General features: G+C 44.1%; 223 protein-coding genes, 2 tRNA genes, 6 pseudogenes and 1 riboswitch (2 of these 232 cut by a window edge). Of the genes and pseudogenes, 59 read left to right on the top strand and 172 right to left on the bottom strand.

The window, feature by feature from the left end; all coding sequences use genetic code 11:
* The 7 genes from nspC to HFE01_RS03920 form a co-directional block, all read right to left on the bottom strand.
* A protein-coding gene (gene nspC, locus HFE01_RS03950) for a carboxynorspermidine decarboxylase (protein WP_016819677.1) crosses the window boundary here: on the bottom strand, window positions 1-1,006 show its 5' portion. Its footprint begins 134 nt before the window's first position; 1,006 of the gene's 1,140 nt are visible here — the first part of the coding sequence; its start codon is at window positions 1,004-1,006; the stop codon falls past the left edge of the window.
* A gap of 8 nt (window positions 1,007-1,014) precedes the next feature.
* On the bottom strand, window positions 1,015-2,214 hold the full coding sequence (locus HFE01_RS03945; RefSeq protein ID WP_016819676.1) for a saccharopine dehydrogenase family protein: 1,200 nt from the start codon (window positions 2,212-2,214) through the stop codon (window positions 1,015-1,017).
* Window positions 2,215-2,530: 316 nt separating this feature from the next.
* Window positions 2,531-2,791: a bacteriocin immunity protein gene (locus HFE01_RS03940; RefSeq protein ID WP_107734344.1), complete on the bottom strand. Its 261-nt coding sequence runs from the start codon at window positions 2,789-2,791 to the stop codon at window positions 2,531-2,533.
* Between the two features lie 155 nt (window positions 2,792-2,946).
* Window positions 2,947-4,827, bottom strand: coding sequence for a molecular chaperone HtpG (gene htpG / locus HFE01_RS03935; protein WP_107734345.1), 1,881 nt, complete (start codon window positions 4,825-4,827; stop codon window positions 2,947-2,949).
* Window positions 4,828-5,008: 181 nt separating this feature from the next.
* On the bottom strand, window positions 5,009-5,632 hold the full coding sequence (locus HFE01_RS03930; RefSeq protein ID WP_107734346.1) for an SMI1/KNR4 family protein: 624 nt from the start codon (window positions 5,630-5,632) through the stop codon (window positions 5,009-5,011).
* Window positions 5,633-5,788: 156 nt separating this feature from the next.
* On the bottom strand, window positions 5,789-7,102 hold the full coding sequence (locus tag HFE01_RS03925; RefSeq protein ID WP_107734347.1) for a PQQ-binding-like beta-propeller repeat protein: 1,314 nt from the start codon (window positions 7,100-7,102) through the stop codon (window positions 5,789-5,791).
* A 55-nt stretch (window positions 7,103-7,157) separates the two neighbouring features.
* Entirely contained in the window at window positions 7,158-7,631 is a 474-nt protein-coding gene (locus HFE01_RS03920) for a hypothetical protein (RefSeq protein WP_107734348.1), read from the bottom strand.
* A 132-nt stretch (window positions 7,632-7,763) separates the two neighbouring features.
* Here HFE01_RS03920 and HFE01_RS03915 point away from each other — a divergent pair, with 132 nt between their 5' ends.
* Complete coding sequence (locus HFE01_RS03915) at window positions 7,764-8,897, top strand: phosphodiester glycosidase family protein (RefSeq protein WP_107734349.1); 1,134 nt, start codon at window positions 7,764-7,766, stop codon at window positions 8,895-8,897.
* Between the two features lie 129 nt (window positions 8,898-9,026).
* Here the strand turns inward: HFE01_RS03915 and HFE01_RS03910 are convergent, their stop codons facing one another.
* From HFE01_RS03910 to HFE01_RS27200, 3 genes are all read right to left on the bottom strand, one after another.
* Window positions 9,027-9,473: a DUF6386 family protein gene (locus HFE01_RS03910; protein WP_243208135.1), complete on the bottom strand. Its 447-nt coding sequence runs from the start codon at window positions 9,471-9,473 to the stop codon at window positions 9,027-9,029.
* Window positions 9,474-9,699: 226 nt separating this feature from the next.
* On the bottom strand, window positions 9,700-9,798 hold the full coding sequence (locus HFE01_RS27025) for a hypothetical protein (RefSeq protein ID WP_014599622.1): 99 nt from the start codon (window positions 9,796-9,798) through the stop codon (window positions 9,700-9,702).
* A gap of 99 nt (window positions 9,799-9,897) precedes the next feature.
* Complete coding sequence (locus tag HFE01_RS27200; RefSeq protein ID WP_225683746.1) at window positions 9,898-10,167, bottom strand: hypothetical protein; 270 nt, start codon at window positions 10,165-10,167, stop codon at window positions 9,898-9,900.
* A 354-nt stretch (window positions 10,168-10,521) separates the two neighbouring features.
* On the opposite strand from HFE01_RS27200, the gene HFE01_RS03900 reads away from it, so the two are divergent.
* Window positions 10,522-10,860, top strand: coding sequence for a helix-turn-helix domain-containing protein (locus HFE01_RS03900; RefSeq protein ID WP_058712638.1), 339 nt, complete (start codon window positions 10,522-10,524; stop codon window positions 10,858-10,860).
* A gap of 166 nt (window positions 10,861-11,026) precedes the next feature.
* Here HFE01_RS03900 and HFE01_RS03895 read toward each other — a convergent pair whose 3' ends face one another.
* The 8 genes from HFE01_RS03895 to HFE01_RS03860 form a co-directional block, all read right to left on the bottom strand.
* Window positions 11,027-11,281, bottom strand: a complete 255-nt coding sequence (locus HFE01_RS03895; RefSeq protein ID WP_107734351.1) for a YciI family protein — start codon at window positions 11,279-11,281, stop codon at window positions 11,027-11,029.
* A gap of 213 nt (window positions 11,282-11,494) precedes the next feature.
* A complete protein-coding gene (locus HFE01_RS03890) occupies window positions 11,495-12,634 on the bottom strand; it encodes a 5-methyltetrahydropteroyltriglutamate--homocysteine S-methyltransferase (protein ID WP_107734352.1) in 1,140 nt (379 codons plus the stop codon).
* Window positions 12,635-12,758: 124 nt separating this feature from the next.
* A complete protein-coding gene (locus tag HFE01_RS03885; RefSeq protein WP_016819664.1) occupies window positions 12,759-13,661 on the bottom strand; it encodes a LysR family transcriptional regulator in 903 nt (300 codons plus the stop codon).
* A gap of 136 nt (window positions 13,662-13,797) precedes the next feature.
* Window positions 13,798-15,207 carry a glycoside hydrolase family 1 protein gene (locus tag HFE01_RS03880; RefSeq protein ID WP_107734353.1) on the bottom strand — a complete coding sequence of 470 codons (1,410 nt, stop codon included), beginning with the start codon at window positions 15,205-15,207 and terminating at the stop codon, window positions 13,798-13,800.
* Between the two features lie 74 nt (window positions 15,208-15,281).
* Window positions 15,282-17,162, bottom strand: a complete 1,881-nt coding sequence (locus HFE01_RS03875; RefSeq protein ID WP_107734354.1) for a beta-glucoside-specific PTS transporter subunit IIABC — start codon at window positions 17,160-17,162, stop codon at window positions 15,282-15,284.
* A 182-nt stretch (window positions 17,163-17,344) separates the two neighbouring features.
* Window positions 17,345-18,202 (bottom strand): BglG family transcription antiterminator LicT, encoded by an 858-nt coding sequence (licT, locus tag HFE01_RS03870; protein WP_107734355.1) that lies wholly within the window; start codon window positions 18,200-18,202, stop codon window positions 17,345-17,347.
* A gap of 242 nt (window positions 18,203-18,444) precedes the next feature.
* Window positions 18,445-18,780, bottom strand: coding sequence for a carboxymuconolactone decarboxylase family protein (locus tag HFE01_RS03865; RefSeq protein ID WP_107734356.1), 336 nt, complete (start codon window positions 18,778-18,780; stop codon window positions 18,445-18,447).
* Entirely contained in the window at window positions 18,777-19,163 is a 387-nt protein-coding gene (locus HFE01_RS03860; protein WP_107734357.1) for a tautomerase family protein, read from the bottom strand. Before HFE01_RS03860 ends, HFE01_RS03865 begins: the two co-directional genes overlap by 4 nt.
* A 112-nt stretch (window positions 19,164-19,275) precedes the next feature.
* Between HFE01_RS03860 and HFE01_RS03855 the strand changes: the two genes are divergently transcribed.
* Complete coding sequence (locus HFE01_RS03855; protein WP_103042360.1) at window positions 19,276-20,166, top strand: LysR family transcriptional regulator; 891 nt, start codon at window positions 19,276-19,278, stop codon at window positions 20,164-20,166.
* Between the two features lie 124 nt (window positions 20,167-20,290).
* Here the strand turns inward: HFE01_RS03855 and HFE01_RS03850 are convergent, their stop codons facing one another.
* The 4 genes from HFE01_RS03850 to HFE01_RS03835 all read right to left on the bottom strand — a co-directional run bounded on the left by HFE01_RS03850 (window position 20,291) and on the right by HFE01_RS03835 (window position 25,447).
* Window positions 20,291-22,219, bottom strand: coding sequence for a PTS fructose transporter subunit IIABC (locus tag HFE01_RS03850; RefSeq protein WP_016819657.1), 1,929 nt, complete (start codon window positions 22,217-22,219; stop codon window positions 20,291-20,293).
* 67 nt (window positions 22,220-22,286) lie between these two features.
* Window positions 22,287-23,198 carry a 1-phosphofructokinase gene (gene pfkB, locus HFE01_RS03845; RefSeq protein ID WP_107734358.1) on the bottom strand — a complete coding sequence of 304 codons (912 nt, stop codon included), beginning with the start codon at window positions 23,196-23,198 and terminating at the stop codon, window positions 22,287-22,289.
* Window positions 23,199-23,200: 2 nt separating this feature from the next.
* Window positions 23,201-23,947: a DeoR/GlpR family DNA-binding transcription regulator gene (locus HFE01_RS03840; RefSeq protein WP_016819655.1), complete on the bottom strand. Its 747-nt coding sequence runs from the start codon at window positions 23,945-23,947 to the stop codon at window positions 23,201-23,203.
* A 417-nt stretch (window positions 23,948-24,364) separates the two neighbouring features.
* Window positions 24,365-25,447, bottom strand: a complete 1,083-nt coding sequence (locus HFE01_RS03835) for an ankyrin repeat domain-containing protein (protein ID WP_107734359.1) — start codon at window positions 25,445-25,447, stop codon at window positions 24,365-24,367.
* A gap of 198 nt (window positions 25,448-25,645) precedes the next feature.
* Here HFE01_RS03835 and HFE01_RS03830 point away from each other — a divergent pair, with 198 nt between their 5' ends.
* The 4 genes from HFE01_RS03830 to HFE01_RS03815 all read left to right on the top strand — a co-directional run bounded on the left by HFE01_RS03830 (window position 25,646) and on the right by HFE01_RS03815 (window position 28,936).
* Window positions 25,646-26,320, top strand: a complete 675-nt coding sequence (locus HFE01_RS03830) for a Crp/Fnr family transcriptional regulator (protein WP_025364524.1) — start codon at window positions 25,646-25,648, stop codon at window positions 26,318-26,320.
* A 75-nt stretch (window positions 26,321-26,395) separates the two neighbouring features.
* A complete protein-coding gene (locus HFE01_RS03825; protein WP_044785451.1) occupies window positions 26,396-27,208 on the top strand; it encodes a DNA alkylation repair protein in 813 nt (270 codons plus the stop codon).
* Between the two features lie 89 nt (window positions 27,209-27,297).
* Window positions 27,298-27,708 carry a DUF4183 domain-containing protein gene (locus tag HFE01_RS03820; protein ID WP_044785449.1) on the top strand — a complete coding sequence of 137 codons (411 nt, stop codon included), beginning with the start codon at window positions 27,298-27,300 and terminating at the stop codon, window positions 27,706-27,708.
* A 91-nt stretch (window positions 27,709-27,799) separates the two neighbouring features.
* The gene (locus tag HFE01_RS03815; protein ID WP_107734360.1) at window positions 27,800-28,936 is read left to right on the top strand and encodes a hypothetical protein; all 1,137 of its coding nucleotides are present in this window, start codon (window positions 27,800-27,802) and stop codon (window positions 28,934-28,936) included.
* 124 nt (window positions 28,937-29,060) lie between these two features.
* On the opposite strand, the gene HFE01_RS27195 is transcribed toward HFE01_RS03815, so the two are convergent.
* From HFE01_RS27195 to HFE01_RS03805, 3 genes are all read right to left on the bottom strand, one after another.
* The gene (locus HFE01_RS27195; protein WP_243208134.1) at window positions 29,061-30,086 is read right to left on the bottom strand and encodes an ABC transporter substrate-binding protein; all 1,026 of its coding nucleotides are present in this window, start codon (window positions 30,084-30,086) and stop codon (window positions 29,061-29,063) included.
* On the bottom strand, window positions 30,056-30,952 hold the full coding sequence (locus HFE01_RS27190; protein ID WP_243208133.1) for a helix-turn-helix transcriptional regulator: 897 nt from the start codon (window positions 30,950-30,952) through the stop codon (window positions 30,056-30,058). The genes HFE01_RS27195 and HFE01_RS27190 overlap by 31 nt, the downstream gene beginning before the upstream one ends.
* A 190-nt stretch (window positions 30,953-31,142) precedes the next feature.
* On the bottom strand, window positions 31,143-32,021 hold the full coding sequence (locus tag HFE01_RS03805; RefSeq protein ID WP_107734361.1) for a radical SAM/SPASM domain-containing protein: 879 nt from the start codon (window positions 32,019-32,021) through the stop codon (window positions 31,143-31,145).
* 169 nt (window positions 32,022-32,190) lie between these two features.
* On the opposite strand from HFE01_RS03805, the gene HFE01_RS03800 reads away from it, so the two are divergent.
* From HFE01_RS03800 to HFE01_RS03790, 3 genes are read left to right on the top strand one after another with little or no spacing between them, the layout of a single operon-like run.
* A complete protein-coding gene (locus HFE01_RS03800) occupies window positions 32,191-32,985 on the top strand; it encodes a helix-turn-helix domain-containing protein (protein WP_107734362.1) in 795 nt (264 codons plus the stop codon).
* On the top strand, window positions 32,966-33,631 hold the full coding sequence (locus tag HFE01_RS03795) for a GNAT family N-acetyltransferase (protein WP_107734363.1): 666 nt from the start codon (window positions 32,966-32,968) through the stop codon (window positions 33,629-33,631). The genes HFE01_RS03800 and HFE01_RS03795 overlap by 20 nt, the downstream gene beginning before the upstream one ends.
* Window positions 33,615-34,619, top strand: coding sequence for an alpha/beta hydrolase family protein (locus tag HFE01_RS03790; RefSeq protein ID WP_107734364.1), 1,005 nt, complete (start codon window positions 33,615-33,617; stop codon window positions 34,617-34,619). The genes HFE01_RS03795 and HFE01_RS03790 overlap by 17 nt, the downstream gene beginning before the upstream one ends.
* Before the next feature lie 85 nt (window positions 34,620-34,704).
* Here HFE01_RS03790 and HFE01_RS03785 read toward each other — a convergent pair.
* The 3 genes from HFE01_RS03785 to nrdR form a co-directional block, all read right to left on the bottom strand.
* Window positions 34,705-34,777 (bottom strand) — tRNA-Lys (locus HFE01_RS03785).
* Window positions 34,778-34,788: 11 nt separating this feature from the next.
* Window positions 34,789-34,864: transfer RNA gene (locus HFE01_RS03780), tRNA-Ala, on the bottom strand.
* Between the two features lie 130 nt (window positions 34,865-34,994).
* Window positions 34,995-35,462 (bottom strand): transcriptional regulator NrdR, encoded by a 468-nt coding sequence (nrdR, locus tag HFE01_RS03775; RefSeq protein ID WP_013370366.1) that lies wholly within the window; start codon window positions 35,460-35,462, stop codon window positions 34,995-34,997.
* Window positions 35,463-35,567: 105 nt separating this feature from the next.
* Between nrdR and HFE01_RS03770 the strand changes: the two genes are divergently transcribed.
* Window positions 35,568-35,792, top strand: a complete 225-nt coding sequence (locus tag HFE01_RS03770) for an alpha/beta-type small acid-soluble spore protein (RefSeq protein WP_013309613.1) — start codon at window positions 35,568-35,570, stop codon at window positions 35,790-35,792.
* 119 nt (window positions 35,793-35,911) lie between these two features.
* On the opposite strand, the gene HFE01_RS03765 is transcribed toward HFE01_RS03770, so the two are convergent.
* From HFE01_RS03765 to citZ, 15 genes are all read right to left on the bottom strand, one after another.
* Entirely contained in the window at window positions 35,912-36,475 is a 564-nt protein-coding gene (locus HFE01_RS03765) for a lytic transglycosylase domain-containing protein (protein ID WP_016819641.1), read from the bottom strand.
* On the bottom strand, window positions 36,472-37,068 hold the full coding sequence (gene coaE / locus HFE01_RS03760; RefSeq protein WP_107734365.1) for a dephospho-CoA kinase: 597 nt from the start codon (window positions 37,066-37,068) through the stop codon (window positions 36,472-36,474). Before coaE ends, HFE01_RS03765 begins: the two co-directional genes overlap by 4 nt.
* A gap of 10 nt (window positions 37,069-37,078) precedes the next feature.
* Window positions 37,079-37,882 carry an MntP/YtaF family protein gene (locus HFE01_RS03755; RefSeq protein WP_016819639.1) on the bottom strand — a complete coding sequence of 268 codons (804 nt, stop codon included), beginning with the start codon at window positions 37,880-37,882 and terminating at the stop codon, window positions 37,079-37,081.
* A 111-nt stretch (window positions 37,883-37,993) separates the two neighbouring features.
* On the bottom strand, window positions 37,994-38,824 hold the full coding sequence (gene mutM, locus HFE01_RS03750; RefSeq protein WP_016819638.1) for a DNA-formamidopyrimidine glycosylase: 831 nt from the start codon (window positions 38,822-38,824) through the stop codon (window positions 37,994-37,996).
* A gap of 71 nt (window positions 38,825-38,895) precedes the next feature.
* Window positions 38,896-41,550: a DNA polymerase I gene (gene polA, locus HFE01_RS03745; protein WP_107734366.1), complete on the bottom strand. Its 2,655-nt coding sequence runs from the start codon at window positions 41,548-41,550 to the stop codon at window positions 38,896-38,898.
* Window positions 41,551-41,725: 175 nt separating this feature from the next.
* The gene (gene phoU, locus HFE01_RS03740; protein ID WP_016819636.1) at window positions 41,726-42,385 is read right to left on the bottom strand and encodes a phosphate signaling complex protein PhoU; all 660 of its coding nucleotides are present in this window, start codon (window positions 42,383-42,385) and stop codon (window positions 41,726-41,728) included.
* 40 nt (window positions 42,386-42,425) lie between these two features.
* On the bottom strand, window positions 42,426-43,184 hold the full coding sequence (gene pstB, locus HFE01_RS03735) for a phosphate ABC transporter ATP-binding protein PstB (protein WP_016819635.1): 759 nt from the start codon (window positions 43,182-43,184) through the stop codon (window positions 42,426-42,428).
* Between the two features lie 127 nt (window positions 43,185-43,311).
* Window positions 43,312-44,436 carry a methyl-accepting chemotaxis protein gene (locus tag HFE01_RS03730; RefSeq protein ID WP_107734367.1) on the bottom strand — a complete coding sequence of 375 codons (1,125 nt, stop codon included), beginning with the start codon at window positions 44,434-44,436 and terminating at the stop codon, window positions 43,312-43,314.
* Between the two features lie 157 nt (window positions 44,437-44,593).
* The gene (locus tag HFE01_RS03725; RefSeq protein ID WP_013370356.1) at window positions 44,594-45,325 is read right to left on the bottom strand and encodes a response regulator transcription factor; all 732 of its coding nucleotides are present in this window, start codon (window positions 45,323-45,325) and stop codon (window positions 44,594-44,596) included.
* A gap of 128 nt (window positions 45,326-45,453) precedes the next feature.
* The gene (gene pnpS / locus HFE01_RS03720) at window positions 45,454-47,256 is read right to left on the bottom strand and encodes a two-component system histidine kinase PnpS (RefSeq protein ID WP_107734368.1); all 1,803 of its coding nucleotides are present in this window, start codon (window positions 47,254-47,256) and stop codon (window positions 45,454-45,456) included.
* A gap of 120 nt (window positions 47,257-47,376) precedes the next feature.
* Window positions 47,377-48,246, bottom strand: a complete 870-nt coding sequence (locus HFE01_RS03715; RefSeq protein WP_025364514.1) for an SDR family oxidoreductase — start codon at window positions 48,244-48,246, stop codon at window positions 47,377-47,379.
* Window positions 48,247-48,462: 216 nt separating this feature from the next.
* Window positions 48,463-48,879, bottom strand: a complete 417-nt coding sequence (locus tag HFE01_RS03710; RefSeq protein WP_017425909.1) for a hypothetical protein — start codon at window positions 48,877-48,879, stop codon at window positions 48,463-48,465.
* 387 nt (window positions 48,880-49,266) lie between these two features.
* The gene (gene mdh / locus HFE01_RS03705; protein ID WP_167438180.1) at window positions 49,267-50,208 is read right to left on the bottom strand and encodes a malate dehydrogenase; all 942 of its coding nucleotides are present in this window, start codon (window positions 50,206-50,208) and stop codon (window positions 49,267-49,269) included.
* A gap of 16 nt (window positions 50,209-50,224) precedes the next feature.
* Window positions 50,225-51,520 carry an NADP-dependent isocitrate dehydrogenase gene (gene icd / locus HFE01_RS03700; protein WP_016819629.1) on the bottom strand — a complete coding sequence of 432 codons (1,296 nt, stop codon included), beginning with the start codon at window positions 51,518-51,520 and terminating at the stop codon, window positions 50,225-50,227.
* 147 nt (window positions 51,521-51,667) lie between these two features.
* Window positions 51,668-52,780: a citrate synthase gene (citZ, locus tag HFE01_RS03695; protein ID WP_013370349.1), complete on the bottom strand. Its 1,113-nt coding sequence runs from the start codon at window positions 52,778-52,780 to the stop codon at window positions 51,668-51,670.
* A gap of 331 nt (window positions 52,781-53,111) precedes the next feature.
* On the opposite strand from citZ, the gene ytvI reads away from it, so the two are divergent.
* Entirely contained in the window at window positions 53,112-54,230 is a 1,119-nt protein-coding gene (gene ytvI / locus HFE01_RS03690) for a sporulation integral membrane protein YtvI (RefSeq protein WP_090735925.1), read from the top strand.
* A 28-nt stretch (window positions 54,231-54,258) separates the two neighbouring features.
* On the opposite strand, the gene HFE01_RS03685 is transcribed toward ytvI, so the two are convergent.
* The 7 genes from HFE01_RS03685 to HFE01_RS03655 form a co-directional block, all read right to left on the bottom strand.
* Entirely contained in the window at window positions 54,259-54,657 is a 399-nt protein-coding gene (locus HFE01_RS03685; RefSeq protein ID WP_013370347.1) for an FxsA family protein, read from the bottom strand.
* Window positions 54,654-55,172, bottom strand: coding sequence for an acyl-CoA thioesterase (locus HFE01_RS03680; RefSeq protein WP_167438181.1), 519 nt, complete (start codon window positions 55,170-55,172; stop codon window positions 54,654-54,656). The genes HFE01_RS03685 and HFE01_RS03680 overlap by 4 nt, the downstream gene beginning before the upstream one ends.
* A 135-nt stretch (window positions 55,173-55,307) precedes the next feature.
* Window positions 55,308-56,516, bottom strand: a complete 1,209-nt coding sequence (pelA, locus tag HFE01_RS03675; RefSeq protein ID WP_058829339.1) for a pectate lyase — start codon at window positions 56,514-56,516, stop codon at window positions 55,308-55,310.
* A 209-nt stretch (window positions 56,517-56,725) separates the two neighbouring features.
* A complete protein-coding gene (pstB, locus tag HFE01_RS03670) occupies window positions 56,726-57,568 on the bottom strand; it encodes a phosphate ABC transporter ATP-binding protein PstB (protein WP_016819624.1) in 843 nt (280 codons plus the stop codon).
* Window positions 57,569-57,585: 17 nt separating this feature from the next.
* Window positions 57,586-58,482, bottom strand: coding sequence for a phosphate ABC transporter permease PstA (pstA, locus tag HFE01_RS03665; RefSeq protein WP_013309592.1), 897 nt, complete (start codon window positions 58,480-58,482; stop codon window positions 57,586-57,588).
* A complete protein-coding gene (gene pstC / locus HFE01_RS03660) occupies window positions 58,482-59,414 on the bottom strand; it encodes a phosphate ABC transporter permease subunit PstC (protein ID WP_013370343.1) in 933 nt (310 codons plus the stop codon). The genes pstA and pstC overlap by 1 nt, the downstream gene beginning before the upstream one ends.
* Before the next feature lie 105 nt (window positions 59,415-59,519).
* A complete protein-coding gene (locus tag HFE01_RS03655; protein ID WP_016819622.1) occupies window positions 59,520-60,443 on the bottom strand; it encodes a phosphate ABC transporter substrate-binding protein in 924 nt (307 codons plus the stop codon).
* Between the two features lie 206 nt (window positions 60,444-60,649).
* On the opposite strand from HFE01_RS03655, the gene HFE01_RS03650 reads away from it, so the two are divergent.
* Window positions 60,650-61,537, top strand: a complete 888-nt coding sequence (locus HFE01_RS03650) for a LysR family transcriptional regulator (protein ID WP_167438182.1) — start codon at window positions 60,650-60,652, stop codon at window positions 61,535-61,537.
* Between the two features lie 95 nt (window positions 61,538-61,632).
* Here the strand turns inward: HFE01_RS03650 and pyk are convergent, their stop codons facing one another.
* From pyk to HFE01_RS03620, 6 genes are all read right to left on the bottom strand, one after another.
* Entirely contained in the window at window positions 61,633-63,063 is a 1,431-nt protein-coding gene (gene pyk / locus HFE01_RS03645) for a pyruvate kinase (protein WP_013370340.1), read from the bottom strand.
* Window positions 63,064-63,188: 125 nt separating this feature from the next.
* Window positions 63,189-64,172 carry an acetyl-CoA carboxylase carboxyltransferase subunit alpha gene (locus tag HFE01_RS03640; RefSeq protein WP_016819619.1) on the bottom strand — a complete coding sequence of 328 codons (984 nt, stop codon included), beginning with the start codon at window positions 64,170-64,172 and terminating at the stop codon, window positions 63,189-63,191.
* A complete protein-coding gene (gene accD, locus HFE01_RS03635) occupies window positions 64,173-65,066 on the bottom strand; it encodes an acetyl-CoA carboxylase, carboxyltransferase subunit beta (protein WP_016819618.1) in 894 nt (297 codons plus the stop codon).
* A gap of 180 nt (window positions 65,067-65,246) precedes the next feature.
* Entirely contained in the window at window positions 65,247-65,435 is a 189-nt protein-coding gene (locus HFE01_RS03630) for a hypothetical protein (RefSeq protein WP_007429680.1), read from the bottom strand.
* A 153-nt stretch (window positions 65,436-65,588) separates the two neighbouring features.
* Window positions 65,589-66,086 carry a phosphatidylglycerophosphatase A family protein gene (locus HFE01_RS03625; RefSeq protein WP_025364511.1) on the bottom strand — a complete coding sequence of 166 codons (498 nt, stop codon included), beginning with the start codon at window positions 66,084-66,086 and terminating at the stop codon, window positions 65,589-65,591.
* Window positions 66,087-66,254: 168 nt separating this feature from the next.
* On the bottom strand, window positions 66,255-69,848 hold the full coding sequence (locus tag HFE01_RS03620) for a DNA polymerase III subunit alpha (RefSeq protein WP_167438183.1): 3,594 nt from the start codon (window positions 69,846-69,848) through the stop codon (window positions 66,255-66,257).
* Window positions 69,849-69,985: 137 nt separating this feature from the next.
* On the opposite strand from HFE01_RS03620, the gene HFE01_RS03615 reads away from it, so the two are divergent.
* Complete coding sequence (locus HFE01_RS03615) at window positions 69,986-70,315, top strand: YtrH family sporulation protein (RefSeq protein WP_013309582.1); 330 nt, start codon at window positions 69,986-69,988, stop codon at window positions 70,313-70,315.
* A 12-nt stretch (window positions 70,316-70,327) separates the two neighbouring features.
* Window positions 70,328-70,825 (top strand): sporulation membrane protein YtrI, encoded by a 498-nt coding sequence (locus tag HFE01_RS03610; protein WP_016819615.1) that lies wholly within the window; start codon window positions 70,328-70,330, stop codon window positions 70,823-70,825.
* A gap of 44 nt (window positions 70,826-70,869) precedes the next feature.
* Here HFE01_RS03610 and HFE01_RS03605 read toward each other — a convergent pair whose 3' ends face one another.
* From HFE01_RS03605 to HFE01_RS03595, 3 genes are all read right to left on the bottom strand, one after another.
* Window positions 70,870-72,204 carry a DRTGG domain-containing protein gene (locus HFE01_RS03605; RefSeq protein WP_013370334.1) on the bottom strand — a complete coding sequence of 445 codons (1,335 nt, stop codon included), beginning with the start codon at window positions 72,202-72,204 and terminating at the stop codon, window positions 70,870-70,872.
* 158 nt (window positions 72,205-72,362) lie between these two features.
* On the bottom strand, window positions 72,363-72,647 hold the full coding sequence (locus HFE01_RS03600; protein ID WP_017425916.1) for a hypothetical protein: 285 nt from the start codon (window positions 72,645-72,647) through the stop codon (window positions 72,363-72,365).
* A gap of 72 nt (window positions 72,648-72,719) precedes the next feature.
* Window positions 72,720-73,064, bottom strand: a complete 345-nt coding sequence (locus tag HFE01_RS03595; protein ID WP_016819612.1) for a YlbF/YmcA family competence regulator — start codon at window positions 73,062-73,064, stop codon at window positions 72,720-72,722.
* A 162-nt stretch (window positions 73,065-73,226) separates the two neighbouring features.
* Between HFE01_RS03595 and HFE01_RS03590 the strand changes: the two genes are divergently transcribed.
* From HFE01_RS03590 to HFE01_RS03565, 6 genes are read left to right on the top strand one after another with little or no spacing between them, the layout of a single operon-like run.
* Window positions 73,227-74,606, top strand: coding sequence for a YheC/YheD family endospore coat-associated protein (locus HFE01_RS03590; protein WP_016819611.1), 1,380 nt, complete (start codon window positions 73,227-73,229; stop codon window positions 74,604-74,606).
* A gap of 43 nt (window positions 74,607-74,649) precedes the next feature.
* Window positions 74,650-75,804 (top strand): YheC/YheD family endospore coat-associated protein, encoded by a 1,155-nt coding sequence (locus HFE01_RS03585; protein ID WP_016819610.1) that lies wholly within the window; start codon window positions 74,650-74,652, stop codon window positions 75,802-75,804.
* A gap of 12 nt (window positions 75,805-75,816) precedes the next feature.
* Complete coding sequence (locus HFE01_RS03580) at window positions 75,817-77,187, top strand: YheC/YheD family endospore coat-associated protein (RefSeq protein ID WP_016819609.1); 1,371 nt, start codon at window positions 75,817-75,819, stop codon at window positions 77,185-77,187.
* Window positions 77,184-78,290 carry a YheC/YheD family endospore coat-associated protein gene (locus tag HFE01_RS03575; protein ID WP_107734371.1) on the top strand — a complete coding sequence of 369 codons (1,107 nt, stop codon included), beginning with the start codon at window positions 77,184-77,186 and terminating at the stop codon, window positions 78,288-78,290. The genes HFE01_RS03580 and HFE01_RS03575 overlap by 4 nt, the downstream gene beginning before the upstream one ends.
* Before the next feature lie 18 nt (window positions 78,291-78,308).
* Window positions 78,309-78,824, top strand: coding sequence for a GNAT family protein (locus tag HFE01_RS03570; protein ID WP_016819607.1), 516 nt, complete (start codon window positions 78,309-78,311; stop codon window positions 78,822-78,824).
* The gene (locus HFE01_RS03565; protein ID WP_019686837.1) at window positions 78,806-79,984 is read left to right on the top strand and encodes a YheC/YheD family endospore coat-associated protein; all 1,179 of its coding nucleotides are present in this window, start codon (window positions 78,806-78,808) and stop codon (window positions 79,982-79,984) included. Before HFE01_RS03570 ends, HFE01_RS03565 begins: the two co-directional genes overlap by 19 nt.
* Before the next feature lie 101 nt (window positions 79,985-80,085).
* Here HFE01_RS03565 and HFE01_RS03560 read toward each other — a convergent pair whose 3' ends face one another.
* The 3 genes from HFE01_RS03560 to HFE01_RS03550 all read right to left on the bottom strand — a co-directional run bounded on the left by HFE01_RS03560 (window position 80,086) and on the right by HFE01_RS03550 (window position 84,401).
* On the bottom strand, window positions 80,086-80,787 hold the full coding sequence (locus tag HFE01_RS03560) for an HAD family hydrolase (protein WP_016819605.1): 702 nt from the start codon (window positions 80,785-80,787) through the stop codon (window positions 80,086-80,088).
* An 83-nt stretch (window positions 80,788-80,870) separates the two neighbouring features.
* Entirely contained in the window at window positions 80,871-81,533 is a 663-nt protein-coding gene (locus tag HFE01_RS03555) for a class I SAM-dependent methyltransferase (protein ID WP_103042351.1), read from the bottom strand.
* 24 nt (window positions 81,534-81,557) lie between these two features.
* Window positions 81,558-84,401 carry a bifunctional glycosyltransferase/class I SAM-dependent methyltransferase gene (locus HFE01_RS03550; protein ID WP_107734372.1) on the bottom strand — a complete coding sequence of 948 codons (2,844 nt, stop codon included), beginning with the start codon at window positions 84,399-84,401 and terminating at the stop codon, window positions 81,558-81,560.
* 394 nt (window positions 84,402-84,795) lie between these two features.
* Between HFE01_RS03550 and HFE01_RS03545 the strand changes: the two genes are divergently transcribed.
* On the top strand, window positions 84,796-85,869 hold the full coding sequence (locus tag HFE01_RS03545; protein ID WP_107734373.1) for a glycosyltransferase family 2 protein: 1,074 nt from the start codon (window positions 84,796-84,798) through the stop codon (window positions 85,867-85,869).
* A gap of 161 nt (window positions 85,870-86,030) precedes the next feature.
* On the opposite strand, the gene HFE01_RS03540 is transcribed toward HFE01_RS03545, so the two are convergent.
* The 7 genes from HFE01_RS03540 to HFE01_RS03510 form a co-directional block, all read right to left on the bottom strand.
* The gene (locus HFE01_RS03540; RefSeq protein ID WP_016819601.1) at window positions 86,031-86,600 is read right to left on the bottom strand and encodes a manganese catalase family protein; all 570 of its coding nucleotides are present in this window, start codon (window positions 86,598-86,600) and stop codon (window positions 86,031-86,033) included.
* A gap of 40 nt (window positions 86,601-86,640) precedes the next feature.
* Complete coding sequence (locus HFE01_RS27535; RefSeq protein WP_107734374.1) at window positions 86,641-87,123, bottom strand: spore coat protein CotJB; 483 nt, start codon at window positions 87,121-87,123, stop codon at window positions 86,641-86,643.
* 1 nt (window position 87,124) lies between these two features.
* Entirely contained in the window at window positions 87,125-87,349 is a 225-nt protein-coding gene (locus HFE01_RS03530; RefSeq protein WP_016819599.1) for a spore coat associated protein CotJA, read from the bottom strand.
* Window positions 87,350-87,642: 293 nt separating this feature from the next.
* The gene (locus HFE01_RS03525) at window positions 87,643-89,001 is read right to left on the bottom strand and encodes a hemolysin family protein (protein WP_107734375.1); all 1,359 of its coding nucleotides are present in this window, start codon (window positions 88,999-89,001) and stop codon (window positions 87,643-87,645) included.
* A 106-nt stretch (window positions 89,002-89,107) separates the two neighbouring features.
* The gene (gene yfkAB / locus HFE01_RS03520) at window positions 89,108-90,238 is read right to left on the bottom strand and encodes a radical SAM/CxCxxxxC motif protein YfkAB (RefSeq protein ID WP_107734376.1); all 1,131 of its coding nucleotides are present in this window, start codon (window positions 90,236-90,238) and stop codon (window positions 89,108-89,110) included.
* Window positions 90,239-90,335: 97 nt separating this feature from the next.
* Entirely contained in the window at window positions 90,336-91,496 is a 1,161-nt protein-coding gene (locus HFE01_RS03515; protein ID WP_019686832.1) for an HD-GYP domain-containing protein, read from the bottom strand.
* Entirely contained in the window at window positions 91,450-92,904 is a 1,455-nt protein-coding gene (locus tag HFE01_RS03510; protein WP_107734377.1) for a bifunctional metallophosphatase/5'-nucleotidase, read from the bottom strand. The genes HFE01_RS03515 and HFE01_RS03510 overlap by 47 nt, the downstream gene beginning before the upstream one ends.
* A 273-nt stretch (window positions 92,905-93,177) precedes the next feature.
* On the opposite strand from HFE01_RS03510, the gene HFE01_RS03505 reads away from it, so the two are divergent.
* Window positions 93,178-94,242, top strand: coding sequence for an HD-GYP domain-containing protein (locus tag HFE01_RS03505; protein WP_107734378.1), 1,065 nt, complete (start codon window positions 93,178-93,180; stop codon window positions 94,240-94,242).
* A gap of 171 nt (window positions 94,243-94,413) precedes the next feature.
* Here HFE01_RS03505 and HFE01_RS03500 read toward each other — a convergent pair whose 3' ends face one another.
* Window positions 94,414-95,268 (bottom strand): manganese catalase family protein, encoded by an 855-nt coding sequence (locus HFE01_RS03500; RefSeq protein WP_107734379.1) that lies wholly within the window; start codon window positions 95,266-95,268, stop codon window positions 94,414-94,416.
* 227 nt (window positions 95,269-95,495) lie between these two features.
* On the opposite strand from HFE01_RS03500, the gene HFE01_RS03495 reads away from it, so the two are divergent.
* Window positions 95,496-96,335, top strand: coding sequence for a manganese catalase (locus tag HFE01_RS03495; protein WP_016819592.1), 840 nt, complete (start codon window positions 95,496-95,498; stop codon window positions 96,333-96,335).
* Between the two features lie 212 nt (window positions 96,336-96,547).
* Here the strand turns inward: HFE01_RS03495 and HFE01_RS03490 are convergent, their stop codons facing one another.
* The 7 genes from HFE01_RS03490 to HFE01_RS03460 all read right to left on the bottom strand — a co-directional run bounded on the left by HFE01_RS03490 (window position 96,548) and on the right by HFE01_RS03460 (window position 103,195).
* On the bottom strand, window positions 96,548-96,910 hold the full coding sequence (locus HFE01_RS03490) for a YmaF family protein (protein WP_016819591.1): 363 nt from the start codon (window positions 96,908-96,910) through the stop codon (window positions 96,548-96,550).
* Between the two features lie 257 nt (window positions 96,911-97,167).
* On the bottom strand, window positions 97,168-98,565 hold the full coding sequence (gene sufB, locus HFE01_RS03485) for a Fe-S cluster assembly protein SufB (protein ID WP_016819590.1): 1,398 nt from the start codon (window positions 98,563-98,565) through the stop codon (window positions 97,168-97,170).
* Window positions 98,566-98,595: 30 nt separating this feature from the next.
* Window positions 98,596-99,018, bottom strand: a complete 423-nt coding sequence (sufU, locus tag HFE01_RS03480; protein ID WP_013309555.1) for a Fe-S cluster assembly sulfur transfer protein SufU — start codon at window positions 99,016-99,018, stop codon at window positions 98,596-98,598.
* A complete protein-coding gene (locus tag HFE01_RS03475) occupies window positions 99,008-100,231 on the bottom strand; it encodes a cysteine desulfurase (RefSeq protein WP_167438184.1) in 1,224 nt (407 codons plus the stop codon). Before HFE01_RS03475 ends, sufU begins: the two co-directional genes overlap by 11 nt.
* The gene (sufD, locus tag HFE01_RS03470) at window positions 100,228-101,532 is read right to left on the bottom strand and encodes a Fe-S cluster assembly protein SufD (protein WP_064963853.1); all 1,305 of its coding nucleotides are present in this window, start codon (window positions 101,530-101,532) and stop codon (window positions 100,228-100,230) included. The genes HFE01_RS03475 and sufD overlap by 4 nt, the downstream gene beginning before the upstream one ends.
* Before the next feature lie 23 nt (window positions 101,533-101,555).
* Window positions 101,556-102,338: a Fe-S cluster assembly ATPase SufC gene (sufC, locus tag HFE01_RS03465; RefSeq protein WP_167438185.1), complete on the bottom strand. Its 783-nt coding sequence runs from the start codon at window positions 102,336-102,338 to the stop codon at window positions 101,556-101,558.
* 386 nt (window positions 102,339-102,724) lie between these two features.
* A complete protein-coding gene (locus HFE01_RS03460; protein WP_014599598.1) occupies window positions 102,725-103,195 on the bottom strand; it encodes a Dps family protein in 471 nt (156 codons plus the stop codon).
* Between the two features lie 309 nt (window positions 103,196-103,504).
* Between HFE01_RS03460 and mtnK the strand changes: the two genes are divergently transcribed.
* Both mtnK and mtnA read left to right on the top strand, forming a co-directional pair.
* Window positions 103,505-104,737: an S-methyl-5-thioribose kinase gene (gene mtnK, locus HFE01_RS03455; RefSeq protein ID WP_167438186.1), complete on the top strand. Its 1,233-nt coding sequence runs from the start codon at window positions 103,505-103,507 to the stop codon at window positions 104,735-104,737.
* Complete coding sequence (mtnA, locus tag HFE01_RS03450; RefSeq protein ID WP_016819585.1) at window positions 104,734-105,843, top strand: S-methyl-5-thioribose-1-phosphate isomerase; 1,110 nt, start codon at window positions 104,734-104,736, stop codon at window positions 105,841-105,843. The genes mtnK and mtnA overlap by 4 nt, the downstream gene beginning before the upstream one ends.
* Before the next feature lie 147 nt (window positions 105,844-105,990).
* On the opposite strand, the gene HFE01_RS03445 is transcribed toward mtnA, so the two are convergent.
* The 9 genes and pseudogenes from HFE01_RS03445 to HFE01_RS27525 form a co-directional block, all read right to left on the bottom strand.
* The gene (locus HFE01_RS03445; RefSeq protein ID WP_017425931.1) at window positions 105,991-106,293 is read right to left on the bottom strand and encodes a YunC family protein; all 303 of its coding nucleotides are present in this window, start codon (window positions 106,291-106,293) and stop codon (window positions 105,991-105,993) included.
* A gap of 437 nt (window positions 106,294-106,730) precedes the next feature.
* Entirely contained in the window at window positions 106,731-107,567 is an 837-nt protein-coding gene (locus HFE01_RS03440; RefSeq protein WP_107734382.1) for a beta-1,6-N-acetylglucosaminyltransferase, read from the bottom strand.
* A gap of 886 nt (window positions 107,568-108,453) precedes the next feature.
* Window positions 108,454-108,569 (bottom strand): annotated as a pseudogene (locus HFE01_RS27185) (YunC family protein); the annotation flags it as partial.
* 195 nt (window positions 108,570-108,764) lie between these two features.
* Window positions 108,765-109,303, bottom strand: a pseudogene (locus HFE01_RS03430) (RNA 2'-phosphotransferase).
* A gap of 283 nt (window positions 109,304-109,586) precedes the next feature.
* Entirely contained in the window at window positions 109,587-109,862 is a 276-nt protein-coding gene (locus HFE01_RS03425; protein ID WP_243208141.1) for a hypothetical protein, read from the bottom strand.
* A 26-nt stretch (window positions 109,863-109,888) separates the two neighbouring features.
* Window positions 109,889-110,690: pseudogene (locus tag HFE01_RS27020) on the bottom strand (WXG100 family type VII secretion target); the annotation flags it as partial.
* A gap of 98 nt (window positions 110,691-110,788) precedes the next feature.
* Entirely contained in the window at window positions 110,789-111,121 is a 333-nt protein-coding gene (locus HFE01_RS03415) for a hypothetical protein (RefSeq protein WP_107734385.1), read from the bottom strand.
* A 652-nt stretch (window positions 111,122-111,773) separates the two neighbouring features.
* A complete protein-coding gene (locus tag HFE01_RS27530) occupies window positions 111,774-111,905 on the bottom strand; it encodes a hypothetical protein (protein WP_258196279.1) in 132 nt (43 codons plus the stop codon).
* A gap of 15 nt (window positions 111,906-111,920) precedes the next feature.
* Complete coding sequence (locus HFE01_RS27525; RefSeq protein WP_249507498.1) at window positions 111,921-111,968, bottom strand: hypothetical protein; 48 nt, start codon at window positions 111,966-111,968, stop codon at window positions 111,921-111,923.
* Between the two features lie 404 nt (window positions 111,969-112,372).
* Here HFE01_RS27525 and HFE01_RS03400 point away from each other — a divergent pair, with 404 nt between their 5' ends.
* A complete protein-coding gene (locus tag HFE01_RS03400; protein ID WP_107734386.1) occupies window positions 112,373-112,843 on the top strand; it encodes a hypothetical protein in 471 nt (156 codons plus the stop codon).
* 37 nt (window positions 112,844-112,880) lie between these two features.
* Here HFE01_RS03400 and HFE01_RS03395 read toward each other — a convergent pair.
* The 10 genes and pseudogenes from HFE01_RS03395 to HFE01_RS03355 form a co-directional block, all read right to left on the bottom strand.
* A pseudogene (locus HFE01_RS03395) lies at window positions 112,881-113,509 on the bottom strand (restriction endonuclease).
* Between the two features lie 161 nt (window positions 113,510-113,670).
* Window positions 113,671-113,976, bottom strand: coding sequence for a hypothetical protein (locus HFE01_RS27180; protein WP_243208131.1), 306 nt, complete (start codon window positions 113,974-113,976; stop codon window positions 113,671-113,673).
* Window positions 113,973-114,215 (bottom strand): hypothetical protein, encoded by a 243-nt coding sequence (locus HFE01_RS27175; RefSeq protein ID WP_243208130.1) that lies wholly within the window; start codon window positions 114,213-114,215, stop codon window positions 113,973-113,975. Before HFE01_RS27175 ends, HFE01_RS27180 begins: the two co-directional genes overlap by 4 nt.
* A gap of 507 nt (window positions 114,216-114,722) precedes the next feature.
* A complete protein-coding gene (locus tag HFE01_RS03385; RefSeq protein WP_167438187.1) occupies window positions 114,723-114,977 on the bottom strand; it encodes a DUF1871 family protein in 255 nt (84 codons plus the stop codon).
* Between the two features lie 322 nt (window positions 114,978-115,299).
* A complete protein-coding gene (locus HFE01_RS03380; protein ID WP_017426704.1) occupies window positions 115,300-115,854 on the bottom strand; it encodes a hypothetical protein in 555 nt (184 codons plus the stop codon).
* 101 nt (window positions 115,855-115,955) lie between these two features.
* Window positions 115,956-117,098 (bottom strand): hypothetical protein, encoded by a 1,143-nt coding sequence (locus HFE01_RS03375; RefSeq protein ID WP_107735294.1) that lies wholly within the window; start codon window positions 117,096-117,098, stop codon window positions 115,956-115,958.
* A gap of 340 nt (window positions 117,099-117,438) precedes the next feature.
* Window positions 117,439-118,800, bottom strand: coding sequence for a helix-turn-helix transcriptional regulator (locus HFE01_RS03370; RefSeq protein WP_107735295.1), 1,362 nt, complete (start codon window positions 118,798-118,800; stop codon window positions 117,439-117,441).
* A gap of 681 nt (window positions 118,801-119,481) precedes the next feature.
* The gene (locus HFE01_RS03365) at window positions 119,482-119,778 is read right to left on the bottom strand and encodes a recombinase family protein (protein WP_243208129.1); all 297 of its coding nucleotides are present in this window, start codon (window positions 119,776-119,778) and stop codon (window positions 119,482-119,484) included.
* A 171-nt stretch (window positions 119,779-119,949) separates the two neighbouring features.
* Window positions 119,950-121,221 carry a flagellin N-terminal helical domain-containing protein gene (locus HFE01_RS03360; RefSeq protein ID WP_181955911.1) on the bottom strand — a complete coding sequence of 424 codons (1,272 nt, stop codon included), beginning with the start codon at window positions 121,219-121,221 and terminating at the stop codon, window positions 119,950-119,952.
* Window positions 121,222-121,284: 63 nt separating this feature from the next.
* Window positions 121,285-121,949 (bottom strand): annotated as a pseudogene (locus tag HFE01_RS03355) (restriction endonuclease).
* Between the two features lie 275 nt (window positions 121,950-122,224).
* Between HFE01_RS03355 and HFE01_RS27170 the strand changes: the two are divergent.
* The 3 genes from HFE01_RS27170 to HFE01_RS03345 all read left to right on the top strand — a co-directional run bounded on the left by HFE01_RS27170 (window position 122,225) and on the right by HFE01_RS03345 (window position 123,561).
* Window positions 122,225-122,572 carry a hypothetical protein gene (locus HFE01_RS27170; protein ID WP_243208128.1) on the top strand — a complete coding sequence of 116 codons (348 nt, stop codon included), beginning with the start codon at window positions 122,225-122,227 and terminating at the stop codon, window positions 122,570-122,572.
* Between the two features lie 41 nt (window positions 122,573-122,613).
* The gene (locus tag HFE01_RS27165; RefSeq protein WP_243208127.1) at window positions 122,614-122,949 is read left to right on the top strand and encodes a hypothetical protein; all 336 of its coding nucleotides are present in this window, start codon (window positions 122,614-122,616) and stop codon (window positions 122,947-122,949) included.
* Between the two features lie 294 nt (window positions 122,950-123,243).
* Window positions 123,244-123,561, top strand: coding sequence for a hypothetical protein (locus HFE01_RS03345; RefSeq protein WP_107735297.1), 318 nt, complete (start codon window positions 123,244-123,246; stop codon window positions 123,559-123,561).
* A gap of 818 nt (window positions 123,562-124,379) precedes the next feature.
* Here the strand turns inward: HFE01_RS03345 and HFE01_RS03340 are convergent.
* From HFE01_RS03340 to HFE01_RS03255, 20 genes and pseudogenes are all read right to left on the bottom strand, one after another.
* Window positions 124,380-124,886, bottom strand: a complete 507-nt coding sequence (locus HFE01_RS03340; protein WP_107735299.1) for a PdaC/SigV domain-containing protein — start codon at window positions 124,884-124,886, stop codon at window positions 124,380-124,382.
* 946 nt (window positions 124,887-125,832) lie between these two features.
* Window positions 125,833-126,147 carry a hypothetical protein gene (locus HFE01_RS03335; RefSeq protein WP_243208126.1) on the bottom strand — a complete coding sequence of 105 codons (315 nt, stop codon included), beginning with the start codon at window positions 126,145-126,147 and terminating at the stop codon, window positions 125,833-125,835.
* Window positions 126,148-126,964: 817 nt separating this feature from the next.
* A complete protein-coding gene (locus tag HFE01_RS03325) occupies window positions 126,965-127,513 on the bottom strand; it encodes an RNA 2'-phosphotransferase (protein WP_103042340.1) in 549 nt (182 codons plus the stop codon).
* Between the two features lie 666 nt (window positions 127,514-128,179).
* Complete coding sequence (locus HFE01_RS27520) at window positions 128,180-128,305, bottom strand: hypothetical protein (RefSeq protein WP_257126825.1); 126 nt, start codon at window positions 128,303-128,305, stop codon at window positions 128,180-128,182.
* Between the two features lie 129 nt (window positions 128,306-128,434).
* Window positions 128,435-129,214 (bottom strand): hypothetical protein, encoded by a 780-nt coding sequence (locus HFE01_RS03320; protein WP_243208125.1) that lies wholly within the window; start codon window positions 129,212-129,214, stop codon window positions 128,435-128,437.
* Between the two features lie 718 nt (window positions 129,215-129,932).
* Window positions 129,933-130,208: a hypothetical protein gene (locus HFE01_RS27160; RefSeq protein ID WP_243208124.1), complete on the bottom strand. Its 276-nt coding sequence runs from the start codon at window positions 130,206-130,208 to the stop codon at window positions 129,933-129,935.
* Complete coding sequence (locus HFE01_RS27155; protein ID WP_243208123.1) at window positions 130,198-130,419, bottom strand: hypothetical protein; 222 nt, start codon at window positions 130,417-130,419, stop codon at window positions 130,198-130,200. Before HFE01_RS27155 ends, HFE01_RS27160 begins: the two co-directional genes overlap by 11 nt.
* Window positions 130,420-130,641: 222 nt before the next feature.
* On the bottom strand, window positions 130,642-130,971 hold the full coding sequence (locus tag HFE01_RS03310) for a hypothetical protein (protein WP_107735301.1): 330 nt from the start codon (window positions 130,969-130,971) through the stop codon (window positions 130,642-130,644).
* A 238-nt stretch (window positions 130,972-131,209) separates the two neighbouring features.
* Window positions 131,210-131,452 (bottom strand): DUF1871 family protein, encoded by a 243-nt coding sequence (locus tag HFE01_RS03305; protein WP_025364491.1) that lies wholly within the window; start codon window positions 131,450-131,452, stop codon window positions 131,210-131,212.
* Between the two features lie 341 nt (window positions 131,453-131,793).
* Window positions 131,794-132,618: pseudogene (locus HFE01_RS03300) on the bottom strand (WXG100 family type VII secretion target); the annotation flags it as partial.
* Window positions 132,619-132,911: 293 nt separating this feature from the next.
* A complete protein-coding gene (locus HFE01_RS03295) occupies window positions 132,912-134,288 on the bottom strand; it encodes a helix-turn-helix domain-containing protein (RefSeq protein WP_107733898.1) in 1,377 nt (458 codons plus the stop codon).
* Window positions 134,289-134,520: 232 nt separating this feature from the next.
* Window positions 134,521-134,646 (bottom strand): hypothetical protein, encoded by a 126-nt coding sequence (locus tag HFE01_RS27515; protein ID WP_258196274.1) that lies wholly within the window; start codon window positions 134,644-134,646, stop codon window positions 134,521-134,523.
* Window positions 134,636-135,967: a helix-turn-helix domain-containing protein gene (locus HFE01_RS03290; protein WP_016820450.1), complete on the bottom strand. Its 1,332-nt coding sequence runs from the start codon at window positions 135,965-135,967 to the stop codon at window positions 134,636-134,638. The genes HFE01_RS27515 and HFE01_RS03290 overlap by 11 nt, the downstream gene beginning before the upstream one ends.
* 223 nt (window positions 135,968-136,190) lie before the next feature.
* Entirely contained in the window at window positions 136,191-136,646 is a 456-nt protein-coding gene (locus HFE01_RS03285; RefSeq protein WP_107733899.1) for a GNAT family N-acetyltransferase, read from the bottom strand.
* A 94-nt stretch (window positions 136,647-136,740) separates the two neighbouring features.
* On the bottom strand, window positions 136,741-137,415 hold the full coding sequence (locus HFE01_RS03280) for a VOC family protein (RefSeq protein WP_107733900.1): 675 nt from the start codon (window positions 137,413-137,415) through the stop codon (window positions 136,741-136,743).
* A gap of 45 nt (window positions 137,416-137,460) precedes the next feature.
* Window positions 137,461-137,985 carry a hypothetical protein gene (locus HFE01_RS03275; protein WP_107733901.1) on the bottom strand — a complete coding sequence of 175 codons (525 nt, stop codon included), beginning with the start codon at window positions 137,983-137,985 and terminating at the stop codon, window positions 137,461-137,463.
* 136 nt (window positions 137,986-138,121) lie between these two features.
* Window positions 138,122-139,297, bottom strand: a complete 1,176-nt coding sequence (locus tag HFE01_RS03270; protein WP_107733902.1) for an MFS transporter — start codon at window positions 139,295-139,297, stop codon at window positions 138,122-138,124.
* A gap of 76 nt (window positions 139,298-139,373) precedes the next feature.
* Entirely contained in the window at window positions 139,374-139,685 is a 312-nt protein-coding gene (locus tag HFE01_RS03265; protein ID WP_014599587.1) for an ArsR/SmtB family transcription factor, read from the bottom strand.
* 139 nt (window positions 139,686-139,824) lie between these two features.
* A complete protein-coding gene (locus HFE01_RS03260; protein ID WP_016820455.1) occupies window positions 139,825-141,873 on the bottom strand; it encodes an iron ABC transporter permease in 2,049 nt (682 codons plus the stop codon).
* Window positions 141,870-142,865 (bottom strand): ABC transporter substrate-binding protein, encoded by a 996-nt coding sequence (locus tag HFE01_RS03255; protein WP_107733903.1) that lies wholly within the window; start codon window positions 142,863-142,865, stop codon window positions 141,870-141,872. The genes HFE01_RS03260 and HFE01_RS03255 overlap by 4 nt, the downstream gene beginning before the upstream one ends.
* Window positions 142,866-143,036: 171 nt before the next feature.
* On the opposite strand from HFE01_RS03255, the gene infC reads away from it, so the two are divergent.
* The gene (gene infC, locus HFE01_RS03250) at window positions 143,037-143,552 is read left to right on the top strand and encodes a translation initiation factor IF-3 (protein WP_019686800.1); all 516 of its coding nucleotides are present in this window, start codon (window positions 143,037-143,039) and stop codon (window positions 143,550-143,552) included.
* A gap of 68 nt (window positions 143,553-143,620) precedes the next feature.
* Here infC and HFE01_RS03245 read toward each other — a convergent pair whose 3' ends face one another.
* A complete protein-coding gene (locus HFE01_RS03245; RefSeq protein ID WP_017426691.1) occupies window positions 143,621-143,923 on the bottom strand; it encodes a hypothetical protein in 303 nt (100 codons plus the stop codon).
* Window positions 143,924-144,021: 98 nt separating this feature from the next.
* Here HFE01_RS03245 and HFE01_RS03240 point away from each other — a divergent pair, with 98 nt between their 5' ends.
* Both HFE01_RS03240 and HFE01_RS03235 read left to right on the top strand, forming a co-directional pair.
* On the top strand, window positions 144,022-144,792 hold the full coding sequence (locus HFE01_RS03240; protein ID WP_167438188.1) for an ANT(4')-I family aminoglycoside nucleotidyltransferase: 771 nt from the start codon (window positions 144,022-144,024) through the stop codon (window positions 144,790-144,792).
* A gap of 449 nt (window positions 144,793-145,241) precedes the next feature.
* A complete protein-coding gene (locus HFE01_RS03235) occupies window positions 145,242-145,790 on the top strand; it encodes a hypothetical protein (RefSeq protein ID WP_016820460.1) in 549 nt (182 codons plus the stop codon).
* 106 nt (window positions 145,791-145,896) lie between these two features.
* On the opposite strand, the gene HFE01_RS03230 is transcribed toward HFE01_RS03235, so the two are convergent.
* Window positions 145,897-146,280: a DUF423 domain-containing protein gene (locus tag HFE01_RS03230; protein WP_019686797.1), complete on the bottom strand. Its 384-nt coding sequence runs from the start codon at window positions 146,278-146,280 to the stop codon at window positions 145,897-145,899.
* Window positions 146,281-146,499: 219 nt separating this feature from the next.
* Here HFE01_RS03230 and HFE01_RS03225 point away from each other — a divergent pair, with 219 nt between their 5' ends.
* From HFE01_RS03225 to HFE01_RS03215, 3 genes are all read left to right on the top strand, one after another.
* Window positions 146,500-146,973: a hypothetical protein gene (locus HFE01_RS03225; RefSeq protein ID WP_019686796.1), complete on the top strand. Its 474-nt coding sequence runs from the start codon at window positions 146,500-146,502 to the stop codon at window positions 146,971-146,973.
* 32 nt (window positions 146,974-147,005) lie between these two features.
* Window positions 147,006-147,857: a DegV family protein gene (locus HFE01_RS03220; protein WP_167438189.1), complete on the top strand. Its 852-nt coding sequence runs from the start codon at window positions 147,006-147,008 to the stop codon at window positions 147,855-147,857.
* A gap of 155 nt (window positions 147,858-148,012) precedes the next feature.
* Window positions 148,013-149,638, top strand: a complete 1,626-nt coding sequence (locus HFE01_RS03215; RefSeq protein ID WP_167438190.1) for an S-layer homology domain-containing protein — start codon at window positions 148,013-148,015, stop codon at window positions 149,636-149,638.
* Between the two features lie 70 nt (window positions 149,639-149,708).
* On the opposite strand, the gene HFE01_RS03210 is transcribed toward HFE01_RS03215, so the two are convergent.
* A complete protein-coding gene (locus tag HFE01_RS03210; protein ID WP_167438191.1) occupies window positions 149,709-151,298 on the bottom strand; it encodes an amidohydrolase in 1,590 nt (529 codons plus the stop codon).
* A 47-nt stretch (window positions 151,299-151,345) separates the two neighbouring features.
* Complete coding sequence (locus tag HFE01_RS03205) at window positions 151,346-152,044, bottom strand: 4'-phosphopantetheinyl transferase family protein (protein ID WP_167438192.1); 699 nt, start codon at window positions 152,042-152,044, stop codon at window positions 151,346-151,348.
* Window positions 152,045-152,270: 226 nt separating this feature from the next.
* Between HFE01_RS03205 and HFE01_RS03200 the strand changes: the two genes are divergently transcribed.
* Window positions 152,271-153,737 (top strand): RICIN domain-containing protein, encoded by a 1,467-nt coding sequence (locus tag HFE01_RS03200; RefSeq protein ID WP_167438193.1) that lies wholly within the window; start codon window positions 152,271-152,273, stop codon window positions 153,735-153,737.
* 108 nt (window positions 153,738-153,845) lie between these two features.
* Here HFE01_RS03200 and HFE01_RS03195 read toward each other — a convergent pair whose 3' ends face one another.
* Both HFE01_RS03195 and HFE01_RS03190 read right to left on the bottom strand, forming a co-directional pair.
* On the bottom strand, window positions 153,846-154,361 hold the full coding sequence (locus HFE01_RS03195) for an acyl-CoA thioesterase (protein WP_014599583.1): 516 nt from the start codon (window positions 154,359-154,361) through the stop codon (window positions 153,846-153,848).
* 99 nt (window positions 154,362-154,460) lie between these two features.
* Entirely contained in the window at window positions 154,461-155,009 is a 549-nt protein-coding gene (locus tag HFE01_RS03190; RefSeq protein WP_016820468.1) for a helix-turn-helix domain-containing protein, read from the bottom strand.
* A gap of 233 nt (window positions 155,010-155,242) precedes the next feature.
* On the opposite strand from HFE01_RS03190, the gene HFE01_RS03185 reads away from it, so the two are divergent.
* The 3 genes from HFE01_RS03185 to HFE01_RS03175 all read left to right on the top strand — a co-directional run bounded on the left by HFE01_RS03185 (window position 155,243) and on the right by HFE01_RS03175 (window position 157,709).
* Window positions 155,243-156,481 (top strand): MFS transporter, encoded by a 1,239-nt coding sequence (locus tag HFE01_RS03185; protein WP_017426681.1) that lies wholly within the window; start codon window positions 155,243-155,245, stop codon window positions 156,479-156,481.
* Window positions 156,482-156,657: 176 nt separating this feature from the next.
* Window positions 156,658-157,383: an AzlC family ABC transporter permease gene (locus tag HFE01_RS03180; protein WP_016820470.1), complete on the top strand. Its 726-nt coding sequence runs from the start codon at window positions 156,658-156,660 to the stop codon at window positions 157,381-157,383.
* Window positions 157,380-157,709 carry an AzlD domain-containing protein gene (locus tag HFE01_RS03175; protein WP_025364478.1) on the top strand — a complete coding sequence of 110 codons (330 nt, stop codon included), beginning with the start codon at window positions 157,380-157,382 and terminating at the stop codon, window positions 157,707-157,709. Before HFE01_RS03180 ends, HFE01_RS03175 begins: the two co-directional genes overlap by 4 nt.
* Before the next feature lie 38 nt (window positions 157,710-157,747).
* Here HFE01_RS03175 and HFE01_RS03170 read toward each other — a convergent pair whose 3' ends face one another.
* The 5 genes from HFE01_RS03170 to HFE01_RS03150 all read right to left on the bottom strand — a co-directional run bounded on the left by HFE01_RS03170 (window position 157,748) and on the right by HFE01_RS03150 (window position 165,086).
* Window positions 157,748-159,529 (bottom strand): ABC transporter ATP-binding protein, encoded by a 1,782-nt coding sequence (locus HFE01_RS03170; RefSeq protein ID WP_243208122.1) that lies wholly within the window; start codon window positions 159,527-159,529, stop codon window positions 157,748-157,750.
* Window positions 159,530-159,635: 106 nt separating this feature from the next.
* Window positions 159,636-162,890, bottom strand: a complete 3,255-nt coding sequence (locus tag HFE01_RS03165) for a lantibiotic dehydratase (RefSeq protein WP_107733910.1) — start codon at window positions 162,888-162,890, stop codon at window positions 159,636-159,638.
* On the bottom strand, window positions 162,865-163,542 hold the full coding sequence (locus HFE01_RS03160) for a winged helix-turn-helix domain-containing protein (protein WP_016820474.1): 678 nt from the start codon (window positions 163,540-163,542) through the stop codon (window positions 162,865-162,867). Before HFE01_RS03160 ends, HFE01_RS03165 begins: the two co-directional genes overlap by 26 nt.
* Before the next feature lie 50 nt (window positions 163,543-163,592).
* Window positions 163,593-164,858 carry a lanthionine synthetase C family protein gene (locus HFE01_RS03155; RefSeq protein WP_016820475.1) on the bottom strand — a complete coding sequence of 422 codons (1,266 nt, stop codon included), beginning with the start codon at window positions 164,856-164,858 and terminating at the stop codon, window positions 163,593-163,595.
* 75 nt (window positions 164,859-164,933) lie between these two features.
* A complete protein-coding gene (locus HFE01_RS03150) occupies window positions 164,934-165,086 on the bottom strand; it encodes an FDLD family class I lanthipeptide (RefSeq protein WP_016820476.1) in 153 nt (50 codons plus the stop codon).
* A 197-nt stretch (window positions 165,087-165,283) separates the two neighbouring features.
* Here HFE01_RS03150 and HFE01_RS03145 point away from each other — a divergent pair, with 197 nt between their 5' ends.
* Window positions 165,284-166,645: a lanthionine synthetase C family protein gene (locus HFE01_RS03145; RefSeq protein ID WP_019686785.1), complete on the top strand. Its 1,362-nt coding sequence runs from the start codon at window positions 165,284-165,286 to the stop codon at window positions 166,643-166,645.
* Here HFE01_RS03145 and HFE01_RS03140 read toward each other — a convergent pair whose 3' ends face one another.
* From HFE01_RS03140 to HFE01_RS03120, 5 genes are all read right to left on the bottom strand, one after another.
* Window positions 166,646-167,380 carry an ABC transporter permease gene (locus HFE01_RS03140; protein WP_102997737.1) on the bottom strand — a complete coding sequence of 245 codons (735 nt, stop codon included), beginning with the start codon at window positions 167,378-167,380 and terminating at the stop codon, window positions 166,646-166,648.
* A gap of 13 nt (window positions 167,381-167,393) precedes the next feature.
* Window positions 167,394-168,101: an ABC transporter permease gene (locus HFE01_RS03135; RefSeq protein ID WP_167438195.1), complete on the bottom strand. Its 708-nt coding sequence runs from the start codon at window positions 168,099-168,101 to the stop codon at window positions 167,394-167,396.
* The gene (locus HFE01_RS03130) at window positions 168,098-169,021 is read right to left on the bottom strand and encodes an ABC transporter ATP-binding protein (RefSeq protein WP_017426675.1); all 924 of its coding nucleotides are present in this window, start codon (window positions 169,019-169,021) and stop codon (window positions 168,098-168,100) included. The genes HFE01_RS03135 and HFE01_RS03130 overlap by 4 nt, the downstream gene beginning before the upstream one ends.
* A gap of 145 nt (window positions 169,022-169,166) precedes the next feature.
* A complete protein-coding gene (locus HFE01_RS03125) occupies window positions 169,167-170,102 on the bottom strand; it encodes a sensor histidine kinase (protein WP_226888706.1) in 936 nt (311 codons plus the stop codon).
* A 131-nt stretch (window positions 170,103-170,233) separates the two neighbouring features.
* The gene (locus HFE01_RS03120; protein ID WP_167438196.1) at window positions 170,234-170,953 is read right to left on the bottom strand and encodes a response regulator transcription factor; all 720 of its coding nucleotides are present in this window, start codon (window positions 170,951-170,953) and stop codon (window positions 170,234-170,236) included.
* Window positions 170,954-171,116: 163 nt separating this feature from the next.
* Between HFE01_RS03120 and yhbH the strand changes: the two genes are divergently transcribed.
* Together yhbH and HFE01_RS03110 are read left to right on the top strand one after the other, a co-directional pair.
* A complete protein-coding gene (gene yhbH / locus HFE01_RS03115; RefSeq protein ID WP_016820483.1) occupies window positions 171,117-172,283 on the top strand; it encodes a sporulation protein YhbH in 1,167 nt (388 codons plus the stop codon).
* Complete coding sequence (locus HFE01_RS03110; protein ID WP_025364469.1) at window positions 172,280-173,725, top strand: SpoVR family protein; 1,446 nt, start codon at window positions 172,280-172,282, stop codon at window positions 173,723-173,725. Before yhbH ends, HFE01_RS03110 begins: the two co-directional genes overlap by 4 nt.
* 68 nt (window positions 173,726-173,793) lie before the next feature.
* On the opposite strand, the gene HFE01_RS03105 is transcribed toward HFE01_RS03110, so the two are convergent.
* From HFE01_RS03105 to HFE01_RS03090, 4 genes are all read right to left on the bottom strand, one after another.
* Complete coding sequence (locus HFE01_RS03105; protein ID WP_017426672.1) at window positions 173,794-174,975, bottom strand: hypothetical protein; 1,182 nt, start codon at window positions 174,973-174,975, stop codon at window positions 173,794-173,796.
* Between the two features lie 113 nt (window positions 174,976-175,088).
* Window positions 175,089-176,672 carry a sensor histidine kinase gene (locus HFE01_RS03100; RefSeq protein ID WP_167438197.1) on the bottom strand — a complete coding sequence of 528 codons (1,584 nt, stop codon included), beginning with the start codon at window positions 176,670-176,672 and terminating at the stop codon, window positions 175,089-175,091.
* Window positions 176,669-177,355 carry a response regulator transcription factor gene (locus HFE01_RS03095; RefSeq protein ID WP_167438198.1) on the bottom strand — a complete coding sequence of 229 codons (687 nt, stop codon included), beginning with the start codon at window positions 177,353-177,355 and terminating at the stop codon, window positions 176,669-176,671. Before HFE01_RS03095 ends, HFE01_RS03100 begins: the two co-directional genes overlap by 4 nt.
* A gap of 32 nt (window positions 177,356-177,387) precedes the next feature.
* Window positions 177,388-177,627 (bottom strand): helix-turn-helix domain-containing protein, encoded by a 240-nt coding sequence (locus HFE01_RS03090; protein WP_260403041.1) that lies wholly within the window; start codon window positions 177,625-177,627, stop codon window positions 177,388-177,390.
* Window positions 177,628-177,791: 164 nt separating this feature from the next.
* On the opposite strand from HFE01_RS03090, the gene HFE01_RS03085 reads away from it, so the two are divergent.
* From HFE01_RS03085 to HFE01_RS03055, 7 genes are all read left to right on the top strand, one after another.
* On the top strand, window positions 177,792-178,493 hold the full coding sequence (locus HFE01_RS03085; RefSeq protein WP_167438199.1) for a response regulator transcription factor: 702 nt from the start codon (window positions 177,792-177,794) through the stop codon (window positions 178,491-178,493).
* Window positions 178,490-179,851: a sensor histidine kinase gene (locus HFE01_RS03080; RefSeq protein ID WP_167438200.1), complete on the top strand. Its 1,362-nt coding sequence runs from the start codon at window positions 178,490-178,492 to the stop codon at window positions 179,849-179,851. Before HFE01_RS03085 ends, HFE01_RS03080 begins: the two co-directional genes overlap by 4 nt.
* 22 nt (window positions 179,852-179,873) lie before the next feature.
* Entirely contained in the window at window positions 179,874-180,467 is a 594-nt protein-coding gene (locus HFE01_RS03075; protein ID WP_016820490.1) for a PepSY domain-containing protein, read from the top strand.
* Between the two features lie 115 nt (window positions 180,468-180,582).
* Window positions 180,583-181,131 carry a PepSY domain-containing protein gene (locus tag HFE01_RS03070; RefSeq protein WP_167438201.1) on the top strand — a complete coding sequence of 183 codons (549 nt, stop codon included), beginning with the start codon at window positions 180,583-180,585 and terminating at the stop codon, window positions 181,129-181,131.
* 204 nt (window positions 181,132-181,335) lie between these two features.
* Window positions 181,336-182,346, top strand: a complete 1,011-nt coding sequence (locus HFE01_RS03065) for an aminoglycoside phosphotransferase family protein (RefSeq protein WP_167438202.1) — start codon at window positions 181,336-181,338, stop codon at window positions 182,344-182,346.
* 18 nt (window positions 182,347-182,364) lie between these two features.
* Window positions 182,365-183,261, top strand: coding sequence for a phosphotransferase (locus HFE01_RS03060; protein WP_019686777.1), 897 nt, complete (start codon window positions 182,365-182,367; stop codon window positions 183,259-183,261).
* A 243-nt stretch (window positions 183,262-183,504) separates the two neighbouring features.
* Window positions 183,505-184,371, top strand: a complete 867-nt coding sequence (locus HFE01_RS03055) for an arylamine N-acetyltransferase family protein (RefSeq protein ID WP_167438203.1) — start codon at window positions 183,505-183,507, stop codon at window positions 184,369-184,371.
* 169 nt (window positions 184,372-184,540) lie between these two features.
* Here HFE01_RS03055 and HFE01_RS03050 read toward each other — a convergent pair whose 3' ends face one another.
* On the bottom strand, window positions 184,541-185,563 hold the full coding sequence (locus HFE01_RS03050) for a globin-coupled sensor protein (RefSeq protein ID WP_044788211.1): 1,023 nt from the start codon (window positions 185,561-185,563) through the stop codon (window positions 184,541-184,543).
* Window positions 185,564-185,812: 249 nt separating this feature from the next.
* The gene (locus HFE01_RS03045) at window positions 185,813-187,708 is read right to left on the bottom strand and encodes a PrkA family serine protein kinase (RefSeq protein WP_013370145.1); all 1,896 of its coding nucleotides are present in this window, start codon (window positions 187,706-187,708) and stop codon (window positions 185,813-185,815) included.
* A 283-nt stretch (window positions 187,709-187,991) separates the two neighbouring features.
* Here HFE01_RS03045 and HFE01_RS03040 point away from each other — a divergent pair, with 283 nt between their 5' ends.
* A complete protein-coding gene (locus HFE01_RS03040) occupies window positions 187,992-188,750 on the top strand; it encodes a DUF2161 domain-containing phosphodiesterase (RefSeq protein WP_167438204.1) in 759 nt (252 codons plus the stop codon).
* Window positions 188,751-188,769: 19 nt separating this feature from the next.
* Here the strand turns inward: HFE01_RS03040 and HFE01_RS03035 are convergent, their stop codons facing one another.
* Both HFE01_RS03035 and HFE01_RS03030 read right to left on the bottom strand, forming a co-directional pair.
* On the bottom strand, window positions 188,770-190,023 hold the full coding sequence (locus HFE01_RS03035; RefSeq protein ID WP_107733920.1) for an aminotransferase-like domain-containing protein: 1,254 nt from the start codon (window positions 190,021-190,023) through the stop codon (window positions 188,770-188,772).
* Between the two features lie 49 nt (window positions 190,024-190,072).
* On the bottom strand, window positions 190,073-190,729 hold the full coding sequence (locus HFE01_RS03030) for a response regulator transcription factor (protein ID WP_016820498.1): 657 nt from the start codon (window positions 190,727-190,729) through the stop codon (window positions 190,073-190,075).
* Window positions 190,730-191,000: 271 nt separating this feature from the next.
* Between HFE01_RS03030 and HFE01_RS03025 the strand changes: the two genes are divergently transcribed.
* Both HFE01_RS03025 and HFE01_RS03020 read left to right on the top strand, forming a co-directional pair.
* Window positions 191,001-191,408: a hypothetical protein gene (locus tag HFE01_RS03025; protein ID WP_016820499.1), complete on the top strand. Its 408-nt coding sequence runs from the start codon at window positions 191,001-191,003 to the stop codon at window positions 191,406-191,408.
* The gene (locus HFE01_RS03020) at window positions 191,405-192,472 is read left to right on the top strand and encodes a phosphodiester glycosidase family protein (RefSeq protein ID WP_016820500.1); all 1,068 of its coding nucleotides are present in this window, start codon (window positions 191,405-191,407) and stop codon (window positions 192,470-192,472) included. Before HFE01_RS03025 ends, HFE01_RS03020 begins: the two co-directional genes overlap by 4 nt.
* Before the next feature lie 99 nt (window positions 192,473-192,571).
* On the opposite strand, the gene HFE01_RS03015 is transcribed toward HFE01_RS03020, so the two are convergent.
* The 12 genes from HFE01_RS03015 to HFE01_RS02960 form a co-directional block, all read right to left on the bottom strand.
* On the bottom strand, window positions 192,572-192,820 hold the full coding sequence (locus tag HFE01_RS03015; protein WP_014599574.1) for an AbrB/MazE/SpoVT family DNA-binding domain-containing protein: 249 nt from the start codon (window positions 192,818-192,820) through the stop codon (window positions 192,572-192,574).
* A gap of 376 nt (window positions 192,821-193,196) precedes the next feature.
* Window positions 193,197-193,661: a tRNA (uridine(34)/cytosine(34)/5-carboxymethylaminomethyluridine(34)-2'-O)-methyltransferase TrmL gene (gene trmL, locus HFE01_RS03010; protein ID WP_017426659.1), complete on the bottom strand. Its 465-nt coding sequence runs from the start codon at window positions 193,659-193,661 to the stop codon at window positions 193,197-193,199.
* Between the two features lie 245 nt (window positions 193,662-193,906).
* Window positions 193,907-194,998 carry a 3-phosphoserine/phosphohydroxythreonine transaminase gene (gene serC / locus HFE01_RS03005; RefSeq protein WP_016820502.1) on the bottom strand — a complete coding sequence of 364 codons (1,092 nt, stop codon included), beginning with the start codon at window positions 194,996-194,998 and terminating at the stop codon, window positions 193,907-193,909.
* Between the two features lie 268 nt (window positions 194,999-195,266).
* Complete coding sequence (glnA, locus tag HFE01_RS03000; RefSeq protein WP_016820503.1) at window positions 195,267-196,691, bottom strand: type I glutamate--ammonia ligase; 1,425 nt, start codon at window positions 196,689-196,691, stop codon at window positions 195,267-195,269.
* 272 nt (window positions 196,692-196,963) lie between these two features.
* Window positions 196,964-198,001, bottom strand: coding sequence for a 3-deoxy-7-phosphoheptulonate synthase (aroF, locus tag HFE01_RS02995; protein WP_017426658.1), 1,038 nt, complete (start codon window positions 197,999-198,001; stop codon window positions 196,964-196,966).
* Window positions 198,002-198,267: 266 nt separating this feature from the next.
* Window positions 198,268-199,224 (bottom strand): 4-hydroxy-3-methylbut-2-enyl diphosphate reductase, encoded by a 957-nt coding sequence (locus tag HFE01_RS02990; RefSeq protein WP_025364457.1) that lies wholly within the window; start codon window positions 199,222-199,224, stop codon window positions 198,268-198,270.
* A gap of 110 nt (window positions 199,225-199,334) precedes the next feature.
* Window positions 199,335-200,813 (bottom strand): sensor histidine kinase, encoded by a 1,479-nt coding sequence (locus tag HFE01_RS02985; RefSeq protein ID WP_017426656.1) that lies wholly within the window; start codon window positions 200,811-200,813, stop codon window positions 199,335-199,337.
* A gap of 1 nt (window position 200,814) precedes the next feature.
* Window positions 200,815-201,504, bottom strand: a complete 690-nt coding sequence (locus HFE01_RS02980; protein WP_016820507.1) for a response regulator transcription factor — start codon at window positions 201,502-201,504, stop codon at window positions 200,815-200,817.
* A 150-nt stretch (window positions 201,505-201,654) separates the two neighbouring features.
* Complete coding sequence (locus HFE01_RS02975; RefSeq protein WP_019686771.1) at window positions 201,655-203,238, bottom strand: S1C family serine protease; 1,584 nt, start codon at window positions 203,236-203,238, stop codon at window positions 201,655-201,657.
* A 195-nt stretch (window positions 203,239-203,433) separates the two neighbouring features.
* Window positions 203,434-203,742 (bottom strand): hypothetical protein, encoded by a 309-nt coding sequence (locus tag HFE01_RS02970; protein WP_016820509.1) that lies wholly within the window; start codon window positions 203,740-203,742, stop codon window positions 203,434-203,436.
* An 84-nt stretch (window positions 203,743-203,826) separates the two neighbouring features.
* Entirely contained in the window at window positions 203,827-204,402 is a 576-nt protein-coding gene (locus HFE01_RS02965; RefSeq protein ID WP_016820510.1) for a 3D domain-containing protein, read from the bottom strand.
* Between the two features lie 61 nt (window positions 204,403-204,463).
* Complete coding sequence (locus HFE01_RS02960; protein ID WP_016820511.1) at window positions 204,464-205,345, bottom strand: putative sporulation protein YtxC; 882 nt, start codon at window positions 205,343-205,345, stop codon at window positions 204,464-204,466.
* A gap of 239 nt (window positions 205,346-205,584) precedes the next feature.
* Between HFE01_RS02960 and HFE01_RS02955 the strand changes: the two genes are divergently transcribed.
* From HFE01_RS02955 to HFE01_RS02940, 4 genes are all read left to right on the top strand, one after another.
* Window positions 205,585-205,980, top strand: coding sequence for a hypothetical protein (locus tag HFE01_RS02955; protein WP_016820512.1), 396 nt, complete (start codon window positions 205,585-205,587; stop codon window positions 205,978-205,980).
* 196 nt (window positions 205,981-206,176) lie between these two features.
* Complete coding sequence (locus HFE01_RS02950; RefSeq protein WP_025364453.1) at window positions 206,177-206,671, top strand: cation:proton antiporter regulatory subunit; 495 nt, start codon at window positions 206,177-206,179, stop codon at window positions 206,669-206,671.
* Between the two features lie 4 nt (window positions 206,672-206,675).
* The gene (locus HFE01_RS02945; RefSeq protein WP_107733922.1) at window positions 206,676-207,902 is read left to right on the top strand and encodes a cation:proton antiporter; all 1,227 of its coding nucleotides are present in this window, start codon (window positions 206,676-206,678) and stop codon (window positions 207,900-207,902) included.
* Window positions 207,903-207,986: 84 nt separating this feature from the next.
* Window positions 207,987-208,850, top strand: a complete 864-nt coding sequence (locus tag HFE01_RS02940) for a YitT family protein (RefSeq protein WP_107733923.1) — start codon at window positions 207,987-207,989, stop codon at window positions 208,848-208,850.
* A gap of 148 nt (window positions 208,851-208,998) precedes the next feature.
* On the opposite strand, the gene mqnC is transcribed toward HFE01_RS02940, so the two are convergent.
* From mqnC to metA, 4 genes are all read right to left on the bottom strand, one after another.
* Window positions 208,999-210,132 carry a cyclic dehypoxanthinyl futalosine synthase gene (gene mqnC / locus HFE01_RS02935; RefSeq protein ID WP_016820516.1) on the bottom strand — a complete coding sequence of 378 codons (1,134 nt, stop codon included), beginning with the start codon at window positions 210,130-210,132 and terminating at the stop codon, window positions 208,999-209,001.
* Window positions 210,133-210,473: 341 nt separating this feature from the next.
* On the bottom strand, window positions 210,474-211,652 hold the full coding sequence (locus HFE01_RS02930; protein WP_016820518.1) for an aminotransferase class I/II-fold pyridoxal phosphate-dependent enzyme: 1,179 nt from the start codon (window positions 211,650-211,652) through the stop codon (window positions 210,474-210,476).
* Window positions 211,649-212,833: a PLP-dependent transferase gene (locus HFE01_RS02925; RefSeq protein ID WP_044788299.1), complete on the bottom strand. Its 1,185-nt coding sequence runs from the start codon at window positions 212,831-212,833 to the stop codon at window positions 211,649-211,651. Before HFE01_RS02925 ends, HFE01_RS02930 begins: the two co-directional genes overlap by 4 nt.
* 124 nt (window positions 212,834-212,957) lie before the next feature.
* Window positions 212,958-213,875: a homoserine O-acetyltransferase MetA gene (metA, locus tag HFE01_RS02920; protein ID WP_017426648.1), complete on the bottom strand. Its 918-nt coding sequence runs from the start codon at window positions 213,873-213,875 to the stop codon at window positions 212,958-212,960.
* A gap of 117 nt (window positions 213,876-213,992) precedes the next feature.
* Window positions 213,993-214,119: riboswitch (SAM riboswitch) on the bottom strand.
* 549 nt (window positions 214,120-214,668) lie between these two features.
* Between metA and corA the strand changes: the two genes are divergently transcribed.
* Window positions 214,669-215,604: a magnesium/cobalt transporter CorA gene (corA, locus tag HFE01_RS02915; RefSeq protein WP_013370115.1), complete on the top strand. Its 936-nt coding sequence runs from the start codon at window positions 214,669-214,671 to the stop codon at window positions 215,602-215,604.
* Between the two features lie 119 nt (window positions 215,605-215,723).
* On the opposite strand, the gene HFE01_RS02910 is transcribed toward corA, so the two are convergent.
* From HFE01_RS02910 to HFE01_RS02855, 12 genes are all read right to left on the bottom strand, one after another.
* The gene (locus tag HFE01_RS02910) at window positions 215,724-216,731 is read right to left on the bottom strand and encodes an HRDC domain-containing protein (RefSeq protein ID WP_016820521.1); all 1,008 of its coding nucleotides are present in this window, start codon (window positions 216,729-216,731) and stop codon (window positions 215,724-215,726) included.
* A gap of 166 nt (window positions 216,732-216,897) precedes the next feature.
* Window positions 216,898-217,776: an ROK family protein gene (locus tag HFE01_RS02905; protein WP_181955914.1), complete on the bottom strand. Its 879-nt coding sequence runs from the start codon at window positions 217,774-217,776 to the stop codon at window positions 216,898-216,900.
* 217 nt (window positions 217,777-217,993) lie between these two features.
* Entirely contained in the window at window positions 217,994-218,890 is an 897-nt protein-coding gene (locus tag HFE01_RS02900; protein ID WP_016820523.1) for a 5'-3' exonuclease, read from the bottom strand.
* Window positions 218,891-218,962: 72 nt separating this feature from the next.
* The gene (locus tag HFE01_RS02895; RefSeq protein WP_016820524.1) at window positions 218,963-219,328 is read right to left on the bottom strand and encodes an arsenate reductase family protein; all 366 of its coding nucleotides are present in this window, start codon (window positions 219,326-219,328) and stop codon (window positions 218,963-218,965) included.
* A gap of 42 nt (window positions 219,329-219,370) precedes the next feature.
* Window positions 219,371-220,327 carry an RluA family pseudouridine synthase gene (locus HFE01_RS02890; protein ID WP_016820525.1) on the bottom strand — a complete coding sequence of 319 codons (957 nt, stop codon included), beginning with the start codon at window positions 220,325-220,327 and terminating at the stop codon, window positions 219,371-219,373.
* A 21-nt stretch (window positions 220,328-220,348) separates the two neighbouring features.
* Window positions 220,349-220,912, bottom strand: a complete 564-nt coding sequence (locus HFE01_RS02885) for a cob(I)yrinic acid a,c-diamide adenosyltransferase (RefSeq protein ID WP_016820526.1) — start codon at window positions 220,910-220,912, stop codon at window positions 220,349-220,351.
* An 18-nt stretch (window positions 220,913-220,930) separates the two neighbouring features.
* Window positions 220,931-221,500, bottom strand: coding sequence for a hypothetical protein (locus HFE01_RS02880; protein ID WP_016820527.1), 570 nt, complete (start codon window positions 221,498-221,500; stop codon window positions 220,931-220,933).
* Between the two features lie 100 nt (window positions 221,501-221,600).
* Window positions 221,601-221,807, bottom strand: a complete 207-nt coding sequence (locus tag HFE01_RS02875) for an aspartyl-phosphate phosphatase Spo0E family protein (RefSeq protein WP_016820528.1) — start codon at window positions 221,805-221,807, stop codon at window positions 221,601-221,603.
* A 114-nt stretch (window positions 221,808-221,921) separates the two neighbouring features.
* Window positions 221,922-223,133: an aminotransferase class I/II-fold pyridoxal phosphate-dependent enzyme gene (locus tag HFE01_RS02870; RefSeq protein ID WP_045243977.1), complete on the bottom strand. Its 1,212-nt coding sequence runs from the start codon at window positions 223,131-223,133 to the stop codon at window positions 221,922-221,924.
* Window positions 223,134-223,145: 12 nt separating this feature from the next.
* A complete protein-coding gene (locus tag HFE01_RS02865) occupies window positions 223,146-223,646 on the bottom strand; it encodes an Lrp/AsnC family transcriptional regulator (protein ID WP_016820530.1) in 501 nt (166 codons plus the stop codon).
* 143 nt (window positions 223,647-223,789) lie between these two features.
* The gene (locus HFE01_RS02860) at window positions 223,790-224,176 is read right to left on the bottom strand and encodes a spore coat protein (protein WP_045243978.1); all 387 of its coding nucleotides are present in this window, start codon (window positions 224,174-224,176) and stop codon (window positions 223,790-223,792) included.
* Window positions 224,177-224,201: 25 nt separating this feature from the next.
* A complete protein-coding gene (locus HFE01_RS02855) occupies window positions 224,202-224,438 on the bottom strand; it encodes a hypothetical protein (RefSeq protein ID WP_016820532.1) in 237 nt (78 codons plus the stop codon).
* A gap of 115 nt (window positions 224,439-224,553) precedes the next feature.
* Here HFE01_RS02855 and HFE01_RS02850 point away from each other — a divergent pair, with 115 nt between their 5' ends.
* Window positions 224,554-225,792 carry an NAD(P)/FAD-dependent oxidoreductase gene (locus HFE01_RS02850; RefSeq protein ID WP_045243979.1) on the top strand — a complete coding sequence of 413 codons (1,239 nt, stop codon included), beginning with the start codon at window positions 224,554-224,556 and terminating at the stop codon, window positions 225,790-225,792.
* A 70-nt stretch (window positions 225,793-225,862) separates the two neighbouring features.
* On the opposite strand, the gene HFE01_RS02845 is transcribed toward HFE01_RS02850, so the two are convergent.
* The 4 genes from HFE01_RS02845 to HFE01_RS02830 form a co-directional block, all read right to left on the bottom strand.
* Complete coding sequence (locus HFE01_RS02845; RefSeq protein WP_017426641.1) at window positions 225,863-227,116, bottom strand: MFS transporter; 1,254 nt, start codon at window positions 227,114-227,116, stop codon at window positions 225,863-225,865.
* Between the two features lie 116 nt (window positions 227,117-227,232).
* Window positions 227,233-227,940 (bottom strand): hypothetical protein, encoded by a 708-nt coding sequence (locus HFE01_RS02840; RefSeq protein ID WP_016820535.1) that lies wholly within the window; start codon window positions 227,938-227,940, stop codon window positions 227,233-227,235.
* A gap of 55 nt (window positions 227,941-227,995) precedes the next feature.
* Complete coding sequence (locus HFE01_RS02835; protein ID WP_014599569.1) at window positions 227,996-228,409, bottom strand: DUF350 domain-containing protein; 414 nt, start codon at window positions 228,407-228,409, stop codon at window positions 227,996-227,998.
* Between the two features lie 52 nt (window positions 228,410-228,461).
* Window positions 228,462-230,686, bottom strand: the 3' portion of a protein-coding gene (locus HFE01_RS02830; RefSeq protein WP_045243980.1) for an endonuclease MutS2. Its footprint extends 145 nt past the window's final position; the window shows 2,225 of its 2,370 coding nt (coding positions 146-2,370); the start codon falls outside the window, past its right edge — the gene reads right to left on this strand; its stop codon occupies window positions 228,462-228,464.

Below are 230,686 nucleotides of genomic sequence, written 5' to 3'. Positions count from 1 at the left end.
CCATGTCGCAGAATACAAGCTTGTCTCCCGGCTTCAATGGCTCTTTAAAGGAATAGTCACCAATCACATCTCCAGCCAAGCACGTAAGTCCACCAAGTCTGTAAGTATGTGCATATTCACCAGGCTTGCCTGCGCCAATGATGTTCGGGCGGTAAGGCATAGCCAGTACATCAGGCATATGACATTCAGCCGAAGTATCCAGAATGGCAATGTCCATTCCGTTCTTCATTGTATCCAATACAGTCGCAACCAGATATCCGGTGTTCAAGGCGATGGCTTCGCCTGGCTCAAGATAAACTTGCACACCGTATTTATCCTGAAAATATTGAATACAGCGTACCAGTGTGTCCAGATCATAGTCTTCTCTGGTAATATGGTGACCGCCGCCGAAATTGAGCCATTTCATTTGCTTAATATATGGCCCAAATTTCTCATCCACGACTTTAATGGTGCGCTCAAGCGTATCAGAATTCTGTTCACACATCGTATGAAAATGAATACCGTCCACGCCATCCAGATCCTCAGGTCTAAAGTTAGCCAGAGTCACACCCATTCTGGAGTTGTTGTAGCAAGGATCATACAGCGGCGTTTCGATTTCCGAATATTCCGGATTTACTCGAATGCCGATGTCGATTTTTTTGGAAGTTACGCCTTGCACTCTGCTTTTGAAGCGTTTCAGTTGATCAAAAGAGTTGAAAACAATATGGTCAACATACTCCAATAGCTCATCAAATTCACTGTCAACATAAGCAGGTGCGTATACGTGAACCTCCTTGTCCATTTTCTCGCGACCGAGTCTTGCCTCGAACAACGAGCTGGAGGTTACGCCTTTTAAGTATTTGCCAACCAGAGGAAAGGTCGAAAACATCGAAAAACCCTTAAGAGCGAGCAGAATACTGCAACCTGTCCGCTCTTGTACAGAATTCAAAACCTCAAGGTTTTTGACAAGAAGTCTTTCGTCAACAAGATAACAAGGTGATGGGAGTCCGGTAATATCAATATTCATCGCAGACCTCAATCAAGCAACGTTGGCGTAAAGTTCTCTTGCCATGGCAATCCGTGTTTATTTAGTGCTTCCATGAATGGATCTGGATCGAATTCCTCAACGTTGTAAACGCCTGGTTTTTTCCAGAGGCCTTTGATAATAAGCATTGCACCGATCATAGCCGGAACACCTGTTGTGTAAGAAATGGCTTGGGAGCCAACCTCTGCATAACATTCTTCATGATCACAAACGTTGTAAACATAATAGGTTTTTGGCTTTCCATCTTTCACGCCTTGGATGATGCAGCCAATGTTTGTTTTGCCTTTTGTTCTTGGTCCCAGAGAAGCCGGGTCCGGTAAAATAGCTTTCAGGAATTGCAGTGGAATGATTTGTTGCCCTTCATAATCAATAGGCTCGATCGAAGTCATGCCCACATTTTGAAGTACGTTCAAATGATTCAGATAATTGTCCGAGAACGTCATCCAGAAGCGGATTTTTTTCACGCCTTTAATATTCACTGCAAGAGATTCCAGTTCTTCATGGTACAAAAGATATATATTTTTCGGTCCAATTTCAGGCAGGTCGTATACCTTTTTCTCAGAAAGCGGCTCAGTTTCAATCCATTCTCCGTTTTCAAAGTAACGGCCTTTCGCTGTAATTTCACGAATATTGATTTCCGGATTAAAATTAGTTGCAAAAGGATATCCGTGGTCCCCTGCATTCGCATCCACAATATCAATCGTATGAATTTCATCAAAATAGTGCTTTTGAGCATAAGCCGTAAATACTCCAGTCACGCCTGGATCAAAACCGCTGCCCAGCAGAGCTGTAATTCCTGCTTTTTCGAATCTTTCTTTGTAGGCCCATTGCCAGCTGTATTCAAACTTCGGCGTATCCGGCGGTTCATAGTTCGCCGTATCAACGTAATGAACACCTGTCTCAAGGCAAGCATCCATTATCGTCAAATCCTGATAAGGGAGAGCCACATTGATAACTACATCCGGTTGAAAGCTTCGAATCAAGTCAATGACCATGTCGGTGTTGTCAGCATCAAGCTGAGCCGTTTGGATCTTCGTACGACCTCCACCCAGCTTCTCTTTAAGCGCATCGCATTTCTCAACAGTTCTGCTTGCGATACAAATTTCTTCAAATACATCTGGGTTTTGGCAACATTTATGCACCACAACGCTGGCCACGCCACCGGCGCCAATAATCAATGCTTTTCCCAAAATAAATAACCTCCTTATTCCATACGCTAATCGCTATTCATTCTTGCAAACAAAATGATTATAAAGACATCCCACCAAATAATCAAGAAAAACGACAATTTGCTGTGTCAAAATTCACAGAAGCATGTCACAAAAATTTTACAAACCCCAAAATTAGGCATAAATTCTCCGTAAAGCGAGCAAAAAGCAGACATTTCTCCATACATTACAGGGAAGCCAGCACACCTTTAACGGAAGTTTTCTTGAATATGATGCTCATAACCTTTAAAAAAATTATATTATCTTATTTTTTAATAAAAGACTACCCCTCCGCATGCTATGAAGAAGATTCATGAGGCGGTACAAAAATGGGCTGATAGCGTAATGCTTCATCTACAATCTCTGCCGCACTCAAATTACGGTCATCCCAGTAGATCAAATTACTAATCCCCGGATGAGGTGTATTTTGCATGACTACGGTAAGCATGCTGTCGATTTCCTCCTCTGTTCCCTCGCCTCTGATGATTTTTTCCACCAACTGTATAAGCTCACTTCGGCTTAAACTTTGGGGGGTCAATGGATCTCGATCCAGACTCATACAATCGCCCTCCTAGGTATTGAATAGTCGGCACAGTGCAAGGCCTTATGCTTCTACTATAAGCGTTATACGGCCTATTATGGAGCTTTAAGAAGTGTCATAATAAATAAAGCCGCCCCCGGTGTGGGAACGGCTCTATATCGTAATAAAGCGTATTAAACCATGATTTTGCAAATATCGTTCGTGAATTCAACCGGATCTTGCAGTGGCAAGCCCTCGATCAGCAAAGCTTGATTGTACAGTAATGCCGTATAGAGGTTCACTTTCTCCTTATCCTCGGCAAAGGCTTCTTTCAAAGAGTTGAACACCGCATGGTTCACGTTGATTTCCAGCACTTTATTTGCTTTGACATCAGCGTTATTCGGCATGGCGTTCAAAATTTTCTCCATCTCAATAGTCACTTCGCCGTCAGCGGACAGACATACCGGATGTGTCTTCAAGCGCTTGGAGGCTTTAACACTGGATACTTTGCCTTCCAGCAAGCCCTTCATGTACTCGAACAACTCCTTGTTGTCGTTTTGTTCCGCTTCAGTTTCTTTCTCATTTTCGTCAGACTCAATGCCCAGATCGCCACTCGATACGGATTTGAATTCTTTCTCTTTATAGCTTAAGAGCATTTTAATAGCGAACTCATCAATATCATCAGTGAAGTACAAAATTTCGTAGCCTTTATCGGCCACCAATTCGGTCTGCGGTAGCTTTTCAATACGCTCATTGGACTCCCCGGAAGCATAATAAATATACTTTTGATCCTCTGGCATACGAGATACATATTCGTCCAAAGTAACCTGCTTTTTCTCTGTAGAAGAGTAGAACATAAGCAGATCCTGAAGGGCTTCTTTATGTCTGCCGTAATCGTTGTACACACCAAATTTCAATTGTCTTCCAAATGATTTGTAGAATTGATCATATTTCTCCCGATCATTTTTGAGCAGAGTCAACAGCTGGCCTTTAATTTTGCTTTCAATATTTTTGGCAATCAGCTTCAACTGACGATCATGCTGCAGCATTTCTCTCGAAATGTTGAGTGACAGGCTTTCGGAGTCAACCATACCTTTTACAAAGCTAAAATAATCCGGCAGCAGGTCAGGAGATTTTTCCATGATTAGCACACCGTTAGCATACAACTCCAGCCCTTTTTCATATTCCTTAGAGTAAAAATCAAACGGAATATTCTCAGGAATAAACAAAATCGCTTGGTACACTACCGCGCCGTCCGCGCTGACATGGATATGCTGGAGCGGCTTGTCGTAGCCATAGCGTTTTTCCGCGTAGAAATTTTGATAATCCTCGTCGGTTAGCTCGCTTTTATTTTTTCTCCAGATGGGCACCATGCTGTTAATACGCTGTTCTTCTTTGTAATCCTCAAACTCGTTATCGCTTCCTTCTTTCAGACGCTTGCCTGTAACATCCATTTTAATCGGGTAGCGGATAAAGTCGGAGTATTTTTTAATAAGCGCTTTTAAACGGTACTCGTCCAAATATTCGTCGTAGGACTCATCCTCGGTGTTTTCCTTGATTTTCAGAACAATCTCGGTTCCGACCTCGTCCTTCTCAGCCACCTCAATGGTATAACCGTCAGCACCTGTAGATTCCCATTTATAAGCAGTATCGCTTCCCAAAGCCTTGGTCGTTACTGTAACTACATCTGCTACCATGAAAGCTGAATAGAAGCCGACGCCGAATTGACCGATAATGTCATGACCATCCTTGGACTCATTTTCATTTTTGAATGCCAGTGAGCCACTTTTAGCAATGATGCCCAGGTTATTTTCCAGTTCTTCCTTGGTCATCCCAATCCCGGTATCACGCAGAGTTAGCGTTCTATGATCCTTATCGGCAATTACTTTAATATAATAATTCTCTTTGTCAAAGACTAATTGATCGTCTGTCAGTGCTTTGTAATAGATTTTGTCAATCGCATCACTTGCGTTGGAGATCAGCTCTCTTAGGAAAATTTCCTTTTGAGTGTAAATCGAGTTAATCATCATTTCGAGCAGACGCTTGGACTCAGCCTGAAACTGTTTTTTCTCCATTCGAATATCTCCTTTCAAATATAAACCTATGTAAGGCCAGCGGATAAGAGCTATGCAAACGATTCAGCTTTGTTAGCACTCCCATCATTCGAGTGCTAGCCTACCTTTTTTATAACATTCCTCATTTTTTATGTCAATATCTTGGTTAATCTGCATAGTAAAATTCCATTTCAGGGAATCGTTAGTGCCCGATTTGCTTAAACATAACGTTAAACATTTCGACAGTGGATGGAAACAGCCCCTGCACATGGGGAAGCAGGTTACTCCTAATCTGTAGCTCATCCTCATCCAAATGCCGGAGATCCTCGTGAAAGAACCAGACAATAGGATAATCGCCGTCCTTATGTCTGCTGCCTACATTTAAACATACAGGGCCCTGATCGTCTTCTGCAATGGCAAATGGAATATAGCCTGCTGACAGCAAAGGTGACCATTGATCGATCAAATCATAAAATGCCTTTAAGCCTTGACCTGCTGGCAGACGTGGAAACTCTACAAACGTACAATCGCTCCAGTATACTCCTGGGATAGATTCATTATCGAATTGTAAAGATACATAATGGTAGGACATGATAAAATTCTTCAACAGAGGCGGCAGCTCAAAATGGTATTTTTCTTCCATCTCCCGAACTTCCTGTTCTGTAATCTGTGAAGGAAGGGGCTTCCACTTGATCCATCCCTCCTCATCGACGTTCCCATCACGCATTTCGAACGGTACATTTTCTTCCACATCCATAAAAAAGGCTTCATCCATCTGTGCAAATAACTCCTTCATGGATGTGCGAATATCCGCTTTCTTGTCCATGTCCTCACACCTCTTTCCTTTTTACTCGCATTTTGCATCATAGATGTATGCCTCATGCGTCTCTATATAGAAATAGCATTGCAATCATATGCCACTATACTTTTTATGTTCAGCTTATCAGAACTTGCTTTTTTCACCATTTGCGGAATATTAGTATTACCAGCGCAATGGCTCATAGTTACGCCAGAGGAACCAACGCTCTGTCTCGTGAATTGGAGCAGTGCCAATGGTATATTCATCCTTGGTACCATGCTGCAAATCAATCAAATGAAGCATACCGCCATACGTCCCAACCGCCAACATGCCTTCATCAGATGTAACTGCCAGTCCAGATATCGTACTTCCGACAAAATAGCGCCAAAGTTCACGTCCCTCTCTATCCATAAGACGGAGATATCCGTAGGCATCACCTAGAATAGCTCCTTGCGTCAGCGCTACTGCAGCGTATACTCGCATTTCTTCATTTATTATCGGCCATTCTTCCGTATTCTGAGCAAGTCCCTGCTCCACTTCGGCAATCAACACCTGAATGGTGGCACCGTTGTAGAAATGACAGGCATTGTACCAGACATCCAGATCATCTTTGGAAAATAGAGCATAATGCGGATAGCTGGAGCTCGGCTCCCATGTATGCACCGTCTTATCGGTTAAGTCCATGAGCAAATGCTCACTCATCTGGCTTCCATAAGCGATCCAGCGTCCATCCTTCGACACAGCTCCATGCGCCATATCCACAATCGTGTCTTCCAGCCCCAATTCTCTTCGTTCAGACGCCTTGGGATGGATCAAATCCACCTGATCACCAGCCAGCAAATAAACACCGTAACCGCAAACCAGCAACAAGCGCTGTCCATCGCCAAACGGAATCACTTCATCTAATATATCCTCAGGGTGTTCCTCATCCGCCAAGCATTCCAAGTCAGGAATAGATGCTTTTAAGCGGACACGTATATCCGTCCATTGAAAATGCGCTGTCTCTTCGCCTTCCAGGTTCTGGTCCGGGTGACGAATAATCCGAATCCCTTGTCCGTCCACCAGCGCAAAATAACTCCCGTCCGGCGAACAACCTACACGATGCAGTCCAGGGATTTGCCTGATTCCATCTTTCCCCGTCACATAGATCTTTCCGCGTTCCCGAGGACTGCCTGCATGCAGAATAACCTCATTGCTTCCATTCATAAATGCCATCGGTCTAACGGCTTGCAAGGCCTCTTCAAACGCTGGTGTAAGCGGCCAGGATGCAACCGGAATTTCCCGACGTAACTGCTCTGTTTCCCCTGCCTGATTCGCTTCCTGAATCATACGAAAAATATCTTTGGCCAGCTTAGAGCGTTCGTCCTGCTTTGGCTCTGGCTGCTCCTGCTGCCACTGGCTTTCCATACCGATTCTGACAAATTCGTTCACATCTGCGGCATACCTTTTTCCTTCCTGTCGCCACTGTGCTGCCAATTCATGATTCAACCAGCTCATTCTGCTCCCCCATTCCAGTCGTCTATGTATGCCCAGTTTGTTCTACAAGCTTTATTCATTCTGTTAGGTGGTTTCTCACCTTCGTCAACACAGACCACAGGTCTGTCACTGCTTTTACCTCCTCATAATCCAGGTAGGCATCGTACTTTTCGTAATATTTGACCGCCACAATCACCATCTGAATCGTCACTGGCTGTCTAGCAGCCTTAAGAACTTCTACAATACTTTCAAAGGTGGCCAGTTCAAACCAAGTTTGAACCTGACGATCTGATATCCATAGGGGAATATACTCGTCCTGTTCGTTGGTTGCGGCTGTACCGTCCTCTGCACATTCCTCCAGCCAATGCTCATCCAAATAATAAATCGGTGTTTGAACAGGGTCCTGATCCCATTGATCCACATTCACATATAACCAGTTATTATGAAGTTGCCCCACGCTGCACACCAATTCCTGCAATCCTTCAAATACACAATAAGAAGGGCGCTCCCTGCGACGGTAATCCTCAAGTCTTGTCTCATACCTGCTCATCTCCAGCCACCCCGTTTCTGTATCATCCAAACACTCAAAATTCGCGTAACATACATTTATAACTCATAAAACCCGATATAAGTACAAGCACCTTGTCAATAGTTAAGACTACATAAGGAGATTGATCTATTCATGAAAAGAATCACCGCACTTATTATTCTGTCTATGCTCTTACTTGTAACCCCGATCTACGCTGCTGCACCAGCACCTATGCTGGTTTATGTGGATCAGAGTAACCACTCCTTCATCCCGCTTCGCCTCCTAAACAGCTATGAAGGGATCACACTCAACCTGAACCCAGCAGACAAAAAAATAGAAATTGCGCAAGGCAATACCCGGCTTACATTATTTACGGGACAAGCTGCTGCTAAAGTAAATGACCAAACAGTTCGTATGCAAAATGCACCTTTTACCGATAACAGCACTACCTATGTACCCTTACAGTTCATCAGCCAACATCTAAACCTGCAAGTCTTATGGCTAAAAGAAAACTCAGCTGTGCGTATTACGCAAGGTACAACGTCTGTTACGCTTCCGGTACTTATCGGCAAGCTACCCGGAAGCACTACCCCCATCACGACAGCTCATAAAAGCTTCAAGGTTGGATCTCGTACCTTTTCCGCCAAGGTGATCACCATCTCCATGCTCCATCCCAAGGTGAGTTTAGACGTAGCACTGGCGGGCGATACCATTGGTAAAGTGGAGAACTTAAGCAGTCTCGCCAAACGCAATCAAGCGGTTGTAGCCATTAATGGCACATTTTTTGACGCCTATACCAAAAGCTCCTACAAAACGCCTTACGGCTATTTGGTCAGCCACGGCAAGATGTTAAAAAAAAGCTCCGGCGATCAACGCACCGTCTTCACCTACGATGCTAACCATTTAGCCGAGCTCGTGTCGGGCTCTGCCTTTGAACAACGGTTAACAACCCAAGGTAGCGTCGAAGGTGCTCTTCAAGCTGGACCTCGTCTGGTCACGAACGGCCAGGTTTCCCTGAATGTCAAAGCCGAAGGCTTCAAGGACCCTAAAATATTAACAGGCGGCGGCGCCCGCAGCGCACTTGGGATTACTAGGGATCATAAGCTGATCCTCCTGACCACAAGCGGAGCGACTATTCCACAGCTCGCCCAAATGATGAAGCAGGCTGGTGCTTATCAGGCTATGAATCTGGACGGCGGTGCTTCCAGCGGACTGTACTACAACGGCTCTTACCTCACCACACCCGGCCGCCAAATCAGCAACGCCATTATTGTAAAGTATCAATAGACGAATAAAGCGCTGTTCTCACGGATATGCAAGCCGTGGGGATAGCCTTTTCCTTTTTCCCAGTCTCGGTTAATCGGCTTCCACCTGTTCGAGTAGCTTGTCTGATCCGTTACGGGTTGATCCTGCAACCTACAATCGAATCAGACTGGTAAAGCTGTTGCTGCCTTCGCTTCCTTTTTTTAAAGAAAGGTATATACGGTTATTTTCTCTGCTAGCCAAGCATTCATAAAGTCCGGGTTGCACAGACAGGAATGACCCTCCCCATACACAATCAGGTTCCAACTCACCACCTGTGGCTTCCTCTCCTGCACCAATAAATATGTTTCCTGAGGGTACCTTCAAAAACAGCCGCACCGTCGGCTGCTCAATATGATCTGCTATCACAACCTCATACGTCCCGTCCGCTCCCAGATTCAAAAAAGCAGCGTTTCCCTCATTCAACTCCCCCAGCTCGTCCTCTTCGATGGACCACCAATCAGGCTCATCGTTCAAGCGATGCTTCAGAGCTTGCGTATCAAATAGGCAAAGAGTCGCCGTGTCTGTCGTAAATTGAAATGGACTGCTTGCCGTGTTCATCATGTGATCCTCCTGATCATGGTCAGCGAATTTCCGTTTTTCCACGTCCTCCGCTATCCGTATTGCTATATTTGAGGGAAATTATCCCTGTATGTAAAGTATAACAATGCTTATAGGACCAGACAACATACTAGGGCTACCATCCATTCTGCATTAAAAAAGCCCTCCCTCACGCTCTCGTGAAAAAGGGCCACTCTGTGAATTTTAGGCGATCCGAACCCTGCTGTTAGATCAGAAAAGATTTGGTGATAATCACCAACAAAATGAACAATACCAAAATCGCGCCTGTGGATGTCCATGCTCCACCGTAACCTACTTCACCCATATCTAAATCCCTCCTTGCGTTAAAGCTTACTCTTATCGTATGTAGAAAAGCGGATAACGACCGGGCGAATCGGTAAGTTTATTTGTGTGAAGGGGCCTCTTAGAAAATGGACTGGTATGTTTCGGATGGGTCGGTAATGACTCGGGATGACAACTGGCAAAGAATGTCGTCTGTTCTGCGCAGCAGCCTGCTCACATCCTTCTGCTTCATCTTCTGAAGGAGCGGGGTTTCTAGCTGGGATGAAAGGAATTGAGTGGTGCCTATAAATACGACAACATCCAATCCCGGGTTGGTTTCGGTATGTAATAAGTGCAACAAATCCGCCATCGACAAGAGTTTCGGAGGGAAAATGCTATTAGTTTCTTTCATATATAGAGCTTTTAACATGGAGGTTAGCGCCCAGTCACAGAGGATAATACAGCATTGGAGTTGGTTATGCTTGTACAGTATTTGAGCTAGTTTCATATGGTATTGGGCTAAGGTGTGGAAATCGGTTATTGAATGATCTAGGTGTTGCACGGGTCTGGATGGTTGAGTGGGACTTGGAATATAGGTAGAAGGAGCTTCTTTCATATCTATTCCTCCAGAGAATTTCAAGAATAGTCTTATTATAATTCAAAATAATACTTATAGATATAATTAATAACGAATATACGATTCTTAATCTCATGTTTACCAAAGAAAATCTTGTCTACACTTTTTAGTATGAAGGGGTGTAGATGTATGCTGGACAAAGAAGTGTTAAAGCTAGTTGGGGCTAGAATAAGAGTTTTACGCAAAGAAAAAGGCCTCTCGCAAGAAGCACTTGGGGAAAAAGGCGGATTTCATTTTACATACATTGGGCAGATCGAACGTGGAGAAAAGAATGTTTCCTTGATAAATGTAGCTAAAATCGCAAAAGCACTAGACGTAAACTTAGTTCAGTTGTTTTCATATGTAAGCGAGGACCCCAAAATTGTGGAGTCTGATGAAGATATTATAGAAATTATTACAATGCTCAAAAAATCGAGTCCAGAAAAGGTACGTTTGGCGAGAAATGTGATACGGGAGATTATCAACTAAGAAGATTCTCAAAAATTGTGAGAGCAATCTCTTGGGAAATAAAAAAAGGACCATACTTTTCATTTTCAGAAAATCATAGTCCTCATTTTTTATTCAATACCAAAAAGGCACATTAGTTATTTGTCATGACCTTCTTAGATGGATTATCACTCTTTGCAGATGAAATTTAACGCAACAGCCATTCCTTTATTGTCAATGCAGAAGAACCATTTTGAATGAGCGGATCTAAATTCCCAATCTTTGTCGCCTCCTCAAGTGACGCTGCTTTTATTAAATAGGCTCCTCCCGTTCCATCGCTAAATGGACCATACTTTTCAAGAGCTCCCTCTTTCTTTAACTTTTCCAGATGGTCATAGTGCCCTTCGATATCATCAGTATTGAACTTGTTTGTTCGTGTAGTAATTAATAAAAAGTAATTCATTGATTTCCCCTCCATATTTCCCTTGTAATAAAAAATATCTGGCGTTCCTTTAAGAAGATATTACAGCGTTAGCTATTGTAATAAAAGTCCTTAAAGATGAAATGCAACTATAAGGGGATTTGGTCAATTTTAGCGGATTCTCAAACTAAAACACGCCCTCAAGTGGCGTGTTTTAGTAATCACAAATCTCTCCAATTCAATTCCCCTAAACCCTTACTTCCAGATCTCGTCCGCAATCTCTTTTATGAAAGCAAGCTTTTTCCACTGCTGCTCTTCTGTCAGAATATTGCCCTCTTCTGTGGAAGCAAAGCCGCATTGTGGGCTGAGGCAGATGTGGTTAATGTCCACGAATTGAGTCGCTTCCTTAATGCGGTTAATGACCGTCTGTTTGTCTTCCAGTTCACCTGTTTTGGAGGAAACGAGGCCCAGTACGACCTGTTTTTCATCTTTCAGATGCTTAAGCGGGGTGAAATCACCCGCACGGTCGGTATCGAATTCGAGATAGTAGCCGTCGATGTTATCGATGCCGAACAGGGTTTCGGCTACAGGCTCATAGCCGCCTGAAGATGCCCAGGTGGAATGGTAGTTACCACGGCATACGTGGGTTGTAACGACCAAATCGGCTGGAAGATCCTTCACGGCTTCCTGATTCACACGAGCGAATAGCTTTTTGGTATCTTCCACATTTTCACCCGCATGCTGTCTAGCTTGCCAATAGTTTTTATCACAGAGCATGCCCCATGTGCAATCATCCAGTTGCAGGCTGCGGCAGCCTTCATTATACAGCGCTTGGATCACAGATTTGTAGGCTTTGGCAATGTCCGTCACCAGTTCATCCAGATTGCTGTAATACGTATCGGTTGTTTCTTTATTTTCTCCGCGCAGCAGCTCAGCCAGGAACTGCGCAGGTGCCGGAATCGTTTGACGAGCAATGGCATCCTCTCCTGCCACTTGTTTCAGGAATTTGAAATCTTCAATGAAAGGATGATGAGAATGTCCGATTTTACCGGTCAAGCGTGCGGTTTCCGCTCTTGTTTCCACACCTTGGAATTGGTAGCCGTTTGCAAGCTGTACCTTTTCCACGCCGTCCAGTCCCCACATAAAATCAAGATGCCACCAGGACCGTCTGAATTCACCATCCGTCACAGCTTGAAGTCCTACGGATTTTTGCTTTTCGACCAGCTTGATAATTTCTTCATCTTCAATCTTTCTCAGCTCGTCCGCAGAGATTTCATTATTTTGAAATTGAGTTCTGGCGTCTTTGATCGCTTGCGGGCGCAAAAAGCTGCCGACCATGTCATGTCTGAAAGGGGTCACTTTACGTTGGGATGCATTGTCAAGGATGCTGCTCATTAGGGTTATCTCCTTTTTCGCTTCAGTAGTGAAGTTGTTGTAAGAAAGATAACATACATTTTCAGCTATAAGGTAACTCCAATAAACTATAGCTAGTTATAGCCTAAGGCTATATCAAACTTTTTTATTCCCCTATCGCCTCATGCAACGCTTCTACATAGACAGTAGCCAGCTTGGAGAGCGCGACGTTTTTATGGCAAATCCATCCTACATTAATAGACTCATCACACTCCAGAGGGACGGAAATTATCTCGTTACCGTTCAGATCCGCACTAATTACCCCAGTAGAAATGGTATAGCCGTTCAAGCCAATAAGCAGATTAAAAAGGGTCGCCCGGTCATTAACATGAATGCTTTTGGGATGCGACAACGTACTCAGAATTTCCTCGGAGAAGTGAAAGGAATTGTACTCCCCTTGCTCAAAGGACAGGTATGGATAAGGATGAAGCTGGTCAATGGTCACGCTAGACTGCCGGGATAGCGGATTATTGGCACTGATAAAAATGTGCGGCTTGGCCGTAAACAGGCTGTTGAATTGCAGATTTGCATCTTTTAGCAGCTTGTTGATGACCTTGGCGTTAAATTCGTTCAGATACAGGATTCCGATCTCACTGCGCAGGCTTTTGACATCCTGTATGATTTCATGGGTTTTGGTCTCCCGCAAAGCCAGTTCATATTCATCCTGTCCATATTGATTCACCAGATTTACGAATGCATTTACTGCAAAAGCATAATGCTGCGTGGACACAGCAAAATGCTGTGGTGAAGGCTTGGCATCCAGATAGCGATTTTCCAGCAACTCCGCCTGCTCAACAACCTGACGTGCATAACCGAGGAATTCCACGCCTTCTTTGGACAAAGAAATGCCTTTATTGGTACGTTCAAAAATGGTGATATGAATTTCTTCCTCCAGATCGCGAATCGCGTTCGACAGACTGGGCTGGGAAATGAACAACCGCTTCGCCGCCTCATTCATGGAGCCACGATTGGTAACCTCGATGACATATTTTAATTGTTGTAAGGTCAATGCATGATGTCCTTTCCGTTTGTGTTTCTTCTATTATATAATACATAATCACGCTTCTGGGCAAAGGGATAATAGAAACACCTCCTCAAAATGGTAACATCCATTTCAAGGAGGTGCTTTTGCACGGTTGTATTAATTAACGGACTTCACCGTTTGTAGCGATCAGCTTTTGATACCAGTAGAAGCTTTGTTTACGAATGCGGCGCAGATCTTTGAGATCAAATTCCTCACGATCCACATAGATGAATCCGTAACGCTTACTGGAGCCCTGGTGGGTACTCACAAGATCAATCGCAGACCACGGACAGAAGCCGAATACGTCTACGCCGTCTGTAATAGCCAATTGAATCTGCTCGATATGCTTGTTGAAGAAGTCAATACGATAAGGATCGTTTACTACATCCCCTTCTTCCAGCTTGTCAAATGCACCCAAGCCGTTCTCTGTCACGATCAAAGGCAAGTGGTAGCGAGAATATATTTGGCGTAAGGTGGTTCTAAAACCGACCGGATCAATCTCCCAGCCAAACTCTGTCTTTTGCAGGTTGGGGTTCACAGAGCCCCGGTATGCTCCGGGTTCACCCACAATTTCATGCTGATCGCCTGTATGTGAAAAATCATTTCCATCATCCAAACTTTCCCCTACGGTTTGAGAGGTATAGTAGTTAAAGGCGATAAAATCTGGATTTCCTTTCGCTAATATATCCATATCCCCTTCTTCAATAACAGGCTCATAGCCCTTCTCGACCAAATAGCTCCAGGCAATGTGGTTGTAGCGGCCAAATACAGCCATATCCAGGTAGAGCCAGTTGCGAATAGCTGCATAGTTGTCAGCTGCCAGCGTATCTTCCGGTTTGGAACTGGCTGGATAAATGACCCCAATATTCGGTGCTGGTCCAATTTTCGCATTAGGTAGCATGTCATGGCACAATAACATTGCCTTCGCCTGCGCAACTAACATATGATGATTTTGTTGATACAGTACCTTTTGTGGATTTTCCAGACTTGTATCCAATGTACCAATAGAACCGGGATGGAGAATCAGCATGTTTTGTTCGTTAATGGTTAGCCAGTATTTGACTCTGTCCCCAAAGTTCTCAAACAACGTTTTGGCATACTGCTCGAAGGCATCAATCGTTTCTCTCTTGGACCATCCGCCTTGTTGTTCAAGCGCATAGGGCAGATCAAAGTGATACATAGTAACAATGGGCTCAATACCATATTTAATTAATTCGTCAATCAATGAGCTGTAAAATGCAATTCCCTTCGGATTGACTTCACCCGCGCCTTGTGGATAGATGCGTGTCCAAGCGATCGAGAAGCGGTACGCCTTAAAGCCCATTTCAGCCATCAGAGCTACGTCCTCTTTGAACATATGGTAATGATCACTGGTTACCTTAAAATCAGTGACCCCTTCGACATGGTTAGCCATGTCAATGACAGAGGGTCCTTTTCCATCTTCGTCCCATGCACCCTCTACTTGATAGGCGGAAGTTGAACCTCCCCAGAAAAAGTTTTCAGGAAATGCCTTCAATTGATTATGTTTCATGCTATAGTCCCTCCAGTTATCGTTATATCCTTCTGATTTCGCAATTCATGTACGTGAGGATGAGCTTTCCTGTATTACACCACCAAAGTTAGCAATACTTCATTTTTCTGAATCTGCTCCTGATTGGTCTCAAATACGTCCACTTTGTTTTTCGTCAGTGTGACAATGACAGGGGTTACGATTTCGTAGCCTGCTTCTATAATCTGCTCTCTGTCAAATTGGATTAACAAGTCCCCTTGTTTTACGATATCTCCCTCTTGAACGACCGGATTAAAATGCTTTCCTTTCAGCGCGACGGTGTTAATTCCGATATGAATTAATATCTCCGTGCCCGCCTTGGAAGTCAAGCCGATGGCATGTCCTGTAGGGAACAGCGAGGTTACAACTCCATCAATAGGCGCTACGACCTCACCGACAGATGGTTCAATGGCTAAGCCTTTTCCCATTGCCCCTGTTGAAAATGCCGAATCATTCACTTGGCTCAGTGGTGTAGTCTTGCCTGTGATCGGGCTATATATCGTTTCTTTCTTGATGTCAACAGCCTTAGTTGCTGTAACAGCTGGTAGAGGTTCTTCCGTCTTAACGGCCTCAACAGTTGCCGCGGTCTCCCCCTTCACCTTGCTTTCATAGCCAAAAATAAGAGTCAGCACCGTGGCTACCGCGAACGAGCATGCAATGGCAATCACGTAAACCAAGGTAGGCGTATATACCGGAATCGCAAAAATGTTGTGAAACACATAAGCTGTCATTTTCACTCCAAAATGTCCATTGATGGCACCGCCTATAGCCCCTGCGATAATGACAATTGGAATGACTCGTTTAAAGCGAAGCACCAGACCATACACAATCGGCTCTGTTACACCCGCCAGCAAACCTGTAATACTCGTGGAACCCGCAAGGGTTCTAAGTGTTTTATCTTTTTTCGCCTTCAGGAAGATACCGAATGCGACACCAATTTGAGCAAATACAGCCGCAGCCGCCATAGCCTCAATCGGATCACCGCCAACACCGATATTTTGAATCGTGATCGGGGTAAAGCCCCAGTGAAGTCCGAAGACGACCATAAAGGTCATAAAACCGCCAAGCACAATCCCTGACAAAATGCCGCTTACACCGATTAACCATGTCACACCCGAAGAAATCCAATCTCCTACTGTTGTACCAAACGGTCCGAATGCTAGTGCAGATAAAGGAACCATAATCATTAAAGCCAACATCGGAACTAAAAACAGCTGCAAATCCTTAAGAATAATCTTCTTCAAAAACTTGTCTACCAACGCATAGATGCTGATAGATATGAATATCGGAAAAACACTCGCTGAGTAGTTCATCATGACCACCGGTATTCCCAAAAACGATACATCAGAACCTTTGTCCATCAGTCCCGTAAAGTTAGGTTCCAGGAGAGCTGCACCGATCACACCAGCTACATAAGGATTCGCTTTTAGCTTTATACCGAGCGTAATCCCTAGTAAAATCGGCAAGAAGTAAAATACAGCATTCCCGGCAGCAGACAGGATCAGATAGGTATCACTTGTTGCGGACATCCAGCCCAGCAAGGTCAAAACCGTCAAGAGGGCTTTCAGCATCCCCGAGCCTGCCATCGCCGGAATCAACGGGGAGAAACTGCCGGAAATAACTTCAAAGATTGTAGATATGACTGATGTCTTCTTTCCCCTGGATTCGTTCGCCGCAGAGTTGTCTGACCCAAAATCCCTGTTTTTCATGATTTCCGTATATACATAGGCAACATGGCTGCCAATCACGACTTGAAATTGTCCTCCGCTTTCAACAACAGTAATGACTCCCTCGTGTTTCTCAAGCGCTTCTCTTTCAGCTTTTCGTGAATCCTTCAGGTCAAATCGGAGCCGTGTAGCACAATGGACAAGCCCATTGATATTTTCTTCTCCTCCAACGAGACGTACGATATCCTCGCCCATTTTCTTATGGTCCATGTTCATTCTCCTCTTGGGCAGATTGCCTGAAAACAAAAAAATACCTAAACGAAAGGCCTGCATGATCATAAAAAATGATCACTGCCATTCATTTAGGTATCGCCTGCTTATCAGTAACAATCCTTAAATTTAAGTTGTGAGCCTACTATAAAACACTCCGAAATCGTTTGCAAGCTTTTTTTCTAAGCATCAGCCAAATCATTTCTGGAGGTTACACGCTGTATATGAATCGTCAAATACACTTTCTCGTCAATCGACATCGCACTTTCATGCTTTAATTCCAAGTATTGATTAATTAATTGGGTGCACTGAAAAGCCCTCTCGTATTTTTCTTTGACTTGGTCATACAAGAAGTTATCCCCTGATGCTAATTGCTCTTGTTCATTGCTCAGCAAGCGCTGGGCAAAGTACTGCAAATGAGTAATAAACCGCGAATAATTAAATGAGGTTTCATCCAGTGTAATCTGATAGTAATCGGTTACAATATTGAAAATGTCATCAATGACTTCAGTAATCTCAACCGTTTGTTTCATGCCCTGTCCGTCTTGTCTTGCATTAACAAAATGCATGGCAATAAAGCTTGCTTCATGCTCATCCATTTGAATGCCAAATTGAGCATGGATGATGTCCAATGCATTCATACCTATCATAAATTCTTTTTTGTAAAATTTTTTAATTTGCCATAACAGTGAATTTTTAAGCCCCACAGATTTCCTGTATCGAGAGATGGCAAATTGGATATGGTCAATCAACGAAATATAGATATTATCACTAAAAATATTTCCCATTTCTTTTTTGGCGCTGCCTACAATTTCATCCGCCACCTTCAAATACTCTACAGATGTCTCCCCAATGAGATCAATTAATTTTTGTGGAATTTTATCGGATTTTAATACAAAGGTTTTTTCTATTTTTTCTTCATCGACCCTTTGTCCATTTTTCTTTTTAAAACCCAGACCGTTCCCTATGACAACAAACTCATGACCTACCTGATTTTCGGCCCGAATGACATTGTTGTTAAATATTTGCCGGATGATCATCTATCTGCTCACCTCATTGATGTAATAACAAAGTTGGAATAACAAAAAAAACCAAATAACGACTAAGTCCATTAGTCATTATTTGGGTATCGCCTGCTTATCAGTAACAATCCCGAAGGACACTATGCCCCTCATTCAATTACTCTTACTATACCGCTTTCAAAGCAGAATAACAATACAATCATGCCAAAAAACCGCCAAACACTCGAAATCCCTGTGCTCAGCAGTTTTTAAGTTGATGCTTAACGTTCTTTTTCTTTGCAAAATATGTCTTTGGCAACCTGAACTGCTGAGGCTGCCCGCGGCCATCCTACGTAAAAGGCTAGCTGTGTAATGACCTCAATCAATTCTTCCTCCGAAATCCCGTTCTCCTTGGCCAGGTTCAGATGATAAGGAAGTTGATACACATGCTCCCCCGCTACCAGAGCGGCAACTGTAATGAGACTCCGTTCCCTAAGAGATAGCTCACTTCTTCTCCATACATCTCCAAAAAGAACCTCCTCCGTATAGGTTACAAAAGCGGGTGCAAAATCACCTATCGTTTCCCGAACACTCGATCTAATTAATTTATGCTTCATAATATCATCTGGGCAAGTCCGTTGCCAAAGGACCAATCCTCTAATTCGGTCTCTACCAGTGTCACAAATACATCCTCCGGTCTAATCTTGCATTTAATAGAGATGAGTGCGGCTAATCTTTGGTAAAAACTCTTTTTTTGTTCCGTAGTTCTACCCGATCCCATCGTAATTTGGATATAAAGCAGCTTGTCTGTTCTGAATATATTCAAATAATCGGAACTATAATAAAACTCGCTCTGCTTATGAGCATGAAAAGCCTGAAAATAATCCTTGGGCGGGACCTGAAAATGTTCAATCAAAGCATTCATGATACAGCGGCTAATGCCAGGCAGCTCTTGCTCTGTGTATTGTTGCTCCAAATAACCTACTCGTACAAAAGGCATATTCATTCTCTCCTATCCGTTGGGATAAGATGATTGTACTCTCCTTATCTTCATCTGTATAATTGAAAATAATCATAAGCATATTCAATTTTATCGATGGAGATGAGTCCATATGGATCTGAAAGAGTTAACTACGTTTCGTACCATTATTGAAGAAGGAACCTTCTCAAAAGCTGCCGCTAAATTAAACTACGCACAATCTACAGTTACGAACCAAATCCAGAGGCTAGAGAAAGAGCTGGGATTTCAGCTTTTTAAAAGAGGCTGGGATGCGGAATTAACCGCCTCTGGAAAAATGTATGCCGAAGAGGTTGACGGTCTTATTCAGCATTGGAATTTTGTAATGGATCAGGCGAAGTCGCTGAAAAATGAAGAGATTGGCACGCTCCATATCGGTGTGATTGAAACGGTAGCTACTATCGCACTGCCGTTGATTCTACGACAGTTTCGAGAGCATAAACCGAATATTACGTGCCACTTTACAGTGGGAAACACGGATGCACTCTCCAAAGCTTTGTTGGACGGTACGCTGGATTTTGCAATCTCTGGAGAACCTCACTCGATTCCTTCCCTACATTTCGAACCTCTGTATCATGAACAAATTGCTTTTATCGTGTCCCGCAGTCATCCCTTCGCGGTAAGAAGTGAGCTTCAGCTCGAAGATCTGTATGAGTATCCGCTTATCGTCGGAGGTAAGAACTGCTTGTATCATATACGACTGGAGAAGGAGCTTTCCCGCTTCCCGTCGATGCCTTTTTTTTATACCGTCAGTCAAATTTCGTCTATACCCTCATTTGTACATACGTTTCCTTCGGTTGGAGTGGTTCTGTCATCAATGCCTTTGCAGAAGGACCTGGTCACCATTCCTCTCCAGCTAACAGATCCGAATATCCCCATCGGACTATTACAAAACAATCAGCACCCACAATACCTGACTTCGGCCCAAAGGCTGTTTATGCAGCTGGTTAAAAAAACAGTGGGGAATGACACCCGTTGGAGCTGAAAATATTATGAGCCCATAAAAAAACCGCTAAACACCTCGATATACGAGTGTTTAGCGGTTTTCCTATGATAAGACCAAGAGGAGTTCGGCTCCTCTTTTAATTTCTATACTCTTGTGATACTCGTTATTTCGTTTCAACTGGTTTTTTCCACAGTCCCAGAATGAGCGCGGAAATCACGGAGCCGATCGCCACTGCAAGCAAGAATAGCAACGCATGGTTGGCAAGAGCTGCTACAAAAATTCCGCCATGCGGAGCTGGAAGATTGATTTGCCAGAATTGCGTCAGACCGCCAGCGATCGCCGACCCTACAATACAAGAGGTCAGGACTCGCAGAGGGTCAGCAGCCGCGAATGGAATGGCACCTTCCGTAATGAAGGACAATCCGAGTACATAGTTTGTCAAGCCAGACTTGCGTTCTTGCTCGGTAAATTTATTTTTGAAGAACGTCGAAGCTAGTGCGATCGCCAGTGGAGGCACCATACCGCCTGCCATAACAGCTGCCATCATAGCCCCGTTTGTGTTACCGCTGGAAGTAAAGACACCGATCGAAAATGCGTATGCTGCTTTGTTGAAAGGTCCGCCCATGTCGATCGACATCATTCCGCCCAGAATCAGACCCAAAATAACCGCATTACCAGTTCCCAAATTGTTCAGAACATTGACAAGCCACGTATTAATACCACCAAAAATTGGATCGAACAGGTAGAACATAATCGCGCCTGAAATTAGGAGTCCAAATACAGGGTATAACAAGATTGGTTTTAAACCATCCAGAGCTTTCGGCAGACCTGCAAAAGCTTTACGCAGGAAGATAACTACATAACCGGCCATGAAACCAGCTGCCAGACCGCCAAGGAACCCTGCATTGGAGTTTACAGCCATCAAACCACCGACCATACCTGGCATCAGTGCCGGGCGGTCTCCAATGCTCATTGCGATAAATCCGGCCAGTATCGGAATCAGGAAGTGAAACGCACCTGTTCCTCCGCCAATCGTTTGCAGCAGTTGGAATAGTACATTATCTTCTCCAGCCACTTGTTCGATCAAGAAGGAAATCGCTAACAAAATCCCCCCGCCGACAACGAATGGCAACATATGAGAAATCCCGTTCATTAAATCCTTGTAAATTTTACTGCCTACGCTGGTCTTCTCGGCTTTTGACTCTTCAGCGTTGCCTTTACCTTCACTACGGTAAATTGGCGCTTCGCCGTTCAGCGCTTTGCGAATCAGTTCTTCAGATTTACGGATACCGTCACTTACCGGTCTTTGCAATACAGGTTTACCGTCAAATCTGGCCATTTCAACCTTCTTGTCAGCTGCAACAATGACGCCTTTGGCACGACGGATTTCATCTGCTGTCAGTACGTTTTGTGCGCCTTCCGAGCCGTTCGTTTCTACCCGGATATTTACACCCATTTCTTTCGCTTTCTTAATGAGAGCGTCTTCAGCCATAAACGTGTGCGCAATGCCTGTAGGACAAGCGGTCACTGCAACTACAAACTCGTCAGAATCCGGGTTGCCAACGATAACGTCCGGCGTTTGCTGTGCTTTGGCTGCCTCTTTCTTGGCCTCTTTTGCTTTCTTGGCAGCTTCTTCTTCCGCCTGCTTAGTATCAAATAGCTCTGTTACTTCATCCGGTGTTTGTGTATTCATCAGCTTGTCGATGAAATCAGTATCAATGAGCAACCGAGAAAGGGCAGCCAGTGTGCGAAGATGTGTGTTTGCCGCTCCCTCTGGAGCTGCAATCATAAAGAATACCTTCGCGGGTTCACCGTCCAGCGATTCGAATTCTACGCCTTTACTGCTTTTGGCAAAAACGACGGTCGCTTCATTCACGGCTTTCGTCTTGGCATGTGGCATCGCAATACCACCGCCGATTCCAGTGCTGGATTCAGCTTCGCGTTTGTATATCATTTCTTTGAACAAGGCCCGGTCATTAATACGTCCACTTGCTTCGAGACTGGTGATGAGTTCCTCAATCGCCCCGTCCTTTGTCGTTGCCTGCAAGTCCATGATCATCGTTTCTTTAATCATCAGGTCTGTTATTCTCATTGTTCACACTCTCCTAAGTTCGATCAGCGTGTAGACACACGCATAATAAGCTCATGCTGTAGCCAGATTACCGTTTTGAAATCGTGACTTGCGGCCGTAATTGTTCAATTTTCTCTCTCGTAGCCAGATCATCGGAGAACGCGGTTGCGCTTCCGGCTGCCACTCCTGCACGGAAGGCTTCGATCGGATCGCCATGTAGAGCCAGCGTACCCACGAATCCAGCAATCATAGAATCACCTGCGCCTACAGAATTTTTCACCGTTCCTGCCGGTACATTTGCGTGATACACTTCATCTGCCGTAATGAACAAAGCCCCTTCTCCTGCCATGGAAATGAGTACATTTTTTGCACCTGCTTCCAGTAGTTTACGACCGTAAGTGACGATCTCCTCCTCAGAATGAATAGTTACGCCAAACAACTCAGCCAGCTCATGATGATTCGGCTTGATGAGCAGCGGTTTATGAACCAAGGCCTTCATCAGCGCCTCACCTGTGGTGTCGATAACGAATTCAGCCCCGGTTTGCTGACATACGCGAATCAGTCGCTCGTAGAAGTCCCCTCCAAGGGATGGCGGGATGCTTCCCGACAAGACGACAATGTCATTTTTCTGGAGACTCGCCAGCTTTTGCACCAATGCATCGGCTTCTTGCTCACGAATCGCAGGCCCCAAACCGTTAATTTCCGTTTCATCACCATGCTTGAGCTTAATATTGATCCGTGTATCATCTTCGATCATTACAAAATCAGTTTTAATGGATTCTTCCCGCAATGTATCGTCGATAAACCTGCCTGTGAACCCTCCGAGAAAACCAATCGCCGTGCTGTCTGCCCCCAACTGGTTTAGTACACGTGATACATTAATTCCCTTGCCACCTGGCAGTTTTAAATCACGTTTCATCCGGTTCAAATCACCAAGCTTCAAATCGTCAACTTCCACGATATAATCAATGGAAGGGTTCAGCGTTACTGTATATATCATCGTTATCCCTCGATTATCTTAGTTTTCTGTGCGATGGATCGGCGTGAACGTTCCGGCACCGATTCAGTAATAAGGATAGCTTCCTTGAGTTCGAACAATTTGGCGAAGGTTACTTCTCCAATTTTGCTGGAATCGGCCAACACATATGTTTTGCCGGACAGCTGGTGGGCACGCCGCTTGATCAGCGCCTCTTCAGGATCAGGAGTGGTATACCCCATCTCCACGTCTACCCCGTTCGTTCCCAGAAAGCACTTGTCGAATCGGAAATTGTCCAAATTCTGTAGGGCAATACTCCCGATTACGGCTTTGGTATGAATTTTCATCATCCCTCCCAGTAGATAGCTTCTAATTCGTTTGCTTACCAGTGCTTCTACGTGGGAGAGACCATTCGTCACGACCGTCACGTCTTTAGCTTCAATGTAAGGAATCATCGCCATCGTTGTTGTTCCCGCATCCAGATAGATACATTCACCATCCAAAATTTCTTTGGCTGCCATACGAGCGACTGCGTTTTTTTGTTGAACGTTTTTGAATGTTTTTTCTTCCATGCCAGGTTCCTGACTTTTCTGATTCAGCAAGGTTGCCCCGCCATGAATCCGCTTTAACAACTGACGGCCTTCAAGATCTATCAAATCACGCCGAATCGTTGACTCAGAAGCTCCCAAGAGATCAGCCAATTCCTGCAATTTTACAACACCACGCTCTTGTAAGCGCTGTATTATTAACTTGTATCTTTCTTCCGTCAGCATCTTCATTCCCCCAACTGTTCTTATCGTACCACAAACCTAGCAAAAAACAATCATTTTTCTCCAAAAAGATTCAAAAAAATTCATTCCAACTTCATTTTTTTACAAAATGGTGAATTCCTGCTCCAATAAGCATGATTGCGTTTACATTTTAAAGAAAATTCAGCTACTTTTATGTAAATTCATTCTTCTTACATAGGAATTCAGCAGTAAACGTTCAAAAACGTTCTGACACTTTAATATGCCCCATCATATCCCTTGCTCCCTACGGTCTGGATTTGCTGTAGCTGTAATTCTCGATTCTTCAGCCAGCAAATCATAAAACTTCTTATGCCCTGGACGCGAGGATCAGTACTGCAAGCTTGGATTAACTCAACAAGAGCCATGATTGCATGCATACCGCATTCATGGCTCACCTCATTAGGATAAATATTCACCCTCAATCATCTTCTCTAGATAATCTTCCGGCTGCGCAAGAAACTCAGCAAAGCTGCATACATCCGCATATTCTTGATGCTCCTCGTCATAATAACCAAGACACTTGTGCTTCGGATTCCACACCAAAAGGATATCCGAATAGTTATCTACGTTTAGAGACAAACGCAACAGCTTTTGCCGTCCCACCTTCATCTCAACCGTATCTATGAAAGAGAAGAACTCAACAAATTGGATACCTAAATCATTTTCTGGAAGATCCACACGGAGCTGATCTCCCATCAGAAAGGCTACAAGATCCTTAGGAAGCTTGTAGCTTTTTAAGGTATGTCGTTTATTCTCCAGATTATGAAACGCTGGTGGTTCCACAGACTTTAGATATTCGGCCATTTCCACGTTCTTATTGCTAACAGCAATCGTATATGCCCGATCTCCATCCTTTTCTGCCAGTGTCACATCAGCTCCATACTCTACCAGGTACTTAACCATCGCAAAATCATTATTTCGTGCTGCCACAGTTAAAGGAGTCGCTTTATAGGGATATACCATATTAGGGGCATTGTAATTAATATCCGCACCATGCTCCAACAGTAGTGCCACTGTGTTCAGATCATGTTTACTAACTGCGTTGCGCAGCGTTGCCCCACCGTGCTGCTTTACATCGAGGCCAAGTTCGTGAATCAGCAAGATATTCTTTTTATTGCCATAATAGGCTTGCTCATAGGCACCGGCTTTGACCTGATTTTTTCCGTCCAGCTTGGCACCATGGGCCACCACATAGCGGACAATTTCTTCTGAACAATAACGAACAGCTGTTAAAAATGCGGGACGATCTTTTGCATTAAGTTGAACACCTTGCTCCACCAACAGCTTCAACACATCCAATTGCTCGCAGATGAGCGCAAGGTCTAATGGACTTAACGTCGTATATTTGCTGAGTTTAATTTCTTGTTCGATATCCCAGCCTTCGGTCAACGCTTGGCGTAAAGCCGACATATTGCCTTCTACAATATGTATTGCGATTTTTGGAAGACCGTCAAATTTGCCGATATCTTTTAATTGGATCATCGTATACCCTCACTCTTTATGTATCTGCTATTCATGTACATCTATTTTATACCAATCTTCCGTTTACTTAAATCCGCCTGACTCCCCAGTTTATTTGCTCACTCTAATGCAAACAATTGAGAGTATAGGTGAATATGCCTTATAGAAGCTATAATTGTAGTTGATTCTTTATACTCGATGTAACGAAAAGGAGAACATATGAATAGCATTCAATACTTATCCCAATTCAATTTGCTGCATAGTCTCTCACGAGAAGATTTGATTGAAATGGATCAAATGACCTCCATTACGACTCTACCAAAAAATACATTTATTCAAACCCCAGATACCTTTTCCGAAGGGCTTTATTTTGTGAAGAAGGGAAAAGTACGTCTATATAAGCTAAATGCTGACGGGAAGCAATTTACTTTGGATATCCTCAATGAGGGGAATGTATTTGGTGAAATGGATATGATTTCATTAGGGACAAGGGATATGTATATAGAAACGATAGAAGAATGCGATATCTGCCGGATGGACAAAGACCGCTTTGAGCATTTTTTAATACAACATCCCCGGTTTATGATGAACATGATCAAGGTGCTAAGTGACCGAATCTCAGGAATGAGTAGTCTGGCCCAGCATTTAGCCTTGGGAAATTTACAGGATAAAATTTTATATGTTCTTTTAAAATTATGCGATCAATTTGCCCTTCAAAGTCATGATGAGTATTACAAAATTGATTTCCCGCTTTCTCACCAGGAAATAGCACATTTGGTTGGAGCCACCCGTGAGGCTGTAACAACCGCTCTACAGGAGCTCGTCAAAGAAAGGGTCATTAAGACCGGCTTTAAGACAATTTACATCCATCGCCAAAAGCTAGTGAAGTTGTAAGCTACATTACATCTTTCCTCCTGACAAAAGAATTATCGTATACCTACCAGCAAATATACGATATGGAGTGATGAAATGCTACACCGCAAAGGGGCTCGCAAAAGAACAGATATCCCTACTGATGTACTTCAATTGCTACAACAGGGACAACTTGAGACTGTGAATCTTACCGAATGGCTGGCTGTAGATCATATTGTACTTCTGCGGAACGCTCTTGATGAGTTTGGATTGCAGCGATCATTCAATGTCTTCTTGACTGAATTGGATCATCTGAAGGAAAAAAAGATCATGAAAATAATACCCGCAATAGCACAAGCATGGCTTCATGTGTTTGAGCAACAAACGTTAGAAGAGCGTACTCGTATCTTTGACGCGATGGCCTCTCATCTTTCAGATAGCATTCGCTGCTGGGCTGCCTACATCATCGGGGTAGATTCCCGTTTAAGTCTAGAAGAAAAATTAGCTGATATTCGACCATTTGCAGCAGATTCCCATTTCGGAGTACGTGAAATTGCCTGGATGGCAATGAGAGAACCTATATCCTTGCAACTGGATGAGGCGCTTGTGCTGTTAAACAGCTGGATGCGAAACAAGGATGCTAACATACGTCGTTTTGCTATAGAATTAACCCGGCCACAAGGCGTTTGGGCCAAACACATCCCTGAACTAAAAGAACATCCCGAGTTAGCCCTTCCACTTTTGGAAGTGGTTCAATCTGACCCTGTCAAATATGTTCAAGACTCGGTGGGCAATTGGCTGAATGATGCCAGCAAAACTAACCCGGAATGGGTAATTCAGGTATGTGATACATGGCTGTTGGCTTCAGATACAAAGGAAACGAAGCGAATAGTAACTCGGGCACAAAGAAGCTTGAACAAAATGGAATAATCTGGAGACTCCTCCCCATCCAATCCATAGCTAGAATATTTACATAAACTATGAGATACATCTGGAATATTAGGAATGGAGGAATTCCTATGTCTATTATCCGAATCTATCTGGAAGCAGACAGTGTTGTATCTGGAGACACTGCCATCACCACGAATATAAATGTCACTCCAATTGTCAATCGGTACACAGCCGTTGTTGTGCTCGGCAACATCCTAGGGGGAGTGACCACCATCCCGGCACAAAATTTTACGAATGATAGTGGGACTTCAGTTGCGGCAAACAGTCTGGTGGTTCCGACCAGTAACGGTTACTACAATGTATTCGTGAATGGAACGTTGCAGCGAGGCGGATTAACGACACTTTCTCCTACTAATCTAATCATAAATACTGGCTTGTTAGTTGGCGCTACCGTAGTTATTGAGGTGATCAATTTCAACACCAGCGCTTCCTCAACATCTGTCAACAACGTCACCGTAACGACCACAATAAGCGACTGAGCTACGTAAAACAGGACAAACGCCTCTTTTTTATAATTTAATAAAAGGGTAAAATTCCCTTTATAAATATGAAACAGAGGGAGTTATTTCCATGCGATTTAGTTTTGCCTATTTTCGATTTTATATTATTGCACTTATAGCACTATTCATTCTTACCAGTTGCAATTCCAAAAATGCTGTAACTACAGTCCAAATGAATTCTAATGTAGACAATACGACTCATAATACAGCCGTTGTGGACAAAGAAAGTCAACCTGTCCCACACGTCACAGAGTCGTCAGCTCATGCCGTTACCTCGGATAAGGATCTTGTGGCTCTCACCATTCCCGCTGGCTGGCGTAAATTTAAACAAGGACAACTGGATTCAGTGCTTAGTGTTTGTGACAAAGAAAAAAAGAACGTAGGTCTGGTTTTCCGTGTCCCCAAGTCAGCTTTTGCAAATAATATGACGCTCGACGAATTCGTACAGCAACGTGAAGAAATCTCCGCACTGGGCCTAGAAAACTTTAAGGCTGTGGATACTACCCCAATCCAGATTGATTCCACAACCGCTAGAACAGCCGATTATAGTGGGAATTTTCAGGGCCAACAGGTCTATTACTTCAGTGCCATGTTTGAGAGCAAACAGCATTATCTTCAAGTATTGATCTATTCAAGGGGAGGCTCAGCTATAGAAAAACATCACGAATTTGCGACAATAGCCAGCTCCTTAAAAATATTAAGCGACTCACAAGTGGAGCCTGATCTTCGTTCAACAACTATTTTAAAAACTTTTAAAAGCGAAGATGCCCAGCAACGAATCCGTCTCCCTTATATATGGAAGGCTGGTTTAATTCTTAATCCAGATGCGTTAATTCAAGCCTGGTATGAGAAAAACGATGCGTACATGGTGGTCATCAAGGATTGGAAATCTGAACTACCTTATGAGAAATCCTCAATGATCACATTAAAAGAATACGCTGAGTTTTCAGCTCAATTAGTACTTAAAAGGTCTGGAAAAGGGATAATATTGACGGGACCAATAAAGGTCAATATTAACGGGAATCAAGGCTTGCAATACGAAGTATGGACAGAGAACGATAAAGTGAAAGTTGTATATTTAATCACTTATTTGGAGCATACCGATTCTTTCTCTCAAATTATTTTTTGGACGAGAGCTGATTATTACGATAATCAAAAATCTGAATTTCAAAGATACACCAAAACATATAGAGAAGAAGAAATATAGACATGACAAAATCCGCCAAACACTTAGAAATCTTTGTGTAAAGCGGATTTTTTCTATGTGACTATCACAGCTTGAAATCCTAAAAACTTCTCCATATTAAAATGGAACTATATCACCTTAATTCTTATCTTTTGTGGGCTAATAAGAGATTAACTATAGTATCCAGTTGAAGTTCCAGCGAATAGGGATCTTCCATCACAAACTCATCCCCTTTATCGCTGAATGAACCGTACATGTACACCTGTCCTTTTTTTACAGCCGGAAGACCCTTCCATAGCTCACTATGCAGAATCTGATTGGCCCCTTCATCTTCTGAGCCATATACAAAGATGTGATCTCCCATATACTCGGGTAAAACCTCAAGCGAAATATTTTCAAATCCTTCTTTCATATTCATTGCTTTCTTAGTGGGTGGCATCTGTAGCATTTGATATATGGTTGGACTTCCGTAGTTACCGCCTTTCGCCGCTAAAACATAGATTGATTTATTGGCGACTTGTACGATCGAAACCGTCTCTCCATCTTTAATGATACCGTCAATTTTAATTCTAGCCTTTGCAACTTTCTTCTCATATTCAGCAATCCACTGCTCGGCTTCTTTCTGCTTACCAAATATTTCACTGATTCTGCGGAATTTATCCAGTGGTCCCGCTGTAGATTCACCCTCCCAATACGGCAGGAACACAGTCGTTCCTACTTTCTGGTAGCTGTCGATGTTCTTTTCAATTGAGCCGATAATTAAATCCGGTTGCAGTACGGTCAGTTCCTCCAAATCCATAGGAAAATCCCCGAGATCTTTGATTCCGGCTAACTTCTCTTTGGGATATCCCGATTGATCAATCCAAGCCTCATTCAACATAAAGCTTCTGACCCCTACAGGTATAATCCCCAGTTTTAAAAGATGACCCATATACTGATCCGATGCTACTCGTTTTGGGTTAGCAGGTACTTCCACATCGCCTTTTAGTGTCTTAACCGTTCTGGTCTGTGCTTGTACTGCCGCTTGTCCATCGCTGTTGGATGATTTCGCTGTATGATTGGCTTTCGTTTGCGAGCTTCCATTTGTATTCGTCGGAGCTGAGCAGGCTCCCAGCATCAATGATAAGCACAACATGATCATCATTGCTGTAATTTTGCCTCTTCCGTGCATGAATAAATCCCCTTCCGCATGATACGATATTGATAATCAATATCAGTATAACGGGTGAAAGCTGTCCGCTGAAGGGCATATTTAAGCTTCGTTTGGGGCATATCCTGATCTTGCGCCTGGATATGCTGCTGCCGTTCTTTTTTGAATCGTACAGGAGATAGTCCCTTATATTTCTTGAAGCTGCGACTTAATGAATGAGCATCTGGATATCCCACACGCTCTGCGATCTCCTGCAAAGTGGCATCCGTCTGCATTAGCAGCTCTGCCGCTCGATTTGCCCGTATCTGGCCCAAGTAATGAATTGGACTGGTATGCATTTTACTTTTGAACAGCCTTGATAAATATCCGGTACTGCACTCTAGCTCCTCCGCAATGGACTCTAGTGTTATAGACCGACTAAAATGCTCACAAATATAAGTTACAGCTTGCGCTACCAAGTCAGGCTTAAGGGGCTGAATGCCTTGTCGATCCAATTGATGTAACAATTCGAAGACAAAATGATGAAATAAAGCTTTGACGTGCAGTTTACCAAGTCCCGATCCCTTATGCCATTCTTGCTCCAACAGCTTCACTTTATCATACAGGGGCAGCGGGTAATGAGGTGCGAAAGCATACTGATTCTGAAAAGGATTTCCCTTTTCCAGCAATTGTGCGATCTCCTTCCGACCAGGTAGGGCCAAAGTTGCCTTGTACAGAATGATGTAATATTCAAGCACATCCTCCGTCATGACGCTCAGGCACATTCCTTTTCCCCCATGCAGGACATGAAAACGATCCACCCTATGAACACTGTCATCTAACCATACCCGCGCACTTCCGCGTACAGTATATAAAAACGCACTGACCGGAAGTCTGTAGTTTCGCAATTCTTCCCTTTATCCATTTTCTTATGGAGAACATCCATCACTTGTATAAACACATGATTCCACAATAAAATGTGTTCGTTCAACTTCATTACTACCGCTCACCCCCCATCCAAATATAAGAAAAAGCCCTGTAAAGGGCTATCTTTTTTTGTGAACCATTCAATTGTCGCTTGGATTTCCACCGATATGATTAGGTTCCAAATCGTTTGCGATAACCACATTTTCGGCACAACTCTTCCACTGCTTCTCTCTTGGAGAATCCAAAGTACAGACGGTTTGCACGCTCACCTTCCACGATCTCGGAAAATGTTTGCTCATGCACATTTCCTAAATTAATGACGCCTTCTCCATCAAGACAGCAAGGGACCACTGTTCCATCCACCAAAACCGCCGCTTGACTGCGAAGCGCATGACAAAAGCCTTTTCCGTCATCTTCTGGTGCACTCAGGCTAGGCCATTCAAATTCGTAGTCTTGATTCAAATATACATTGGGGGCGATTTTGACCCCACTGCCCGGCATTACTTTTTCTTCAATCCGATAGTCCAGCCCAAACTCTTGCTCCAATTGCTCCAGTGTCTCGCGGTTGCGCTGACGCTGCACATTAGTCAAATTATCTTGAGTCAGATTCCAGAGACGGAAGGAAATAATGATATTGTGCTTCACAGCTTCTCTGACAAACGTGAAAATATGACCCAAATAACCTTCTCGATCCACAGAACCTTCATGCCCGTCAAAACTATGAAGAGAAAAATTCATCTGCCGTAATGCCGGCTGACCAAGCAGCTTATGTCCGGTCTTCGGCAGCAAGGTACCATTGGTGGTAATGTTGACCTTTAAGCCTTTCTCATGCGCACTCTCTAGCAAAAGATCAATTTTGGGATGGAGCAAAGGCTCTCCTTTGACATGCAGATAAATGTAATCCGTATGCGGCTTGACCTGATCAAGTACATTCCGAAAGACTTCCGGATCAATAAATTTTTTGACACGTTGTGTCTGAGGGCAAAAACTGCATGCAAGATTGCAAATGCTTGTTATCTCAATGTATACCTTCTTAAAAGTCTTCAACATGATTTCCCCATTCTAACCTTCATCCTGAACATTTGGTTTATGCTCACTAATCTTATGATTATAACGGGTTATGAACGAGAGGTAAACTCTGCGGATATTTTCTATTGACCTTAGGTCTGACCTAAGGTTTATAGTGAAGTTATTCAATTATCAAGAAGGAGACCTGTCATTGAAAAAACACATTACGATTAGTCAGCTTGCTCAGCTCATGAATGTATCTGTACATCAGCTGCGGTATTTTGAAGAAAAGGGTATCCTTTATCCGTTATACACAGATGAAAATCAATATCGAATGTACGGACTTCATGAAATTTATCAACTTTCACATATTTTAATGCTACGTAAATTAAATATCCCTGTCGGTCAAATTGAAGAATGTATGACTTCCTACACTGCCGATGATTACAACCAGCTTTTAGAACATTCGTTACAGAAGGTACAGGATGAAATCGCTAACTTAAAGCTGCTCGAACAGTTTATTCATAAAGTGCTAAAAGAACATCATAACCTTACCCGGCAAAACAATGAGTATCGAATCAAGCTTTTGGATACTCGACATTTAAAGCTGTGGTTTGCACTGGAGAGTGATCAAGAACTCACGGCCAGGAATCTATTTGAACAGCGGCCTGCCCCACCACAATTATTTGAAAATGATCTACATTATCTATCTGACTCTGGACAGCTGAAGCTATACTATGAAACGACATCAGGAACAGCTGACTACATTCTGGAAGAAGGTACCTATCTCTACAAGCATTTCTCCGCCACTGAAGACGCTGAGATAGAACACCAAGTCCAACAACTGGAGCATTATGCGACCCAGCACCAATATGAATGCTTGAGCAAGATCATTGTGGTGGAAAAATCCTATCTATCCATATTTGACAGCAACGAACTGCAATATGAGATTCAAGTACAAATTTCTGATAGCAGGAGGACGTTACATGAGTCCACAATCCTATGACATTGTTGCTTATCAAGAGCAAGACCATGAAGCCGTATGTAAGCTCTTAGTGGAATCGTTTAAGGCAAAATTTCAAGCTCTTGTTACTTTGGAGGATCAAGATATACAGCGTTTATTAATGCAGGTTTGGGTTCAACATCCTGATTCTACATCTGGGAAGCAATTTGTGGTTAAAGAGAACGAAGATGTTGTTGGTGTCCTTTCGCTCAAATGGAAGGCTCCCTCCTCTTCACTTCCTAAAACAAATCTCACTTCTTTGACTTCGCTTATAAAACAGTTTGGCTGCTTCAATGTATTTAAATTTTTGACAGGCATGTATGCGCTGGACTATAAACCTGCCATAGATGAGTGTTACATTGATCATTTGGCGATTCGCTCAAGTCATCGCAATCAAGGGATCGGGCGACATTTTCTAGCTTTCGCACAGCGGTTTACGGTTGAATCCGGGTTCCATACGTTGACACTTTATGTAGCACATCAGAATCGGCAGGCTATCCGCTTGTACCGCAATCTAGCGTTTGAAATAGAGCAGTCCCGATATAATGGTTGGCGGCATTTTTGGTTCAAGGAGCCTGTATGGCATCTAATGAGCTGGAAAGAACAAAACTGCATTCGAGGAGAGAACAGCATTGAAAAAAACATATAAACTTACCCTTGGTATTGCGGCAGGTCTGGCTGTTGCCTTGATATTGATTGTTTTATATCAAAATTCCTACAAGATGACGGAAGAAAAAATACAAATTGCAACTCCCAAAGGAGTATTAACAGGTACACTGGCTTTGCCTAAAAACTACTCGGGAAAGGTTGGATTGGTTGTTTTTGTCCATGGAGATGGTCCAATCAATGACACCTATGATGATGGATACAAACCACTGTGGGAAAGGTTTGCTTCTAAGGGGTATGCTTCCTTATCCCTGAATAAGCCCGGTATTAACCGCGCTCCAGGCGATTGGCTGGAGCAAAGTATGGAGGACCGGGCACAGGAGATTCGATATGCAGTTGACTGGGCCAAAACCTTACCGATGATTGATAAGCACAAAATCGGCCTTTGGGGAGCCAGTCAAGCAGGCTGGGTCATTCCGAAAATCGTTAAAGAGGAGCATGATATTGCATTCAGCATCCTTGTATCGCCGGCTGTGAATTGGATTACACAAGGGCGATTTAACACAAAAAAAGAGTTGGAACAAGAAGGAGCTAGCCCGCAGCAAATTAAAAAGAGACTGGACTACGACCATAAGGTTCTACAATTACTGAAAAATCATGCTTCCTATGAAGAATACCTAAGCATAGCCAGTCCTAACGATATCATTTCCAAAGAAAGATGGAGCTTTATAGGCAAAAATTTTCGTTCTGATTCTACGGAAGAATTAAGCTACTTTAAATCTCCTGTACTCTTGGTTCTGGCTGGGAAAGATATGAACGTAGATGTAAAAGACACCGAGCGAGTATATCGCCAAAAGATATCTCCAGAGCTGCTGTCTGTCATTCATTTGCCAAAAGTTGACCATTCCATGATGAATGAGTACATCACGCATTCCAAGTCCCTAACCTTCTTAACCGCCGTATTTGCCCCCAGACAATTGGTGAGTGATGATTATCTACAAATTCTCGCCGATTTTGTTAGTCAGCATTAAGCTTGAAACTGCTGTATACTCTATTAGACCGGGAATAGATATATAAACAGCAAAAAAACGGCATTTCTGCCGTTTTTTTAAAGGATGGACTCTCAGGGACTCGAACCCTGGACCAATTGATTAAGAGTCAACTGCTCTACCAACTGAGCTAAGAGTCCATATAAAATTATGGTGGAGCCTAGGGGGATCGAACCCCTGACCTCATCGCTGCCAGCGATGCGCTCTCCCAGCTGAGCTAAGGCCCCGTCTCATGTAAGTTAATTAACGTTTCAAGCGACTTCTATATCATATAAAATATTCGACCCTGTGTCAATACTTTTATAAAAAAAATATTAACATCTTCCCGCCACGGCCCTAAAAAGATACAGTCAGCGATCAGTCGCTGTCTGTATCTTTGGATAACAGTGTTTTCAGTTCCTTCATAAACATATTGATGTCTTTGAACTGCCGATAGACGGACGCAAAGCGTACGTAGGCCACTTCATCCACAGGATAGAGCTGTTCCATGACCAGCTCACCAATCTGCTGGCTATCCACCTCTGTGGCTGCCGTGTTGCGAATGGCGTTCTCCACCTGAGATACAATCAGATCGAGCTGCTCGACTGATACTGGACGCTTCTCACAGGCTCGAATGAGACCGCGCAGCATTTTATCACGGCTAAACTCTTCACGGCTGCCATCTTTTTTGATGACCATCAGTGGGGTCTCTTCCACCATTTCAAAGGTGGTAAAACGCCTGGCACACTGTTCGCATTCGCGGCGGCGTCGGATGGACTTATTATCATTCGCTGGTCGCGAATCCAACACTTTCGTGCCGTTGTAAGCGCAATACGGGCACTTCATAATCTCATCACTTCCTTTTTCCAATAAATTCCCGAAGCTTTTTAGTAATAATTTTGTCGAAACGGATCATAATATGTTTACCACGTCGCGAGGAGGTGAACAACAATGGCACAAGGAAACAATGGCAACTCCAACAACCTGGTAGTCAGCAGATCCTCCGGTGCTCTGGAGCAAATGAAATATGAAATCGCTCAAGAGCTGGGTATCAGCATTCCTCAAGATGGATACCAAGGTAACATGACTTCCTATGAGAACGGTTCGATCGGGGGCTACATCACAAAACGCCTCGTAACGATCGCCGAACAACAATTGGCAGGACAATACCAATAATCTCGGTAATAATGAAGAAGTAATACGAAAAAGTGTAGGGATAGGCTGCTAAAAACAGCCTGTCCTGCGCTTTTTTTCATTTTAAAGCGAAAAGGCTCATGTTGTCATTAACCTGTCCCTTAAAACTCATTATAAATTTTTGTATATTGCCTGTAGTAATAGATGACTCGCTGTACATAATGCCGTGTCTCACCAAAAGGGATTTGCTTAATGGACTCTTCTTTGCCATCCCACACCCCCTGATCTAGCCATTCCTGAACTTTACCTGGACCAGCATTATAAGCCGCTACGATGACCACAGGATTATCCTGAAACTTCATAGACAGGTTATGCAGATACCAGGTCCCCAGCTCAATATTGGTGCCGGGCTCGTGCTTGACACTATCCAGCGGGACCTTCTGAATCTGGGCACTCTCCATAATCCAATTGGCTGTGTTCGGCATAATCTGCATAAGCCCCAGCGCCCCCTTGTGTGACTGCTTGCTGGTTTTAAAATTTGTTTCCACACGGATAATAGACGCCACCAAAAATGGGTCCACTTCATAGGTCTGTGAATACTGCCGAATCTCATCCTTATATTGAATCGGGTAAAACCAGGACATCCAATTCGAGTTGAGGAACAGAATCAGGACAAATCCGACAAACAAAATGAGCAGGACTCTTTTCTTACGTAAAATGTTCATGCAAGTCCCTTTCGCTGCCAAAACTGATCAATTTGCATCTGCGTCTCAGACTGTGTTCCGCTATTATCAATAACAATATCAGCTAAATTTTTTTTCTGCTCGATATCCATTTGTGCGGACAAACGAAGCTCGGCTTGCTCTTCTGTCAGACCGTCTCTGAGCATCAGACGTCGGAGCTGAACATCACGTGGTACATATACAACCATAATTTCCTCGTACAGGCTCTCCAGCCCAGACTCATACATTAACGGGATATCTGCCAAAACAAGCTTGTCCGGCTGCTCCCGTTCATAAGCTTCCATGCGCAGACGCATTTCCTCACGAATAGCAGGATGCGTAATATCGTTAAGTGCCTGTCGCTGTACAGGATCTCTGAATACAATCTCTCCCAGTCTTTTGCGGTGCAGGGTTCCGTCAGTGTTTACTATAGCTTGTCCAAAATGCTGTATGACCGCCGCCAGCACCGGATGCCCCGGAAGCATAACTTCCCGGGCAATGGCATCTGCGTCGATCAGCAGCGCACCCTTGGCGACCAAAAGAGCCGACACGGTGCTTTTTCCGGTAGCGATCCCTCCGGTTAATCCGATATTCATGCTCTTCACCTCATAACAGCTTCAATATACCCATCATAATCAGTAATAATGCCGGCAATACGCCGAGCGCCTTCATAAATCGAAATGCTGACAGGAAGAACCCTGCCTTCATACCAGCAATCAAAAATACACCGCTGAATAACGTAATAGCCAGCGCAGTAGACAGGGGCTGAAAACCAAGCATGGCTGCACCTAAGCCCGCTCCGAACGCATCGACCGATAATGCAATACCTAACCAAACCGCTTCGGTAGCAGATATACTGCCGGAACGGTCCATATCCGCAGCAGACGGGCTTCGAAGAATCCGAATAACAAGCCCCCATTTGCGGAACTCCAGCGAAAATAACGTTCGCTCCTCCTGCTGTAGCTCCAAAGAAGTCTCTGTCGATAGATCTCTTCCTGAGCTGGTTAGAGACTCTGTATTGGCATTCTCAGCACTTTTTTTCTCTGCAAGAGCTGATATATGCCCTGAATCTGAATCAACCTGTTCCGTAAGGTGCAGATCCCGAGGGACTTCCGCTGTTTCTTCCGTCAAATCTTCCTTGCGTTGCAGAGCCTGAATCAAAGAGTAACAGCCGATACAGATCAGAATGACAGCACCGAAAACCGTCGTATATACAGGAGACAGGACACGGGATAGTAATGCGCCGAGCTGCATGGATATGCCAATCACCAAACCTGAACATACGGAGATGATAGCAATCGACAACAATGGAATTTTCATTTTGCGCAGACCATATGTAACACCGACTCCGAAACTGTCCAAACTTAGCGCAAATGCCAGTAACAGCAGGGCTCCCCAATGATTAGCCACTCCAATTCCCTCCCATTGCGAAGGCTGGGCCTTACAGCAACCGACTCCCTTCGCAGTATTGGTACTTGGAACAATATATGAGAGGGATGGGCTTGGGGTGACTGCGCCTGTTTAGCGCAAAGGCTGGCAGACCGGGCAATGATGTGTGCCACGTCCAGCTACGACGGATTTTTCGATCAATGTACCACAGTTAATACAAGGCTTCGCGTTGCGTCCATAGATTTGCAACTGATGCTGAAAATCACCCGTTTTGCCCTGTCCGTTAACGAATGATTTGATGGACGAGCCACCAACCTGAATCGACGCGCCCAGCGTGGAGACAATAGCTTCATGCAGTACGCGAAATTGGCTATCCGTTAGGCTTTTGGCTGGCTGTGCCGGATGAATCCCTGCCTTAAATAACGATTCATCTACATAAATATTCCCGATGCCTACCACATATGACTGGTTTAACAGCGCTGCCTTGATCGAAGTCGAACGAGTTCCAACAGCGGCACGCAGCATTTCAGGTGTAAAAGCCTCGTCCATCGGTTCCAAACCGAGTTTATTCAGCGGCTTTTCCAGCAAATCCTGTCCTGCCGGAAATAAGTGCATTGTACCAAATTGGCGTACATCCTGATAACGCAGCTCTGTACCATCTTTAAAATGAAAGATGACATGGGTATGCTTTTCCACAGGATCATCTTGTGAATACAATCCATAGCGTCCTTCCATTCGAAGATGGGAGACAAGCACTAGCCCGTCCAGCAAAATCCGCAGAAACTTACCGCGTCTTTCCACCCCAATAATCCGGTGGTCAGCCAATTCCATCGCAAATGCGTGGATATCATCGGGACGTTGGATAATACGCGGCAAATTTACGGTTACATGATCTATATGTTTATCGACGATTAGCTCGTTTAGTGTTCGTTTAATGGTTTCTACTTCCGGTAATTCCGGCATGATGTCTTCACCTCACCCTATATTATAACGGAAGCAACGTTAAATTGGGACTATCTACTCATTGAAATATCTTACTTGGCCTCATACCAATTGCTGCCATAGCTTACTTCCGCTTTAAGCGGCACAGCCAGCTTTAATGCAGCTTCCATGGTAGCGGGAACAAGCTCTTTCATCGTTTCCATTTCCTCAGGCGGAACCTCGAATACAAGCTCATCATGTACTTGTAACAGCATACGGCTGCGAAGATTGCGCTCACGCAGCGCTGCGTCCATCTGCACCATCGCCAGCTTGATAATATCGGCTGCGGTACCTTGAATCGGCGTATTCATCGCTGTACGCTCGGCGAACGAACGCTGGTTGAAATTGCTGGCGTTAATCTCTGGCAAATATCGTCTGCGTTCCAACAACGTTTTTACGTATCCATCCCTCTTCGCATCCTTCACAATATCATCCATGTAACGGCGAACACCCTGGAACACGTCAAAATACTGGTCGATAAAGCGAGCCGCTTCCTTCCGCGTAATATTCAAATTTTGCGACAAACCATAGTCGCTAATCCCGTAAACAATCCCAAAGTTGACTGCCTTTGCGGAACGTCGCATATCGGAGTCTACAGCTTCTGCAGGGACACCGAACACATCGGATGCGGTCTTGGTATGGATATCCATATCGTGGACAAAAGCCTCTTTCAAACGCTCATCATCCGAAATATCAGCCAGCACCCGCAGCTCGATTTGTGAATAGTCTGCCGCCAAAATCGACCAGCCGGGCTCCGATGGCACAAATACTTTGCGAATTTTGCGTCCTTCTTCGAGACGGATCGGAATGTTTTGCAAATTCGGAAATTGACTGCTCAAGCGTCCGGTTGCTGCAACCGTCTGCCGGAAATACGTGTGCACTTTACCTGTCTTCTCCGAAATTTCTTTAAGCAATCCTTCGACATACGTCGATTGAAGTTTGGCAATGGTGCGATATTGCAAAATGTTTTGCACAATATCATGATATGGCGCAAGCTTTTCCAGCACCTCTGCATCGGTCGAGTACCCGGTTTTTGTCTTTTTAATAACGGGCAGACCCAGCTTATCAAACAAAATCTCACCCAACTGCTTAGGCGAATTAAGATTGAACTCTACCCCTGCAATGCTGTAGATCTCACCCACCAACGTTGTAATCTGGGCTTCAAATTCTTTTCCCAAAGCGCGCAGTTCCTCTACATTCACCAAAATACCCTGCTTCTCCATATCCGCCAGAATGCGGGATAACGGCATCTCAAGCTCATGGAACAGCTTGTGCATTTCCGTTTTTTCCAGCTCCACCTGCTGCACAGGTACCAACGCTTCGATCACCGCTGCCTTACGCGCCACATGATCGGATAGTACATCCACGTCAGGAACTTTATATTTAGCTCCTTTACCAAACACTTCGTCGTCTGGACGAATTGATGACAAGCCATACTTGGCTGCCAGCCCACTCAATGTCTGATTGGCGTCTGTCGGATCTAGCAAGTATCCGGCCAGCTGCACATCAAACTCAGCTCCAGCAAACTCAATTCCATGCCAGTGTAAAGCCAAGTCCGTACGATGCAGATCATGACCGCGTTTTTTGCGTTCAGGGTCGGCAAGCCACTCCCGAATAGGGGTAGCTGCATCACTTTGTAGAACTTCCAGTGTCATAAAAAACTGACGCCCTGTTGCGGCAAATATCAATCCTACAATCTCAGCATGATGCGGATTATCACCATGCGTCTCAACATGCAGCACATCTACGTTATTCAGCACTTCTACCAATTCGCTGATCCGCTGTTCATCCAGCACAGTCACGTCTGCTACGGCTTCCTCTACGCCGACTCCAGCACTGCCGACCTCGCCCGAAAAGGATAAACGCTCCAGCAGGGACTTGAACTCCAGCTTCGCCAAAGCTGGTCCAGCCGTCTCTGCCTGTAGCCCGCTGAAAACCACATCTTCCAGTTGCTTGTCCAACGTTACATCCCGATAAATGGTCGCCAAATCCTTGCTCATTCGCGCATCGTCAGCATGAGTCTCCACGCGTTCTTTCATTTTACCCTTCAGCTCATCCGTATGCGCCAGCACCTCTTCAACTGAACCATATTGATGCAGCAGCTTGAGCGCGGTTTTCTCACCCACGCCCGGAATACCAGGAATGTTATCCGACGTATCGCCCATTAGGCCCTTAAGGTCTATGATTTGCAGCGGCTTTAAGCCGTAACGTTCCTGAATCTGCTCAGGTCCATACGTTTCCACCTCGGTAACCCCTTTGCGGGTCAAGCCGACTGTGACATGGTCTGAAGCCAATTGAAGCATATCCTTGTCGCCGGTCACAACCAGCACATTAAAACCCGCTTCGTCCGCTGTTTTGGACAGGGTGCCTATAATATCGTCTGCCTCATAGCCATCCAGTTCAAATTGGGCAATGCCGAAGGCGGTCAATAGCTCTTTCAGCAGCGGAAATTGCTGGGACAGCTCCGGCGGAGTTTTCTCCCGTCCACCTTTGTAATCCTCGTACCCTTTATGGCGAAACGTAATTTTACCAGCATCAAACGCAACCAAAATATGTGTTGGTTTGTGCTCCTCCAAAAGCCGCAATAACATTGTCGTAAATCCGTACACCGCATTCGTCTGCTGTCCGCTTGAATTCGTCAACGGCGGCATAGCAAAAAACGCCCGGTATATGATACTGTTACCATCTATAAGCATGAGTTTATCCATTTCGCACCTCGCAAGTTCATCAATGCATTCGTAACGTTCTTACGTATTACGCATTCCTCTTCCTATCTTAACATACAAGACTCTTTTTCAGAAAAAAACGGCTGTTTCCTAGCCAAATTTGCCTTTTGCTCAAAGACAAATCTGGATTAGAAACAACCGCTATATACTAAAAGCCTTACTGGTTCAAATCTGGCCGCTCTCCTGTCACGAGATATACAGTGCTTTCACCGATATTCGTAGCATGGTCGCCAATGCGTTCAATGTAACGTCCTACGAGCAGTTGCAGCATGGCTTGTGAAGCCTCTGCTGGCTTTTCTACCATAAAAGCGTATAGATCGCTGATCATGTGGCTGTACAAGGAATCCACCCGATCATCCTCTTTAGCCATTTTGTAGGCCAGATCTGTATTTTCATCCAAATAGGATTTGATCGCATTGTCGATCATTTCTTTAACAATGGAAGCCATGTGTGGAATATCCACCAACGGCTTCATCGCCTGCTGTCCTTCCAAGCGAAGTGTGACCTTGGCAATATCAAGTGCCAAATCACCCATACGTTCCAAATCACTGGAAATTTTAAATGCAACAATGATCCGGCGTAAATCCTTCGCTACTGGCTGCTGGGTAATAATGAGCTTGGAGCCCATATCCAGAATATTTTCTTCCATTGTATTAAGGGATGCATCATTTTTGACTACCTGTTGGGCCATTTCTGTATTTTTGGTCTGCAAACATTCAATAGCCTGATCGAGCGCCTTCGAAACGTGTGCACCCATTTCGCGCAGTACGGCTCTCAGTTCTTCTAATCCTTCATCAAAACCTTTTCTACGTATCATTTCGAAGTCACCCCTTCTCGCATAATCATCAAATTTGGCTTTAGCCAAAACGCCCGGAAATATAATCTTCCGTACGTGAATCCTGTGGCGTGGAAAACATCGCCTCTGTATCCGCTGCCTCTACTACAACCCCATTCAAAAAGAACGCAGTTCGACCAGACACACGCGCTGCCTGATGCATGTTATGCGTCACCATGACGATGGTATACGTGTCTCTTAATTCTTGAACCAGCTCTTCAATTTTCATCGTCGAGATCGGGTCCAGCGCAGATGTAGCCTCATCCATAAGTAAAATATCTGGCTGTACAGCAAGCGCCCGGGCAATACATAGCCGTTGTTGCTGTCCGCCGGACAAGCTCAGAGCAGAACGCTTGAGAAAATTTTTAACCTCTTCCCAAAGTGCTGCCTGCCGTAGGCTTTGCTCTACCAGTTCATCTAACTTGTCCTTTTGCCGGATTCCATGCAACCGCGGACCATAGGCCACGTTATCATAAATGGATTTGGGAAACGGGTTAGGCTGTTGAAAAACCATTCCCACCTGTTTACGCAGCGTTTCTACTTCCATAGTATCGCCGTATATATCCTGCCCTGCGATGCTCACGGTCCCTTCAATACGCGTTCCCGGTATCATGTCATTCATCCGGTTTAGCGTACGCAGCAAGGTTGATTTTCCACAGCCGGATGGGCCGATGAAGGCTGTTACCGTTTTTTCAGGAATATCCAGGTTTATATGTTTCAGCGCGTGGAATTTTTCATAATACAAGTTCAGCTTATCAATCCGGATTACGGAATCATTCATGGATTTATGATCTCCTTCGTGTTGCAGTTATGGTCCTCAAGCATTGCACCTGATTTGCACAATATGAAGATTATATAAGCTGTGTGTAAATTCAGTGTGGTGGATTTGTTAACGGTATGTAAAATGATCAAGAACTCAGCATGAGCTCAAGCTCCTGTGCTATTCCAGCTGCATTCAAGGCAGCTTCTTCTGCGGAACGGGACATTTCACTATTTTTAGCCTCTATTTCATCGACTGCCTGCAATAATTTGGAAAACGTTTGGGTTCCGGCAGATATAAATTTAGAGCCTGTATGAATCTGCTGCATACTCGTATCCGTCAGTTCAGCAGTGTCACGCAGCATTTGCTCAATATGAGCGAGTAAGCCGGTAATCTGTACAGAAAAAGCTTTGGTCTGGAGTGACATATTCCGAACCTCTTGAGACACAATCTGAAAGCCACGCCCGTGTTCGCCAGCATGGGCCGCTTCAATAGACGCATTGATCGCCAGCAATCCGCTGTGATCTGCCAATGCACGAATGGATGAGGCCATGCCCGCAATATCATTCAGCGATTGGGTTAAGGCTGTCATCTGCTCATGCTGGCGCTTCATTTGTTCCGTTACTGCATGATAAGAAAGCAGAACATCCTCCAGTTCCACTTTACCACGGCGGGATAATTCACTCATTGAGCGAGTTAGCTGCACACTGTCATCCGCCTCTTTCGCTGCATCCAAAACAGTCATCCGAATACGCTGGACTCCGTCATAGCTATGTCGAATCACATCGCCCCGATCTTCGTCTGCTTCTCTTTGCATTCGCTGAACGACAGACAGGATATCACGAATTGTGAGTACACCGAGTAATCTTGTCCCTTCCTTTATCAATAAACAATCGTAAAAACGCTGATCTTCACGCATCATCGCCTGTTCTACAATTTCCGCTGCCGGACTTTTCAAATCCACAATTAATGTATTCGGATCGGCAAATAGGGAAGCCGGTTTATCATAGAACAACGCCGCAGCGAACCTGCCCGTAAAATGACGATTGTATGCATCTCTCATGATAATGCCCAATGGAAGGTCATTTTTATCCACGACGATGACACAGGGGATATCTTCCTGTGCTTTCATGAGTGCTAACAGTTCTTTGCAAGACATATCCGTGCCAATGATCGGAACCTCCCGGCATGGCACATAGGTAGTAATCGGCTTGAACGTTTCACGTTCAATCACGGCAGTGGAACTCGGCTGGGTCTTTGGTTCCGTTATCATCGTTCTGAAGTCCCCTTTTTTTACTTACTTGGAGTGACGGGAACATCATATCGGTCATTTGTTGATTTTAATGGCTAGTTTTGTCAACGAAATGTAAAATCACAAAATGGACATAAAAGTTGCTGCTACGGCCTGGAAAGAGAAAAACGCTCCTCATTTATAACAAATGAGAAGCGCTTCTTTTTTTATTTACAACCAGCTTATACCCCACTCCGCGGATCGAATCAATATGAACCGAGTCAGGATCAAGCTCCAGCTTTTTACGTAAGGAGCTGACGTGTACATCCACCGTCCGTTGACCACCGATGTAGTCAAAGCCCCACACGGCATTCATTAGATCATCTCGAGTCAGGACGACACCCGGCTTGCGGGACAAATAGAGAAGTACCTCAAATTCTTTGGGTCTTAAGCTGATGGATTGACCTCCAAGAATGACTTCATATTTTTCAGGGTAGATTTCCAGCTCGCCCAGTTGAATTTTGGAGCCATCCTTCTGTTCAGACAACACTCCCTCATCCCCTCCGGATGTTCTTCGCAGCACAGCCGTTACACGGGCCAACAGCTCAGAAACGCCAAAAGGCTTTGTGATGTAGTCATCAGCACCCGACTTCAGTCCTTGGACCACCTCAGCCTCCCCGTTTTTAGCGGTGAGAATAATGATAGGTGTCGTCAGCCCCTGATGGCGAAGTCTGCTCAGAATGTCCAGTCCATTCATTCCCGGCAGCATCAAATCCAGCAGGATCAAATCGTAGGATTCTCTGGACGCTCTTTCAAACCCAGCACTGCCATGATCCTCCGTGTCCACTTCGAAACCTTCTTGTATCAAATTGTAGGATAGCAATCTGGCAAGCGTTGGTTCATCCTCAATAACCAGCAAACGTTGTCCCATTAATAACTTCATCTCCTGTTTACCTGTTAAAGGCGCATTAGTCAAAATCCTGAAATCTTTTCCATGCTCATGCGACACCCGTTTATTTTATCACGGCATTGTTAACACAATGTAAAAAATGTTATAGTTCATTCTTCCTGTTGCAATAACGGTAATTCAACGGTAAATATCGTACCCAAACCAAGCTCGCTTTCAACCGAAAGTGTACCATGATGCAGATCAACCAGGTGCTTGACGATAGATAATCCCAACCCCGTTCCGCCCGAGTTGCGTGAGCGACCTTTGTCCACCCGATAAAAGCGCTCAAAGATACGTGGCAGGTCCTTTTTCGGTATCCCAATACCCGTATCACTGACTGTAAATACGACCTTTTCCGTGTCATGGTCTCGCTGTAGCGTTATAACCTTGATTTTTACCTTGCCGCCATCAAGTGTATAGTTAATGCCATTAGACAAAAGGTTCAGGAAAATCTGCTGAAGCTTATCTTCATCTGCCTCCATAAACAATTCATCCGGGATATCCATGTGCAGTGTAATCCTTTTCTTCGCTGCTACATTGTTCAGTTTCTCCAGCAATGATTCTATGAAAGAAGAGATATGAATTGGAGAGCAATCCAGCGGAGAGCGCTTGGACTCGATTTTGGAAAGCTCCAGAATATCGCCGATCAGTCGATTCAGTCGTTCGCTTTCGTCATATATAATTTGTAAAAAGGAACGGGCTGTTTCCTCATCTTTGACCCCGCCACCAAGCAATGTCTCGGCAAAACCCTTGACTGCGGCAATCGGTGTTTTTAGCTCATGAGAGACGTTTGCCACAAATTCGCTTCGCATATTTTCCAACCGTCGAATAGCTGTAATATCCTGCAAAAGGAACAGCATCCCCCGGTATCCCCCTTCATCCTCATACATAGGGACACCATCTAGCAAAACGAGTCGTTCTTCGGGATTGTACAAATGCACCTCACCATGTAGCCTTTCTCGGCTTTGTATACTGCCCTCAATTAGCTTTGTGAGCTCATAGTGCTTCTTCAGCTCATGATACGGCTTGTCTGTCACCCGCTTACCCGCGACACCGAGCATACGCTCAGACTCACGGTTGACAAGCGCAATGCGTTCATTAGCATCGATCATCAGAATCCCGCCTGTCATATTACTCATGACGCTTTGCAGCAGATCCTCATTGTCACGAATCGTTTTCATTTGGTTTTGGAGGCTGTCAGCCATACGATTAATGGCTTCACCCAGTTGTCCTACCTCATCCCGGCGCTGTACGCCGACCCTTGCGTCATAATCCAGTCCTGAAATACGGTTGGCTACCCCTGTAATATGTTCAATGGGCGAGGTGAGGCTGCGAGCAATACGATAGCTCATCAGTCCAGCAGCAATAAACAGCAACACAAGCCCAATCCCGATGGCCGTCCAGCCGCGCTGCATTCCCTCTTCCACCGCTTTCAGACTCATGGATAAACGGATATATCCGTCAAAGCCCTTCTCCGATACAACAGGCTCAGCGACGTATAGCATGTTTCGTTGCAAAGTTTCACTGTAGCGTATCGTCCGTCCGATTCCCTCCGACGTAGCTTGTCGTATTTCTTCACGCGATGCATGGTTTTCCATTTTGCGCGGATCGCTTAACGAATCACCCACCACCGTCCCGTCCTTACGAATGAAGGTCACTCGCGAATCGGTCAGATGGGCAATTTCCTTCGCCTTCTCAGAATAATAGGAGACGTAATCTGTGCTGGATAGGGCATCAGCATTAACAAATGGGAAGGTTGCGCGAAGCAAGTCAATCTCGCGGCCCATGTTCTCCTCTAGCACCTTCATATTCGAATTTTTGAAAATTTGTCCCATAGTGATTCCAGCAGCAAGGACAGATACGCCAATCAAAATCAGCATGATCAGGGTAAGCCTGAAACGAAACGATTTCATAGAAATTTGCCCATCCTTTTATGTAAGTTAATCTCATTCTACAGGCTACCTGCATTATGTTCCACTGTGAAAAGAAAAAAGGCCGGAGCAAAAGACTGCCCCAACCTTTTCTTTATCCTCTTATCCGTTTACAACTTCACCGCCATTGATATGAATAACCTGCCCGCTTACATAAGACGAATCGTCTGAAGCAAGGTACACATAAGCTGGCGCCAGTTCTTCCGGCTGACCCGGTCGCTTCATGGGCTGTGCTCCTCCAAATTCGCTGACCGTCTTGGCATCAAAGGTAGACGGGATTAACGGTGTCCAGATCGGCCCTGGGGCTACAGCGTTCACTCGAATACCTTGATCCGCCAAATTGAGTGATAGGGAACGAGTGAATGATGTGATTGCCCCTTTGGTGGAGGAATAATCAATGAGTGTCTTATTCCCAGCGTATGCGGTAATAGACGTTGTGTTGACGATCGCGCTCCCTTTCTTCAAATGCGGCAATGCCGCTTGTGTTAGGAAGAACATACCGAAGATATTCGTGCGGAACGTGCGCTCCAGCTGTTCCTTGGTGATATCCTCCAGCTTTTGCTGTGGATGCTGCTCGGCCGCATTGTTCACGACGATATCAAGCTTGCCCAATTCGTTCACCGTCTGTTGCACCGCTTTTTTGGCAAATTGGTCATCTCCGATATCGCCAGGAATCAACACGCATTTGCGTCCTTCCTGTTCGACCTGACGTTTGGTTTCTTCCGCATCCTTATGCTCATTCAAGTAGACGATAGCTACATCCGCACCTTCTTTGGCATACGTGACAGCTACAGCCCGCCCAATTCCACTGTCTCCACCAGTAATCAGTGCAACTTTGCCTGTTAGCTTGCCAGCCGCTTTGTAAGTTGGTTTTTCAAATTGCGGTGCAGGCGTCATTTTGGACTCAATCCCCGGTTGCTGTTCCTGGTGCTGCGGGGGCAAGGTTTGCTGAGGTTGGTTGCTTTTAGCCATTGTACATTCTCCCTTCAAAATCAGATATTTTTTAGGATGCAACATTTGCATCCGCTCTACTCCTGATTTACCACACAAACTTATCCGTTAAACGAAAAAAGAAAAATCCAGCTATGTGAGCACACAAAAAAACGACCTATGCTTATTCTGCACAGACCGTTTTTTCAACGTTAGCCGTTGTCATTATTCAATTCCAACCGCTCATAAAATGATTCATTAAATAATATGGCTGTATACCATTAAAAACGTAATTAAGATCATGAAAACGGCCAACAGCGTACTGAACATTCGCACTTTACCAGCGTATTGCGTAATTGGCTGTTGGTTGCGAACCGCTTCCAGTGACAATCGTAATGGCTTACCCATAGCACCTGCGATACCAGAAATAGCAAGAAACAACAACAACACGACCACGATCCATGCTACCGAATAAGACTTCCAAGCAAAAATCATATAGATGCCGCTAATAAGCACAAGGATTAGTGCAAATTGCGCCAAACGGTTCAATAGCTGCACAGCCGATATCGTTCCCTCCTGCGCACTTGGAGCCAATTTGTCGATTTTGCCCACGACGAAGGGAAGCAATAAATAAAAGCCCATTGCCAGTGATCCAATAATGTGAATAAAAAACATTCTTTATAACCTCCAATTCTTTGTTTTCTTACAAACTGATTTTTCCATAGAACGATCATATTCCAACGAATGACTAGCATCTTTGCAATGTTTTGGGACATGCTTTTCTATGTAACTATTAATGCATATGAACTCTATTATACCGGGGAAGTGGGTCAAAGCAAAGGAGTATGAGGGGGAAAGTTTCAACTCGGGTGGATGCTTGTCCGCAATCATTCCGTTCGCTCCGCTGGTGCCAGCAAATCCTAACTGAAACTTTCAATATTAAAAGAAAAGGAAGAAAACAATAGACTATTTAAAAATAAAAGAGGTGGCCGACAGCCATAACTATGACTTGTGGACACCTCTTTAAGTAAAAAAGTATACCGTTTTAGTAGCAAATCGTATTTATACGTTGACTATTTTAGTCACATTACGAACCGCTTCGGCAGATTGATCGAGCGCTGCTTTTTCTGCAGCTGTCAATTCCAACTCGAACACTTTTTCGATGCCGTTACCGCCAAGAAGTGTAGGCACACCGAGGAACAAGTCCTGATAGCCATACTCTCCTTCCAGGTAAGCAATGACTGGAATAATCCGTTTTTTATCTTTTACAATCGCTTCTGTCATTTGCGCAAGCGAAGCTGCCGGAGCATAATATGCGCTGCCATTACCCAATAGGTTAACGATCTCTCCGCCGCCCACTCGTGTACGTTGTACGATCGCCTTGATACGTTCCTGAGAAATCAGGTTTTCGATGGGTATACCTCCCACGCTGGAATAGCGTACGAGCGGCACCATATCATCACCGTGACCACCCATAACGAAGCCGCGCACGTCTTCAACCGAAACGTTCAGTTCCTGTGCAATAAAGGTACAATACCGGGCTGTATCCAGCACACCTGATTGACCAATAACCCGATTTTTCGGGAAATCAAGCGTTTGGTATGCAGTATAGGTCATAGCATCGACCGGATTACTCAGAATAATGACGATAGAATCGGGCGCATACTTCTTCACATTCTCACATACGGATTTTACAATTCCTGCGTTCGTATTGACCAAATCATCACGGCTCATACCCGGCTTGCGCGCGATCCCGGCTGTAATAATGACGATATCCGAGTTAGCTGCATCCTCGTAATTAGAAGTGCCCATGATCTGGGTGTCAAATCCCTGCACTGGACCAGCTTCCAAAATATCAAGCGCTTTGCCTTTAGTCGGATTCTCTAGTTGCGGAATATCGATGAGTACGATATCACCTAACTCCTTTTGAGCCAGCAGCAATGCGGTAGTGGCACCGGTAAAACCGGCGCCAACTATGGATATTTTTTTGCGTTGAATGGTCAAGTAGTATTCCCCTTCCTTACAGGTTACTAATAATGGTATCCGCAAACTCGGAGCATTTCACCTGTGTAGCACCATCCATCAGACGGGCAAAGTCATAAGTTACAATCTTCTTATTAATGGACGTCTCCAGCCCTTTGTAAATCAGGTCAGCTGCTTCTTTCCAACCCAAGTGTTCAAGCAGCATGACGCCGGACAGAATTACGGAACCTGGGTTCACTACGTCTTTGTCAGCATATTTGGGAGCTGTACCATGTGTAGCTTCAAAGATAGCATGCCCGGTTACATAGTTAATGTTTGCACCTGGCGCAATACCAATTCCACCAACTTGAGCAGCCAAAGCATCGGACAGATAGTCCCCGTTCAGGTTCAGCGTAGCAATGACATCAAATTCAGAAGGACGAGTCAGCACCTGCTGAAGTGCAATATCAGCAATCGCATCCTTGATAATGATTTTGCCTGCATCTTCAGCTGCTTTTTGAGCTGCATTTGCCGCATCCTCACCTTCTTTTTCCTTGATGACATCATATTGGGCCCATGTAAATACTTTATCTGCAAATTCTTGCTCGGCTACTTCATAGCCCCAGTTCTTGAAGGCACCTTCGGTAAATTTCATAATGTTACCTTTGTGTACGAGCGTTACACTCTTGCGTCCGTGGTCAACAGCATACTGAATAGCTGCCCGTACCAGACGCTTTGACCCCTCGGAAGACACTGGCTTGATCCCAATTCCTGAAGTTTCAGGGAAACGGATTTTATTCACGCCCAGCTCTTGCTGAAGGAACTGAATCACCTTTTTCACGTCTTCGGACCCTTCGGCATATTCGATCCCTGCGTAGATATCTTCTGTGTTCTCACGGAAAATGACCATGTCCACCAACTCAGGACGTTTTACTGGAGACGGGACACCGTTAAAGTAACGAACAGGACGCAGGCAAACGTATAAATCCAGTTCTTGGCGCAATGCCACATTCAATGAACGGATACCACCGCCAATAGGTGTCGTAAGTGGACCTTTAATGGCTACAATATACTCACGGATGGCTTCCAACGTATCGTTAGGGAGCCACTCGCCGTATGTATTGAAAGCTTTCTCACCAGCGAATACTTCATACCAGGCAATCTTTTTCGTGCCGTTATATGCCTTTTCTACAGCTGCGTCCAGTACGCGCTTGGAAGCTTTCCAGATGTCGCGACCTGTGCCGTCACCTTCGATAAACGGAATGACCGGATGGTTTGGAACCTGCAGTTGACCGTTATCAATCGTAATTTTTTCGCCTTCAGTTGGGAGCTCAAACTTTTCAAATTTCGCCATAAGTTCCTTTTCCTCCTCAGATATGAATGGGTACAGGACGAAAGACATGATCTTTATCATAGACAAAAAATTACATCTCTCGCCGACCCTTCTATTGTACCTTATTTTTTAAATTCAGGGTATACAACCTCAATCTTCCTCCAAAGGTTAGCGCAACTCTGGTGACACATATTTTTGATCCATTGGGCCTGTGTATTCGGCACGAGGACGAATCAAACGGTTATTTTCATACTGCTCTAAAATATGTGCAGTCCACCCCGATACACGGCTCATAGCAAAGATAGGAGTAAACAAATCCCTCTTAATACCCAGCTGGGTATATACGGAAGCAGAATAAAAATCCACATTCGGTTTCAAGCCTTTTTGCCCTGTTACAATACTTTCAATTCGAACTGACATATCAAACAACGTAGTGTCGCCATTCATTTCTCCCAGTTCGCGGGACATTTTGTGCAAATGCTTGGCACGCGGATCACCGTTTTTATAGACACGATGTCCGAAGCCCATAATTTTTTCGCGGTTATCCAGTTTGGCCTGAATATAGGAGTCCACCTGATCCAGACCGCCAATCTCCTCCAACGTTTTGGCAACAGCCTCATTGGCTCCACCATGCAACGGTCCTTTTAAGGCCCCGATGGCAGACGTGATCCCGGAATAAATATCTGATAAAGTGGCTACCGTTACACGCGCAGCAAAGGTCGAAGCATTCAATTCATGATCGGCATGCAGAACGAGAGCCTGATTGAACGCTTTAATAGCCGTCTCCTCCGGATCCCTGCCAGTCAGCTGATACAAAAAGTTTTCAGCAATAGAAACACCTTTTTTAGGCGCAATTGGTTCCAAGCCTTCGCGTATACGTGCTATGGCTGCCACAATTGTGGGCAATTGCGCCTGAAGCTTGACGGTTTTAGTCACATTGGACTCTCTTGACATATCATCCGCCTCTGGGTCATACAAAGCAAGAGACGATACAGCTGACCTCAAGGCAGCCATCGTGCTCAATTCTTTCGGGTATAACTTTAATTGAGTAATAATTTCATCCGGAATAGCAGCATAGTCGCTTAACTGGCTGCGAAGCTCTTGCAATTGTTCTTGGTCAGGTAATTTTCCAAACCACAACAAATAAGCTACCTCTTCAAAATCGGCGTTAACAGCCAAATCATCAATGTTATAACCCCGGTACGTGAGAACGCCATCTACGATAGAGCTTATGGAGGAAGTGGTCGCTACGATCCCTTCCAGACCTTTGGTCGCCGTCATCGTTACATCTCTCCTTTGTAAAAACATTGTGAACGGACTTGCAATGTAAACATTTTCAAAAGTAAGATATGTCTTTTAAATAGCTGAGTAATGTTAACGCCATATGTCAATATTTAAACCTTCTTTCACTATACTGGATTTTGTCGTTTATGTGAACATTGAGGGCTATTCCAACACATTCAAATGTTTTATCGCTTCTATAAAGAAATTTTCGAAACCCCTTACAAAAAATATGAGCTCATTTGCACTTTTTTACATAGGTCTTGTCTTACCCTCTCCCCGCATAAGTATAGTAGAGCACTGATTTTAAGGTGAAAGGAGTCGTGAGCGCTTGAGCCGGTTAATCCTGAATCGCATATTACGTGCTCTATGGGTCGTAATCGTGATTGTAGCTCTGTTGCTGGGCATATATGTGCTGTTCCCTCTCGTTTATCCTTTCCTATTCGCCTGGCTTGTGGCCTATGCTATGAACCCACTGGTCGTTTTTTTGCGTAACAAGGCTCGTATGCCGCGTTGGGCAGCTGTCACGGTCTCATTATTTGTATATTTAGGCGGAATCGCAATCATCCTGTCTGCTGCAATCACCCGCATGGTTCGAGAAGTGATTAAGCTGGCCATGACTTTTGACGGGCATATCGAGCGTTTTAAAAGCCTGTTTATTGATTGGACTCAAAGCGATTTGATCCAAAATATAATTATTGAAATCAACCATTTTATTCGGGATAATCCCGATTACCAACACACCATCAACAGCAATATTGATAAAACGACTCAAACCGTCAGTTCGGCTGTTACTACGCTAGTTGGTCAATTTTTTAATGGGGTTTTGAATTTGCTAACCTCTCTGCCTAATATGGGAGCTGTGCTTATGGTTATTGTATTATCGGCCTTTTTTATTAGTAAGGATTGGGATCGACATTATCGGATACTTTCGAATACGGTTCCAGATACGTTCCGCAAACCATTGTCAGATATTTGGCACGATCTGCGTAAAGCATTGTACGGCTATTTGCGTGCACAGTTTATTATCATTTCCATTACGGCATTAACGGTTATCATTGGGCTGTTCATCTTACGTGTAGAATCGGCCTTTACCATCGGTTTGATGATCGGGCTGGTGGATTTGTTACCTTATTTAGGGGTTGGCATTGTGATGATTCCGTGGATACTGTATGCGTATATGTCAGGGAATTTAGCACTAGGGGTTGGATTGTCGATCCTATATGCCATCCTGTTGATTGGACGGCAGATCGTGGAGCCTAAGGTGCTGGCCAGCAGCGTGGGATTGAACCCGCTTCCCACCCTCATCGGTATGTTCATCGGGCTCAAGCTGTTTGGCGTTTTAGGACTCATTATCGGACCTGTATCACTCATCGTCCTTGATGCACTAAATCGCGCAAATGTCATTCAGGACTTGCGCAACTATATTCTTGCTGGAAGAGTCCGTTAGTCATGGATAGGGGATAACGGCAGCTCAGTCAAAAGCGCCGAAATGTAATACTGCCGTTTTTCATTTTTTTCTCCAGCCACTTTAATAAAAAACGTCGGTACAATACTCGTGTTAAAGGAAATACCAACGTAAAACCAATAATATCCGTTATAAATCCAGGGATGAGCAGCAAGCTCCCACCGAAAAACACACATAATCCATCTAGCATTTTACGGCCGGGCATTTGGCCCCGATTCATTTCATTTTTGGCATCCGCAATCACCTTTCGGCCTTCAAATTGCATCATGGCAGCGCCAATCAAGGTCGTCAGAATAATGAGCAGAATAGTTTTCCCCGCTCCAATCCAGTGACTTACCCATATAAACCCGTACAGCTCCGCCAAAGGAATGAGCAGCAGCAACAGCCACAGACGTTTACGCATCATCATGACTTCTGTCCCTCCCCGCCTGCAAAAGCAGACCTTAACGCAGTGTACAACTCAGGTAGTGCCTGATCAAGCCGAACGGGCTTCCAGTCGGTATTCAGCCACACATGTCGTGTCGTTCCTGTGACCAGCAGTTCTCCCGGCAGCGTGTCAGCCTCTGTCCATACCTTTCCCACATTCTTTTGGTGCTCCTCCTCCGTTACCCGTCGAACCTCATAAGTATAGTTCAAACGTAGTCTGGAGAAGTCCGTAATAGCGGTATAAATAGTAACTAAATCATCATATCGAGCAGGACTCGCATATTTCGCATTGATTTCAATAACTGGCAGCAAAACTCCCCGATCTTCCATACTCCCGTAGTTAAAGCCTGCCTGCCGGATCATTTCCGTACGCCCGATCTCAAACCAGTTTAAATAATTCGCATGATACACGACCCCCATCTGGTCGCTTTCCTGATAACGGACACGTAGAGGTGCGCCATACCATCGTAGTTGCGTTTGTTTCTCCTCTTGAGTCATACAAGCTCTCCTATCTTTGTGCATCTTTATCTCTATTTTGCTCTCTCTCCATTAAACCATATTTACCGCCTGGGAACAAAAAGAGGGCCGAACCATACGGCCCCCCCTCTCAAAGCATTTACAATGATGGCTTTATTATTGTGGCAACGGCTTGGACAGTTTATAATATCCACTTTCCGAAGCCAGTTTCAGTAAGCTTTTCGCCTGACTTCCCGCCCAGGCGTAACCGAGTCGTCTTTCTTCACTAATTTTCATGATGTCCGTATACTTTTTGCCATCTCGGTCTGAGAAGAAATACTTATTGTCCTCCACATTGTAGAAACGATACCACATCACGCTTGATGCATCCTTTTGGAAAAACTCCGGACCTTGACGGTTGTATTTCATACCGTCGATCCGATTCGTGTCAAACCATTTCAAGGCACTCTGAGCAGCCTTTTTCACCTCAGCCGTCTGCGGTTGAGACATCAAGAAGGCCGTAATGCCTACCGATTCCGTAGTTGTTTTGGAAGCAAGCTCGAATGCTCGCGCAGGTACAGATTCATAAGTAACCGGATCATGCTGTGCTCCCCAGATTGTCGGTGTGCCATTGTTTACAATTTGAGCTTTAATTGTGTACTGTACGCCTTTATTCAGAGCCTGCTGAAGTCTGGAGCGATATGTATTGTCAAGAATATCGCTATCAAACGGCTGCCTTTTGTTTACAATGTCATCTGCCAGTACCATCACTCTAACCATTGCATCATCGTTGTAGGTTGCGGCATCAGAATAATTACCACGTTTAGGATATACCTGCGGCCAAGCACCGGAGGAATATTGAGAGGTTAATACAAAATCAATTGCTTTTTGTACACTGTTCTTAATGTCTTTGTTTTTGGTTTTTTTGTATACATCCGCTAAAAAGCGGATCTCGGTTGTCGTGGCCTCGTTATCAAACGTTCCGAGTTCAACACCATCCTTGCTCTTCCATGTAGAGCGAGCTGCCTTGCCATCCCATTTGGATTTATAATTTTTTTCCATCGCTTTGAAGAATCCGCCATGCGGCAATTGCCACGATACAATATTCAAGGCAAGCGTAGTGTCCTTGGATGTATTCCCTGTAGAAAATTTACTAAAATCACGATACTTGTCCAGCAAACTACTCACATTCACACTAGCCAATGGAACAACAGCATTTTTGTAAACGTTTGCATCATTGTACACGGCCTGGGTAACACTCGCACCTGCATCAGTCAAATTCTGCTCAGCTGCTGCCCATGAAGGGCTGACAAGTCCAGTTGTTAGGGTAATAGCCATTCCAGAAAAAGCAATCCATTTGACAGATTTTTTAACGTTAAACCTCATTGCAAACCTCTCCTTTAATTGGATTGTGGTATTACAAGAACTATTAAACACATGTATTATATGAAAATATAACCAAATAATCAATATATTTTATTATATACAAATGTAAGAGTTTACTAAACTAACATAAAAAAACATCTTACCAATACTAGATTAGTAAGATGTTTTTTTATGTTTCATATATATAACAAGTCGCCAAACTGCACGGCTTATCCAAAGCGACCCATGATGTATTCTTGAGTCAACTCGTTTTCAGGATTGGTGAAAATATCATTTGTTTTCCCATGTTCAACCAAACTTCCGACATAAAAATAAGCCGTATAATCGGAAATCCGTGCAGCCTGCTGCATATTGTGCGTCACAATAACGATGCGCAGTTCTTTTTTCAATTCGGTAATAAGCTCTTCCACCTTGCCTGTAGACACAGGGTCCAGCGCGGAAGCTGGCTCGTCAAGCAACAGAATTTTCGGTTGGACAGAAAGTGCACGTGCAATACAAAGCCGCTGCTGTTGCCCGCCAGACAGAGCAAGAGCGGAATCGTGAAGACGATCCTTGACCTCATCCCATAATGCCGCCTTACGCAGGCTGCTTTCGACGATTTCATCAAGCTGCTTCTTTTTACGCACTCCCCGGTATTTAGGACCGAAGGCAATGTTATTATAAATCGATTTGTAAAAAGGGTTAGGCCGCTGCCACACCATGCCAATTTGCTGACGCAGCTTGATCACGTCCGTCTCTGGCGCCGTCAAATCCTGTCCGTCCATCCAAATATGTCCCGTTGTCGATGAAGACGCAATCTCATCATTCATTCGGTTAAGGGAACGCAAAAAAGTCGATTTACCACAGCCGGAAGGCCCAATCAGGGCGGTCACGGTCTGCTCTGGAAAGGCTAAGTTTACTTTTTTCACGGCCTCAAAACTTCCGTAATAAATACTCAAATCCTCAGTACTGAACGGATGTGGCGCTTGCCCCGCAAGTTGTTCTGAACGCGTAGACTGAACGGATGTTGCTGGTGTGGCGGTTTTTGCCGTTCGTGTAATCACATGTTCCATTGTTCTCCATCCCCTTTCTAATCCATTCGTTTGGCAGCTGTCAATCGACGGTAAACGACTCTTCCGAACCATCTTGCACTCAAGTTGAAGACCAGTACGAGCAGCACCAATACCGCAGAAGCGCCTGCGGCGATATCTTTGGAGTCAGGAGCAATGCCTTCACTGTTGACCTTCCAAATATGAACAGCCAATGTTTCAGCAGGTCGCATCGGATTAATAGGCGATCTGGCATGCAATGGATTCCAATCGGTAAAATCAAGCGGCGGCGTACTCATCCCTGCTGTAAACAGCAATGCGGCGGCTTCGCCGAAAATGCGGCCTGCGGCCAAGATGGTACCCGTAATCAAGCTTGGCAGCGCAGCTGGCAACAAAATGGAGGTAATGATTTTCCACTTGGACAATCCAAGCGCAAGTCCGGCTTCCTTTTGCTCCTTCGGTACAGCGCGGAAAGCCTGCTCCGTTGTGCGAACCATCAGCGGCAGATTAAATACGGCCAAAGCCAGAGCCCCTGACAAGAGGGAAAAGCCAAAATCAAACGTATTTACGATGAGTAATAGTCCAAACAATCCAATGACGATCGACGGGAACGAGGACAATACTTCAACGACAAGTCGTATGAAGTCCGTAATTTTCCCCGGCTTTGCATATTGCGCCATGTAAATGCCGGCGCCCCAGCCAATTGGAATGGTAATAATCAAAGTTAAGATTAGCAAAAATACAGAATTAAACAGTTGCGGACCAATGCCGCCACCTGCACGTAACGTTTGTGGAGCACTGGTTAGAAAATCAAAGGAAATATGGCTAACTCCGCGGGCCAAAATGAAGCCCAGTAATCCCACCAAAAGTGCAACAATGAACAAGGCGAAGAAACAGATTACAAATGTAGCGATCTTGTCGGTCGTTTTAGCTTTCATCAAACCCGGTTTCTCCTTTCAAGCAGCCTTACCAGCAGCACGAAAATGAACGTCATGAGCAGAAGAACAAGCGCCATACTCCAGAGTGCATTGTTATGAACAGAGCCCATCGCTGTGTTGCCCATGCTAAGTGTAATGACGCTGGTCAAGGTCGAAGCGGATTCCAGCAAGGAATGCGGTATGTGCGGAGCATTCCCGATAACCATCTGTACAGCCAATGCTTCTCCGAAGGCACGAGCCATCCCGAGAATAATTCCTGTTAAAAGAGCAGGCAGCAGCGTCGGGATAATAACACGGGCAATTGTCTGCCAGCGGGTAGCCCCCAATGCATAAGAGGATTCTCGCAGTCCCCCCGGCAGGGAAGACAACGCATCCGCCATAATACTCGTAATCGTCGGTAAAATCATAACCGACAACACAAGGCAACCTGCGAGAATACCGATGCCTTGTCCCCCGAACACGTTTCGCAGCAATGGGACGATTACGGTCAAGCCGACAAAGCCATAGACAACCGACGGAATGCCGGATAACAATTCAATGGCAGGCTGAAGGATACGTTTACCCGATTTCGGCACGATTTCCGTCATAAACAAAGCTGCGCACAAGCTAAGCGGACTGGCAATTAAGGCCGCTAGTATGGTTACGGCAAAAGAACCCGTAATGAACGGAAGCGCGCCGAAGGACTTGGGCTCGCCATCCGGGCTCCATTTGGTTCCAAAGAAAAATTCTCGCAGACTGACTCCATTCACCGCAAATGTAGCTACACCTTTGGAGGCAACAAAATATACGATGGAGACAATGACTGCAACTAAAAAAACGACACAAACCGACGTATAGATGCGGCCGGTCCATTCTTCCCAGTAATGTCTTTCTTTCATAACTCGGGATCGTTTATTCTGTTCCATGTATGCCTTCCCTTCAATTGGTTCCATACTGTAACTCCTTTAAGCGAAGAATAGAGGCCGGACGTTAGTCCGCCTCTTCTTCGTGAATATACTCGCGTTAGCTGCGTTCATCCGAACAGGAGATCGCTCTCCTTATTTCGTGATATTACCGTCAGCATCACGTTTCACTTGCATACCTGATACCGGGATGTATCCCAGGTCTACAACGTCTGCTTTTTGGATTTCATCAGACAGAATATAGTCCAGGAATGCTTTTACATGTTCTTTTGGCTCACCTTTAGTGTACATATGCTCATATGCCCACACTGGATATTTACCTTGTTCTACATTTTCAACGTTAGCTTCCACACCGTCGTACTTCAAAGCAGTAACTGTGTTGTCGATGTAGGACAGAGCCAGGTAACCAATCGCACCAGGTGTTTCAGCAATCAGCTTTTTCACAGTACCAGAGGAATCTTCCTGAATGGAGCCTGGCAGATCTTCTGTTTTTTGTCCCAGCGCGTATTTTTCAAAGGTTGCACGAGTACCGGAGCTACTTGGACGGTTCACGATCACGATTTTTTGATCTGCACCGCCAACTTCTTTCCAGTTCGTAATTTTACCTGTGAAGATTTGTACCAGTTGATCTTTTTTCAGGTCTGTTACGCCCACTTTAGGATTCGCTACCGCTGACATAGCTACAACAGCTACTTGGTGATCGACCAGCTCTTCTGCGCCGCTCTCCAGTTTTTCCTTTGCAAATACGTCAGAGTTACCGATATCCGCTTGTCCACCGGAAACTTGGGTCAAGCCAGTACCGCTACCGCCACCCTGCACTTGAACCGCAATGCCTTTATATTTATCGACAGCCATAAATTTTTGTCCCGCTTGCTCTACCAATGGTTGAAGTGCAGTGGAGCCAACAGCCAGAATGTTACCTGTCAGTTCAGCAGCTGCTTTATTGTCTGTTCCCGCAGCAGCGTCTCCTTGTGGTGCAGCATTGTTACCTGATCCGCAAGCTGCAAGTGCAAATACCATGGTGAGAGTCATCAGAATGAACGGCCATTTTTTCAACATTTTTTATTGTCCTCCCCTTAGTTAAGTGACGGTTTTTTATTTATGACCATCAACACTTTTACATTGTAGGCCTGGAATGTTAGACGAACGACTAGGTTTTGTAAAACAAATATAAAATATTGATAGATAAATTGTTTTTCGGTATATAATTAATCTATAGTGTAAATTCACGCATAAATATCAAGTAAGGAGAATTATTCGATTCCATGAATATTTTAAAATTGCGCATCTTGGTGCTGATCGACAAATTCCATAAAGCGACGGAGGTGGCCGAAACTTTGCAAATCAAACAGCCCACCGTCAGCTTTCATATGAAAAGTCTGGAAAAGGAAATGGGTGCGACTTTGTTCTCTCTTCAACAAGGCAGAATTATGTTAACCGAGGCTGGTAAAAAAATGTTGCCTTACGCAAAGCAGATTCTCTCTCTCGAGCAAGAAGCCAGACAAGCTGTAGATGAACTGACAGAACAATCACAGGGCCTCTTACATCTAGGCGCAGAGTCGATTTCAGGCATGTATCTTCTCCCGACTATCATGGCTGATTTTGCTCAACAATATCCAGAATGTCGTATTCAGTTAGAAATTCAATCTCCGGATGTAATCAAGCAGCTACTGAAAGACGGAGAAGTTGATTTTGCTTTTCTCGACGATGGAGAATCTCTTCTGGAGAATACTGTGGCAGAACCAGTGGCTTCAGATCAGGTGGGAATTATCCGCTCTGCATCGGCAGAGACATCCAAGTCACTGGACATCAATGGGGCCGATACGCTGGATAAACACATATGGGTAAAATATAGCGGGGCATCCGTTGTAGATTCCTATTCCTCGCTAGTTAAATCCCATCTGGAAATCAACTCTTGGGAAGCAGTAAAGCAAGTGGTTAGTGGCGGAGAAGCGCTTGCCTTCTTTCCTGCCTGCGGAGTTCGTAGCGAGGATCATACTATCCCCTCGGTGGAATGGCTTCCTTATCCCGAAACTGACAGCACAAAGAGCCATTATCAAATAAACATCGTGTATCAACAAGATACACATAAGAACATGATGCAACAGGCATTCCTTGATTTTATACGACGAGAAGGAATAAGAACTAGCTAACAAAAAAAGAGCATTCAGGTCTTATTGACCTGAATGCTCTTTTGCTTACTGTAACGAGTAGATGCCGTCCCAGTATTACTTCGTGGAGACTACAATTACGCTTGTGCTGGAACGCAGCTAATTTTGATCAGGTTCGTGGAACCGGAATCACCAAGAGGTACGCCCGCTGTAATCACAACCAAATCGCCCTCTTTAACGAGGCCAGATTTGCGACCACCTTCCAGCGCATTGTCAAACAAACTATCTGTTGTGTCGACGATTGGTCTGCCTTGTACTGCATGTACGCCCCAGATCAGAGCCAAACGGCGAACTGTTCTTTCCTGTGTTGTCACAGCGATAATCGGAGCTTCTGGACGGTATTTAGAGATCATACGCGCCGTTGTTCCGCTTTGTGTGGACGTCAGGATTGCTTTGGCATGCAGGTCAAGAGCAGAAATAGAAACGGATTGGCTGATTGCTTCTGTAATACTAATTTCTTGCGCCGTTCTTTGTTTTTTGAACAAATCGCGGTAGTTCAGAGAAGACTCAGCTTTTTCGGCAATACGTGACATGGTCAATACGGATTCTACCGGATATTTCCCAGCAGCTGTTTCGCCGGACAGCATAATTGCATCTGTTCCGTCAAAAATAGCATTGGCTACGTCACTTGCTTCCGCACGAGTCGGACGCGGGTTACGTTGCATGGAATCCAGCATTTGTGTTGCTGTAATAACAGGCTTGCCAGCTACATTACATTTGTTAATCATCAATTTTTGCGCCAGAGGCACTTCTTCAGCAGGAATTTCCACACCGAGGTCACCACGGGCAACCATCAGACCATCCGAAGCTTCCAAAATTTCATCCAGGTTGTCAACACCTTGCTGGTTTTCAATTTTGGAAATGATTTGAATGTGGCTTGCGTTGTGCTTCGCCAGCAATTCACGGATTTCCAGTACATCACTTGCTTTACGAACAAAAGAAGCTGCGATGAAATCAATGTCCTGCTCAATACCAAAAATGATATCATTAGCATCTTTCTCCGTAATACCAGGCAATGAGATAGCAACGCCTGGAACGTTAACGCCCTTCTTGCTTTTGATCGTTCCGCCATTGACAATGCGGCATTTGATTTCAGTGCCTGATACTTCAATAACGGTGAGTCCGATCAGACCATCGTCGATCAGAATGGTGGAGCCGGGCTCCACGTCCGAGGGAAGATCCTTGTACGTAATGGAGATACGATCTTGCGTACCGAGAATTTCTTCCGTTGTCAGCGTAATGAACTCGTCCTGAACAAGCTCAATAGGTTCAACTTCGAGCTTTCCTGTCCGGATTTCCGGCCCCTTCGTATCGAGCAAAATAGCAACATTTTTGTTAAGCTCCTTACAAGCTTGACGGATGTTTTTAATCCGGTTGCCATGCTCCTCGAAATCACCGTGAGAGAAATTCAGGCGGGCTACGTTCATACCAGCCATAATCAGTTTCTTCACATTTTCCAATGATTCACTGGAAGGACCGATGGTACATACAATCTTAGTTTTGCGCATTTGGGTTTTTCCTCCGTTTTCAAAGGTGCTACTCTTTATATCTTTTTCCAACAATTAAATCTACTACACTTTTTCCTATTTGTATAGGAAGTTCGTCATATTTATTGTTACCCGTTTCCAGCGTATTACAACATAGGTTCAGATTCCGAAGGTTTTAAGAAAGTATATTGTCCTATTTTCCGGAATTTTTGATACCTGTCTTCTCTCAATTCATCGCAGCTCATATTCGTAAGGTCTGCCAAATGACGTTCTAATAACTCCTTGATTGCGGCAGCAGTCACTTCATAGTTACGATGTGCGCCCCCTTTCGGCTCTGGCACGATATCCTCGATAATCTCCATGCGCAGGAGGTCATTAGCGGTGATCTTCATCGCTTCAGCTGCCTGATCTGCCTTAGAAGCATCTTTCCATAGAATCGAGGCTGCGCCGTTCGGAGAAATGGCCGAATAAATGGCGTGTTCCAGCATCAGCACACGGTTACCCACTGCAAACGCAAGCGCACCGCCGCTTCCACCCTCGCCGATGACCACACAAATAACAGGCACCGAAAGCTTTGCCATCTCCCGCAAATTGCGGGCAATCGCTTCCGATTGACCTCTCTCCTCTGCTGTATTACCCGGATAAGCGCCCTTCGTATCAATAAATGTAATAATAGGACGCTTAAATTTTTCAGCCTGCTGCATCAGCCGCAAGCCTTTACGGAATCCTTCCGGATGAGCACTACCAAAAAAGCGTGCAATGTTATCTTTCGTATCCTTACCACGTTGCTGACCAATGACGGTCACCGGAATACCATTTAGCTTGGCAATCCCGCCCACAACCGCCAGATCGTCTCCGAACAAGCGGTCGCCATGCAATTCAATAAAATCTGTAAACACCTGCTCGATCAAATCAAGGGACGTTGGTCTTTGATGATGACGAGCCAGATGCATCTTTTGCGATGCTGTAATGTTCGTGTATATTTCTTCTTCCATCTGGAGATAACGTTCTTCCAGACGGTTAATTTCATCTGTAAAATCAATTTGCTTGTCCTGTCCGAATTGCTTAAGTTCTTCGATCTTCTGTCGCATCTCGACCAGGGGCTTTTCATAAGGCAATTCGCCAGCCATTTATTCCTCCCCTTTCACACTGTGCAGATCAAGCAATTGCCCAAGGGTATCACGCAGTTCCTTGCGATGTACAACCATATCCAATTGTCCGTGCTGCAAATTAAATTCGGAAGTTTGGAAATCATCCGGCAGCTTCTGTCTGATCGTTTGCTCAATTACAATACGACCTGCAAAACCAAATACAGCACCTGGCTCTGCAATAATAATATCTCCAAGCATAGCAAAGCTGGCGGAGACTCCACCTGTAGTCGGATCAGTGATCACAGAAATATAGAGCAATCCCTGCTCGTCCAGACGAGCGAGAGCAGCGCTTGTTTTGGCCATCTGCATCAGACTCAGAATACTTTCCTGCATACGTGCCCCACCGGATGTGGAGAAGATGATAAGCGGCAAGCGCTTGTCAATCGCCTGCTCAATGGCACGCGTAATTTTCTCTCCTACGACCGAGCCCATACTGCCTGTAAAAAAGTCAAAGCTCATCACCGCTACGACAACAGGATGCCCATGAATAAGGCCGTCGCCCGTAACGACAGCCTCGCGCAGGCCAGATTTCAGGGTCTGTTGCTCCAACTTACTTGCATATCCCGGAAAGTCCAGCGGATCAACCGAAATCATATCGGCATCATATTCCGTAAACGTGTCTTCGTCGAGCACCATGCGAATGCGATCCATTGCATTCAAACGCATATGGTATCCGCACACCGGACACACTTTCAAATTTTTCTCCAACTCTTTGCTGTATTGAATACTTCCACACTTGCCACATTTGGTCATAAGACCTTCGGGAATTTCCCGTTTGGGACGATCCGGCATGTCCGCTTGATCGCCGCTCAGCGCCCGTTCCGAAGGGATGGTCGCGTATTTACGCTTCTTTTGGAATAAATCTTTAAACACAACTACACCTCTCCAGCCGTTTATTTGTCAGCCGTAACCGATACAAGGTCCTCTGCCGTCGATGCGGCACCTCTAAGCATTATGTTCATACACACGTCAACGCCTGTTAATACAACATTACCGCCGATCGTGCATCCTTTGTTCCATTCATGCTGCTGTATCACTTCCGCCGTTCCGGACTCAAGGGCGCAAAATCGAATTAAGCACTTCCTGTATTTCTTCGACTTCACCCGAAGGCACAAGTATCTCAAACTGTTGCTTGGATGCACTGATGGCCCGGGTCTGCACCATAAAACCTTCTTCAGACAGTTTGAGCTTAATCATGTCAGCCAGTCTGGCCGTCGGTGCAATATATATCACCGTCCACATGCCTTGTTTCTACCCCCTAAGCCTCAAGTTTTGAGCCCATATAATAGACTCATGATAACATACCTTACTTTTTTCCCGCAACAAAAGCCCTCCTGATCATTCAAGTTCCGTCGGAGGGCCTAGATAATCATTAATTCTGTTTATTCAGGCCAATTAAACATCCAATGATGCAGGATAATGCTTGGCATGAAGGCTCCGATGGGCAATACGCGAAGAAGCGGCGGCAGCCAATCCGGCGACAAGATCGTCTAAAAACACATGAATGCCACTGCCTTTTTGGTTCAGCTTATCGATAATTCCAATCTTTTCTTTATCCAGATAGCCAAAACTGGTCAAGCCAATCATGCCGTACACGCTCGTAATGCCAAGAGCCATTGTCTCGTCCACTCCATACAGCGGTTCGTCTGCCTCCATAATGGCTTGAAGTGGCTGGGGAAGAAGTTTTTTTTCGGCCAGCTCATCGAGTGCAATGCCAGTCAGCAGTGTATATTGTACCTCTCGCTTTTGCAAAACCGCTTTGACACTTTCTACACATTCTTCCATAGTCAAATGAGGATAATATTTTAGCTGAAGCTGAAAAACAATGTCCGCAATGGACTCGATCCGAATGCCTCTGCGATTTAACAAGGTTTCTGCATATTCATAGGACATAATTTCCCTCCCGCTTTCACCATGCAGTTCTAATTCTTCCACCGTGCGGGACCTAATGGTGCAGGACACGTGTTGAATCTCCTGTTCCGCCAGTTTTCCAAGTGTATGCGAAAGGGAAGGAAAATGTTCATTAAACCGTTACAATAAGGGCGGGTTGCTGTGTGTCTGTCATTTGACTTTCACGGTGCCTTCACCTAGCATCAACTCCATTCGATCAAAAAGCTGAGGAGAAGGCTTAATGCTGTAAGCATCACTCAACGCCAGCAGACGCTGGTTGCTCTCGTAAAAAAGTACGGTAGGCACAGCACCGGGATGCTCCTGTAGCAATGCCTTGAGGCTGACCAGCAAGCTGGCGTCCTCCTCGGCCTGGCGGGTGATTTTGACAAACACCCGCTGACGGGCGGACGCTTCCGAGCCGCGCGGGGAAGGCACCTGCTCACCGTGAGCCGCTTCGCCTCCGCGTTGTGAGGGGGCCGCTACGGGACGAGCCGCCTTCTGCTGCGGCGACGCTGATGGAGCGGCTGCTGCGGACGAACGTGCGCCGGTACGCCGGCGCTGAAGAAGCCTTGCCAACGCGTCTTCCGCCAGCGGGGCTGCCTCATCCGCAAGGAGCTTGAAGTGCTCGTCCTGCTGCTGCATCTTGGCACGTAGTGCAAGCAAGGCACCCTTTTCAATCCACTGCTGGCTTCGCTTCCATACCTCAGGAAACAGCACAACCTCACAGCGCTCAATCTGATCCTCCAGCTCAATGAAGGCCATGGCCTTTCCCTGCTTGGTCGTAATCGTCTTGAGTGACACCACCATGCCTGCGGTTACAATAACTGTTTCATCTGGCACTTCGCTCAGCTCCATCAGACGATCCGCTTGGCTGCTTTCCAGCAGCGACTCAAAATCATCTAGCGGATGCCCAGACAAATACAGTCCCAGCAGTTCGCGTTCCAGCTCTAATTGCTGGCTGGTACTAAATGGAGGTACATTGGGGTATTCAATATCCCAATTAGGCATTTCTACAAAGCCAAACATATCAATTTGCAAATCGTCACGTTCCTTGCGCCATTTGGCAGCTGCATCCACCGTTTCATCCAGCATGGCAAGCAACTGTGCCCGATGGCCTGTCAATGAATCAAATGCCCCTGCCTGAATGAGCGATTCAATCACTCTCTTATTACACATCCTCAAATCAACGCGTCGACAAAAATCGAGCAAGCTGTCGAAAGGGCGTTCCTTACGAACAGCAAGAATGCTTTCCATTGCTTGTGTGCCGACATTTTTAATGGCAGCCAGTCCAAAGCGGATATCACCCTGCTGTAATGGGGTAAACAGCACCCCACTCTCATTCACATCAGGCGGCAACACTGCGATATCCATACGACGGCATTCGACGACATATTCAGCCACTTTTCGATGACTTCCCATGACGGCCGTCAGCATGGAAGCCATGAATTGTACTGGATAATGGGCCTTAAGATAAGCCGTCTGGAATGCTAGCACACCATAAGCAGCTGCATGGGCACGCGGAAAACCGTAGTCAGCAAAACGGACGATCATATCGTAAACCCTGCCGGCTTCCTCCTCTGTGTACCCCTGTTTAATACTGCCTTCGACAAAATGACCACGCTCCAGATCCAGCACCTCGCGTTTTTTCTTAGACACCGCGCGGCGCAGCAGATCGGCCTCTCCTAAAGAAAAGCCAGCCATGCGCGATGCAATCTGCATGATTTGTTCCTGATACACAATAATACCGTACGTATCCTTTAAGATCGGTTCAAGATCAGGATGCGGATAAGAAACCTCAATCTGTCCGTGCTTAGCCTGTATAAAGTTAGGAATAAAACCCATCGGGCCCGGACGATACAAAGCCAGGACAGAAATGATATCCTCGAAAACACTCGGTTTCAAATCCTTGAGTACCCGGCGTATACCGGCCGACTCCAGCTGGAACACGCCCCCTGTATCCCCTTTGCCCAGCAAGTCATAGGTATGCGGGTCATCGTCGGGAACACGGCTAAAGTCAGGTGTTTCTCCATGCTGCTCCGCAACCCAGCGCATGCACCGTTCAATAATGGAGAGCGTACGCAGTCCAAGAAAATCCATTTTCAACAAACCAATGCGCTCCAGATTTTCCATTGAGTACTGCGTTAAAGGAACCCCTTCGCTCCCCTCTTGCAGCGGAACCGCATCGGTCAATGGAGTCCGCGAGATGACAACACCCGCCGCATGTGTCGAAGCATGGCGAGGCATTCCTTCTACTTTGATCGCCATATCCAGCAGTTCACGTGTCTTGGGCTTCGTTTCATACAGAGCCTTCAGCTCAGGGGTAATCTCCAGCGCATGCCGGATATTAATGCCGAGCTGCGCCGGGATCAACTTGGCCGCCTTGTCCACCTCGCCATACGGCACGTTCAATACACGGCCGACGTCACGGACTGCGGCTCTTGCCGCTAATGTCCCAAAGGTAATAATTTGCGCAACATGCTCATTTCCGTACTTCTGTACTACATAGTCGATAACCTCGTCACGGCGTTCATCGCTAAAATCAATATCTATATCTGGCATGCTGATCCGTTCAGGGTTCAGAAACCGTTCAAAGAGCAGATTGTATTTTATCGGATCGACATTCGTGATATTAAGCACATAGGCCACCAAACTACCGGCGGAGGAACCCCGTCCCGGACCGGTTGCAATCTTATGCTTATGAGCAAAAGCAATAAAATCCCATACAATCAAGAAATAATCGCTGAAGCCCATACTGTCAATCGTATTTAATTCGTAGTTTAGCCGCTGGTCCAGTCTTTCCCGCTCCTCCGGCTGCTCCCATACAGGATCGCCTCCGTAGCGACGCTCTAGCCCTTGCATGCACAGACTACGCAAATAGGACGAAGACGTCATGTCCTCTGGCAGCGGGCGATATTCAGGCAAAATCGATTGGCCGAATTCCAGCTCCAGCTCGCATTTTTCAGCAATACGCACCGTATTAGCGATGGCTTCTGCTACATGTGGAAATAAACGAGCCATGTCCTCCTGACTTTTCAGATACAACTGACGTGTTGGTATACGCAAGCGCTCCTCATCGTCAACTGTCTTCCCTGTCCCGATACAAATCAGAACGTCCTGGACATCAGCATCCGGCTCGGTTAAGTAATGCACGTCATTCGTCGCCACTAGCGGAATATCCAGTTCCTTCGCCAATGCGATCAATTGAGGATTTACGCGTTTTTGCTCCGACAGACCATGATCCTGAAGCTCCAGATAAAAATCTTCGCCAAAAATGCTACGGTATCGTTCGGCCGCACGTCGTGCTTCGGCTTCCCGACCATGCAGCAAATGCTGCGGCACTTCACCGCCCAAGCAAGCGCTCAAGCATATGATGCCTTCATGATGGGCAGCCAAAGCATCCATATCGATGCGCGGCTTATAGTGAAAACCCTCCAAATGGCCAATGGAGCACAACTTCATCAAATTTTGATAGCCTGTTTTATTTTTGGCGAGCAAAATTAAATGATATATGGGCTGATCCTTCCGGCTGCCACGCTCCTTGCGCGATCCTGCCGTCATATAAGCCTCACACCCGATAATCGGCTTAATGCCGTTCTCTACACATGCTCTATAAAAAGGAATGGCACCGTACATGACCCCATGATCTGTAAGAGCCAGCGCCTCCATTCCATAAGCTGATGCCTGTTTGACCAATTCCGCGGTACGAGCCGCGCCGTCCAGCAGGCTGTACTCGCTGTGAACATGCAAATGCACAAATGAACTCATGCGCTTCTCTTCCCTTCACCGCTTGATTTTCTTCAAACTATTTTATCATATCCACGTTAGTAGCGCCCATAGAATAAAAGTACAGACCCGGGCGGACAAGCGCGGTCCTGATTCGTATACCCAAGGAGGAAAAGAGCATGAGCACTTTTATATCCAAAGCGATTCTCGACTTCTTCATTGCCTTCGGCATCGTGCTCGGAGGAGCCATGCTCGGGGGAATGGGAGCTGTAGTATCGCTTCAGCCGCCTACCCAGACGATGCTGGAGGTTGCAGGAAGGATTAAAATATGGGCGCTTGCCGCCGCTGTGGGAGGAACGATGGACCCGATCCGGGTCATTGAGAGCAATATGTTGGATGGTAATTTGTCACCTGCCATTAAGCAGATATTGTATTTGATTTTCGCCTTTTTAGGCGCTCATATGGGTGCAGAGCTGGTCAAGTGGGTATGTGGCAACGGACGGCCGTGAGGTGAAACGACTATGAGAGTCCCTCCCTTTGAGCGCCTGCGCCCTTTTATGCAATTATCCTCCGTTTTTGTACTCGGTATGATTACGGGAGGATTGATCTACAATGCCATCTGGCATGCGAGCTTCAATCAGCTGTGGATGAACAACCAGGACCTTCAATTCCAGCTCCAGCAAGCTGAAGAGGACAACAAAACATTACGTAAATACAGCAAGCGCCAAACCGTCATCAAAGAAATCAAGCTGATTGCGGAGGAAGCCACGGCTGAAAAAATTGACTCTATTAATCTGAAAGAGCTTCTTCGCCGCGTCAGTCGTGATCTGGAGGTGCTGCGCGGCAGAGATATGTTTGAGATTGACTCTGACAGCAAGCTGGTACGTATGTTGCTGCACCAAAAAAAATACACCGTTCGTGACAAGGAGTATACAATCCAGGTCAAAACGATGCTTGTAATGGAAGGTGTGCTGCAAATCTGGCTGGAGGCCAAAGAAAGACTGCCTCAAAGCCACTAAGTCGATCTATTTAACTCCATCTTCTGCTCCAATCCAGAGGTGGATTAACCATGTTCAATGGATTGAAGCGTCATCACTGCCTTGCACACCAAATGATTTTCCCGAGAAATCGCAATTTCTAGCTTGCATGTGCGGCGACTCATCTCAAGCAGCAACGGACGAAGAACGACAGCATCCTCAATCTGTACTGGTCGAATAAAATAAGTCGTCAAATTATCCAGCACATAATCCTTGCCGCTCATATCTCTAGCTGCCCGGTAGCCCGCTTGTGTCATCACGTTGACCAGTACGCCTTCCGAGATCGTCCCTAAATTGGTAGCCATCTGTGGAATGATAAAACCGCGAAAAAATAATGATCCGTCCTCATTACGCTCCTCAGCAAAACCGTTCCAGATCAGCTGGTCAAACGTCTCGCCAAGTTGTGGCTGCTTTTGGGCGTTACGCAACGCCTCCAGCACCTCACGCCGTGTAACGGACCCGAGCAGCTTACGGTTGCGGTCCACGACCGGCAAGTAATCTACACCTTCCCATGCCATCATTTGAGCAGCAGAAGCCAGCGAGGTCTGGTAAGTGACCGTAATTGGGTTACGGATCATACATTTATCCATCGTATGCTCAGGTTGAAGTCCTTCCACATCTTTACGGCTGACGATACCAATTAAACGATTCCATTCATCCACTATGGCAAAATGATGATATCCCGTGGTCGCTGATAGCTCTTCAAATTCGGTCAGCGTGCTGTTGATTTTCAAGGTCAGCGTCTTCGGTTTGCTGGCCGCAATGTCTTCAATCAACATAATTTTCTTTTTGATCAAACGGTCAAATATCGCTCTATTAATCATAGAAGCCACGGTAAATGTATCATGACGCGAGGAAATAATCGGCAGACTGATCTGGTCTGCAAGCTGCTTAACCTCCCGACTCGTACCGAACCCCCCTGTAATCAGCACACCTGCTCCTTGCTCTAATGCAAGCGAATGCGCATCCTCTCGGTTACCTACGATCAGCAAACTGCCTGCGTCAATATAACGAGCCATGGCTTCCTCACGCATCGCCCCGATCACATACTTGTGCAGCGGCTTCTCGAGCCCCTCGCTTCCGCCCAGCACATGTCCCTCTACAATATTCACGACATCCGCAAAGGTTAGCTGCTCAGACAAGCCGCGTGGACGCTTCTCCACTCGTACTGTTCCGATCCGTTCCTTGGTAATGACAATTCCCAAATTCTCTGCTTCTTTCACAGCCCGATAAGCCGTGCCTTCGCTAACACTCATTTCTTTAGCCAACCTGCGTACAGAAATTTTGGAGCCTATTTTTAACTGCTCGATATGACGCAATAGCTGCTCATGCTTCGTAACTGTTTCATCTAGCCCGTCCAACTCTGTTACACCCCCAACGTTCAATCTGTATCATTCTGTATCTATTATACCACAAAACCCCTTTGTTTTAGACCCTTGTTATTAGGATATCTTTGCTTTGAAAATAACAAAAAAGCGGTCCCTTGTTACAAGAGACCGCTTCGTACTAGGAGAAACACTTACAGCATTTTGCCTTTGTCAGCTTTGTTATCCCATTTCATCTGCCACTGCTGCATTTTGGCCCGTCGCACACGCTCCAGCGTTTTACGCTTTTCCTCATCTACACCCAGCAAAAAATGCAGGTTCGCTCCGATGACAAGCAACGCAAAAAGTACCCATACCATCCCAAAGCCGTTGACCCAATTCAAACCACCTGCCAACGAGATGCGTGGTAATGCGACCAATACCATAGCCAATGCAATCAGTGTGTACAAACCGTGTTTCCATTTTTTAAATGAACCCAATCGTATCCCTTCCTCTCCCTGTGACTCTATGTATCTAGTCTATGAGAGGACAGGAAGGAATATGAGACAAACTTACAGAGACGAACCGTACAAATGTTGAAGACTGTCCGCAATAATCTTATTTACGTCCTCAATAATCACGCTCAAGCGACGTTCAGCGTCGAACAGACGACGGATGTTGAGGTTCAAGCTGAGTACCTCGAACATTTTTTCCATCTTTTCCATCTCTTCCTGTGCTGGCATATCGCCGCTCATCATCCGCTGTTGCACTTCCATTTGGCGTTCACGGAAATCGTCGAGCATTTTCTTGGCTTCTGGATCCGTTTCAATCAGCTTCATCGCTGATGTAATTTCCTCTACCTCTTTGCTTTCTTTCAATGCTTTTGCTAAATCATGGGCTTTGTCATAGATATTCATGATTGTTCATTCCTCCATTACAAGTTTTGTGTCAACATTTCACATTGTCCGTCAATCACCAAGGTATATATGTCCTCATATGATGAATCAGTGCTATTACAGCCCATTCACGTTTCCCGTTACTTTCAAGACATCAAGTTGCTGCCCGGAAGGAGATCCACGATGTCCATCAAAAAAACAACGATTCAAATCATCGGATCGGGCATCTTGCAGGATGACGTACTCATGGTCGGCGAGTCCCTGCTTCGCAAATGGAAAATATCCGCAGGCCACCCCGTTCAGCTCGCCTTCGGTTCGTTCCGCCAAGAGGTTACCGTCATATCGGTACCCCGATACAGCGGTCTACGCGTGGGAAGCGTACTGGCCCGAAAAATGGGGCTTCATGCCAGTCATGACAGTTGTAATCTGCGAGTAACCTACAGCCGAGGCCGCCGGACACTTCGAGTGGGCCCACTTATTAGCGTGCTGGTTAGTCGGGACTATCCCGAACAACCCGACAAGCCTTTCGGGTCGATCACCCTGTTCTGCCGTGAACTAGTCGGGGAATGCCGCAGACAAGGAGCATATGTGTATTTCTTCACCCCGGAGCATATCGGAAGTCAGCCCGGGCGAGTTCAGGGATGGGTGTATGACGGAGGCTGGAAAAAGACGGTCATGCCTGCCGGCGATGTCGTCAATAACCGGCTTACCTCCCGTAAACTCGAGAACAGAACTAGCGTACAGCATTTCATGAAAGAAGTAAAATCGCAGTACGGCACGGCCTTTTTTAATGAAAAGTTTTTGGATAAGAATGAAGTGTTTGATGCACTCAAATCGAATTCTTCCCTACGCAAGTATTTACCCGAGTCCCACTTGCTGCAAACCTTTGCCGTTTTCAAAAAAATGTGCACCCAGTATCCCTCTGTTTTTCTCAAACCCGTGCGCGGAAGCCTTGGTAAAGGCATTATGCGCATTAACAAGCAAACCGATGGTACCTTTTCTGTGCTATCCACAACAGCGGGCACACCCCGAAAGCAAACGTACGCCAACGTCGATAAACTGTACAAAAGCTTAGCGGGAAAAATGAAATCGACACGCTTTCAGCTGCAACAGGGCCTTACCTTGATTGATCACGGTAAACGTCCGGTCGATTTTCGCGCGCTTGTACAAAAAAATGCGTCTGGAACCTGGACCGTAACATCCATTGTCGCTCGGATCGCCGGAGGCAGCCACTTTGTATCCAATCTGGCAAGAGGCGGTACGCTCAGTACAGTCAAGGAAGCACTGGCCAAAACCACGCTGCCCGCAACTGTTAAATCGAATGGTCTTACCTCTCTCAAAACAGCAGCACTGGATATCGCAAGCGGAGTAGAAAAGGCAATTCCCGCCCATTTCGCGGAATTTGGTATTGATTTGGCGATTGACAGCACGGGGCGTATCTGGTTGCTGGAGGTCAATTCCAAACCATCAAAAAATGACAATACGCCGTTAAATGATCAGAAAACCCGCCCGTCCGTAAAAAAAATGATTGAATACTGCTGTTATTCAGCCGGATTCAAATGAATCCATCTCTTCCTGAGTCCGGCTGCCAAAGGAGCTGTTGTCGGTGTCTCTTGTTATGCCAGGCATGCTGGGCGTGCTTGTTAGCCGAAAGCAGGACGCTACTCCCCCTATTACCGAAGCCGATTTCTGTCGCAGGCTAAGCTTGTTGGGCAAGCGCTCTGGTATTAGCGTAATGGCGTTTACCGCCGAAGGAGTTTCACCTGAAGATCATTCCATACGGGGTTATGTTTATCGTGCTGGAGTATGGACATTTGGCCGCTTTCCCTTGCCGGATATTGTTTATAACCGCTGTCTCCATATCCATGAGAGCCAGAATGTCAAGCGCACACTGGGAGACATAGCGGAGCAAAAGTCGCGCAAGCTTATCTACTGGTCGCGTAACTTGCCTGGCAAATGGCAGGTGTATCGCGCTCTGCATACGGTAGATAAAGTACGGCCCTTTGTACCGCCTACGGCCCCATACCGGGATACGACCCAGCTTGTGGAGTGGCTGCAACGCCATTCGGAGCTATTTATGAAACCACAGTCCGGAACACATGGCAAGGGCACGCTGTATCTCCGGCTGGCGGAAGGAGGTCAGGGACTGTACGTACAAGGCAGGAACTCCCAAAACCGCCCGTTCCGTCGCTTGTTTACTGAATTGGATGCAGGATTGTCATGGATTGACGGTATTGCACACAAACGCGCCTATATCGTGCAGCCTTATTTGAAATTAACAAGCCAAAGCAATCATCCCTTTGATGTTCGCGCGCTCATGCAAAAGGACGGCAACGGCTGTTGGCGCCTGACGGGCTTTGCCGTGAGGGAAGGCAGAAAAGGAACTCTGACTTCCAATCTGCACGGTGGGGGCGAAGCCCATCCGGCAGAGCCTTACCTTCGTGAACAATTTGGTGTGGACAGCACACGTCTCATCATCGGACAGATGATAGAGCTGTCCTTGACCATTGCCGGGGCGTTGGAGGAACGCTATGGCCGCCTTGGCGAGTTGGGAATTGATTATGGTATTGACCGGAGCGGGAATATCTGGCTGTTGGAGGTTAATTCCCGCCCTGGCCGAGCCTCCTTTTTTCAGACTCGTCAGCCAGAGTGCGCTTTTCGGTCGGTCAACCGCCCGCTCGAATATGCTCGATATTTAATGACCCATTCCAAAGCGACAGGGCCAAAGGGCGCGGGCGCCTCCCTTGAACATACGGTATAGGAGGATAAACAGATGAGTTTAACGCATTGCAATGTGCATTTCTCACAGCAGCCCGACAAGGTGGCGTATATATCCACTGCCTTGTTGAAAAGCCTTAAGTTATCTGGAGCCAAGTCCATTCGTCTGCGACTTGGCAAGGATCAGATTCCCGCAACAGTAAAACCCATTCAGAAGGCGGGACGTCATCTATACTTGACCTCCGGCTTGCGCAACGCAATCCGTGTTCCCAAAAGCGGGTCTATTTATTTGCGGAATCTGGACGGAGATGTTCAGCTTGGACCGTTGATTGGAGTATTGTCTGATGCCACTAACTCCACCACCCGCCCTTTCGGATCACGCACAGGCTTTATTAAGCAACTTTTGAAGGAAGGCAGCAAAAAATCTTATATTTTTGCCTTCACCCCACGGGATATCAACTGGCAAAATGATACGATTAACGGCTATTTTCTGTCATCCAGCGGGGAGTTTACACGTAAACTCGTACCTCTGCCGGACGTAATTTATAATCGTTTGCCGAGCCGCCGCTCAGATTTTTCCCCAGCGATTAATCAACTACGCGAACGCTTTTCCCGCAAACGAATTCCTTTCTTTAACTGGAGCTTTTTCAATAAATCCGATATCTATCATCTGCTGGAAAATAATCCAGAGGTTAACCGTTATGTCCCTGAATCCTATATGAATCCCAGCTCTGAACGTATCCGAGGTATGCTGGAGCGGCATCAATTTGCTTATTATAAGCCAAGTAGCGGCAGTCTGGGCAAAGGAATCTATCGTCTGTCCTATGTCCCCAAACAAGGATACTATGTGAGGTATCGGAAGAAAAATAGCAATGTACTGCTGCGGTTTACCACTTTTAACTCCATGCTGCGGATGCTTCACTCCAATAAGGGACAGACGCTAAAAGGCTACGTCATTCAGCAGGGCATTCAACTAATCGAGATTGATAATTGCCCGATTGATTTCCGGTTTCATATGCACAAAGACGGCAATAACCAATGGGTCGTCGTTGGCATTGGAGCCAAAAAAGCCGGACGTGGCAGTGTCACGACTCATATCAAAAACGGCGGTTCCCTGATGACACCCGAGCAAGCGCTCGGTCGGGTATTCGGAGACCGAGCGGGTGAAGTGCTTCAACGTGCCAAGAATGTAGCAGTTACGCTAGCAGAAGCCATTGAATATCACCACCAGCATCTACTGGGTGAAATCGGATTCGACCTGGGAATTGATCAGGATGAAAAGGTATGGATGTTTGAAGCCAATTCTAAGCCAGGTCGATCCATTTTTCAGCATCCATCGTTGCGTGCGGAGGGTAAAGCATCCGTGGAGCATATTTTGGACCACTGTCTTTACCTCAGTAAATTCCGCAGAAAAGAGGAACTATGAATACCCGGGCGGAGCAAAAACCAGTTGTTGCTGTATTGACAGTGCACGACGATGAACAATTTTTCAAAGGAAATCAGCGAAACTTCAGGGATATTCTAGAAACGGGAACGCGCATGGGGTATCAGGTGTACATTGTTACTGTCAGGGACTTGAAGCTGGCAGATGAAACAGTGAAGGGCTACATCTACAACAAAAACTCACAAATATGGGAGGAACAAGATTTCCCATCTCCACAGGTCATTTATAATCGTATCCCCAACCGTAATTATGAACTTAAAACTTCTGTGCGCGCAAAGCTGGATGAAATTTCACATGCCTCAGGCGTTGAGCTGTACAATCCGGGCTTTTTTAACAAATGGGAACTGTTCAAATGGCTCCGTACCTCGGAATCCACTCGTCAGCTTGTTCCAATTACCAAACGGTTGAGCAACCTGTCTTCCTTAGGAAAAATGCTGTCTGCATATCCATACCTGTATCTCAAACCGGAAAACGGTAAAGCCGGAAAGGGAATTATGATTCTCAGATTCAACCCTGAGCATCTGATGGCATACAGGTTGACCATTCAACATGACAAAAAAAGCATAACCTACCGATCTGTATCCTTGTCTCGGTTATGGGGACGTATTCGCCGAGAAACAGGCAACTCGCCTTATATCATTCAGCAGGGTATCGATCTGGCAACCTATCAGAAAAAGCCCTTCGATTTGCGGCTTCTGGTGCAAAAAAATGCCCGTGGCGCATGGAGCATTACCGGAGTAGGCGCCAGACTAGCGGGTAAGGGAAGTATTACAACACATGTTCCGCGTGGGGGAAGTGTGGAGGATCCGTTCAAGCTGCTATCCTCAATCTTTGGATCTGAGGACAGCACAGATTTGCTGGATAAGGTTAAAAGTACGGCCATTCAGATTGCACGTCAAATTGAACGCGCATCCGGTCTTTCTCACGGTGAAATGTCTATGGATTTGGGCGTAGACACACTCGGGACCCTCTGGTTTTTTGAAGCCAATGCCAAACCGATGAAATTCGACGAGCCCGAAATCCGTCAAAAATCACTTAGACGTATATTTCAATACAGCTCCTTTTTGGCCGAACGAATGAAATAATCTCAAGGAAGTGGAATCATGCCGCAAATTAGCGATGTTCAACATTTGCCTGCCCGGAGTTGGGTACTAAGACGACGACAGTTGCTGTTTCTGGCTCGCAGTTCGGGCGGCATGCGCATTACTCGCAATGCTCTGCGGCAGTTGGCTGTTTTAACGCCGGAGCAATTGAACACCCCTGGCTCCTCCCTCCTGTGCGCATATGTGCGCACGGAGAAGGGGCTACGGATTGCGGGATTTTCCCTCGCTCTGAATTATGGGAAAGATGCTTGCATCGTGATTGTTCGTCCGCTTTACCGGGGCCGCAGACTGGGCGCTAGACTGCTGTCCGCCCAGCTCCAACAGCTGCGCCGTCTGACGTGCAGCGTAGCCACCGACAATATGGCCAGTCTCAAAACCTGTTTCGGCGCTGGACTTATTGCGCATGAAATGACGACTGGACCGACGGGAAAGCCCACGCTGATATTTTGTGGGGAGTTGTCCGAAGATGAGCAGACGGCAGAGGAAGGTGGAATGCTGTGCCAAAACCTGTCCTAGGCATCATGACTTTGTATTTGAACAGTAAGAAGCAACTGGAAGAACGTGACATATATGAACGCATGATCGCAGAAGGCAAAAGGCTGGGGCTGGATATGTATGTATTCACTCCTGCGGATGTCCATAAGGATCGCAGACTGCTTCTTGCCCAAATTTATGATCCACATAGCGGTAAATGGACTCGAAAATGGCGGGAATTTCCGGATATGATTTTCGACCGCTGCCGAGTGCAGCGCAGTGAGCGGTATCGTCAATTAAAGAAATTCCGATTGCAGTATACAGACCTTGTTTATTTAAACCGACCGCTGAGCAATAAATGGGCCATTCATCAGCAGCTTGCGAGAAAGGCTGCCTTTCGCCCCCATCTGCCTGCAACAGAGCCGTTCGATGGATTTCATAGTGTAAAGCGAATGCTCAAACAGAATTCACTAGTATACCTCAAGCCAATTAACGGCACAGGAGGCCGCGGCATTTTACGCATTGAGCCTGTTAACAAGCAGAGTGGCCTGTATCTGATTGAGGGACGCAATCGCAAGCGCCATATTATTCCCCAGCAACGGGTACGTCTGGATCGTCTGGAGCCGCGTCTGAGCAGCTGGAACATGGATAACTATATTGTTCAGGAAGGCATTCCTGTGCAGTTGCCGAATGGCAGGGTCCATGATTACCGTATGCTGGTACAGAAAAATAGCCAGGGAGTATGGGAGCTAACGGGATGTGCCGGGCGCATCGGGGCACATCGGAGTGTCACTTCCAACCTGCATGGCGGAGGCAAGGCAGTACCGATGAAGCAATTGCTGACGCAATGGATTCGTGATGAAGGCCACAGAGAGAAAATCATCAAGCAAGGGGAAAAGCTCGGACTGGACATTGCTGCATATCTGGAAGAAAGCTATGGGGCATTATGTGAGCTTGCGCTCGATTTGGCAATTAATAAGGACGGTCATATCTACGTGCTTGAGGTCAACCCGAAGCCGGCTCGCGAGGTATTTTCACGCATTGGCGAAAAAGAAACCTATCGTCGTGCCATCACCAAACCTATGGAATATGCCCTATGGGTCTACCACACTCAGATTAATCCGAAGCCGCAGACGGAACAAAAAGCAGAAGAACAAACAGAAGATAAGACAGAAAGTAAAGCAAAGGAAGGCTCCGCCTAAGTGGCTGCCTTCCTTTGTTTTGTTATCTGCTTAACATCGTTTGCATGTATTATTTATATGGTACGCCACAGCGATTTATAACCTTATCTGCGTTTTCACCGTTACTCGGCGTTTTTATAAAGCGTAAGCAACTGCGTAAAGTCTGTAATAATCGCATCGGACCCTTCCAACTCATCATTCACACCAAATCCAGCATAAGCACAGCCGATCACCGTCTGTCCGTTCTTTTTGCCAGCTTCCACATCTGAGGAACGATCTCCTACCATCCATACATTCGAAATATCGTGCTTGCTCAACAGAATTTCTAGCAAATTCACTTTGGAAAGCGTACTGTATTCCCCAGCGCTGTACAGTCCTTCAAAAATAGGAACCATTTCATACGCTGCAGCGATCCCCTTTACATAATCCTCCAGCCCGTTACTGGCTACGAATAATCGGACACCTTGCTCATGAAGTGCCTGAAGTGTTTCTTTTACATGTGGATACAGAGCATGACTTCCATTCTTCAATCCCTCCAGCTCCAGCTGAAGCAACAACTCGTCCGCTCTTCTGTGAGCTGCTTCACTGGCTTCTGGCATCACTCTTCTCCAGATTTCATCCAGCAGCATACCCAAACTATTCAAAATAAGCTCCTCGGGAGGAGTCTCTCCTTCATAAAGCCCTTCGGCGCGCAGCGTATCAAACAGCTTGTGGTACGCAGGAAGCAGCAGCGTCTCCGTCTGGAAAAGTGTACCATCCATATCAAATACCATAGCCTCAGGTTTCTTCAACACAGGTGCATTGTTCATGTAGTTATCAGTCATTCCTTTCCTATGTAAGTTTACACTCCAACCCCTCTCATGATAAGCAATAAGAGAGGTCTGTGTAAACCTCATTGCGCATACCGTTAACTCTTATATTTTTTTAGAACAGTCCTAAAACAATGTAAACCGCCCCACATATCTGTGTGTAGAGCCCCCCGTGGAAGCTTGAGATCCACACCACTCCAATACGAAAACCCCGCTTCTTCTATCCATTGTTCCATCGTTGAAAGATCCACTGTAGGATAATCAAATGTCAACAGAAGCATGCCGTCATCCCGTAAAGTTCGGTGAAATTCACGCAAGGCTGCCAAAGATTCATCGGGGGTTAAGTGCTCCAACACTGATATACATACAATTTTGTCAAAACTGGCATCCTCATAGGGCAGAGCAGTTAAATTGGCATGTGCGGAGTGGAGCCGAACCGGTAAAATCTCCTGAATGCGCTCAGCAGCCTCCTCCCCAATATCCCGCCGCACCTCAGCCAAGATGGCATCTACAGAAACGATGCGTATATCCAAATCGCAGGCATAAACCTGAGCGCAACGGCGGGCCAGCTCAAATTTGAATGGATGAGGGATTCCACATGCCGCGTCCAATACTGTATCTTGCCCAGACATAAATTGAAGACACCACTCATACTCATAGGGACGACTCCACCAGCTTTGAGGGAGTCTGTAAATCATATTGGACGAATTGGGATCAGAATATACAAAAAAGCGAGACAGATACGGGTCAGCCATATTCATGAATGTAGCCTCCTTTGGAGATGTTTAGATTACTCTTGCTACACAGCATAATTCATGGCCCCGTTTCTCACCTTGAAGCTTAGCCAACAATCCCATTTGCTCTGTAAAGGCAAGCTCACCGTACAAAGGATGTGCTTGCAGCAAGGCATCCAAACCAGCAGGAAGCTGGCGGGTGAACAAAGCCACCGGGCGCAAGCCGGACTTTTCCAGCAAGAGCGTCAGTGTATGATCCGAATAATGGTACAAATGATCTTCCTCCGTAAATAAAGGTGAGTGAACGCCATAAGCCTCGTTGGTAAACGAATTTTTATTGGGCACCGTAATATATAACGTTCCGTCAGGTTGAAGCTGTTCACGCAAATCCGTCAAAAATGCGACCGGGTCCGCGATATGCTCCAGCACATGCCAGCATGCTATGGCTTCGTATTGGTGCTCCAGAGGTAAGTCCGCTTCTTCCTCTAAACTTTCAGTCTCAATCGCTTCCTGATCTTTATAATCTTGGTTAATTTCTAGAGATTGTTGAATTTGAGCATCTAGCTCTGTTTCACCATTCCAATAACCCGGTAATAATTCCACCTCATATTTGCATTTGGCATAGGCACGCGATTCACTGGACGGCTCAATGCCCACTGCATTCCAGCCAGCTTGAAGGGCAGCATGGATAAATTCTCCAGTCCCTGAACCAATCTCAAGCAGCTTTCCTTTTTTGGGACTGAACATATCGAGCAGCATAAGTCCAAAAAGCGCATGATCCCCATAGGTAGACGCCGCTGCACTATCCCGCATAGCAACCCAATTGGCATTATAAATCTCTGCTATCATTTTCTCAGACTGAATATGATCCACATCCTTACGAAAAACCAATCCACAGAAGCCGCATCCCATCAAGGTAAAGTGTTCATAATTGTGAAATACTATCGTGTCGGCTGAGCCACACAATTTGCATTTTACGCTCTGTTCTGCTCCTCTCCCCTTCTCCTTACCATAAGAAATAACCTTGGCTTCACCTTTAATTTGGAGATCGGGTTTGTTCATGACCTGCACACTGGCCACCTTGGCGACATCCAAGTCGTTTGCCTGCTGCGCAGGTTCATATTCTGGTGTAGGTTCTTTTTCTGTGTTTTTGTTGTCCTGATCGACCCAGAGTGTAAGTCGTGGATTCGGGTCCAAAATGGATTCATATTGCTCTTTCCAGCCATAACGAGCACTTGGGTCAAGCAGCTGATATCGCTCAAATTTGGCCATGCGAATAGCAGGTGTATACCATCCCCAATGCTGAATACGGTAGTTGCTGATCTCAGTGGGAAGGTCAAGTACATTTTCGGGTAATCTCCCACAGTGCAAGGACTGCTCCTTCCATTTATAAGGGAACCCCTCTTTATAGCGAATTAAAAAAGGACGGTAATACCGATGAGCCTGCCAATACTCATCATCACGGTAATGCGTCGAAGACCACATATCAAACAACCTGAAACAAATCGTATCCGCTTTCGTTCCCGCTAACAAAGAATGTACCCCTTGGGCAAAGCGGGATTCGAACATTTCGTCAGCATCCATGCTTAATATCCATTCGGGAGAAGAAGCCAATGTCTCTCTCCACTGCTGCTTTCGAAGTTCGACTTCATTGATAAAAGAGGGTGTTTCATTGCGGATCAGACGCAGAGGGATTCCTTGTAAGATTTCCCGGCACAACGCTCCGCTATCGTCATGACTACCATCATCAATAATGACTGCTTCATCAATGTATTCCCGGTGACTCAGCAGCACGTCTGTAAGCTTGCGATCTGCCTCATTGCATACCGTCATGGTCAGCGTCAATTTAGGATTAGAGACAGGCGGTGTATAAAGCTCACTTTGTCGTGGACCAGTGAACGCCGGGGGTACAACAAACGAATCTGCCGTGTACTTGGCAAAGACAGCAGTTTCGCGGAGATCATCGGGTATAACTGGAGGTTCATTGAATTTAGGGGTTCTTGACGATGCTGGACGATTGAAGGCTGGAGAGCTTGGAGAAATATCGGAGTGTTCCGCATGTGTTACATGCTCTGGGCGGTTCGATGTAAAGTACTTTAGGGTGAATAATAGCTGTTCTGCCTTCATTCGATCGGCTTCCCGATATAGATGCATTGCCGGATAGTGTGTGTCTACAAAAAGTGGAAATCCAAATGCAGCCGCTCGAATACAAAAATGTCGATCTTCTCCCCAATAAGAAACGTTTTTGATTTTACCAAAATGAATCCCTGCTTCCAGCGCCCGTCTGCGGATTAAGGTACACGCCCCTAGACCACCCACCTCATACAAACCTGGAACATGCAACTGATGTATAAAATGCAACTCACGTTGCGCTCGCTCCTCTGCGGACAACACTTCGCCATCTTCACGATGGAACAAGTTATATTCATCACTAACCCACACTTGAGGCAATAGCGGTCCTTCCGGTTGCCAGCGTGTCCAGAAAATCTCTGATACAATATCCTTCTCCGTCTCCACCAGCCTGCACAAGGTACGGGAATGGAGAACCAGGTCTGAATCGACCAGAAACAACGCGTCATAATTGTGCTGAAGTGCATAATCAATAAGACGATTTTTAAAGCCAGCCACTTTCCAGACAAGAGCAGGCGGCCAATAATGAGTGTGCTCATCACTTCGGTTCTCCACTTGCTGCGAGCCTGTTAACAAGGGTAAAACCCGTCCCGGAAGTCGATTGGAAAAGTCAACTAGCCACTGGCTTGAAATCGGATTGTCATTATCATCGACAAACAAATAATCTGGTAGCACGTCAGGTGCCTCCAGACGCTCCAATGCTTGAAGGAACAAAGACAAAATTTCCGGCTTCTGGTGCACCGGGCTGCCGATTAGTATACGCATGTGTCAACGCCTCCATCAGGCGGAAGCCTCATAACCATTCCCCCTCCATGTCCTAACGCATACCATAATTGCGACCAAGCGATATGGGAGTGAGCTTGGTATGAATGGACTTACACCTGGAAATATCAATGAAAACGACATCAATACAAAATACAATCTCCCCACTCAACGATAAAACCCATCCTGTCGCACATCCTAACCCGGAACGTCACCCACATCTTCAATCCATACCCTTCCCCCAAACATCCAGCTTTGATTTTCTAATTTATTAGAGCAGAACTGAATTTATGATCATCATATCCCCTTTACATGTTCAAGCCGAATTACTACATAATGAGCAAGCTATCCTAATAAAATGGAAATTATACCAAGTTTTTTGGGAGGGACAGAGAGCATGGTGACTGTCAGCTTATGTATGATTGTCAAAAACGAAGAAGAAGCCCTTCATACCTGTCTGAAATCAGTCCATGACCTGGTGGATGAAATCATTATCGTTGATACTGGATCTACCGATAGAACCCAAGAGGTCGCTGCATCATTCAACGCTCGGATATACAACTTTGAGTGGTGCGATGATTTCTCCGCTGCCCGTAATTATGCGTTTGATCAGGCCACGCAAGAATATCAATTTTGGCTGGATGCCGATGACATACTGGAAGAAAAAGATCGACTATCCTTTCTCAACTGGAAAAAACAAGCCACCCTCTCTTATGACAGCATTACAATGGATTATGTGCTATCCGTAGATGAACAAGGACAGCCGTTGTATAAGCTCAAAAGAAACCGAATTGTACGGCGTGATCGCAGATTCAGATGGACCGGATTTGTTCACGAGTTCCTGAATGTAACAGGCAGCATCTTTCATAGTAATATGGCGGTGACTCATAACAAAACACGCGCTTATACTGCTCGTAATTTGCACATATATCTCAAGCATCGGGAGCAGGGCACCGTATTTTCTGAACGAGATCACTACTACTTCGCCAATGAATTATATGATAACGGACGCACACTAGAAGCCATTCAGCAGTACGAACATTATCTAGGGCTAAATCAAGGATGGATAGAAGATCGGATTGCTGCTTGCTTTAAGCTTGCGGATTGCTACGGTCGTCAAGCACAAAAACAGGAGCAGCGGATGGCACTGCTCCGCACACTTACCCTCGATGTACCACGCACCCAATTCTGCTGTGCTTTCGGCAATTTGTTCATTGAAGATGAGCAGTATGCTCAAGCCATTTATTGGTTTCGTCAGGCGACGCTGATTGAGCCCCCGCAAAATGTGATGGCCTTAACCAATTCGTCGTACTATACCTGGTTTCCACACTTGCAATTATGTCTCTGTTATGACCGAATCGGTGACATCGAAAAAGCAAAATCGCATCATCGCATAGCCCAGTTGCACCATCCTACTCATCCAAGTGTTTTATATAACGAGCAGTATTTTGCACAGCTAGACCAAAAATAATATTCTGTTGAGCGCCATTGAAAAAGTCGATTTCTTTTGTAGAAAATCGACTTTATTAGCTACAATCTGCTTTGTTTACAAGTTACTAGTTTTATAGATAGGAAAGGCCACCTGCACGTGATGCTTGCAGATGGCCTTTCCTATTCGTCATACAAGACTCCTCAGAACACCTTTTTCCGATCTCTTTCTCCCTTCAAAATTTCTACTGACTCACGGAAACGCAACGAATGAATCACCTCACGTTCACGCAGAAACTTCAAACTATCCTGCAAATCCACATCGTCTGTCAAATCAATCAGCCACTGATATGTAGCTCGCGCCTTTTCCTCTGCCGCAATATCCTCATACAGATCAGCAATCGGGTCACCTTTAGCTTGGATATAGGCCGCTGTAAAAGGCACTCCGGAAGCGTTTTGGTAAAATAACGCATGGTCGTGTGCCGCATAATATTCGCCTAGACCGGCTGCCTCCATTTGCTCCACACTCGCATCCTTGGTTAGCTTGTAAATCATAGTCGCAATCATCTCGAGGTGCGCAAATTCCTCCGTGCCGATGTCATTGAGTACACCGATCACTTTATCGGGAATCGTATACCGCTGATTCAGATAGCGCAATGCCGCTGCCAGCTCGCCATCCGCTCCGCCATACTGCTCCATCAGCAGTTTAGCCATATGAGGATCACATTTGCTGACACGTACGGGATATTGCAGTTTTTTCTCATATACCCACATTTATGTTCCTCCTTTATACAAAAGGTTGTCGATTCCCTACCTATACCTGCCACGGCCAAGGTGATTGGCTCCACTCCCAAGGATACTTGGAATAGGCACGACCAAAATTCTGTAAGGGTCCATATAGGAGTTGATACTCGTTAGCAATCGCCGTTCTTTCCTGTGTCAGCTTGTTGAACTGTTCGATGGCCTGCAAATCATCCGGGTGTGTATCCAGATACAAATTCAGTTCCACCAGCACAAAATCCACCGCTTGGAGCTTCTCCAATAGCGCATAAAACTGGGCATCACCCGGCTTGGTTTGAGGCGCATAGGCTTGGGGCGTATAACCTTGGATCGGTTCTCTGGGTTGACTATAGTCCTGGGCTTGATTTTGATACTCGTTCTGATATTGATATTGGTTCTGGTATTGATATGAATTTGAATAAGGGCTTTGAGACTGATTCGGCTGTTGATGTCCACCCTCAGGCTGATTTGGCTGTTGGAATTGATTTGGGGACTGACCCTGATTTGGATTCTCCATTTTATTCGCCTCCCCCCTGGTTTCTCCTAGGCTCATAAGGACTGTAAAGCAATGGCCATAGCGTTCCTTTCGTCAGTGCTTCCTCTGGACTGAATTGTGGCAGACCAGGGGGCTGAAATTGTATAAACAAGTTTGGCGGGAGCACATAAGTCTTGCACAGAACGGGCGGACACGGATCGAACGGGCCGACAAACGGGGCATACTGACCTTGCTGTGGAAATTTCACGGGCCGGGACCTCCTTTAATTGATCCATCTGCTTTACTATTCAACATATGCCGCATCGCCCAAGTCTCGAACAAAAAAATAACGGATACAAATTTTTGTTCAAAGAAATAAACTATAGAACTGCTGCTCAAACTGATTATGGCATCCTCCCCGCTATCTATATTTCGATTGAATTGTGGTAGTAACTAACTCAAAAAGAGCCTTTAAAACCACGGTAACGTGGATTTAAAGGCTCTTTCTTTCAGCACTCTATATAACTACATATCTGAACTAATCATGGCTATCTCTGTGGATTAGGATTCCTCATCGTTAGAAAGCTCATCTTCAATGACAGGCTCAGTTTTACGGTGAATTTTCACTCTCATAATGCGAAGCCTTGTTGCTTCCTCCACTTCAAAGGTCAGATTATAAAACTCTATTTTCTTCCCTTTCACCGGACTGCCTTCCAATTCCTTGAACAGCCAGCCTCCGATGGAATCCACTTCGTCGTCTTCAATGTTCACTCCAGTTAAATCATTCACATCCTCAATGAGCATACGACCGTCCACAGAGATAAAGTCTTCCTTCATTTCCACGCTTGGACGTTCATCCTCAAACTCATCATAGAGATCCCCGACGATTTCCTCCAGAATTTCCTCCGCTGTCAGCAGACCGGCGGTTCCACCGTATTCATCCACCACGAGAGTCATTTGGGAATGCTTTTTCTGCATAAGGCGTAGCACATGACTTACTTCCATGGACTCAGGCACATTCAGAATAGGACGCACCACCGAGGTCAGATCCAGTTGCTCACCCTGCTCGGCTAACAGAAGATCTGTAATATGGACAAAACCGATAATCTGATCTTTATCCTCGACCGCTACCGGGTAACGGGAATGCTTGGTCTCACTGATAATCTTCAAATTTTCCTTAAACGACAAATTCGTGTACAAGCAATCCATATCAGTACGCGGCAACATGATTTCACGAGCAAGCAAGTCGGAAAAATCAAAGATATTATCCATCAGCTTGATTTCATCCTTATCGATTACACCGCTCTTGGCGCTCTGATTCATCAATATGCGGATCTCTTCCTCAGAATGTGCCGCTTCGGCTTCACTCGCCGGCTGAATGCCGAATGCCCGTAACAACATGTTTGCGGCAGCATTTAACACCCAGATTACAGGTAGAAAAACCTTATAAAAAAGCAGCAAGGGCGCCGATAAAAACAACGCCACACCTTCAGTCTTTTGAATCGCCAAAGACTTGGGAGCCAGTTCGCCCAATACAATATGCAAAAAAGTAATGACGCAAAATCCGACGACAACGGATACCGTTGTAATCAGTGTACCGTCAGTTACACCGAGTTTGTGCATGAGTGGCTCTATCAGGTAGCCGGATATTGCTGGCTCACCAATCCAGCCTAGCCCCAATGAAGCCAGCGTAATGCCCAATTGGGTGGCAGACAGATAAGCATCCAACTTTTGGTTCACCTTCAGCGCATAGCCTGCCAGGCGATGACCCTCACTTTGGAGCTGCGTCAATCGGGATTGGCGCATTTTGACCAGCGAAAACTCTGCGGCCACAAAAACACCGTTTAGAAAGACAAGCAGCAGTACCAAGAAGAGATTCACCCCTAGCAATCCCCAATGAAACTCGGTATGACCATCCAATACGAACTCCCCATTTCTTTAATTAGCATTTTGCACCATTCGACTTGTAAGTTATTCAATTCAGTATTTATGATCGGAAACTGTAATTGGAATCATGTAAAAATGCTTATAATTGCAAAGCTTTTCTTGATTTAAAGTCTACACCCTTGTAATACATATCTGCTACGAGTAGATTCGGTCCGCAACACGCAGCCGCATCACAATGACAGTTCACGGTCTGATTCAGCGGATGCTCATTCAGCCATTCACCGAAAATATTATCTAGACTGTTTTCCTGAATGTTTCCGAAAGCTGGAATGTCTGCAAAATCCGTCACATATACGCTACCCGTGAACATATTCACATTTACACGGTTTCTTCCGTCTGGATCATTACGCACCGTAATATTCGGTTCTTGTCGCAAACGGCGAAGCAATTTACGGTCTTCCTCCCGCTCTGAACAAGCAAAGAACGGTAGTGTACCAAATAACATCCACATGTCCTGATTTCGTACATCCAGCAGTTTATCAATCGAATTTCGCATATCGTCAAGGGACAGTACAGGCAAGGCAGAAGCAAAATTCGACGCGTACATCGGGTGAACCTCATGCCGGCGGCATCCCATTTCGTTGATCAACTGATGAATGCCTCCTAGCTTCGTGTGTGTCCGATAATTAATCATGGATTCAGCTGAAATGAACATTCCCATTTCGCTCAATTTGCGTGCATTCTCTATCATTTTTTCATACAGGCGCACAGCACCCGCTCGTGGAGTCGGACGTCCGGTATTTGCAAATCCCACTTCATAGAAATCGTCAGCATTTAAATAATTAAACGATATATGCATGACATCCAGATACGGAAGCATCTTCTCATATCTTCGGATATCCAATGTCAGGTTGGAGTTGATTTGCGAACGAATACCGCGCTCTTTAGCATACTTCAACAGCGGAACGATCACATCGTCCACTGTTTTATCAAGCAAAGCAGGTTCTCCGCCTGTAATACTTATTGTCTCCAGATGCTCAACTTCATCCAGGCGCTTCAGCATCAGATCTAAAGGAAGAAAAGGGGCCTCCTTCATAACCAGCATGTCACCGACGGCACAATGCTCACAGCGCATATTACATAAATGTGTTACGGTCATTTCCACACTTGTAAGCAAATGACGACCATGCGTACGCAGTGATACAATCGGGTCCCACGGATCATACGTTGGCGATATTTGGGGTAGCGTGTTATCTTGTAGAACTGTCATTATGTTTTCACCTTATTTCTGTTATTAACCTCAAAAGACGTATAATTATCATATCATGATGTGTAAAGTGTCTGCATGCTTTCTTCCACATCCTCTGCTAATCTACGTGAACTCCTCCGAAAGGACCGGTAGCTGCACCCAATGTGTTTGTAATCATAACCGAAAGGGATACGGACAAATCCACATCATAAGGCGCCTTCAGTTCCTGTCCATCCTGGTCTCTTACAATACGAATGACAGGCCTTTGCGGGATTTTGGGGTGTATACGCACTACGACTCCCTCTTCCCCTGTGTTGAGCACCACAGAGAGCCCCAGAGGATAAATAGCTACACAGTCACGAAAGGCTTCCAGCATCCGCTGCTCATACAGCGTTCCTGCCCCGGCGTATAGCACCTCCATCGCTTCATAAGGCAGCAAAGCCTGCTTGTATATTCGACTTGCCGTCATCGCGTCATACGAGTCCGCCAGACCGATCCATTTCGCATATTCGTGGATTTGGTCCTTTTTCCAACCATGTGGGTATCCACTGCCGTCAATACGCTCATGATGCTGTAATGCACAATGAGCTGACAACAAGGGAATCCCAGGTTCGTCTTTAAGTAGCTTATAGCCGATCACTGTATGTGTTTTCATGTGCTCATATTCCTCGTCCGTCAATTTACCCGGCTTATAGAGCACTTGAGGTGAAATCTTCATTTTACCGATATCGTGCAGTAATGAACCTATCCCTAGCTCCATGAGCTGGTTATTATCGTAGCCATTGGATATCCCCAGGACTAGTGAATACAAGCATACATTCAAAGAATGATGATACAAATCCTGATCCGCAGCCCCGATATCCATCAACATTATGATGGCATCCTGGCGGCCTCCAATATCGTCCAGAATGGATTCCATTACCTTATAAAAAGACTTGCCAAAATATTTGTGCTTATGATCTACGGAGTAGGATGACAAACCCTGAAACTGCTTTTTGATTTCCTGTAGCGCCGCCGCCCTTGTCTGTTCATGGATCATCTCGGGTATGACGATATCTTCTGTCACTGCATCCTCAATGTATACATATCCAATTCCGACTTGGCCTAGACGTTCAATCAATCGCGAAGTAAGCTCAACACCTTCCGAGAGCAGCACCATTCCATTTTCATTGTATATTTTTTTGCCCAGCTTCATGCCGGCTCTCAATAATGTAACAGGTACCAGTCGCAGCTTAATCCTCTCCCGATTGTTTTGATACCTGAAGCCACCTAGCTGCAAAACATTCTTCCATCGCGCCCGGACGCTTCAACTCCATTTCAATCAAATCCCGTAAAAATTCTGGAAGCATAAATTGGAGATCTGTTCCGTTCGCAAGCACCTTATAGCCTGCTTTGAAAGTGAACATATCCAACGTGCCCACTGTGTATTCCTCATCTTCTTCCAAGGTTTGACCCGCTACACGAATGTCCGTCACTTTTTCATAAGGAGCACGGTCCGGATCATACTGAATGGTCAACCCTTCCACACACATGGTGCCAAGTACTTTGCCTCTAAAGCCAAAGCCGGTCATGGGCTTGTCTGTAAATTCAGGCAGCAGCGACTGCTCCAGTGCCAACCGAATGTCTCTTCCCCGCAATTTCATAACACAGGGATTAATCGGCGATGGGCATAAGGAATGTAGTATTCCTTTGCTAATATCTCCTTGAGGCAACGGACCAAGCAGTTGACCTGCATTGACGAGGGCAATTTCGGTGCCTGTAAAATGGGATACCGATTGTGCCAGCAAATTCCCGAAAGGGGACTCCTCATTATAGGCGATCTCCAATTCCCGATCCGTTACTGCCACCGTGCTCTCCATGGCGCGTTCTGCTTGTCTGCGATGCAACACAATGGCCGATGCCACTTTTTCGTCCAGCAGCGCTTGATCCACCGGAACTACGCCGCCTGAGGTAACTCGAAACGGTTCAAGACTATGGTTACGGGTTAGTGTCACTTCACCGAGCAACGTTCCGAACTTCCCGGCCCCACATAGAACGGTGTTCCCAATCTGAAGCGGTTCCTCCAGCACATGGTGGGTGTGACCACCAAGGATAACGTCAATCTCAGGAAACTGGGACGCTAATTTCTCATCAGAGGGTAAACCCAGATGAGACATCACGACCACCACATCCACCTGCTTTCTGAGTGCCGCAATCTGCTTCCCCAGCACCTCAAACGGATCAAGCACATCCCAGCCCAACAATTGATAAAACTCTGTAAAAGGAGCCGTCACACCTAGTAAACCGATCTTGATTCCTGCTTTGTTCAAAATAACGGAGTCCTTCATCCACGAAGGACTCCTCCCCGTAGCACGCTCTGTCAGATTTCCACATACAACTGGACAATGAATGCCTGCATATGCCTGTTCAATCATATCCGAGGTAAAAGTCAGTCCCTCATTATTACCGATCGTAATTGCATCGTATCCTGTCAGATTAATCACATCCACATTTGCCCCACCGAGCGTTCCTTCCGTTTCGGGGGCCATCCGATCCATGTGGTCTCCTATGTCCAGCACAAGAAGCGCATCCCCTGATGCAGCTCTTCGTTCATTGATCATCGCGGCTATCGAAGGCATACTGCCAAAATGACTATGGATATCATTGGTATGCAAAATGGTCAACGTTTGCCGAGTCGTCATCTCCATAACCGCCCTCCTCTATATTTTATATATCGACTTTGGAGCTTCTAATGTTTAAGCATACCATGTTATTTAGCAATATGGTACATATGAGGTGGACATAGATAGTGAAAATCATTGACATTGCCTTCTATTTGTAACTTAAAGGAGACGGGTCCTTGGGACCTATTTTACAGCTTGGAATAATAGTAAATTAGTCGTTGTCATCCCATATAATTCTTGATATATTAAGTTTGTTTCGTATTTTCGACAAATTTACGACAATAAGGAGGTTAGCGCATGAGAGTTCACGTTACCGATGCCAAGCCGGGCGATCGCCTCAAATCCGATACATACAATGGGCATGGTGTGCCTGTCATGATACAGGGCACCGAGCTTCAGCATGACGATATTTCCAAGCTCATTATGCACGGTGTCGATTATATTGACATTGATGCTGGTTCTGCGAGCATTCCGGCTGGCTTTGCCCCCGATGTTCCAGCTTCCCCCGAGTCCCTCAAACGCGCCGTTCCCCTCATAGAGCAGACGATCAGCGGCTTTGAAAGCATGTTCCTCGAAGCTTCCTCAACTGGAAAATTTGATGAATATCGAGTTGATGAGCTGTTCGGTCCTCTCGTTTCAGAACTGGCTCGTCAAAAAGATGTCGTATCTCTGCTGTTAATTATGGAACGGGGAGATCACTATACTTATAATCATTCTCTCCAAGTAGGTATACTGTCATATTACATTGCCACTTGGCTAGGATATACAGAGGAAGAGGCATATGCCGCTGGTAAAGCTGGATATTTACATGATATAGGCAAGTCCATGATACCGGATGAGATTTTGAACAAACCGGGTAAACTGACACCTGAAGAATTTCATGAGATGAAGAAACATTCTCTGTATGGCTATGATATTATTCGCAATTCAACCAGCGATGAGATTTCAGCAATCGTCGCCTTGCAGCATCACGAGCGCGAAGACGGAAGTGGGTACCCCCATGGACTGTTCAAGGAAGAAATTCATCCTTTTGCCAGCATAACAGCTGTTGCCGACGTATACAGCGCGATGATTTCCAATCGTGTGTATCAGACGAAGCAGGAGTTGCTGACTGTATTACGCGAGCTGCACAGTATGAGTTTTGGACATCTAAATCCAGAAACTACCCAAGTGTTTATCAGACATATGCTACCGAATTTTATTAATAAGCAAGTTCTATTGACTACAGGCCAGACAGGAACCATTATTCTGAACAATCCTGTGGATTACTTCAGACCGTTAGTAAGAATTAACGACGATGTATATATAGATTTATCCAGGGAACGCCATGTATCCATTGATGAGATTTATCTGGAATCCTGATCTGCCACTGCCACCCGGCGTTACTTTGTTTGTATGGAATGATTGTTCGAAGCACAGGTTACACGAATGAAAAGAGACTGTCCTTAATCCGTAGGTTTTTCCTACAAAGGACAGCCTCTTTTTGTGTTACGGATATAAGCCTAATTACTATCTGTATTTTTATATTTAATCCTAGGAGTTAAGATCTTGTAGACCTGGGCTATGTTCATTAGGCAATTCAGGCATATACGGAAGAGGAAAGCCTTCTGGAGGGTCAATGACATTCAAATCCCCACCGTTTCTGCTTGGAGTTTGCCCATTGAATATTTCTCCAATACGGGTAGAATCCAATCGAAAATTAAACTGTGCATTGTGAAAGCCCATTTCAACATACTTCCGACATTCTGGATACTTGTTAATATCGTAGTTTGGAACCGGGAACAATTTTCCCCAATCCACTCCAAGTGTCTCTAATGCTTTGGCAAATGCATTTTGATGAGCATTATCCCGTACAATCAAAAAAGCCAATGTTTCCCGGAATGTTTTGTTCGAGCTCATTTCGTAAATTCGAGATTTTTGCAGAACCCCTGTAGATTCGAGTACGAGATTATCAAGCAAATCACTAATCAGATTACCGTGGGAATAGACATAACTACCTAACCAAGGATTACCACTTGCATCAACGGGTAAGGAACTTTGAGCTCCCATAATAAAATGATGAGGATTGGCATGTTTTATCGTTTCATCCAAAGGAGCATGATCAACTCCAGCATCGCCGGCTTGGTCTTCACCTGAGCCAGTCAGAAGCTGATTTATAGTATGTTGGACCAGTTCAACATGACTAAGCTCCTCTAGAAAAACTCCTCGTATCAAATCTCTATACTGTACAGCGTTACCACGAAAATTATTACTTTGAAAGAAAAACTGCATCATGGTACGCATTTCTCCAAATCGACCACCCAATACCTCCTGAATCACTTTTGCAGCAGTTGGGTCGGGTTTATCAGGTACTATTAAGTTAATTAAATCTTCTCTATAAAAATACAATACCAAAACCCCCTTAGAGTTTTATTTTGAAGTGAAACATATGCTACCCTTCTTTATCATTTTTATACAAGTCAAAGAACCAGAAAAGTTATTTTCATGAAGGATTCTATCATTCTAGCAGTATTAGGGGATTTTATGGTTAGGCAGATCCTCGTTTTGTTGCGCATTGAATGGGTTAATATAGCATGGATTCACTAAACTGCTTTTAACCTATAGGAGGACTAATTATGTTTAGACATCAAAAAGAGTTGCAGTTCGAAGTGAAAGTAGAACGACCTGACCCTCTATTTGCCCGACAGGTACAAGAAGTTTTGGGAGGCCAATTTGGAGAAATGACCGTGATGATGCAATATTTGTTTCAAGGGTTTAACTGTCGCGGTGATGAAAAATATAAAGATATGTTAATGGATATTGGAACAGAAGAAATAGGACATGTGGAGATGCTGTGTGCTTTAATTAGTCAATTACTTGATGGGGCTAAACCAGAAGATCAGGAGCAAGCTGCCAAAGACCCTGTTACAGCTGCCATTATGGGAGGAATTAACCCGCAGCACCTGCTGGTCAGCGGTCTTGGTGGATTGCCTACTAATTCCAATGGAGTTCCATGGAATGGTTCTTACATTGTGGCTAGTGGCAATCTTTTGGCAGATATGCGGTCCAACCTGCATGCAGAGAGCCAAGGTCGATTGCAGGTAGCAAGACTATATCATATGACGCAAGACGAAAGCGTTAGGGCTACATTACGGAAAATGCTAGCACGCGACCGCTATCATCAATATCAATGGATGGCGGCAATTCAAGAATTAGAAGAAAAAAATGGTGTTGTGGTACCGGCTTCCTTCCCTCCTGAAGCAGAGCAAGAATCTCAGCCTGAAGCATATGAGTTTTGGAACTTGTCAGAAGGCGAAGAATCTAGTGAAGGTCTGTGGGCAACAGGAAGTGCGCCGGATGGAACCGGAAGCTATGTATACATCTCTAACCCCATTGCCAAAGGACAGATCTATAATGCCAAAATACCAGCAACCGAGTTGCATCATGACTTAGACCATAAAACTTCAGATAAATAAATATGTAGAAGCGAGCTGTCCCAACTTTTGGGGCGGCTTTGGCTTTTTGTCGACCTATTAAGGATCTGTAAACCCACTTCAAACGTAAACACGTATTTACACGTAACCAAAAAAAATAGAAGAAAGACGAACTTAAAAAGTTCGCCTTCTATACTAGCAGGAGATCCGAGTCGGTACACAATCGGCCTCTGCTTCAGTCAAACCATCGTTCATTAAACAAGAGGTTCCTCAATCAATGTTGCGAAATTAAACTGGTGTACATGACCATCATTTAATGTAGTCTGGCCCGTAACGAAATGTACGTGTTTTCCATTTCCGACTGGAATAGCTGGTCCTGTTCTAATCCTTCTCAGATTATGAAAATGGTTCACAAAATCAGTTTTCGTAAGATCAATTTCGTGGACATGACTTCTTCCAACTCGAATCGCTTGCCCAGTAACACCTGCAAAGCGGTGGTTATGTCGGTCTGCGCCTGCTTCAGCCAGTTTGGTACTACCTTCAAATTCATGTACATGCCTCTGTGTCTGTTTAGCTGAGATTGTTTTCTTCTTGACTACAGGTTTATTCTTCTGCATCCGTTGCCTGCCTCCTTATGTTTTGCAGTTTTTACAGTATCCTATTAAGCAAACATAGTTACGTGCTAGGCGATTATCTGCAGTCCTAACAATAAATTTTTGGTTTCACATGGCATTAGAAAAAAAGAAGAAGACGAACTTAAAAAGTTCGCCTTCTACATTTAAAAGGAAATTCGAGTCGGCACAAAATCGGCACGACTCGGATTAAACAGCTTTAATTACCTCAAGTACCTTGTCTCACCAAGGGTTACCGCGTTTTAACCGATACTACCTTCCATTTCGAACTTGATCAAGCGGTTCATTTCTACCGCATATTCCATCGGTAGTTCTTTGGTGAACGGCTCAATGAAGCCCATAACGATCATTTGTGTTGCCTCAGCTTCGGTCAGACCACGGCTCATCAGATAGAAGAGTTGATCTTCCGATACTTTGGACACCGTTGCTTCGTGCTCAAGTGTAATATCGTCATTCATGATCTCATTATAAGGAATAGTATCTGAAGTTGACTGATTATCCAAAATCAACGTATCACACTTAATATTCGATTTTGCACCTTGAGCCTGACGACCAAAGGAAGCTAATCCGCGATACGTTACTTTACCACCGTGCTTACTGATCGATTTGGATACAATGGTGGATGTAGTATCTGGTGCCAAGTGGATCATTTTCGCACCTGCATCCTGATGCTGGCCTTTGCCTGCAACAGCGATGGACAAGACCATCCCTTTCGCTCCACGACCTTTCAATACAACGGCAGGATACTTCATTGTCAGCTTGGAACCGATGTTGCCATCAACCCATTCCATCGTTGCATTTTCTTCAGCAACCGCACGTTTAGTTACCAGGTTGTAAATGTTTGGTGCCCAGTTCTGAATCGTTGTGTAACGAACGCGTGCGTTTTTCTTACAAATAATTTCAACCACAGCACTATGCAGCGAGTTCGTGCTGTAAATTGGAGCTGTACAGCCTTCTACATAATGCACAAAGCTGTCTTCGTCAGCAATAATGAGCGTACGCTCAAATTGACCCATGTTTTCCGAGTTGATACGGAAGTAAGCCTGCAATGGAACTTCACATTTCACACCTTTAGGCACGTAGATAAAGCTACCGCCTGACCATACCGCACTGTTCAGGGCCGCAAACTTATTGTCCGCAGGAGGTACGACTGTGGCAAAATACTCTTTCAGAATCTCAGGATGCTCACGCAACGCTGTATCGGTATCCATGAAAATGACACCCTGCTCTTCCAGGTCCTTTTGCATGCTGTGGTAGACAACCTCGGATTCATACTGTGCGGATACACCAGCCAAAAACTTTTGTTCCGCTTCAGGAATCCCTAGTTTATCAAAGGTTTCCTTAATTTCTGTAGGAACCTCTTCCCACGTTTTCCCTTGCTTCTCGGAAGGTCTTACATAGTACTGGATATCATCGAAATCCAGTTCATCCATGTCTCCGCCCCATTTTGGCATTGGCATTTTTTCAAATTGCTTCAATGCTTTCAGACGGAACTCCAACATCCAATCCGGTTCACCCTTAATTTTGGAGATTTCCTTTACAATTTCCGGAGTGAGACCCTTACCTGTTTGGAAAATGGACTTGTGCTCGTCACGAAAGCCATACTTATACTCTTCCATTTCCGGTGCTTTCTTGGCCATGTTTCTCAAACCTCCTCTGTTCTATTTAAATTATTTATCTTCGTCAATCCCTTTGCGCAGCGCGTTCCAAGCCAATGTCGCACATTTAATGCGAGCCGGGAACTTATTGACCCCTGACAAAGCTTCCAATTCTTCATAATCATCAAATTCGACCGCTTCGCCCTTCATCAGAGAGGAGAAGCGACTCGCCATATCCAAGGCCTGATCAATCGTTTTTCCTTTGACCGCTTCTGTCATCATCGAAGCCGAGGACATACTAATCGAGCAGCCTTCACCTGTAAAACGGGCATCCTCGACTACGCCGTCTTTCGTTTTGAGTTGAAGGGATATCCGGTCACCACACGTAGGATTATTCAAATCCACCGTAACAGCATCGTCCTCAAAACGTCCGCGATTGCGCGGATTTTTATAATGATCCATAATCACGCGTCGGTACAAGTCATCAAGTTGCATCGCCAAAATACTCCTTCGTTTGGATTAAGGCGCTGACCAGAGCGTCGATATCGTCTTCCGTGTTATAGAGGTAAAAGCTGGCACGTGCAGTTGCACTGGCTTTCAACCAGCGCATCAATGGCTGGCAGCAATGATGGCCCGCACGTATGGCCACCCCTTTGCTATCCAGTACAGTAGCTACATCATGCGGATGCACATCATCCAAGTTGAATGTTACAAGCCCGACATGACGTTCAGCAGGCCCGTAAATCGTCAAGCCCTCCACTTCACGGAGACGTTTAAGTGCATAATTCGATAGACGGCTCTCATGCTGTGCAATGGCGTCCAGTCCAATGCTTTCCAGAAAATCAATGGCAGCTCCCAAGCCAACAGCCCCAGCGATAATCGGGGTGCCACCTTCGAATTTCCAAGGTAGCTCCTTCCATGTGGATTCATACAATCCCACATCGTCGATCATTTCACCGCCAAACTCAATGGGCTCCATGTTTTCCAGCAACGCCTTCTTGCCGTAGAGTGCACCAATTCCTGTAGGAGCACACATTTTGTGACCAGAGAAAGCATAAAAATCAGCATCAATGTCTTGCACGTCTACTTTCATATGTGGCGTGCTTTGTGCACCGTCGACAACGATGACTGCACCTTTGCGATGTGCAATAGCAGCAATTTCTTTGACCGGATTCACAACGCCAAGTACATTGGAGACATGCGCAATTGCTACAATTTTTGTGTTTTCGGTGACGGTTTTCTCCACGTCCGCAAGATCAACGCTACCGTCCTCTTGAAGCGGAATATATTTCAAAGTTGCACCAGTGGCTTTGGCAACCTGTTGCCACGGAATCAGGTTGCTATGATGTTCCATCTGAGTGATGACAATTTCATCACCCTCCTTACAGTTAGCTCTACCGTACGAAGAAGCCACCAGATTCAGCGCGGTTGTTGTTCCGCGTGTAAAAATGATTTCCTGACTGCGTTTGGCATTCAGAAAACGGGCTACCTTCTCCCTCGCACCTTCATAAGCATCCGTAGCACGGCTACCCAAGGTATGCACACCACGGTGTACATTCGAATTATCAAATTCATAGTAGTGCTTGATCGCCTCGATGACCGCTAGCGGCTTTTGCGAAGTGGCCGCATTATCCAAATAAACCAGCGGATGACCGTTAATCTCCTGATGTAAAATCGGGAATTGTTCACGGATCAATGCAGTGTTCATTGGCCTAACTTCCTTTCAACAAGGCTTTGCAGCTGATGTTGAAGTCCTTCAAGCGGAATTTCAGATACGACAGGTGCCAGGAAGCCGTAAATAATCAATCGTTCAGCTTCTGCACGGCTAATTCCGCGGGACATCAAGTAATACACTTGCTCACGGTTAACCTGACCAACCGAGGCTGCGTGTCCTGCTGTTACATCGTCTTCATCAATCAGCAGGATCGGGTTAGCGTCACCACGTGCTTGCGGGCTGAGCATCAGAACACGTTCTGTTTGCTGACCGTCTGCTTTGGTAGCACCTTTTTCTATTTTCGTAATTCCGTTAATGATAGAAGATGCTTCTTCACGCATAACGGCGCGCGTAATCATCTGACTAGCTGAATTTTTACCAAAATGCTGTGCTTGTGTCGTATAGTTCAACTTTTGCGAACCAGAACCTACAGCAATAACCTTGGCATCCGAGTTAGAGCCATTGCCTTTGAGCACGGACATGGTATTGCTCGCTGTATTGCCGTTGTTCATTTCGCCTACAATCCATTCGATAGCAGCGTCATTTCCGAGCGTGGCACGACGAATGGAAATATCCGTTACTTGCTCTCCAAACTGATGCACTGTGGCATAACGTACTTTAGCGCCTGCATTCGCAACCACTTCTACCGCACCGTTATGAAGAACAGGTGCCGCCAAATCCGCAGATACATAATTGTCTACGTACGTCACGGAACTATGGTTTTCAGCTATGAGCAGCACATGCGGCGCAAACGTTGCAGTCGCATCATCCGTGAGGAACACAGCTTGAAGCGGTACGTTCAGCTCTACATTTTTAGGCACATAAGCAAATACTCCACCGTTCCAGAGTGCTGCATGTAGTGCAGATAATGAATTTTCTTCAGCCTTAATAACAGTGTTCAGGTGAGCTTTGACCAAATCAGCATGCTCTTTAACCGCCGTTTGCAAATCCGTGAAAATGACGCCTTGCGCCGCCAGTTCCTCGCTCAGCTTCACGTATACCGCACCGGAGTTGCGCTGGATGATCAGACCGCCCTCCTGTTGTTCTTTGACCAGATCAGCAATGGCTGCAGGAACCTGACCTACAGATGCAATGACCTCGCTCAGTTTATGTTGACCGTAATCGTTTAAATTCCAACGCTCGATTTTTGTTTTTTCAAATACCGGAAGCTCCAGTTGGCCTGCAAGCTCAAGTGCTTTTTGTCTGTCTTCGGCTAGCCAAGTTGGCTCGCCATTACGTTCGGACAGAACACGCAGTTGCTCGGAATCTACCGGAAGGATTGTTTGTGTTGTCATCAGTTTTCCTCCTCGCTTCCGGCTTACGCCTCTTGTCCTACAGTTTCATCAACGATACCCAGCTCTTCCTTGATCCAGTCGTAACCGTCCGCTTCCAGACGCTCTGCAAGCTCAGGACCACCGGATTTAACGATACGTCCTTGCATCATCACGTGTACATAATCTGGTTTAATGTAGTTCAACAGACGTTGGTAGTGAGTAATCACAAGGAAGCCACGTTCTTCAGAACGCATAGCGTTTACACCGTTAGCTACGATTCTCAAAGCATCGATATCCAGACCGGAGTCAATTTCGTCCAGAACGACAATTTTCGGATCAAGCATCATCATTTGCAGAATCTCATTCCGCTTTTTCTCACCACCGGAAAAACCTTCGTTCAGGTAACGGTGAGCAAACTCAGGATTCATTTCAAGCTCTTTCATTTTGCTTTCCATTTGGCGGATAAACTTAATCAGGGAAATCTCTTGTCCTTCTTCACGGCGTGCGTTAATTGCACTACGCAAAAAGTCGGAGTTTGTTACCCCTGCAATTTCACTTGGATACTGCATCGCCAGGAACAATCCTGCACGTGCACGCTCATCCACTTCCATATCCAGCACGTCTTCTCCATCCAAAGTTACTTTGCCATCTGTGACTTCATATTTAGGATGACCCATCAAAGCAGATGCGAGTGTACTTTTACCCGTTCCGTTAGGACCCATGATAGCGTGGATTTCTCCGCCCTTCATTTCGAGGTTAATACCCTTCAAAATTTCTTTACCTTCAATGGTCGCTTTGAGACCTTCAATCTTAAAGTTTGTAGCCATATTCGCAATACCCTCCAAAAAATGTAGTGTGGTGTCGAAATCAGAAAGTATATTTAAACAGGGGAGCCCCCTGATTTCAAGTAATATTTAAAAATTTATTTATAATCATTCTAAACTGATTCTCAATGATTCTCAAGTTATTTTATAATAAATATCTTTAAGGGTGCAACCAACAGACACACGTTATCCAACTTTCTTCATAAAATGTTCATCCTACCAAGCACACAAATAGCAAAATTCATCCTACGAATGATTATGTAGTTATAGTTTAGTACAAAAACCATGGGATACATAATCTCTTTTTTAGCCATAAAAACGCTACTGACAGCTTGACGTCAGTAGCGTTTTACATGTAAAGGGTTATTTTAGAACGAAAGCTTGAGGAGTTAGCCCAAATAAGAGCGCAGCATCCACATATGTTTCTCCAGATCCGCTTTATAACCGATTAGCAAATCTGCAGTAGGCTGGTCGGAATTACTTTCCGCCAGTTCGATACCTTCCTGAAACTCCTCACATATAGTCGCAAAATCCTCGATCAAAGTTTGTACCATCTTAGGAGCATCTTCATTGCCAGTGGCCTCGTCAATTGAGGACAGCTCTAGGTATTCCTTTAATGTTGCAGAAGGAGAACCTTTCAAGGCGAGCAAACGCTCGGCAATCTCATCCATTTTCAATGTCACTTCATTGTATAATTCTTCGAATTTAACATGGAGTGTATAAAAACTGGAGCCTTTCACGTACCAGTGATAGTTATGAATTTTCACATATAACACATTGAGGTTAGCGACTTGACGGTTTAAAAGTTCCTCCACCGATTTGGTTTGCGTATTTTTCGAGTTACTTGTTGTTTTAGCCATCATAAATCCCTTCCTTTTTCATCAAATTGACTTTCAGAAGCGTTTACGTATCCATCACCGTCACTGCTGACGGTAAGACGCCAGCGGGCATTTGAGTATCACCTGCCGGACGTCTGTTTCATATTTACCCTTTCTATACAGAGACGAAACAAAAAGAAGAGTTCTCTCTCTCTTCCAATCCATCATAAAAAAAATATACAAAAATTCAGTGATTTTCGTTATACTTTCTCTATCCTATCAAAATACTTGGTTTAATATTGTGATATTTTTCCACCATTTACATGTGCACAATTTACGGAGGTGACCTCATTGTCCAAATATCATCCCTTAACGACCGAAGAAGCAATCGAATTCGTGAAAAACATCCCCGGATTTTTCAGTCAGGAAGCCCAGCTGGAATGCCGAGAAATCGGTGATGGCAACTTAAATCTGGTTTTTCATATTACAGATTCCAAATCTAACAAGAGTATCATTGCCAAGCAGGCACTTCCCTATGTAAAAATTGTAGGTGAATCCTGGCCGTTGTCCCTGGATCGTGCCCGTATTGAACGTGAGGCACTTCAGCAGGAACACCAGCTTTGCCCCGAATTGGTTCCTGCGGTACTGGGCTATGACGATGAGCTTGCGCTAACCGTGATGGAGGATCTTAGCTCACACACAATCATGCGCAAGGGACTAATTGAAGGCAACACATACCCTCTTTTTACTAATCATATTGGGGAATTTCTGGCACGCACGCTCTTTTTCACCTCAGATTTGGGCATGAATCAGCAGGCTAAAAAAGAGCTGGTTAAACGCTTTATTAACCCTGAACTCTGCAAAATAACTGAGGATCTGATTTTGGATGAACCCTACCGATTTTCAGATAATAACAACTATGGTATGTACATTGAAGACGAAGCAGAGGCACTCCGTACAGATCAGATCCTTCATCTGGAAGTAGCTTTGCTGCGAGAAAAGTTTATGACACGAACAGAAGCACTGCTACACGGCGACCTCCATACAGGCAGTATTTTTGTAACAGCTGAATCGACTAAAGTCATTGATCCTGAATTTGCCTATTACGGCCCCATGGGGTTTGATATCGGAGCGGTCATCGCCAATCTGCTGTTGAACTACGCAGCACAGCCCGGATGGACTTCTAGCGAGACGGCGCTAAAGGAACGACGTGACTGGCTCCTGGAGACCGTCATTCAAGTATGGGAGCAGTTTGAGAGCAGATTTCGTACACTGTGGAACGAGCACGTCACCGATCATTTGGCACGTACACCCGGATATCAGGACTTATACCTCCAGAAAGTACTGCAAGATACGATTGGCTTTGCAGGGTGCAAAGTGATCCGCCGGATCATCAGCCTGTCGCATGTGGCGGATATCGATACCATTGCCGATCCTGATATCAAGGAAGCTGCGGAACGTCTCGCGTTATCGATCGGAAAAGCCTTGGTTCTCCGCAATCGCGAGCTTCATTCGATCCGGGAACTAGAAGATATTGTTCGGACAGCAACAGCGACCCAGACTAAAGGAGCATCACGCATATGAGTGAAAATAAAGAATCTCTCCCCGCATCCTCCCATGAAGCAACTGTATCTGAACAGGCTCTCTCTTCACTGGTATGGAAGGGAAACCACTTGTCCATGCTGGATCAGCGTCTACTGCCCGAAAAGATAGTCATGCTGGATTTATTCACCACCGAAGAAGTGTGGGATGGCATCCATGCCATGAAGGTACGGGGTGCCCCCGCCATCGGGATGGCCGCAGCCTATGGTGTTGTACTGGGTGCTGCCTCCTATCGAGGCAATGACGCTGCTGGGTGGCTGGAGCATGTACACGCAGTGTGCGGACATTTGGCTACCTCACGGCCGACCGCCGTAAATCTGTTCTGGGCTCTGGACCGCATGAAGAAGCGAGCCGGCGAACTCGTCACAGAGGCTGAGGTGGGCCAGATCGAAGACTGGAATGCAGGGCTGGAGCGTGAAGCTATAGCCATTCAGGCAGAGGATGAAGAAGTTTGTCGCCTAATCGGCATCCATGCTTTACCTCTGTTCGAGAATGGGATGGGCGTACTCACTCATTGCAACGCAGGCGGCTTGGCAACAGCGAAATACGGAACAGCGCTCGCGCCTATGTATTTGGCTCAGGAGAACGGTATCCACCTGAAAGTATTTGCTGACGAAACCCGCCCCGTATTGCAGGGTGCGCGTCTGACCGCCTTTGAGCTTCAGCAGGCAGGCATAGATGTCACCCTGCTCTGTGACAATATGGCAGGCATGGTGATGTCTAAAGGATGGGTGCAAGCTGTCATTGTCGGTACAGACAGAGTCGCCGCTAATGGGGATGTGGCCAACAAAATCGGCACCTATAGCCTGGCAGTGTTGGCGAAGGCGCATGGTATACCTTTTTACGTTGCTTCGCCACTATCTACCATTGATTTACAGACCGCTACAGGCGCAGATATTCCGATTGAGGAGCGTTCTGCGGAGGAAGTTACCGAGAGCTTTGGCAAAAGAACTGCCCCACAAGGTATCAAAGTCTACAACCCGGCTTTCGACGTTACACCACATGAGTACATTACCGCCATCATTACCGAAAAAGGAATTGTCCAAGCCCCCTTTAGCGAGAACCTTACCGCTTTGTTTGCCGATTAATTGTTCTTGCAGGTTATACACTTCGTATATAATTCAAATAGTTCCACTCGATAGAATGAAAAATTTCACAGAAAAAACCGGAGCCGTAGCGCCCGGTTTTTTAACTTTTTCTTTTTTGCTTTTATCCAACAACTATTACTAGTCTTCTTACACCAGTTTCAATAATGCTTCATAGCCTGGCATCCCTGGCTTAATTCCAAGTTGCTCAGCTTCCGTCGTCACTGACTCCATTGGTGCTTCCAACAGTTCCTTTAGTGTTTTTACCCCTACAGCACGTGCGGCCAGAATTTTCCGATCCGCCAGTCGTTCATTGAGCAATCCGACATCCAGCGCACCACACATGATGTAACCACGGGAGTTGGAGATCGTCAACAGCGTTGTTTTAGGCAGTTTGACCTCGACTCCGATAAATGTATGCTCACCCACTTGAATGGGTTCCATGTGTATCATGGTTATTACATGCACCTCCTCTTTGTTCATCCGGGATATTTTATGCGGCATTTGCAGGTGGGTGTGGACACCCGTGTAAATTTGTGTATTAAGGAATTCTTTTTATGTTGAAAAACAGCCTTACAGCAAATCAGGCAATTCGGCATCTCCCTGACTTCATATTTCATGCTGTTTGAGCGCTTCATCATATGCGAGTAGCTTCGAAACGCTTCCTAATCTCTATCCGTTTCTTTATTTGAATATTTATTTTGGTATTGGAGGGATTTAAACAATCATGTCATATTTCTTAAAGTTAATCGACAGGTTGCAATGCTTCGATTCGTCGTATTTAGATACAAAAAATCCAGCAACCGTCAATATAGATGGCAACTGGATGGCAAAGTTTTATACAAACTTTTCTCAGTGTCTATTACTAAAAATGTCTTGTATACAAAAAACTATTTCTTTAGAGTGCTTTCTATTAATGAAATTATTGTTGAGTCAATTTGATCATCAAACTTCCTAGCAAACAAAGAATCTGAATTAAAAATATGCAGCAAATCACTCATTGTTATAATACTTGCACCCGCAAAGCCATTCTCCTTTCTTACGTATGTAATATATCTTAAATTATTGTTAATAATCGTTTCTGTAGATTCAGGAGAATTTAAAATTAAGGTTGGAAAAAATGTTTCATCTGGAATTAATACATATTTAAAATAGTCCTGTAATTCATAAGAAAACGAAGAAGTAACTGAATATTCTGCGAGTTTACGTGTTATGATTTTCCATTGAGATCCTCTATAAGCTTTAATGTTATCCTGAAAATATTCTTCAAAGGGATTCCTTTCTCCTAATCGTTTAAGTTGTCCGAAATCTTCAACAAAATAACTATTGAAATGTATTCTTCGATCTGCTTCAGAAGCAATTTGATAGTTAATAAAATTTTTATTCGAGTTTTCTTTTAGAAAATCACTTATCTGTTCTTGGGTTACTAACGGCATGTCTTGACCACTTAAATTAATAAAGTGCGACCAGTCAGAGCTCCAGTTTAATAATTCTTTAATTGCTTCTAATTCAATTTGGACTAAAGACCACCCTGCGAAAGTTAAATATCTAGAAGGCATAACTCGGAGGTTATTAAACTTATTTGATATTTGATGTACCAGACTAATCATATCACTATTTTTCGAATCAACATGTATCAAGTATAAATTATTAGAATCATAGATAGCTGAGAGCATACGCTGAAACATTGTTGGTTGTTGATGCGCCAATATAAAATAAGCAATCATTAAACTTCACTCTCTTTCCTTTTATGAAACAGTCATTTTTTTGGGCTATTGCCATTGTTATTAGGAATCAATTCACTCATTGTACAGTAAATTTGTATTTTTCCTTCAATATTATTTAATTCGTTGAAGTTACCAACATAGATGTAACTTTACCTGTTTTCATATCTAAATTGTACCACTCCCATATTGCCGTATGTCCTGCTCTACTGTCATATTTCCAATTACAATCTCATATGCACGAAAAAGGTAGGGATGGTACCATATGAAAGTATTTATCTGTAACGAGTTTTAGCCTATATAGGGTTATTCCCATCTAAAAAAATCTGCTAAAACTTTACTTCCAGATCAATGCTTTTATAGTTAGCTGCCATTATTGTCCCAACTGTGAACATAAAATTCCTATTGCACACCAAAAACTAAAACTGTCATCTTGTCCTTCATATACATCACTCTTTCCTATAGAATAAACTTTTAATAATAGGAGTAATATACCATATAACAACACGCTTATTCGAATATAATTTTTTAATCCCAATCATTTTACAATGATATAATCCTTATATGCCCTCATCTTCGTTTTAAGGCCGACCTTTAAGTTCAATAAATCTATCATTCTTCGAGAATCATTTATACCTCCCCCCATACCTTGAATTAACTCAAACAACCATTTAGGCAGACCTCACAGGAGTGAGATGCACAGTCACATGCTTCTCCCTCCTCCAAAAGTCAGAAAAGCGGTCACAAAATTCAGTCATTTATAAGATTTTAATAGAATGAATCAGTACAGATCAGTAAATGAAAATTGCTATGAAAGCTTGTCCCGTTTGACTTTACGGCTTAAAAAGCGAAAAATTTCACTATCCCAAATTCGGTACATCTTAGACACACCACACATGATGTAACCACGGGAGTTGGAGTCGTCAACAGCGTTGTTTTAGGCAATTTGACCTCGACTCCGATAAATGTATGCTCACCCACTTGAATGGGTTCCATGTGTATCATGGTTATTACATGCACCTCCTCTTTGTTCATCCGGAATATTTTATGCGGCATTTGCAGGTGGGTGTGGACACCCGTGGATACATTCAAAATTTTAGGAGGATGATGTATGTACAGCAAAACAGGCGATATTAAAAAGACTAGACGAATCGTTCCATCTAGTCTCTATGATCGTCGTTAATGTTCTGGAGTTATGCTTTATTCAAGCTTCTTTAAATACTGTGGTGGCACCAAATCGGCAAGCCAAACACCATGGTTGGCTTTATAAAACTTCACTTGATTAGCTAATGCCTTTGCTGTGTCGACTTCGAGGATCACGAGTTCTCCACGTCTTTTGCCTGCTAAAATTGCAAACTCAAGCGATTCAGACATATGTACATACTTTCTCCCCATCGGCTTAATTCCTTCGGTGAAAATGTTATGGATTACCTTTGTGTTTGTACCGTGATAGAGAATCGTTGGTGGAGTAGCTTCCTCATAATTTAATCTGCCAGCACTGTGCCCGTAATTAGCTCTTATGTACCCATTAACCATCTTATATCTCTGCTTTGGACAATGGCTTACTACTTGCTTGATATCCGACTCACTGACCTCAGACCATCTGTTCTCTGATTTTACAGGTCTTGAATGTCACAATAACCCTCATGGTCTAGCTCAAGACCAAACTGTTCTGGTGTATGCCTAAGAATCTTACTCATAAATTTACTGAGGCTCTCTTCTTGTTTTGGTGTTAACATGATATACTCCTTCTAATAAAATATTTGTCTATCTATAATAACCTATCCGATGATTCATAACGCCTTGTGAAGTAAAGCACCAAACCTCCGATAAGGGAAATGTAGCCCCAATCCACAAGGAAATACCCGAAAACACCTTTGATTAAAGCCATGATAAAAAATTTCCGATTCATAAATCCCCCCTCCTCTCTAATAATGTACTTTATTATATTAAAATAGTTAGATTCTCACATGAATTTTCCCCATACCAGTCTTCATCAACATAATATTCGCTTAATTTATTTTACAAAAATCGTACTATCTGTGTTCCCTTTTTTATATCTTCAATGTCTCCTGAATCCTTTACATTAATTCCAATTAGCGGATGGTTAGCAATGGAGAAAGAAATGCTTATATCCAATACGTCCAGTTCGCATTTCGTTCCATCTATCTTATCTACTTGTATTTTTGAACCTATCAAACCTTTCAAATTGGTATGATCCTGCTTATCTAAACCAAGATTTGTTCCAATTAAAATGATTTTTTTATTGGGTGTTTTAATAATATCGTCTAACTTCATAATCCCCAAAAGAGAACCTCTCCATTCTAACGTTCATGTATGAACAGTATATCTTTAACTTCCCTAATTTTGATGCCTTCGTTTTTTAATCTAGTAATTCCATCTCTTAATAGCATGATTCTTTCTAATTGGGTAAAATCAGGAGCAAATTGTGCAGCTCGGATACTTGCTTGGGCTTCGTCAAGTGCAAAGTTCCTAGTTATAACGTTAAATTCATCATCCATAACCTGGAAGTATCTCCCTGCTAGTCCTGCTTCATAATGTCCGACAACTTCATGCGCTATTGTTCCATGACCAGTAATCCGGCTATTAGCTGCTAATTTACCTGTCGCATTAGAAGGTAATACATCATTATTTGTATTGAGAATCGTATCAAATAATAATCCAGTAGGAGATGTGTCATTAGGCCCCGCTACACGGATATTTTCTTATGGCATCCCTAATTTTTTTGCATACTGAGTTAAACCTTCAATTTGTGCTACAGTTAAAGGCACTTCATTACGCAGGCCATTAGTATCAATAATTTTTCTTGCATTGTCCGCCTCTTCTATTATCGGGTAGTTCCATCTTTTAATGGAGTATATTTTATAGACCCTGATAACCCAATTTTAGGCTTAATAACTGAACTAACTCCTCTAAACAATCCTGCTGTACCGATCATATTAGCCCAGTGTTATTGGTAGAATTAATTGCTCCCTGAATCATACCCGTTATTCCAAATGTACCGAAATTGAGCATGTCATTCCATGAATCGTTTTGTTTATCTGCCCGTTCCATGTACCCTTGATACATTCCTTTTGGAATACCATATGACATAGTGTTGGAAAAGACTTGGATAAATTGAACATAATAAAAAGGGCAACCGAAGTCGCCCTAGATATTCTAATTATTCAACTTAACTCTTCAAATGCTTTAGTTACACAAATCTATTTACTGTCTTCTTCCTTGATATAAGTAGCGTCATATTGAATGATGGCTTTTGTTTTATCCGTAGTCTTTGAAACGTCGTAGACTATTTCATCTTGATTGAATTTATCTTCATCATGGAGAGATTGCGGTTTTTTTATAAATAATGCATCTTTAGTATAAATTTTATCAGGATGATTAAGTCCTTCTAATACACTATCAGGGACTACTGCTTTTGTAACACTCTCCATTTCTTCTGAAGTATCATCACTAGCAAAAACATTATTACTAATAACTACAGCAAACGTAACAGTAAGGACAGCCAACCCCAAAAATTTTAATTTAACCTTCACTTCTTTCCTCACCCTCCATCACCAAATTCCCAGCCATTAGGTTCAACAACTCTATAAACTTATCAATAAATTTTCGTGATCAATGTTACCTTTAGTAGCAAAAACTGCTCCGCTAATTTTTATGCCTTTTTTCATGGAATCCTCTCCTTTAATTGATATATAGCTTATAGCTTGTCGTGCTTTTCCAGTTGAAATTTAAGAGTTTGCTTTCTTCTTTTACTACTTCGCTTAACCTAACTACAAAGTGTTTTTTAAGTAATACCTTAAATAAAAATTAGCTGGTTCACTTTCAGGTTTATCGTTGTATAACATTATCATTCAGTACTACGACAAATGGTTCCACACTATTGATGTACCCAACATAAATATACAAATCAATGCCCTTAAAGTTTCGTAAGGGAAAGATCATCCTCAACTCAGTGGAAAATACTCAATTGAGAAGGATGATCTAACTTATTCATTTTTCCAAATAAGAGACCCTTCAGAAGATGTGATCATGCTAGGGGGGGCGTCATGGAGAGAAATTTAAATAAAGGAACTTTTTCCCTTTTATAACCATTTATATATACTTCCTTCATCGTTATTTGGCTTAGATACTATTTATTTAACGTCAATAACCGCAGCATCATATTCAAGGAACCCATTATCATCTTCATCCTAAATTATTGTTTGTTTCATAGATGGTGTCCCTAGTACCAATAATCTTTAATCCATTTCCCCAATGAATTGTTAGTTCTTCTTTTGGTACTGAAATAATAGCTTTAATTAAAGAATCATATCCCATATATTCCTCCTTGGTTTAGGGCGCTGCTGGTACAATATGTGCGCCATCTCTATTGTAATGAATAATTCCTTTTGTTGTTTCCTCGAGCTACCAGTATTTCTATTATAGTATTTCCTAGTAGATTTTCCGAAATCAATCCTTTCTCGTCCGGCTTTAAACATATCACCTTCTCCAGAATAACTATCAAGTAATTCTTGTGCGGTTTTGTTATCACACCCTTTAGTTCCCTTTTTCCAGAAAACAGACTACCATAAGAATAAAAACAATAACTTGATGTTTTTTGGAGGGTTGTGAATTGGTAGAAAAATTTGAAAAGACATTCGTTCAATTAGCTCAATGCGAGCTGTCTCCAGAAGAGCGGCAAGCATGGTGGGAAGAAAATAAAGTTCAATTGGAAAACAATTATCCCGTGGCGTTTTTCTTAAACTCAAAAACCATCAAGCACGACTTTCGATGGGTGCCTATCCTTGCCAGCCAAAAGAGAGCCGTCGAATATCTTTCGGCGAGAAACATTCCATTCGAATTCCGCTCTATACCAACAACACTATGGAGCTGAATTCAAAGCCTTTTGCAAGATTCAAAAAGAGCAGGATAAAATTCAACTTGACCATCTTAACAAAAAGATACCACAAGTATTCCAGACATATCCAAAGTTTGCGACTTCGCTTAGAAACGTTTACAGTAATTCGGATGTTTTGGATGGCGGCGCATCTTTACATAAAATTGAACAGGTAGAAGCGTCATTAGATTTTCAACTGCCAAGCGATGTAAAAAAGCATTTTGGAGTAGTTGAGAATATTTCAATTGAAGGTACACGTTCAGAATTGGAATCATTACGAAAAATAGATATAAAAGAGAAGCCCTATATCGTTTTGGGTGAATTTTGGAAAGAAGCTGACGGGGACTTACTGCTGATAAAGCGAAAACTGGACCGGTAAGGGGGTTCCCTATCCGTTCCGGTCCCGTTTTCCTTCGTCACAACACAGTTTGTTTCTGGTATTTTTCAGTCTTACGATCCTTTTTAATCACTTTACTGTTATTCCTATAATCATCCCATGAATCTAGACTCAAAAAAGGATCTCCTTCGATGATATCTTTTACTTTGCTGTGCTGCTGTTCTTTGAATAGCTCAATCATTCGAATTAAATCATTGCGATCCAGCAGCTTCACTTCATTATAACTGGCTAACTGTTCACACGAGGTTGTGTATTTACTTGAAGTAATCACAATAGATTTCTTAGCTCTGTAAAATCGCATACAGCTATACACTTCTTGAACCCAACAGGATTAGTGACTGCATACCGTTTGGCCTGAAGGACATTACGGTATCCCTCACGATCCGTAAATACCAAATCTGCTCCAAAATCTCTACTGTCTTGTGTCTTATACACATCACTATAACCCAAGCAATTGAACAGCTTGCACAAATAAATTTCAAAATCCTTGCCATCTTCCATACGACCAATCTCGCTTATGCCGATTTTGTAAGGATCAATATCCTGCGTTACTTTATATCGCTCTTGGACTTTAGGCCTTTTAAGAAAACGTAACAGAGCCAAAGCAAGTAATACAGCAATGACACCAACAACTATAAATATGTACAACTCTGCTCCTCCTTAGATATTCAATTATTTTCTATACACCTTCTTATAATACAAATAATAGGTACAATTTACCATTAAAATTCAGAGAAATATAGTAGATTAGAAACAAAAATGAGTCTAAATAAAAAGGCAACAGGTAATACCTGCTGCCTCACTTCCTATTATTCAGCTTCCCTTAATGTTTTTAAAGCTCCAGTAAATGAATTGTCGATCGACATAATATATCCATTAACTTGCTTGCTAAATTCAGACTCCGTAAGTTTATCTTTTCCTGCCGTATGATTCTTAATGAATTTTATAAGGTCTGCTTTTTGTTTTGCAATATCCTTTAAAACTTGGTCACTTTCTCGCTTGTAATTTTTAATACTTTTACTTAGTTCCACCTTTGCCACGCTGAGCTGCTTCTTTAATTTATCGCAATCAGCCTTGGCTTGAGCTATTACCACTTTACTAGACTTATTTTTCACTTCGTTTTTATACCGCGCAGTTGCTGGGTTAATCTCTGAGTTAACTCACGAACTTCTGCCCCCAGGACAGCATTAAGCTTTTTTTCTGCAGCTTTAATTTCTTTTACACGATCTTTGTAATTCTCAAAATATATTCTTTCGATTTCACTTGTTGACATTGCTTTTGTAGATGTTGCCGCCAATACTTGTGATGGAATTAAAACAATAAACATGAGTATTAATAAAATAGCTTTCTTCATATGTATCCCCTTGTCTGGTAATAGTACAATTATCATAAGGGAAATGAAGGGAATAGACAATATATCTTATTTTATTATCATGATATTTTTAAAGAAGCGTTAGAATGATTACAGTAGAAATGCAAAACAAATAATAAACAAAATTCATTAAATACTTTTTCAAGCATTTGGAACGTAGCTCTGAACTCTCTTCACCAATTTCATTTATAGTTTCCTCGATGATTTCCCTTATCTTCATCCAAATCTTTGTTTAAAGATTCTTCCATCAAGTTATAGCTACTTTTTAAGTTCAATTAACAACAACTAAAGAATATACATCTACTATCTTTAATTCCAAGATCCACTGGTATATGGGTAATATTTTGCTGATTGCTCCTATACAAATTCCCGTCAGTACCCAAATACTTTCTTCCTATTTTAATTTGTGCGTTCTATCCGTTATAGGAGTTGCTTGTAGCAAGCTCAAATGGAGAAAGCTTACTCCTATTTATTGTTAAGGGAGCAAGCTCAAAAATAAATTATTTTGTAACAATTAATTATCTTTTCAGCAATTGACCGACATTCTTCAATACTTTTGTCGAATTTCTTTTTAAAAGATTGAGCGAATACCGAATGAATCTGCTTTGCTAATTCTTCAACAGAGTTTGTTTCCTTACTTTTTTCATGGATTCTACGTATTTCTGAATAATATTCATCTTCTAATAGAGGATATATTTCGACGGGATTCCATTCATTAATCATTTGTACAATATCATCGTTCATTTCTATACACTCCTACTCTCCAAATAACGATTTAGATAGTGTTTTTTATGCATACTCTTAGGAATAACTGTAACAAGTGTCCCGTCGTTAGCAACTACAGCAGCACCTTCTTTTGAAAAAAACAAATGCTTACTACCATTATTCTGGGAAAGGGCCTTCCCATTCTCCACTCAAGAATCTGCCATTTCTTTGGTTACGCCTCGCTCTTGCATTCTTTCTAAAGTATGATTAGAGGAATTATGTAGTATATAACTGGAAGAAAAAATATTTCACAAATATCAAAAAAGGTGTAGTCATTAAGTTGACTACACCTAATTAAATATCATTTGTCATTGTATGTTAGAGAAACATGAAGATAGCCATCTCTTATACCAGGTAAACCATCCGTTTCTTTTATATCTAAAAAATCAAGTTTTTCTCTCCAAGCTTCTCTTTCTTTATCTTTATAAGTGTTACCGTATCTATCAAAAACATAAGCGATAACTGATGCTTTTATTTCAACGCTCCCCTTTGAAATACGTGTCCATTCTGTCGGTGCAACTATTTGGTTACTTAAAGGAGTTATTTCTTTCCCCGAGACATTCAATACAAACACTTTCCCTTGATTTCCTACAAGCGCTACCTTCTTCTTAGCATCCCATGAAACTGAATCGACATAACCACCAAATAAATCTTTTATAGGTATATATCGGGACTTATAATTAAATTGTTTCCCTTTTTGCTTATATGAGATTGTTAAAGCAGTGTTTTTAAGGTTTGAGTTGTACGCATGGTCTGCTTTTTTAGCTATTGAATCACTAACACCTGCTGCTTGTATGCTTGCTCCAAAAACAAAAAACAAAGAAAAAGATAATAAAAAGAATGTTATTTTTCTCATAAATATCCCTCCAAACCTTTTCATTAAGTAGCTGATAACTTTAGTTAGGTCAATACCTATTTCAAAACATATACAGGCACCGACCTAACACTACAATATACTTAGAAACCTACAGTATTAACTGTTACTGTTTGGTAAGGTACACTACCAGATTTACTTATTGCTCCACTAGGCGTATCACACGTACCAAACGTTTTTCCATTATACGTGTGACTACTTAAAATGCCTTGTGTCAAATCAGTTGTTGATCCATCTATTCTCGTAACCTCAGTACCAGAATAATTAACCGTTACTTTACCAATGTCACCACCAGAATAATTCTCTTTAGCTAAAGCTGTAACTCTTTTAACAACTAAATTAGAAACCTCAGAGCTACTCAGTGGTTTTGAATAAGTAAAGAGAAGGTACTGATTTGTACCATTAACATTAGTTCCGTTCACAAAGTACTTAAAACGCGAAGTAGTAGTATCATAAAAAACATTGCTTATAACATTAGTACCTGCTTTGTATCTAGGAGGAACACTAGTGGAACCATCTGGAATAGGATTCTGTAGCGTACCCTGCGGATGAATAACCGCAGTATAGCTGTTTTGTGCTTGACTATACTGTAACCCAGCTTCAAGCTTAAACCCACTCAAATAAGAAGAAGAAAGCACATCTATACCATTATATAAATATCCAGCTACACTTCCATTAGGTGCATTAATTGCAGGATAGGAAGGTAAAGTAAACGTTGTTCTAATACCTTTATATCCAGTAGCCGTTACTTGTCTAGCAAAAGCTCCACTATTAGAGCCTAAAATATTGGGATCGATAGTTGCTCTTTGTAGAGCAATATTGTTTTCTACACCCTCTTCCTTTTTATTTAAATCAATTTCATTAACAACTTCCCCATTTTTGTCATACACAAATCCATTATCATCCATTGTATAAATATAGGCATTATCCAATATGTTTTCAAACTCATCTTTTAATGATTCATTATTGTATGTAGACTCAGATGCAGAAATACTTTTTTTATTCACTTTAATACCAAACTCGCTTAAGTAGTCATTCTGATCTGTCTTGTTCAGGTGTGCAAGTTCATTAAGATGGTAATTCACTTGATCAATACGATCCTTGTCAATTTGTTGTTTGATGATCTCCTTATCCAATGGTACAGCACTACCTTCTGCTTTTACTGAGGTGAGAGGAGCCATACCTATAATTAAGGCCAACCCCGCAATTGCTAAATGCTTTTTCATCTAAAATCCTCCCAATGTTTGATAGACACAGGATATAATATACAATGTTGTATATTGATTTACAATATTTTTTTCATAAAAAAAGGATTTTTTATAATAATTTTTAAAAAAATGCGAACAATTCATTGTCACATTTACAAAATAAAAAGGTTAGACGGATAGCCCGTCTAACCTTCACTTAATTTTCATGGTTTAATGCATATGAACAAACGCTCCGAACTATTTATACAAATGTACTAACTACCAATGTGCCAGCTCTAAACTTGAAACCAACCACTTTGAGCTGCCGACGGTATAGTTGTAACTTGACTACTCGTTGATTGTGTACTTATGACTAATACTAATAAGAAAGTCGTCGTGCATAGCTTTCTAAATTATGATACTCCGTCTTGGCTTCAGTTAGGACAAATTTCTGATAACGTTCGACAATTATCCTGTAACGAAGGATTGAGCGTTCATCATTAATTATAATTGATTTCCTCATACCATCTAATAAGAACCGAACTCCCTTTTCGTACTGGCCTCTGGATAGACAATATTCAGCCAATTCACTCAATACGCCAACAAGCTGATTATTAATATTTTGCTGATCATTGGTTTGTATTCTTGTATGATCATGTAAGTTTGAAATTTCACACTCAAAACGATTCAGAATATCATCTACGTCCATGCTATAGCGATTGGCTGCGATCATAATGTTCCATAGACCCGGGAGAATCTCATCTTTCGTTCTTGTAATGAGATCAGCATATGCAGGAAGTACCTTTCTATTTCCAGCCATGAGCTTGCTCAGGCACACATTAGTCTCACCCCACTCCTGAAATAAGTTTTTCCAGTGTTTTGTTTCTTTATCAGTTTCTTTCACCCATTCTAAATCAACAGATTCATAGGCTGCTTGCAGTGCTAACTCATAGTTTCCTTGCTCATAGTTAGCCCCACCAATAAGTGAACTACTGAATGCTATATAAAAAAATAACGGTCGCAAAGGCTTCTTAACTTGTTCTCTTTTAAGAGACTGTGCTATAGAATATTGCGCTTTGCCTAAAGCTCTTAAGTCTTTAGCAACTTCCTCAACCCGTTCCCATTTACGCAAAGATCGGTATACATTAGCCAAATCTACAAAGGCATCTAACTGGTCTATAGCATCAAGACGTTTGACAAATGGCTCAAATTGAAGCGCTGATTGAAAATTCTTTTCTTGGTCATTTCCAATCTGAATCTTAAATATGCGATATTGACAGATGGCTAGACGCTCAGAATGTTGATATTTCTCCGCTTCAGCTACTCCCTCATATAATATCAATGCAGCCCCATGCCGTCCCTGTGCCAATAATCCTTCTGCAATTTCGAATAGCTTGGGCGAATAGAGTAGATTGTCCATGATGGCTCCCACCACTCGACGGATCGCATCCAACTTTTCCAACTCCGCACAGCGATATAAAAACGGTTCAATTCGCCTCATATTAGGAGGATGGTCAATAATGTAATTTTCTATAAATAGATCATAAAAGCGACCTTCTGGTAAGCCCATAGCTTCAGTAATTCGATCAAGCTGATTAATAGACATAGATTTATTACCTGTTACAATGCTACTTATTATTCCTCTATTCATCCCTGCGATTTGTCCAAATTTCGATAATGTTAAGCCTTCTTGTTGTAGAAATTGTTCCAATTCTGCTCTAATCGTGGGTGTAATTTTCATTGGTAAACCACCCTTTCAACACAGACTTACAATACGATGCATAGTTAAATTTATTATGTAGTTGTGAAACAAGTAGTAAAATGTTCTAGCGATCTTGATTTTAACATCTTTTGGTATAAAATCATATATATTTCACATAGTACTCAAGATACCTTTTGGGATAGTTACGATGATTTCATGATTAAGGATACTGTCTACAGAATTATTTGTAGGAATTGAATGGTCATTTGATTTTAACCATCCCCTTCCACAAAATTTTGCGTATCGGTATCAATTGATTCAGAAAGAGATAACATTTCGAACATTTTACCAACTGGGATAGTTGCCGACGTCGCCATGTTTCCAAACTGCTCAAGGCTTGATTCGTTCGCTCATATAACTACAGTGTGGGGCAGGATGTGCTGCTGCATTATTTGGAAATTTAATAGGCGTTTTGGGTGTAAACTATCCCCCTTATTCAAATCACATACCAAATATGGTTATTAAATCACTGAAAAGCCTAGACATAAATCAACTAAGCCGCAGTGTGTACTAGTGTACACATTTTATCCTACTTGTTTCTGTAGCTCATATTCCTTTACCCTACGATAAAATGCGTTAGGCTTCATTTCTGTACGCTTCATTGCTTCAACTGCTGTTATGCTGCCTTCCATTCCTCATATACTGCAATGAAGTCATCACTTATTGCCTGTTTACCACACCATTATTTCTTGCTGCTGCTATACCTTCAGATTGTCTACCGTCTATCTTCTCACGTTCACGTTCTGCCATGTAGCTGAGTAATTCAAGCACGGTACCTGATATAACTTTCTCCAAGCCATTATGATATTGTCTAGTGTCAAGAATTGGCATATCAAGAATTACGATGTGTGCGCCTATCTCATGCGTTATTTCTTGCCATTCACGATTGATTTCCTCTGCATTCCGTCCAAGTCTGTCTAGTTCCTTGATGAACAGAATGTCGCCTTTTCTAAGCACAGTGATTCAGGCAAAGAGAGCATTTCAAACATTTTACTGGGTGATGTTTCCCTTAATACCGCTGTTTAACGTGTAGGTCATTGTGTGAAGCTGGTTTTGATTCATTTATCATTCGTCACCTCCAATCGTGGGAAACATGCAACATAGCATAAAATCATTATAACTAACAATTTAAGACTTGAGCATTTGCAACATACTCTCTGGCTTTATATTAGCCTGTGATAGAATTGCCTGTGATGTCTGAAGCATAATCTGATTTTTAGCCAATTGAGTCATTTGTTTAGCAATGTCGGCATCACGAATGCGAGATTCCGCAGAAATAAGATTCTCCGTATAGTTGTTGATATTGTTAATTGCATGCTCCAAGCGATTTTGGTAGGCTCCTAATTTAGAACGTTCTGATAATACTCTATTAGTAGCCTTATCAATATCTTCTACAGTAATTGAAGGGATCACTTTGTAGTTATCGAATGAACCCTCTGAAAAAGCTGTAAACACTCCTGTATATCCTTCAACCATACTTGAGTTAACAGAGTAACCTTTTATGTCACCTATCCCTTCAACCGAGAAGGTATAATAGTCTCCAACAACTGAAGCGGAAAGCTTATAAGTCTTTCCTACATTCGCTGCTTCTGCCCCTACTAGTCCGATATTTCTGTATACTCCATTCACTCTTTCGCCTAAGTATATCCCACCATACTGACTATACCAACCAAACACCTGATTGTTAAAGTCCTCACCCTTTATAATAATTCCTACATTACCGTCTTTATCAGCAGATGTAAATTCTGCATCTACAGTTATCGTCATTTCATTATCCTTAATTACTTGAGACAATATTGTTTTGTCTCCTATGCCTAATGTTCCTTGTCTAAGTCCTCCATTCTTGACACTCCACCGCCCAGCATCAGGAAACCATTGTGAGAACTTATTATGATCGTCAAAGTTTTCTTTATAGTATAAGCCGAGATCCATGTTATTTATTGTAATTGGAATATTATCATCAGCGTATACATTCCTAGAGAACGAGCCATCAAACAAATTAATCCCATTGAACTCAGTATTGCTGGTTATACCATCAATATGATCAAGCAATTCAACCATCTCATTAAGGATATTCTCTTTATCACTATTTTGTAGTATCCCATTTTGCTTCTGAATAATTAGTTCACTGATTCTATGCAAAGAATCATTAACACTTGCCAAGGCTCCATCTGCTGTTTGTAGGAGAGAGATACCATCTTGAGCATTACGTGAAGATTGATGTAATCCACGAATCTGCGCTCTCATGCTCTCTGATATTGCTAAACCAGCCGCATCGTCAGACGCACGATTAATACGTAGTCCTGATGATAACTTCTTCATCGTTTTATTGACAAAACCTGTACGCTTTTTTAAGTTGTTACTTGCAACTGTCGCCACAATGTTCGTATTGATAATCATATGTTCTCCCGTAATTCTCTGTCTTCATAAGATTTTTAAGTACATTATATTCTTTCAGTAAAATCATCGTTTTACTACAGGAGTCTCCAGTATCTTGTTACCTGAAGCAATAAACTTTTCAGCCTTGCGATCCTTTTTAATCACTTTACTGTTATTCCTGTAATCATCCCATGAATCCAAACTCAAGTAAGGCTCTGCTTCAATAATATCTTTTACCTTGCTGTGCTGTTGTTCTTTGAATAGCTCAATCATTTAATTAAATCGTTGCGATCCAGTAGCTTTACTCCATTATAACTGGCTAACTGTTCACACGAAGTTGTGTATTTGCTCGAAGTAATAACAATAGATTTCTTAGCTCTATAAAATCGCATAGAGCTATACACTTCCTGGACTGCACTCAAACCCACAGGCATGCTTAATGCATACCGTTTAGCCTGAATGACATTGCGGTATCCTTCTCTATCCGTAAATACCAAATCTGTTCCAAAATCTCTACTATCTTGTGTTTTATACGCATCATCATAGCCTAAACACAGGAACAACCTGAACAGATACATTTCAAAGTCTTTGCCATCTTCCATACGATCTATTTCGTTAATTCCAATTTTATACAGATTAATATCCTGTGTTACTTTATACGATTCCTGAACTCTAGGCTTTTTAAATAAGCGTAGCAATACCAAAGCAATCAATACAACAATGACACATACTATCACAAATATAGACAACAATGTTCCTCCTTAGCCACTCGAAATCCTTTTCACACTTGCCTATAATACAACAAAAAGGGACAATATCCCATAATTTTTAGGGAGGTAAAGTCGGATTCATAGGAATATATATTATTTCCATCATAAAGCAATAAGGAAGATTAATTATTTTTCTATATCTATTCTTGGTATTTAATTTCCAATACTTTCGCATTAGAAATATAGTATAAATGGACTGTTATTCTCTTTTTAGGTTAACTATGGATATATAAAATAAGTATACTATCTATATCTTGAAAAAGGAGGAAGAGAGTGAAGAAATTAGCCAAAAAATTCTCAAGTCTACTTCTGGTTGGATTCTAGTAATGATGATTCCGTATCAGCAAAACCAGCCGTCGAAGGGTGAGATTGTACAGGCCTACCGTGTAACTGACAATGGGTTAGTTGAACTCAGCCAAGATGAATTGCAAGCTTATAAAGCTCAGGAAGAAGAGGCAAACAAGAGCGCACAATTAGAATTAGATAAAGATTCTAGCCAAAAAAATTCACAAAATAACGGCCCTATTACACCAAATGCAATTAACGAATACGATACGAACAATCTACATTCAAATCTCTGCTGTACCTATGGTTTCTCTTAGAAAACGTGTTTCCCCATATGTATATAACCGTACTCAAGATAATGCTACAAGAGCAATTTCCTCTTCTACAAGTCAACACATGGCAAGCAAATATTAGTCTTTCATATGAGCACAAAAATGCTGTTACGGGAACTTTAGGAGGTGGCTGGTCTAAAAACACTACTTTTTCTGATACAACAACCACTACTATAAGACCTAATTATATGAGTTGGGCTGAATTTACGCCTATTATGCATAAATCTTTCGGTTATTTGAAAGAATATTATTCATTGAATGGTTCAGTGAGAACAAATAAATACACTGAGATATACATCGCAAGAGAGGTTAGTGGTCGTACTGACGGTATCTTAACCGTTAAAACCGCCCCTATCAATTAATTCAAAGGAGGTTATCCCTAGAAAGGGGTCAGTGATCATGCAACCCTCTTCACATTCTGCAAAATAGTCAAATTATTGGATAGTCTTGCTTTTACCTAACCCAAATTATTTTGGTTTTCCTCCTTTGAGGAATAATGGTTTTCCTTTCTCCTTGATCTATAGCAATTTAAAAATTAATAGTTAGTTCACATAATATTCATCCAATAAAAAACTTTTTATTCCATACATTGTTTGCATTTGGATAAATATTCTATATTATAGAGTTGTATTCCAAATAAGAAAGGATGATGTAAGGTGAAAAAGAAGCTTATAATTGGTCTGTTAACTGTCGTTGCGTGCTTCACCCTTGGTTCTACATCTTTTGCAGCTAGTACTACTACACCAACCTCAAATAATAACTCAACGGAAAGTGTACAAGCAGTTCCCTATGCTTCGAAATATGTTACAGTACAACAAATTTTACCTAAATCTCAATACCCTACTCTCGGGGATATTCCTACTACTTTGAATTACGCAGAAAACGAATATTTTGGTGTTTTGCAGTTACTTTCAATGGATCGTCAAACAGGCTACACTTGGACAGTCACCTATGGAGGATTTATTTCTAATTAATTGAAGGAAATACACCTTTCAGGTTTTTGTTGAATCAGAAAGCTGTATTTTCATTTCCTTAAATCCTTATCTTCTACCATGTCTCGTAGCTTAGGGATGACCGTTGAAAGCTTTATATAGTTATATTGATGCTGTTTGGTGATGCCTAATTCATGTGCAATGTCTGCTTAAGCCTTATTTGCTTAGGTGAAATTTTTTCCTTTAGCTTTTAAGAAGTCATGACTGCATCCTCTTCGCTCAACAATTCATTGAGATCTGCCGATGGCTCTCGTCATTCTACTTCAATGATGGCTAATATTTGTGGTTATTTAGGTACCGGTTTAGGGGAGTTTCGATATATTAGAAGAGACAGGAGAATAAAACTACATTCCACTAAATTTAACCACATAGACATTGTAAAGAGCCTAGACAGTAATCATCTAGGCTTGTTTGTTGTAAATCCTGTTCTATATTTCAATCGTAACACCATAACCGCTTGATCCTTCCCTTCTACTTTCATGTAATAAGAGCCACCATTTTTATAAATTAATACATCAGGCCTATAAGAATATGCATAATGGTAATGGTAATATTCCTGTTTCCATATCTGTCCATTCGCCAATTCATAAATATTTCCATCGTCAAGTCCTTTGAAATCATCATCTATCTTCGACTGAATTACATGTGGGTACGATATAGTTGATTATTGTATATGGAACCGGGATGTCTACGATGCCATCAGCAATGAACCAACTTGATAAGGATCAAATCTTACAACTATCCCTTTATCACTAAAGTAAAAGCCAGTTTTTACTGGATCAAAGGGATAGTTAGTAATACTAACTAACTTCATTTACAGATAACAAATTTTTTCTTTGTTTTTCAGACAGTACATATGAGATGTATGTCCGTGTATTTATTAATTTCGTTTTATTGTTAATGACATCTTTAAGATAGAGTCTATTACCTGTACTTAAATCATAATTGAATGTATCGATGCCTTGCACGTCATGTGCACCACCATAGTATTTACTATATTCAAACACGCCAGAGAGTTTGCCGTTACTATTATAAGCAGTTTTAACACTTGTTCTGTACCAACCCTCTTTACTGGTCTTTTTAATTGTAACGGATGAAGCAGCAGCATTGACAGCATATTGTTTCAATGCTTGATTTATCTTGTTAGCTACTGTTTGATTAATCCCACTTATTCTTATATAAGGCTGACCTTTGTATACAGCTTGTTCAATTTTAGCCTTACTTGAAGCTGCTTGAATGCTCGTAACAGGGCTTAGGGTATAAACAATCAAAATGATTAAAGTCAATATCCCAACAAACCTTTTCATCTTATCTCTCCATTCACACTAATACATTATTTTAAGACGTGTATTATTATATCGTTACGTTTAATGCTTTGAACAGTCATATTAAATAAAGCAACTCTACATCGCATTGATCAGGTAGATTAAAAAAGGACTTCCTATTTAGGAATTCTCTTTGTTTGTGTATTTGTGAAATTATATTGTGTCGGCTATTTCGCAGTCACGCCAAAATTGGCGGTACCCTTACAGATAACAACTCAATGGCGATTTACCTATTAGCTATCCCTGAAATTTGAGGGACAGGTACAAGATGTATCGTTGTTAATCTCACTATGTAACAAGGGGGAACGAAATTTAGTTCCATATGCAAAGGATTTCGAATATCGCGTTTCACGATAATTGAGTTTAGCTTTCATCCTTTCGATTCAGAAGGTTAGAATTACGATATGGAAATTCACCATGTCTGGATTGGCAACGCATGTCCACAATGGACACGAGTCCAACTATAGCGTTACACGGTGTCACGCTATTTTCAGAACGCAAAGTTGGCTGTGAAGAATGTATGTAAACTTGCTTCGGGATTCCCCGAACGTGGAAAGCTTTCCACATCCTTTACAACTATATAGGCAGTCCAATTTTGTATTCTCCTCATTTAAGTTAGTAGCCTAATACTGAAATTATTTAAGTATTAGTAATGGCAACAGTTAAGGCACCAATAAGGTTCCACGAAATTTTCGTAGAATCTTCTCAATGACACATTTGGATACAAAAAATCCAGCCACCGTCATATAGGGGCAACTGGATGGTAAAATTGATGTTTTATATGGAGTACTGAAGATAATGTAGAATAATTCAACTTTATTTGAAGAAGAAATAATCCAGCAAAATAAAGATTTTTAGTGAGTAACAAGTTCAACAAATATGTACGATTAAAACCTCCTCACAAGGAGGCTTTATACAGTTTTAAATATTAATAAGTAACCCATCCTGCATAAGTGACTGTCCAAGTGTAACCTGTTTGTCCATCGACTGAACTCAGCGTTAATGTTCCACGATATGGATCTACGTTATAACTAGCGGTTGTTGGAATGTCTCCAAGGGTAGGGAACTGAGATTTTGGTAAAACTATTTGCCAAGTAATATATTTAGTAGCAGCAGGAGCTACTGCACTTTCTGTTAATACATTGCTCGAATTTGATGTTACTGCTGTTGCAGCAAAAGATGTTGATCCAAGAGTGAAACACGCTACAACAGTCAACAGGCCAACTAAAAGTTTCTTTTTCATCTCTATCATCCTCTCATATTTGGGATACACGTTTATCATAGTGATTTTTTTACCATAAGTAAACAATATATTGAAATAAATGTTAATAACGGCGAATATAATGTGAACAGCTCGTTAAATTTAAAATATATCATGTGTTAAATTGATACTTCGCATGAACTTGGAATGAACATATGTTGTCCTTTGTACGCTTTCACACTTGCTTTAAGGTTGTTATTCGGGTTATGAATATGAAAGTCTCAAAGCCCCCGGAACTTTCACCTACGTTGGTTAACAATCTCCTTTGAGCAGACCTCACAGGAGTATGATGCACAGTTACATGCTTGCCCCCCCAAGAGGTCACAAATGCGGTCACAAAATTCAGTCATTTATAAGATTTTAATAGAATGAATCAGTACAGATCAGTAAATTGAAAATTGCTATGAAGGCTTGTCCCGTTTGACATTATGGCTTAAACAGCGAAAAATTTTACTATCCCAAATTCGGTACATCTTAGACGCACCACACATGATGTAACCACGGGAGTTGGAGTCGTCAACAGCGTTGTTTTAGGCAGTTTGACCTCGACTCCGATAAATGTATGTATGCTCACCCACTTGAATGGGTTCCATGTGTATCACGGTTATTACATGCACCTCCTCTTTGTTCACCCGGGTTATTTTATGCGGCATTTGCAGGCGGGTGTGGACACCCGTAGATACATTCAAAATTTTAGGACGGATCATGTATGTACAGCAAAACAGGCAATATCAAAAAGACTAGACAAAATCATTCCATCTAGTCTCTATGATCATCGTTAATGTTCTGGAGTTATGCTTTATTCAAGCTTCTTTAAATACTGTGGTGGCACCAAATCGGCAAGCCAAACACCATGGTTGGCTTTATAAAACTTCACTTGATTAGCTAATGCCTTTGCTGTGTCTACTTCGAGAATCACCAGTTCCCCACGTCTTTTGCCTGCTAAAATTGCAAACTCAAGGGATTCAGACAGATGTACATACTTTCTGCCCATTGGCTTAATTCCTTCAGCGAAAATGTTATGAATTACCTTTGTGTTTGTACCATGATAGAGGATCGTTGGTGGAATAGCTTCCTTATAATTCAATCTGCCTGCACTGTGCCCGTAATTAGCTCTTATGTACCCATTAACCATCTCATATCTTTGTTTTGGACAATGGCTTACTACTTGCTCGATATCCGACTCACTTACATGAGACCATCTGTTCTCTGATCTTATTCCTTGAATCAGGTCTTGAATGTCACAATAACCCTCATGGTCTAGCTCAAGACCAAACTGTTCTGGTGTATGCCTCAGAATCTTACTCATAAATTTACTAAGGCTCTCTTCTTGTTTTGATGTTAGCATTGTATACCTTTAATAAAATATTTGTCTATCTATAATAACCTATCCAATGATACATAGCGCCTTGTGAAGTAAAGCCCCAAACCTCCGATAAGGAAAGATGTAGCACCAATTAAAAAACCTCTTAGACTGTATCTGTTATAAGCCTCCAATATTTTTGCAAGTCCCAGCCCACAATGAAAATAACTGAAAATACCTCTTATCAAATCCATGATAAAAAATTTCCGATTCTTAAATCCCTCCTCTCTCTAATAGTTGTCCGATGAAAATAAAGATTTAGACTGGGTTTGTTGCTCCTAAGCTGATTCTGAATTGCTAAATCGTCAGACTTGGAATAATAAGTTTTAGACTGACCCAAATATAAAACCAGCGGCAGTCAAGGACCTGAAAATAAAGTCCTAGACTGCCGCTGGTTTATTGAACTAACGTTCTCTGTTAGCGTAATAAGTGGTGTAAAATTATTTCATGCGATAAGACTGGCTGTTTTGATAAATTTTATTTGATACAAGATGAGGTTCTTGTCATCCGCCGTACCGATCCAGCTAGTCGCGCTGCCACGCCTCGAAGGACTTGCCACTTATACTCTGCAGCGGCTTGCCACTAGGGAGCGAGAACATGCCACCCCCGTTGATATCTACAACCGTTTCGGTGCTACCGATCGGCTTGTCGTCAGTAAGAAATACCGAGGTCGATAAATTCTCCCTGAATCGCTAGGCTTCCAATCGCCTTAAATCGTTCCACCTCTATGGTTTTGCCGAAATAATTGGCTGGATCAACGTCTTCCATCAGTTCCATTCGACCATATCTGGCGTACGGGTCAGCACTTTCCGATGCGACTGTCGAGAATCCTCTCTATCGCTGGATATTCCTCGAATCTTCGTTCGATGAAACGTTGAATAACCGCCCCGTAAAGGGGCGGTTTTCTTATGCTTGCATGAATGCTTCTAACGGCTCCAGAGTCGAGAACGTCTTCTTTGCATCCTTCTTCCGTTGTTCATCATAGAGTTTGGTCAACTCTACGAATGATTCAGCTTTAATCTTCGTATAACTCGATTTGGTGTATCTGTTTATGTACGTCTTTTGCCCTTCCTCTTCAACCCACTCGTAAACGACGTCATATTTGCCCCTCAGATTCTTCAAATGAAGTGCCCGGCGCAACACTGCATAGTGTTCTTCAATGGCTTCATCGCATTCTTCCATAATCTTCTCGTATGCGCAGCCAACTCGCATCAGAATCTCTGATGCCCGTTCATCGCCGTATCTCGCGAGAAATTCCTTCAACGAAACCAGCGCATATAGCGTTATTTGTTCCTTGTCATTCGGATTCTTATATTCATAACAGCCTACAACCAAATTGCGGTCGGTCATTTCCTCCTTACTGAATTGCATCTTGAACAAATACTCGAGTGTCTTCTGCTTCATAACGGTTTCCAACATCTGTTCTTTATCAATCTTGATGCCCGTTGTCACCCACGGAAACGGTAGTTGGCCGTTACTTTCACGCGATAAGCTACCCCTAATATTTAAAATCGGTAGACCCGTAGCAATTGCGTACGACCTATTATATCCTTTGCCCACGAATATTTCCTGTTCTTCTCGCATGTGTCCTACCCCTCCTTTTAGTACCAAGTTCCATTCGGCGCGTAGTGCCTCCAGTTGTCTGCGAAGTGAATCTCCGCTCGATTCTAGCGAATTGCGATCCAAATTATCCTCCGCATTTTCCAGTAATTTCTTGGTTAAGCTATAGTTCTCCGTTCGTATTATGAGCTGTGACCTACGCTTACGGGCTTTGCCACTTCACTTCCGCTCTTCCAATCCCGCTCTGTCCATTGTCAGGCAACACTTTTATTTCCATATCTCCAGGCACTTCATGAATCTCCGTTACAATCGGTTCAGACGAACCGAGGAATAAGATCCTATAGTAAACTATTGCATATCCATAAAACTACCACTTTTTTGTGTTGGTCTCCTATTAGTTCGTCACCGCTGCTTTTCATTAACCCGCGAAGATACTTCTGGGATAAATTGTATCATATGAGAACCATAAGTCCATCTAATGGTTGCGTTGTCCTGCCCGTCTGCTAACGCCGGCTGCCAGTCTACAACTTTATTTTTCACGGTCTAATGCTTTGTTTTTCAGTCTAACACTTTATTTTCACAGAACAATAGTCTCATTAGACTATTTTGTTCTTCCCATAATTTTAAGAATGTATCATACTTCATAACATTCACGCACCTTCTGTATACTTTACCCATATCGCTAAGTTAGTAGCCTGACTGAAGACTCTCCTGTTTAAACCCGCCTCTTAATTCTTAGGTGCATGCAAATTATCTTCTTTATCAGATAAATTACTATGAAAAAACTTGCTCCCATTTTATTGTTAAAGGAGCAAGCTTATAGATATTCATTAATCGTTGTGAATTATATTGATTTAGGATTTTTATAGCACCAGTTTGGATCATAGGGCAGAGATCTGAACTTCTGCATATCTTCCCAACTGTAGACCCAATCGTAATCAGGAATCCAAAAATAGTCAGTAGGATTTAGCTTGAAATATTCATATATAAATCGAGAAATCAGTTCTTCAACACCATAAACATCTTCAATACATCCTACTTGATACAAAGACAAGCTTGAATCTAATCCACTAATATTCTCATCATGTTCATAATTAATTTCGTAATTATCAATTCTCAATATAGAATATAAACTGCTGGTTGTTTTCAGTACCCAGTGGGTTATAGGATATATTTAGAGTTGTTGAAAAAAACTGTTCATTTTTATATTTTTTATCATTCTCAAAATATAATCCAGCATCTGAATGAAAGGCAGCTACGATTGCATCTCCTAGTAATTTCTCAGGTGTATATTTTTCTCGTTCTATTAAAATAAAAGCCGAACTCCCCATCACTTAACCACTTTCTTAATTCCTCCAAGGAATTTACAACAGTTACTCCTAGTTTCTTGATATTATCTAATTTTTCTATATTGCTTTGAGATAGATTGCCCAAAGGCTTATCAATATAAAGTATAACTTTCTTCTGTTCTGCATTAAAATAAAACTTATCAGTCGTAATAGTCATGAACATCCTCAATTCAATGAAAAATACTCAATTGAGGATGGTCTAAGCTATTCATTTTTCCAGATAATAGACCCATCTGAAGATGTAATCATGCTAGGGGGGGCGTCATGGAGAGAAATTTCAATAAAGGAGCTTTTTCCTTTTTGTAACCATTTATATATGCTTCCTTCATCGTTAATCGGTTTAGATACTATCTTTTTAACTTCAACAATCGCTGCATCATATTCAATGAACTCATTATCATCTTCATCTAAATCATTGTTTGTTTCATAGATGGTGTCCCTAGTACCAACAATTTTTAATCTATTTCCCCAATGAAAAGTTAATTCTTCTTTTGGCACTGAAATAATTGCTTTAATTAAGGAATCATATCCCATATCCTTCTCCTTGGTTTAAGGCTCTTCTCGTCTTTGAATTCAATGGTACCGCTAGTGTTTCGCTATAAATTAACCATTATCCCAATTCCTTATTTCCCTATCCAGGCACAACCATCTTATCATGGATGATATTATTGTTTGCTGTATTCAAAAACTCGTGTCCTTTATTTTTGATTGACCAATTATGCAAAAAAAGACTACTTTATTTTATTGTTAAGGGAGAAAGCTCAAAAATAAATTATTTTGTAACATTAATTATCTTTTCAGCGATTAACCGACATTCTTCAATACTTTTATCGAATTCCTTTTTAAAAGATTGAACGAATACCGAATGAATCTGCTCTGCTAATTCTTCAACAGAGTTTGTTTCCTTACTTTTTTCATGGATTCTACGTATTTCTGAATAATATTCATCTTCTAATAGAGGATATATTTCGACGGGGTTCCATTCATTAATCATTTGTACGATATCATCGTTCATTTCTATACACTCCTACTCTCCAAATAACGATTTTGATAGTGCTTTATATGCATCATCATACTTACTCTTAGGAATAACTGTAACAAGTGTCCCATCGTTAGCAACTACAGCAGCACCTTCTTTTGAAAAAAACAAATGCTTACTACCATTATTCTGGGAAAGGGTCTTCCCATTCTCCATCCAAGAATCTGCCATTTCTTTGGTTACGCCTCGCTCCTGCATTCTTTCTAAAGCATGATTAGAAGAATTAGACCAATCTATTTGTGTCCCCGGATTTTCAGCTAATGTCCCTGACTTGCCAAAAGTGTCACCAATCTGTGCAGTTTCACCGTTTCCTTGTGTATGAGGTACACTTTCTGCCTTAGCTCCCGAAGAAGGGGTAGATTTTGATGAGTCTCCACCTTCTCCTTTCACCATCTGCCACAATTCGGCTGTTTTTTCTCCTATTCCACTTGCACCTTTAAATGCGGTGGTACTTCCATGCGCTGCCAAAGCTGCAGATCCAATTAATCCTGGTACTCCAACGATACTTCCAACTCCTGTAGATGAAACAGCAACTGATAATCCTTCTCCACCTAGTCCAGCTACTACCTCACCGGCGCCCTGCAATGTCGTAGCTACGTGACCGAGAATTTCGCCTACTTTAGCTGCCATAGGATGATCATAATCCCGTTCTTTATCAGGCATATCCCTAAGGTTAAATCTTCCTGAATAGCACCTTTTGCTCCCTGTGCAGTATCCCAGAAAATTTCTCCTTGTAGCTTGCTAGCTTCCAGTTGGGCTTCGGCCTTGGTGATCTCCGCTTTTCCAATCTGTTCAAAAATTTTATGTAACCAACCTTCACCGCTGGATGCTGTTTTGATAGGTACACCATCCCCTGGCACATCTAATACGACTTTTTCCCCGTCTACCTGTGTGAAGTTATTTGAAATAAAGATGAGTTCTTGTGCAACCGTAGAAAGTCGTTCAAGCGTTACACTCATGGATTGTCGAGAAACCTGAAATTCCTGAAAAAATCTTTCTCGGGTAGCTCCAGACCAGCCTTGTTGGACAAAATCAATTCGTCCACTCAGAAAATTCAGCATACGATCCATTTCATACTTTCCGTGTAAGAGCTGATCAGCCACTTCCATCAATTTGTCAGGTGGAACTAAAATTCTCCCCATTCTACCACGCCCACTTTAATTTTGATGGAAATAATCCTATCAGAAGGGGTGATTTAGGAAAATCCATCTACTATCCTGTTATTTCCTTTTAATCCATATGACGTTCGAACTGAAATAAACAATTCTATTATGTCTTAAGTATCACACTCCCTTGTTATAAGTTATTTGAATCAATGAGCAGCACTGTTAGCTTTCAAATCTCGAACAACCATACCCTGTAACTCAGGAATCAATGTCAGGTGTAGTTTTGAATTTAAAAGCATTTTATTTGCAATTGGAATGGTGGGATCAGCTTATTCTTCATCTTCATTAACTGCTTTAATCAGTTCTCCATAGACTGCCTTCGTGTTAGCAGATGCATGTTCTTTAAAATGTGTAAACAACCTCATACATCTGATTGCTTGTATTCTATTATTAGCTTCAGCAGACTTTTCCAAACAGCTGAACAAAAATGTGAATCCTTCCGAAAACCTCCCCTTACGCAAAAGATAGATCGCCAATTCCCTTGAGAAATGAGTGTATCGCTCTGTTGTGAATCGTTGAGTATACAATCCTTCAACTTTTTTCTGCTCCAGAAAGGAGATGATTTCTTCTTCGAATTGATTTAAAATATTATCTACATCAAAATGGTATCGGTTAGCTGCCTCAAGAATATTATCAAGTGCGGGAAGAATCTCATCTTTTCTTGAAGAAATATAAGCTACATAATCAGGTAGAACGCTCTTATCACCAGAAAGAAGCTTATTTAAGTACGTATTTACTACCGCCCAGTCTTCATACTTTTTTTTCCATTTCAAAGTAGTTTCATCAGTAGCATTGACCCAACTCAAATCGGAATAAGCATAAGTGTGCTGAAGTGCTTGCTCATAGTCTTTCCTTCCTTCACAAGCTTCTGCCCGAAGCAAATGCGAGAATGCCCAATACGCAAACAAAGGAAATTTGGGTTTCTTCGAATTGTCTTTATTCATATGATGCCGTTTTTTTTGTTCCAAATTGTATTGAATCTTAGCCTTATCTCCAAGTGCTTTAGCGAATAATTCTAATTTGTCCCATTTTCGTAACGAGCGGTATGTATTCGCCAAGTCTTTTAATGCCTCTAACTGATCTATCTCATCTAACCGTTCAACGTAAGGTTCAAATTGAACTGCTGCATCATAGTTTTTCTCTTGATCGTCTCCAATACGAATTGTAAACAATCGATATTGGCAAACGGCCAATCGTTCTGAATATTGATACTTTTCCCCTTCTGCCACATTTTCATAAAGGAATGCCGCTGCTTCAGTAAAACCTTTTTTATAAGAATCCTCGGCTACTTCAAAAAGTGAAGGAAGATAAATAGGATTATCTAGCAACATACCTACAACTCTTCGCAAGCAATCAAGTCGCCCTAACTCCACACAACGGTACAAAAAAGGACTAATCCTTCGCCAGTTGAGCGGTTCTTCTTCAATACATTCATCAATATAACGTTCATAAAAATAATCCGGTGGTAAATTCATTCCCATAGTGATGCGATCTAGCTGGTGAACAGAAATAGATCGGTTGCCCGTCACAATGCCGCTAACTGTACCTACATTCAAATCAATCATGTGACCAAACTCGGTCATGGTTAAACTTTTCCGTATCAGATAGGTTTGAACTTCTGCTCTAATCGTAGGTATGATCTCCATAGATAAACCACCCTTTCAACGTAAACTCGGCATACAATACATAATACATTTTTGCACTTTTTACATATATTTCTCAAAAGGAGATTTTCTCATATTGCTTATATACCGCAAAACACGCAATAAAAAGGCTAGACGGATAACTCCATCTAACCTGTTCCCTTATCCATTTGGTTTATACTCTGTACCTTTTAAGTGCTTTAAATATCATGCATCTTTTTCCTGTTAAGAATGATTACATTTCGCCATGGTGACTCGGTTGATAGCCATATTCTTGATCATGAAAAAGTAAAGGGGCAGTAACTATCGCTACTAACATAAAGCTGGTTGCTAAAAAGGTCAGAATTATTTTACGCTTCATCTTGATCCACCTCATTAATCAAATTTCTGTAAGCTGTCTTCGTCTCAAATGATGAATGCTCTTGATAAGACTCAAAAAGCCTCATACATTTAATTATATATGATTTATTATTGATTAATGTAGATTTTTCCAAACAACTTAATAAAAATTTAAAACCATCAGAGAATCTTCCTTTAGTCAAAAAGTAGACTGATAATTCCTTAGAAAAATGTATAAAACGCTCTGTTATGAATCTTTGAGTATAAAAGCCTTCGATTTTTTGTTGTTCTAAATAAGATGAAATGTCCTCCTTGAATTGCTCTAAAATATCATCTACATCAAATTGGTATCGATTAGCCGCCTCCAGGATATTATCAAGTGCGGGAAGAACCTCATCTTTCCTTGAAGAAATATAAGCTACATACTCGGGAAGTACGCTCTCTTCGCCTGAAAGAAGCTTATTTACATAAGTATTTACTACCGCCCAATCCTCATATTTATTTTTCCATTTCAATGTTTCTTCATCTGTATCCAAAACCCAGCTTAAATCTGCATATTTTTTGATATGATGAAGTCCCTTTTCATAGTCTTTCCTCTCGTCATATGCTTGTGCACGAAGTAAATGAGAAAAAGCCCAATAAGCAAACAGAGGAAAGCTTGGTTTCTTTGCATTTTCTTTTTTGGATGGATGGCGTTCTTGCTCCAGTTTATATTGAATTTTTGCCTTGTCTCCCAGAGCTTTAGCGAATAATTCTACTTTGTCCCATTTTCGTAACGAACGGTATGTATTCGCCAGATCTTTTAATGCATCTAACTGTTCTATCTCATCTAGTCGATCAACGTATATTTCAAATTGAACGGCTGCTTCATAGTTTTTCTCTTGATTATCTCCTTGCCTAGTATGGAACAAACGGTACTGACACATAGCCAGACGTTCCGAATATTGCTTTTTTTCACTTATAGCCACATTTTCATAAAGTATGGTTGCCGCTTGATACATTTTTTCATGAAATAATTCTTCGGCAAGCTCAAATAAAGATTCTGAATAGCCTAACTTATCCATCAATAAATTAACCACATCATGAATGCAGTCCAATTTATTGAGTCTCGCACAATTATGTATAAAAGGACTCATTCGACGCCAATTCGGATTAGCCTCTGCTAAATACTCAGACACGTAGCGTTCATAGTAATAACCAACGGGATAGCCCATCGCTTGTGTAATTCGGTCTAACTGATCGACTGAAAGTGTGCGGTTCCCATTAATAATACTGCTCATGGTGCCCGGATTCATTTCGGCTGCTCTAGCTAAATCACTTAGGATTAAATCATGATCTCTCATATGTTTTGCTATCTCTGTGAGTATCGTGGTTGTTGTGTTGTACAAAGTAACCACCCCTTGTCAGGAACTTAGTAGGATATCAGCTCATTAAAAAAGGACTATTGCAATCCAATGATTGTATAGCCTTTCCGCAATTCATTGTACCATCTTTTGGAACAATATCATATACCTTTCAGAACCTTACTTAAGATACCTTTGAAGGGTTTGCAAAGAAAATTAAGCTCTACAAATCCTGAGACATACGAATCATATCTCTACACTGTATGCCATTCTCATAAATTTCTTCTACATAGTTATGTCTGACAAAGAAATCTAGATCTACACCTACAATTCTGAAACCACATTTTTGGTAGAGAGCTAACTGTCCAATGCTAGAGTTTCCTGTACCAATTTCTAATGTTTTATAGCCTTGTATCCGGGCTGTTTCAATCGCATGTGTCATTAATTGTCTGCCAATCCCCTTACCATGCATGACTTCCGATACTGCAATATTCACCACCTCAATTGTTTCAGGTCTTGTAGGTAAAAGAACATAGACTCCCACAATTTGATGGTCAATTTCTGCTACATAACACTGCCCTCTTTTCAAATATTCCTCAACAAGTTGGCGCGAAGGATCAGCTAGTAACAAGAGCTCTAACGGATAATTTTCATTTGAATTTAGCAATCTAATATTCATCTATTCTCTCCTATATGTATGGTAATCCCCGGATTTTCCTCTTATTGATCTATTCTAGAAATCCAGGGTGGTGGCGATGAGATGAAGCCTTAACTCAGGTTGATCTCAATTCATACGACCCATTATGAAGCGAAAGACGGGCAGAGCATATACCTTCAAACAAGACACGGATGCTGAACACGGTCGGAAGCCTATCATCAGGAAACCAGGGACGTTGCTTGTCTGTAACAATAAAGGAACCTTCCACATCCCCTAGCGGTACAAATTTCTGTCCAGCCCCTCCCCATGAATTAAGTTGGAACGTTTCGGTAATTATTCTAGAACCCTCTGGGACATCATCGACCGGAAGACCAATCTCGCTTATACGAAGTATCGAGTGAGATCCGAAAGCTTCAGCGACTGCATTATCAAGTGTATGGTGAGCAATGAATTCAACGAGGTTTTGATCCGGATCATAGAAGTAAAACGCGGTTGCATTCCAGTTTTCGAAAAAAAACTCATCTTCTTGGTGCCTTGAAATCAACGAAATTCCTCGGTTGATAGCCCACTGTTTGGCTTCTATAAATTTATTTGTTGGAATCGTAAAGGCAATATGGTAAAATTCATTTTCCATATGGGAGGATTCCTGAAAAGCAAGCACCGATTCACCTACTTGAAACGACAACCGCGAAGGTCCCTCCTCTACAACCTGCAAATCCAGGAGAGAACCGTAAAAAATCTTCATCGCTTCGAAGCTGTGTGTACCTAAGAACACTTCTTTTAATTTCAAAGCAATCGTCCTCCTCAAATGTAAAAGATAAGCCCATAACATTGGTTATTGGCTATCTTTTAATTCGCTCAAAAGTTTGGCATTCACATCCAACGATTTAAACCGATGTAATATATCCTGTTCATCCAGAGCTTTACTTTTCGCCATTTCGAAATAAAGCTTGGGCTGATCCCGAAATGCCCGTGCACTCCCAATCGAGTATGCTTTCTTGAGATATTCATGAGCTAATAGGGGCTTGCACTGAAGAAGAAGCGTTTCCGCCATTAAAATGTAAGGCTCTGCATGTATAATTCGGTACCCTGAACCTTCCAAATCTAAAATTTCGTCATTTAAAAGCTCTACTGATCGCTCCATATGACTGTTATAGTTGAGTATTTGAACATACTGATGCAAGGTTACACCTGTAATGCCCCATGTATGCTTTGGCTCAGGGATTAGATCCCAAGCCTTCTGTGCCTTTTCCTCGGCCATACCGCTATCTATGGGGAGTGTAAGAGTTGCTTCCTCTCCAAGAGCCCAAATCACTTCTTCCAATTGAGCCTCCAGATCGTGATACATTCGAATATCCATCAGATTCCTCCCCATAAATAATGTAATTTCAACACATAGAGATGTCTACTCCTTCATTACGATTAACGAAAGCGCTTAATTAAGGATACCACTCCCCAGATAAGCAACGCCAAGATCCCGTTTGCCTCTCCATATTTTAACGCACGTTGACTTCCGTTGCATTTGATTTGAACATTTTTATTTTTATGATAATCAATAAAAATGCTAGCAGTGCAAACATCATTCCGCTCCAGATGAGCTGGTGTATTCCCAAGTGAGAGATAAACCACCCACCCATAGCAGCCCCTATCGTAATACCGAGATTAGAAAATGAGACAAATAGGCTATTACCGAACTCTGGAGCTTCTTTCGCTTCAGTGGTTAACCATGCTTGGCTAATAATTAGCCCTCCGGAATGTACAGCTCCCCAAATGAGCACAACCACAATCATCGGTAGGAAAGAAGTACCCAGAGCATAAGTGAGTACGTAAATGACCATATATAGCAACGGGAACGTGATGACAGTCTTTGTCAGATTTTTATGTAGTAATCCCCCAAATAAAAAGTTCCCAAAAATCATAACGATTCCAAAGACCATCAGCATCATACTGATCCATGACCCGTTCATACGGGTTATTTCTCCAAGATATTCAGCAAAATAGCTATACACTGAAAACATAGCTGCAAAGATAAAAATAACTGACATAATATTGAACCATAATTGAGGCTTGCGTAATACACTTAGCTGTTTGCCATAAGACATTTTTTCCTGAACAGGTAGAGAAGGAAGCCATATGAGGATTCCTACAAATGCAATCATGCTTACGACAGCTCCAAACCAGAAAGCAGCTTCTAACGCTATTTTCTCAGCAAGATAAGAAGTCAAGGGTACGCCAAAAGCAAATCCCACCGTGATTCCGGCGAAAACCTTGGTGACGGCTTTACTGCTCTTTTCAGGGGGAACAAGATTAGATGCGGTCACGAGGGCAACTGAAAAAAAGACAGGATGAAATATTGCAGGAAGAACACGAAAAATGAGCATGACCTCAAAATGAGTAGTATAGGCATAGACAAGATTTGAAATAACAAAACTGAATACTGATATTAATAGAATAACTTTACGATTCATGCCAGAAACGAGTAAGGTCAAAAACGGTCCTGAAATCGCAACAACGAAAGAAAATATACTGACGAGCCAACCAGCTTGGGAAGCTGATATATTGAATTTTTGAGTGACTTGGGGAAGAACGCCTATAATCCCCATTTCCGTTGTAATAATGCCGAACACGCCCAAAGCTAGAATGATAATAAGTAACGGGTTAACCTTTTTCATATTTAAGTATAAGCCTCCAATTAATTATATATATAGATTTATAGATATGTTATGTGAAAAAAAAACTCCTTTCTGTTTATAGTTCTTTTTGGATGTACTCGGCAAATTCCTGTATTGTTTTTTCATTCCGACGGTAGTACGTCCACTTTCCTACTCGCTCAGACTCTAACAAACCGGATTTTTGCATCGTTAATAAATAACTTGAGATTACAGACTGTGCAAGTCCCGATTTGGCCTGAATATCTCCCACACATACACCAATTTGAAAATTGAGCCCTTGCTTTAAATAAGCCTGCTCATCAAAATAATCTTCTGGTTTTTTTAACCACTGCATAATCAGACGACGAGTCTCGTTCGACAAAGCTTTATAAATCAATGACGGTTCCATACTTCACATTATATCTACTTTATTAGATTTGTAAATATTTAATTCAGATGATTCCTCAGATGATTGCATAGAAAAAAATAATAAAGGCTGCTTCCTCACGGAGAATCCGCTTGGAAACAGCCTGTTCGTGTCATCTCAACTACACAGATTTACTCTTATTCGAGCGGTACATCAAGTACAGAAAATACGGTGCACCGATTAGTGCAATCAGCAATCCAGAAGGAATTTCGGTCGGCGCAAGCACGGTCCGTCCAATCGTATCCGCCAGCACCAGCATGACCGCTCCCAAGATGCTAGACAGAACAATGGAACGGCGTACATGGTGCCCGATCAACGTACGCACGATATGCGGAGCAATCAGCCCAATGAAACCGATTGTACCCACACAGGCTACTGCTCCACCCGCCAGCAGCACACCTACTACCATCGCCCACAGCCGGGTGCGGCGCACCGGAAGCCCCAGTCCCATAGCGCTGCTATCGTCAAATACCAAAAGATCGAAACGGCGAGCCAGCCACCATGCTACTGGCAACAACACGAGTAGAAAGGCCAGAATGGTTGCCACCTGCCCCCAGTTTCGAGCGTAGGTGCTACCAGTCAGCCAGATATAGCCTGTGCTACCCCAGAGCGAACCTTGGATGATCAACACCTGAATACCGGCTGATCCGATGGCAGATACGGCAATCCCAAGCAGGATGACCACTGACGGATTTAGGTGCTTGTTCCACGATAAAAAGAAGATCACCGCTGCCGACACTGTCGCTCCAGCAATCGCCGCGATGGGCAGCATATAAATAGGCAGCCCAGGCCACACGATAATCACTGCAAGCGCACCGAAACCAGCCCCTGACGAAACTCCAATGATCGAGGCATCCGCCAAAGGATTACGAACCGCTAGTTGGATCAAGACGCCGCTGACCGCAAGCGCGATACCAGCCCCGGCCGCCACCAGCGTACGTGGTATTCTAAATTGAAGCAAAGCCGAATTCGCACTCTCCCCGCCAAACAGGCCGGATAGCAGATCCCCCACTGGAATTCGCATTCCTCCAAACATCAGGCTGAATACCGTTAGCAACACGGCACAGCACGCAAATATTGTAGCCAGTCTGCCAAAAGGTAATTTCCGAGAGCGCACACCTATGTTCATGGAAGACTGTCCGCCGATACCGGATGGCAGCTTCATTTTCCGCAAAATCAGCCAAATCAACCAAGGTGCCCCAATCAAGGCCATGACCGCTCCGGTCGGCAGATCCATGCTTGATTTGTGAATCATTTTCGCCAGCACGTCTGCGCCGATCAACAGCAGTGCCCCCCAGAGGAAGGAACCGGGTAGCACCCAACGATGCATTTTCAACCCGCTTAGGCGCACCAAATGCGGAGCCACCAAACCTACAAATCCGATGGGACCAATGACGCTGACTGTAATGGTCGACAGCAGAACCGCCAATACAATACCCACCGCCCGTGTTAAGCTAACCTTTTGTCCAAGGGATGTGGATGTGGACTCATCCAGATCCAGCACATCAAACTGCCTTGACAGCATAACAGCAATGACCGAGAGTCCTACGACCCATGGCCAAGCGTAAGTCGTCCCACTCCAATCATTTTGCACCAGTGAGCCCGAACCCCAGAGAAACAGCCCCTGTGTTTCAAATGAATAAAAAATATGCAGTGCTCCGGTAAACGAACCAAGAACCATGGATACGATCAAGCCGGCAAGCGCCAACCGAATCGGAGTTCCCGCTCTTCCCCCGCCCATAAAGTAAGCCAGCACCGCTGCCAACAGACCGCCAGCGGCAGCAAATAGAAATGGCGCCTGGTGCAGCAATCCGGGAAACATCACCGCACCCAGTACGACCACAAAGTAGGCACCCGCGTTTATCCCTAGGGTATCAGAAGCTGCCAGTGGATTTTTGGTGATGGCCTGAAGCAAAGCACCCGCGATGGCCAGCGCACCGCCAGCCAGAATTCCAATGACCGTACGCGGCATCCGAAGATCCCAAACCATGTTATGCTCAAGCGTATTCTGACGCTGGGTCAACGCCTCGATGACTGTATGGAGCGGGATCGAAGCCTCCCCATAACACAAGCTTACAAAAAAAAGCACGATGAGGACGATCAAGCCGCCCCCAAAGATGCTTCCTATACGCCAAGTCTTCGATAATCCCGTTGTGTCCGTTCGGGTCATTTCGTCAGAGCTCCGACTACTTGATCAACCAGTACTTTGGACGAAATTGGACCGCCGAAAGTCCATGTTGTACCGTCCAGCGGGTAGGTGCGTTTTTCTTTAACAAAGTTCAGTCCGTTCCATACCGTGTTGTTCTTCATGGCGGTGCCAAATATATCGTCCGTCTTTTGCGTAATGTAGATAAAATTACTATCCTGTACAGCTGGAAGAGCTTCGATGCCTACGGTACTAAATCCGTACTTCTCAGTCTGGTCCGACTTCCAGTCGTTCACCATGCCGATTCTCGCAAGCGTACCCGCTACAACTGAATTATCCTTGAACATTCGCAGACTGGCAGCATTTTGAGCTGTAAAGGCCTGTGTCAGCGCATAGTGAAAGTCTGCTTTGCCCGCCTTCTCCAATGTTGCCTTTGCCTCTACATAGTGCTGGTCAAGTTCGCTTAAGACTTTATCAGCCTGTTCCGTTTTACCGGTAGCCACCGCGATTTGCTTGAAAATCTCGACCATACGGTCGTAATCATAGCCGTTCCCCTTGTAAGGATCAAACTCTATCGTCGGTGCAATTCCCTTAAGCTGTGCATAGATCGCTGCATTGTTATCGGCGTTAGAGATAATAAGATCCGGCTTGAGCGCCGCAATCGCTTCGAGATTGGGTTCGCCCCGTGTACCGATATCCGTTACAGTATCAGCCAGCTTCGCCTCTGGTGTCACCCACAGCTTATAGTTGGCATTGTCCGCATTCCCGACCGGCTGTACGCCAAGTGCAATCAGATCCTCGGTAAACGTCCATTCGAGTACAACGACACGTTCCGCTGGCTTGTCCAGCTTGACTTCCCCATGGTCGTCCTTAACCGTAACCGGACCAGCCGCTGTAGATGTCTGCTCAGACCCTGTAGCCCCTTCCGTCTTCGAGCTATTCCCAGCCGAACCGCAGCCTGCCAATACAATCGCAAAAACTACAAATAACAATAGGCCATTCCACATCTTTTTCATTTCTCTCAATCACCCCTGTATGTATATGCATCGGAAAATGATAATCATTATCAGTAAAAGAGTATAGGGGTTAGTGATTTTTGTCAATAAGGATATATCGAAGTTCAATTGAATCGCACATAGGTTCCGTATATGATAGTTTTATCATTGTTTAAGGGAGGCTACATTGAAGTGGCAGTATTAATTAACGAGCAAATTAAAGCTGACGAGGTGGTGCTCACCGGACTCTCGGGGGAGAAGCTCGGCGTTGTTTCCAAGTCAGAAGCCTTGGCTATGGCCCGATCCAAGGGAGTGGACCTGGTCTGCACCTCACTGATGAGTAGTCCGCCACCGTGCAGCTTGGTTGCAAAGGGCAAAGGAAAAGCGCTTGTGCAAAAAAAAGCCGCAGCAAGCAAAACAAATAACGGCCAAGCCGCAGGAAACCATGGTAAAGAAAAGGTCAAGGAGCTTCGCTTCACCGCTCACATTGAGGAGCATGATTACGACACGAAGCTGCGTCAGGCGGACAAACAACTGCGTTCCGGTAAACCGGTACAGTTGGTCGTTAAGGCCTCAGGCGCAAAAGAAGCACCTGTCGCCAAAGCGGTGCTGGAGCGTCTACTGGGCGATCTGAAGGAAGTCGGTGTAAAGGAAACTGGAATCCAGACGGGCGGCAAGGGCTCACAGGTGAAATTAAACCCTCGCTGAATGGCGAATCAAATGGCGAATCAGTAGATTGGACAAGTCTCTTAGTTGGTACAATCAAACACTTCACCTTAGTCCTCTAAGCCTAGTTCGGCTATAAGAAAATCAGCCTGATCCATTTTCATCTGTTTCTTTTCTTGGCTGTAATCCCAACCGAGTGCTATAGCATATTTAATGATACGGGCACAAGTATTGGGTTTATGAAGGTTGATGGACCAGTTCCCCTTCCATGAAAAGCTCACTTCAAAAAATGAAGTTTTGGAAGAGTATATTCTAAGACTGACAAAATCTCTGCTAGGCATTTCATTAATCACACAATGAAAAATAAAATTATTGACCGTAATGTTTTTAGTTCTCTTAACAAAGGGCTTCATAAGTCACCACACTACTGATAAAATAGATGTTTTCACTTGTCGCTATTTCCCCACAGCACTCCATACCATGCTTGCTAAAAACGGAGGGAGAATCACAAATGAACATGAATGGACCTGTCCACATTTCCCGAAATGAGAGGCTTCAGACGTGCCATGAAATAGCTGCTAGGTTACATGAAGTATACAAAGACAAAATTCTAGCTATAGGGGTCTATGGATCTGTTGCCAAAGGTACGGACGGCCCTTTCTCAGATATTGAAATGTTTTGTGTATTAAGTGAATCCAACGCTCCTGTAGATTTTAGCCATGAATGGTCGGCGGGTCCCTGGAAAGCTGAGGTGAACGTCTGTAGTTCAGACATTCTTCTGAAAACCGCCTCTACTGTTGAGGGCGACTGGCCGTTGACACATGGACCCTTCTTTTCCCCACTTCGTCTGTATGATCCTAAAGACTTTTTTTCTATATTAAAGGAAGCTGCCGAATCCCCAACAAAGGAAGATTTCAGGCATGCCATCAACGAAGTGCTTGTAGGTGAAATGTATGAGTTTATTGGAAAGCTTAGAAATGTCACTATAAATGGCCCTCGTACCTACTTGCCGTACTTGATCATGCAGTTTGCCCAATATGGAGCTATGTTAGTTGGGTTACACAATCAGAAGCTTTTCTCAACGGGCTCAATGGTTCTACCAGAAGCACTGGAACTGCCGGATCGTCCAGAGGGATTTGATCATCTAGTTAAGTTGGTTATGTCCGGAGATTTAGCGGAACCAACAAAGATCATTTCAGTCTGTGAAAATTTCTGGAGTGGTCTTGTGAGTTGGGCAGTCGAACATGACTATCATATTCAATCACAACGAATCCCATTTTGATTGAATATAACATCCACTTTATTTTTTGCTTACTATAATATACCATGTTTTTGATATGCCAAATCCCTCTTTCGTTAAGGGGGATTTTAATTTTTTTCTCGGCGGAAAAAGATCCTTAATGAAGATATGCCACGCTATACTTTTTTGTAAAATATTTAAAATTTAAATTACTTGATTTCATTCCCCACCTCACTTATTCTCGGTATATGCATACTTTAGCTCTAGCTCTATTAATTCTTCTCATATACAGTCCTCATTCATGTACACACATGCTAAAATGTACATTTCCTGTGGATTCAGAAAAAATTTAGCGCATAGGGCTTTATATAGAACTTATTTTTGCTAATGTCCAACAACAGGGCCCTAGGCCCTATGACAGATTACATTTTAATGATATATTGATAGGTACTACAAAAGACTAATTACCCAGGGCTTGGGCTGGAGGATGTATGAAAAAGGAATCAAATCAAGACGAAACCAGTTATTTATTTAATGTTGATGTATTAGTTAAAGGTCGTTCGAACGTAGAGGCCCTTCAGTTCCTGCTTCATCTCTTGAGCCAAAACGAACAAATTGCGGATAGTCGGATTCAATCCGGTATCGAACTTGGTAATTTAATTGAAGCTGCATTGTATCTAAAAAAACAGTCGGCCGTTAATAGCCCGTCTGATGCAGCCGCTACGCTTGCGGAAAAATTCTCCAAAAAGAAATCAGCCGCAATTACGAACAAGACACCCGTTATTCAAGAGATCAAGCAATCCCACGTACAGCCAAAGCCTGCAATACAACAAGACCTTAGTACGTACGAATGGATTAAACGCTATATACATGATAATACGCTTGTACGGTTAATCGTGAACCGCTACGGCGGACAGCGCAGCATTCCATGCCGCATACTCAACCTGGACCATGATAATAACCTGCTGAGTGTGTATCATGTTGATGAGAAGCAAGTGTACTCCTTTAAAATGAATGAGATTGATGAGATCACATCGTAAATGTAATATCTCACTAGAAACAAGTAAGCATGAAAAAAGAGAATCGGTGGAAAAGCATGGCGTCTTTCCTATCGATTCTCTTTTTTAAAATGGGGCAATGAGCTTTCTAATTCTCTTTCTTTGGACCGGCAGCAGCCCATGTCAACAATATCCATCCTGCAATAAAACACACGCCTCCTAATGGGGTGATCGCACCCAGCACACGGATTCCGGTTAAACTTAGCACATACAGGCTGCCGGAAAATAAAATGATACCCGTGAACAACAGCCGCGCAGCCCATCTTAAGCGGGTCGAAGGGCCCCACTGTCCGGCAGCCAACGCAATGATCAGCAATCCGACAGCGTGAATCATATGATATTTCACACCGGTTTCATATACGGCCAATGCATCCGCGTCAATCCGTGCTTTTACAATATGCGCTCCGAAGGCTCCAATGGCTACCGCCAACATCATCATTATAGATCCTACCATAATCCATCTTCGTTGCATGTTTTTTATACTCCTTTTCCCTGATCCTTTTACCCGAATGTTCTTCTTATTTTATCGGAACAGCATGAAGTTTACCAGCCAGTGTGTGTAAACAAACCGCATACAAAATTCGATGATTAAGCTCTGTCTATTGGAGGGTAATGTGTAAAGTGGCTTGCTTTTTTGTTTATTTTGTGGAAAATTAGTACCTGTTCGGACTATGTTCAAGGAGTTGAAAAAATGAGTAACCAAGATCCTAATTTGCAAAAGCCTGCTGTGTCTGAGGAGCACCCTGTTTTTTCAGAAGCTCCTGTGTTCCAGCCTCCGGTCAAGCTCAAGCATTCCGGTCCCGGAATTGCTTCTTTTATTATGTCGCTCGTCAGTCTGATCGGATATATTATTCTGGCTATTATGGTCATTAATCTGATGGCTCATTTCAGCCAATACCAAACTATGAACCCGGAAGTCGCCTTGCAGCAAACCGGAACCATGCTGATTCCCTTTATTTTTTTAGGCAGCCTACTGCTCAATTGTAGCGGACTTGTGGTCGGAATCATCGGCATTGCGTTAAAAAACCGTAAGAAAACCTTTGCTATTATTGGATTAATCATTAATGCACTCATTATTGTAGGCTTTATTGCACTACTTGCCCTCGGTCTCGCCATTCCGAATAGCACGGCGGATATTTATCCTTCGTCTGTGCAATCTTTATGATTTTTCTGCATCTCACAGAGAGGATTTAATGTATGAACAAAATTAAAATTTTTGCAGACAGTACCAGTGATGTTCCTGCTCACTGGCGTCAACAGTACGAGATTAGCATTGTACCATTGTATACCGTATTTGGTGATGAAGCATTGCAAGATGGGGTGAACATTCACCCGGAACAATTATTTCAGCGTGTCAGCTGCGAGGGACGCTTACCTCGTACCGCCGCACCTTCTCCGGCAGATTTTATTCAAGCCTTTACGCCCTACATAGAACAAGGAGAAGACATTTTATATATAAGTCTGTCCTCCGAGCTATCATCGACGTACCAGAATGCGCTGCTCGCTGCCTCCGAATTTCCAGAAGGTCGCATTACGGTTTTTGATTCCCTAAATCTGTCATGCGGCTTTGGCCTGCTTGTGATGAAAGCTGCTCGCGCGGCAGCAAACGGTAGTACGATAGAGCAGATTGTAGACATGTTGACGGCAACCAGACCGCTAATCGACACGGAATTTGTGATTGATACACTCGAATATCTATATAAAGGCGGAAGATGCTCAGGCATGCAAAACCTGATCGGCAGTCTGCTCAAAATTCGTCCGGTAATCAAAGTGATTGATGGAAAAATGACGCCTGCCTACAAGGTCCGCGGCAAACGTGAAAAAGCACTGGAACAAATGCTGCAAAATGCCCTGAACCAGCGGGATTTGATGGATAACGATATGATCATTGTCGTGCACGCTCTGGCTGAGGAAGATGCGCTGATGCTGCAAGCACGTCTGAAAGAGGAAACGAACGCACAAGAGGTACTGTTAACAACAGCAGGCTGTGTTATATCCAGTCATTGTGGTCCACAAACGATCGGTATTATGTATGCCAAAAAAGCATAGTTTATCCAATATCAAACCTGTTACCCATCGGTAGCGGGTTTTTTGGTATTTTTCCAGCAATTTAGCAATGAATAACTTTCCTCTTTTTGATAGTATTATTCGTCGAGTAACAATATATACACTTACAATCTATCATAAAAAAGAAGGTTATTGGGATGAGTTCCAAACGATCGCGTTGGCTAACCAGGTTTACTCTATCGGCAACTACAGCCATTACAATATTCACAGCATTCACTTCATACTTAGCTGCCCCGGCAGCAGCAACCGGCGTAGCTTTTCGAGATATTTCACACAGCTACGCCTATCAGTCTATTATTTCCCTACACGCTAAAGGAATTTTGAACGGTACACAACCTGGTTACTTCTCACCTAAAAAGGCCGTTACCAGAGCTGAATGGGTTACCGCATTGGATCGTGTCCTCGCTCTGGAGCCTGTACAAGCAGCTGTCTCCTCCTATCGGGATGTTCCCAAGCAAGCGTGGTACTACGGTTGGATTGAGGCGGCTTCGCAGCTTGATATCGTACAGGGAGGTTCTTCCGCTACATTTCAACCCAATAGTCCTATAACCCGGCAAGAAGCAGCCTTAATGATTGCACGTCTCATCCGCTCTTCGGGCGGATCAGGTAACGCTATTTCCTCTTTCATAGATCGTGACGAAATTGCTGATTGGGCTCTTGAAGGGGTAACCACCGTGAATCGTTACGGCTTTATGAAAGGTGAAAACAACTATTTTCGCCCGGCATCTTCTCTCACTCGTGAAGAAACAGCGGTATTATTGGAGCGGCTGCTAACGTATTCAGCACAGCATGCTCGCCAAGCTGCTTCCACTACTTCTTTCATTCGATTAGGCTGGCAATATGACCAAACCGTTCAGCAGTTTGAAAATACGGTGCTTCAATCCAACATCAACACCCTGTCACCACGCTGGTTTTTTCTAAACGAAACAGGCAGTATCAGCGATTACACCAATTCTTCGCTGCTTACCTGGTCCAAACAGCATCAAAAAAAAATCTGGGCTATGGTGGGCAACCGTTCCAACCTGGCGTTGACACACCAAATTCTGTCCAGTGAGGTTCTACGAGCTAAAACCATAACTCAGCTTGCCAATGCTGTATCTGTACATGGTTTAGATGGGCTTGTCATTGATTTTGAAAATGTAGATGGTCAGGATCGTGCCTATCTTACATTGTTCGTCCAGCAACTAAAAGCGAAGTTGAAAAGTCAAAATGCAGTACTGGCGCTCTGTGTATCTCCTGATTACGGAACGGACTGGACTGCCGCTTTTGATTACCAAAAGCTTGGCGCTGCGGCAGACTATCTAATTCTGATGGGATATGACGAGCATTGGGGGGGAAGCTCGATCCCCGGCTCCGTGTCCTCCCTGCCATGGCTGCGTGAAAGCGTGCGGCGCTTTGTACAAACCACCGATCCGGAAAAAGCAATTTTGGCGCTGCCGTTATTTACACGGAATTGGACACTTAACGCTAACGGGCAATCCATCGCTTCCTCTGATATTTCACTAGATCTGCAAAATCTGCTGGTGTCCCGTATCTCCTCCAAACCGATCTGGAACGAGGATATTCAGCAGTATACCGTGTCTTACAAAGATACTCAGCTTCATAAGCTATGGCTGGAAGAAGGGCGATCCATCACTCGTAAGTACCGCTTGGGTCAGGATCAAGGATTTGCTGGCTTCGCCTACTGGTATCCAGGCGGCGCAAGCTCTGATCTGTGGGTCAGTGTGAAAAATGCGGACCGCTTCATACAGCGTGGCTTGTAAAAGTCAAAAGCCTTCAACCTCACGTAAAAAGTGAAGTTGAAGGCTTTTGCCATACATACGTATTACCAGCCTACGACCGGTATGCAACTTGCCCGTTCACAACGGTCATTCGTACCTTAACATTAAGCAAAGCTTGGTGACTTTCCGATACATCGCGGTCAATAACGGTAAAGTCAGCGGCTTTGCCTTCAGCGATTGTCCCTCTTTCATCAGCTTCCCCAGCCGCTACTGCGCTTCCCATAGTAAACAGATGAATGGCTTCGTGAACATCCAGCTTCTCAGCGGGAAGATAGCCCTCATGCGTTTCTTCCGACTTGGCGCGAGTCACTGCCGCATGTATACCCAGAAATGGGTTTAGGGGCTCGATCGGCGCATCACTGCCTCCAGCACACGGAATGCCTGCTTGCAGCAGCTTTTTCCAGGCATATAAATACTCGGTCCGTTCTTTCCCAACCCGATCCAGCACCCAGGGAAAGTCACTGGCGACAAAACGAGGCTGGATGTCTGCAATCAGCGGCAGCTTCGCCATTCTTTTAACCAAATCAGCCCGTAGCACCTGCCCATGAATCAGACGATCCGGCAACCCGCTTTCCTCCGTTAGTCCATGGGCCTCCATCGCTGTCAAAATCATGTGCGCCGCCCCATCTCCGATGGCATGTACAGCCACTGGAAAGCCTGCGGCTCTGGCTGCTGCCACCATCTGATTCAGCTCTGGCTGTGGTTGGATGGCCATTCCACACGTATGTGGAGCATCACTATAAGGTTCGGATAATAAAGCCGTTCTTCCACCAATAGCGCCGTCAGCAAATATTTTAATTGCACCGATTTTGAACCACTCATTTCCGGTACCTGCACGCAGCTCCTGTACTTTCACTTCTTCGATAAATGGATGATAGATGAGCTGGTGTGTGCGAAAAGCAACACCTTCTTCTCGCAGCTCCTTGTAAATTCGCTGCATCGTCTCTACGCTGCCCAAAAAACGTAAATCCTCCGTGTGTGCAGCAGTCAGACCCAGCCGTAGCGCATCCAGACAAGCCCGCCGGATCGTATCCTTCTTCGCCGAATAATCCGGCTCTGGCTGCACGCTTGTAAAGGCAAAGGATGCTTCCTCATAAATCAATCCATTTAACCGTCCCTCTGCGTCTCGTCCATAGGCTCCTGAAGCCGGATCAGGGGTGTTCTCGTGAATACCTGCACGCCGAAATGCCTCTGAATTGGCCAAAAACGTATGAAAGCACGTACGAGTCAGATATACCGGGTGCTGATCTGTAATGGCATCCAGCTCAGCTATATTTGGAATTTCAACAGGAATAAACGCGTTTTCGTTCCAATTAAGTCCTAAAATCCACTCTCCCGGCGGTGTTACAGCGACCCGCTTGCGCAGCATAGCCAGCAGCTCGTCCTTGGAAGTAGCTGATGTGAAATCCAGCATAGCCAGCTTCATACCATGCATAGACAAATGCATATGGGCATCGGTTAAGCCCGGCAGTACATTGGCACCCTCCCAATCCACCGTCTCGTACTCCTTACCGGACAACTGCAATTCAAGCTCCCGGGCATATCCAATGGCCTGTATGCGGCCATGCTGTACAACGATAGAGTCTCCTTTGGAAGCCCAGTCCCCATATAACCTGCCGTGCTTGAACAAAACGAATGTCAACGCCACTCATCTCCTTTTCTCCAACTATATGCTTGATCTGCTGCATATTACGCCAAGGTTGCCACTTCCAAACGTAGTGTATTTATATCTACCTGCTGTACCTCCTGCGCAAAGTGATCATGAGCTGCACAGACAGCCATTTTATAATCTGGGTCTAGCTCATACTGCTTAAAATGACAATACTCCGTAGTAAAGCCCTCTGTCGTGAAACCTATAGACGGTCGTGCTTCCAACTCGAATGAAAAAGACTTTAACGGCAGCGTCAGCCCCTGCCCTTCGGCCTTCACAAAACTTTCCTTGAGCGTCCAAAGATCGTAAAAATAGGATAAACGACTCTCTGCATCCTGCTGCATTAATGCATCGTACTCTGTGTCTGAAAAGCATACCCTGCCTACCTCAAAATCAATAGGACGGAGCTGTTCAATGTCAATACCAAGCGGGTGATCATCAATGGCGCATACTACCCATTTTCCCGAATGGGAAACATTAAAATGGAATGCCGGCGCATTCAACAAGGAGGGCTTGCCAAAAGCATTGTATGTAAACTGAAGGCTGGCATTTGGTATTTTTAATTGCCGACAAACCAACCACCTTAACAGCACATCGGCGTATAACCCCCTCAAAGCGTCTTCTCGATGTAAAAAACGATCCAACTTGTGCTGTTTTTCCAGTGTAACCTGATTTACCAGTAATTCATAATGTCGCTCAGCCTCCGGCTTACTTGTATCAATCGCGTATATTTCCATGGTCGCCTCCTGTATACCTAATGGATATTAGCCAGTTTGTAACACTCACCAGTTGATTAAAGTCTGTTAAATTGGGATGACGCTTGCCATATACATGGTCAATATACTACTCTAGCACTTTCAATTCAATATGGATACAATTGGGATAAGTAGCTCTATCAAAACTACTTCATAGACCCTATTAATGAAAGCGCTTTAAAATAACCATACAGAGGAGGACGAAACAATGAAATATGATTTTGCCCGCTTGCTGTGTATTATGCTCACTATTTTGCTTTCGTTAAGCATTTTTCAGATGTTCTCACCTAAGATTGCTTCAGCTGCTTCAGCGAATGTAGTAAATGGCATTCAGTTTAAAGATACAGATGGAAACGTGGTCCATGCCCATGGGGGCGGGATGATTAAAGTGGACGGTTATTATTATTGGTTTGGTGAAAATCGTAATCCGAATGGAACATTCAAGGCGGTCTCCGCCTATCGTTCCTCTGATTTAAAAAGTTGGGAGTTTCGTAAAAACGTGCTGACCAGCAGTTCGGCCGCAGAGCTGAATGTATCGAATATTGAACGTCCGAAAGTGATTTATAACGGAAAAACACGCAAATACGTATTATGGATGCACAAGGAAAACGGGATTAATTACAACGAAGCCCGAGTGGCAGTTGCCTCATCCGATACTGTAGACGGAGATTATACGTATCAGGGCAGCTTCCGTCCGCTGGATTATGATTCGCGCGATATGACCGTATACAACGATAACGGTACTGCATACCTGATTTCGGCTACCCGTGTAAACGCGGATCTGAACATTTATCGTCTGACACCGGATTTCCTTCAAGTTGAATCGCTGGTGACTACACTTTGGCCAGGACAATATCGTGAAGCTCCAGCGATGTTCAAAAAAGGAGACGTCTACTTCCTGATTACATCCGGGGCAACCGGCTGGAATCCCAATCAGGCCAAGTATGCTACCGCATCCAGCATTGAGGGAACTTGGAGCAATACGATGAATTTCGGGGATAGTACAACCTATGGTTCACAGTCGGCCTACGTCATTCCTGTTGAAGGTACGCAGACGACCTCGTATCTGTATTTGGGCGACCGTTGGGCTGGGGCGTGGGGTGGTCCTGTGCAGGATTCTCAATATGTATGGCTGCCGCTGCGTTTTCCAACCGCGACCTCATTAGCTATGGATTGGTTCGACAGCATTAATATTGATACCGCCAGTGGTGTGGTGGAGGGCGTAACTACGCCGATGGTCATCGACCCGGATGCTTATTATCAGCTGGTAAGTCGCAAGAGCAACAAGCCGCTAGGCATCATTGGCAATGCGACGATAGACGGAGCAGATCTAGAGCAGCGTGCGAATTCCGGAGCACCAAGCCAGCAATGGCAGCTTAAGGATGCAGGCGGCGGATACTATAAAATTGTGAATCGGAACAGCGGGAAGCTGATTGGTGTTGAAAGCGGTGCTACAGCGGACGGCGCAGTGATCGAACAGTGGAATGATGGAGGCTGGTCCAGCCAGCATTGGCAGCTCGTATCCGTAACCGGGGGCTATTACAAGCTGAAAAATCGGGCAACGGGCAAGCTAATCGACATTTCCGAAGGTGCCACCACCGATGGGGCTAAAGCCATTCAATGGGGCGATAATGGCGGGACGAACCAGCATTTCCGTGTAGTCAAAGTGGAATAGCTCAGATCCTTATCAAAAGGAGCCGTCATCCGAACAGATCGTAGTGATCTCTAACGGAAAACGGCTCCTTTTTATGCTAAAACGGTAAAAATGGGGATGTCTAGTACACTACACTTCCCACGGAAAATCTGTCGTCAGAAAACTAGCCAGCTGCTTGCTTTCTTCCCTCCGCTGACGCCGTATGGCTGCGCGCGATGGAGCCGTCTGGTGTAATTGTATTTGCTCCTCTGTTTCCGGAATCACCTGTGGGACGGTCACTTTACGATTGTTCTCGTCCAATGCCACAAAGGTCAGGAAGGCGGTAGCTGCAATTTTGCGATCACCAGTCATCAATCCCTCGCGAATCACTTTTACGAACACCTCCATCGAGCTGCGGCCTGTCCAAGTTACGAACGCTTCCAGCGTGACAGAATCGCTCGGGTGGATAGGCAGCAAAAAATCTACCGAATCCGTCGAGGCTGTTACTGTGTTCGTACGGCACAGCTTGGCGGCAGCAATAGATGCGATATCGTCGATATATGACATCAATCGGCCTCCAAAGAGCGTGTTATGATTGTTGATATCGTTGGGAAATACTCGGGACGTCTTAAAGCAGTAGGTTTCTCGGATGTACTTGCTTTCCATGGGTTCTTTCCTCTCTTTTCCTCGTTGCTCTCTTTTTATATCTCAGGATTTTGCAGAATCCTGTGTGGAAGTCTGTTGTAGACTATATTAATCATCCCACTAATCCGCATAATAAATCAATACATAAAAATCGGCATCCTCATCCGAATCATTACGATAGGTATGGATATCAGATCCTTGAAATTGTACGGCGTCCCCTGCACTCAATCGGAGCTGTTGCCCCTGCATTTCAAAGTACATTTCCCCACGGATCATGAGGATCGTTTCCTCTCCCAGATGCTCTTCTGCCTTGTGTGTAAAGCCTGGCTTCAGACTTACCGTGAATACCTCGAACTTCTTTTCCGAGTGATACGGGAAGACAGGGTAAACAAAATAGTTACCGTCCTCATCAATAACTGGATGCAGATCTGCTCTACGAATCTTCGTGATTTGCGGCGGGTCTTCTTTAAGAAAGGTCGAAAAGGATACGTGCAAGCCGTTCGCAATCTTCCAAAGTGTGGTTACCGTAGGATTAGATTTCCCCTTCTCAATTTGAGCCAGCATCCCTTTGCTAACCCCTGTCAGTTCAGCCACCTTATCCAAACTAAGTCCTCTAGTTTTCCTAATTTGAGCCAAATTAGAACCAATAATATATTGCATTGAATCCACCGAATTATACCTCCTCGTATCCCAAAGTCTATATATGAAGAATACACAAAAGTGTCCGCTGTAGCTATAATTTACTGTTGACATTAACTATAAATGTCCTTAAACTTCACTTACTAAAACGTTTTTCAAAACTATTGTAATATCCTGAAGGAGGCCGCTATCCTGTGACTTTTCCATCCCTGAACACCCAACAGGCGAGAAAATCAACGTTGACTATCTAGGAGGGACTAAATTTGAATCCGCAAACCCGCAAGTCCCGCCACATGTACATGATGCAGCTGGCGACAATTTTTATTGGCTTTATTGTATTTGGTATCTCGGAGAATATAAAAGGTCCTGCCATTCCACGCATTCAATTCGACTTCAATCTGGATGAACAGCAGCTCGGAACATTGTTGTCTCTAAACGCACTTGGTTATTTGATTGCCTGCTCGTTCACCGCTGTCCTTGTCCGTAAGTGGGGAATCAAGGCGGTCAGCATCATTTCTTTTGCTTCCATGATCATCTCGGGAGTGTTCATCTACCTGTCGCACACGTATCCGTTCTTCGCTTCCTCCTACTTCTTGATGTATATCGGGAACGGCATGCTGGAGATTGCACTCGCAATTTTGGGGGCGAGGATTTTTGTGAAAAATACCGGCACGATGATGAATTTGTCTCACTTTTTCTATGGGCTTAGCTCAACAGTCGCCCCTTTGCTGGCGACGGGAGTCATGTCACTGACGGTATTTGGGCATACGCTGGACTGGCGGGGAATGTATCTGGCTATGTTGTCGCTCTGCCTGCTGCCGATTGTGGCCGCGCTGCTCAGCACCTTCCCGGGAGACGATCTGCAGCATGAGGAACGGACCTCACTCAAGACCCTAACCCGCGATCCGGCACTCTGGATGATGGTAATGATCCTGTCGTTTGGAGTAGTCTCTGAGCTCGCAGTTGGGGGCTGGCTAGTCAACTTTTTAGAGAAAGCGTATTCATGGAGCACGGTGAAGGCGTCCAGCATGCTCTCAGCGTTTTTTCTTACCTTTTCGTTGGGGCGCCTATTGCTTGGTCCGCTCACAGACCGGATGGGGTTTGTACTTTCGACGATTCTATTCTCCGCCTTCTCAGCGATATGTACGTTTGCAGCAATCGCGGGTGGGGAGAGACTGGCGTTTCTCTTTGCCGCATCGGGTGCCGGCATTGCAATGATCTATCCGACCGTGATGGCGTTCATAGCACGGAGATATCCGAAAGACAGTGATACAGCTATTACGTTCGTCGTCACACTGATGGGCATAGGTAGTGTCATTGGCAACTATGTGATCGGCTGGGTAATCGAAGGGGTCAAGATAGTCTACGGCGCAACCACTGAGCTTGGCATACTGCGTGGGCTTCAGGCGGGATATGGAGTTATTGGTCTATGTGCAGCCATCTGCGCGGTCTCGGGAATGATTCTCTACGGATATCTGAAAAAACGGCAAGAGCTTATATAAGCCACCACCTTAGGGTTGTCCCATAAGTCATGAACTGACTGGGGCGCCCTTTTTTTACGAACTACTTGTTCGCTATAGGGATTATTCAATATAACATACAATTGTATAATATATTGATACTTCACAATTTCCGTTATATACTATTATAAAATTTATACACTGGGGGTAAGGTTAACATGTCCATAGCTTCGGAATTGAGCGGAACGAAGCCCGATTCACTGAGCGTTTTACAAGGGGTTAAAGATTGTATTCCTACACTGCTTGGTTATGTATGTATTGGATTCGCAGCTGGCATTGTGGGCGCTTCATCAGGGGTTAGCACCATGGAAATTGGTCTGATGTCAGCGCTTGTATACGCAGGCGCCTCCCAGTTTATTATGTGCTCGATGCTGGCGGCAGCCAGTCCTCCGTCTGTCATTATTTTAACGACATTTATTGTGAATGCTCGCCATCTGCTTTTAAGTGCGTCATTGGCTCCTTACTTTTCTAAATACTCACTGTGGAAAAACATAGGCATCGGTATCCTTTTGACGGATGAATCCTTTGGGGTAGCGTCGGATAAATTGGCTAAAGGCGGGCAGGTCAGTGACCGCTGGATGAACGGACTTAATATTACAGCTTATCTCGCTTGGATTGCTTCCTGTGTGGCTGGTGGAGTGCTAGGGAATTGGATTTCCCAGCCGGAAGCATTTGGTCTAGACTTTGCCTTACCTGCAATGTTTCTGGCCCTACTCATTTCCCAGCTCCAAAGTGTCCAGACCTCCAAACTCAAGCATCGCCTGCTACTTGTGCTATGTATGGCCGTTCTAATGTACCTTTTATCCTGGTGGGTGCCATCACATATCGCAGTCATTGTAGCGACCATGATCACCGCAACGATTGGAGTGTTAACTGACAAATGAATATTAGTCCCAATGTCCTGTATATCATTATCGGCGGCATGATTGTCACGGCAATTCCGAGAATCATCCCCTTCGTCGTGCTGCAAAAACTGACGTTGCCCAAACCTGTGTTACAGTGGCTGTCCTACATCCCCATTTGCATCTTCACGGCACTGGTCATGGAAAATATGCTCGTACGAACTGAAACCTCGGTCACTCTTAATGGGCAAGTGCTTATAGCGGTCCTTCCTACGCTGGTGACCGCTTTGTGGAGCAAAAATTTGCTGGCTACTGTGGTTGTGGGTATTGTGAGTATGGCTGTAGTTCGAGTTTTGTGGTTAGGATAGAAAATCCCCTCCTAAAATAGGAGGGGATTTGTCCTTTCTTACGATCCGCCTGTCGCCTTTACCAACGGAGGTGACAGCATCTCTTGCTCAAGTTCACTTTCTCCTTGTGAAAGATACGAAGATGCTTGTAGCCTGAACATTTCAGCGTATACTCCGTCCATATCCATTAAGTGTTTATGACTGCCCGCTTCCACAATTCTGCCCTCCTTCATTAAAATAATGGTATCCGCCATACGTGCGGAGGACAATCTGTGTGAAATAAATACTCCTATTCTCTCGTGAACAAGCTGATCAAATTTTTGAAAAACTTCCTTCTCTGCGTGTGGGTCTAAAAAAGAACTCGGCTCATCCAACACATAGATATCAGCATTTCTCATAAAAGCCCTAGCTATTGCTATGCGCTGCCACTGCCCTCCAGATAGCTGTTGTCCATCTTCAAACCATTTTCCAAGCAGAGTGTTCAGTTTTTCTGGCAGACCAGCTATCAAATCTACAATGCCTGCCTTATCAATAGCTGCCCAAATGGCCTCATCATTTTCTCTGGAAGCCACATGACCAAAGCCTATATTATCCCTAACAGACATCTCATAATGTACAAAGTCCTGAAAAACGACGCCTATCTTTCCCCTAAAGCTGTCTTTATCCAATTCGTGTATTAAGTGTCCATTAATTAAGATTTCTCCTTCAAAATCAGAATACAGATGAGTGAGTAACTTCACAATTGTTGATTTACCCGATCCATTTCTCCCTACAATGGCTAGCTTCTCTCCTTGATGAAGAGTAAAGCTAACATTAGAAATGGCATTCTCCTCCGTGTTAGGATATCTAAACGATACATTCCGAAATTCAATACTGTGTATAGCGGACAAAGGCAAGTGTTGAACTGACTTTTGCATTTTCGTTTCCTCCGGCATATCCAGAAAGTCAAAAAGCTGCTTAATATACAAATTATTTTGACACAGACTTAAAATACCTTGTACAATGCTCTGCGACGTTGACTGGGTTAACGTGATACCTTGAATTAAGCTCACCAGGTTCCCCACTAAAATTTGACCAACATAAGTGGCTTGTATGGCCATGAAAATAATAAATGCGCATGCACCCTGATTCACAATCTGAAATGCAAGAGAAGTATAGGATCTACGAACCGCTAGCACTTTATCCTCACGATAAAACCCTTCGAGTATCATTTTATATCTTTTTCGCAGGTAATCTCCTAATTGAAATATTTTCACTTCTTTAAAACTATTATCTCTCGTCACCAAAAAAGACAAGTACCAGGATTCGCGTTGTCTTCCTGCTCTTTGAAAGTGAACATTAAATTCTCTTTGCCCAATGCGTAAAAAGGAATAGAATGACAAACATGGAATGAGAAAAATGAATAAAAATGCCCACCATCTCCACGCAATAAGAATAGCACCCGTCGAAAATAAGGTTACCACACTGCTCATAATGGCGAGGATCTGAGTAAATATTTCAAATGGTCTGTAATCTGCTTCTCCCTGAGCACGTTGAAGCATATTTTGCACATCTGCATCCTCAAACGACTGCAGAGACATCTTTTGTGCTTTTTCAATAATTCTGATATTTACCTGGTTTGATAGCCGGCTTTGAAACATTTTACGAAAAAAGCTTTCCCCAATATTGATCAGATCGTACAGCAAATTGACACCTATTAGAACACCAAAAGCTATAAAAACAGGCTGAAAGCTTCCTCCTGACGCTCCTGCCACAACACTATTAATTAATTCCCTCGTTGCTAAAAGGATCACAGCAGGAACGGCACCCTTCAACAAATTTGTAATAAGTATAGCGATCAAAAAAGTAGGGTGTGTGTCCCAAAGCAGCCTGAATATACGAGGCCAAAATAAAAAGGTACGAAATATATTTTGGTAGGACAAGGAAACCAGGTCATTGGTTTGTCCTTTAGACTGTGACATGGCGCACTCCTTTCCGATGCAACAGGTTGGCCGCTGTATGCTTTGCCAAAGCCATACATTTCATTTCCCGTTCCCGATTTACACCCAGCAGACGATTCAGGTGCATATGAATGATACTGCCTAAAATATCATTAGCATGATTCGTAAGCTCATGATTGTTGTCAGCCAGGGTTATCGCTTGAGCATACTGTTGAATCATGGCCTGTCTTTTTTCTACAAGTGCCAACAAAGCGACCTGTGTAGCCGTATCCGCTTGTCTAATCCATTCATATTCCGATTCTACAGCGGTAATCAATGCTTTTTTAACATCCCTGAACGCCTTCATATAAGGCTTGCTGTCAATTCTACCTTCTAGCCAGTCCACTTGCTCCTGAATCGTTAAACCAAAGCTGCTTAAATAGTGAATAATGTTAATCACAGCTGCAATCTCTATGTCCAGATTGAAAGCTTTGGAACGAATTCCTGCCATATAGGCGATAACCCATCGGCTATCCACGTCAAAAACCTGTTCTGCCAGGTCCATAAGTGTCTGCCCTCCATACCTCTCCAACTCAGGAAGGTATGTATCCAGTACCATATGGGTGATAAGTCCCTCTTCACGCAGCTCACCTGCCCACTGATTTAATTGCGCCAAGCCAGCACTCCATAGTTGACCTGGCTCCCCTTGAAACCGCAGACGAATATGATGCTCAGGATCAACGTACCGCAAAAAATAAGATTTTTTACTCCAATCCTCAAATTCCGGGTTATTTCGGAGTTGATCCAAGCTTAAGGAAATAAGATCCGTTTCCCTTTCCTTGACTCCATACAATTTAAGGTACAGCCATTCACCTCCTGGAAGGAACCCTCTATGAATGCCCGAAGGGGTATAAGCCATGAATTTTTGAGAATCCATCTTGTGGGGTAAACTTGGAATACTCGGCTTCCCCTTTATTTTTTTCTTCTTGAGCGGAAACACAAATTCCCCCATATATCTTCCAGCGGTCCCATGTAGCGGGGTATGGAATGGATCGCCCAAACACTCGGTAAGAAGCAGTTCCTGTCCTTCCCTCATCTTGCTCATCTCACGAAGCAATTCTTTGATATGGAAGAGATTGCACAGGTCCAATAACAGTCGGTTATCTCCCATCGTTAAATAAACATAGCGTGGCACATTCCACTGTTCTCTCCAAGTATGAAAAAGCTCCTCCCTTGCTTGAGGCTCAGTTAAATCTGAAATATTCAATGCAGCCTTGCCAAGCCTCCACTGCGCAGCACTAATAACAATTTTTCCATATACAAGTCTTGGCAAAAAAGGAGACTGCTCTAGTGGCCCCCAGTCAAAGTATGACCATGTGCCAAGCTCTTTGTTGGTGATATCGGTCAAGAATCTGAATATATGCGGTGAAAGCTTGTAATTAAGCATATGGGTTTGCAGGGGGATGATTTCTTTACCCAAACGCCTGGACTTGACATAGAAACGGTCGTGAGTTGCACCTATCAATAAATCATCCATGTGTAGTGTCTGCTCCTCATCTTTAGAAGAGGTCGTTCCGGACACGATTTCATATTCCATAAAATTTTTGCTCAGTGATATATTCGATATTTTTCCCTGGTCAGGCATAAAAACCATCTCTGCCAACAAGGCGTCGGGATGAAAGCATCGGTGATGATCATAAATATCAGAGAATTTCTGAACATACTCTTCACTAAACATATCCAGAAAACGTCCAAAAGTTTTACCAGCCCGATTAGAACCGGCGCTGGGCCCAAGTAAAAGCTTATAGTCTCCTAAATCAACTTTTTCAGGTGATTCGGCAAATATACTGTAGTATACCTCCATAGATTCCGGGGAAGTGTCATCATTATCGGATATCGTCAGCTGCTCCAACTGCTCATCTGAAAGAACGATTTCTATGTCATGGTTGGCAATGGCATTCGAAAGCCATTGAAAGAGAACTGCGTTGCGTTTAAATGCTTCCATGCCCATTGATTTTTTCTCATTGGTACGATACGTCTTTGGTATACCAAGTCCCCAATCCTCATCAAACAGTTCATTGATAGGGACCTCCTGGTACACTCCGTACTTTTCCAAAAAACGATTTAAATATTCGTCCAGTTCATCCGTTTTTGGGGATGAAAACAACCTGCACATGACTTCAGCTCCTAATGCAACATCATCGAGCACATGTCTCGGCAGCGTTACTTCTTGAGCTAATTTGACATCGACCTGTACAGGCGTTTTTACAGCAATGATATCTAGCATTTTTCCACATAGTTCCCGGTAGGCCTTCTCTCCTTCTCCAATCATGCACTGATTGTATTGTCGTAATAAAATATCAATTTCGTGTAAAATGTCAGTCCAATAATCAGACATGTCCATTTTTTTAATTTTTTCAAATATGTAATGAAAAGGTGAGTGATCCATCAGTGGAGGTCTAAGCTCGCTCAAAATAAACTCTTGCTCTACAAGCTGCTGCAAAAAATGAGCGATAATTTCCGTAGTAGCGTCAGGAAATGCCTCCAATAGTAATTCTTTAAGCTCCATCACCTGAATCGGATGCTCAGCAGCTTCAAACGTCAGGCGAACGACGTCCGTAAGCCGAATGGAACTAAACATTTCGGCCGAATCATCGGTTTCTGCCGCTCCATGCTTAGGCCGAAATGGTAATTTGGCGCGATCGCCCTTGATCATAACCGTTCGGTTTAAGAAAACCTTTAATTGATCAAATATGACTGGGTCAGACTCCATTTTTCGGACAATCTTATATATCCATTCCATGTCAGGTCTGGCTCTCTTCAAATGTTGATGATAGGTACCTATGTCCAAATGGGTAGTATCCTTACAAATCCCTTGCCCCACCCCTGAAAATAATCCAAATGGAGTCGTTCGGGTAGTCATCCGAATAAAATAACGATAAAAGCTATTCAGCGTCTTCTCATACTTTTGTAACTCTCCTTTATCTTCCAAAGCATCGTCATCGTTCAAGTAGTGTAGAAACTGCATAAGGGACGGAGAGGCCAATGAAATAGCTTCTCGAATTACAGCTTCACGGGAAACAAGCTTTAGTCGACGAGTGATTTCCTCCAAAGAAAGATGGCTATCTACATCTTGATCCGAAAACACCTCAAAATATTGCTCTAACGGTAGTAATGGGGCTCTGATTAGAAAATAATCACATGCGCTGAACCATCGTTCATTCTTATCTCTCGGTTCTCTATGTAGGTTATGAGCATCAGTGTAATGCAGTTGTCTCTTCACAACTGGCCACCTCCAAGTTTTTAGGAAATATATTCAACCTGTAACCGATTCCATGGCATGTTACCAGTATTTTCGGATGACTTGGATCATCTTCTATTTTCTCTCTCAATTTTCGGATATGCACATACACCGTATTAGATGTAGTAAAAGCATCAACTCCCCATACTCTGTCTATAATGTGATCAATCGTGGATGCACACTCTTTCGCTGTAAGGAGATACATCAATAATCGAAATTCCATCATCGTCAGCATATGCTCATGTCCTTGCTTCCAAATAACCTTACCAGCAGGATCAAAAATGACATTGGGTGATAAACTAATTGCCTCCTGATCTCTTTCCAACCCATATTCAGATGAAGCCATGGAAAGCAGTTGTTTGAGGAGATCCAATTGCCGTTTGTCATCACAATGATAGGATAGGAAGATAAATGGGACTGTAAATTTTTCTTTAATGGTGTGCCAGTGAGATAAATCCTCTAGCGTTACATGATCCTGATTCAAAGCTACACCGATGCACTGCTCATCAATATCCGGTAGAGCCTGGTAAAGCGAATCATAAAACATAATTTGAATGTTTTCTGGAGTGCTTAAAGTCTCAAAAAAATGCTTAATCTTCTTAAAGGATGATATAACCATAAATTTTTGTTTCATCTAATCCTCCCCAAAAACACGGCTTCAAATAAGCAGTTAAGACAGAGCTTTTACGAAATTAGAAACAATTCACTCCATCTCCCTGAATATTTAGGTTGTTCCTTCCCTACTCCATAGTCCAACAAGCTTAATGCAATTCCTGTTGCCCCTTGCAGTATTCCTATATTATGAACATGAGTTGTCCCCTCCAAGTCCTGATAACCAAATGGGAGCTCTTCATCGTATAGATTCATCAACTTTAATGCTATTTGGTCGGCAAAGCCTAATGCAGCTTGATTACCAGTGAAGTAATAGAATCTATGAGCCATATGAAGCAAACCCGCCAATCCATGACAGAAAGTGGGGGATAGCGCGTTTAAAAGCTCATCATCCAAGCAAAATACGGATTTCATAGCTTGTTCAGCTATCTTTGTCCATTCTTCATTGCTACACTCCATTCCTGCTCTGAATAAAGTCCATGCTATCCCACAGGTTCCATGGCACCAGCCTTCAATTTCTCTCATTCCTTCTTTGTTATCTGTCTTGTTCATTGAAGTCGCTTGAGAGCTTACAGGCCAATACAAACCATATTGATCCTCCTGAATTTGAATAAGCAAAAAATCGGCTATATATTCTATAGCCTCATGTAATCCTTTAACTCTAATCTTTTTTTGTAGGGCAGTGACAAGTAGTGCAAGGATTCCGGTGATGCCATGCGCCATTCCTAGATGAATCGAAGTCGAACTTCCCCTTGATACCGAATGTATATATTCAGGTATAAAGTGCGTTATAGTATCTAATAGTTGATGGGTCAGATTGCACATCTTCTCGTCGTCTTCAGGAATCTCTAATGTGTATCTGCCCACTCCGAGCAGGCCGTGGATAACGTCCATCTGCTTGCTGAACTCTGTAATTGTATTTATAACGGGTGACTTTACCCATTGAGTACGAATATAATCATTTATTTGATTTAACAGTTGCTGATAATTAGCTCTGTTATTTGAGGCAAGCAATATTCCATATGCTACACCTGTAGAACCATAGTACAGAGATATATCGGGTAGTAATATTAAAGAATTGCGATGTAAATACAACAACTGTGTATGCACATGTTCTGCCCAATTCTGATCAGGTTTCAGATAACCCCACTCGGCCAACAGCACGAATACACCTGGAACTCCATCAGCAAGCCAGCCGGGATTCCAAGGGGCCGTCCCACGCGAAGGTGAAAGGTTGTTTCTATGATGAACTATTTTTTCTGTATATGATAGGTCTATCAGTTTTTGTGTAATATTTTTGCTGATCTCAACTGACCTTTCCTGCAAATCTCCAACCATAATTCCTCCCCCTATTTTATAACCGGGAAAAGACACGGTTATAAAACCGTGCCTTTTGTACCTTGTTTCTCGTTATTAACACGTTTTGCAGAAAGAAAGACTAACTTGGCAATTCAAAGTACCTGTTGCACATGAAGGAGTACAGATAAGACCGCTAGCTGGTTGAACCTCTTTAGGAGCAACCTCATTTTTGGCAACTTGCAAGTCCAGATCAAATTGATTTTTCATTTTGCTACCTCCTTTTATTTTTTACAATTTTATTATAATTTATATAATCTTAACTAGACTTTATAAAACTCTTACATCCATCTTAAATTTAGTGAATGCAATTAAGATAATCCCTCGTTACTTTTTAGAATTTTTAAGGACAACTCGCCAGCTTTGAGCAACAATATAATGAAGGAAAAAATGAAAGGGGCATTCGTATGAAAACGGACCATTTTGTTATGGAAGCATGCGAGCAATTACAGGCAAAAGACTTCAGTACAACAATCGCCTTGCGCCTGAGTAACCCTGAATCGGTCTACAAAGCAGTCCACGCAGAGCAAAATATTTCACCCGAAACAAAATATCACCCATGGGGAGATACTTCGCTTTCACACGGTTATCCGGGTAATATTTTTTTACTATCTCAATGTCGTGCTTCAGATTCCACGTATGATTGGAATCAGGCAATCTACTTGAATATGAAGCACATTCAAGCTTCACTTGCTAAAAAAGGTCTGAATGATGTCTCACTTTACAGCGGCTGGACCGGCATCGCTTCTTCTGTGAGAGAAGCCTCCAATCATGGCGAATACTACAGCCATTTTTTACAGCAAATACATGAATGGATGATTCCTCTGACAGAACAATGGCTGCAATTGAATACAGCACAATTAGCTCTGCACGAAGGGATGCCCATGCAATCCTTTGATACGATTTCAGGAGCCTCCGGGATTGGGAGATATATTGTGATGAATTCAACCGATCCTAGTTGTACTCCTCTTGTCGAGCCTATTCTTCAATTTTTAACCGATCTCACATATCCTATAAAAATTCACAACCGCTATGTTCCAGGCTGGTACTCTCCGCAAAAGTTCCAATTTTTGGATCGTGATAAAAGCAATTACGCTATGGGTAATTTCAATTGCGGAATGGCACACGGCATTCCCGGACCATTGGCCTTACTATCTGTAGCTTACAGTTCTGGAATTGAAGTAAAAGGCCAATATCAAGCGATTGAAACGATTACAGAATGGCTGCTTAAGTATAAAAATGAGGATACATACGGCTACTACTGGCCTCATATTGTTCCTTTTGAAGCTGAAACAGGCTCTTTACAGTTAGATTTAAAACGAGCAAGAGAAGCCTGGTGTTACGGTACTCCCGGCGTTGCCTGTTCCTTATATCTTGCCGGGAAGGCTCTTCATGATGAAGAACTGCAAAAAATGGCTGTGAAGGCCTGTATCGGTGCCATTACCTATGAGGTTACTAAGCAGGAAATGGACTCCTCTGCATTGTGTCATGGTCTTGCCGGGTTACTTACGATCTCCTGGCGAATGTGGTGTCACAGTAAGGAACCAGCGTTTATCCCGCTTATTCAACACTTAACCAGTCAGCTGATAGATCGCTTTCAAGCCGATAGCCCACTTGGATATCTGGACCCCGAGCCAAGGGCAGACAGCTCTTTGGCCTGGCTGACAAAAGCAGGCCTGCTTGAAGGCGTCGCCGGGATTGCTTCTGCTTTATTAAGTGTTTCTGAGAACAAAGAGATGCCCTGGGATTACATGCTCATGCTATCCTAGCTACAGCCAATCTCTATTCACAAACATCTTTCTTCCAGCAAATAGATAGGCTAAAAACGTAAAAAGTACAATCAAACCAAGACTATAAGGCTCAACTCTAGGAGCATAGCTCGCTGTTTGCGGCAACATGATATAATAAGGAATCGTAAAAGGGAACCATGCGCCTATGGAAGAGTGAAAGCCTGTCATAACAATATTAGGCACCACACAGCAAATAGCCATTCCTAGTGAAGCTCCAAAATTGCGAATTTTTACCGAGAGCATAAGCTGGAGGGCTGCCAATGGTAGAATTCCGAACCACCCTCCCCATCCGGTAGAAAGGACGAGCATCCAAGGGATTGTTCCTGGAGCACCTGCTATATACCCACCTACAAAATAGCCTACTATGAATGTAAGCTGATCAAGAAACAGTATCAGAATGAGCAATATATATTTTGCATAATAGATTCGCTGACGGGGATACGGACTGCTCAATAAAATCTTCCATCCCCCGTCTCGATGTTCGTACGCGCACAAAAGAGAAGCAATAATTCCACAATAAAGTGGATAAAAAAACATCGAGTGAAATTGCGCCGCATAGGTGTATAGCATTAACCAGCTAGGCTCATAAAATTGCTTCAAATCGTTCAGTTCCAGGACTCCCATTAAAGAATTGATAACCGCATCTAATATAATGAGAATCCATACCATGACCCATTGAAGCTTCATCGCTTCCACGCGTAAAATGGATCCCATACTTCTCCTCCTCCTATTTGAATTCATGCTTTCTAAACTGTAGAGTACCGAGTCCTGTGAAGATGACCCCTGCACATAAAGCAATGATCACCCACATTGCGTATCCCTTAATTAGAGGACTTGATAGAGCCGGATACGACCAAGGTAATAATTTAATCCAAAGAATACTGGTTCGTGCCAAAAACAAGCTGGCAATAGAACCAAATATGCCAAATGCTAACGGGAATGCCTGATTAGTAAAAAGCGTAGACAACCAAAGTTGAATTGCAAGTACAGGCAGAGTAGCCAAGCTGGCGTTAATCGGCTGCAGCAGCATAACTCGCCAAGGAATGGGCTCGTTTGTATACAGCACCCAGATGAGACTCATCCCTGCTATCGTAATCAAGGCAGTACCAAACTGCAGAATCACAATCCAAAACAATTTGGATAAGTAGATGTAGCTTCTGGGAACCGGCATGGCCATAAGCTGCTTCCATGTTTGGGTATCATGCTCTGTACCCGCCATAATACTTGCTAGAAGTGTACCGCCAAGCAGCATCACAAACGAGATGAACATAAACATAACCGCAAAACCAGCATAGACTCCTCCCGGCCCCTGACGAAAGTAGAGATACCATTCCATGACAGTCATCCCTGTAAGGACACAGCCCTGTATTAGAGGAAGCCACCAGCATATTTTTTTCAGCTTATATCCTTCCGCCTTGATAACTTGGAGTATCATAAACTTCGCTCCTTACCCGTCAGCTCCAGGAATATTTCCTCCAATGTTTTTTTCTTCTCCCTTACCCGATAGACGGGGTGATTGTGCTCTACCAACACTTTGATCATCTCCGATGATTGTTGCCGATCCACAATAGGAGTTATGACCTCTTTTTGCTCCATGGATTCAGCTCCGGCAATCCATCCATGCTGCATCAGGGCTCCAGCAGCCTGAACAGGATTTTGGGTTTCAATGAATAATTGAGGCTTGCTTTTGTCTGTAAGTTCTTTCATCGTTCCCTGGAAAATCATTTCTCCTTGATTAATAATCCCTACATAGGTTGCGATCTGTTCGATTTCACTTAGTAGATGGCTCGAAACCAATACCGTCATTCCGTAAGCATCAGGCAGGCTCATAATTAACTCCCGAATTTCCTGGATACCAGACGGGTCCAAACCATTCGTCGGTTCATCAAGAATCAACAATTTGGGATCAGCAATCAACGCCATGGCAATTCCTAGCCTTTGCCTCATCCCCAAGGAGTATCCTTTTACCGGTCGATACGCATCTTTGCTTAATCTCACCAAATCCAGCACTTTATGAATTTTTCGGGTCGGCAGCCCACGCATTGTTGTAACGATTTCCAAATTTCGATATGCAGACAAATGGGCATAATAGGCAGGTGATTCAACCAGAGAACCTACATCCTTTAATATTTCCATGCGATGATCCTTGAGCTTTTTCCCAAAAATCTCAATCTCCCCGGATGTGGATTTAATCAGCCCGAGTAGCATACGAATCGTGGTCGTTTTTCCCGCCCCGTTTGGTCCCAAAAATCCGTAAATTTGCTTCTCAGGTACCTGGAGATTTATTTGTTTGACAAATTCTCGTTTTCCAAAACGCCTGGTTAGCTGCTGTGTATGTATTACATATTCAGACATTTCCTGATCTCCTCTCGACTTTTAATGCTGAAGTTTTAGTTACATACAGTTTACAGAAGGAAAGTTAACATCAGGTAAACAGTTCCTAAACAACAGGCAAAAAAACGAGCGGACTCCAAAATGTGAAGGCACAGATGTTAAAGAGTTACATATTTAGCGGTAAAGTAATTTCCACCCTGGTACCCTTTTTACTTCCCGGAAGAATATGAAGCGTTCCGTTATGAGCTTCAATAAAGCTTTTGGCAATAGATATGCCATGCTCTTTGGAATGAGACACCTGTATACATTCAGTTGGATTCATTCCTTTTCCATCATCTTCGATCGAAATATGAAGCTTATCGCTCTCTTTATTTACATCCATTGAAATATGTGTACCTGAAGGATTATGAATGATTGCGTTCATCAGAAAATTTTTCAGCGCTCTACCTAATAATTTACTATCGAAGGGCATGGTACATACTGCCTCCAATGACATAAAAGAAAATTCGTACTGCTCGGCCGAAGGATGGTTAGCGATATCTATGACTGTATTGCGGAGAAACTCCACAATGTCCTCCTTCTTCAGCTGGATCGGCAAGGCACCCTCCTTGAGCTGCATAGAAGCATTCAAATCCTGAATTAACTGCTTCATTTCCGTTACTTTCTCACTGATAGCCATACTAAAGCTTCTTTTTTCTTCATCGGACCAATCATACTCTTGAGTAGTCAGCATGGCTGCATATCCTTCAATATAGGATAATGGTGTTTTGAGATCATGGCTTACGCCTGCTACCCACTGCTGTTTTCGCTTTTCTATTTCTATTCTCTCTTCCTCATTACTGCGCAATTGAGCAGATAAGATGTTCATTTGTTCAAAAACTTCTTTATACAATTGATACGGAGGCTTATAATTATTTCTCTGATTTTTTTTGCGCTCTGGCAGTTCTAGCTCACTTAGCGGTGCCTGGAATTCCCCTGTTGCTATATTTCCAATCCATTTAATTACATACACCAAGGGTTTGCCTATATACCATCCATAGACAACTATAAACACAAGGCTCTGCACGATTCCAAGTCCGATCCAGAAGAGATCAATATTCATATTATGAGATGTACCAAATGTACTTTTTATAAAAATATATATAACAGTACAGATAAGAAAACAAAGAACATAGGCTAGAGCAAAACATAATGTTACTTTTATAAAACGAAAGGACATCTTGACGAGAGAGTTCATTCTTGCTCCCCCCTCTTGACTGATATCATTTTATAACCTAGCCCTCTTACATTAACTAAAAATTGCGGGTGCTTGGGATCAGGTTCTATTTTTTTTCGCAAACGGGAGATATGAATGACTACTGTCTTTTCATCACCAAGGAAGGTCTCGCTCCATATTGCTTCGTATAGCTGACGCACACTGAATATACGGTTAGGATGCTTGCACAAAAATACCAGCAGCAGCCATTCACGTGCAGGACAATCGACCTCTTGGTCTTGCACATACAATACACCTGATTCTAGCTCCAGACAAAAATATCCATAATCTAAGGTTCGTAAGGCAGGCTTCAAGTCCGCTGTTGTCACTTTTCGATATTTCATTCGAGCTTTCATACGTGCAACGACTTCCAACGGATTAAACGGTTTGGTAATATAATCGTCCCCACCAATACCAAATCCCATTAATTTGTCCAAATCTGTATCTCTTGCCGTCAAAAAAAGAATAGGAGCTTCCGTATATAGACGCATCTGACGACACACCTCAAACCCATCGCGATCAGGAAGCATAACATCAAGCACGACCACATCAATACGAGATTCCATCACGATTTGCAGCGCTTCTTGACCCGTGGCTGCATGCTTAACCTGAAGAAACCCTTCTTTTTTTAATACCGTTGTCAGCATATCTCGCAGTCCCTGTTCATCGTCTACGATAAGCACTGCAATTTCTTCCATAACCAAGGTTCTCCATTCTTTTTTTACATTTTTTACTTTCATTATAAAAGCAAACGGGCAGAATTTAAATCGAGTTCCATCACATATCGTACATCCCCGTGAATATACTTAATAACCAACAAGGCCAAACTGTGCCGTGTATCCACTTGGGGGGTGCCTAACAATGACGGAACCACGCCAGCCATATTCATTCGTCGTATCCCGCGAAGATTGGTCGCTGCATCGCAAAGGGTACCAGGACCAGCAACGCCATCAGCAGAAGGTCAAAGATGTCATTAAGCAAAATCTACCCGATCTGATAACGGAAGAAAATATTATAATGTCGGACGGTCAACAGATTATCAAAGTGCCCATTCGCAGTCTGGATGAATATCGCTTCATTTATAACTACCAAAAGCAAAAGCATGTAGGTCAAGGGGATGGCGACAGTCAGGTGGGGGATGTCATCGGACGTGATCCTGCTTCCCAGAAGCCAGGTAAAGGTGAGAAAGCAGGCGACCAGCCAGGACATGATATTATGGAAACTGAAGTCAGCATAGAAGAACTCGAAGATATGCTGTTCGAGGAAATGGAATTACCGCATTTGCAGCAAAAAGATAAGGATCAAATTGAGGTTGAATCTATCGTATTCAATGATATACGTAAAAAAGGCATGCAAGCGAACATTGACAAGAAGCGAACGATACTCGAAAATCTGCGCCGCAACGCTCGTGAGGGGAATCCGGGCATCCATCATATTAGTCCGGACGATCTTCGTTACAAAACATGGGAAGAGAAAACCATTCCCCAATCCAATGCGGTAATTATAGCTATGATGGACACCTCAGGCAGCATGGGATCTTTTGAAAAATATTGCGCCCGCAGCTTCTTTTTCTGGATGACTCGCTTTTTGCGTCGCCAATATGAAAAGGTGGAAATTGTCTTTCTTGCGCATCATACCGAAGCCAAAGAGGTTACGGAGGAAGAATTTTTTACTCGCGGTGAAAGTGGTGGCACAATCTGCTCTTCTGCTTATTTGAAAGCATTGGAGATTATCGACAAGCGCTATCCTCCTTCCACTTATAATATTTATCCCTTCCATTTCTCCGATGGCGATAACCTAAGCTCAGACAATGAACGGTGTGTGAAACTAATTGAGGAGCTTATGAAGCGCAGCAATATGTTCGGCTATGGAGAGGTGAACCAATATAATCGCAGCAGTACGCTGATGTCAGCCTACAAGAATATTAAGGCAGATCAGTTTATGTACTATGTCATCAAGGAAAAAGGTGAGGTATACCAAGCCCTACGCACCTTTTTTCGCAAACGGGAAGGGGGAACGGTGGGATGAGTACCGACCAGAAAGAGCTGGAATACGCGATATCAGAAATTATGGAGATTGCAAATGGATTCGGTCTCGACTACTATCCGATGCGGTATGAAATTTGTCCGGCGGATATTGTATACACATTCGGGGCGTATGGTATGCCTACGCGCTTCAGCCACTGGAGTTTCGGAAAAACGTTTCACAAGATGAAGATGCAGTACGATTTTGGATTGAGTAAAATCTATGAGCTGGTCATCAACTCCAATCCCTGCTACGCTTTCCTGCTGGATGGAAATTCGTTGGTGCAAAATAAACTGATTGTCGCTCATGTGTTGGCGCACTGCGATTTTTTCAAACACAACGCCCGCTTCTCGGCCTCCAACCGCAATATGGTCGAGAGCATGTCTGCCACCGCAGAACGGATCAGCAGCTATGAAATGGAATACGGCTCAAAGGCCGTGGAATCCTTCATTGACTCTGTACTGGCGATACAAGAGCATGTAGACCCACAGCTCATCAAACCAAGGCATCTAGATAAACAACGATACATGGAACTCAAAATCAAGGAGCAAAAAGAACCTAAAAAACACCAGCGTCCCATCGGACCTTACGATGATCTGTGGTCACTGGACACAGTAAAGCAGCATGATTCGGCCGAGACCGAGGGGATCAAGGTACGCCAGTTCCCACCGGAACCTGAAAAGGATATTGTCTGGTTTATTCAGGAATTCTCCGAGGTACTGGAGGATTGGCAGCGGGACATCATGACGATGCTGCGGGACGAAATGCTGTATTTCTGGCCCCAAATGGAGACCAAAATCATGAATGAAGGCTGGGCCTCTTATTGGCATCAACGGATTGTCAGGGAACTGGATTTGACCGGGGATGAAACTGTTGAATTTGCCATGCTGAACGCTTCCGTTGTGCAGCCTTCCAAGCAAAGCTTGAATCCGTATTATTTGGGATTGAAGATATTTGAAGATATTGAAAAGCGATGGGATAACCCGACTCGCGAGGAGCAAGAGCGCCAAGGACGCAAACCGGGCGAGGGCCGAGCTAAAATGTTCGAGGTGCGAGAGTTTGATTCGGACACCTCTTTTATACGCAATTACATGACCAAGCAGCTAACAGAGGATTTAGATTTGTACGTGTTTGAGAAACGGGGACCGGATTGGAAAATTACCGATAAATCCTGGGAAAACATACGGGATCAGCTTGTGTTCTCACGTGTAAATGGCGGCTCCCCTTATATCGTTGTTGAGGACGGGGATTATCAGCATACAGGCGAGTTGAAGCTCAAGCACCAGTATGAAGGCATTGAGCTGGATTTAAAATATATGGAGCGCACGCTTCCATATGTATATCAACTGTGGGGGCGTACCGTTCATTTGGAAACGATGATTGAGGGGAAGCTCGCCTTATTTTCATATGATGGGAAGAAACATCATCGCAAGTTTGTGCAGTGACCCACAATCGAATAGCCAGCCTAATTTAAAAAAGGTGCATTCCGAAGAAGGAAATGCGCCTTTTTTTACTACTTTTTCTTAAATTCGACGATGTAGCTCTGATTCAGTTGTTTTCCACCTTCCGAAATGTTCTGGTACATGGATAAAAACCGGGCGGAAGGGCTCCACACTGTTGGACTGTCATAGGATTGGATATCGGTCGTAACGGGAGTGGTTTTACCCGTGGATTGGTCAAACACATACAGCCCTCTCATTCCTTGCTGATCCTCATCATAAATGGAAAAAGCAAGCTTGGTCCCGTCGCTGGACCAGCTTCCACGACTCATTAAAGTCCCTTGACCCACGATCCCTTTCTCTTTGCCTTGTTCATCCAAAATGATCATACGGGCTGGTTCGGATGTATTCCATTTCCGCTTTTCAATGGCAATAGATTTACCATCAAGCGACACAGCAAAAGACATGGCCCCCTCTGCAATGGTCACAGCTTGAGGATGATTGAGAGAGAACCGATTCAGTACCGGATACCCTTGTTTATCATTGCCTGTATAAAATATGTCGTTACCCACCTTCTCGACATGAGCAATTAATTCTGAGTGATTCGGATCTTGAAAGCTTAGTTCTTCTGCTTTGCCGTTCAGACCAATCAGATGTATCTTACCGTCTGGTGTACCTGTAATGAGATGATCCTTATCGCCCCAGCTCACTTCGTTAGTCATGTCCAGCTGACCAACCGATGTAACCTTACCACTGCTGAGTTCTAAAATATAGCCCTGGATATCATACTTGCTGCTGGCACTGCCCTCCGTAAAAAACACATGGCGTTGATCCGGTGATACCACAGCAAGTAACTGTAGAGCATTACGACCTGGTGTTAAAACTCGCTCCTTGTTGGTCTTTACATTATGAATCCATAACTGATTCTGACGCTCCACAATCAGCTCTTCATCACTCAGCCATGACCTCGCGTAGACATCTCCCAGCCTGTCGATGGACTGTACCACCAGTTCGTCCGATACTTGCTGCCGAGCTGCATCCATGTCAATCACAGTAAGCTTTTGCCCCGTTTTCATACCGGATGTTGGAATTGTCTCTCCTGCACTTTTTATGCCGCAGCCGCTGAGCAATCCTCCAGCGATCAAGCCAGTCATGAGCAAGCCTGTGACTTTGTGTCTGAAAAAGCGTGCATAGGGATATTCGAGACGAGGAAAGCCGTTCTTTTGCCCGTAGCTGTCTAGGTTTTTCTTCATCATGTATAACAGCCTCCTTGTTAACGTTACCCCCAGCTTAATGCCTGAACATCTCGTGAATACATCGAATTGTTTCCAAATTGTAAATAAGACAACATTTTCAGTTCTAAAGCTATCTACTGAGAGCCATCATGAACCAACAGGGGGAGCCTGAGCGAAAATTCATTGCCACTTGCAACTGAATGACCATTGCTATTTTCCAACCCAGTACCGCCCGAAGCTGTAAGCTGCAACTCTCCACCCATGCGCTCCGCCAGTCTGCGTGCCAGAGGCAGGCCAAGTCCCGTACCACTGTCCTGGCGAGAACGATCACGGCTTAAGGTAACAAATGGCTCAAAAATCATGTCCCATTCTTCCCTAGGAATCCATGGACCGGAATTGCATATATACACTATCACGGTGTCCTTTTCCACTCGATTGGATAACGTGATCCAGCCTTTGTCCTGATTATATTTTACTGCATTATCCAGCAAATTCAGTACAATATGCATTAGATGCTTAGGATCTCCACACACCTTGGCTGGAATGGTATCCATCGAAAAATTTAGTCCACGCGCCGCAGCTTTCCCCCGGATTCGGCTACCTGCATCTTCGAGCAGCAAATGCAGCTCCACTTCCTCCGTATGTAATTCAAAATCGTATTTGTCCAGCACAGATAGTCTCAGTGAATCCTCGACAAGCTCATACAACCGTTTTGTTTCCTTACCGATACTTTCTCTGGCTTCACGCACCAATTCGGGATCATCCCCATACATATCCAGCAAATCAGCGTAAGCCTGAATAGAGGTCAACGGAGTCTTCAGTTCATGGCTGATATTGCCAATAAAGGTCTTTTGCTGCTGCTCTAGCTCTCTCAAACGCTGAACCGCTTCTTCCAGCCGAAGCTTTTCATTTTCGAGCGCGGTAATACTTGCCCGGATCACATGACTCATCTGGAGCATCCCTTCATCCAGCCTTCCCAGCTCGTCCTGCCGTCGCAGCAATCTGGCTTCTGGATAGTGCCCTGCCGAGATCTGCTCAGAAGCGCGAGTCAGTCGTCCGATGTCCCTCGTCTGGCGGCTGACATAGCCTAAGCCAAGAATAAAACTTAAGACCAGCACCGCACCTCCTGTCCATAAAAACAAGCGGGCAATGTCCTGGTAAAACTGCTGCTGTGCTTCTATTGAGCTATGAAGCTGTACCACTCCCAGCAAGCCGTCTGGACCTTGAAGCGGAGCTAGATAGGTCACTGAGCTACCTTCTGTAATATACGCAATTTTCCCTTGGAGCGCATAAGAAAGCGCCTGGCCGACATCTGTTCTATAAGCCAGTGGCAGAGAATTTCCGACCTCATGTCCCCGACCATCATATAAAATAACGCGCATATTACTGGATACGCCGAGCTCCACGGCAAGCTGCGGCGCTTGCTTTTTCATGAAGTCTTCGGGCGATTGGTGAACTCCCAACAGGTAAGACTGTTTTACGCGCATCTCCACGATTTCCGCCTGACGCTTTAAGCCGCGTTCCATTTGGTCTGTCTGATTAGCACGAATACCGGTAAGTACGAGCCAGCTCAGCACACCGACAGTAAACAGCAGTAAAGCCGCCAGGACCAGCGGAAATTTCCAGCGCAGGCTCAAGCCTGTACGCTTACGTTTGCGCTTTGGCTGGTCAGTGGACTGCAAGCTTCCTTCTGGATGGAGTGAATGATGTTCGTTCACGTCATTTTCTCCGCCTTATAGCCGATTCCATACACGGTCTGTAGCATCGACTGGTGCGGCTCCAACTTCTTGCGCAAGCGCTGAATATGAATATCCACCGTCCGCGTTCCCCCTGCATAATCGATGCCCCATACTTGTTCCAGCAACTCGTCCCGCGTATATACCCTTCCAGCATGGGACACCAGTAGCGCCAGCACATCAAACTCCTTGGGGGTCAGATCCAATGCTTTTGCTCCGAGTTCAGCCGTTCGACTGGACGGACGCACTCGCAACGGGTCCAGTATTAATTCCGTTCCTTCCGGCGCAGGCGCTCCTTCTCGTTCCAGTCTCCGTACCAATGCCTTAATACGTGCGAGCAGTTCTCTTAGGTCAAACGGCTTGCTCATAAAATCGTCCGCCCCCAACTCCAGTCCGAGCACCTTATCGACGATATCGTTTTTTGCGGTTAGCAGTAAAATACCGATGCCCTTTCGGCTTTCCAAACGGCGACACACTTCATATCCGCCCAGTTTGGGCATCATCACATCCAGTATGAGCACATCCGGGTGAAACAAACGCACTTTTTCCAATGCATCCTCTCCATCCACGGCAGTTTCCACCAAAAAACCTTCCCGCTTTAACGCATAGGCCAGTGCATTCCGAATACTCGCCTCATCGTCCGCTATCAGTATTCTTTTATCCATGTCCTTCCCTCCCTACCTCAAAAAACGTTCGACTACTTATACTCCCGCAAATAATAATGTATTAGACATGTATGGCATATAAACTGCTCGCGGGAATCATTAAGATCAAAATCCATCATGTCGCGTATCCGTTCCAGTCTATATTTTACCGAATTATGATGTATAAAAAAATAATTTGCTGTATCTATCAGACTGCCCCTGTTTTCCAAATAATAAAATAATGTTTTGAGTAAAACACTGCCATGTGACCCACTGACTCCCCGGTCGCTAATGCCCTTTCTATGATAGGGGCTACATCTGATCGAGGGGATTGTCCATAATTATAACGCATTATGCTAAGCTCTTTCTCTCCCAGTCCCGTGCTTTGAAGTGTCTTACCTGTCCGTATATGCTAAAATACTTCCGTATCGGCTATTCGCTACAGGAGGGCATGATTATGAACCAATCCATTTTGATCGTAGAAGACGAAGAGAAGATTGCCCGACTTCTAGAGATCGAACTTGAATTTGAAGGCTATCAAGTAAGTAAAGAAAAAAACGGAATTGACGGACTGGAGACCTATTGCAAAGGTAGTTGGGATCTGGTTTTACTGGATATTATGATTCCCGGTCTTAATGGCATCGAACTCCTGCGGAGGATTCGTAAACATGATGCGAACGTTCCTGTCATTTTACTAACGGCTAAAAGTTCCATTGCAGATAAGGTAGAGGGACTCGATTTGGGAGCCAATGACTATGTTACCAAACCTTTTGTGATCGAAGAGCTGCTTGCACGTGTAAGGGCCGCGCTCAGGGTAGGTGCAACGAAAAACATGGCTTCACAAGTGGCAGATCAATGGCTTAGTGCCGGGGACTTACGTCTCCATGAAGGTACTCGTGAAGTTCTTCGTGGAGAGCACAACATTGAGCTTACGCCGCGAGAGTTTGACTTGCTCGTTCATTTACTTCGACATCAGCGGCAGGTACTTAGTCGTGAACAATTACTGGAGAATGTATGGGGCATTGATTATATTGGTGATACCAATGTGGTCGATGTGTATATTCGCTACGTGCGGAATAAAATTGACCCTTCGCGCCAACTCCCTGAGCTGATTCATACTGTACGCGGAATTGGCTATGTTCTGAAGGAATCGTTATGAAGCTGCAGAACAAAATCCATACGTACACCTCGTTACTATTCGGGGTTTTACTTGTAGTCATTAATTTCTTAGTCTATTTTCTATTCAGCCAACTTTCGATAGACAGTCGAAAAAACCAGGTAGAAGCCGCAGCAGAAAACATGATTCATGGCATTCAACGCGCTCCAGTATCCGTAGCCACTGAGGATCTTCTACGAGCTTATGTGCCGCTGGATGGTATGCTTCGGCTAATGAGACCGGAAGGCGACTTTCTTGCCCCTATCACCTCTTCATCAGAGCAGTCTCTCAGTTTGGTGAAGGGCGTTTTTAATGAAACACGGCAGGTTCGCATCATTACCTATGAAAGCAACCGTTATATCTACGTATCGGTCCCCATGATTTGGTCGAATGGAGAGGTTGTCAATCTTCAGGTGACCGAGAGCCTGCAACCGACGATGCAGACGCTTCAGGTACTCAGGATCGTACTTATTGCAGTCACAGGAATTGCTTTTATTCCTGTCGTCCTATCGGGAAGACTGCTGGGCAGACTGATTACACATCCAATCACATCCATGATTAACACGATGAAAGAGATTCAACGTAGCGGGAAATTCAAACGTCTTCCGCTCAATTCGTCATCACGCGACGAGCTAGTCGAAATGGGAGAAACGTTTAATGACATGATTGAATTGCTGGAGCGGAATTTTGTTCGCCAAGAACATTTCGTTTCGAATGCGTCCCATGAATTGAAAACACCTCTAACCATTATTGAAAGTTATGCCAGTCTGCTTAAACGACGGGGATTGCAGAATCCCAGTATTTTTGCCGAATCCGTTGAAGCGATCCATTCTGAGGCGCTCCGAATGAAGAATATGGCAGAGCAGCTTCTTCTATTGGCCAGAAACGAAGAACAATGGAATGTCGTGTTAGAACCTGTACGCTTGACCAAAGTAGGGACAGAACTGAAAGCTACATTTGAAAATGCTTTCGCCAGACAAATTCAACTGGATGTACAAACAGACTGCATCGCCTATACGGACGAAAATAAATTAAAACAACTTTTATTTATATTTTTGGATAATGCGCGCAAATACAGTGACGAGCCGATATACCTGATGATTGATATTGTGGGCGGTACGGCTCAACCTTGCATAAGAATCACAGATCAAGGAATTGGAATCCCTGAAGAAAAGTTATCTAAAGTTTTCGACCGCTTTTATCGTGTGGACGAAGCCAGAAGCCGCGAGGAAGGTGGGGCAGGGCTAGGCTTATCATTAGCTACAGGAATTGCTCAAGCTATTCAAGCACAAATTGGGCTAGAAAGCATAGAGGGAAGTGGAACAACTGCAACGATCATCCTCCCTACTGTTCCAGAATAATAAGCCAAAGGAGGCAAAACCAATGAAAACGATCTATACCTGGATGATTGGAGGTATGGTAGCGGCTATATTAATCACCATTTGCCTTTTACAGTGGCCCTGGGCACGATCGTTATCAGCTTCGCCCTTGGAAGAAAAAACTGTGGTCCAATCTGTATTGCATCAGTATCCCGGTGAGGTGCTCGAATCCCAACGTTTGGATAATTTTTATGTGATCAAGCTAGAACGCACCAAAGGGAAGTATGTAATAAAAGTCAATGCCTATGATGGTGTCATTCAATCCATTAAGCGGACACAGATGTATACAGATGCAAAGCAGGAACCCCAAGATCACCCCCCCGGTTCCTCACAACCCAGTGACAAATCAAATCCAGTCCATAAACCTGACCCGGTTTCTCTTGTCATTACTGAGAATGAAGCAGCCAAGCTTGCTGCAAAAGCAGTGAATGGAACATCCGATGATATTGAACTGCACCGCAATGACAAAGGCCTCTATTATCTTGTTGAGGTTGAGATACAAGATGGGCGTGAGGCAGTGGTGCAGATCAATGCAGTATCAGGCTCAATCGACTCTATCACTTGGGAAAAAGAAAAACAGGATCACGACGAATCATGACGCCCTGATGATCTTGCTTATAGCTTCTCATTGTTTTCTCATGATTCTATTATGTTCCTCTCATATTCAAGGGTTAAGCTGTATTCAAGCATACAGTTCAAGGAGGAATTAGGTAATGAAAAAAAACTATACATTAGGAATAATAGCAGCCACGGTTATGCTTGGAGTTACGGTTACAGGTGTCTCGGCAAATGCCGTATGGGCTGCTAAACCTACGGGATTAATTGGAGCGACTGCTGCTGCCAATATTGCCAAGAAGGCTGTGGGAAATGATGCGCAAGTTGAGGATGTCGAACTGGAGCGCAAGAACGGAAAGGTCTACTATGAAGTGGATCTTCAGCAAGGAGATAAAGATTGGGATATAGATGTTGATGCTTATACCGGGAAAACTATCCGTTCCCATTCTGAGCTTGATCATGACTCGAATGACGAGTCTTCCTTTTACAAGCCCAACCACGTCACTCTAACTGAAAAGCAGGCTGGACAAATTGCACTTAAGCATGTGCCTGGGAGTACCCTTCTGTCTTCTAAATTAGATAAGGAAGACGGACAGTTCATCTATGAGGTCAAGGTACTCACCAACGAAGGAACTGTCGAGCTTGAAATCCATGCATCGTCTGGAGCGATCGTGGATACAGACGAAGAAGATGACAACGATAACTGATCAATCATTCATAATCAGGCTTGCGTAATACAGAGCAAATTAAAACGGAGCAGCGAACTTTCGCTGCTCCGTTTTTTTGACGAATGTGAACAGGAAAAGTAAGAGAATAGCTCCATAAAACTGCACCTATTATTTCCTCATGAATAGACTGATAACTAACAGAGGATTACCTTTTTCTTCAATTAAAAGTCAAGTGAGGTTCTTATGGCGAAATCCTATACAAAAGCACAGATTCGCGAAATCACCCGTCGTTTCGGCCTGATCCCCTTAAAATCAAGCTTAGTCTCATCACTGTACCGAAAAAATGCAGTAATCCAAGTAAAAACGAAAAAGGGAACTTATGCATTAAAGCCCTTTAGTCGTTCAAAGATGGCTCGTTCCAATACGATTCAACAGATGGAACGAGCTGCGAGCTATATAAGGCTTTTGAAAAAGAGAAAGTATAACTACATGCCCACATGGATCCCTACTCATTCCGGCAAGCTATGGACACTACATCAAGGAACGCCATTTTATGTAAGTCAATGGATCAAAGGACGGGGACTGGAAACCGCTGAAGATTTCGAAAAACTAGGGTTAGCCCTTGCCACACTTCACGCTACATCCACCGGCTTACATCGGATGGAGAAAGGAAATTCCCCTTCGACCATTCAACAATTGCGGATATGGAAAAAGCAAGACCGTCTTTTCCAAAAAAAAATGACAAAAATCAGCCGCAAGGATAAGGAGTATCGCAACTGGTACAACACTCATGGCAAGGACTGTATACGTTTATCCAGACGTGCATGGAAGGATTTGCAGGACGCATCCATTATAAGACTACTTCGAACGGAACGCCGGCATCCCTCCTTGATACACAGTGATATCACCACCCCGAATGTCATTATTTCAGACGACGGTCATCTCAAAATCATTGATTGGGATCGGGCTAAGATTGGCTCCGTCTATGCTGATTTGGCAAAGGCTCTTATGAATACAACTCAATTCAATCCTGAATTTGTGCAATCCTTGTTAAGGGGATATCAAAAACGCAAACCACTCAGCCGAACTGAGCGGAAGATTGTTACAGCTTTATATAAACTGCCACGAGAAGCTTGGCATGCTTCTCGACATCCGAATCGTTCAAGAGACCGCGAAATCCTAGACAACTGGGATCAGTCGTGGCCTCTTCGATTACAAATCATCCATATTTTGCAGGAATGGGCCCGTGTATAAAAGAAAGTGAGGAGCAAAATGTCGATTTTATCGAACGTTGAGCAAATGTACGGAATCAAAATTCAGCGTAGCCGTCAAATGAAGGACATTCACAAGATTGAAACAGCTAATACAACTTATTGCTTAAAACCCTACAAATTTCCGGAAGAAGAGATTCGTTTTATTACACGTGTCTTGTCCTACCTGGATGAACGCGGGTTTGCACGTAGCCAAAAGGTCTATCCAACCGTACAGCAAACAGCCTACATGACCTATGAAGGTGTTTCGTATACACTAACTAATTGGGTTCATGGACCCAGACCGGAATTTACAAAAAGAATAGACTTCAAAAAGGGAATTTCTACTTTAGCCAAATTCCACACCAGTGCCGTAGGCTTTCCTGTCACGGAAGCGCCGCCTTCCAGAATCCGTTATGAAGGCTTGAGCGATGAAATAGCTGAATATAAAAAACGTCTCAGTCCTTACAAAGGCACAGCACATCTCCTAGCTCTTTGTGAAGAAGTGTTATATCGTCTACAGCAGCCCAAAGTTCGAGCTGCAATCCAGCAGGAGCAAAAAGCAGCTGCATTAATACACGGTGACTATAACTATCCCAATCTGGTCAAAGACAGGCAGCTCAAAATCCATTTGATTGACTTTGAAAATTGTTCCCTACACGTAAGAATGAAAGATCTCTCCCATCTTCTTCATCGGAATTGTCTTTGGAACGCGACAAAGATGCTGCGCGCGATAGACTTTTATCAACGATATCGACCGTTGAGTACTCAGGATCTGCATCTGCTTCATACGCTATTGATCTCTCCCTATCATGTGGTCCGCAACCTTAGAATAGGTGGCTTCCGTTCTGCCAAGCGAGTCATTCCATCGTTCGTGCATTTGAACAAATACCGACGTGAACTTAGATCACTGCTATAATTAGTTAGCTTGAAAATAAGAAAAAAAACAGACCCGATCATCAGGTCTGTTTTTTTGTGTTCTGACAGCCATCTACGGGAAATCGACATGTTACTAAACGAATTGATTTGCTGATTGTACCGGTACAGCCATAAATTTATAGCATTGTACACAGCACGTACCCCTTTTACAATGATGCTAAGACTCAATGCTCATTTGTTTCGAGAAGAGAATTTGGCAAACTAACAATAGAGGTGACTGCACATGTACACCATGACAAAAGAAGAAATAAAAGCTTATTTGAACAGAATTGGAATTTCCGAAGTTCAGCCTCCTACCCCATCCTATTTAGTGGAGTTGCATAAGGCACATGTAAAAAATCTTTCATGGCAAACGTTGGACATTTTTGCAAGAAAGCCGGCTGCCATTGGTTTTCAAGAATCCGTTCAGCTCATTCTACATGGGAGAAGTGGTTATTGTTTTCATCTGAATGGTGCCTTTAGTGCGCTACTACATTCGCTAGGGTACAAAGTTTCTTTGCATCATGCTGGGGTACAACCTTTAGGAACTGAGCCACGCATTAATTCATTTCATCTTGGACTAACAGTGAACTTGCTAAATGAGCAGCAAGAAGATGAAGTATGGATTGTAGATGTCGGACTGGGCGATATGCCATATGAGCCTCTACCACTCCTTATGGGGACTTATGAACAAGCCCCTCTTCGTTATAAAGTTATGGAATCTGAAGTTGTTACTAAAGGTTGGCGTTTAGAACATGACCCGCTCGCTTCATTTGTTGGCGTTGATTTTGCCCCTACGGTTGTTCAGGATTTGGAAGAATTTAAGCCGAAACATCATTTCTATAGCCGCTCCGTGGAATCTCCATGGTTTAACCTGTTTCTAATTCGGCAAAGGCAAGCATTAGAAGCGAATGAACTCAGAGGATGTATGTGGAAAAAACGCGGGCTAAACGGTTTGGAAAAAATAGAGCTGGATAAGAAATCGCAGTGGCTGGAAGTATTGGCTGATGTATTTGGTGAGCCGCTCGTTAACTACAGCCACCAGGAACGGGACGAGTTATGGAAAAGAGTACTTGCGGCTCATATAGAATGGAAAAAAAGCTTCCTCTAATTCCTTGTTTCAAAAATTCGGTCATTCTTTCATAGGAATATGCACTTCCTCTGTTGCCTCTGTTGTGTTGACTGGACTGCCAACAGGAAGATCGTCGCTTTGCCAGTATCCAGCCAGCTAACGCCCCGAAAACTTCCAGTTCCTCAGGATATACTGCTCAAGCTACATCTCACACCTCCAGCAATTCCGAGGAGTGCTGCAACATTTCCAATTCCTTCACCATGTTTTCAATCAGCTTTGTGAATGAAGCCAATTCTTCGGAGCTGGAGGCCTGTTGCCGGGCACTGGCTGTTGTGGCAGCGGTTTCGGATTGCACACTGTCAAGCATACGGGCAATATCCAGCACCTTGCGCTGAATTTGCTCCTGTGCTTGCTTTGAATTAGATGCCAGCTTTCGCACTTCCTGCGCCACCACTTGAAATCCACGCCCTGCTTCTTGTGCATGGGCTGCCTCAATTGCCGCATTCAGTCCCAGCAGATGAGTCTGATCGGATAATTCTCGAATGGTACTGCTCATCTGTTCAATATGCTTAATTTCATCACTTAATTGCAGTACCAGTTCCTCCGTATGTTCCTGCGAAGAAGCAGTGGTGCAGGCACTCTCCGCGATATTATCCGTATTTTCCCTAAGTTCGGCAATCATCCCCGTCAAATTTTGTGCAATTCGGGACACCACAGTCAGCATCTGCGTTTGTTCATCGGCGAGCTCGTTAACTTGTTCCTTTTCCTTTTCCTGATAAGCTTCCAGCACAAGTTGGGAATCCAGATTGAACATTTTGGAAAGAGCGTGCACAATAGAATACCAATCCTCTATCCCCGAACGCTTTAAAATGTCTACTGCAATATCCAGATAAGCAATGTACGTACCCAAATAATAATCGGAAGATAATCCAATCCGGGAATGTACCTGCCCCACAAAAAGGCGGTGCTCGATAAACTGATCATCTATTTTCCCATCTGCGAGAGAAAGCCAGTATTCACGTTGTGTTTGCTTTAGTCGCTCAATATTCGACCATTTAGAGATAATCGACATGAGATGGGGAACCTTTTCTACATGCTCATAAAAACGATCCACTACCTCATTTACAATAGACTGAAATAGCCCCTGATAATGATGCAATAAAGCCAAATCGCCATCAGTAATACCAATATATTGTATCTGTTTTAATCTACTCTCAGCGACATGAATCATAAGTTCCTCCAAATAATAGTTTACATAGATTTTACATTACCATATTTATCGGCAACTTTTTAGAAAATGTTAAAAAAGCAGAAGATTGATTGTGATTGTTTACATATTAATTTCAGAAAAACATATAAATCCAACTCTCTATTCATACAAAAAAAGAACCCGTCAGCACCTCAAACGCTCTGTGCCTGCCGGATTCTCTTCACCATCCATTTCAATCCATAGCCTCATTACACAATTGTTTATTTCCCCTTACCGATTCAGGAGGCTGCCTACATACCTCAATAGATCGTTGGCGCTGGCTCCAGTGTAGCCATGCTCCTCAATCAGCCGCTTAATCACCTCATTCATCCGTTTGAGCTGATTAGCATCAGGCGTTTTGGTCGAAGTTGTGATCTTCACAATATCCTTCAAATCGGCGAACAGCTTCTTTTCAATGGCTTCTCGCAGCCGATCATGATGATGATACTCAAACTTTCGCCCCTTGCGGGAATAGGCAGAAATACGGATTAATATTTCCTCACGGAATGCCTTTTTCGCATTTTCCGACACCCCGATCTGCTCCTCGATGGAGCGCATAAGCCGCTCATCCGGGTCGAGCTCCTCATCTGTGAGCGGATCGCGGATTTTCGCCCAATTGCAAAAAGCCTCGATGTTATCCAAATAGTTATCAAACAGCGTCTTGGCTGATTCTTCGAAAGAGTACACAAAAGCCTTTTGTACTTCTTTTTTCGCCAATTCATCATATTCCTTACGAGCCACGGAAATGAAATTCAGATACCGCTCCCGCTCTTCCTTTGTGATAGAAGCGTGCTGGTCTAAACCATCCTTAATGGCTCGTAAAATATCCAGAGCATTGATGGACTCCACATTTTGCTTAATCAGCGCACTGGAAATACGATTAATGACGTACCTTGGGTCTACGCCGGACATGCCTTCTTCCAGAAACTCATGTTGCATCTCCTTCAGATCGGCCTCCTTATAGCCTTCGACCTCCTCACCATCATACATGCGCATCTTTTTAACCAGATCCATCCCCTGCTTCTTGGTTTCTTTCAACCGGGTGAGCACAGAGAAAATGGCAGCCGTTCGCAGCGCATGAGGAGCGATGTGTATATGACGCATGTCACTTTGCTCAATGAGCTTGGCATAAATCTTTTCTTCCTCGGAAACTTTCAGATTATAGGGAATTGGCATTACAATCATTCGCGATTGCAACGCCTCGTTCTTTTTATTCGCAATAAAGCTTTTATACTCCGATTCATTGGTGTGAGCTACGATCAATTCATCTGCACTGATGAGCGCAAACCGTCCGGCCTTGAAATTTCCTTCCTGGGTCAGAGACAGTAAATTCCACAAAAATTTCTCATCGCACTTCAGCATTTCCTGAAATTCCATCAGTCCGCGATTCGCTTTATTCAGCTCTCCGTCAAATCGATAGGCGCGTGGATCCGATTCCGAACCATACTCTGTAATGGTGGAAAAGTCGATGCTGCCTGTCAAATCGGCAATATCCTGTGACTTCGGATCAGAAGGACTGAACGTACCTATGCCGATCCGGTTTTCTTCCGATATAAATACCCGCTCCACGCGAACCTTCTCAATATCACCATCAAATTCCGTACGTAATCTCATTTGGCAGGATGGGCACAGATTACCTTCAATGCGCACACCCAGTTCCTTTTCGAATTCGGGACGCAACTCATGAGGAATAAGATGAAGGGGATCTTCGTGCATAGGGCAGCCTTCTATGGCATACACGGCTCCCTGATCTGTTCTCGAAAACTTCTCCAGACCACGCTTTAGCAAAGTGACCAGTGTTGATTTCCCTCCGCTAACAGGTCCCATCAAAAGCAGGATACGCTTGCGGACATCGAGCCGCCTGGCTGAGGAATGGAAGTACTCCTCCACCAACTTCTCCAGTGCACGATCCAGCCCAAAAATCTCCTGCTCAAAAAATTTATATCGCTTATGTCCCCCAACCTCTTCTACACCAAAAGATTCAATCATTTTGTAAACCCGTGCATGAGCGGTCATCGCCGGTGTCGGGTCTTTCTTGAGTATCTCGATGTACTCTCTAAAAGTGCCGTTCCAGGCCAAGCGGTTGTTCTCCGCTCGGTACTCCGCAAGGCGGTCAAAAATATTCATGCTCGGTTCCTCCCATGACTGCGTAATGACTATCCTCCACTCTTGATGATTATGGCTACACTCGTCACGCCTTTCAGGATATAATGCGATCCTCTTAAAAAAAGTGTAATACATACCTATGCAGATTGATTTCAGAATTGACCTATTTTTTTGTGACAGGTCTCTAGGCTTTTTCCAAAAACAAAGGGATTCACTATGCTAAAATAGACAACAACGACGCGGACCTGACGCTTTATGGTACAATATAAGCTCGGAATAATGGGATAAAGGAGCGGGAGAATCCATGGCGGTTCGGCATGAGACGGAGCTGTACGCTCCGGTCAAAGCCTTTTTTGAAAATTTGGGATATGAAGTCAAAGGAGAAGTGCGCAACTGCGATTTGATGGGGATCAAGCCAGGGCAGCAAGCGCCTCTAATTGTGGAGATAAAAAAGACGTTTAACCTGGCGCTGGTACTGCAAGGCATGCAGCGCTTGAAGCTAAGCAGCAATGTATATGTGGCTGTAGAACGGAATCGTGCCAAAAAAGGGGCGGTGAATCAACGCTGGAATGAGTTGGTCGGACTGTGCCGCCAGTTGGGGCTTGGCTTGCTCACTGTCACGCATTTTAAAACAAAGCCTCCGCTCGTTGAGGTGCTGTGTAAGCCCGTGGCATCTAGTGATGAAGTTTACAAAACGACTACCGTTCGCCGCGGCTCGCGCAAGGAAAAGCTGCTGCGGGAATTTCACGCACGCAGCGGTGACCACAATGTCGGCGGGAGCACCCGGCGCAAGCTGGTCACCGCCTACCGGGAAAAAGCGCTGCGCGTAGCCGCTGCTTTACAGGGTTTGGGGGAAGCCGCCCCGGCGCAGCTCGCCCGCACAGCAGCCGTCAGCGACGCTGCTGCCGTACTCCAGCGCAACTACTACGGTTGGTTTGAACGTGTAGCCCGCGGGCGTTATCGGCTGACTCCGTTCGGTGAAGCCGCTCTGAGCGAGTATGCAGAAGTACTGCAGCAACAGGGCATTGAAGCGGCGGCTGGAATGATGGCAGAGGATGACTGACCTCGGATAGTGGTTATTACTAGCTTCGCGCTGTAAATTCACCGATCGTCTCACCGATTAAATTCATGCCCATAAGCAGTTGTTCTCGGCCCGGGTGGCTAAAGTTAAGGCGAATATGGGCCGCACCTTCATCGCCAACCGCACACAACGCACCTGGCATAAAGGCTACGCCCTTGGGTAGCGCCGCTTTGAGCAGCAAGGCGCTGTCCAGCCCAGCGGGCAATTTCACCCACACATACATCCCACCAGATGGAATATGATACGTCACGTCTTTCCAAAACGGACGCTTCAGCAGCTCTAAGAGTAATTGGAGCCGAGTTGAATATTCCTTGTTCAACATTGCCAAGTGCTCATGCCATTGAAAACGCGAATTGGTCAGCAATTGGAACAGCAGCCGTTGGTTCATCGTACTGGATTGCACGTCAGCCAGCTGCTTCAAGGCGTACATCCCTTCGATCAGCGGCGCAGGACCAGCCGCCCAGCCAGTTCGCAGTGCAGGGGCAACTGTTTTATTAAATGAACCGATATATAGCACTTGACCGCCCTGACCCGCATGATCCAGTGCGAATAGTGAGGGGTAAGCCTCTGCAAACTTTCGGCTCTGGGCATGTGGACTCTTATCATGGGTTTCGTGTTTTTGCTTAAAATGCAATTCACCGTAAGAATCGTCCTCAACGACCAACACCTCATGACGCCTACAGAGGTTCAAAATTTCCTGCCGTCTAGCCGCGCTCCATAAGGCGCCTGTCGGATTCGTAAACGTTGGCGTAGCAAAAAAAAGCTTGGGGCGATAACGGATCATTAAAGCTTCAAGCTTATCGGGAATAACGCCCTCCCCATCCGATTCTACAGGAACGACCTGCGCCCCTTGCATAGATAGTACCTGTAAACATCCAGGGGATGTCGGGTTCTCGACCAATACCGGATCACGTTCATCCACCATCAGCCTTACGATCAAGTCAATGGCCTGCTGGCTGCCTGTGGTGAGAAGAATTTGACCTGGCGGTACTCTTACTCCTTTACGCTGCTCCCACTCTCCCGCAAGCCATGCCCGCAACGGAAAATAGCCCTCCGGTTCACCATACTGGAGGGCGTCAGGGCCGGAGCCAAACACATCATGAGCTGCTTCTTCCAACAGTTTCACCGGAAACAGCTCTTGTGCAGGCAATTCTTCAGCCAAAGATATAAAGGAATGTCTTCTCGCATTTTCCCGGATATGACGCACTGGAGAAGCCAACATCGCAGCCGTTCGTGAAGCAAAGGAATATTGCATGAACATCCTCCTTCTCCTGAAAAATAGTCATGATCTCCGGGCTGACACGTCAAGCATATAACTGCTTCATCTGACGCGCATATAAGGCATAACGTTCAATCGCCTGCGCCCGGCTGGACACACCTAATTTCGCATAAATTTTACGTAAATAATTATCAATGGAGCGCCGGCTAACTTCGATCTCGATAGCAATTTTGTCATATGTAATTCCTTGTACAATACGTTCCATAATAAAAACTTCGGTTTGCGTCAATTCGTCAAAAGGCTCAGAAGCCATTAACGGCATAAATGGCCAGTTTCCACAACGAATCCAATCCATTGGTAATGAAGCAAATCCTTCGCGCAAACCGTTGATCAGGTGAATTAACTGGCTCGGTGATGCCTGCTTGGATAGCATTCCATTTGCGCCAAGCGAGATTAACTGCTGGAACAACGTAATATTGTCCTCATCCGTCATAATAACAATATGGCTGTCCGGAGACAAGACCCGCATTTGTGTCAAAAACGGTTCCGCCGTTCCCTCAGGCAACCTATAGTCCATTAAAATAATTTCCGGGCGAATGGAGCAAACCAGCTCCAGGCCTTCTGTGCCGGAGGAAGACATCCCTCTAACAAGCAAATCCTGCTGGTCTTCCAAAATAAGCTTTGTTCCCAGCATACTTGTAGGATGGATATCTATGATGACCACCTGCCATACTTTTCTCATATCTAAACCTCCTGATTTACAAAAAAATACATATTTAGCGAAAGTAATCACAAAACTAGAGAGTGCTTATGTAGAAATTGCGTAAATGTGAACGTATAGGAAGCGAAAACGATTTAAGGAAATTGTATCCTAGGACTTCCTTCCGATGCAATCTCTTTTTCCAATATTTTTATATGACTATTTCGCTTTTGCGAAATAAATAGGCCCATGATAGAATTGGTACTGCAAATAAAGACTGGAAATTTGAATTTACACGGGAGTTGAAAATCACATGCAAGCTTCACCTGAACGTCCTCCTGCCGAAGCCCGGCGGAGCAATTCAAGAAAGGGGTTGCCCGTAAAGACTTTTCTGCTATTTTGGTTTCTTCTTATTATACTAGGTGCTCTCGCAACCTATCTGTATAGCAATCACTTGAAGCAGCAAATGCTAAACGAAATGCAAACCCATACAGACCAACAGATTCAAGTACTCAAATCCGACTATGAAAAGCAACTGACTGCACTTTCCAAGGAAGTTAGCGGATTACAGGGCAAGGTTCAGTCCTTCAACGAACTGCTGACCTTTACAAAGGATAATGCCAATAATAAGACCGATAATAGCAATAAACTGTATACCCAATTAAATGAAGTCAAGCAGCAGCTCAATACACTTCAGAAAAAAATGGACTTGCTAAAATGAATGTAGATGCAAAGCTAGTAAACCGGTTCTTTATGTTGGCCCTTGCTCCTTTTATCGGTTTGTTAGGGTGTATTTTGTTAGTGCATCCCCCTTTGAGCTTTCCTGAATCTACATCTCCGAGTCTGCAAAAAGCCGAAATTACTTTACAAACGCAATCAGTAGGCAAGCAGCTTGATGAAGCCAAGCAAACAGCAACGTATACCTTATCTACGATTCGCCGGACGTCTGAGCTCTACAAACAAACGACCCAAACGATGAATCAGCTTGTCGTGACTGCCTCTGCGCAGTCCAAGCGACCCGCGGTTATCTATAATCGGCGCATCACTGCCAAACTGGGGGTTCCCTACTACCAGGTAGATAGCAACCGGATTACCATTGAATTGTTTAAAGTAAACCCGGGAATTTATCACGGATACGCTATGAAAGTCAAACTTAAAGATCCTACGGCAATGAAAATGTCTTTGGGAAATGACAAATTGGGTGGCTCAGAAACGACCATGCGTGCAGTCTTGAGACACGGAGCCATTGCAGGCATCAACGCAGGCGGCTTTGCCGATGGAGATGGCAAACGCTATCCATTAAGCACTACGGTCTTGAACGGCCGCTACCTTACTGGCTTTCAGTCGAGTTTCAAGGACTTGTCATTCGTCGGATTGAGTAACGACGGCAAGCTTATTGGGGGCAAATTTTACAATCAAAGTGCTCTTGACAGCTTAAAACCTGCCTTTGGAGCTACCTTTGTTCCCGTTCTGTTGCAAAGGGGACAAAAAGTGCCTATTCCTGACAAATGGAAAGTCTCTCCCAAGCGGGCTCCACGTACAGTCATTGGCAACTATAAAGATGATCAGTTGCTCATTATTGTCGTAGACGGCTACAATGAAAGCGGGGGTTCAGGTGCAACGCTCGAAGAACTCCAAGGGAAGATGTTCAATCTGGGAGTTCAAGATGCTTATAATTTGGACGGCGGCGGTTCATCGTCCCTTATACTAAACGGTCGAATCGTAAACAAACCGTCAGATGGTAATTTGCGTCCAGTCCCTACTCATTTTTTGTTCTATAAATAGTTAGGTGTAGTTTACTATCCAATTAAATATATGCTGTTCAGGCATAGCTCTATCCGAAAAAAAGCATCACGAACGAATGTCGTGATGCTTTTGCCTCATTTAGGAGGAGTACTGTGTCATTTCTGTCAGGCATTGAGCACAAATATAACGTTCTTTGAAATCGTTCACTTGTTCTATTGAGCCGCAGAATACACATTTTGGACGATAACGCTCCAAAATAATATGGTCGCCCTGAACCAAAATTTCGACAGGATCTCCCTCATTCATTTGATATCTTTTACGCAATGACTTAGGCAGAACTATTCTCCCCAACTGATCAACTTTACGTACCACACCGGCAGGTTTCATCGTGATCGTACACCTCTCCTATTGAATATTAGCTTACAATTTTCTTTCCAGGCGAAAAACTAGGTACAAAGACACTATTCTTTATGTAGTATTCGCTGTCTTTTTGTCGAATCCTGCTGATCACAGGAAATTTTATTACATTTTTTCATAAAATCATGAACCATATCAAAGTATGGTACAGAATGTCTATAATATTTTTATCGACCGGAAAGCCAATTATCATTAGCCTTCACAAAGAATTTCCGCAAATTTATGACCATATATCCTTTATTTAAGCTCTACTGTCATGTACTTTCGAGCAATAATAGTGCAACTTTTATCAGCAACTAAGGTCCTGGTTCTTTATTCGCATTTATACTTGATCGATTGATGTTCGTTACGATAAACCTGGAAAATCCAATTGTCTCAGCGCTTCATATACGATAATCGCAGCGGAATTCGACAAGTTTAGAGATCTTACTTTATCTGACATAGGCATCTTGATACATGTATCAGGATTAGCAGCTAACAGTTCAGGAGGCAAACCTTTCGTTTCTTTACCAAACACCAAAAAGTCTCCATCCTGAAATTCAATATCACTATACTGCTGTTTTGCCTTTGTCGTCGCATAAAAAAAGCGACCTTCTTGATATTTCTCTTGTACTTCAGCAAAAGAATCGTGATACTCAATATGAACAGCATACCAATAATCAAGCCCAGCCCGTTTTAACGTAGCATCATCGGTACGGAAGCCCAGGGGCTTAACCAGATGCAGATGAGTTCCGGTTGCTGCACACGTTCTGGCAATATTCCCTGTGTTAGCTGGAATTTCCGGCTCGACAAGCACAATATGTAATGGCATCAGTTTTTCGTTCCTTTCATTATTAAATTCATTAGACAAATAACCTAAAGTCTAACTAAAATGTGTATACTGAAAACATACACTTTCTTCATTTTAACAAAATCAGAGGGATATAGACATCAAACGACAAAAAAATATCAATTTCCCTACACCACTAAAAGCCTTCCCCTATACACATTCAGGGAAGGCTTTATTTTTACTTTTTCGATATCAAATATCGTGTATCGAAATATATGTCTGTATAATCAACTGTTACGTTGCTTAAATCCATCCATAAACTCGGCTAATGCTTGACAGTTCTCCAGTGGAACCGCATTGTAGATTGAGGCGCGAAGCCCTCCTACACTGCGATGCCCCTTCAATCCGATGAAACCCGCTTGTTCGGATTCTTTAATAAATTGTTTTTCCAGATCCTCATTCGCAAGGCGGAAGGTTACGTTCATAATAGAACGATCAGCGCTGTCCACACAACCACGATAGAAGCCTTCGCTTCTGTCAATACGGTCGTATAGCAGATCAGCTTTCTGCTGATTCACACGCTCGATGCCTTCTAAACCGCCTTCCTCCTGGATCCATTTGAGCACTTCATTCACCATGTATATGGCAAAGGACGGGGGAGTATTGTAGAGAGAGTTATTCTTTTCATAAGTACTGTAACGCAGCATCGTAGGAATATTGCCTGGTGAGGAAGCCAGTAGCTCTTCACGGGCAACCACGACCGTTACACCAGAAGGTCCCAGATTTTTTTGCGCACCAGCATAAATCAATCCAAATTGAGTAACATCAAAAGGCTTGCAAAAAATATCACTGGACATGTCCACAATCAGCGGTACGGAACCCGTATCCGGGAATTGCTTAAATTGTGTACCTTCAATCGTCTCATTGGACGTCATATGCACATATGCAGTATTCTCAGGCAAGTCCAAGGAATCCACATTCGGAAGACGCATGAATTTCTCATCAGCGGAGGAGGCGGCAATGTGAGCCTTGCCCAATAGCTTAGCTTCTTTATATGCCTTGTCCGACCAGCTGCCTGTCATTACATAGCTTCCGATCTGTCCTTCGCCTAAGAAATTTAAAGGCAGCATGGCAAACTGCGTGCTTGCGCCCCCTTGCAAGAACAACACCTTGTAGCCTTGTGGATTGCCCAGCAGAGATAGCAGACGTTCCTGCGCTTCATTATGGACAGATTCATACACGGCTCCACGGTGAGACATTTCCATGATGGACATCCCTGTCCCCTGGAAATCTACGAATTCAGCTTGTACACGTTCCAGTACTTTGAGCGGCAATGCCGCTGGTCCTGCATTAAAATTGTAGGCTCTCTTACTCAACAATTTCCCATCCCTTCTCTACTCTGGTGTGGATATTATCGCTATGATAGCAGTATTCATAAATGCGTTCAAGACTTGTATAAAAATGTTTCCGATTTCCTTTATGATGTGACAAAGCTGTGAATGTTAATATATTTAACATCTTCATTTTGTAGTATTTATCATAATGGGAAAAGGTCTCCGGCATAAGACCGGAGACCTATCTTGAACAACAACTATTCCCCGCAGGCTAATGAGTGTTATTCAAATCTGCTATGCTATCAATGTAGTATTAGCAGTCAAAATACAAGCTGTATTCATGTGGATGAACACGGATGTTCACTGATTTAGCTTCAGAACGTTTGAACTCTACATAGTTATCGATAAAGTCCTTCGTAAATACGCCGCCTTCAGTCAGGAATTCGTAATCGGCTTCCAGAGCGTCCAGAGCTTCATCTAGTGTACCAGGTACACTGCGGATTTTGCCTTTTTCAGCGTCAGACAGCTCATAGATGTTAGTGTCGAGTGGACCATAGCCCAATTCGACTGGGTTCAGTTTGCGCTTGATGCCATCCAGACCCGCCATCAGCATTGCTGAGAAAGCAAGGTATGGGTTAGCTGTGGAGTCTGGTGTACGGAACTCGATTCGACAGCCTTTAGGCGTTACAGCCGCTACTGGAATACGTACAGCCGCAGAACGGTTACCTTTGGAGAATACCAGGTTAACCGGCGCTTCGTAGCCAGGAACGAGACGTTTGAACGAGTTGGTGCTTGGGTTGGTCAAAGCGATCAACGCAGGTGCATGGTACAGAATACCGCCAATGTAATGAAGAGCCATTTCGCTCAGATTAGCATAACCACCTTTTTCGTAGAACAAAGGAGTGTCGCCATCGAAAATAGATTGGTGAACGTGCATACCGCTTCCGTTGTCCCCGAAAATCGGTTTCGGCATGAATGTTGCCACTTTACCATATTGACGCGCTGTGTTGTGTACAATGTATTTATAAACGAGCAGGTTGTCTGCTGTTTTCTTGAGTGTATCAAAACGGAAGTTGATTTCCGCTTGGCCTGCCGTAGCCACCTCATGGTGATGGCGCTCAATTCTCAGACCTGCTTCTTCAAGCAAACGGCACATTTCACTACGAATGTCTTGCTGGGTGTCTACTGGTGCTACCGGTACATAGCCGCCCTTCACACCCACTTTAAAGGCCAGGTTGCCGCCTTCTTCCTTACGGTTCGTGTTCCAAGCTGCTTCCTCGGAATCTACGAAGAAGGAGGAGCTGTTCATGCCACTTTCGTAGCGAACATCATCAAAGATGAAAAATTCAGATTCAGGTGCAAAGAATGCCGCTGTACCCACTCCTGCGGATTGCAGAAATTCCTCAGCTTTTTTGGCAATACCACGAGGATCACGGTCATATTTTTCGCCGTCTGGCGTAGCAATATCACACAGGATATTCAGTGTAGGATGCTGAGTGAAAGGGTCGATAAAAACCGCTTCTGGATCGGGCAGCATAACCATGTCGGATTCCTCAATGCCACGATAGCCGGGAATGGAAGAACCGTCGAAAGCAACACCGTTAACAAATGTTTCTTCATCTACTTCGGAAGCTGGCAATGAAATATGGTGAGCACGACCAGACAAATCTACAAAACGAAAATCTACCCACTCAATATTATTTTCCTGAATTGTTTTCAATACGTTTTCAACGGACATGTCTTCTTCCTCCCAATTTTTCCGAACATTAAGTCTTATACAACCCTGAAATGTTCATGATCGAATGTTTTTTTCTGTCGTCATTATAAATCTCAAACATGACACGGGTCAATAGCTATGTAAGGTATTTTTTAAACTAATGTTAGATATGCTTACGCCCTTGATAACATTTGAACAATACAAAAAGCCCGAAACATCGGGCTTTTAGGTGATTTTACTCTTATTCACTGCATTCCGGCAAAACTTTTATGCATTAATGTTAATAATTAGTTTTAAGATACAGCACTAGGTGTATGGAATGTTTTTCCAATTGCAGGAGCCAACAGTTCCAAATCTTTTAGTAAATCTGCAAATTGATCCGGGAATAGGGACTGTACACCATCACCCGTCATCGAGTTGTCAGGGTCTGTATGCATTTCAATAATTAAACCATCCGCTCCCGCTGCTACCGAAGCCTTCGTCATAGGAACAACCAGTTCACGTCTACCTGTGCCATGGCTAGGATCGGAAATGACCGGCAAATGGCTCAACTGTTGCAAAACAGGGATCGCGGACAAGTCGAGCGTATTTCTAGTGTAGGTTTCGAATGTACGGATACCGCGCTCACATAACATAACGTTCGGGTTGCCGCCTGCCAAGATGTACTCGGCAGCATTCAAAAACTCGTCATAAGTCGAGCTGAAACCTCGCTTGAGCAATACTGGCTTGCCGCAAGTACCCAGCTTGCGCAGCAAATCAAAGTTTTGCATATTACGTGTACCTACTTGCAGAATATCGGCGTATTCCGCGCAGATGTCTACGTATTCAGGTGTCATGACCTCTGTGATGGTCAAGAGATCGTGCTTCTGCCCCGCCTCAGCCATCATGATTAAACCTTCTACACCCGTTCCTTGGAAGCTGTATGGCCCTGTACGCGGCTTAAAGGCACCTCCACGAAGGACTTGCGCGCCTGCAGCTTTGACCAATCCGGCAATTTCATCGATCTGTGCAGCAGACTCAACAGCACATGGTCCCCCCATAACGACAAGCTCGCCGCCGCCGATATTTACACCTTTGATGGAGATCACCGTATTTTCCGGATGAAAATCACGGCTGGCCAATTTGTAGGACTTCGAAATTTTAACTACATTTTCTACACCCTTCATTTGGCGTAGATGTTCTGCCAGCTTCGGCTCTACGCTACCAATCAGTCCGATAATCGTACGATCCGATCCTCGGGATACATGAGCCTGCAATCCTTCTTTTTCAATCACTTCAACAATAGCTTGAATATGTTCTTCAGGTGTTTGAACACCAGCGATAACGATCATTTTTTTCTTCCTCTCTATAAACCATATTTTATTATCCACATAGAATAATGTTATGACACTTAGACGCTTGTTCGCTTTTAAGCTTTTATTCGTTAAAGCAACTATACCTGTTTTAACTTGCCTCGTCAAGGCTTAATTATCCCGAATAGTTCTATTTTTTGACTTAGTGAAGCTGATCTAATTGAATAATATCGGTACTTAAACAATTTGAAAAAAGCCGCTACCCGGATGTTTGTATCCGAATAACGGCTGTAATCAATGACATACTATTTCGTCGTTTTTGACTTTTCTCGTACAGGAGGCAGCAGTTTTTTCATATCAATGGTTCGCTGAATCTCCCATGTTTCCGGGTTATCCGCTTCATACTGTTCCAAATACGTAATGACCTCTTTGGTAATCAGCGTAGGTGTTGAAGCCCCGGAGGTCACAGCTACTTTGGCTACACCCTCAAGCCACTCCCTCTTCAGCTCGGTTATATCAGAAATACGATAAGCCGTAGTACCAGCTATTTCCTCTGACACCTGAGCCAATCGGTTGGAATTGTTGCTTCGCGGGTCACCGACCACGATTACCAGATCCGCCTGTCCTGCCTGCTCAGCTACCGCTTCCTGACGTACCTGTGTCGCCAAACAGATTTCATTGTGTATCTCGGCACCTGGGTACTTTTCTAGAAGCTTTTTCATTATGTGCTTGATGTCCCATTGACTCATGGTCGTCTGATTCGTAATCAGGATTTTGCCTGCTGACAGTGTAAGACTGTCAATCTCTTCTTCCTTTTCAATCAGATGAACATGGTCAGGAGCAATACCGATAGCTCCCTCTGGCTCTGGATGATTCTTTTTGCCAATATAAATAATCTGATAGCCTTCGGCAGACTTCTCCCGAATCAGATCATGTGTCTTCGTCACGTCAGGGCAGGTTGCGTCAACCGTAGTCAATCCCTTGTCTCGTGCCAGCTTGCGAACCTCTGGTGATACGCCATGAGCAGTGAAAATGACAGTACCACTCTCTACCTGGCTTAAAATCTCCATGCGGTTCGGTCCGTCCAATGTAATGATTCCTTCGTCTTCGAAGGAATTGGTGACATGACTGTTATGAACAATCATGCCTAGTATATAAATAGGCCGGGGTAAGTCCAAATTTCTGGCTGCCTGACGAGCCAATACCATGGCATCGACTACGCCGTAGCAGTAACCCCGGGGCGAAATTCTGAGTACCTCCAAAAATAGCCCCCACTTTCTTCGACACAGTATACAGCCCCAATAACTGGACAGCTGTGGGCTTTTATGCCTCTACCGGCCAATCTATGATGTAGTTCCCCTCCTATTATAGCCTATTCCAAAGGCGCGGAAAAGCTGACTGGAAGCCAAATGACAAAGGTCGTTCCTTCTCCTTGGCGCGTAACCACTTCCACAGACCCCTGATGTTCATCAATAATCCACTTGGCAATAGATAATCCCAAGCCAATTCCCTCTGTCACGCCGCGTGACTCATCTGCCCGGTAAAACCGGTCAAAAATAAAGGGAACCTCACTTTTGTCCATACCAATACCTGTATCACTGATCCGTAGCCCTACCTGTCCCTGATAAACAATCGCATCAAATCGGACTGTGCCTTCAGGCGTATATTTAAAAGCATTATCAATGAAAATGAATAGCATTTGCTGCAAATAATCTTTGCTTCCGTCCATATAAATACCATTCAACAACGAAAAGTCGCCCACATTCCATTCGGCCGTTCGCTCCAAAAACTGAGCACGACGAGCAACCTCGTTTACGAGCGGCTCCAGCGCAACAGGCATCTTATCGAATGTTTTCCCCGTGTCCGCTCTTGCAAGTGACAACATATCGCTCACCAAGCGACTCATTCGCTTGCCTTCATCCGCCATGTCATTCAGCGCCTCCATGGAAAGCTCGCGAATCATGGCTTCATCCATATTCGGTCGCTCGCCCGGTTCGGTAGTCCACATTTTGAGCAGAAAATCAACGTTGCCACGAATCGTCGTCAAGGGTGTGCGCAGTTCATGGGAAGCATCGGCCACAAACCGGCGCTGCGCACCATATGCATCTTCAAGTTCCTTGTAGAACACTTCTGTACGCCCCAGCATGTTGTTAACCGTCCCGATCAATTGTCCAATTTCATCTGGTGGTCCGTCATATTCAATCCGAACACTCAAATCATTACTCGATTGAATCTGATTGGCCCCCTCAATGACCTTAACCAGCGGCTTCATAGATTTACGAGCCAGGAAGAGACCAGAGGTCGCAGCAGCGAGTAAGGCAAATAGTGAACCGTACACAAGCACATTTTGTAACCTGTTCATAAGTCGGTCCTGAGAGCCCGTGAATTGCCCTACCTGTAGCAGCCCGACCACCAAGCCCAACTCCTCGGATTTGATCGGCTGTTGAATAATCATAAAGGAATCACCATTTACGTTCACACGCCGAATTCCTTCATTTTGAACTGCTCCTGCCGCTGTAGACGGAACAGGGAAGGTGATACTGAGGTCTTTCATATTTTGGGTCGTTTTGGTTACACCGGACGTATAATTGTAAATTTGAACATAGAGCTGTGAGTCATCTATTCCACGCCCCTGCTCCAATCCCAAATCCAGATTAGGGACCTCAAACAATCCCCCTTTTATAATAAGGCGTAATTGCTTGTTAATCTGTGGCGCCTGAGTCATAAGCTGACTTTTCACTTCATTATATGTGTAGTAATATACTAGTCCGTAAATAGCCAGACCAAAAATGACAAGCACTATAGCCAAGATGCTCGAATACCAAGCTGTCAGCCGCCACCGAATAGACATATTACACATCACCTCTTAAAATATAGCCAGCTCCCCGAATGGTACGAATAAGCCGTTTGCCACCATCCTGCTCCGTTTTTTGTCGCAACATGGCAATATATACTTCCAGCACATTTGATTCTCCGCTATAGTCATAGCCCCAAATTTTATCCATAATCAGATCACGCGACAGAACGCGTTTTGGGTTTTGCATGAACAGATGGAGTAGTTCAAATTCTTTGGCCGTCAGTTCCAAGCGTTTGCCACCACGAACTACTTCACGTGATTCGTTATCCAGTTGTAAATCCTCGAAGGTAAGCCGATTCCCATTATTGTCCTGCTGTTCAGTTTTACGCCGCAAAAGCGCTCGTACGCGTGCCAGCAGCTCCTCCAGAGCAAACGGCTTCACGAGATAATCATCAGCCCCCAGGTCCAGACCCTTCACCCGGTTCTCCACCTCATCCTTAGCTGTAAGCATCAGGACAGGTACCGTGCTTCCTCCCTCCCGCATACGACGGCAAACCTCAAAACCATCGACCTGCGGCATCATTACATCGAGCACGACCAAATCAGGCTCAGCTGTTAGCATTTTATTTAATCCCTCTGCTCCATTGGCGGCTGTCAGCACTTCATATCCTTCAAAAGCCAGCCCTCTGCGCAGCATGGATACAATTTTTTCATCATCATCAATAATCAGAATAGTAGAACGCATACACGATCAAACTCCTTTATCTCTTCTTCTTTTCCCTCTATTGTAGCAGGAGTAAACGCGTGTAGCATCTTGCCACCCCATGCAGCAAGAAACGGAAGGGTCGTTTTCCTTCCGTTTCTTACGTTCATGTTCAATTTTAGAGTTATTCTCTTACTGCTGAAGAGTCGAGCTAAAGTCATTTTTATTTCCTATTTTTAGCTGAATATCTTTTTTCTGCCCGGCTCGTTCGATGTTAAGCGTAAGTGCTGTACCCACTTTTTGTTTTTGGATGAATTGAATTAACTCCTGTGATGTGCTATAAGGCGTGCCATTAGCTCCGATAATTACATCATAAGGACGTAGATCGGCCTGATATGCTGGTGATTTGTATATAATATCCCGAACAACCGAGCCTTCGGTCAGAGATGTACCCAATTCCTTGGCTACTTCAGGGCTCAAGTTCAACAGACTTGCACCAATGAAAGGTACAGGTTCTTTCGGAATAGGCTGGTTATTTTTCAGCTTATCGACGACTTCCAAAATCGTATTGGACGGAATTGCAAACCCGATCCCCTGTGCATCTGCACTAACAGCTACGTTCATACCGATAACCTGCCCTTGCAGATTTAACAACGGTCCGCCAGAGTTACCAGGATTAATGGAGGCATCCGTTTGAATGAGATGCTTGTATTGTGTCGGTTTTCCAGTTGACTCACTATTAATGGTGATGGTACGTTCTTTCGCACTTAGCACACCGGCTGTTACCGAATGCTCAAAGCCTTCTGGGTTACCGATTGCAACCATCCACTCGCCGACTTTAGCGTTATCGGAGTCTCCCAAGGTTACGGTCGGGAAGTTATTTTTGCCTTCAATTTTAAGAACTGCCAAATCTAGATCTGCATTTTTGCCCAAAACTTTGGCTTCGTAAGGCTTGTTGGTTCCCTCTACTGTAACCTGTACCACACTCGCGCCTTCCACAACATGGTTGTTAGTCAGGACGTAACCCGATTTATCAAAAATAAAACCGGAACCAATACCCAGCGGAGTCAGCTGTCCACTGTTGCTGCCTTCATTTTCATTACTATTGCCGCTGCTGCCACTATCCCCATACTGGTTACCGAAAAAGTATTGATACAGCGGGTCATTGTAATAAGGGCTGCTTTGTCTGCCGCTTCCAGCACTAGATTGCTTGGCAAGTGTTTCAATTTTGACGACTGCCGGGCCAGCCTTGGCTACAACAGATTGAACATCAGCCGTACCTGAAGGCATCACAGCCGGAACTGCGCTTGGAGACGAGTTAGTGGTTCCCGAATTCGTCGTTTCTCCGCTTTCAGCTGCCGCCGAAGTCAACGCTGTCTCCGGTGTGAACATATTGGTTCGGTCAGCTGTATACATCAATACCGTAATGACCAGCATTCCGGCTAAAAAAGATAACAAAATCGTTTTTACCTGCGATTTGGGCTTATTCGGTTTAAATTGCCAGTTGCCGCTATTCCGACCAGAACCATCCTGTTGCTCAGGCATAGCACGTTGATAAGAGGAAGGAAGCGGTCTCACTGCCTGCGGTGGCGTAATCTCAACGTCCTCCACCGACTGCCCTTCCCTGCGTTGTCCGTCCGACTGCACTGAGGAGAAAGGGCCATAGGAATAGTAATATGAGGAACCATTTGAATCGTTTGGCCGAGTTGTTTTATCGTTATCAACCTGATCATTGTCGTTCCGGCGCCCGGAATTATTATTTTTAAATTCGTCCATTGTATATCTCCTCCCAAACCCTATGCTTCAAGGTGGTGTTGTTTAGCTGACTTTATTTTGCACTTTAAACCTTAATTCCACCTTAAAAAAAATTAAAAAGGAGATAAAACCTCAGACCTATTGTATCTAGCTACTTTTACTCAACGCGAAATGCCCCGGAATTCAATCCGGAGCATTTCGTGTTGAGTATGCTTTTTATTTTGTGTTAAAGTTCTCGTCGAACTTTTCGTTCGGTGTTTGTGCATTGCTTTGAATTTTGCTGCGACTGGAGTTTTGAACTTTTTGCGCTACTGCACTTGTACCGCCTTGATCTGTTGCAAATTCTTCGTCATACTTCTCATTTGGTGTTTGGAAGTTGTCTTGAATTTTATTTTGTTCAGACTGCTTCACCTTTTGAGAAACAACGCCTACCGTATCGTCTTGTGCAAATTCCGCTTTGAACTGATTTCCTGTGTTTGCCTTGAAGCCTTTGTTCATGAAAGAACTACCGCCTTGATTTGGCATATTCCTCGACCTCCCAGTATGGTTTGCGGGATAAGCTCATCCCGAAACATAGTATGTGAAGTCAGGAAAAACAATATTCAAGGATTATATGGAAGCATCCAGTGTCTCGGGCGGAATGGTCTTATGCGTTTCTATCGCCTTTTGCAGCGATTTTATCATTTTTTCGGTACACTTGCCGTTTCCTTTTTTTATGATTTGAACATCCACATCTTTCTTGCCCCATTCAGAATACACCTGCCGGATTGTTTTAAAATACAAGTCAATTTTATTGCCCTTAATCGCTGAACCTGTATCTGCTACAATCCCGTAACCGTAACCTGGAATGTACAATATGCTGCCCAATGGAAACATCTTCGGATCAGCCGCAATCGTGGACAGTGTATTTTTGTCACGACGCACTTTTACACCGGAATACGTGATACCGTAACCGGGATGATTCGGCCGTTTGCCAGTGGATTCATACCCTGCTGTATAACCTGTTGCCGTGACCGTCATGGTCGTAATAACCTGCTCTTCGCGTGGAGCTATAACAGGTGCGGATTGCCATTTCTTATGCTGGACCGGTTCTTTGTGACCGTAAACCTCATTGCCGGATAATACCAGACAGATTGCGATTAACATGGTTCCCAAAACCCGTTTCCATACCAACATGGATCTCATAAAAAACCTCCCCTTGAGGCAAAGGCTTTCCAGAAATCCATGAGTTTATACGGACTATTAATTATTTTTGAACATCCTGCCCCGGATAAAGTCTGCTTAGCTTCACTTTGTCTTCAAAAATATGCAGAAGCGTCCGCACAATAGGGGTGTGCTCATCGTCTGTGTGCAATATAATGGAAGCAGGAGATATCGAAATAAGAGTGCTGACGATTCGATCTTCAACTTCCATCTCCAGTTCAATACCGGGCATTTCCACAATAATATCATCTGCATCAGGAGTCGGTATGGGCACCATGGCACTATCGAGAATGATAAAATCATGCCCGCCTTGGTGAAGTACATGCACGAGTGGAACTTTGCTCTCCTGAAAAAACACAAAATATTTAAGCAGCCCCATAAATTCTTCGTATTGCCGATCTGCCCAGAATTCTTCCATCGCATAGTCAACGATTTCTTCAAGCTCTTTTTTGTACGCATGCAGTCTGAATTGAATAAGCCCTTCCAAATTGATTACACGAAGCTCCTTAAAGTCCTTTTCCAAGAGGGTGGTCAGCTTACCATGGCGCTTTAAACGTCCTCGGGGACCATCATCATTTAACAGTGAGCGAATCATGCTACGAATTTGTTCAACGTCCTCTTTCTCCAGCAACGAGCAGGCTTTGTTGAGAATATGATCGAGAATCCCCCACTCCCTGACTTCGATAATATAATCCGCTATGGCCGAAGACATGATGCTGTATACACAGGGAAGAAAGCTTTCAAACGCTGAATTGCTTTCAGTGCCCTTGCAGGTCCATGCCACTTTGTTGTCCAGCTGTCTGAAAGTGAATCGAAATCCGCGCCGTGACATATGTAGTCCCTTGGTTCTACTTTTGACCACTTCGTAAAAACGGTCGGTTTCTTGATCTCCGTCTGTATTGGTCCACACTGTAAACAGTTCCATTGGCTCACTCCTTTCGATCACTGCTTTCAGTATATGGCGGCCTCTGAAGGGTTATACGAAGTGAACGACTGGAAACAAAAAGACATATGCAAAAGAGGCCGATCAGGTTTCAAAGAGACGTTAAGCGTGTTATAAACAATTACCGTGATTAGGTAAAAACCGAAAGACGTTTGAATATTTAGGGCGGGGTATGTTAAGGTTATAGTGATATGAATTTTTCACAAGAGGGAGGAGATAAGATGTCAACGATGCTGAACATGCTGCGCACATTCATGATCGTCATATTGAGCCTCGTTCAGATTTTGTCCCTTCCTGTGACGTTTCACGCGGAAGATACCACTCAATCCCTTCAGTTTACTTCGGGATCTTCACTTATGCTTCATGCTGATGTTACTTCGTTAGAAACGGATTCTCACGGTCTGGAACATCATTCCAAACCAGCAGTGCGCAAATCCTCCCCATTACTGCATCTGGTGATCGCTGCGGCTAAATCACTTCCCTTTGTCATTCTGATAGCGCTTGTGCTGCTAATGAGCATCCCTAAGCTACGTCTGCCTTTTATACCTGTCATCTGTAAGCTAAAGAAGCAATTGTTCTTGTTCCCCATCAAATTTACCTCTAGTTATGTGGCTTAACCTCCTTTTAGCATGCATATCACCACATTTGCATGTCTCTTTGCTAACTTTCCTATTCATCTACTGCGTAAAATTTAATTTTCCATTTTTTATTTAAAATTTAATGCAATCTAATTTTTCATATCACTTCCAAAGTATGTGATTTATTTCCCATATCATTCACTTAAATAAACGTATTATACAGGAGGCTTTATAAATGGATATTCGAGAGTCTATTTTGCCAGGAATCGGAATTAAGTATCGAATTGATGCGGAGAGTGGCGACCGAATTGTCATTATTATTCATGATGATGGCAGACGTGAGCTATATCACTTTGATTACGAGGATCTGGAACAAAGCATTTCTATGACAACCCTGAATGATCAGGAAGCACGATTAGTAGCCTCCATCATCGGTGGTATGACTTATAAGCCCAAGCAGCTCGAAAGTGTAGAGATGACATTTGACGATTTTATTATCGAATGGTACAGAGTGGAATCCCACTATGCAAGTATAGGCAAATCCATTGGGGAGCTTGATGTAAGGCAAAATTCGGGTGCCACGGTTATCGCCATTGTGGAGAAAAAGGGAAAAAAATATGTAAATCCTGGCCCTGAAGTGATTATTAGCGATGATGCCACTGTAGTTGTTGTTGGAGAACGTGACCAGCAGAAACGCTTTAAACAAATCCTTATGAACGGAAGCGGGTGATTGAATGGATCATCTGGTATTTGAGGTTGGATTGGCTATTGCTCTAATCGCTGCAGCGGGGCTGATATCCTCCAAACTGCGCTTCTCGGTCATCCCTTTTTATATTCTGATCGGAATGGCAGTTGGACCTCATGCGATGGAGCTATGGCATTTTGATTTTCGGTTTATCGAAAGCGCCCCGTTTATTGATTTTATGGGGAGAATCGGAGTGCTGTTTCTTCTCTTCTACCTAGGGCTGGAGTTCTCAGTAGGTCGGTTGATTAAATCAGGTCGTTCCATTGCTGTGGGCGGTACCATTTATATTGGCATCAATTTTACACTGGGGCTGGCTCTCGGCTTCCTGAGCGGCTTTCCTGTAGCCGAGACACTAGTTATTGCCGGAATTACGACAATATCATCCAGTGCGATTGCAGCCAAGGTGCTAGTCGATCTCAAGCGTACCGCTAATGCTGAAACAGAAATGATTTTAGGTATTATTATGTTTGAGGATGTTTTCCTCGCCGTCTACATCTCCATCCTCTCCGGATTGGTTCTTAGCGACTCTTCCTCGCTCGGGGGTGTACTGCTATCGGCACTCATCGCACTTGGCTTTATGCTTGCAGTTATTATTATCGGTCGAAAGGCCGTCCCTCTGCTAAATCGGATTCTCCGTATCCGCTCCAATGAGGTATTCGGCCTCGTTGTTTTTGGCTCACTGTTCCTGGTGGCTGGTTTTTCAGAAACGATCCATGTAGCAGAAGCTATTGGAGCCCTGCTGGTCGGTCTGGTACTGGCCGAAACGGAACACGCCAAACGGATTGAGCATTTAATTGTTCCTTTCCGCGATTTCTTTGGTGCCCTGTTCTTCTTCAGTTTCGGACTGTCCATTGATCCGCTGTCTCTAGGAGGTAACGCCATATGGCTTGCGCTGGCAGCAGTCCTTCTCACACTATTTGGTAACATTTGGGCGGGTATGCTGGCTGGGCGTACAGCGTCCCTAACTCCCAAAGCATCCGCAAATATCGGTTTGACTATTGTGGCGCGAGGCGAATTTTCGATCATCATGGCCAACTTGGGTAAAGAAGGCGGTTTGCTTGATATTGTTCAACCTTTTGCAGCCATCTATGTACTCATACTGGCCATTCTTGGACCGCTTCTGACAAAGCAGTCAAAGCCTATCTTTAATATGCTAAACAAAATATTCAAATTTAAGGACCCTCGCTTACGAAAGGAAGAAAGCAAATCGGCGTAACTGTAAAAGCTGGATACGACAATCCATAGGAGGGAAGGCTATGCCGCACGTTGTAAAACATGCCGAAACTTTATGAGGCGGCTTGTGAAGCCCGCTTCAGGAGATGCGAGCAGGTTCCCTGTCTTTTATACGGTAATTGGCGGAATTACGGCATCCGTCGGTCTGGAATTGTTTTTACATCCGCATGATATGATCGCTGGAGGCGTTACGGGAATCTCCAGACTCATGTCGCTTTATACACAGGAGCATTTTGGGTTACTGCTATTCGTTTTGAACTTGCCACTAATGCTGCTGTATTCTTTGTCTACTCACAAACCCATGCTGCTTCGCGCACTCCCTGGCTTGTTTGCCTTTTCAGGCTCAGCCATCATTCTCTCGCCTTTTCCGGCAGTGAGCGGCCATCCGGTCGTATGCGCTTTGGGAGGCGGAATCTGTATTGGACTTGGCGCAGCGCTGACAGCTCGTCACGGGGGGTTGCTTGATTCATTAGGTCTCAGCGAATCTGACGATGGCCGTCCATCCACTTTGTTGCTAATTCATCGGAAAATTCCGTTAATACAGATCGTAATGTTGTGTAATGGCCTGCTGCTCATTACGGCTGGTTTTGTGTTAGGCTGGGAGCCAGCCCTCTATTCCGCCTTATCCTGTCTCGCTGCCTATGAAACGACTCGGCTGATGTTTACTGGTCTGAGACGCATGGTCTGTGTTGCCAGCAAAAAACAGCCAACTGTCGAAGATGCCATATATCGCAGGTTGCGTTTACACAGCACACCTATTGAAGGTTCTGCCGCCCAGATAAAGGGCAAGATTAAAAGCGAATCAGATAAAAAAGAACAAATGGTCATCATTTACAGTGTTCATCTTTTGGATTTGCAGCGCTTTAAGGCGGCCATCCAAATGGCAGACCCACAGGCTGAGATCATGTATATGAAGCGATGGGAAACGTAGCAAATCCCAAATATATTAACCATAATAGAAAAATGATTAAAGATATTGTAGTATCCACTCTTCCGCACAAAAACGCTTATCTTCACTATCCTTGTACATAGGATAGTGAAAGATAAGCGTTTTGTAATGTACGATATATTAGCTGATATTAATTTTGCATAATAAAGTCATGCTCAATACTGCTGGCACTGTCAAAAGTACGAATAATATCATAACGGGTATTGCGCTGTGCCGGAATGTGACCCGTCTCACGGATCAACTGTAAAATGGATTCGATGTTAACCTTATACGTTGCTCCCGCAGCGGAAACTACATTTTCCTCAATCATGGTGCTGCCAAAATCATCACAACCGTAGTACAGTGATTTTTTACCGATTTCCGGTCCCATCGTTACCCATGAAGACTGGATATGCTTGATGTTATCCAAAACAAGACGACTGATCGCTACAGTCTTCAAATATTCCTCTGGCGTCTGGCGTTCTTTCTTCAAATTCGTGTTGTCTGGTTGGAAGGTCCAAGGAATAAAGGCCAGAAATCCTTCAGAATTATATTTGTTTTCAATGCATTCGTCCTGAGCATCACGGACACGCAGCAAATGCAGCGCACGCTCCTCCATCAGCTCGCCAAATCCGATTACCATGGTAGCCGTTGTGTTCATCCCAACCTTGTGAGCTGTTTGCATGACATCCATCCAATCACGCCAGGAGCCTTTGAGACGGCTAATTTTGCGGCGTGTACGGTCATCCAAAATTTCTCCGCCTCCACCCGGCAGCGAATCCAATCCAGCTTCATGAATGGCTCGGATCGTTTCCTCCATGGATAGGCCGGATTTTTCCTTCATTTTGTGAATTTCAGCTGGTGAGAAGGAGTGCATTGTAATATCTGGAAAACGTTCCTTAATAGCTTTCAGCAAATCGGTATAATAGCTGAACGGCAGGTTTGGATTTACACCGCCTTGCATTAGGATTTCGGTGCCACCTACATCCTGCGTTTCCTTAATTTTTTGGAAAATCACCTCATCCGGCAAAACATAACCTTCATCGGAACCCGGTCTGCGGTAAAATGCGCAAAAGCGGCAGTATACGTCACACACGTTCGTATAGTTAATATTTCGTCCGATGACGAAGGTTTTTATGGGATCGGGATGCATGCGATTCATGACTTTATTCGCCGCATGACCTATTTTTTCAACCTCGTCTGATTCGAACAAAGCAACGGTATCCTCTAAATTCAGGCGTTCGCCGCGCAGGGCTTTATCTAAAATATGGTCGATTACACTCATGGTGTATCCTCCTTCGCTGTCACAGGGCGACGAAATGAAAGACAGGACTTATGAACGAGAATGCTTTCACAAACCTGCGTTCGAACCCTGCCGTAATGTATGTTCATGACTAGCCTTGTATGTTGTCTGTGCTATTTAGCATAGTAAAACCTAATGATAATACTAACATATCTTTTGGTAAGGAACCATACTTAGACTGAAAAGTGCCTTTTTTCACACTGTCTATCATGTCTTTCATATAGAAAACAGCAAGCCTCCTGAATACCGGAAACCTGCTGCTTAGGGCTGTACCTATTTGCTTCCTTCGTATAACGTTGAGATGCTATGGACGTGCTAACGTTCTAGCTCAGCGCCTCATCCAGATCACGGATCAGGTCATCAATGTCCTCTAGACCTACGGAGAAACGAAGTAGTCCGTCTGTAATCCCGCGCTCCAACCGTACACTTTGCGGCATAGCCGCATGTGACATCATTGCTGGGTACGACAAGATACTTTCCACAGCTCCCAGACTCACCGCCACAATGGGAATACGTACGCGACTGAGGACCTCTTTTGCACGTTCACCCGAACCCACATCAAACGATATCACTGCACCATAACCGCTCGATTGACTCTCATGAATCACACGCCCTGGATGATTTTCCAGGCCCGGATAGTATACCGCTTCAATGTCATTGCGCTCGTTTAGCCAATTGGCAAGCTTAGCTGCACTTTTTTCGCTGTGAGCCATACGCGCCTCCAGTGTCTTCATACCACGCATGAGCAGCCAAGACTCTTGCGGTGCCAGCACAGTACCTAATCCATTTTGAAGCTGCTTGATTTGTCTCCCCAACGATTCGGTACGAGCTACCGCAAGCCCTGCCAGTACGTCGCTGTGTCCACCCAAAAACTTGGTCGCACTGTGCAATACAATATCGACTCCCTGCTCAATCGGACGTTGATAATAAGGTGTCATAAAAGTATTATCCAACAACGTCAAAAGTCCATTATCCCTAGCCCAAGAGGTTATTCCAGCTACATTGGTAATTTTGAGGGTCGGATTAGATGGGGTTTCCATATACACAGCCCTTGTATTTTCCTGCAACGCCTCTTTCACAAGGTTGAGATCCGTCATGTCAACGAAGGTCGTTTCGATATTCATCCGTTTCAAGATGGAGGTCAGCAGTCGATATGTTCCTCCATATACGTCCTCCGAAACAATGACATGATCACCAGCGGATAAGAGCATAAATGTAGTGGAGATAGCAGCCATACCTGATGCAAAGGCAAAACCACAAGCTCCACCTTCTAATAAGGCGATATAATCTTCCAATGCTTGTCGTGTCGGATTACCTGATCGGCTATAATCATGCTGTGGAGGATTAAAAATATCATGATGGTGAAAGGTCGAAGCTTGATAGATCGGGACACTTGATGCCCCTGTAACACTATCAATTTCAGAGCCAAAATGCAGCAGCTTGGTTGCGAATTTCCGCCCTTTGTCCAGATCCTCTCCGATCTTCCTCGCATCCTCTATCATTGCTGCTCCCCTCCTTCTACTTCTTGACGTGCCGCTTCCAGTGCCGAACGCAAATCTTCAATCAGGTCATCTGTATGCTCGATACCTACGGAGAAACGAAGCAACCTGTCATCTACCCCGACTGCATCCCGAATTTCTGCCGGTATGTCCGCATGTGTCTGCACAGCAGGATAGGTCATTAGCGATTCCACACCGCCTAGACTTTCGGCAAACGCAATAAGCTTAATATGACGAAGCAAAGGCTCCACATAGCGAGCATCCTTTACTTTGAAAGAGAAAATACCCGTGTTTCCGCTGGATTGTTTATTTTGTATCTCACGACCTGGATGGCCCTCAAGCGCCGGGTAAAATACTTCCGCCACTGCTGGATGCGTCAGTAAATAATTAGACAACACCGTAGCATTATGCTCATGTCGATCCATACGTAGCGCTAACGTTTTCATCCCCTTCATCAACTGATAGCAGTCGCTTGGGGAAAGCACGGCCCCTATGGAATTGTGCAGGAAGGAAATTTCAGCTGACAGCTCTTTTCCTTTGCTTACAATCAACCCTGCCAGCACATCGTTGTGTCCGCCCAAATATTTGGTTGCGCTATGTACCACAATATCCGCACCTAGTTCCAATGGCCGCTGGAAATATGGTGTTAGCAGCGTATTATCTACAATAGTAAGCAACTCATGTTGTGATGCCCATGCAGCCACCGCTTGAATATCAGTAATCATCATTAACGGATTGGTAGGCGTTTCTATGAATACGGCTTTGGTATTCGGTCGACATGACTGTTGGAGTGCTTCGAGATCGTTTGTATCCACATAAGTTGCGGTCACACCAAATTTGGATAAAATACGCTCTAGCAAACGATAGGTCCCGCCATAAAGATCCAGCGATACAATGAGGTGGTCTCCCTGTCCAAACAAAGCAAATACCGTTTGCAGCGCTGCCATACCTGAGCTGCAAGCAAAGCCTGCATCACCAGATTCAAGTGCAGCAGCAGCCTCTTCCAGTACCTTTCGCGTGGGATTAATCGTCCGAATGTAATCAAACCCTGTGCTTTGACCCAGACGGGGATGGCGGAACGCCGTAGATTGGTAAATCGGGTAATTAACAGCCCCGGTTACTGGCTCCTCTACTGAACCGATTTGTGCCAATCTGCTTTCGATTCTCCACTGCTTATCACTCATATGAATCCTCCTGTTCACTTCCATAGTAGGTGCTATAACATATGCTGCAAAAATGGATGTCCAAGACTATACTGCTGCGCTACTGCAAGGTGGTACTGTATAAGGGTAAACTACAAGCCCATTTTTAAATCTGAGGTCCGATATCATAAGGTGTTTCTTGGTATACATAATAGTTAAGCCAATTTGAAAATAATAAATTGGCATGAGCCCGCCAGATCGAGGGCGGTATGCGTCCAGGATCATCATTAGGATAATAATTTTTGGGGACGTCAATATCCAGTCCTTTGGCTATATCGCGATCGTATTCCCATTTTAGCGAAAGTGGGTCATATTCAGAATGCCCTGTTACAAAAATTTGTTTACCATCAAGCGTGGCTACCAGGTACACTCCAGCTTCCTCGGATTCGGATAAAACTTCTAATTCGGCAATATGGTCAATATCTTCCCGCCGAACCTCGGTATGCCGAGAGTGGGGAGCATAAAACAGTTCATCAAAACCGCGTAGCAGTTTCACTTTAGGTTTAATAACGGTGTGTGGGAATACCCCAAAGCATTTGGTGTCGAGCCCGTATTTCGGAACATTGAAATGATGGTATAAGCCTGCCTGTGAGGCCCAACAGATATGCATGGTCGAAGTAACATTTGTTTTCGTCCACTCAAAGATTTGCCGGATCTCCTGCCAGTAGGTCACATCCTCAAACTCAAGTTGTTCTACGGGGGCTCCTGTAATAATCATGCCGTCAAAACGACTGTTCTTGATCTCATCAAACGTTTTATAAAACATGTTCAAATATTCTTGCGATGTATTTTTAGATACATGTGACTTCATATGCACCAACGTGACATCCACTTGTAACGGCGTATTGCCGACCAGACGCAACAGTTGGGTTTCCGTTGTTTCCTTCGTAGGCATCAAATTCAAAATGGCGATGCGCAACGGACGAATATCCTGATGATAAGCCAGGCTTTCGTCCATTACGAAAATATTTTCGCCCTCCAGTACTTCCTTAGCAGGCAGTGTATCTGGAATTTTAATCGGCATGTAAACTCACTCCTTGATCGGTAAGTTGTGCGAAAATCGTCTGGTAGAGATGCCGGGCATATAATAAAAAGACCTTTCTCGGTTAGAGAAAGGTCATATTTGTATCCATATGCGCCTCTCTCATCTGTCAGGGCTACGCTTCTTTGTACAAAGCGCGAGTCCTGCAAGAATTAGCACCGTGCGATAAAAATCGCCGGTTGCCGGGTATCATCGGGCTAGTCCCTCCACCTGCTCTTGATAAGATTTCGCTATATTCATTTTGGGTTCACAAAGTTCTTGTTGTTCACTTTAATGCATCGGCTAGGCTTCGTCAAGATGGACTTGTAAATTTGTGCCCTGCATTCACATTTTGTCTACCTTTTCCATAGGTTAAATCATATCCCCCCTTTCGCAGAAGCTCATATGACTGCTGTTGATTTAGCCCATGATTTTGCCCTTGAAAGGCCGTAGGCCGAGCGTTATACTATACAAGTGCTAATAGGCAAAAATACGGTGCAACAGTGTAGATTAGAGTGTTTTCTTCGATACTGTGGCAACCTAAAAAAGAACATTTGTGAGGTGAATCCGGAATGGAAGGCGACCCGAGTCCGAATAGGCGGCGATCCCTGAACAACAGCATAGGAATGACTTCAGCTTGCCGAAAGACGGGACGCCAGGCTCCGCATGCTCCAAAAGCCTTCTGCTTTTGATGGTATGCACGCTTACCCGCACCGGCTAACTGGCTAACTGAGTCCATTCCTTATGCTTAAGGTAAACGTATTTCCGTTACGACGGAGCATAAGGAGTGACATATATGAAAATCCGTTTGGTTAACAACGGGGTTTTTACCCCTGTCGAAGAAATTGAAATGGCGCTCACTGCACCGGCAGAAGGCTTTTATTGGATTGATGCCGATGTCGAGGATCTGACAGTGCTTCAGCCCTTATTTTCTATGCATGATCTTGCAGTAGAAGACTGTTTGAGTGAAGAAGAACAGCGTCCAAAGATTGAAATTTATGAAAGCCATTATTTTATCGTTGTAAATAGTATTCGTTTTGATGATGAAGAAATATTTTTGCGTGCTTTGAACATTTTTCTCGGCCGCCATTTTATCATTACGGTGACCAAGCAGAAAATCAATGAGCTTCGTACTCTCAAGCCTATGCTGTGGGAGCAGGAAGTTAGCCAGCCTGACCGTTTTATGTATCTGTTGGTCGATTTGATCGTTGATAACTATTTTCTGGTTGGTGACCGGATTGAAGTTCGTATTGAAAAGCTGGAAGAAGACATTCTAATGCATACGAAAAAGTCGCACTTGAACGAAATCATCGGATTGCGCAGTGAGATTCTATGGCTAAAAAAAGTGCTCGGCCCGCAAAAGGAAGTCATCAATACCCTGAACAAACGGGATTTGCGGCTTATCGACGATCAACTACAAAAATATTTTAGCGACATTTATGAAAATGCTGTGAAAATTTCGGAGACTTTCGAAACTTATCGCGACTTGATGGGGAACCTTAGAGAAGCTTATCAGTCAAGTATCGCCAACCGTGCTAATGAAATCATGCGTGTGTTTACCGCCATTACAACCGTATTTATGCCGTTGACGGTCATTACCGGAATATATGGGATGAACTTTGATAATATGCCTGAGCTTCATACACGTTATGGTTATTTTGTCGTCATTGGGATTATGGTGGCACTAGGTGTCAGTATGTTCTGTATTTTCCGCAAGAAGGATTGGGTTTGAATTATTTGGTTTTCAAGCTTGGTCATCAAAAGCAGCAGCCGAGTCCTATGAGGAACTCGCTGCTGCTTTTTTATGCTGCACCTTATTTGTACTTTAGGACACTTTCAATCGTCTCTATATTATCCAACATGTCGGTCAGGTACCTCCTGATGGCGGAACCGTATACGAATCAGTCGCAGTCGCTCATAAATTTGATCCAGCCCTGCTTCCGTCGCTTTTTCTTCTCCATACACTTTTAGCATAATGGGCTTGAGCAGCGTATCTCCCAACTCTGCATAAGCAGACCAGATGGCTGCCTGCTCCTCCTCTGATACATGTGCCAATTCCTTGCGGATCAGCTTCTCCATATCCATTCCATCCCTATCCAAATGCTCTACAGCTTCAATCATTTCTCGACGGTGCAAGCCTGTCTTCATTCCGATATGCTCAAGTGAAAGACCGTCCGAAATGCCTTCGATAATCGCTCTAGTTAGGCTAAACTTATTCAGTTCCTGTCTGTACTGGTTTTCTTTTTGCTTGTACAGCCATGACAAAAAAACTTCTTCTTCAAGTGTCTCTGTTACCCAGTTCAGCGGAAAGGGCGTGGTCCGATCATTTTGTTTCGTTATAGCCAATAGCTCCGTCCCATATTGCGACACCTTACCCAGGCCCATACCAGGTAGTTCTAACAATTCTTCTTCGGTATGAGGAAGATAGACGCTGATGAGTCGAAGTAGTCGATTCGTAGCGATAAAATAAGGTGCTTTTCGCTCAGTTGCTGCCTTTTGCCGTCTCCACAATGTTAATTGTTCATACACTTCATCACGCGGAAACAAATCACTATAGCAATACAGCTTTTGTAGCGTTTGTCCACGTCCTGATGATCCTTCTTGCTCATGAAAAACGCCATGAATTAGAGGCCTGTAGCCCTCAGCCATCTTGAGTGCCAGCTCATGACGGTATACATGCAGTAATTCCTGCCACAAACTGCCTTCATACCAAAGGTCGTCTATACTTTCATCTGGTACATGATGTGTGCTCCAGCCTGCACTCCATCCCCCTTCATGTTGTCCGATCCATACCTGCGCAAAGTCCTCACAGCCCTGTTCATTCCGTTTGGACAAGCGATTTAAAAATACAATCTCCATGGTTCTTCCTCCCTCATAAGGTTAAAATGACTGACTCGCACAATACACAAACGTAAAAAAAAGCACCTATCCTGCGTATTCGCAAGAAAGGTGCTTCCCTTTTTGATCCGTACTATGCTGTTGCCTATATGATAACCGGACCTCGGAGTACCGTCAACCATAAATTCTAAGAATTCAGCTTTTCCTTGGCCAAAGCCAGAGCACCGCACAATCCAGCATTGTCACCCAAGCCCGGAGATACGATATATTGCTCAATTTCTGTAGTCAGACTCAGATGCTGTACGTACCCATTCAAAAGTTGTTGAAGCTTGGTACGAATGAGCGGGAACAATTGATCCTGCTTCATTACTCCGCCGCCCATAATAATTTTTTGCGGTGACAGGATTAATACATAGCTCATTAAAGCCTGGGCCAGATAATGCGCCTCCATTTCCCAGGCCGGGTGATCCACAGAAAGCTCATGCCCTTTAACCTTCCATCTTTTTTCGAGTGCTGGCCCCGCTGCCAGTCCTTCCAGACAATCTCCATGATATGGACATGTGCCCTCATAGTGATCTTCTGGATGACGACGTACCAAAATATGTCCCATTTCCGGGTGGGATAATCCATGTACCAGCTTTCCGCCAACCAAAGCACCCGCTCCGATGCCTGTACCTATTGTAATATACAGACAGTTGTCCAATCCTTTAGCGGCACCCCAAATGGACTCACCCAGTGCTGCTCCATTCACATCCGTGTCAAACCCCATAGGTACATCGAAATGCTCCTTCAGTTTGCCAATCAGATTATAATTTCCCCAATGCGGCTTTGGCGTTGTTGTAATATAACCATATGTATCACTGCCTTCGATAGGATCAATCGGTCCGAATGAGCCTACACCCAGCGCTTCAATCCCCTTGCCTTCAAAAAATGCAATGACATTCTCCATGGTTTCTGCTGGAGTCGTTGTTGGAAAGCTTGCTCTTTCCAATACCTCTCCTCGTTCATTTCCAATTCCACATACAAATTTGGTACCGCCTGCCTCAATTGCTCCCAATACTGTCATAGCTGCTGTAATCCCCTCTCCATGATCTCTCTCCATTATATTCACCTGAAACGAGCCTAAGGTCAATCCCCTTATCACAATTGTATAAAATCCTTCACATGGTTATATACCTAAGCTGAGTTAGTTGTATACAAATAAGGACACTAACGCACCAAGCGCCAGCATCCCTATATAACTTAGTCCACCTGAAATGCACAGCACAAGCCTAACAGCTTCATTATGATCCGGTTGCGACACCCATCAACGTACACAAGCTCTTCATTTCAAGCTGCTCAAACTTATCGACAATTTGCACGTGATCCAGCGTCAACAGACAGCTGTCTAAAGCACACGCAACAGGCACATCACAGTGAATTTTAGCAAGTTTGCGTGAAAGATGCAGCATATCCAAATCACTCTCGATCTTTTTACGAACCGATGGAGTCAATTGATCCAGATTTTCCAGAATGCCTTCAATGGAGTCGTACTCCTGCACCAGCTTGAGGGCAGTTTTCTCACCGATTCCGCGTACTCCCGGGTAATTGTCACTTGCATCACCCATCAAGCCTTTGAGGTCGACCACTTGGCTTGGCTTAAGCCCTTTTTCTGACAGCAGGGTCTCCGGGGTATATACCATATAATTTCCATGCCCTTTTTTCATAATAATGACCCGTGTCCGCTCATCTACCAATTGAAGTAAATCATGATCTCCCGAGAGAATCATGACATCCATATCCTCATTTTGCGAATAATGACGTGCGAGCGTACCGATACAATCATCCGCTTCAAAGCCTTCCGCCCCAATGTTGGGAATGCCGAGGCTGTCCGTCACTTCACGGATCAAAGTAAATTGAGGAATCAAATCATCTGGCGCGTCGGCACGGTTGCCCTTATACGCAGCAAAATGTTCCCCACGGAATGTCGTTCCACCCATATCCCAGCAGCAAATGACATGTGTAGGATTAAAGGTTTGAACTGCATCCCAAAAATATCGAATAAAACCATATATGGCGTTCGTTGGTACTCCAGCTTTTGTACGACGGATATAACCGTTTGCAGCGGTTGCATAATAAGCACGAAAAAGCAGGGCCATGCCGTCAACCAGCATTACGGATTGTTCATTGCGTTGTGTCACAGATTGTATTGCTCCCATTCATCATAATATTTAACCCTCACAGTATAACATAATGTGGGGGTAAATTGGGCTTTACTGAGCTCCCCATGTCCCCTCAAATGTTTCCTCTTTGAATCCTACCGTTACTTTATTCCCGTCAGTTATAATCGGGCGTTTAATTAATCTTCCATTCGAGGACAAAAGCGAAATTTGCTCTTCACGGCTCATGTCTCCAAGCTTATCTTTCAGCTTTAACTCTTTGTATACTTCACCGCTCGTATTGAAAAACTTTTTCAGTTCCAGCCCGCTTTTTTTAATCAAGTCTTCCAATTCCTCCGGGCCGGGCGGTTGTTCAAAAATAGGAATCAGTTCCGTCTCATGCCCCTTGTTTTGCAGCCATTTCACTGCATTACGACAGGTGCTGCATTTAGAATACTGGTATACTTTCAGTTGGCTCATCGCTAGATTAACCTCCATTTGGTTTCAATCTTTGTTGAATATTTATTCTGGATATTGAGCCCTTAACAGCTCTTGCATTCCGATCATATCATCCGGTAGAGGAGCACAAAACGACATTCGCTCCCCGGTCACAGGGTGCACCAAGGATAATTCTGAAGCATGCAGGGCTTGTCGAGGCATCCTGGCATCAAGCTGATCATATCGCTCACGTTGCACAGCGTCATCGGGTGTAATCCGGTACATTTTGTCTCCGATTAACGGGCATCCGATATATGTCATGTGAACCCGAATTTGGTGCGTACGTCCGGATTCCAATTTTAGACCGATGCGGCTTCCTTCGCTCCATACTTCCTCCAGCTTATATAGCGTAAGGGCAGGATAACCATCTGGAGTCACCATACGCAAATGCGGATTATCCGGGTTGCGGTCAATCGGTCCGTCCACCCTGCCTTCCTGCTGCTCAGGGCGCCCATGCACCAAAGCTGTATAGCGCTTGTCCACCGTTCCCGCAATCATCTGTTCGGAAATATGCTGGTGTACATACGGATTTTTAGCTACAACCAGCACGCCGGTCGTCTCCTGATCAAGACGATGAACAGGCCGAAACCGAAACAGCTCTCCCTTGGTCTGCCAATAATGCACAACCCCGTTCGCCAGCGTTCCTGTGTAATGACCGTGAGTCGGATGGACAATCATCCCCGCCGCCTTGTTCACTACTAACAGATGTTCATCCTCAAACAAAATCTCAAAAGGAATGGGTTCCGGTAAAATATCATCGGAACGCTCGCGCTCCATGCGGATCTCTACTCGATCCCCGGACTTCACCTTTACGCTGATATACGCACGTATCCCGTTCAGCATGATCCCCTGTTCGGTCAGCTTGAGTTTGGATATGAGCTTGCGAGAAATGTTCATACGTTTTTGTAGAATGGTCTTCAGCAGCATGCCCTCCTCCTCAGGAGGGATCATATATACGATAGGTTCATAGTACAAGCTCATCACAAATTCCTGATTGCCTCCTTATTTGCGGAACACTTTTTTGCTGCGAACATATTCGACATCAGGTACACCCTGACGTACATTCGCAGTGCGAGCCACAACAAAGAAATAATCGGACAGGCGGTTCAAATACCGACGTACCGCAGGATTGATATCTGTGTGCTTACCTAGTGTAACAGCACGGCGTTCCGCACGTCGGCAAACCGTGCGGCAAACATGAAGCGTCGAAGATAATGTACTGCCTCCCGGGATAATAAAGCGTTCCACCTTCGGGTTTTCCTCTTGGCATGCATCAATCCAGCCTTCCAGCCGCTCTGCCAGCTCGTCTTTGACCTTATATTTACTTTCACTGATTTTAACAAACGCCAAATCTGAACCACAATCGAACAGCTCCTGCTGTATTTCTTCCAATTGAGTCCGAATGTCCGCAAACTTTTCCCCTTCGGCAAAGCTGATCGCTTGTCCCACAAAGCTGTTCAGCTCGTCAATGGTACCGTACGCCTCCACACGGTCGTCATCTTTAGACACTCGACCGCCGATCACAGAAGTTTGTCCTTCATCACCTGTTCTGGTATAAATCCCCATACTTTTTCATCCCCTTTATCATTCTGTGAGTGCTTTCAGCACCTTGATGGCTTCTTCCTTATTGCTTGTGCGTGGCGGTACGGTAGCAAATAATGTGTTTGAGTTATATTTTAGGTCCTTAAACATCTTCATCTGCTCCACCGGAATTCCGAACAAATGAGTTTCCTTGATGACATCCGTTCCTTCTTCCCCTTGCTCCTTTTTCTTAAATACGCCGCCTTCGAATACACCCCGGGCATATGTCTTCTTGTCAAAGGCATCATCTAAGGGTAGATTCGAACCATTTTGTCCATACAACTTCATGTCCTCTTCCGGCAAAAGAAACAAATCATGTTCTCCGGCCGCATATTCTACGACCAGCTTCTGCTGATTATACAGTGGGCTGACTGAAATCTCGATTGTCGGAGCCTGTTCGCCCAGCTTATCCTTAAGCTTTTGTGCCAGCTCGTCACGAATGACTGAAGCATCCCCTTTATCCATAATAAATATGGAGAAGCTGTCCTTGTCTCGCCCCCCACATCCAGCCAATAGTACAAGTGCTATGATTCCGATGATCCATGGCGATAGCCTTTTTAGCCCTGCTTTCATCTGTACGCCCCCTCTTCCATGCCACTAATATATCATAAGTTGTGAACGCAAAAAAAGAAGGCCCTGCGGCCTTCTTCGTAGCTATGGTGACTTCACACAGTTACACTCTGCATTCCGTACCGTACAGCTTCATGTATTCATTGATTTTCAAATCTAGTTTGCAGCTAATCTCGATGACAAGATCAGAGGTCAAGGACTGCTCTTCCTGAAACGTCCGCATCATCTCATTGCGCAGGAACAAAATTTCATCTTCCAGGGAAATGTCGTATCCTATTGAACTCGGCGAATTATATCCAACATATGACATGAGCACTCCTCCTGTAATTGAAAAATTGAACTTCCTGCTTCCGATTTCAAATTATAGCATAGAAATTTAGAAATAAAAGACTATTTTCTATGAATTACCCATAAAAAAATAAATTTAACCTTCTTTTTTCACTTTTTCTACAAAATGACCAATTCGATCCAAAGCTTCCGTCAGCTGAGTGACAGAAGTCGCGTATGAGCAACGAAGATACCCTTCGCCTCCCAAACCAAACACATTGCCCGGTACAGCCGCAACTTTGGCCTCTGCCAGTAGGCGCTGTGCAAATTCATCCGAGCTGAGGCCTGTGCTTTGAATACTCGGGAAAACGTAAAAAGCCCCTCTTGGCTCGTGGCATTCCAGACCAATGTCACGGAATCCCTCAACCATCAGACGACGACGCTGATTATAGGCTTCTACCATTCGATCTTTTTCACCCATACCATTTCGCAAGCCTTCCAAGGCTGCAACTTGGCCCATAGAGGGCGCACACATGACGGTGTACTGATGGATTTTGAGCATAGCAGCAATCAAATCAGGATGCCCGCAAGTATATCCAATACGCCAGCCAGTCATAGCGAAGGCTTTGGAAAAACCACTGACGAGAATCGTACGATCCATCATACCTGGTACCGAAGCAAAGCTGACGTGCTTATCGCCATAATTCAATTCGGCATAGATTTCATCAGAGATGACGATCAAATCATGTTTTTCCACGATTTCTGCAATCGGAAGCCAATCTTCATAAGTCATCGTAGCACCGGTCGGGTTGCTCGGATAGCATAAAATTAGCACCTTGGATTTAGGTGTAATTTTGGCCTCCAGCGCCTCAGCCGTCAGCTTAAACTCGTCCTTGGCAAACGTTTCAATGCCGACCGGAATCCCGCCTCCAATCGAAGTGATTGGAGAATAGGAGATGTAACACGGCTCAGGCACAAGAATTTCATCACCAGGTACAATTAAGGCGCGCAACGCAAGATCAATCGCCTCGCTACCTCCAACTGTTACGATAATCTCATTTTTAGGATCATAGCGGACGTCAAATTGCTCATTCAGATACTCACTAATCGCTTCACGCAGTTCTGGCGTTCCCGCATTAGATGTATAGCTGGTGAAGCCTCGCTCCAATGAATAGACACAGGCTTCCCGCATGTGCCAAGGGGTTGTAAAATCGGGTTCGCCTACCCCCAGGGTAATAATGTCCTTGTTACCACCCACCAGGTCAAAAAACTTACGAATACCCGATGATGGGATCTCGCGTACCAATGGGGATAAATAAGAACTCATGGCTTTGTTGGTGTCGGTAAATGCTTCTGTTTTGAGATTCATCATGATCTTCCTTTACGGCGAAATCATCAGACGATTATCTTCCTCATGGTCCTCAAAGATAATTCCGTCCTGCTTGTATTTTTTAAGCGTAAAATTAGTCTTGGTAGACAAAACAGAGTCAATAGGCGACAGTTTCTCCGACACAAAATTAGCGACTTCACGGAGGTTTCGGCCCTCCACCTCTACCAGCAAGTCATATGCTCCGGACATGAGATAAACAGATTTAACTTGCGGATACAAATAAATCCGCTCTGCAATCCCTTCAAATCCTCTTCCACGCTCAGGTGTAATCTGTACTTCAATCAAAGCGGTAACCTTTTCGTCATCAACTTTGTCCCAATTGACTACAGCGGCGTACTTGACAATCACATGTTGATCTTCGAGCTCTTTAATTGAGGTGCGTACATCCTGCTCGTCAACCCCCAGCAAAGTAGCCAACAAAGTCGGTGTTCTTCTTGCATCTTCTTTTAACAATTCCAGTACTTTTAATTTCAATTCATTCAGCTCTGTCATTCTACATAAGGCCTCCATCGAAAGAGATTACTATACATCATACAATACGCACTTTAAACCTGCAAAGAAAAACCGTCCGCCCCGGTAAACCCGGCAGACGGACGGCTGTTATGGGAAATTGCTTCAAAAACAGAAAATCCCGTTTACATATAATAAGGGTTGTTTTGGTGAGCTGATTGGCCTTGCTGGTGCATAGGCTGGCCATATGCTCTGGCGGATGATGACTTCTGCTGAATGAACTGTTGGCATTCCTGTTGGGTCTTGCGAGCTTCTTGAATCTGTTTGTCCAAATCGATGCGCAGTGCTTTCGTTGGGGCGGCGTACATATTGTTCTGGCTCATTAGATGATACAAATCACCTTGCATACGCAATGTATCATTCGTAAGGTCGGTGAACATCTGACGCACAGACGGACAATTGGATTCTGTCGTCGCTGTTGTGTACTCGCGTACTGTACGTTTCATATCAGCAAGAATGCTATAGAGCAAATCTTCTTCGGGCATAAATGACATATTGTTTTGTGAATACATCCTGTCAAACCTCCTTTTGTAGTAATTACTGCTGCGGTTGCATAGGAGCAAGCTGTTGATGTTGTTGAAGAGCATTGAAAAGTACATTCAAGTGGTGCTCATGAGTTTTCGCCAGTTGCAAACAGGCTTGTTGAATGGCAGGCTGCTGAATAGACGCCGCTGTTGCCGCACATTGTTTTAACAGGAGTTCCTCATTGGAAATGGAGTCAACGATGTACTCCAGTTCTTTGCCTGACAAGGGTTGCATGTTCATAGATTGCATAGTCTTTTTGTCCCTCCTTAAATGTTTTGTTGCACGCTGGTTATCTTGTCCGTTTGGCGAAATACTATGTACACATAAGAGATACTACATATTGCCTATGGGGAGTGCTATTTATATGGAATTAATAAGCGGGAATACGTATTGGCCGAGTACCTTGGAGCAAACGCTGGATTTTCCTCCTTTAGCTGAGGATATAAATTGTGATGTACTAATCATCGGCGGCGGGATGGGCGGATCCCTCTGCTCCCGGTTATTGGGAGAACGACAGGTCGACACTGTACTTATTGACAAGCGAAGGCTGGTACATGGAAGTTCTTCAGCCAATACTGGATTGCTGCAATATAGCAATGACAAGACTTTAACCTCTTTTATTAACACGTTTGGCGAGACCAACGGCGTACTGTTTTACCGTATGTGTAGGGATGCTCTGAATCAGCTAGATCAACTGGCTGCCACACTGGACAGAGACCCTTCCTTTATTCGCCGCAGCAGCCTGTACTACGCAAGTACTGCAGAGGATGTGCAGGTGCTGCAGGAAGAATATAAACAGTTAACCCGTTTTGGATTTCCAGTGGAATACTGGGATGAGCAACAGGTTGCTGCCCGATTTCCATTTCGAAAACCAGCAGCCTTGTATACGCACGAAGATGCCGAGGTTAATCCATTTTTGTTTGCCCAGGGACTGCTGCAATCTGCCAGCCGTCTCGGTGTTCGCTTATATGAGCATACAGAAGCTAAGCATTTTGAATTCAAAGAGAATGAGGTCGTTTGTCATGCCAATGGCCGGATGATCCGTGCAAAAAAAGTTGTTTTTGCAACAGGTTATGAAACTCAAGAGATTAAAACAGATCGCGGAGCCGTGCTAGAAAGCTCTTACGCTATCGCCACCAATCCAATCGGAGAGGCGCCTTTATGGCATGAACAGTGTCTGATCTGGGAAACTGCTCGTCCTTATCTATATATGCGCTCAACACAGGAAGGGCGCATCATCATTGGTGGTTTGGATGAACCTGTACTGGTTGCCAAGCAGCGCGAAATCAGGCTGTTGCACCAACAGCACAAGCTGCTGCAAGCACTACAGGAGCATTTTCCCGGTGTCCCATTTCAAATCGATTATGCTTGGGCGGCTGTATTCGGCTCTTCTCACGACGGCTTGCCGTATATTGGTCCACATCCGCGTTTTCCTAACTGCTACTTTTTGGAGGGTTACGGGGGAAATGGGACGGTTACGAGCATGGTGGCCGCACAGCTATTGGCTGATGAACTGACGGGCACACACCGACCTGAAATGGAGCTTTTTTCTCTGACCCGTCCCACCAAACCCTCGCCTGAGACTACAGAACCGATAATTTAAATGTGATACAAAAAGACCTCCTTTTCCTATATCAACGGATTTGGAGGCTCTTTTGTATTGAATTTTTCAATTATTCGGTTTGCTTGTGCAAGCGTCGTGCATGGGAATGAGACTTGCTTTGCTTCGTTTTTTGTTCCATTTTCAGCACACTTCGCATAAAAACCCATCCAATCACTGGCATTAATGCCAGCCCAATCAACAACCAGATCATCGCCGTAGGAGCCTTGCTAATACTTAGGACACCCAAGAAAACGAGTGTTCCTGTCAACCGACCTATCATTAAACATAGTTCGCGCAGTACAACCAGTTCCACTCTCTGATTAGCATCTCCTTCACTCGTACCCATTAGATCAAAGCTCGCAGAGATCATAGGAATTAAATACAAGGGCATGAACAAAGCGGTGCCAATCCCCATAATCAGCAGCGTGCTATACTCCATACGCCACAATAATGGTAAAAGCGCGATCACCAACAGCACGGCACCCAACAACATACCAGCCGAGCGATAGTGTGGCTTGAGCCATTTTCCGACAGCCCAAAAGCTGAAAAATGAAACCCCCGATGTAATAAGTGAAAACTGTGCTAGCTTCCATTCCTGTTGAGTAACTACATACACGAGCAGCGTAATCAGGAAAGCAAACACTCCTTCACGGATGCCCTGTGTAACAAGTGATAACGACAACGGACGCCACATACTTCCTTTTTGCGACAAACGCTGCTTAGGCTCTTTCCAATTGTACTTTCCTGTCGGTTTACGCTTGCGAAGAAAGAAACTTAACACCACTCCTACGACATAAAAGGCCAAAGAAATACTGAATATCACGCGATAACCCGCGTCATCCTCCATACGTGCAATAATCCAACCAGAGAGCCAAGGACCCACTATACCGGAAAACGAGCCCAGCAGACCCACCCATCCGTTAAAATGATCACGGCTTGCCTGATCCGTGACTTCGAAAAAAATGACATTAAACGCTAGCCAAAATAAACCTAAGGCTGCACCCAACAACATTCCTAGCGGCCATATGTAGTTTACAGCCTGCGGTCCTGTATACAACACGATGAGATAAAATAAGCCGGACAATGCGGTTCCCACGCGCAGGGCATTCATTTTGTTATGTTCCTTGACCCACTTTCCAGCTACCCAGACCATAATTCCCAGCGCAATTTGTTGACTGACATTAAACCAGCCGATCATCGCGTAATCCTGCCTGCTTTTCCACAAATACACATTAAGAAATGTGCCGGACAATGCTGCTGCAAACACAAACAATCCATTCAAGCTTAATAGCAGAATGGATTGTCCGTTCAGGTTTGATTTCAATGCAGTTCCCCCTAACGGAAAAATCACCAATCAGCTTATTACGAGTCAGCTTGTTCAAAGATTTCTTTGATTTAACATGCCCGTATTGAGCTGGGACCTATCCGGGGAATTGCCATTTAATTATTGGAAATACCGCTGAGTTTCTCCAGCATTCGCAGTCGGTCATTCTCTGACAAAGTCTGCTGAACATGGAAGCAGCTAGGACACACATAAACATTCAAGACGAACGGCAAGTCCAGAACAGGTTTGCCGAGCACCGGAGACATCGATGGTTCGAAGCCCTCTCTGGTTACGGTTTGCGAACCCGCATGCAGCATATACTCTCCACATTGGGAACATTCAAGAACCTCATCTTGTCTGTCGAGTAATTGTTCAGCACCTTGCTCATAAGCCATTAGATCCGCACCGCTTTCTTCGAATTTTTGTAAAGTATGCAGCACAGGCAGCTTATGAAGCTCATTATCCTGCAATAACGGTGCATCAGCTGGCTTTTCAGATACGATTTCATCCTCTGCCTCGTATAAAATATCCTGCTCCTCATCATCGCCGAGCTGAATACTTAATGTACGATAACCCTTGAGGTCTTCTTTTCCATGAGCGCCGAGCGCCGGACTTACAGAAACCGCATGATCGTGTGTCGCATCTTCATGCCCATCCGTATGTCTGTGAACAGATGGAGAAACTGACTCAGACTCCTCTTCGTCATCGGCTATGTCTGAGTATCCTTTCAGATCATTATGGCAATAAGGACACTCTTCTTCAGGTCCTAATTCTTCATCCCAAATAATTTCCATGTTACACCATGGACAAATAGTCATTTCCAAGCTTTATCATCCTTCCGTTCCGATGCGTATACCAAGCTTTAGTATACAGGATGTGTCAAGTTACACTCGCACCAATCACATACGACAACGATATTGAAATAATCATAGAGAACAAGCCGACCGCACGGTTATCTTCTTTAATCTCTTGATCGATAGAAAATACCGGTGTCAGAAATTCAAAAAGAAAGTACGCCGCAAGTAGCAGTAAAAAACCAACGAATGACCAGATCATCGTATCATATACGCTGGATTTAGCCTCCATCGCAAAGCGGAGCACGTTGCAAATACCAAACATTTTCCCACCCGTTGCCATGGCTACCGAAACATTGCCTCGCTTGATCTCTTCCCAACATTTATAACGGGTTACCAGCTCAAAGCAGGACAAAAATACAATCAACTCCAGCACCGCCACGGAGAAATAACCCAGCATCATCCCCAACGGATGTGATAGCAATTCATCAATCGCCATCTTCACCTCGTCCCTCCCGTTCTACCAAGCGTTCTCGGTCAGCAACCCATATCTATTCCAATTCAGCAACCGTTACACCCGTGCCGCCTTCATTGTAGTTACCGATACGGTAGCTTTTCACATGCTTATGCTTGCGAAGGTACTCCTGAATACCAGTTCTCAGGACCCCCGTACCTTTGCCGTGAATAATGTATACCTGACCCAGATTGGCTAAAAACGCTTCATCCATGAAGCGGTCCACTTCCATCAGCGCTTCCTCCACGTTTGCCCCCCGAAGGTCAAGTTCACTTCGCACGTTATCATCCCGTGTCCGCTTAACGCCAGTCACTGACTTTTGGACCTTTGGAGTAGTCGTTGGGGCTGGTTGCAGCAGCTCCAGATCATCCAGACTGACCTTCATTTTCATGATACCCAGTTGAACGATAGCTTCCTTGCTGCCAGTTAGTTCAACCACATGGCCTTTTTTATTCAGACTGTGAACTGATACTTCATCGCCAGCCATGATGGAACGAGTACGCGGAGTCGCCGGACGTTTGACTGTACTTTTCTTGCGTTGTTTCGGTTCTGCTTCATCCAGTTCTCTACGAGCTGCAATCAGCTTGTGCTCCTTAACCGAGGCTCCCTCTTCCTGAGCCAATTTACGCAAATCCGTAATGATTTTCTCTGCTTCACTACGAGCCTTATCCACGAGAACTCTTGCTTCGTCTTCGGCCTTTTCTAGCATACGGTCCCGTTGTGACTCCAGCTTATCTAGCTCGGTCTGATGACGTGTACGCAATACTTCCATTTCCTTACGCAGCTGCTCTGCTTTTTCCCGTTCTTGCTCAGCGGTCAAACGGTTCTGCTCCAGTGACGCAATCATGTGCTCGACGCGCTGGTCTTCTTCGGTTACCTCACCACGGGCATAGTCTAATATACGTCCTGGTAATCCCAATCGCTCGGCAATGGCAAAAGCGTTACTTCGCCCAGGTACACCAACCAGAAGGCGGTAAGTCGGGCTTAATGTAGCGACATCAAACTCCATACTTGCATTAATAATTCCTTTGCGCTCATAGGCATACGCCTTCAATTCACTATAGTGAGTCGTCGCCACCATGCGGCAACCCAGAGCATGTATATGCTCCAGAATAGATACAGCCAGGGCAGAACCTTCTGCCGGGTCCGTTCCTGCTCCCACTTCGTCAAGCAATACAAGACTTTTGGGTGTCATATTTTTCAAGATGCTAATAATATTGGTCATGTGACTGGAAAATGTACTCAAGTTTTGCTCAATGCTCTGCTCGTCACCAATATCGGCATAGATTGCATCAAACACGCAGAGCTGGCTTTCATCCTCAACAGGCACAAACAGTCCAGACATCGCCATCAAGCTTAGCAGACCTATAGTTTTCAGGGTAACGGTTTTCCCCCCTGTGTTCGGTCCGGTAACGATAATGGAGGTGTACGAATTACCCAGTTCCACATCTATGGGAACGACCTGTTCCAACGGAATTAGAGGGTGTCTACCCTTTTTCAGCTTCAAGTACCCGCGATCATTCATTAAGGGCAGCGTTGCCTTCATTTCACGAGCGAGACGAGCTTTCGCAAAAATAAAATCAAGATTGCCTAAAATATCCACATCATACAGCAACATATCCGCTTGTTCTGCGACAAGTGCGGTCAGCTTTTGTAAAATGACTTCAATTTCACGCTCTTCTCTCAGCCTGGTTTCCCTCAGCTTGTTGTTCATGGCCACGATGGATTCTGGCTCGATAAACAAGGTTGCGCCAGACCCGGATTGATCATGCACAATTCCGCCAAAATAAGAACGGTATTCGGCCTTGACCGGGATGACAAACCGATCTCCACGAATCGTAATCAACTGATCCTGAAGCATTTTGGACACAGTTGAGGAACGAATCATGGAATCCAGCTTTTCACGAATACGCACTTCACCGGAGCGCAGTTCCCGGCGAATTTGTGAAAGCTCTGTACTGGCAGAATCCAGTACCTCTGCATTTTCGTCAATACAGCCTTTAATGGAGTTTTCCAAACTTCTTTGTTCCGAAAGTTGCTCACTCCAATACAGCAATGTTTCAACCGGATTTTCCTCATGCAGACTTGTTACATACACCTGTATACGGCGTGCAGCTTGAACCGTTGTCCGAATACCATGTAACTCCTGCGGACTTAACGTTCCTCCAATACGGGCACGCTTCACCGTAGGAGTGATATCCACCACTCCGTTAAATGAAGGCACTCCTTTCAGCCGATCAGCAGCATAGGCCTCATCCGTAC

Source organism: Paenibacillus sp. EKM10P (assembly GCF_011800655.1).
Taxonomy (GTDB): domain Bacteria; phylum Bacillota; class Bacilli; order Paenibacillales; family Paenibacillaceae; genus Paenibacillus; species Paenibacillus polymyxa.
Note: the sequence above shows the minus strand (reverse complement) of the source record. Positions and strands in the feature narration are given on the sequence as shown.

Coding starts and splice junctions, on each gene's coding strand:
- HFE01_RS03940 (WP_107734344.1), bottom strand. CDS start 2,791: ATGAGTCTGGATCGAGATCCATTGACCCCCCAAAGTTTAAGCCGAAGT.
- htpG (WP_107734345.1), bottom strand. CDS start 4,827: ATGGAGAAAAAACAGTTTCAGGCTGAGTCCAAGCGTCTGCTCGAAATG.
- HFE01_RS03930 (WP_107734346.1), bottom strand. CDS start 5,632: ATGGACAAGAAAGCGGATATTCGCACATCCATGAAGGAGTTATTTGCA.
- HFE01_RS03925 (WP_107734347.1), bottom strand. CDS start 7,102: ATGAGCTGGTTGAATCATGAATTGGCAGCACAGTGGCGACAGGAAGGA.
- HFE01_RS03920 (WP_107734348.1), bottom strand. CDS start 7,631: ATGAGCAGGTATGAGACAAGACTTGAGGATTACCGTCGCAGGGAGCGC.
- HFE01_RS03915 (WP_107734349.1), top strand. CDS start 7,764: ATGAAAAGAATCACCGCACTTATTATTCTGTCTATGCTCTTACTTGTA.
- HFE01_RS03910 (WP_243208135.1), bottom strand. CDS start 9,473: ATGAACACGGCAAGCAGTCCATTTCAATTTACGACAGACACGGCGACT.
- HFE01_RS27025 (WP_014599622.1), bottom strand. CDS start 9,798: ATGGGTGAAGTAGGTTACGGTGGAGCATGGACATCCACAGGCGCGATT.
- HFE01_RS27200 (WP_225683746.1), bottom strand. CDS start 10,167: ATGAAAGAAACTAATAGCATTTTCCCTCCGAAACTCTTGTCGATGGCG.
- HFE01_RS03900 (WP_058712638.1), top strand. CDS start 10,522: ATGCTGGACAAAGAAGTGTTAAAGCTAGTTGGGGCTAGAATAAGAGTT.
- HFE01_RS03895 (WP_107734351.1), bottom strand. CDS start 11,281: ATGAATTACTTTTTATTAATTACTACACGAACAAACAAGTTCAATACT.
- HFE01_RS03890 (WP_107734352.1), bottom strand. CDS start 12,634: ATGAGCAGCATCCTTGACAATGCATCCCAACGTAAAGTGACCCCTTTC.
- HFE01_RS03880 (WP_107734353.1), bottom strand. CDS start 15,207: ATGAAACATAATCAATTGAAGGCATTTCCTGAAAACTTTTTCTGGGGA.
- HFE01_RS03875 (WP_107734354.1), bottom strand. CDS start 17,162: ATGGACCATAAGAAAATGGGCGAGGATATCGTACGTCTCGTTGGAGGA.
- licT (WP_107734355.1), bottom strand. CDS start 18,202: ATGATCATCCGGCAAATATTTAACAACAATGTCATTCGGGCCGAAAAT.
- HFE01_RS03865 (WP_107734356.1), bottom strand. CDS start 18,780: ATGAAGCATAAATTAATTAGATCGAGTGTTCGGGAAACGATAGGTGAT.
- HFE01_RS03860 (WP_107734357.1), bottom strand. CDS start 19,163: ATGCCTTTTGTACGAGTAGGTTATTTGGAGCAACAATACACAGAGCAA.
- HFE01_RS03855 (WP_103042360.1), top strand. CDS start 19,276: ATGGATCTGAAAGAGTTAACTACGTTTCGTACCATTATTGAAGAAGGA.
- HFE01_RS03850 (WP_016819657.1), bottom strand. CDS start 22,219: ATGAGAATAACAGACCTGATGATTAAAGAAACGATGATCATGGACTTG.
- pfkB (WP_107734358.1), bottom strand. CDS start 23,198: ATGATATATACAGTAACGCTGAACCCTTCCATTGATTATATCGTGGAA.
- HFE01_RS03840 (WP_016819655.1), bottom strand. CDS start 23,947: ATGCTGACGGAAGAAAGATACAAGTTAATAATACAGCGCTTACAAGAG.
- HFE01_RS03835 (WP_107734359.1), bottom strand. CDS start 25,447: ATGATCCAATTAAAAGATATCGGCAAATTTGACGGTCTTCCAAAAATC.
- HFE01_RS03830 (WP_025364524.1), top strand. CDS start 25,646: ATGAATAGCATTCAATACTTATCCCAATTCAATTTGCTGCATAGTCTC.
- HFE01_RS03825 (WP_044785451.1), top strand. CDS start 26,396: ATGCTACACCGCAAAGGGGCTCGCAAAAGAACAGATATCCCTACTGAT.
- HFE01_RS03820 (WP_044785449.1), top strand. CDS start 27,298: ATGTCTATTATCCGAATCTATCTGGAAGCAGACAGTGTTGTATCTGGA.
- HFE01_RS03815 (WP_107734360.1), top strand. CDS start 27,800: ATGCGATTTAGTTTTGCCTATTTTCGATTTTATATTATTGCACTTATA.
- HFE01_RS27195 (WP_243208134.1), bottom strand. CDS start 30,086: ATGCACGGAAGAGGCAAAATTACAGCAATGATGATCATGTTGTGCTTA.
- HFE01_RS03805 (WP_107734361.1), bottom strand. CDS start 32,021: ATGTTGAAGACTTTTAAGAAGGTATACATTGAGATAACAAGCATTTGC.
- HFE01_RS03795 (WP_107734363.1), top strand. CDS start 32,966: ATGAGTCCACAATCCTATGACATTGTTGCTTATCAAGAGCAAGACCAT.
- nrdR (WP_013370366.1), bottom strand. CDS start 35,462: ATGAAGTGCCCGTATTGCGCTTACAACGGCACGAAAGTGTTGGATTCG.
- HFE01_RS03770 (WP_013309613.1), top strand. CDS start 35,568: ATGGCACAAGGAAACAATGGCAACTCCAACAACCTGGTAGTCAGCAGA.
- HFE01_RS03765 (WP_016819641.1), bottom strand. CDS start 36,475: ATGAACATTTTACGTAAGAAAAGAGTCCTGCTCATTTTGTTTGTCGGA.
- coaE (WP_107734365.1), bottom strand. CDS start 37,068: ATGAATATCGGATTAACCGGAGGGATCGCTACCGGAAAAAGCACCGTG.
- mutM (WP_016819638.1), bottom strand. CDS start 38,824: ATGCCGGAATTACCGGAAGTAGAAACCATTAAACGAACACTAAACGAG.
- polA (WP_107734366.1), bottom strand. CDS start 41,550: ATGGATAAACTCATGCTTATAGATGGTAACAGTATCATATACCGGGCG.
- phoU (WP_016819636.1), bottom strand. CDS start 42,385: ATGATACGTAGAAAAGGTTTTGATGAAGGATTAGAAGAACTGAGAGCC.
- pstB (WP_016819635.1), bottom strand. CDS start 43,184: ATGAATGATTCCGTAATCCGGATTGATAAGCTGAACTTGTATTATGAA.
- HFE01_RS03730 (WP_107734367.1), bottom strand. CDS start 44,436: ATGATAACGGAACCAAAGACCCAGCCGAGTTCCACTGCCGTGATTGAA.
- HFE01_RS03725 (WP_013370356.1), bottom strand. CDS start 45,325: ATGGGACAACGTTTGCTGGTTATTGAGGATGAACCAACGCTTGCCAGA.
- pnpS (WP_107734368.1), bottom strand. CDS start 47,256: ATGAAATCGTTTCGTTTCAGGCTTACCCTGATCATGCTGATTTTGATT.
- HFE01_RS03715 (WP_025364514.1), bottom strand. CDS start 48,246: ATGGCTAAAAGCAACCAACCTCAGCAAACCTTGCCCCCGCAGCACCAG.
- HFE01_RS03710 (WP_017425909.1), bottom strand. CDS start 48,879: ATGTTTTTTATTCACATTATTGGATCACTGGCAATGGGCTTTTATTTA.
- icd (WP_016819629.1), bottom strand. CDS start 51,520: ATGGCGAAATTTGAAAAGTTTGAGCTCCCAACTGAAGGCGAAAAAATT.
- citZ (WP_013370349.1), bottom strand. CDS start 52,780: ATGACGGCGACCAAAGGTCTGGAAGGGATCGTAGCGACCACTTCCTCC.
- HFE01_RS03685 (WP_013370347.1), bottom strand. CDS start 54,657: ATGATGATGCGTAAACGTCTGTGGCTGTTGCTGCTGCTCATTCCTTTG.
- HFE01_RS03680 (WP_167438181.1), bottom strand. CDS start 55,172: ATGACTCAAGAGGAGAAACAAACGCAACTACGATGGTATGGCGCACCT.
- pelA (WP_058829339.1), bottom strand. CDS start 56,516: ATGAGGTTTAACGTTAAAAAATCTGTCAAATGGATTGCTTTTTCTGGA.
- pstB (WP_016819624.1), bottom strand. CDS start 57,568: ATGGAACATGTGATTACACGAACGGCAAAAACCGCCACACCAGCAACA.
- pstA (WP_013309592.1), bottom strand. CDS start 58,482: ATGAAAGCTAAAACGACCGACAAGATCGCTACATTTGTAATCTGTTTC.
- pstC (WP_013370343.1), bottom strand. CDS start 59,414: ATGGAACCAATTGAAGGGAAGGCATACATGGAACAGAATAAACGATCC.
- HFE01_RS03655 (WP_016819622.1), bottom strand. CDS start 60,443: ATGTTGAAAAAATGGCCGTTCATTCTGATGACTCTCACCATGGTATTT.
- HFE01_RS03650 (WP_167438182.1), top strand. CDS start 60,650: ATGAATATTTTAAAATTGCGCATCTTGGTGCTGATCGACAAATTCCAT.
- pyk (WP_013370340.1), bottom strand. CDS start 63,063: ATGCGCAAAACTAAGATTGTATGTACCATCGGTCCTTCCAGTGAATCA.
- HFE01_RS03640 (WP_016819619.1), bottom strand. CDS start 64,172: ATGGCTGGCGAATTGCCTTATGAAAAGCCCCTGGTCGAGATGCGACAG.
- HFE01_RS03630 (WP_007429680.1), bottom strand. CDS start 65,435: ATGTGGACGGTGATATATATTGCACCGACGGCCAGACTGGCTGACATG.
- HFE01_RS03625 (WP_025364511.1), bottom strand. CDS start 66,086: ATGTCCTATGAATATGCAGAAACCTTGTTAAATCGCAGAGGCATTCGG.
- HFE01_RS03620 (WP_167438183.1), bottom strand. CDS start 69,848: ATGAGTTCATTTGTGCATTTGCATGTTCACAGCGAGTACAGCCTGCTG.
- HFE01_RS03615 (WP_013309582.1), top strand. CDS start 69,986: ATGAGCACTTTTATATCCAAAGCGATTCTCGACTTCTTCATTGCCTTC.
- HFE01_RS03610 (WP_016819615.1), top strand. CDS start 70,328: ATGAGAGTCCCTCCCTTTGAGCGCCTGCGCCCTTTTATGCAATTATCC.
- HFE01_RS03595 (WP_016819612.1), bottom strand. CDS start 73,064: ATGAATATCTATGACAAAGCCCATGATTTAGCAAAAGCATTGAAAGAA.
- HFE01_RS03590 (WP_016819611.1), top strand. CDS start 73,227: ATGTCCATCAAAAAAACAACGATTCAAATCATCGGATCGGGCATCTTG.
- HFE01_RS03580 (WP_016819609.1), top strand. CDS start 75,817: ATGAGTTTAACGCATTGCAATGTGCATTTCTCACAGCAGCCCGACAAG.
- HFE01_RS03575 (WP_107734371.1), top strand. CDS start 77,184: ATGAATACCCGGGCGGAGCAAAAACCAGTTGTTGCTGTATTGACAGTG.
- HFE01_RS03570 (WP_016819607.1), top strand. CDS start 78,309: ATGCCGCAAATTAGCGATGTTCAACATTTGCCTGCCCGGAGTTGGGTA.
- HFE01_RS03560 (WP_016819605.1), bottom strand. CDS start 80,787: ATGACTGATAACTACATGAACAATGCACCTGTGTTGAAGAAACCTGAG.
- HFE01_RS03555 (WP_103042351.1), bottom strand. CDS start 81,533: ATGAATATGGCTGACCCGTATCTGTCTCGCTTTTTTGTATATTCTGAT.
- HFE01_RS03550 (WP_107734372.1), bottom strand. CDS start 84,401: ATGCGTATACTAATCGGCAGCCCGGTGCACCAGAAGCCGGAAATTTTG.
- HFE01_RS03545 (WP_107734373.1), top strand. CDS start 84,796: ATGGTGACTGTCAGCTTATGTATGATTGTCAAAAACGAAGAAGAAGCC.
- HFE01_RS03540 (WP_016819601.1), bottom strand. CDS start 86,600: ATGTGGGTATATGAGAAAAAACTGCAATATCCCGTACGTGTCAGCAAA.
- HFE01_RS27535 (WP_107734374.1), bottom strand. CDS start 87,123: ATGGAGAATCCAAATCAGGGTCAGTCCCCAAATCAATTCCAACAGCCA.
- yfkAB (WP_107734376.1), bottom strand. CDS start 90,238: ATGACAGTTCTACAAGATAACACGCTACCCCAAATATCGCCAACGTAT.
- HFE01_RS03510 (WP_107734377.1), bottom strand. CDS start 92,904: ATGGAGATGACGACTCGGCAAACGTTGACCATTTTGCATACCAATGAT.
- HFE01_RS03505 (WP_107734378.1), top strand. CDS start 93,178: ATGAGAGTTCACGTTACCGATGCCAAGCCGGGCGATCGCCTCAAATCC.
- HFE01_RS03495 (WP_016819592.1), top strand. CDS start 95,496: ATGTTTAGACATCAAAAAGAGTTGCAGTTCGAAGTGAAAGTAGAACGA.
- HFE01_RS03490 (WP_016819591.1), bottom strand. CDS start 96,910: ATGCAGAAGAATAAACCTGTAGTCAAGAAGAAAACAATCTCAGCTAAA.
- sufB (WP_016819590.1), bottom strand. CDS start 98,565: ATGGCCAAGAAAGCACCGGAAATGGAAGAGTATAAGTATGGCTTTCGT.
- sufU (WP_013309555.1), bottom strand. CDS start 99,018: ATGCAACTTGATGACTTGTACCGACGCGTGATTATGGATCATTATAAA.
- HFE01_RS03475 (WP_167438184.1), bottom strand. CDS start 100,231: ATGAACACTGCATTGATCCGTGAACAATTCCCGATTTTACATCAGGAG.
- sufD (WP_064963853.1), bottom strand. CDS start 101,532: ATGACAACACAAACAATCCTTCCGGTAGATTCCGAGCAACTGCGTGTT.
- sufC (WP_167438185.1), bottom strand. CDS start 102,338: ATGGCTACAAACTTTAAGATTGAAGGTCTCAAAGCGACCATTGAAGGT.
- HFE01_RS03460 (WP_014599598.1), bottom strand. CDS start 103,195: ATGGCTAAAACAACAAGTAACTCGAAAAATACGCAAACCAAATCGGTG.
- mtnA (WP_016819585.1), top strand. CDS start 104,734: ATGAGTGAAAATAAAGAATCTCTCCCCGCATCCTCCCATGAAGCAACT.
- HFE01_RS03445 (WP_017425931.1), bottom strand. CDS start 106,293: ATGATACACATGGAACCCATTCAAGTGGGTGAGCATACATTTATCGGA.
- HFE01_RS03440 (WP_107734382.1), bottom strand. CDS start 107,567: ATGATTGCTTATTTTATATTGGCGCATCAACAACCAACAATGTTTCAG.
- HFE01_RS03425 (WP_243208141.1), bottom strand. CDS start 109,862: ATGAAGTTAGACGATATTATTAAAACACCCAATAAAAAAATCATTTTA.
- HFE01_RS27530 (WP_258196279.1), bottom strand. CDS start 111,905: ATGGGATATGATTCTTTAATTAAAGCTATTATTTCAGTACCAAAAGAA.
- HFE01_RS27175 (WP_243208130.1), bottom strand. CDS start 114,215: ATGAAGAAAGCTATTTTATTAATACTCATGTTTATTGTTTTAATTCCA.
- HFE01_RS03385 (WP_167438187.1), bottom strand. CDS start 114,977: ATGAACGATGATATTGTACAAATGATTAATGAATGGAATCCCGTCGAA.
- HFE01_RS03380 (WP_017426704.1), bottom strand. CDS start 115,854: ATGAGAAAAATAACATTCTTTTTATTATCTTTTTCTTTGTTTTTTGTT.
- HFE01_RS03375 (WP_107735294.1), bottom strand. CDS start 117,098: ATGAAAAAGCATTTAGCAATTGCGGGGTTGGCCTTAATTATAGGTATG.
- HFE01_RS03370 (WP_107735295.1), bottom strand. CDS start 118,800: ATGAAAATTACACCCACGATTAGAGCAGAATTGGAACAATTTCTACAA.
- HFE01_RS03360 (WP_181955911.1), bottom strand. CDS start 121,221: ATGATTATCAATACGAACATTGTGGCGACAGTTGCAAGTAACAACTTA.
- HFE01_RS27165 (WP_243208127.1), top strand. CDS start 122,614: ATGCTACAAGAGCAATTTCCTCTTCTACAAGTCAACACATGGCAAGCA.
- HFE01_RS03340 (WP_107735299.1), bottom strand. CDS start 124,886: ATGAAAAGGTTTGTTGGGATATTGACTTTAATCATTTTGATTGTTTAT.
- HFE01_RS03335 (WP_243208126.1), bottom strand. CDS start 126,147: ATGAAAAAGAAACTTTTAGTTGGCCTGTTGACTGTTGTAGCGTGTTTC.
- HFE01_RS03325 (WP_103042340.1), bottom strand. CDS start 127,513: ATGCTAACATCAAAACAAGAAGAGAGCCTTAGTAAATTTATGAGTAAG.
- HFE01_RS27520 (WP_257126825.1), bottom strand. CDS start 128,305: ATGGAACTGATGGAAGACGTTGATCCAGCCAATTATTTCGGCAAAACC.
- HFE01_RS27155 (WP_243208123.1), bottom strand. CDS start 130,419: ATGGGGAGTTCGGCTTTTATTTTAATAGAACGAGAAAAATATACACCT.
- HFE01_RS03310 (WP_107735301.1), bottom strand. CDS start 130,971: ATGGGATATGATTCCTTAATTAAAGCAATTATTTCAGTGCCAAAAGAA.
- HFE01_RS03305 (WP_025364491.1), bottom strand. CDS start 131,452: ATGAACGATGATATCGTACAAATGATTAATGAATGGAACCCCGTCGAA.
- HFE01_RS03295 (WP_107733898.1), bottom strand. CDS start 134,288: ATGGAGATCATACCTACGATTAGAGCAGAAGTTCAAACCTATCTGATA.
- HFE01_RS27515 (WP_258196274.1), bottom strand. CDS start 134,646: ATGAAGCGTAAAATAATTCTGACCTTTTTAGCAACCAGCTTTATGTTA.
- HFE01_RS03290 (WP_016820450.1), bottom strand. CDS start 135,967: ATGAGAGATCATGATTTAATCCTAAGTGATTTAGCTAGAGCAGCCGAA.
- HFE01_RS03285 (WP_107733899.1), bottom strand. CDS start 136,646: ATGAATATTAGATTGCTAAATTCAAATGAAAATTATCCGTTAGAGCTC.
- HFE01_RS03275 (WP_107733901.1), bottom strand. CDS start 137,985: ATGGATATTCGAATGTATCACGATCTGGAGGCTCAATTGGAAGAAGTG.
- HFE01_RS03270 (WP_107733902.1), bottom strand. CDS start 139,297: ATGAAAAAGGTTAACCCGTTACTTATTATCATTCTAGCTTTGGGCGTG.
- HFE01_RS03265 (WP_014599587.1), bottom strand. CDS start 139,685: ATGGAACCGTCATTGATTTATAAAGCTTTGTCGAACGAGACTCGTCGT.
- HFE01_RS03260 (WP_016820455.1), bottom strand. CDS start 141,873: ATGACCCGAACGGACACAACGGGATTATCGAAGACTTGGCGTATAGGA.
- HFE01_RS03255 (WP_107733903.1), bottom strand. CDS start 142,865: ATGAAAAAGATGTGGAATGGCCTATTGTTATTTGTAGTTTTTGCGATT.
- HFE01_RS03245 (WP_017426691.1), bottom strand. CDS start 143,923: ATGAAGCCCTTTGTTAAGAGAACTAAAAACATTACGGTCAATAATTTT.
- HFE01_RS03240 (WP_167438188.1), top strand. CDS start 144,022: ATGAACATGAATGGACCTGTCCACATTTCCCGAAATGAGAGGCTTCAG.
- HFE01_RS03235 (WP_016820460.1), top strand. CDS start 145,242: ATGAAAAAGGAATCAAATCAAGACGAAACCAGTTATTTATTTAATGTT.
- HFE01_RS03230 (WP_019686797.1), bottom strand. CDS start 146,280: ATGCAACGAAGATGGATTATGGTAGGATCTATAATGATGATGTTGGCG.
- HFE01_RS03225 (WP_019686796.1), top strand. CDS start 146,500: ATGAGTAACCAAGATCCTAATTTGCAAAAGCCTGCTGTGTCTGAGGAG.
- HFE01_RS03220 (WP_167438189.1), top strand. CDS start 147,006: ATGAACAAAATTAAAATTTTTGCAGACAGTACCAGTGATGTTCCTGCT.
- HFE01_RS03215 (WP_167438190.1), top strand. CDS start 148,013: ATGAGTTCCAAACGATCGCGTTGGCTAACCAGGTTTACTCTATCGGCA.
- HFE01_RS03205 (WP_167438192.1), bottom strand. CDS start 152,044: ATGGAAATATACGCGATTGATACAAGTAAGCCGGAGGCTGAGCGACAT.
- HFE01_RS03200 (WP_167438193.1), top strand. CDS start 152,271: ATGAAATATGATTTTGCCCGCTTGCTGTGTATTATGCTCACTATTTTG.
- HFE01_RS03195 (WP_014599583.1), bottom strand. CDS start 154,361: ATGGAAAGCAAGTACATCCGAGAAACCTACTGCTTTAAGACGTCCCGA.
- HFE01_RS03180 (WP_016820470.1), top strand. CDS start 156,658: ATGTCCATAGCTTCGGAATTGAGCGGAACGAAGCCCGATTCACTGAGC.
- HFE01_RS03175 (WP_025364478.1), top strand. CDS start 157,380: ATGAATATTAGTCCCAATGTCCTGTATATCATTATCGGCGGCATGATT.
- HFE01_RS03160 (WP_016820474.1), bottom strand. CDS start 163,542: ATGAAACAAAAATTTATGGTTATATCATCCTTTAAGAAGATTAAGCAT.
- HFE01_RS03155 (WP_016820475.1), bottom strand. CDS start 164,858: ATGGTTGGAGATTTGCAGGAAAGGTCAGTTGAGATCAGCAAAAATATT.
- HFE01_RS03150 (WP_016820476.1), bottom strand. CDS start 165,086: ATGAAAAATCAATTTGATCTGGACTTGCAAGTTGCCAAAAATGAGGTT.
- HFE01_RS03145 (WP_019686785.1), top strand. CDS start 165,284: ATGAAAACGGACCATTTTGTTATGGAAGCATGCGAGCAATTACAGGCA.
- HFE01_RS03140 (WP_102997737.1), bottom strand. CDS start 167,380: ATGGGATCCATTTTACGCGTGGAAGCGATGAAGCTTCAATGGGTCATG.
- HFE01_RS03135 (WP_167438195.1), bottom strand. CDS start 168,101: ATGATACTCCAAGTTATCAAGGCGGAAGGATATAAGCTGAAAAAAATA.
- HFE01_RS03130 (WP_017426675.1), bottom strand. CDS start 169,021: ATGTCTGAATATGTAATACATACACAGCAGCTAACCAGGCGTTTTGGA.
- HFE01_RS03125 (WP_226888706.1), bottom strand. CDS start 170,102: ATGAATATTGATCTCTTCTGGATCGGACTTGGAATCGTGCAGAGCCTT.
- HFE01_RS03120 (WP_167438196.1), bottom strand. CDS start 170,953: ATGGAAGAAATTGCAGTGCTTATCGTAGACGATGAACAGGGACTGCGA.
- yhbH (WP_016820483.1), top strand. CDS start 171,117: ATGACGGAACCACGCCAGCCATATTCATTCGTCGTATCCCGCGAAGAT.
- HFE01_RS03110 (WP_025364469.1), top strand. CDS start 172,280: ATGAGTACCGACCAGAAAGAGCTGGAATACGCGATATCAGAAATTATG.
- HFE01_RS03105 (WP_017426672.1), bottom strand. CDS start 174,975: ATGATGAAGAAAAACCTAGACAGCTACGGGCAAAAGAACGGCTTTCCT.
- HFE01_RS03095 (WP_167438198.1), bottom strand. CDS start 177,355: ATGGATAAAAGAATACTGATAGCGGACGATGAGGCGAGTATTCGGAAT.
- HFE01_RS03085 (WP_167438199.1), top strand. CDS start 177,792: ATGAACCAATCCATTTTGATCGTAGAAGACGAAGAGAAGATTGCCCGA.
- HFE01_RS03080 (WP_167438200.1), top strand. CDS start 178,490: ATGAAGCTGCAGAACAAAATCCATACGTACACCTCGTTACTATTCGGG.
- HFE01_RS03075 (WP_016820490.1), top strand. CDS start 179,874: ATGAAAACGATCTATACCTGGATGATTGGAGGTATGGTAGCGGCTATA.
- HFE01_RS03070 (WP_167438201.1), top strand. CDS start 180,583: ATGAAAAAAAACTATACATTAGGAATAATAGCAGCCACGGTTATGCTT.
- HFE01_RS03065 (WP_167438202.1), top strand. CDS start 181,336: ATGGCGAAATCCTATACAAAAGCACAGATTCGCGAAATCACCCGTCGT.
- HFE01_RS03060 (WP_019686777.1), top strand. CDS start 182,365: ATGTCGATTTTATCGAACGTTGAGCAAATGTACGGAATCAAAATTCAG.
- HFE01_RS03055 (WP_167438203.1), top strand. CDS start 183,505: ATGTACACCATGACAAAAGAAGAAATAAAAGCTTATTTGAACAGAATT.
- HFE01_RS03050 (WP_044788211.1), bottom strand. CDS start 185,563: ATGATTCATGTCGCTGAGAGTAGATTAAAACAGATACAATATATTGGT.
- HFE01_RS03045 (WP_013370145.1), bottom strand. CDS start 187,708: ATGAATATTTTTGACCGCCTTGCGGAGTACCGAGCGGAGAACAACCGC.
- HFE01_RS03040 (WP_167438204.1), top strand. CDS start 187,992: ATGGCGGTTCGGCATGAGACGGAGCTGTACGCTCCGGTCAAAGCCTTT.
- HFE01_RS03035 (WP_107733920.1), bottom strand. CDS start 190,023: ATGCAATATTCCTTTGCTTCACGAACGGCTGCGATGTTGGCTTCTCCA.
- HFE01_RS03030 (WP_016820498.1), bottom strand. CDS start 190,729: ATGAGAAAAGTATGGCAGGTGGTCATCATAGATATCCATCCTACAAGT.
- HFE01_RS03025 (WP_016820499.1), top strand. CDS start 191,001: ATGCAAGCTTCACCTGAACGTCCTCCTGCCGAAGCCCGGCGGAGCAAT.
- HFE01_RS03020 (WP_016820500.1), top strand. CDS start 191,405: ATGAATGTAGATGCAAAGCTAGTAAACCGGTTCTTTATGTTGGCCCTT.
- HFE01_RS03015 (WP_014599574.1), bottom strand. CDS start 192,820: ATGAAACCTGCCGGTGTGGTACGTAAAGTTGATCAGTTGGGGAGAATA.
- trmL (WP_017426659.1), bottom strand. CDS start 193,661: ATGCCATTACATATTGTGCTTGTCGAGCCGGAAATTCCAGCTAACACA.
- glnA (WP_016820503.1), bottom strand. CDS start 196,691: ATGTCCGTTGAAAACGTATTGAAAACAATTCAGGAAAATAATATTGAG.
- aroF (WP_017426658.1), bottom strand. CDS start 198,001: ATGATCGTTATCGCTGGTGTTCAAACACCTGAAGAACATATTCAAGCT.
- HFE01_RS02985 (WP_017426656.1), bottom strand. CDS start 200,813: ATGTCTATTCGGTGGCGGCTGACAGCTTGGTATTCGAGCATCTTGGCT.
- HFE01_RS02980 (WP_016820507.1), bottom strand. CDS start 201,504: ATGCGTTCTACTATTCTGATTATTGATGATGATGAAAAAATTGTATCC.
- HFE01_RS02975 (WP_019686771.1), bottom strand. CDS start 203,238: ATGGACGAATTTAAAAATAATAATTCCGGGCGCCGGAACGACAATGAT.
- HFE01_RS02970 (WP_016820509.1), bottom strand. CDS start 203,742: ATGCCAAATCAAGGCGGTAGTTCTTTCATGAACAAAGGCTTCAAGGCA.
- HFE01_RS02965 (WP_016820510.1), bottom strand. CDS start 204,402: ATGAGATCCATGTTGGTATGGAAACGGGTTTTGGGAACCATGTTAATC.
- HFE01_RS02960 (WP_016820511.1), bottom strand. CDS start 205,345: ATGGAACTGTTTACAGTGTGGACCAATACAGACGGAGATCAAGAAACC.
- HFE01_RS02955 (WP_016820512.1), top strand. CDS start 205,585: ATGTCAACGATGCTGAACATGCTGCGCACATTCATGATCGTCATATTG.
- HFE01_RS02950 (WP_025364453.1), top strand. CDS start 206,177: ATGGATATTCGAGAGTCTATTTTGCCAGGAATCGGAATTAAGTATCGA.
- HFE01_RS02945 (WP_107733922.1), top strand. CDS start 206,676: ATGGATCATCTGGTATTTGAGGTTGGATTGGCTATTGCTCTAATCGCT.
- mqnC (WP_016820516.1), bottom strand. CDS start 210,132: ATGAGTGTAATCGACCATATTTTAGATAAAGCCCTGCGCGGCGAACGC.
- HFE01_RS02930 (WP_016820518.1), bottom strand. CDS start 211,652: ATGATAGAGGATGCGAGGAAGATCGGAGAGGATCTGGACAAAGGGCGG.
- HFE01_RS02925 (WP_044788299.1), bottom strand. CDS start 212,833: ATGAGTGATAAGCAGTGGAGAATCGAAAGCAGATTGGCACAAATCGGT.
- metA (WP_017426648.1), bottom strand. CDS start 213,875: ATGCCGATTAAAATTCCAGATACACTGCCTGCTAAGGAAGTACTGGAG.
- corA (WP_013370115.1), top strand. CDS start 214,669: ATGAAAATCCGTTTGGTTAACAACGGGGTTTTTACCCCTGTCGAAGAA.
- HFE01_RS02910 (WP_016820521.1), bottom strand. CDS start 216,731: ATGGAGATTGTATTTTTAAATCGCTTGTCCAAACGGAATGAACAGGGC.
- HFE01_RS02905 (WP_181955914.1), bottom strand. CDS start 217,776: ATGACAGTATTGGGAGCAATTGAGGCAGGCGGTACCAAATTTGTATGT.
- HFE01_RS02895 (WP_016820524.1), bottom strand. CDS start 219,328: ATGAGCCAACTGAAAGTATACCAGTATTCTAAATGCAGCACCTGTCGT.
- HFE01_RS02890 (WP_016820525.1), bottom strand. CDS start 220,327: ATGAGCTTGTACTATGAACCTATCGTATATATGATCCCTCCTGAGGAG.
- HFE01_RS02885 (WP_016820526.1), bottom strand. CDS start 220,912: ATGGGGATTTATACCAGAACAGGTGATGAAGGACAAACTTCTGTGATC.
- HFE01_RS02880 (WP_016820527.1), bottom strand. CDS start 221,500: ATGAAAGCAGGGCTAAAAAGGCTATCGCCATGGATCATCGGAATCATA.
- HFE01_RS02875 (WP_016820528.1), bottom strand. CDS start 221,807: ATGTCATATGTTGGATATAATTCGCCGAGTTCAATAGGATACGACATT.
- HFE01_RS02870 (WP_045243977.1), bottom strand. CDS start 223,133: ATGAATCTCAAAACAGAAGCATTTACCGACACCAACAAAGCCATGAGT.
- HFE01_RS02865 (WP_016820530.1), bottom strand. CDS start 223,646: ATGACAGAGCTGAATGAATTGAAATTAAAAGTACTGGAATTGTTAAAA.
- HFE01_RS02860 (WP_045243978.1), bottom strand. CDS start 224,176: ATGTATTCACAAAACAATATGTCATTTATGCCCGAAGAAGATTTGCTC.
- HFE01_RS02855 (WP_016820532.1), bottom strand. CDS start 224,438: ATGCAATCTATGAACATGCAACCCTTGTCAGGCAAAGAACTGGAGTAC.
- HFE01_RS02850 (WP_045243979.1), top strand. CDS start 224,554: ATGGAATTAATAAGCGGGAATACGTATTGGCCGAGTACCTTGGAGCAA.
- HFE01_RS02835 (WP_014599569.1), bottom strand. CDS start 228,409: ATGGCGATTGATGAATTGCTATCACATCCGTTGGGGATGATGCTGGGT.